The 230686-nt window shown below is 59.7% G+C and carries 223 protein-coding genes, 3 tRNA genes and 1 riboswitch (2 of these 227 running past the window's edge); of the genes, 101 read left to right on the plus strand and 125 right to left on the minus strand.

The features are described 5' to 3' along the window. Positions 1-749, minus strand: the 5' portion of a protein-coding gene (locus ACR3E4_RS02620; RefSeq protein WP_480535220.1) for an aspartate kinase. It extends 490 nt beyond the left edge of the window; the window shows 749 of its 1239 coding nt (coding positions 1-749); the start codon lies at positions 747-749; the stop codon falls past the left edge of the window. A 165-nt stretch (positions 750-914) separates the two neighbouring features. Between ACR3E4_RS02620 and ACR3E4_RS02625 the strand changes: the two genes are divergently transcribed. Further along, positions 915-1271, plus strand: coding sequence for a hypothetical protein (locus tag ACR3E4_RS02625; RefSeq protein ID WP_480535219.1), 357 nt, complete (start codon positions 915-917; stop codon positions 1269-1271). Here the strand turns inward: ACR3E4_RS02625 and ACR3E4_RS02630 are convergent. The 5 genes from ACR3E4_RS02630 to ACR3E4_RS02650 all read right to left on the minus strand — a co-directional run bounded on the left by ACR3E4_RS02630 (position 1265) and on the right by ACR3E4_RS02650 (position 4314). Next, positions 1265-1903 (minus strand): SDR family NAD(P)-dependent oxidoreductase, encoded by a 639-nt coding sequence (locus tag ACR3E4_RS02630; RefSeq protein ID WP_480535218.1) that lies wholly within the window; start codon positions 1901-1903, stop codon positions 1265-1267. The genes ACR3E4_RS02625 and ACR3E4_RS02630 overlap by 7 nt on opposite strands. Before the next feature lie 3 nt (positions 1904-1906). After that, complete coding sequence (locus ACR3E4_RS02635; protein ID WP_480535217.1) at positions 1907-2362, minus strand: DUF1178 family protein; 456 nt, start codon at positions 2360-2362, stop codon at positions 1907-1909. Between the two features lie 71 nt (positions 2363-2433). Next, complete coding sequence (locus ACR3E4_RS02640; RefSeq protein ID WP_480535216.1) at positions 2434-2919, minus strand: NUDIX hydrolase; 486 nt, start codon at positions 2917-2919, stop codon at positions 2434-2436. 97 nt (positions 2920-3016) lie between these two features. Continuing rightward, on the minus strand, positions 3017-3766 hold the full coding sequence (locus tag ACR3E4_RS02645) for an EcsC family protein (protein ID WP_480535215.1): 750 nt from the start codon (positions 3764-3766) through the stop codon (positions 3017-3019). Between the two features lie 53 nt (positions 3767-3819). Next, the gene (locus ACR3E4_RS02650) at positions 3820-4314 is read right to left on the minus strand and encodes a GNAT family N-acetyltransferase (RefSeq protein ID WP_480535214.1); all 495 of its coding nucleotides are present in this window, start codon (positions 4312-4314) and stop codon (positions 3820-3822) included. Positions 4315-4387: 73 nt separating this feature from the next. On the opposite strand from ACR3E4_RS02650, the gene ACR3E4_RS02655 reads away from it, so the two are divergent. Continuing rightward, a complete protein-coding gene (locus ACR3E4_RS02655) occupies positions 4388-4993 on the plus strand; it encodes a flavin reductase family protein (protein ID WP_480535213.1) in 606 nt (201 codons plus the stop codon). 137 nt (positions 4994-5130) lie between these two features. On the opposite strand, the gene ACR3E4_RS02660 is transcribed toward ACR3E4_RS02655, so the two are convergent. Continuing rightward, entirely contained in the window at positions 5131-6765 is a 1635-nt protein-coding gene (locus ACR3E4_RS02660; RefSeq protein ID WP_480535212.1) for a SulP family inorganic anion transporter, read from the minus strand. A gap of 205 nt (positions 6766-6970) precedes the next feature. On the opposite strand from ACR3E4_RS02660, the gene ACR3E4_RS02665 reads away from it, so the two are divergent. Continuing rightward, the gene (locus ACR3E4_RS02665; RefSeq protein ID WP_480535211.1) at positions 6971-7843 is read left to right on the plus strand and encodes an S-methyl-5'-thioadenosine phosphorylase; all 873 of its coding nucleotides are present in this window, start codon (positions 6971-6973) and stop codon (positions 7841-7843) included. 2 nt (positions 7844-7845) lie between these two features. Here the strand turns inward: ACR3E4_RS02665 and ACR3E4_RS02670 are convergent, their stop codons facing one another. Beyond that, a complete protein-coding gene (locus ACR3E4_RS02670; RefSeq protein ID WP_480535210.1) occupies positions 7846-8703 on the minus strand; it encodes an alpha/beta hydrolase in 858 nt (285 codons plus the stop codon). Between the two features lie 220 nt (positions 8704-8923). Here ACR3E4_RS02670 and ACR3E4_RS02675 point away from each other — a divergent pair, with 220 nt between their 5' ends. Further along, a complete protein-coding gene (locus ACR3E4_RS02675; protein ID WP_480535209.1) occupies positions 8924-9940 on the plus strand; it encodes a DUF418 domain-containing protein in 1017 nt (338 codons plus the stop codon). Between the two features lie 52 nt (positions 9941-9992). After that, positions 9993-10622, plus strand: coding sequence for a LysE family translocator (locus tag ACR3E4_RS02680; RefSeq protein ID WP_480535208.1), 630 nt, complete (start codon positions 9993-9995; stop codon positions 10620-10622). Between the two features lie 2 nt (positions 10623-10624). Here ACR3E4_RS02680 and ACR3E4_RS02685 read toward each other — a convergent pair whose 3' ends face one another. Next, complete coding sequence (locus ACR3E4_RS02685; protein WP_480535207.1) at positions 10625-10798, minus strand: hypothetical protein; 174 nt, start codon at positions 10796-10798, stop codon at positions 10625-10627. Positions 10799-11120: 322 nt separating this feature from the next. Between ACR3E4_RS02685 and ACR3E4_RS02690 the strand changes: the two genes are divergently transcribed. Beyond that, positions 11121-11660, plus strand: a complete 540-nt coding sequence (locus ACR3E4_RS02690) for an adenine phosphoribosyltransferase (protein WP_480535206.1) — start codon at positions 11121-11123, stop codon at positions 11658-11660. Between the two features lie 33 nt (positions 11661-11693). On the opposite strand, the gene ACR3E4_RS02695 is transcribed toward ACR3E4_RS02690, so the two are convergent. The 11 genes from ACR3E4_RS02695 to coxB all read right to left on the minus strand — a co-directional run bounded on the left by ACR3E4_RS02695 (position 11694) and on the right by coxB (position 21647). Then, on the minus strand, positions 11694-13109 hold the full coding sequence (locus tag ACR3E4_RS02695; protein ID WP_480535205.1) for an FAD-binding oxidoreductase: 1416 nt from the start codon (positions 13107-13109) through the stop codon (positions 11694-11696). A gap of 38 nt (positions 13110-13147) precedes the next feature. Next, positions 13148-13939, minus strand: a complete 792-nt coding sequence (locus ACR3E4_RS02700) for an MBL fold metallo-hydrolase (RefSeq protein WP_480535280.1) — start codon at positions 13937-13939, stop codon at positions 13148-13150. A 128-nt stretch (positions 13940-14067) separates the two neighbouring features. After that, a complete protein-coding gene (locus ACR3E4_RS02705) occupies positions 14068-14652 on the minus strand; it encodes a GNAT family N-acetyltransferase (protein WP_480535204.1) in 585 nt (194 codons plus the stop codon). After that, complete coding sequence (locus ACR3E4_RS02710; RefSeq protein ID WP_480535203.1) at positions 14652-15914, minus strand: M16 family metallopeptidase; 1263 nt, start codon at positions 15912-15914, stop codon at positions 14652-14654. The genes ACR3E4_RS02705 and ACR3E4_RS02710 overlap by 1 nt, the downstream gene beginning before the upstream one ends. Further along, complete coding sequence (thrC, locus tag ACR3E4_RS02715) at positions 15911-17299, minus strand: threonine synthase (RefSeq protein ID WP_480535202.1); 1389 nt, start codon at positions 17297-17299, stop codon at positions 15911-15913. Before thrC ends, ACR3E4_RS02710 begins: the two co-directional genes overlap by 4 nt. Further along, positions 17296-17973 (minus strand): SURF1 family protein, encoded by a 678-nt coding sequence (locus ACR3E4_RS02720; protein WP_480535201.1) that lies wholly within the window; start codon positions 17971-17973, stop codon positions 17296-17298. Before ACR3E4_RS02720 ends, thrC begins: the two co-directional genes overlap by 4 nt. A 156-nt stretch (positions 17974-18129) precedes the next feature. Next, the gene (locus ACR3E4_RS02725; protein ID WP_480535200.1) at positions 18130-18945 is read right to left on the minus strand and encodes a cytochrome c oxidase subunit 3; all 816 of its coding nucleotides are present in this window, start codon (positions 18943-18945) and stop codon (positions 18130-18132) included. A 22-nt stretch (positions 18946-18967) separates the two neighbouring features. Then, positions 18968-19543 (minus strand): cytochrome c oxidase assembly protein, encoded by a 576-nt coding sequence (locus tag ACR3E4_RS02730; protein WP_480535199.1) that lies wholly within the window; start codon positions 19541-19543, stop codon positions 18968-18970. Next, on the minus strand, positions 19543-19704 hold the full coding sequence (locus ACR3E4_RS02735; RefSeq protein ID WP_480535198.1) for a hypothetical protein: 162 nt from the start codon (positions 19702-19704) through the stop codon (positions 19543-19545). Before ACR3E4_RS02735 ends, ACR3E4_RS02730 begins: the two co-directional genes overlap by 1 nt. Continuing rightward, positions 19701-20651 carry a heme o synthase gene (gene cyoE, locus ACR3E4_RS02740; RefSeq protein WP_480535197.1) on the minus strand — a complete coding sequence of 317 codons (951 nt, stop codon included), beginning with the start codon at positions 20649-20651 and terminating at the stop codon, positions 19701-19703. Before cyoE ends, ACR3E4_RS02735 begins: the two co-directional genes overlap by 4 nt. An 84-nt stretch (positions 20652-20735) precedes the next feature. Further along, positions 20736-21647 (minus strand): cytochrome c oxidase subunit II, encoded by a 912-nt coding sequence (gene coxB / locus ACR3E4_RS02745; RefSeq protein ID WP_480535196.1) that lies wholly within the window; start codon positions 21645-21647, stop codon positions 20736-20738. 176 nt (positions 21648-21823) lie between these two features. Here coxB and tldD point away from each other — a divergent pair, with 176 nt between their 5' ends. The 5 genes from tldD (at position 21824) to ACR3E4_RS02770 (ending at position 28804) form a co-directional block, all read left to right on the plus strand. After that, the gene (gene tldD / locus ACR3E4_RS02750; protein WP_480535195.1) at positions 21824-23245 is read left to right on the plus strand and encodes a metalloprotease TldD; all 1422 of its coding nucleotides are present in this window, start codon (positions 21824-21826) and stop codon (positions 23243-23245) included. Positions 23246-23458: 213 nt separating this feature from the next. Then, positions 23459-24583: a DNA-processing protein DprA gene (gene dprA / locus ACR3E4_RS02755; protein WP_480535194.1), complete on the plus strand. Its 1125-nt coding sequence runs from the start codon at positions 23459-23461 to the stop codon at positions 24581-24583. 180 nt (positions 24584-24763) lie between these two features. Continuing rightward, the gene (topA, locus tag ACR3E4_RS02760) at positions 24764-27382 is read left to right on the plus strand and encodes a type I DNA topoisomerase (RefSeq protein WP_480535193.1); all 2619 of its coding nucleotides are present in this window, start codon (positions 24764-24766) and stop codon (positions 27380-27382) included. 91 nt (positions 27383-27473) lie between these two features. Further along, a complete protein-coding gene (locus tag ACR3E4_RS02765; protein ID WP_480535192.1) occupies positions 27474-28178 on the plus strand; it encodes a CoA transferase subunit A in 705 nt (234 codons plus the stop codon). Next, the gene (locus tag ACR3E4_RS02770; RefSeq protein ID WP_480535191.1) at positions 28178-28804 is read left to right on the plus strand and encodes a 3-oxoacid CoA-transferase subunit B; all 627 of its coding nucleotides are present in this window, start codon (positions 28178-28180) and stop codon (positions 28802-28804) included. Before ACR3E4_RS02765 ends, ACR3E4_RS02770 begins: the two co-directional genes overlap by 1 nt. A 43-nt stretch (positions 28805-28847) precedes the next feature. On the opposite strand, the gene ACR3E4_RS02775 is transcribed toward ACR3E4_RS02770, so the two are convergent. Beyond that, the gene (locus ACR3E4_RS02775; RefSeq protein ID WP_480535190.1) at positions 28848-29720 is read right to left on the minus strand and encodes a lytic transglycosylase domain-containing protein; all 873 of its coding nucleotides are present in this window, start codon (positions 29718-29720) and stop codon (positions 28848-28850) included. Positions 29721-30071: 351 nt separating this feature from the next. Here ACR3E4_RS02775 and ACR3E4_RS02780 point away from each other — a divergent pair, with 351 nt between their 5' ends. From ACR3E4_RS02780 to pdeM, 15 genes are all read left to right on the plus strand, one after another. Next, on the plus strand, positions 30072-30281 hold the full coding sequence (locus ACR3E4_RS02780; RefSeq protein ID WP_480535189.1) for a Flp family type IVb pilin: 210 nt from the start codon (positions 30072-30074) through the stop codon (positions 30279-30281). A gap of 89 nt (positions 30282-30370) precedes the next feature. Beyond that, on the plus strand, positions 30371-30583 hold the full coding sequence (locus ACR3E4_RS02785) for a hypothetical protein (protein ID WP_480535188.1): 213 nt from the start codon (positions 30371-30373) through the stop codon (positions 30581-30583). A gap of 151 nt (positions 30584-30734) precedes the next feature. Continuing rightward, positions 30735-31610 (plus strand): Flp pilus assembly protein CpaB, encoded by an 876-nt coding sequence (gene cpaB / locus ACR3E4_RS02790; RefSeq protein WP_480535187.1) that lies wholly within the window; start codon positions 30735-30737, stop codon positions 31608-31610. Positions 31611-31804: 194 nt separating this feature from the next. Next, positions 31805-33211, plus strand: a complete 1407-nt coding sequence (locus tag ACR3E4_RS02795; RefSeq protein WP_480535186.1) for a type II and III secretion system protein family protein — start codon at positions 31805-31807, stop codon at positions 33209-33211. Between the two features lie 18 nt (positions 33212-33229). Then, positions 33230-33847, plus strand: coding sequence for an OmpA family protein (locus ACR3E4_RS02800; RefSeq protein WP_480535185.1), 618 nt, complete (start codon positions 33230-33232; stop codon positions 33845-33847). 205 nt (positions 33848-34052) lie between these two features. Continuing rightward, on the plus strand, positions 34053-35285 hold the full coding sequence (locus ACR3E4_RS02805) for a CpaE/TadZ family protein (protein WP_480535184.1): 1233 nt from the start codon (positions 34053-34055) through the stop codon (positions 35283-35285). 18 nt (positions 35286-35303) lie between these two features. Next, positions 35304-36743, plus strand: a complete 1440-nt coding sequence (locus ACR3E4_RS02810) for a TadA family conjugal transfer-associated ATPase (RefSeq protein ID WP_480535183.1) — start codon at positions 35304-35306, stop codon at positions 36741-36743. 11 nt (positions 36744-36754) lie between these two features. After that, on the plus strand, positions 36755-37723 hold the full coding sequence (locus ACR3E4_RS02815; RefSeq protein WP_480535182.1) for a type II secretion system F family protein: 969 nt from the start codon (positions 36755-36757) through the stop codon (positions 37721-37723). Between the two features lie 11 nt (positions 37724-37734). Beyond that, positions 37735-38712 carry a type II secretion system F family protein gene (locus ACR3E4_RS02820; RefSeq protein ID WP_480535181.1) on the plus strand — a complete coding sequence of 326 codons (978 nt, stop codon included), beginning with the start codon at positions 37735-37737 and terminating at the stop codon, positions 38710-38712. Positions 38713-38782: 70 nt separating this feature from the next. After that, positions 38783-39310, plus strand: coding sequence for a tetratricopeptide repeat protein (locus ACR3E4_RS02825; RefSeq protein WP_480535279.1), 528 nt, complete (start codon positions 38783-38785; stop codon positions 39308-39310). Between the two features lie 25 nt (positions 39311-39335). Beyond that, on the plus strand, positions 39336-40187 hold the full coding sequence (locus ACR3E4_RS02830; RefSeq protein WP_480535180.1) for a tetratricopeptide repeat protein: 852 nt from the start codon (positions 39336-39338) through the stop codon (positions 40185-40187). Between the two features lie 3 nt (positions 40188-40190). Continuing rightward, positions 40191-40736, plus strand: a complete 546-nt coding sequence (locus ACR3E4_RS02835) for a prepilin peptidase (RefSeq protein WP_480535179.1) — start codon at positions 40191-40193, stop codon at positions 40734-40736. 117 nt (positions 40737-40853) lie between these two features. Beyond that, the gene (locus ACR3E4_RS02840) at positions 40854-42161 is read left to right on the plus strand and encodes an ATPase (protein WP_480535178.1); all 1308 of its coding nucleotides are present in this window, start codon (positions 40854-40856) and stop codon (positions 42159-42161) included. A gap of 39 nt (positions 42162-42200) precedes the next feature. Next, positions 42201-44612 carry a ligase-associated DNA damage response DEXH box helicase gene (locus ACR3E4_RS02845; protein ID WP_480535177.1) on the plus strand — a complete coding sequence of 804 codons (2412 nt, stop codon included), beginning with the start codon at positions 42201-42203 and terminating at the stop codon, positions 44610-44612. Positions 44613-44653: 41 nt separating this feature from the next. Continuing rightward, positions 44654-45316 (plus strand): ligase-associated DNA damage response endonuclease PdeM, encoded by a 663-nt coding sequence (gene pdeM / locus ACR3E4_RS02850; RefSeq protein ID WP_480535176.1) that lies wholly within the window; start codon positions 44654-44656, stop codon positions 45314-45316. 3 nt (positions 45317-45319) lie between these two features. Here pdeM and ACR3E4_RS02855 read toward each other — a convergent pair whose 3' ends face one another. From ACR3E4_RS02855 to ruvC, 18 genes are all read right to left on the minus strand, one after another. After that, positions 45320-46057, minus strand: coding sequence for a LytTR family DNA-binding domain-containing protein (locus ACR3E4_RS02855; RefSeq protein WP_480535175.1), 738 nt, complete (start codon positions 46055-46057; stop codon positions 45320-45322). 227 nt (positions 46058-46284) lie between these two features. After that, on the minus strand, positions 46285-47175 hold the full coding sequence (gene folD, locus ACR3E4_RS02860) for a bifunctional methylenetetrahydrofolate dehydrogenase/methenyltetrahydrofolate cyclohydrolase FolD (protein ID WP_480567050.1): 891 nt from the start codon (positions 47173-47175) through the stop codon (positions 46285-46287). Positions 47176-47222: 47 nt separating this feature from the next. After that, positions 47223-47528, minus strand: coding sequence for a chorismate mutase (locus tag ACR3E4_RS02865; RefSeq protein ID WP_480536660.1), 306 nt, complete (start codon positions 47526-47528; stop codon positions 47223-47225). A gap of 59 nt (positions 47529-47587) precedes the next feature. Beyond that, positions 47588-49264, minus strand: coding sequence for a formate--tetrahydrofolate ligase (locus ACR3E4_RS02870; RefSeq protein ID WP_480536662.1), 1677 nt, complete (start codon positions 49262-49264; stop codon positions 47588-47590). Positions 49265-49428: 164 nt separating this feature from the next. Then, the gene (locus ACR3E4_RS02875; protein ID WP_480534133.1) at positions 49429-50004 is read right to left on the minus strand and encodes an MOSC domain-containing protein; all 576 of its coding nucleotides are present in this window, start codon (positions 50002-50004) and stop codon (positions 49429-49431) included. Between the two features lie 94 nt (positions 50005-50098). Continuing rightward, positions 50099-52015, minus strand: coding sequence for an ATP-dependent zinc metalloprotease FtsH (gene ftsH / locus ACR3E4_RS02880; RefSeq protein WP_480533790.1), 1917 nt, complete (start codon positions 52013-52015; stop codon positions 50099-50101). Between the two features lie 77 nt (positions 52016-52092). Then, positions 52093-53346 carry a tRNA lysidine(34) synthetase TilS gene (gene tilS / locus ACR3E4_RS02885; protein ID WP_480533792.1) on the minus strand — a complete coding sequence of 418 codons (1254 nt, stop codon included), beginning with the start codon at positions 53344-53346 and terminating at the stop codon, positions 52093-52095. Further along, positions 53343-54167, minus strand: a complete 825-nt coding sequence (ybgF, locus tag ACR3E4_RS02890; RefSeq protein WP_480534135.1) for a tol-pal system protein YbgF — start codon at positions 54165-54167, stop codon at positions 53343-53345. The genes tilS and ybgF overlap by 4 nt, the downstream gene beginning before the upstream one ends. Before the next feature lie 4 nt (positions 54168-54171). Beyond that, positions 54172-54678 carry a peptidoglycan-associated lipoprotein Pal gene (gene pal / locus ACR3E4_RS02895; RefSeq protein WP_480533794.1) on the minus strand — a complete coding sequence of 169 codons (507 nt, stop codon included), beginning with the start codon at positions 54676-54678 and terminating at the stop codon, positions 54172-54174. 87 nt (positions 54679-54765) lie between these two features. Then, complete coding sequence (gene tolB / locus ACR3E4_RS02900; RefSeq protein ID WP_480533796.1) at positions 54766-56085, minus strand: Tol-Pal system beta propeller repeat protein TolB; 1320 nt, start codon at positions 56083-56085, stop codon at positions 54766-54768. Next, the gene (locus ACR3E4_RS02905; RefSeq protein WP_480533798.1) at positions 56082-57188 is read right to left on the minus strand and encodes an energy transducer TonB; all 1107 of its coding nucleotides are present in this window, start codon (positions 57186-57188) and stop codon (positions 56082-56084) included. Before ACR3E4_RS02905 ends, tolB begins: the two co-directional genes overlap by 4 nt. A gap of 15 nt (positions 57189-57203) precedes the next feature. After that, entirely contained in the window at positions 57204-57674 is a 471-nt protein-coding gene (gene tolR, locus ACR3E4_RS02910) for a protein TolR (protein ID WP_480533800.1), read from the minus strand. 2 nt (positions 57675-57676) lie between these two features. Further along, on the minus strand, positions 57677-58372 hold the full coding sequence (tolQ, locus tag ACR3E4_RS02915) for a protein TolQ (RefSeq protein WP_480533802.1): 696 nt from the start codon (positions 58370-58372) through the stop codon (positions 57677-57679). A gap of 105 nt (positions 58373-58477) precedes the next feature. After that, positions 58478-58861 (minus strand): tol-pal system-associated acyl-CoA thioesterase, encoded by a 384-nt coding sequence (ybgC, locus tag ACR3E4_RS02920; RefSeq protein WP_480533804.1) that lies wholly within the window; start codon positions 58859-58861, stop codon positions 58478-58480. Beyond that, positions 58858-59481 carry a hypothetical protein gene (locus ACR3E4_RS02925; protein WP_480533806.1) on the minus strand — a complete coding sequence of 208 codons (624 nt, stop codon included), beginning with the start codon at positions 59479-59481 and terminating at the stop codon, positions 58858-58860. Before ACR3E4_RS02925 ends, ybgC begins: the two co-directional genes overlap by 4 nt. Before the next feature lie 62 nt (positions 59482-59543). Next, positions 59544-60563, minus strand: a complete 1020-nt coding sequence (ruvB, locus tag ACR3E4_RS02930) for a Holliday junction branch migration DNA helicase RuvB (RefSeq protein ID WP_480533808.1) — start codon at positions 60561-60563, stop codon at positions 59544-59546. A gap of 4 nt (positions 60564-60567) precedes the next feature. Beyond that, complete coding sequence (gene ruvA, locus ACR3E4_RS02935) at positions 60568-61245, minus strand: Holliday junction branch migration protein RuvA (protein ID WP_480533810.1); 678 nt, start codon at positions 61243-61245, stop codon at positions 60568-60570. Next, a complete protein-coding gene (ruvC, locus tag ACR3E4_RS02940; RefSeq protein ID WP_480533812.1) occupies positions 61242-61739 on the minus strand; it encodes a crossover junction endodeoxyribonuclease RuvC in 498 nt (165 codons plus the stop codon). The genes ruvA and ruvC overlap by 4 nt, the downstream gene beginning before the upstream one ends. Positions 61740-62072: 333 nt before the next feature. On the opposite strand from ruvC, the gene ACR3E4_RS02945 reads away from it, so the two are divergent. Beyond that, complete coding sequence (locus ACR3E4_RS02945) at positions 62073-62288, plus strand: DUF1127 domain-containing protein (protein WP_480533814.1); 216 nt, start codon at positions 62073-62075, stop codon at positions 62286-62288. Between the two features lie 107 nt (positions 62289-62395). Here the strand turns inward: ACR3E4_RS02945 and ACR3E4_RS02950 are convergent, their stop codons facing one another. The 4 genes from ACR3E4_RS02950 to ACR3E4_RS02965 form a co-directional block, all read right to left on the minus strand. After that, complete coding sequence (locus ACR3E4_RS02950; RefSeq protein WP_480533816.1) at positions 62396-62740, minus strand: hypothetical protein; 345 nt, start codon at positions 62738-62740, stop codon at positions 62396-62398. A gap of 104 nt (positions 62741-62844) precedes the next feature. Further along, the gene (locus tag ACR3E4_RS02955) at positions 62845-63717 is read right to left on the minus strand and encodes a 50S ribosomal protein L11 methyltransferase (protein WP_480533818.1); all 873 of its coding nucleotides are present in this window, start codon (positions 63715-63717) and stop codon (positions 62845-62847) included. 67 nt (positions 63718-63784) lie between these two features. Continuing rightward, a complete protein-coding gene (locus ACR3E4_RS02960) occupies positions 63785-65017 on the minus strand; it encodes an MFS transporter (protein WP_480533820.1) in 1233 nt (410 codons plus the stop codon). Positions 65018-65096: 79 nt separating this feature from the next. After that, positions 65097-67292, minus strand: a complete 2196-nt coding sequence (locus tag ACR3E4_RS02965) for a primosomal protein N' (RefSeq protein ID WP_480533822.1) — start codon at positions 67290-67292, stop codon at positions 65097-65099. A 90-nt stretch (positions 67293-67382) separates the two neighbouring features. Between ACR3E4_RS02965 and fsa the strand changes: the two genes are divergently transcribed. The 4 genes from fsa (at position 67383) to ACR3E4_RS02985 (ending at position 70618) form a co-directional block, all read left to right on the plus strand. After that, entirely contained in the window at positions 67383-68036 is a 654-nt protein-coding gene (fsa, locus tag ACR3E4_RS02970; RefSeq protein WP_480533824.1) for a fructose-6-phosphate aldolase, read from the plus strand. 195 nt (positions 68037-68231) lie between these two features. Beyond that, positions 68232-68939, plus strand: coding sequence for a DUF484 family protein (locus ACR3E4_RS02975; RefSeq protein WP_480533827.1), 708 nt, complete (start codon positions 68232-68234; stop codon positions 68937-68939). Further along, a complete protein-coding gene (locus tag ACR3E4_RS02980; protein WP_480533829.1) occupies positions 68936-69856 on the plus strand; it encodes a tyrosine recombinase XerC in 921 nt (306 codons plus the stop codon). The genes ACR3E4_RS02975 and ACR3E4_RS02980 overlap by 4 nt, the downstream gene beginning before the upstream one ends. A gap of 66 nt (positions 69857-69922) precedes the next feature. Continuing rightward, entirely contained in the window at positions 69923-70618 is a 696-nt protein-coding gene (locus ACR3E4_RS02985) for a CDP-alcohol phosphatidyltransferase family protein (RefSeq protein ID WP_480533831.1), read from the plus strand. A 2-nt stretch (positions 70619-70620) separates the two neighbouring features. Here ACR3E4_RS02985 and ACR3E4_RS02990 read toward each other — a convergent pair whose 3' ends face one another. From ACR3E4_RS02990 to ACR3E4_RS03035, 10 genes are all read right to left on the minus strand, one after another. After that, positions 70621-71088 carry a hypothetical protein gene (locus ACR3E4_RS02990; protein WP_480533833.1) on the minus strand — a complete coding sequence of 156 codons (468 nt, stop codon included), beginning with the start codon at positions 71086-71088 and terminating at the stop codon, positions 70621-70623. Positions 71089-71164: 76 nt separating this feature from the next. Then, entirely contained in the window at positions 71165-71620 is a 456-nt protein-coding gene (locus tag ACR3E4_RS02995) for a methylated-DNA--[protein]-cysteine S-methyltransferase (RefSeq protein ID WP_480533835.1), read from the minus strand. 130 nt (positions 71621-71750) lie between these two features. Then, entirely contained in the window at positions 71751-74660 is a 2910-nt protein-coding gene (gene ileS, locus ACR3E4_RS03000; RefSeq protein ID WP_480533837.1) for an isoleucine--tRNA ligase, read from the minus strand. A 165-nt stretch (positions 74661-74825) separates the two neighbouring features. Beyond that, positions 74826-77516: a DUF2339 domain-containing protein gene (locus ACR3E4_RS03005; RefSeq protein ID WP_480533839.1), complete on the minus strand. Its 2691-nt coding sequence runs from the start codon at positions 77514-77516 to the stop codon at positions 74826-74828. 88 nt (positions 77517-77604) lie between these two features. After that, on the minus strand, positions 77605-78093 hold the full coding sequence (locus ACR3E4_RS03010) for a DUF2269 family protein (RefSeq protein ID WP_480533841.1): 489 nt from the start codon (positions 78091-78093) through the stop codon (positions 77605-77607). After that, on the minus strand, positions 78093-79427 hold the full coding sequence (locus ACR3E4_RS03015) for an SDR family oxidoreductase (protein WP_480533843.1): 1335 nt from the start codon (positions 79425-79427) through the stop codon (positions 78093-78095). Before ACR3E4_RS03015 ends, ACR3E4_RS03010 begins: the two co-directional genes overlap by 1 nt. 65 nt (positions 79428-79492) lie before the next feature. Further along, entirely contained in the window at positions 79493-80203 is a 711-nt protein-coding gene (locus ACR3E4_RS03020) for a VIT1/CCC1 transporter family protein (RefSeq protein WP_480533845.1), read from the minus strand. A gap of 54 nt (positions 80204-80257) precedes the next feature. After that, positions 80258-81247: a YcjF family protein gene (locus ACR3E4_RS03025; RefSeq protein WP_480533847.1), complete on the minus strand. Its 990-nt coding sequence runs from the start codon at positions 81245-81247 to the stop codon at positions 80258-80260. Then, positions 81240-81695, minus strand: coding sequence for an N-acetyltransferase family protein (locus tag ACR3E4_RS03030; protein WP_480533849.1), 456 nt, complete (start codon positions 81693-81695; stop codon positions 81240-81242). Before ACR3E4_RS03030 ends, ACR3E4_RS03025 begins: the two co-directional genes overlap by 8 nt. Beyond that, the gene (locus ACR3E4_RS03035) at positions 81692-83107 is read right to left on the minus strand and encodes a YcjX family GTP-binding protein (protein ID WP_480533851.1); all 1416 of its coding nucleotides are present in this window, start codon (positions 83105-83107) and stop codon (positions 81692-81694) included. Before ACR3E4_RS03035 ends, ACR3E4_RS03030 begins: the two co-directional genes overlap by 4 nt. A gap of 110 nt (positions 83108-83217) precedes the next feature. Here ACR3E4_RS03035 and truA point away from each other — a divergent pair, with 110 nt between their 5' ends. Further along, positions 83218-83985, plus strand: coding sequence for a tRNA pseudouridine(38-40) synthase TruA (gene truA, locus ACR3E4_RS03040; protein ID WP_480533853.1), 768 nt, complete (start codon positions 83218-83220; stop codon positions 83983-83985). A 2-nt stretch (positions 83986-83987) separates the two neighbouring features. Here the strand turns inward: truA and ACR3E4_RS03045 are convergent, their stop codons facing one another. From ACR3E4_RS03045 to ACR3E4_RS03060, 4 genes are all read right to left on the minus strand, one after another. After that, complete coding sequence (locus tag ACR3E4_RS03045; RefSeq protein WP_480533855.1) at positions 83988-84911, minus strand: nickel/cobalt transporter; 924 nt, start codon at positions 84909-84911, stop codon at positions 83988-83990. Continuing rightward, positions 84896-85543 (minus strand): DUF1007 family protein, encoded by a 648-nt coding sequence (locus ACR3E4_RS03050; protein WP_480533857.1) that lies wholly within the window; start codon positions 85541-85543, stop codon positions 84896-84898. The genes ACR3E4_RS03045 and ACR3E4_RS03050 overlap by 16 nt, the downstream gene beginning before the upstream one ends. Positions 85544-85612: 69 nt before the next feature. Then, positions 85613-86413 carry a thioesterase family protein gene (locus ACR3E4_RS03055; RefSeq protein WP_480533859.1) on the minus strand — a complete coding sequence of 267 codons (801 nt, stop codon included), beginning with the start codon at positions 86411-86413 and terminating at the stop codon, positions 85613-85615. Between the two features lie 15 nt (positions 86414-86428). Beyond that, on the minus strand, positions 86429-87664 hold the full coding sequence (locus tag ACR3E4_RS03060; RefSeq protein ID WP_480533861.1) for an acyl-CoA dehydrogenase family protein: 1236 nt from the start codon (positions 87662-87664) through the stop codon (positions 86429-86431). Between the two features lie 125 nt (positions 87665-87789). Here ACR3E4_RS03060 and ACR3E4_RS03065 point away from each other — a divergent pair, with 125 nt between their 5' ends. After that, a complete protein-coding gene (locus ACR3E4_RS03065; protein ID WP_480533863.1) occupies positions 87790-88725 on the plus strand; it encodes a 2-hydroxyacid dehydrogenase in 936 nt (311 codons plus the stop codon). A gap of 3 nt (positions 88726-88728) precedes the next feature. Here the strand turns inward: ACR3E4_RS03065 and ACR3E4_RS03070 are convergent, their stop codons facing one another. Next, a complete protein-coding gene (locus tag ACR3E4_RS03070) occupies positions 88729-89085 on the minus strand; it encodes a hypothetical protein (RefSeq protein WP_480533864.1) in 357 nt (118 codons plus the stop codon). Positions 89086-89260: 175 nt separating this feature from the next. On the opposite strand from ACR3E4_RS03070, the gene ACR3E4_RS03075 reads away from it, so the two are divergent. The 3 genes from ACR3E4_RS03075 to ACR3E4_RS03085 all read left to right on the plus strand — a co-directional run bounded on the left by ACR3E4_RS03075 (position 89261) and on the right by ACR3E4_RS03085 (position 91551). After that, positions 89261-90094 (plus strand): bifunctional allantoicase/(S)-ureidoglycine aminohydrolase, encoded by an 834-nt coding sequence (locus tag ACR3E4_RS03075; RefSeq protein WP_480533866.1) that lies wholly within the window; start codon positions 89261-89263, stop codon positions 90092-90094. Between the two features lie 91 nt (positions 90095-90185). Further along, entirely contained in the window at positions 90186-90509 is a 324-nt protein-coding gene (locus ACR3E4_RS03080; protein WP_480533868.1) for a hypothetical protein, read from the plus strand. Positions 90510-90564: 55 nt separating this feature from the next. Next, the gene (locus ACR3E4_RS03085; RefSeq protein WP_480533870.1) at positions 90565-91551 is read left to right on the plus strand and encodes a type I glyceraldehyde-3-phosphate dehydrogenase; all 987 of its coding nucleotides are present in this window, start codon (positions 90565-90567) and stop codon (positions 91549-91551) included. A gap of 34 nt (positions 91552-91585) precedes the next feature. Here the strand turns inward: ACR3E4_RS03085 and ACR3E4_RS03090 are convergent, their stop codons facing one another. The 3 genes from ACR3E4_RS03090 to puuE all read right to left on the minus strand — a co-directional run bounded on the left by ACR3E4_RS03090 (position 91586) and on the right by puuE (position 94981). Then, positions 91586-93013, minus strand: coding sequence for a nucleobase:cation symporter-2 family protein (locus ACR3E4_RS03090; protein ID WP_480533872.1), 1428 nt, complete (start codon positions 93011-93013; stop codon positions 91586-91588). 67 nt (positions 93014-93080) lie between these two features. Beyond that, the gene (locus ACR3E4_RS03095) at positions 93081-93566 is read right to left on the minus strand and encodes an ureidoglycolate lyase (RefSeq protein WP_480533874.1); all 486 of its coding nucleotides are present in this window, start codon (positions 93564-93566) and stop codon (positions 93081-93083) included. Further along, positions 93563-94981 carry an allantoinase PuuE gene (gene puuE, locus ACR3E4_RS03100; RefSeq protein ID WP_480533876.1) on the minus strand — a complete coding sequence of 473 codons (1419 nt, stop codon included), beginning with the start codon at positions 94979-94981 and terminating at the stop codon, positions 93563-93565. Before puuE ends, ACR3E4_RS03095 begins: the two co-directional genes overlap by 4 nt. 166 nt (positions 94982-95147) lie before the next feature. Here puuE and uraH point away from each other — a divergent pair, with 166 nt between their 5' ends. Further along, the gene (gene uraH, locus ACR3E4_RS03105; RefSeq protein WP_480533878.1) at positions 95148-95504 is read left to right on the plus strand and encodes a hydroxyisourate hydrolase; all 357 of its coding nucleotides are present in this window, start codon (positions 95148-95150) and stop codon (positions 95502-95504) included. A gap of 204 nt (positions 95505-95708) precedes the next feature. Here the strand turns inward: uraH and ACR3E4_RS03110 are convergent, their stop codons facing one another. Further along, entirely contained in the window at positions 95709-96629 is a 921-nt protein-coding gene (locus tag ACR3E4_RS03110) for a LysR family transcriptional regulator (protein WP_480533880.1), read from the minus strand. Between the two features lie 95 nt (positions 96630-96724). Here ACR3E4_RS03110 and ACR3E4_RS03115 point away from each other — a divergent pair, with 95 nt between their 5' ends. The 3 genes from ACR3E4_RS03115 (at position 96725) to ACR3E4_RS03125 (ending at position 103970) form a co-directional block, all read left to right on the plus strand. Further along, positions 96725-97948, plus strand: a complete 1224-nt coding sequence (locus ACR3E4_RS03115; protein ID WP_480533881.1) for a urate hydroxylase PuuD — start codon at positions 96725-96727, stop codon at positions 97946-97948. A gap of 134 nt (positions 97949-98082) precedes the next feature. Then, positions 98083-99888, plus strand: a complete 1806-nt coding sequence (locus tag ACR3E4_RS03120; RefSeq protein ID WP_480533883.1) for an autotransporter assembly complex protein TamA — start codon at positions 98083-98085, stop codon at positions 99886-99888. Next, entirely contained in the window at positions 99888-103970 is a 4083-nt protein-coding gene (locus ACR3E4_RS03125; RefSeq protein ID WP_480533885.1) for a translocation/assembly module TamB domain-containing protein, read from the plus strand. Before ACR3E4_RS03120 ends, ACR3E4_RS03125 begins: the two co-directional genes overlap by 1 nt. A 479-nt stretch (positions 103971-104449) precedes the next feature. Here the strand turns inward: ACR3E4_RS03125 and ACR3E4_RS03130 are convergent, their stop codons facing one another. From ACR3E4_RS03130 to ACR3E4_RS03145, 4 genes are all read right to left on the minus strand, one after another. Continuing rightward, the gene (locus ACR3E4_RS03130; protein ID WP_480533888.1) at positions 104450-105328 is read right to left on the minus strand and encodes a LytR/AlgR family response regulator transcription factor; all 879 of its coding nucleotides are present in this window, start codon (positions 105326-105328) and stop codon (positions 104450-104452) included. 312 nt (positions 105329-105640) lie between these two features. Then, entirely contained in the window at positions 105641-108427 is a 2787-nt protein-coding gene (gene fdhF, locus ACR3E4_RS03135; RefSeq protein ID WP_480533890.1) for a formate dehydrogenase subunit alpha, read from the minus strand. Between the two features lie 13 nt (positions 108428-108440). Then, the gene (locus ACR3E4_RS03140) at positions 108441-110144 is read right to left on the minus strand and encodes an NAD(P)H-dependent oxidoreductase subunit E (protein WP_480533892.1); all 1704 of its coding nucleotides are present in this window, start codon (positions 110142-110144) and stop codon (positions 108441-108443) included. Between the two features lie 85 nt (positions 110145-110229). After that, entirely contained in the window at positions 110230-111111 is an 882-nt protein-coding gene (locus ACR3E4_RS03145) for a LysR family transcriptional regulator (protein ID WP_480533894.1), read from the minus strand. Between the two features lie 218 nt (positions 111112-111329). On the opposite strand from ACR3E4_RS03145, the gene ACR3E4_RS03150 reads away from it, so the two are divergent. Then, entirely contained in the window at positions 111330-111722 is a 393-nt protein-coding gene (locus tag ACR3E4_RS03150; protein ID WP_480533896.1) for a GFA family protein, read from the plus strand. A 78-nt stretch (positions 111723-111800) separates the two neighbouring features. On the opposite strand, the gene ychF is transcribed toward ACR3E4_RS03150, so the two are convergent. Next, a complete protein-coding gene (ychF, locus tag ACR3E4_RS03155) occupies positions 111801-112898 on the minus strand; it encodes a redox-regulated ATPase YchF (RefSeq protein WP_480533898.1) in 1098 nt (365 codons plus the stop codon). A gap of 202 nt (positions 112899-113100) precedes the next feature. Between ychF and ACR3E4_RS03160 the strand changes: the two genes are divergently transcribed. The 7 genes from ACR3E4_RS03160 (at position 113101) to ACR3E4_RS03190 (ending at position 119134) form a co-directional block, all read left to right on the plus strand. Beyond that, positions 113101-113586, plus strand: coding sequence for an acyloxyacyl hydrolase (locus ACR3E4_RS03160; protein WP_480533900.1), 486 nt, complete (start codon positions 113101-113103; stop codon positions 113584-113586). A 69-nt stretch (positions 113587-113655) separates the two neighbouring features. Beyond that, positions 113656-114447 (plus strand): tryptophan synthase subunit alpha, encoded by a 792-nt coding sequence (trpA, locus tag ACR3E4_RS03165; protein ID WP_480533901.1) that lies wholly within the window; start codon positions 113656-113658, stop codon positions 114445-114447. A gap of 175 nt (positions 114448-114622) precedes the next feature. Next, the gene (locus tag ACR3E4_RS03170) at positions 114623-115789 is read left to right on the plus strand and encodes an alpha-hydroxy acid oxidase (protein WP_480533903.1); all 1167 of its coding nucleotides are present in this window, start codon (positions 114623-114625) and stop codon (positions 115787-115789) included. A gap of 256 nt (positions 115790-116045) precedes the next feature. Next, positions 116046-116699, plus strand: coding sequence for a 50S ribosomal protein L25/general stress protein Ctc (locus ACR3E4_RS03175; RefSeq protein ID WP_480533905.1), 654 nt, complete (start codon positions 116046-116048; stop codon positions 116697-116699). A gap of 130 nt (positions 116700-116829) precedes the next feature. Next, entirely contained in the window at positions 116830-117513 is a 684-nt protein-coding gene (gene pth / locus ACR3E4_RS03180; protein ID WP_480533907.1) for an aminoacyl-tRNA hydrolase, read from the plus strand. Between the two features lie 73 nt (positions 117514-117586). Next, positions 117587-118750, plus strand: a complete 1164-nt coding sequence (locus tag ACR3E4_RS03185; protein ID WP_480533909.1) for a serine hydrolase domain-containing protein — start codon at positions 117587-117589, stop codon at positions 118748-118750. Between the two features lie 9 nt (positions 118751-118759). Continuing rightward, positions 118760-119134: a DUF2237 family protein gene (locus tag ACR3E4_RS03190; protein WP_480533911.1), complete on the plus strand. Its 375-nt coding sequence runs from the start codon at positions 118760-118762 to the stop codon at positions 119132-119134. Here ACR3E4_RS03190 and ACR3E4_RS03195 read toward each other — a convergent pair. From ACR3E4_RS03195 to ACR3E4_RS03230, 8 genes are all read right to left on the minus strand, one after another. After that, the gene (locus ACR3E4_RS03195) at positions 119131-119760 is read right to left on the minus strand and encodes a class I SAM-dependent methyltransferase (RefSeq protein WP_480533913.1); all 630 of its coding nucleotides are present in this window, start codon (positions 119758-119760) and stop codon (positions 119131-119133) included. The two genes, ACR3E4_RS03190 and ACR3E4_RS03195, sit on opposite strands and share 4 nt — an antisense overlap. Before the next feature lie 44 nt (positions 119761-119804). Continuing rightward, a complete protein-coding gene (trpB, locus tag ACR3E4_RS03200) occupies positions 119805-121052 on the minus strand; it encodes a tryptophan synthase subunit beta (RefSeq protein ID WP_480533915.1) in 1248 nt (415 codons plus the stop codon). 89 nt (positions 121053-121141) lie between these two features. Continuing rightward, positions 121142-121786, minus strand: coding sequence for a phosphoribosylanthranilate isomerase (locus ACR3E4_RS03205; protein ID WP_480533917.1), 645 nt, complete (start codon positions 121784-121786; stop codon positions 121142-121144). Positions 121787-121795: 9 nt separating this feature from the next. Further along, on the minus strand, positions 121796-122146 hold the full coding sequence (locus tag ACR3E4_RS03210; protein WP_480471878.1) for a LapA family protein: 351 nt from the start codon (positions 122144-122146) through the stop codon (positions 121796-121798). A 6-nt stretch (positions 122147-122152) separates the two neighbouring features. Continuing rightward, positions 122153-122437, minus strand: coding sequence for an integration host factor subunit beta (gene ihfB / locus ACR3E4_RS03215; RefSeq protein WP_050603110.1), 285 nt, complete (start codon positions 122435-122437; stop codon positions 122153-122155). Positions 122438-122708: 271 nt separating this feature from the next. After that, a complete protein-coding gene (gene rpsA, locus ACR3E4_RS03220; protein ID WP_480533919.1) occupies positions 122709-124385 on the minus strand; it encodes a 30S ribosomal protein S1 in 1677 nt (558 codons plus the stop codon). A 343-nt stretch (positions 124386-124728) separates the two neighbouring features. Continuing rightward, the gene (locus ACR3E4_RS03225; protein ID WP_480533921.1) at positions 124729-126411 is read right to left on the minus strand and encodes a tryptophan halogenase family protein; all 1683 of its coding nucleotides are present in this window, start codon (positions 126409-126411) and stop codon (positions 124729-124731) included. A 172-nt stretch (positions 126412-126583) separates the two neighbouring features. Further along, positions 126584-127120, minus strand: a complete 537-nt coding sequence (locus tag ACR3E4_RS03230; RefSeq protein WP_480533923.1) for a hypothetical protein — start codon at positions 127118-127120, stop codon at positions 126584-126586. Between the two features lie 219 nt (positions 127121-127339). On the opposite strand from ACR3E4_RS03230, the gene ACR3E4_RS03235 reads away from it, so the two are divergent. After that, positions 127340-127816 (plus strand): YHS domain-containing (seleno)protein, encoded by a 477-nt coding sequence (locus ACR3E4_RS03235; protein ID WP_480533925.1) that lies wholly within the window; start codon positions 127340-127342, stop codon positions 127814-127816. Between the two features lie 23 nt (positions 127817-127839). Here ACR3E4_RS03235 and cmk read toward each other — a convergent pair whose 3' ends face one another. From cmk to miaB, 10 genes are all read right to left on the minus strand, one after another. Continuing rightward, positions 127840-128454, minus strand: coding sequence for a (d)CMP kinase (cmk, locus tag ACR3E4_RS03240; protein ID WP_480533927.1), 615 nt, complete (start codon positions 128452-128454; stop codon positions 127840-127842). Then, complete coding sequence (gene aroA, locus ACR3E4_RS03245; RefSeq protein ID WP_480533929.1) at positions 128451-129797, minus strand: 3-phosphoshikimate 1-carboxyvinyltransferase; 1347 nt, start codon at positions 129795-129797, stop codon at positions 128451-128453. The genes cmk and aroA overlap by 4 nt, the downstream gene beginning before the upstream one ends. A 68-nt stretch (positions 129798-129865) precedes the next feature. After that, positions 129866-130576 (minus strand): tRNA (guanosine(46)-N7)-methyltransferase TrmB, encoded by a 711-nt coding sequence (gene trmB, locus ACR3E4_RS03250; RefSeq protein ID WP_480533931.1) that lies wholly within the window; start codon positions 130574-130576, stop codon positions 129866-129868. Between the two features lie 94 nt (positions 130577-130670). Beyond that, on the minus strand, positions 130671-131852 hold the full coding sequence (metK, locus tag ACR3E4_RS03255) for a methionine adenosyltransferase (RefSeq protein ID WP_480533933.1): 1182 nt from the start codon (positions 131850-131852) through the stop codon (positions 130671-130673). A 5-nt stretch (positions 131853-131857) separates the two neighbouring features. Further along, positions 131858-131906, minus strand: a riboswitch (SAM-SAH riboswitch). A gap of 21 nt (positions 131907-131927) precedes the next feature. Then, a complete protein-coding gene (lnt, locus tag ACR3E4_RS03260) occupies positions 131928-133445 on the minus strand; it encodes an apolipoprotein N-acyltransferase (protein WP_480533935.1) in 1518 nt (505 codons plus the stop codon). Beyond that, complete coding sequence (locus ACR3E4_RS03265) at positions 133442-134326, minus strand: hemolysin family protein (RefSeq protein WP_480533937.1); 885 nt, start codon at positions 134324-134326, stop codon at positions 133442-133444. Before ACR3E4_RS03265 ends, lnt begins: the two co-directional genes overlap by 4 nt. Before the next feature lie 36 nt (positions 134327-134362). Then, positions 134363-134857 carry an rRNA maturation RNase YbeY gene (gene ybeY, locus ACR3E4_RS03270; protein ID WP_480533939.1) on the minus strand — a complete coding sequence of 165 codons (495 nt, stop codon included), beginning with the start codon at positions 134855-134857 and terminating at the stop codon, positions 134363-134365. Positions 134858-134899: 42 nt separating this feature from the next. Beyond that, entirely contained in the window at positions 134900-135922 is a 1023-nt protein-coding gene (locus ACR3E4_RS03275; RefSeq protein WP_480533941.1) for a PhoH family protein, read from the minus strand. 146 nt (positions 135923-136068) lie between these two features. After that, positions 136069-136803 (minus strand): outer membrane protein, encoded by a 735-nt coding sequence (locus ACR3E4_RS03280; RefSeq protein WP_480533943.1) that lies wholly within the window; start codon positions 136801-136803, stop codon positions 136069-136071. A 220-nt stretch (positions 136804-137023) separates the two neighbouring features. Continuing rightward, the gene (miaB, locus tag ACR3E4_RS03285; protein ID WP_480533945.1) at positions 137024-138343 is read right to left on the minus strand and encodes a tRNA (N6-isopentenyl adenosine(37)-C2)-methylthiotransferase MiaB; all 1320 of its coding nucleotides are present in this window, start codon (positions 138341-138343) and stop codon (positions 137024-137026) included. 121 nt (positions 138344-138464) lie between these two features. On the opposite strand from miaB, the gene ACR3E4_RS03290 reads away from it, so the two are divergent. Continuing rightward, positions 138465-139328 (plus strand): hypothetical protein, encoded by an 864-nt coding sequence (locus ACR3E4_RS03290; RefSeq protein ID WP_480533947.1) that lies wholly within the window; start codon positions 138465-138467, stop codon positions 139326-139328. Positions 139329-139401: 73 nt separating this feature from the next. On the opposite strand, the gene ACR3E4_RS03295 is transcribed toward ACR3E4_RS03290, so the two are convergent. Next, the gene (locus tag ACR3E4_RS03295; RefSeq protein ID WP_480533949.1) at positions 139402-140199 is read right to left on the minus strand and encodes a phytanoyl-CoA dioxygenase family protein; all 798 of its coding nucleotides are present in this window, start codon (positions 140197-140199) and stop codon (positions 139402-139404) included. Here ACR3E4_RS03295 and ACR3E4_RS03300 point away from each other — a divergent pair. Then, positions 140162-141181: a LysR family transcriptional regulator gene (locus tag ACR3E4_RS03300; protein WP_480533951.1), complete on the plus strand. Its 1020-nt coding sequence runs from the start codon at positions 140162-140164 to the stop codon at positions 141179-141181. The genes ACR3E4_RS03295 and ACR3E4_RS03300 overlap by 38 nt on opposite strands. On the opposite strand, the gene irrA is transcribed toward ACR3E4_RS03300, so the two are convergent. Next, the gene (gene irrA / locus ACR3E4_RS03305) at positions 141182-141601 is read right to left on the minus strand and encodes an iron response transcriptional regulator IrrA (RefSeq protein ID WP_480533953.1); all 420 of its coding nucleotides are present in this window, start codon (positions 141599-141601) and stop codon (positions 141182-141184) included. A gap of 188 nt (positions 141602-141789) precedes the next feature. Between irrA and fabA the strand changes: the two genes are divergently transcribed. The 3 genes from fabA to ACR3E4_RS03320 are packed head-to-tail and all read left to right on the plus strand — an operon-like array spanning position 141790 to position 144357. Further along, positions 141790-142299, plus strand: coding sequence for a bifunctional 3-hydroxydecanoyl-ACP dehydratase/trans-2-decenoyl-ACP isomerase (gene fabA / locus ACR3E4_RS03310; RefSeq protein ID WP_480533955.1), 510 nt, complete (start codon positions 141790-141792; stop codon positions 142297-142299). Between the two features lie 31 nt (positions 142300-142330). Next, entirely contained in the window at positions 142331-143560 is a 1230-nt protein-coding gene (gene fabB / locus ACR3E4_RS03315) for a beta-ketoacyl-ACP synthase I (RefSeq protein ID WP_480533957.1), read from the plus strand. Positions 143561-143565: 5 nt separating this feature from the next. Then, a complete protein-coding gene (locus ACR3E4_RS03320) occupies positions 143566-144357 on the plus strand; it encodes an enoyl-ACP reductase FabI (protein WP_480533959.1) in 792 nt (263 codons plus the stop codon). A 256-nt stretch (positions 144358-144613) separates the two neighbouring features. Here ACR3E4_RS03320 and ACR3E4_RS03325 read toward each other — a convergent pair whose 3' ends face one another. Further along, positions 144614-145042 carry an FKBP-type peptidyl-prolyl cis-trans isomerase gene (locus tag ACR3E4_RS03325; protein ID WP_480533961.1) on the minus strand — a complete coding sequence of 143 codons (429 nt, stop codon included), beginning with the start codon at positions 145040-145042 and terminating at the stop codon, positions 144614-144616. 124 nt (positions 145043-145166) lie between these two features. Between ACR3E4_RS03325 and ACR3E4_RS03330 the strand changes: the two genes are divergently transcribed. From ACR3E4_RS03330 to ACR3E4_RS03365, 8 genes are all read left to right on the plus strand, one after another. Further along, complete coding sequence (locus tag ACR3E4_RS03330; protein ID WP_480533963.1) at positions 145167-145853, plus strand: haloacid dehalogenase type II; 687 nt, start codon at positions 145167-145169, stop codon at positions 145851-145853. Then, positions 145853-146680 (plus strand): alpha/beta fold hydrolase, encoded by an 828-nt coding sequence (locus tag ACR3E4_RS03335; RefSeq protein ID WP_480533965.1) that lies wholly within the window; start codon positions 145853-145855, stop codon positions 146678-146680. Before ACR3E4_RS03330 ends, ACR3E4_RS03335 begins: the two co-directional genes overlap by 1 nt. Continuing rightward, complete coding sequence (locus ACR3E4_RS03340; protein WP_480533967.1) at positions 146677-147651, plus strand: threonine ammonia-lyase; 975 nt, start codon at positions 146677-146679, stop codon at positions 147649-147651. The genes ACR3E4_RS03335 and ACR3E4_RS03340 overlap by 4 nt, the downstream gene beginning before the upstream one ends. A gap of 59 nt (positions 147652-147710) precedes the next feature. Beyond that, positions 147711-148499, plus strand: coding sequence for a 3-oxoadipate enol-lactonase (gene pcaD / locus ACR3E4_RS03345; protein WP_480533969.1), 789 nt, complete (start codon positions 147711-147713; stop codon positions 148497-148499). A 12-nt stretch (positions 148500-148511) separates the two neighbouring features. Then, positions 148512-149225 carry an alpha/beta fold hydrolase gene (locus ACR3E4_RS03350; RefSeq protein WP_480533971.1) on the plus strand — a complete coding sequence of 238 codons (714 nt, stop codon included), beginning with the start codon at positions 148512-148514 and terminating at the stop codon, positions 149223-149225. A gap of 118 nt (positions 149226-149343) precedes the next feature. Further along, positions 149344-150438 (plus strand): Zn-dependent alcohol dehydrogenase, encoded by a 1095-nt coding sequence (locus ACR3E4_RS03355; RefSeq protein ID WP_480533973.1) that lies wholly within the window; start codon positions 149344-149346, stop codon positions 150436-150438. 21 nt (positions 150439-150459) lie between these two features. Further along, on the plus strand, positions 150460-151692 hold the full coding sequence (locus ACR3E4_RS03360) for a mandelate racemase/muconate lactonizing enzyme family protein (RefSeq protein WP_480533975.1): 1233 nt from the start codon (positions 150460-150462) through the stop codon (positions 151690-151692). Between the two features lie 114 nt (positions 151693-151806). Next, positions 151807-152094, plus strand: a complete 288-nt coding sequence (locus ACR3E4_RS03365) for an ArsR/SmtB family transcription factor (RefSeq protein ID WP_480534137.1) — start codon at positions 151807-151809, stop codon at positions 152092-152094. Positions 152095-152099: 5 nt separating this feature from the next. Here the strand turns inward: ACR3E4_RS03365 and ACR3E4_RS03370 are convergent, their stop codons facing one another. Beyond that, entirely contained in the window at positions 152100-155096 is a 2997-nt protein-coding gene (locus ACR3E4_RS03370) for an ABC transporter transmembrane domain-containing protein (RefSeq protein WP_480534139.1), read from the minus strand. Positions 155097-155310: 214 nt separating this feature from the next. Here ACR3E4_RS03370 and ACR3E4_RS03375 point away from each other — a divergent pair, with 214 nt between their 5' ends. Next, positions 155311-155700 (plus strand): DUF3307 domain-containing protein, encoded by a 390-nt coding sequence (locus tag ACR3E4_RS03375; RefSeq protein WP_480533977.1) that lies wholly within the window; start codon positions 155311-155313, stop codon positions 155698-155700. A 3-nt stretch (positions 155701-155703) separates the two neighbouring features. Here ACR3E4_RS03375 and ACR3E4_RS03380 read toward each other — a convergent pair whose 3' ends face one another. Then, on the minus strand, positions 155704-156165 hold the full coding sequence (locus ACR3E4_RS03380) for an Lrp/AsnC family transcriptional regulator (RefSeq protein ID WP_480533979.1): 462 nt from the start codon (positions 156163-156165) through the stop codon (positions 155704-155706). A gap of 142 nt (positions 156166-156307) precedes the next feature. Between ACR3E4_RS03380 and ACR3E4_RS03385 the strand changes: the two genes are divergently transcribed. Continuing rightward, positions 156308-159703 carry an indolepyruvate ferredoxin oxidoreductase family protein gene (locus tag ACR3E4_RS03385; RefSeq protein ID WP_480533981.1) on the plus strand — a complete coding sequence of 1132 codons (3396 nt, stop codon included), beginning with the start codon at positions 156308-156310 and terminating at the stop codon, positions 159701-159703. A 189-nt stretch (positions 159704-159892) separates the two neighbouring features. Here the strand turns inward: ACR3E4_RS03385 and ACR3E4_RS03390 are convergent, their stop codons facing one another. From ACR3E4_RS03390 to ACR3E4_RS03410, 5 genes are all read right to left on the minus strand, one after another. Then, positions 159893-160576, minus strand: coding sequence for a TetR/AcrR family transcriptional regulator (locus ACR3E4_RS03390; protein WP_480533983.1), 684 nt, complete (start codon positions 160574-160576; stop codon positions 159893-159895). Next, on the minus strand, positions 160577-162121 hold the full coding sequence (locus ACR3E4_RS03395) for a trimethylamine methyltransferase family protein (RefSeq protein WP_480534141.1): 1545 nt from the start codon (positions 162119-162121) through the stop codon (positions 160577-160579). 2 nt (positions 162122-162123) lie between these two features. Continuing rightward, positions 162124-164526 (minus strand): GcvT family protein, encoded by a 2403-nt coding sequence (locus ACR3E4_RS03400; RefSeq protein ID WP_480533985.1) that lies wholly within the window; start codon positions 164524-164526, stop codon positions 162124-162126. Positions 164527-164634: 108 nt separating this feature from the next. After that, positions 164635-165264 (minus strand): glutathione S-transferase family protein, encoded by a 630-nt coding sequence (locus ACR3E4_RS03405; protein ID WP_480533987.1) that lies wholly within the window; start codon positions 165262-165264, stop codon positions 164635-164637. An 80-nt stretch (positions 165265-165344) separates the two neighbouring features. Continuing rightward, positions 165345-165842, minus strand: coding sequence for a class I SAM-dependent methyltransferase (locus ACR3E4_RS03410; RefSeq protein ID WP_480533989.1), 498 nt, complete (start codon positions 165840-165842; stop codon positions 165345-165347). A gap of 229 nt (positions 165843-166071) precedes the next feature. On the opposite strand from ACR3E4_RS03410, the gene ACR3E4_RS03415 reads away from it, so the two are divergent. Genes ACR3E4_RS03415 through ACR3E4_RS03435 form a run of 5 tightly spaced genes read left to right on the plus strand, consistent with a single transcriptional unit; the run spans position 166072 to position 173296 of the window. Next, the gene (locus ACR3E4_RS03415) at positions 166072-167844 is read left to right on the plus strand and encodes an ABC transporter ATP-binding protein (protein WP_480533991.1); all 1773 of its coding nucleotides are present in this window, start codon (positions 166072-166074) and stop codon (positions 167842-167844) included. Continuing rightward, positions 167837-169750 (plus strand): ABC transporter substrate-binding protein, encoded by a 1914-nt coding sequence (locus ACR3E4_RS03420; RefSeq protein ID WP_480533993.1) that lies wholly within the window; start codon positions 167837-167839, stop codon positions 169748-169750. The genes ACR3E4_RS03415 and ACR3E4_RS03420 overlap by 8 nt, the downstream gene beginning before the upstream one ends. Positions 169751-169764: 14 nt before the next feature. After that, complete coding sequence (locus ACR3E4_RS03425; protein WP_480533995.1) at positions 169765-170793, plus strand: ABC transporter permease; 1029 nt, start codon at positions 169765-169767, stop codon at positions 170791-170793. Next, positions 170790-171944, plus strand: coding sequence for an ABC transporter permease (locus tag ACR3E4_RS03430; protein ID WP_480533997.1), 1155 nt, complete (start codon positions 170790-170792; stop codon positions 171942-171944). Before ACR3E4_RS03425 ends, ACR3E4_RS03430 begins: the two co-directional genes overlap by 4 nt. Beyond that, positions 171941-173296 carry a CoA transferase gene (locus ACR3E4_RS03435; RefSeq protein WP_480533999.1) on the plus strand — a complete coding sequence of 452 codons (1356 nt, stop codon included), beginning with the start codon at positions 171941-171943 and terminating at the stop codon, positions 173294-173296. Before ACR3E4_RS03430 ends, ACR3E4_RS03435 begins: the two co-directional genes overlap by 4 nt. 88 nt (positions 173297-173384) lie before the next feature. On the opposite strand, the gene ACR3E4_RS03440 is transcribed toward ACR3E4_RS03435, so the two are convergent. Continuing rightward, positions 173385-175757 carry a mechanosensitive ion channel domain-containing protein gene (locus tag ACR3E4_RS03440; protein ID WP_480534143.1) on the minus strand — a complete coding sequence of 791 codons (2373 nt, stop codon included), beginning with the start codon at positions 175755-175757 and terminating at the stop codon, positions 173385-173387. Positions 175758-176145: 388 nt separating this feature from the next. Here ACR3E4_RS03440 and ACR3E4_RS03445 point away from each other — a divergent pair, with 388 nt between their 5' ends. From ACR3E4_RS03445 to rpe, 9 genes are all read left to right on the plus strand, one after another. Next, positions 176146-177360 carry a glycosyltransferase family protein gene (locus ACR3E4_RS03445; protein ID WP_480534001.1) on the plus strand — a complete coding sequence of 405 codons (1215 nt, stop codon included), beginning with the start codon at positions 176146-176148 and terminating at the stop codon, positions 177358-177360. Further along, on the plus strand, positions 177357-178604 hold the full coding sequence (locus tag ACR3E4_RS03450; RefSeq protein ID WP_480534003.1) for a glycosyltransferase family 4 protein: 1248 nt from the start codon (positions 177357-177359) through the stop codon (positions 178602-178604). Before ACR3E4_RS03445 ends, ACR3E4_RS03450 begins: the two co-directional genes overlap by 4 nt. After that, the gene (locus ACR3E4_RS03455) at positions 178604-179680 is read left to right on the plus strand and encodes a glycosyltransferase family 4 protein (protein WP_480534005.1); all 1077 of its coding nucleotides are present in this window, start codon (positions 178604-178606) and stop codon (positions 179678-179680) included. Before ACR3E4_RS03450 ends, ACR3E4_RS03455 begins: the two co-directional genes overlap by 1 nt. Next, positions 179677-180261 carry a histidine phosphatase family protein gene (locus tag ACR3E4_RS03460; protein ID WP_480534007.1) on the plus strand — a complete coding sequence of 195 codons (585 nt, stop codon included), beginning with the start codon at positions 179677-179679 and terminating at the stop codon, positions 180259-180261. Before ACR3E4_RS03455 ends, ACR3E4_RS03460 begins: the two co-directional genes overlap by 4 nt. After that, the gene (locus tag ACR3E4_RS03465) at positions 180258-181400 is read left to right on the plus strand and encodes a glycosyltransferase family protein (RefSeq protein ID WP_480534009.1); all 1143 of its coding nucleotides are present in this window, start codon (positions 180258-180260) and stop codon (positions 181398-181400) included. The genes ACR3E4_RS03460 and ACR3E4_RS03465 overlap by 4 nt, the downstream gene beginning before the upstream one ends. Continuing rightward, a complete protein-coding gene (locus tag ACR3E4_RS03470; RefSeq protein ID WP_480534011.1) occupies positions 181397-182173 on the plus strand; it encodes a polysaccharide deacetylase family protein in 777 nt (258 codons plus the stop codon). The genes ACR3E4_RS03465 and ACR3E4_RS03470 overlap by 4 nt, the downstream gene beginning before the upstream one ends. After that, positions 182170-182646, plus strand: a complete 477-nt coding sequence (locus tag ACR3E4_RS03475) for a class I SAM-dependent methyltransferase (RefSeq protein ID WP_480534013.1) — start codon at positions 182170-182172, stop codon at positions 182644-182646. Before ACR3E4_RS03470 ends, ACR3E4_RS03475 begins: the two co-directional genes overlap by 4 nt. A 30-nt stretch (positions 182647-182676) precedes the next feature. After that, positions 182677-183360, plus strand: a complete 684-nt coding sequence (locus ACR3E4_RS03480) for a DUF1045 domain-containing protein (protein ID WP_480534015.1) — start codon at positions 182677-182679, stop codon at positions 183358-183360. Between the two features lie 167 nt (positions 183361-183527). Beyond that, complete coding sequence (rpe, locus tag ACR3E4_RS03485) at positions 183528-184217, plus strand: ribulose-phosphate 3-epimerase (RefSeq protein WP_480534017.1); 690 nt, start codon at positions 183528-183530, stop codon at positions 184215-184217. Positions 184218-184371: 154 nt separating this feature from the next. Here the strand turns inward: rpe and ACR3E4_RS03490 are convergent, their stop codons facing one another. Further along, on the minus strand, positions 184372-186465 hold the full coding sequence (locus ACR3E4_RS03490; protein WP_480534019.1) for a 3-hydroxyacyl-CoA dehydrogenase NAD-binding domain-containing protein: 2094 nt from the start codon (positions 186463-186465) through the stop codon (positions 184372-184374). Between the two features lie 236 nt (positions 186466-186701). On the opposite strand from ACR3E4_RS03490, the gene ACR3E4_RS03495 reads away from it, so the two are divergent. From ACR3E4_RS03495 to ACR3E4_RS03535, 9 genes are all read left to right on the plus strand, one after another. Then, complete coding sequence (locus ACR3E4_RS03495; RefSeq protein WP_480534021.1) at positions 186702-187520, plus strand: cyclase family protein; 819 nt, start codon at positions 186702-186704, stop codon at positions 187518-187520. A 193-nt stretch (positions 187521-187713) separates the two neighbouring features. Beyond that, positions 187714-187932 (plus strand): DUF1127 domain-containing protein, encoded by a 219-nt coding sequence (locus tag ACR3E4_RS03500; RefSeq protein WP_480534023.1) that lies wholly within the window; start codon positions 187714-187716, stop codon positions 187930-187932. A 193-nt stretch (positions 187933-188125) separates the two neighbouring features. Continuing rightward, positions 188126-189328: a 3-oxoadipyl-CoA thiolase gene (pcaF, locus tag ACR3E4_RS03505; protein ID WP_480534025.1), complete on the plus strand. Its 1203-nt coding sequence runs from the start codon at positions 188126-188128 to the stop codon at positions 189326-189328. Between the two features lie 15 nt (positions 189329-189343). After that, positions 189344-190336, plus strand: a complete 993-nt coding sequence (gene paaA, locus ACR3E4_RS03510) for a 1,2-phenylacetyl-CoA epoxidase subunit PaaA (protein ID WP_480534027.1) — start codon at positions 189344-189346, stop codon at positions 190334-190336. Positions 190337-190359: 23 nt separating this feature from the next. Then, a complete protein-coding gene (paaB, locus tag ACR3E4_RS03515) occupies positions 190360-190644 on the plus strand; it encodes a 1,2-phenylacetyl-CoA epoxidase subunit PaaB (RefSeq protein ID WP_170404692.1) in 285 nt (94 codons plus the stop codon). Further along, positions 190644-191411, plus strand: coding sequence for a 1,2-phenylacetyl-CoA epoxidase subunit PaaC (gene paaC / locus ACR3E4_RS03520; protein ID WP_480534029.1), 768 nt, complete (start codon positions 190644-190646; stop codon positions 191409-191411). The genes paaB and paaC overlap by 1 nt, the downstream gene beginning before the upstream one ends. A 6-nt stretch (positions 191412-191417) precedes the next feature. Next, positions 191418-191876, plus strand: coding sequence for a 1,2-phenylacetyl-CoA epoxidase subunit PaaD (gene paaD / locus ACR3E4_RS03525; protein ID WP_480534031.1), 459 nt, complete (start codon positions 191418-191420; stop codon positions 191874-191876). A 14-nt stretch (positions 191877-191890) separates the two neighbouring features. Then, a complete protein-coding gene (paaE, locus tag ACR3E4_RS03530; RefSeq protein WP_480534033.1) occupies positions 191891-192964 on the plus strand; it encodes a 1,2-phenylacetyl-CoA epoxidase subunit PaaE in 1074 nt (357 codons plus the stop codon). A 12-nt stretch (positions 192965-192976) separates the two neighbouring features. Continuing rightward, on the plus strand, positions 192977-193735 hold the full coding sequence (locus ACR3E4_RS03535; protein ID WP_480534035.1) for a Phenylacetic acid catabolic protein: 759 nt from the start codon (positions 192977-192979) through the stop codon (positions 193733-193735). Positions 193736-193738: 3 nt separating this feature from the next. On the opposite strand, the gene ACR3E4_RS03540 is transcribed toward ACR3E4_RS03535, so the two are convergent. The 5 genes from ACR3E4_RS03540 to paaG all read right to left on the minus strand — a co-directional run bounded on the left by ACR3E4_RS03540 (position 193739) and on the right by paaG (position 197181). Next, positions 193739-193954 (minus strand): hypothetical protein, encoded by a 216-nt coding sequence (locus ACR3E4_RS03540; protein WP_480534037.1) that lies wholly within the window; start codon positions 193952-193954, stop codon positions 193739-193741. A gap of 69 nt (positions 193955-194023) precedes the next feature. Then, positions 194024-194620 carry a TetR/AcrR family transcriptional regulator gene (locus ACR3E4_RS03545; RefSeq protein WP_480534039.1) on the minus strand — a complete coding sequence of 199 codons (597 nt, stop codon included), beginning with the start codon at positions 194618-194620 and terminating at the stop codon, positions 194024-194026. A 22-nt stretch (positions 194621-194642) separates the two neighbouring features. Beyond that, the gene (gene paaK / locus ACR3E4_RS03550) at positions 194643-195950 is read right to left on the minus strand and encodes a phenylacetate--CoA ligase PaaK (RefSeq protein WP_480534041.1); all 1308 of its coding nucleotides are present in this window, start codon (positions 195948-195950) and stop codon (positions 194643-194645) included. Positions 195951-195965: 15 nt separating this feature from the next. Then, on the minus strand, positions 195966-196394 hold the full coding sequence (gene paaI / locus ACR3E4_RS03555; RefSeq protein WP_480534043.1) for a hydroxyphenylacetyl-CoA thioesterase PaaI: 429 nt from the start codon (positions 196392-196394) through the stop codon (positions 195966-195968). Position 196395: 1 nt separating this feature from the next. Further along, positions 196396-197181, minus strand: coding sequence for a 2-(1,2-epoxy-1,2-dihydrophenyl)acetyl-CoA isomerase PaaG (paaG, locus tag ACR3E4_RS03560; protein ID WP_480534045.1), 786 nt, complete (start codon positions 197179-197181; stop codon positions 196396-196398). A 179-nt stretch (positions 197182-197360) separates the two neighbouring features. Between paaG and ACR3E4_RS03565 the strand changes: the two genes are divergently transcribed. From ACR3E4_RS03565 to ACR3E4_RS03595, 7 genes are all read left to right on the plus strand, one after another. Then, the gene (locus ACR3E4_RS03565; RefSeq protein ID WP_480534047.1) at positions 197361-198380 is read left to right on the plus strand and encodes a TRAP transporter substrate-binding protein; all 1020 of its coding nucleotides are present in this window, start codon (positions 197361-197363) and stop codon (positions 198378-198380) included. 55 nt (positions 198381-198435) lie between these two features. Continuing rightward, the gene (locus ACR3E4_RS03570; protein ID WP_480534049.1) at positions 198436-198942 is read left to right on the plus strand and encodes a TRAP transporter small permease; all 507 of its coding nucleotides are present in this window, start codon (positions 198436-198438) and stop codon (positions 198940-198942) included. Further along, positions 198939-200291, plus strand: a complete 1353-nt coding sequence (locus ACR3E4_RS03575; RefSeq protein ID WP_480534051.1) for a TRAP transporter large permease — start codon at positions 198939-198941, stop codon at positions 200289-200291. The genes ACR3E4_RS03570 and ACR3E4_RS03575 overlap by 4 nt, the downstream gene beginning before the upstream one ends. A gap of 28 nt (positions 200292-200319) precedes the next feature. Then, positions 200320-202344 (plus strand): phenylacetic acid degradation bifunctional protein PaaZ, encoded by a 2025-nt coding sequence (gene paaZ, locus ACR3E4_RS03580; RefSeq protein WP_480534053.1) that lies wholly within the window; start codon positions 200320-200322, stop codon positions 202342-202344. Between the two features lie 53 nt (positions 202345-202397). Then, complete coding sequence (locus tag ACR3E4_RS03585) at positions 202398-203201, plus strand: PaaX family transcriptional regulator C-terminal domain-containing protein (protein WP_480534055.1); 804 nt, start codon at positions 202398-202400, stop codon at positions 203199-203201. Positions 203202-203272: 71 nt separating this feature from the next. After that, positions 203273-204244 carry an alpha/beta fold hydrolase gene (locus ACR3E4_RS03590; RefSeq protein WP_480534057.1) on the plus strand — a complete coding sequence of 324 codons (972 nt, stop codon included), beginning with the start codon at positions 203273-203275 and terminating at the stop codon, positions 204242-204244. Between the two features lie 82 nt (positions 204245-204326). Continuing rightward, a tRNA-Met gene (locus ACR3E4_RS03595) sits at positions 204327-204403 on the plus strand. Between the two features lie 492 nt (positions 204404-204895). Here the strand turns inward: ACR3E4_RS03595 and ACR3E4_RS03600 are convergent. From ACR3E4_RS03600 to ACR3E4_RS03680, 17 genes are all read right to left on the minus strand, one after another. After that, a tRNA-Phe gene (locus ACR3E4_RS03600) sits at positions 204896-204970 on the minus strand. A gap of 79 nt (positions 204971-205049) precedes the next feature. Continuing rightward, positions 205050-205232, minus strand: a complete 183-nt coding sequence (locus ACR3E4_RS03605; protein WP_480534059.1) for a DNA gyrase inhibitor YacG — start codon at positions 205230-205232, stop codon at positions 205050-205052. Next, positions 205229-206251, minus strand: coding sequence for a ribonuclease E/G (locus ACR3E4_RS03610; RefSeq protein WP_480534061.1), 1023 nt, complete (start codon positions 206249-206251; stop codon positions 205229-205231). Before ACR3E4_RS03610 ends, ACR3E4_RS03605 begins: the two co-directional genes overlap by 4 nt. Beyond that, positions 206248-206826, minus strand: coding sequence for a Maf family protein (locus tag ACR3E4_RS03615; RefSeq protein ID WP_480534063.1), 579 nt, complete (start codon positions 206824-206826; stop codon positions 206248-206250). The genes ACR3E4_RS03610 and ACR3E4_RS03615 overlap by 4 nt, the downstream gene beginning before the upstream one ends. An 11-nt stretch (positions 206827-206837) precedes the next feature. Next, on the minus strand, positions 206838-207056 hold the full coding sequence (infA, locus tag ACR3E4_RS03620; protein WP_005978431.1) for a translation initiation factor IF-1: 219 nt from the start codon (positions 207054-207056) through the stop codon (positions 206838-206840). A 91-nt stretch (positions 207057-207147) separates the two neighbouring features. After that, positions 207148-208023 carry a carbon-nitrogen hydrolase family protein gene (locus ACR3E4_RS03625; protein WP_480534145.1) on the minus strand — a complete coding sequence of 292 codons (876 nt, stop codon included), beginning with the start codon at positions 208021-208023 and terminating at the stop codon, positions 207148-207150. Between the two features lie 112 nt (positions 208024-208135). Continuing rightward, positions 208136-208816: a hypothetical protein gene (locus ACR3E4_RS03630; RefSeq protein ID WP_480534065.1), complete on the minus strand. Its 681-nt coding sequence runs from the start codon at positions 208814-208816 to the stop codon at positions 208136-208138. A gap of 218 nt (positions 208817-209034) precedes the next feature. Next, a complete protein-coding gene (locus tag ACR3E4_RS03635) occupies positions 209035-209712 on the minus strand; it encodes an SOS response-associated peptidase (protein WP_480534067.1) in 678 nt (225 codons plus the stop codon). A 60-nt stretch (positions 209713-209772) separates the two neighbouring features. Then, positions 209773-210366, minus strand: a complete 594-nt coding sequence (locus ACR3E4_RS03640; RefSeq protein WP_480534069.1) for a GNAT family N-acetyltransferase — start codon at positions 210364-210366, stop codon at positions 209773-209775. Continuing rightward, positions 210359-210757, minus strand: coding sequence for a ketosteroid isomerase-related protein (locus ACR3E4_RS03645; protein WP_480534071.1), 399 nt, complete (start codon positions 210755-210757; stop codon positions 210359-210361). Before ACR3E4_RS03645 ends, ACR3E4_RS03640 begins: the two co-directional genes overlap by 8 nt. 2 nt (positions 210758-210759) lie before the next feature. After that, the gene (locus ACR3E4_RS03650; protein WP_480534073.1) at positions 210760-211212 is read right to left on the minus strand and encodes an arsenate-mycothiol transferase ArsC; all 453 of its coding nucleotides are present in this window, start codon (positions 211210-211212) and stop codon (positions 210760-210762) included. Positions 211213-211215: 3 nt separating this feature from the next. Beyond that, positions 211216-211695, minus strand: a complete 480-nt coding sequence (locus ACR3E4_RS03655) for a UPF0262 family protein (protein ID WP_480534075.1) — start codon at positions 211693-211695, stop codon at positions 211216-211218. A gap of 98 nt (positions 211696-211793) precedes the next feature. Then, positions 211794-213095, minus strand: coding sequence for a histidinol dehydrogenase (gene hisD, locus ACR3E4_RS03660; protein ID WP_480534077.1), 1302 nt, complete (start codon positions 213093-213095; stop codon positions 211794-211796). 21 nt (positions 213096-213116) lie between these two features. After that, positions 213117-213602 (minus strand): GNAT family N-acetyltransferase, encoded by a 486-nt coding sequence (locus tag ACR3E4_RS03665; protein ID WP_480567053.1) that lies wholly within the window; start codon positions 213600-213602, stop codon positions 213117-213119. Between the two features lie 68 nt (positions 213603-213670). After that, positions 213671-214147, minus strand: coding sequence for a DUF2948 family protein (locus ACR3E4_RS03670; RefSeq protein ID WP_480534081.1), 477 nt, complete (start codon positions 214145-214147; stop codon positions 213671-213673). Continuing rightward, a complete protein-coding gene (murA, locus tag ACR3E4_RS03675; protein WP_480534083.1) occupies positions 214144-215412 on the minus strand; it encodes a UDP-N-acetylglucosamine 1-carboxyvinyltransferase in 1269 nt (422 codons plus the stop codon). Before murA ends, ACR3E4_RS03670 begins: the two co-directional genes overlap by 4 nt. Before the next feature lie 6 nt (positions 215413-215418). Then, positions 215419-215574: a hypothetical protein gene (locus ACR3E4_RS03680; RefSeq protein WP_480534085.1), complete on the minus strand. Its 156-nt coding sequence runs from the start codon at positions 215572-215574 to the stop codon at positions 215419-215421. 82 nt (positions 215575-215656) lie between these two features. Here ACR3E4_RS03680 and ACR3E4_RS03685 point away from each other — a divergent pair. Next, a tRNA-Thr gene (locus ACR3E4_RS03685) sits at positions 215657-215731 on the plus strand. 626 nt (positions 215732-216357) lie between these two features. Continuing rightward, entirely contained in the window at positions 216358-218751 is a 2394-nt protein-coding gene (locus tag ACR3E4_RS03690; RefSeq protein ID WP_480534087.1) for a hypothetical protein, read from the plus strand. A 418-nt stretch (positions 218752-219169) separates the two neighbouring features. Here the strand turns inward: ACR3E4_RS03690 and ACR3E4_RS03695 are convergent, their stop codons facing one another. Beyond that, positions 219170-220504: a hypothetical protein gene (locus tag ACR3E4_RS03695; protein ID WP_480534089.1), complete on the minus strand. Its 1335-nt coding sequence runs from the start codon at positions 220502-220504 to the stop codon at positions 219170-219172. A gap of 99 nt (positions 220505-220603) precedes the next feature. Here ACR3E4_RS03695 and ACR3E4_RS03700 point away from each other — a divergent pair, with 99 nt between their 5' ends. The 4 genes from ACR3E4_RS03700 to ACR3E4_RS03715 all read left to right on the plus strand — a co-directional run bounded on the left by ACR3E4_RS03700 (position 220604) and on the right by ACR3E4_RS03715 (position 224328). Then, positions 220604-220837: a hypothetical protein gene (locus ACR3E4_RS03700; RefSeq protein ID WP_480534091.1), complete on the plus strand. Its 234-nt coding sequence runs from the start codon at positions 220604-220606 to the stop codon at positions 220835-220837. Between the two features lie 10 nt (positions 220838-220847). Next, entirely contained in the window at positions 220848-222320 is a 1473-nt protein-coding gene (gene gntH / locus ACR3E4_RS03705; protein WP_480534093.1) for a guanitoxin biosynthesis MBL fold metallo-hydrolase GntH, read from the plus strand. A gap of 4 nt (positions 222321-222324) precedes the next feature. Further along, positions 222325-223305 carry a CobW family GTP-binding protein gene (locus ACR3E4_RS03710; RefSeq protein ID WP_480534095.1) on the plus strand — a complete coding sequence of 327 codons (981 nt, stop codon included), beginning with the start codon at positions 222325-222327 and terminating at the stop codon, positions 223303-223305. 84 nt (positions 223306-223389) lie between these two features. Continuing rightward, positions 223390-224328: a hypothetical protein gene (locus ACR3E4_RS03715; protein ID WP_480534097.1), complete on the plus strand. Its 939-nt coding sequence runs from the start codon at positions 223390-223392 to the stop codon at positions 224326-224328. A gap of 241 nt (positions 224329-224569) precedes the next feature. Here the strand turns inward: ACR3E4_RS03715 and ACR3E4_RS03720 are convergent, their stop codons facing one another. Together ACR3E4_RS03720 and ACR3E4_RS03725 are read right to left on the minus strand one after the other, a co-directional pair. Then, on the minus strand, positions 224570-225544 hold the full coding sequence (locus tag ACR3E4_RS03720; protein ID WP_480534147.1) for a Gfo/Idh/MocA family protein: 975 nt from the start codon (positions 225542-225544) through the stop codon (positions 224570-224572). A 65-nt stretch (positions 225545-225609) separates the two neighbouring features. Further along, positions 225610-226500: a sugar phosphate isomerase/epimerase family protein gene (locus ACR3E4_RS03725; protein ID WP_480567054.1), complete on the minus strand. Its 891-nt coding sequence runs from the start codon at positions 226498-226500 to the stop codon at positions 225610-225612. A gap of 194 nt (positions 226501-226694) precedes the next feature. On the opposite strand from ACR3E4_RS03725, the gene ACR3E4_RS03730 reads away from it, so the two are divergent. Continuing rightward, complete coding sequence (locus ACR3E4_RS03730; protein ID WP_480534101.1) at positions 226695-228281, plus strand: GMC family oxidoreductase; 1587 nt, start codon at positions 226695-226697, stop codon at positions 228279-228281. Between the two features lie 13 nt (positions 228282-228294). On the opposite strand, the gene ACR3E4_RS03735 is transcribed toward ACR3E4_RS03730, so the two are convergent. The 3 genes in view from ACR3E4_RS03735 to ACR3E4_RS03745 are tightly spaced (each overlapping or abutting the next) and all read right to left on the minus strand, a layout consistent with a single transcriptional unit that may run on beyond the window. After that, a complete protein-coding gene (locus ACR3E4_RS03735) occupies positions 228295-228603 on the minus strand; it encodes a hypothetical protein (protein ID WP_480534103.1) in 309 nt (102 codons plus the stop codon). Beyond that, positions 228593-229522, minus strand: a complete 930-nt coding sequence (locus ACR3E4_RS03740) for a DMT family transporter (RefSeq protein ID WP_480534105.1) — start codon at positions 229520-229522, stop codon at positions 228593-228595. Before ACR3E4_RS03740 ends, ACR3E4_RS03735 begins: the two co-directional genes overlap by 11 nt. Beyond that, positions 229522-230686, minus strand: the 3' portion of a protein-coding gene (locus tag ACR3E4_RS03745) for a GMC oxidoreductase (protein WP_480534107.1). 341 nt of this gene lie beyond the right edge of the window; 1165 of the gene's 1506 nt are visible here — the last part of the coding sequence; the start codon falls outside the window, past its right edge; the stop codon is at positions 229522-229524. The genes ACR3E4_RS03740 and ACR3E4_RS03745 overlap by 1 nt, the downstream gene beginning before the upstream one ends.

A 230686-nucleotide genomic window follows, 5' to 3' on the forward strand; every position in this document is an offset into this window, starting at 1 on the left:
ATATCCTCCTCGTCGCAGACCAGTGTACCGGCCTCGTCGGATTGTTCTTCAAAGCTTGAGAGAACGCGCAGTTTCACCTTGTAGCGCATCGCCAGCTCGACCGAGCGGGTCTGCAGCACCTTGGCCCCCAGCGAGGCCAGCTCGAGCATCTCTTCGAACGAGATCCGGTCCAGCTTGCGCGCCTTGTCGCAGATGCGCGGGTCCGTGGTATAGACGCCGTCCACATCCGTGTAGATATCGCAACGTTCGGCATCGAAAGCCGCCGCAAAGGCAACGGCCGTGGTGTCCGAACCGCCCCGGCCCAGCGTGGTGATGCGACCCTCGGGGCTGATGCCCTGAAAGCCTGCGACAACGGCGACCTTCATGCCTTCGTCGAATTTCTGGGTAAGGTTTTCGGTCGGGATTTCCTCGATCCGGGCTTGGCTGTGGGCGCTGGTGGTCCTGAGCGGCACCTGCCAGCCCTGCCAACTGCGCGCCGGGATATCCATTTCCTGCAGCGTCAGCGCCATCAGACCGGCGGTCACGTTTTCGCCCGAGGATACGACCGCATCATATTCGCGCGCATCATACAGCGGCGAGGTCTCATCGACCCAACCCACAAGCTCGTTGGTTTTGCCGGACATGGCCGAGACGATAACGATCACGTCATAGCCCTTGGCCACCTCGACACCGACGCGTTTCGCTGCGCGGCGGATGCGGTCAAGATTGGCAACCGAAGTGCCACCGAATTTCATCACGAGTACGGGCATGGGGGCAAATGTCTCCGCGCCTTGGATTTGAAGTTGCGAGCCTCATATGCGAGGGGGGCGGCAAGAGCAAGGGGCGCGAACCCGCCAAACTGCGACGCAGGGCCGCTTTACATTGATGCGCCCCGATGTCAGCCTGACGCCGATCATTCGCCCAAGAGGAATTCCATGTACCGCTTTGCCATCGCCCTGTCCCTGATTTCAACCGCGGCCCATGCGCAGGTCGCCACCCTGTCGGGAACCGATGGCCAGAATGCGCTGGGCACCGTGCCCTGCGCGGCACTGGCGGGCGAGCCGATGGGCAGCTGCCCCGCCGAATTGCGCAGACGCGAGGACGGCACCGCAACATTGGCGGTCCAGTTGAAAACCGGAGAGGTGCGGCGGATCTATTTCACCAACGGCATACCTGATTCCAGCAGCTCGACCTCAAAACTGACCTATGAAACGCCCGGAGACCTTATGGTGATCTTCATCGAACCCGGCGAGGTTTATGAAATCCCCAAGGCGGCGCTCAACAATCAGTAAGGGTGCGCGCGACCGTCCCAGGTTTCGAAACACCCCGTTGTGGCAAGCGATAGCGCCTCGAACCGGTCCATCAGGCCCGCAACGGCCTGATCCACGGTGATATCTGCCGCGGCGCCACCCATATCGGTTTGCACCCAGCCGGGGTGATAAACGCCAACGGCGATGCCATCACCGCGCAGATCGGTTGCCAAATTACGCCCCAAATTCAGCGCAGCGGCCTTTGAGGCACGATAGATGTAGCTCCCCCCCGGCGCGCGGGTGTGCGAGGCCATCTGAGACGACAGGATCGCAACCCGACCCCGTGCCGCGCGCAGATTGGGCAGCAAGGACTGAACGGTCAGAAACACGCCGGTCACATTGGCCGCAAAGGTCTGCGCCCACATCTCGGCAGGATAGCCGCCGATGTCATGCCCCTTGTCCAGATAAACGCCCGCGTTGCAGATCAGCAGATCGACCGGACGGCCCTGCAATTGCACAGACATCGCCCGCTGCTGCACCGGGTCCGAGACATCCAGAACGACCTCGGCGCTGCCGTCGCGGGCTGTACCGGTGACGGCGTGACCCGCCGCACGATACTGATCTGAAAGGGTTTTTCCGATCCCTCGGCCCGCGCCGGTGATCACCACATGCATGGGTCAGTTGGTCTTGCGCGTGGGAACAAAAGGCAACGGTGCCACCGGCACGCCATCTTCCACCAGCGCCCGCGCTTCCTCGGGCTTGGCTTCGCCATAGATGGCACGCTCGGGCGCATCGCCCAGGTGAATCTTGCGGGCTTCATTGGCGAAATCCTGACCCACATAATCCGAGTTCTGTTCGACCTGACGACGCAGTTCCGTCAGGACTTTCTCGATTTCGGGCGTAGGCTTGGCCATGCTGATCTGATCTGGCGCGTCATTGACCGGCGCCTTCTCGACCACGGCCGAGCGCGCAGGCCGAACCCGCGGTGTCATGATCGCTTTTTCCACCTTGTTGCAGCCGCAATCGGCACAGGTCACCATTCCTGCCGCAGACAGCCTGTCATAGGCCTTTCCGGACTGGAACCAGCTGTCAAAGCTGTGACCATTGCTGCATTTCAGTGAGTATTGAATCATTACACGTCCAAAAATTCGCTTGCCGAATTGATACCGACCAACATGGCAAGATCAAGTCTTGATCTCCATACCTACTGCGTCAGATGCCCGAATCCACGCAAGAGTGAAGCCAGATCGGGCGACGCCACCCGCTGGGCTGCCTTTTTGGGTGTCAGCCACTTGCGCCTGCGCTCACCGGCCTCGGGGTATTGGCCTGCCAGATGCTGAACATGCAGCGGGAACACGTCCACCACGCACAAAGCCGACGCCTTGCTGGGCCGGTTCTTGACATAGGCAAAGCGCCCCAGACTTTCCGCTCCGCACTGACCCAACACGCCCGCCTCTTCCCAGGCTTCACGAGCCGCAGTCTGCGATGGGCCGATCCCGTTGATCAGCCAGCCCTTGGGGATGATCCAACGCTGCGATTTGCGCGTCGTGATCAGCAAAATCTGCAACTGGCCTGCCTCAATGCGGTAACACAGGGCAGCTGACTGGGCATAAACCGGCAACGCCCCGGCAAGCGAAAGGCTTTCGGATGAAAGCCCGCCCTTCGTTGCACTGTCACGCCTGTCAAACACGGCTTCTTACCACTGCTCTCTCCGCTTATGTTGCGGTTTATACAATAGAAAATACCATATACTGAGACCCAAGCCAAGCATTTAGCGCGGCTGCGATCTATGTGGCCATACGCCCGGACAGGCGCCGCACCAGATCCTCATGCGGGATATCGGCATCAATGGCCAGACGCCGCAGCCCGAAATGGACATGGGCAATCTGCTGATAATAGCGCGTGTAGATGAAATTCGTGCCCCCTCCGGCCAGAGCCCCCAACAGGGGCACCGACTGCGCCGCCAGCTTCTGCCCCAGCACGACGGACAGGCGCGGCGCCACCATCGCAATCAGGCGCTGCATGGCGGGTCCGGTCAGCGTCAGGCGCATCGAAAAGAAGCCCAGATCCGCCCCGTCATCCTGAGACAGCGGCCCGGCAGCGGACAGCACCCGGATCGAATCGAATTTCACGTTCTCGGCCCCGGGATCGAACCCTTCTCGCGCGGCAGCGCCCTGAATCGCGCGCAAAATCATCGCCGTCGTGGCGGTCAGCTCGACCAATGCCGTAGACATCCCGCCCAGCCCCCCGGCGGCCCCCATAGCGGTGGTCACGGCGGTGTTGACCCACGGCTTTTGATCCGGCACCGCACGCCGCGATCCTTCGGCAGCATGCATCGCAATCCACAACGCCTGCTCGGTCGCCTCGGTCAGGCCATGGCGCACCGGCTCGGGCAGTTGATCCAGCAGAGATTCCGCCGATCCGCCCAGCTTGTTCAGCAGCGAAACCCCTGCGCCCCCGGCCGAGGAATAGAGTTTCGCCAAACGGTCAAGCTCGACCTCGGGATCGAGTTTTTCGACAAGAACAACGTCCTGCATCTGTGCCCTCCTGTCCTGGAAACATCGGCACTTTGCAGCGGGATTTCAATGGGTCAGCGGGTCCAGCGCGTGACAAGCCCCTGAATTCCCGACCAAACTCCGGGGATCAGCTCCAGCCCCAGTATCCTGTCCGGATTGGTCGGTGGCGGCATTTCGACCCCGGTCAGCGGGGCAAACCCAAACCGGGCGTAATACGGCGCGTCGCCCACCAGCATGACCCGCCTCCAACCCTTGGCGCGCCCGACTTCGACGCCCTGATGGATCAGATACCCCCCCAGCCCTTCGCCCTGATGGGTCGGATGCACTGCCACCGGCCCCAACAACAGCGCATCGTGATCGCCCACATGCACCGGCCAGAACCGGATCGCCCCCGCCAAGACCCCCTGCCCGTCACGCGCAACCTGCGACAGACCGGCGACGGGGGGTACGTCATCGCGCAGACGGTAGGACGACAGCGCCTCGCGCCCCGGCGCAAAGCACAGATCATAGAGCGCCTCGACCTCCCACCAGTCCTCTGGCTGTTCCGGCCTGATCCTGAATTGCTGCACGCGCGCCCTCTTTTCCTTGCTGGAATTCGCCCTAGCACTTCGATACGCCTTGGGCAAACGCTTGGAGATCTTGATGTTCTATCGCCCCGAAGACGGCCACGGCCTGCCGCATAACCCCTTCAACGCCATCATCACCCCCCGCCCGATCGGCTGGATTTCGACACGGGATGCGGATGGGATCAACAATCTGGCGCCCTATTCCTTTTTCAACGGAGTCGCCTACACGCCTCCACAGGTGATGTTCGCCACAACCGGCACCAAGCACGATCAGGACGGCGGCAAGGACAGCATCGCCAATATCGAGGCCACCGGCGTGTTTTGCGTCAACGTCGTGGCGCACGCGCATCAGGACGCGATGAACGCCAGCTCGGCGGGCCTGTCGAAACATGTGGATGAGTTCGCCCATGCCGGGCTGACACCGGTCGAATGCGAAACGATCAATTGCTCTCGCGTCGAAGGCGCCCCCGCGGCTTTGGAATGCAAGCTGACCCAAATCGTGACCCTTCCGGGCGCGGCCAACAGGGTGGTGTTCGGAGAGGTCACCGGCGTGCACCTGCACGACGATCACATCCGCGATGGCAAGTTTGACGTGACTTCATTCAAACCGCTCGCACGGCTCGGCTATCGGGACTATTCGGTTATCAGCGAGTTGTTTTCGCTCGACCGTCCGGATGATTGAAATCCGGTAACAGGGGGCCAGCCCCTGCCGCCCTTCGGGCGACTCACCCGGGATATTTTCGGCCAGATGAAGCAGGGGATCCGTTCTTCATCTGGCTATAAATATCCCGGAGCGCGAGGCAGAGCCTCGCAAAAGATTCAGTGGCCACCCAGAATGCCGGTACGGACCGAGTAGTCCACCGCCAGCTCGTAATCAGGGTCATCATCGCTGTCGACCATCAGGTGGCCGGCTTTGGTCAGCAGTTTGTGGCAATCGCGGCTCAGGTGCCGTAGCATGACGCGCTTGCCTGCCGCCTCGTATTTTGCCGCAATGTTCTCGATCGCCTGCAGTGCCGATTGGTCCACGACGCGGCTTTCGGCGAAATCGACGATGACAGTCTGCGGATCGTTTGGCACGTCGAACAGCTCCACAAAGCCTTCGGATGAGCCAAAGAACAGCGGCCCCTGGATTTCATAGACCTTTGCGCCCTCTTCCGTTGACGACTCGCGGGTGACGGCATGGATGCGTTTGGCGTTGTTCCAGGCATAGGCCAGCGCCGAGACGATCACGCCAACCACAACAGCGACGGCGAGGTCTTCCATCACGGTCACCACTGTCACCAGCACGATCACAAACGCATCCGTCAGAGGCACTTTGCGCAAGATATTCAGCGAGTTCCAGGCGAAGGTTCCGATCACCACCATGAACATCACGCCGACCAGCGCGGCCAGCGGGATCTGCTCGATCAGGGAAGAGCCGACGAGGATGAAGAGCAGCAGGAACAGTGCTGCCGCAATGCCTGCGATACGTGTCCGTCCACCCGATTTCACGTTGATCATCGACTGGCCGATCATGGCGCAGCCACCCATGCCACCGAAGAAACCGGTAACCACGTTCGCCGTGCCCTGCGCGATGCACTCCTGCGAGGCGCCGCCGCGTTTGTTGGTGATCTCGCCCACCAGGTTCAGGGTCAGCAGGGATTCGATCAGCCCGATGGCCGCAAGGATCAGGGCATAGGGCAGGATGATCTCAAAGGTTTCCCAGTTCAGCGGCACCATAGGGATGTGGAAGCTGGGCAATCCACCCTCGATAGAAGCCAGATCGCCGACGCGCGGAACATCCAGCCCGACACCGATCACCAGCGCGGCCACGACCACGATCCCGGCCAATGGTGCGGGAATAACGCGGGTGATGCGGGGCATGACCCAGATCACTGCCATGGTCAGCGCGACCAGACCCAGCATGGTATAAAGCTGCGCGCCCGAGAGCCATTCGCCGCCGCCCATGCCGTGGCCGGTGTTTTCCATGGTGCCGGGGACCTTGAACTGCCCCAGCTGTGCCAGAAAGATCACGATGGCCAGACCGTTGACAAAGCCCAGCATCACCGGATGCGGCACCAACCGGATGAAGCGGCCCCAGTGCATCGCCCCCGCGATGATCTGCAGGATGCCCATCAAAACAACGGTCGCGAACAGGTATTCGACGCCGTGCTGCGCCACCAGCGCCACCATGACCACCGCCAAGGCCCCGGTTGCGCCCGAAATCATGCCCGGCCGGCCACCGATCAGCGCGGTAATCAAACCTACCAGAAACGCCGCATACAGCCCGACCAGCGGGTGCACCCCGGCAACAAAGGCAAAGGCCACCGCCTCGGGTACCAGCGCCAGCGCAACGGTGAGGCCCGACAGCAGCTCGATCCGCAGACGTGCAAAGGTCAGCCCTTCGTCGGGCACCCAGCGCAAATCGGGTATGGCTAGGCGATTGGCAAAGCTTGCCAGCAAGGCTCGGGGCATGGATCGGTCCTGTCGGTCGGTTATGTTCGCGCGAAAGGGGCCTTCTAGCGGCCAAAGCGCTGCTGAGATACCGCGTCAGGCGGGACCCTGATATGCACCTGGCGCATGGCTTGACGCAAGCGCACACAAACCGTTGAAGCCACTTGTCAAAACGGGTTGTGGCCCGCAGAACTCTTTCAGCAGGAAATTTCAGCGGAGAGCAATCGTGACCCAAACAAAAATCGCCGTCATCGGAGGATCGGGCATCTATGACATCGACGGTCTGGAAAATGCCGAATGGGTCACGGTGGAAACGCCTTGGGGCGCGCCGTCGGACCAGATTCTGACCGGATCGCTGGGCGGGGTCGAGATGGCGTTTCTGCCGCGTCACGGACGCGGGCATGTGCATTCGCCGACCGAGGTGCCCTATCGCGCCAATATCGACGCGTTGAAACGGCTGGGGGCAACGGATGTGATCTCGGTTTCCGCCTGCGGGTCGTTTCGCGAGCAGATGGCGCCGGGGGGTTTCGTGATTGTCGATCAGTTCATCGACCGCACCTTTGCGCGGGAGAAGAGCTTTTTTGGCACCGGCTGCGTGGCCCATGTCAGCGTGGCACATCCCACCTGCCCGCGCCTGTCGGATGCCTGTGAGACCGCAGGCAAGGCGGCGGGCATCACCGTGCATCGCGGCGGCACCTATCTGGCGATGGAGGGGCCGCAGTTCTCGTCGCTGGCGGAATCGAAAATGTATCGCGAACACTGGGGCTGTGACGTGATCGGCATGACCAACATGCCCGAGGCGAAACTCGCCCGCGAGGCCGAGCTTTGTTATGCCTCAATCGCCATGGTCACCGATTATGACAGCTGGCACCCGGATCATGGCGAGGTTGATGTAACCGCCATCATCGCCACCCTGACCGGCAATGCCGAGAAAGGCCGGGCGCTGGTCAAAGGACTGCCTGCCCTGTTGGGGGCCGAGCGCGCGCCCTGCCCGCATGGCTGCGACCGGGCGCTGGAATATGCCATCCTGACCGCGCCTGAAAAGCGTGACCCGGCGTTGCTGGCCAAGCTGGATGCGGTGGCGGGCCGAGTGCTGTAACCTCAGTTCTGCGGCAGGTTCTTTTGAACCTCATCCCAAAGACCATGCGACCAGAGGTCGTTGTGAGTGCCGTCGGGGATCACATAGAGCTGCGCCGTGTCGGACATCCTTGCCAATGCCTCACCATGGTGCACGGGGATGGTTTCGTCTTCGGTCCCGTGGAAGATCAGCGTTGGCACGGTGATCTGTTCGATCAGGTCGCGTGTCGCGAACTGATCCTTCATCAGGGCTGACACCGGCAGCAACGGATAACGCTCGGCCGCGACGTCGACCGTGGCCGTGAACGGAGCCTCAAGCACCAGCAATTCGGCAGCCGGACGCTCGGCCGCGACGGCGGCGGCGATACCGGTGCCGAGGCTCTGGCCGTGCAGAACAACGGCTTTGCCTTCGCCGTCCAGTTTGTCGAACAGTTGGACCCCGTCCGAGATCAGCGCCAGTTCCGAAGGCTCACCTTCGCTGCCCGGAAAACCGCGATAGCTGGGCGCAAGCAGCCCATAGCCCGAGTTGAGAATTTCGCGCAGCCGGTCGGCGCGGTCGCCCAGATTGCCGCTTTGGCCGTGAAAGAACAGAACCGTCGGCGCACCGTCAACGGCGGCGGGCGCGGACCACGCGGTCAGAACCGTTCCGTCAGCCATCGGCACCGACAGCACATCGACATCCGCCAACCCGACCGCGCCGGGTTCGGGCAATTCGCCATCTGGTTTGTAGAGCAGGGATTGCTGGTTGAAGTACATATAACCAAGGATGCCCGCATAGATTATTGCCCCGACCAGCAAGAGGCTGAGCAGCGCCCCCTTGGCGCGTTCAAAACCGGTGCGCACCGCGCCTGTGGGCGGCTCTGCGTGTTGTGTCTGGGCCATCGACCTCTCCTTTCGTTAACCCCGAGTTTGGGGGGAGCCGGGCTGGTTTCAAGGCGCAAAGGCAAAGCTTCATCCAATCTTAAACCTGTTGCCGCAACGCCAGAGCCTGCAGCTTTTGCAGGTCGGACAGTTGAATTACAGCCTTGCCGCGCCATGTTGACGCTGATTATCAACGCCAGGACAACCCCTTAGCTGTTGCCCGATCAGGATTAGGAAGCCGATGAAACGACTCGACGCCCTGGACGCCGCGCGGTTTCTGGCCTTTTGCGGCATGGTTCTGGTGAATTTCCGCATCGCGGCGCAGGTTGCGCCAGGTACCGACTGGGCCTCGGCCCTGATCAACGCGCTCGAGGGGCGGGCGGCGGCGTTGTTCGTGGTGCTGGCCGGGATCGGCATCGGATTGTCACGCATCACGCCCGGTCTGTTGCTGCGGCGGGCGGCGTTTCTGTTTGTGATCGGCCTGATCAACATGACGGTGTTCGACGCCGATATCCTGCATTTCTACGCGCTTTATTTTGTGGTCGGGGCGGCGTTTCTGACCACTTCACCGCGCGGCCTGTGGCTGGGGGCGCTGGGTATTGAGACCCTTTCGGTGATCGCCAATCTGGTCTTTGACTATGAACAGGGCTGGGACTGGCAGGCGCTGGCCTATACCGACCTCTGGACCCTGCCCGGCTTCCTGCGCAACACGCTGTTCAACGGCTGGCATCCGGTGCTGCCCTGGGCTGCTTTCCTGCTGATCGGAATGGCCATCGGGCGGTCTGAAATTCATACGCTGTGTATTCAGCACCGGTTAATCATGTGGGGCTTTGGCGCGGCGGTGCTGGCGATGTTTCCGCAGATGATGACCTCGGACCCGGAGCTGGTGGCCTATCTGGGGACCGAATCCATTCCGCCGGGGCCATTCTATATCCTCACTGGGACCGGGACGGCCTGCGTGGTGATCGGGCTGCTTCTGAAACTCTGGCCCGTGATCGAGCGCAGCCGGATCGCGCCCTTTCTGACCGCGCCGGGACGGCAGAGCCTGACGCTTTATATGGCGCATATCCTGATCGGGATGGGCCTGCTGGAGGAAGCCGGGTTGCTGGACGGATCGCTGAGCGCGCCGCAGATCGTTGGATATGCCCTGCTGTTCTGCGCGCTGTCTTCGATCTTCGCCCTGCTCTGGTTCCGCAAATTCAGTCGCGGACCGTTGGAGGCACTGATGCGTCGTGTGACCGAACGCGCAAAGGCTTGACCTTGCCGCCGCAGCGGGGCTTGGTGTGGGAAACGTTCCGATAGGATGCCCCATGTCGCCTGAACTCTGGCTGGCCTTTGTCGCCGCATCAACCGCCTTGCTGCTGATCCCCGGCCCCACCGTGTTGCTGGTGCTCAGCTATGCGCTGTCGAAAGGACGCAGCGTTGCCGTTGCCTCGGCCACCGGGGTTGCGCTGGGGGACCTTGTTGCGATGAGTGCTTCGCTATTGGGGCTGGGGGCGCTGGTGCTGGCCTCGGCCACACTGTTTTCAGTGCTGAAATGGGTGGGCGCGGCCTATCTGGTGTGGCTGGGCATAAAGCTGTTGCGCAGCGCGCCTGCAGGCGGGTTGCAGGCGGTCGAAACCGCGCGTGATGTCACCGCCCGCAGCGTCTTTGGCCATGCCGCCGCCGTGACCGCGCTGAACCCGAAATCCATCGCCTTTTTCATCGCCTTCGTGCCGCAATTCCTACGCCCGGCTGACCCGCTGGGCCCGCAATTCGCCATTGTGATTGCCACCTTCGTTGGCCTTGCCTGGCTGAATGCGCTGGCCTATGCGCTGCTGGCGGACAGGCTGCGCCAGATGATCGGACGCGCAAGCGTGATCACCGCGATGACCCGGTTTGGCGGGCTGACCCTGATCGGCATGGGCATCGCCACAGCGGTCCTGCGTCGCCCGGCCTGACGTCAGCTTTCGGCGTTTTCCTTCATGAAGCCCCGGATGAACCGGCGGATTTCGCGCGCGGCGGAGGTATCCAGTTCCCGACACAGCTCGACAAAAGCGTCGCGTTCATCCTTATCCAGACGCAGGACCAACTGGCTGTTTTTCTTTGTGGATTTCTTCCCATCACTCTTGGTCACGCGCCTTGACTCCGTTCAAACCTTGACTTTCACCGCAATTATTTGTATATACATTGCATTGCAACTGTAGATATTTCGCACATAACAATAAACGGGGATTAACGCAATGAACCTTCATGTCGCGCACGCTTTTCTTCTTCGGGATCAACGCAACTGGCGCAAACCGCACCTGTCTTGGCTGCCGAGAACGCTCTATCGCTATTATGCGCTGCCCAATCCCATGCGCAGCCGCCACAAGTAGCCGCAGGGGCTAAAGTTTTCTTGCATGACCGGACCCGATGGGCCAAACACCGCCGCGTGTTTGATGCCAAAGGGGTGGCCCATGTCCAGAAACAAAACGGTCAAGGATTACATTCGGACCATCGTCGATTTCCCGCATGAAGGGATCATGTTCCGCGATGTCACCACCCTGTTTGCCGACCCGCGCGGGTTCCGCATGGCAATCGACCAGATGCTGCACCCTTATGCGGGCGAGCGTATCGACAAGGTCGTGGGACTTGAGGCCCGCGGCTTCATTCTGGGTGGCGCCATCGCCCACCAGCTGAGCGTCGGTTTCGTGCCGATCCGCAAGAAGGGCAAACTGCCCGGCACCACGATCTCTCAGGACTACAAGCTGGAATATGGCGAGGCCATCGTGGAAATCCACGATGACGCCATTCAACCGGGTGAGAAGATTCTGGTTGTCGATGACCTGCTGGCCACCGGTGGCACCGCTGCGGCCGGTATCAAGCTGATCGAACGGCTGGGGGGCGAGATCATCTCATGCTCTTTCATCATCGATCTGCCTGAATTGGGCGGTCGCAAAACATTGGAAGAGATGGGCATGGATGTGCATATCCTGTGCGAGTTCGAGGGGCTCTGACCTCTCGAACCGCCCCTCTAGGCCGGGCCGCGTTCAATCCGGTAGTACGGCCCCCGGATTCATGATCCCGGCCGGATCAAGCGCCGATTTGATGGCACGCATCGCGCTCAGCCTGACCGGATCGCCATAACGCCTCACGTCTTCCGTCTTCAGACGCCCGACACCATGTTCGGCACTGACCGAGCCGCCAAACGCGTGCACCAGATCATGCACCGCGCGTTTGACTGCGGCCCGCTGCCCAACAAACTCGGCCCGATCATGCCCCGGCGGCGGGAAGGCGTTGTAGTGCAGGTTACCGTCGCCCAGATGCCCAAAACAATTCACCCGGAACGGCCCCAGCGCCGCCACGACTTTGTCACTCTGTCGAATGAACTCTGGGATATCCGAGATTGGGACCGAGATATCGTGGCTGGACACGGACCCGATCAGCCGGTTGGCCTCGGGGATGTTTTCGCGCACGGCCCATAGTTCGGCCCGTTGCGCCTCGCTCTGGGCAATCACCGCGTCGCTGACCAGCCCGCGCGCCTCGGCAGCCTCATAAGTCGTTTCAAGAACATCTGACGGGTCCTGCCCCTCTGACAAGCCCAGCTCGATCAGGACAGACCATTCGGGCTGATCCGCGAAGGGTTGCCGGACATTCGGCAGAACCTCGGTCAGGAATTGCAGACCCTGCCGGTGGATCAGTTCGAATGTGCTGACAGCCTCGCCCACTTGATCGCGCGACAGGGACAGCAGATCAATCGCCGCCTCGGGGGACGCTACCCGGAACATCGCCGTTCCGATCGCCTTGGGTTGCGGGTACAGCTTCAATGCCGCCGCGGTTATGATACCCAGCGTGCCCTCGGACCCGATCAGCAGGTTGCGCAGATCATAGCCGGTGTTGTCCTTGCGTAACCGGCTCAGCCCATGCCAGATCTCGCCATCGGGCAGAACCGCCTCAAGCCCCAGACACAGATCGCGCGCATTGCCATAGCGCAGCACATTCACCCCGCCCGCATTGGTGGCCAGATTGCCACCGATCCGGCAGGAACCCTGCGCTGCCAGAGACAAGGGGAACAACCGGTCGGCCTGTTCCGCCGCGGCCTGTATGTCGGCCAGAATCGCGCCGCCCTCGGCAATCAGAATGTTCTCGGTCGGATAGATGGCGCGGATCGCGGTCATGCGCTCCAGCGAGATGATCAGCGGCATGGGACCGTCGGCCAGAACCTGACCACCCACCAATCCCGTCCCTCCGCCATAAGGCACGACCGGCACCCTGGCCTCGGACGCACAGCGCACCAGCGCCGCGACCTCCTCGACCGAGCGTGGCAGCGCCAGCAAGCCCCCCTTGCCGACAAACCGGCGGCGCGGCTCTTCGAGATAGCGCTGCTCCAGCGGTCGCAGCACATCGCCGCCAAGCGTCTCACGGATCACACGGGCAAAGGTTTCATCAGCAGGGTTCAATTCCATGCCTTATCCCTGCCAAAGGCGCTGACTCGCGGCAAGTCTTATTCCAGCTCGATCAGATATTGCGGCTCCAACACCACCACCGTGGGTCGGTCCGGCAAGGTCCGCAGCGAGACAACAATCTCGGACCCGCCATCGCGCTGCACCGGAAAGGTATCGCGGATATCCACCAGAAACCGCTCCAGCGAAAAGCCCGAAAACCAATGCATCGGTATGATCACCGAGCTTTTCAGCCGCTTCAGCACTTCGATCATCTCGGGCAAGGGCATCGTCGTGCCGCCATCCACCGCCGCCATGACCACATCCAGCCGCCCCAAAGCCGCAAATTGCGCGTCCGAGGGGATATGGTGCAGATGTCCCAAATGCCCGATGCACAATCCCTCGACCTCGAACACGAATATCGAATTCCCGCGTTCCTCGACCCCGCCATAGGCTGACCGGATATCTGTCGAGACATTGCGCACCAGCATCTCACCCAGATCAAGGTAATGTTCGATCCCCTGCCCGAACTCTCCCCAGCCCGGCAACACATACGGAATGGCCGGATCAGGATATGCCGTCCAATGGGTGCTGTGCGCATGGTTCATGGTCACTACGTCCGGGATCAGATCGGCACCACCAATGAAACCGGTAAAATCCGTGACCGCGTTCAACCCGCCCTGCGTCTGAATCAGAAACGACGCATGCGCGACATAGCTGATGCGCACCGAAAATTCGGGCACCGGATCCTGCCAGGCAGCTTTGTGCAGAAATTCGACCCCGGGTGCCGCATCCGCGATGGCGATGCAATGGCTGGGCCGCCGCTCCTGCGCCACCGCCCCGTCTGCAAGCATCATCAATCCCGCAACAACCCACCGCATGACCGAAATGTAGCGCAGAACGCCGCCAAGTCATGCCCCTTGTTCATCTGGCCCAAAATATCCCGGGGGAGCCGCGGCTTGCCGCGGCGGGGCAGAGCCCCCTACCCCGCGTCGGTCCTGCCCCGCCGATCGGATCGCAAACAGGCATACAGCACATGCGTCCGCCACCGCCCGTTGATCTGCAGATAGGACTGCGCCACACCCTCATACTTGAACCCCGAGCTTTCCAGCAACCCGCGCGAGGCCTTGTTTTCGGGCAGGCACGCGGCCTCGATCCGGCTCAGGTCCAACCGGGTGAAGGCATGATGCACAACCGCCCCGATGGCCTCGCGCATGAAACCCTGCCGCGCATAGGCCTCGCCGGTCCAATAGCCCAGCGTCCCCGCCTGCGCCGGACCCCGTCGCACGTTATCCAGCGTGATCGCCCCCAACAGCACATCATCGCTGCGGCGGAACAGAAACAGCGGAATCGCCGTGCCGCCCGCCACCGAGCGCTGCGCCCAATAGACCCGGTTGGTAAAGGACTTGCGGCTCAGATGATCCCGGGCCCAGACCGGCTCCCACGGAACCAGATAGTCCTTTGAGGCGCGCCGCAATGCCGTCCAGTCGTTGAAGTCGGAATGTATGGGCGGCCGCAGCGTCAGGCGCTCGGTTTCAAGTTTCAGCTTGCGTCTGCCCAACAGCATCACGCCGCACGCCTCTCCTGCAACTCCGCCAATGTTGGCGCGCCCGAAACCGGGCCGTAGAGCGCCAGCGCCGCCGGGGCCTGCACCGCCATCTGTTCGGCGAAGGCGCGTACATCCTCGGTGCTGACCGCATCGATCTTGGCGACGGTATCCTCAAGCGAGGGCACCCGGCCCCAGATCTGCACCAGCCGTGCCAGACGCTCGGCCCGGTTCGACGGGCTTTCCAGCCCCATCAGCATTCCGGCCTTCATCTGGGCACGGGCACGGGCGACCTCTTCTGCGCTCATGTCCTCGGCGGCACGCTTCATCTCGTCAATGGTGATCGCCGCCAGTTCCGCAACCTGATCCGCCGAGGTTCCGGCATAGATCGTGGTTGTCCCGGTGTCCGCGTATGCCCCGGTCTGGGCGAAGATGGTATAACACAGCCCGCGCGTCTCGCGCACTTCCTGAAACAGACGAGAGGACATGCCGCCGCCCAAGGCGGTCGAGTAAATCTGCGCCGTATAGATCGCATCATCGCGATAGCCGGGGCTTTCCAGCGCCAGCGCGAAATGCGCCTGCTCCAGCTCTTTCTCCTGCCGGGCTTCGCCACCGGTGAAGCGCGCCGTTTCGGGGATCAGCCCTTTGCGTGATTGTAGATGCCCGAACATCTCTTCGGCCATTTTCAACAGCGCGTCGTGATCCACAGCGCCCGCCGCAGACAGGATCATCTGTTCCGGGCCATAATGTTCAGCGACAAAGCCAGATAGGTCTTCGCGGGAAAACGCGCTCACCCGCTCGGTCGGCCCCAGAATGGTGCGGCCCAGGGGCTGGTCATGATAGCTCTGCTCCTGCAACCAGTCGAAAATCACATCATCGGGCGTGTCATAGGCCTGACCGATCTCCTGCAGGATCACACCGCGTTCGACCTCAATCTCGCGCGGGTCGAAAACCGGGTTCAGGACGATATCGCCAATCACATCCATTGCCAGCGCCACGTCGTCTTTCAGGACGCGCGCGTAGTAGGCTGTGACCTCGCGCGAGGTATAGGCGTTGATATAGCCGCCCACATCCTCAATGGCCTCGGCGATTTGCAGCGCGGAACGCCGCTCGGTTCCCTTGAAGGCCATGTGCTCAAGGAAATGAGCGATGCCGTTCTGTTCGATCCGCTCATGCCGCCCGCCTGCGGTCACCCATATGCCGATGGCAGCAGATTGCAGCCCCGGCATATGTTCACTGACGATCCGAAAGCCGTTCTTCAGTTGATCTTGTCTGACAGTCACTCGGCGATATGCCTTCTGATATGATCCTCGATGGCGCCCAGATCGTTGGCGATGCGGGTCACCCGTTCCAGACGTTCATACAGATCAGACATGCGGGATGGAAGAGGCGGATGTTCGCCACTCGCCTTCTCGACCGCAGCCGGGAATTTCGCCGGATGCGCGGTGGCCAGCGTGATCATCGGCGTGTCGGCGGCGCGGTGGTCTTCGGCCACCTTGATGCCCACGGCGGTGTGCGGGCAAACCAGTTCGGCGCTATGCGCCAGCGTCGATTTGATGGTGGCCAGCGTTTCGTCTTCGGACACACGGCCCGATTCGAACTGCTCGCGCAGCGCCTCCATCGCACCCTGGCTAACGTTGAAGCCGCCGGTCTTCAGCTCCTCCATCAACTGCGCCACGGCGCTGCCATCCTCGCCATAGGCATAATACAACGCCCGTTCAAAGTTCGAGCTGACCTGAATATCCATCGACGGGCTGATCGAGGGGATGGTGTCACCCTTGAAGTACCCCTGCCCCGAGAGGCACCGATGCAGGATGTCGTTCTGGTTGGTCGCCACCACAAGCCGGTCGATGGGCAGGCCCATGCGTTTGGCGATGTAGCCTGCAAAGATGTCGCCGAAATTGCCGGTGGGCACAGTGAAGCTGACCTTGCGATGCGGCGCGCCAAGGCTGACAGCGGCCGAGAAGTAATACACCACCTGCGCCAGCACCCGCGCGAAGTTGATCGAGTTCACACCGGCCAGTTTCACCCCGTCGCGGAAGTCGAAATCGTTGAACATGTCCTTCACGGCGGCCTGACAATCGTCGAAATCGCCATCCACGGCCAGCGCATGGACGTTGCTGTCCGCAGGGGTGGTCATCTGGCGGCGCTGCACTTCGGAGACACGGCCATGCGGGAACAGGATGAACACATCCACCGCATCCAGCCCCCGGAACGCTTCGATCGCAGCCGAACCGGTATCGCCGCTGGTTGCCCCCACGATGGTCACCCGGTCGCCGCGCCGTTTCAGGGCCACTTGGAATAGCTGACCAATCAACTGCATGGCGAAGTCCTTGAAGGCCAGCGTGGGGCCGTGGAACAATTCCAGCAGGAAGTGGTTCTCGTTCAGTTGCTTCAGCGGCGCGCGGGCGTCGTGGCCAAAGCCCTCGTAGGCGCGGGCGATGATCGCCTTGAACTCGTCCTCGGCAAAGGAACCGCTGACATAGGGCCACATGACGCGGAACGCGATTTCCTCATAGGGCAGACCGGCCAGCGCGGCGATGTCATCCTGGCTCAAAACCGGAATCTCGGCGGGCAGATACAGGCCGCCGTCACGGGCCAGCCCGGTCAGCATTGCCTCTTCAAAACTCAGTTCGGGCGCCTGCCCGCGGGTCGAGATGTATTTCATGTCGCGTCACTCTCAGAATTGGCACGGCTGCGCCACAGGAAGTACCCGGTCATGGCGGCCCAGACCAGAGCCAGACCAAACCAGGTGATTGCATATTGCAGATGATCGTTGGGGATGCCCGCTGTATCGACCGGCAGCGGCGTCACGTTCGGGTCGGTTTCGGACCGCGCAATCAGCAGCACCGGCTCAGTCCCCAGGGCCGCCGCCAGCGCGGGCACGTCACGGGCGAACCAGATGTTGCTGCCGATATCGGGTTCGGGCGTGTAGCCATCGACCTCATCGGGCCAATGCAGATTGCCAGTGATCTCCATAGGGCCTGCCAAACGATCCGCCTGTTTGGCGGTGGTCGGCACAAAGCCGCGATCCACCAGAATGGTCCGGTCAGCAGTGTGAAATGGCTGGATGATGCGATATCCCGCACCCACCTGCTTTACCGAGACCAGAACATGAATTTCGTTGGGTTCCAGTTCACCGGAAATCGTCACAGGCAGGTATTTATCTCCGGCCTCGGACACCTGCGGCGGCAAAGCGACCGGATCGGCAGAAATGCGGCTTTCGATCTCGGCCAGAACCTCCTGTTTCCACGCCAGCCGCTGCACTTGCCAAAAACCCAGTGACAGCAGCACGCCCAAACCGGCGACACCGAAAATCAGCAGGAACAGAATGCGGCGCATGGCGGGATCAGACCTCTTAGCAGGAACCGGCGTCTTGTTAAGGGGGGCGCGGGTCGAATTGCAACCACGCAATTGTATCGGGCGCAATCTTGCGCCCCGAATAGAGAAAAAGCCGCCCCATAGGGCGGCTTTTGCAATTGGATCACCTGACCGGCGTTACATCAGCGGAGCTTGACCCCAGATGTAAACGGCGAAGAACAGGAACAGCCAGACAACGTCAACGAAGTGCCAGTACCAGGCTGCGGCTTCGAAACCGACATGCTTCTCGGGCGTAAAGTCCCCTTTCAGGGCGCGGATCAGACAGACCGTCAGGAAGATGGTACCGATGATCACATGCGCGCCATGGAAACCGGTCGCCATGAAGAAGTTCGAATAGAACTGATCACCGCCGAATTCCCAGCCCCCATGGGCCAGCAGTTCATAATATTCAAAGCCCTGCAGGAAGGTAAACGCAACACCCAGTGCGATACCGATGGCCAGACCCTGTACCAGCGCCTTGCGGTCATTGTTGTGCACCAGCGCATGGTGTGCCCAGGTGATCGCACAACCCGACAGCAGCAGAACCAGAGTGTTGATCAGAGGCAGGTGAAACGGATCAACCGCATGGATATCCGGCTGGATGTATTCCGTCCCGGCATAGTCGTACATCGGATACATGCGATGTTTGAAGAACGACCAGAACCAGGCAAAGAAGAACATCACCTCGGACATCACGAACAGGATGAATCCGTAACGCAGGCCGATACGCACGACCGGCGTATGATCGCCGGCGCGGCTTTCGGCCACCACTTCGGACCACCATGCGAACATGGTGTAAAGGACACCCACAACCCCCATCCAGAAGATCCATGGGGTGGTTCCGTGCATCCACAGCACGGCCCCGAAAAGCATCACAAAACCGCTGACGGCGCCGATCAGCGGCCAGATCGAGGGGTTCAGAATGTGGTAGTCATGGTCTTTAGCGTGTGCCATCAGCGTCCCTCACCTACAGGCGTTAGTTCTTGTTGGTCTCTGCCTGCACGTCGAGGGCGGCATAGCCTTCGGGCAGGTCAATTTCATAGAATGTATACGACAGAGTGATCGTATGCACATATTTGGCTTCCAGATCGTCGACAATTTCGGGATCGACGAAGAAGGTCACCGGCATCTCAACCCGCTCACCGGGTTGCAGAACCTGTTCTTCAAAGCAGAAACAGGCAATTTTCTGGAAATATCCGCCCGCCGAATATGGCGCCACATTGTACGAGGCCTGTCCGGCGATCGGGCGGTCTGTCGGGTTGTAGGCTTCGTAGAAGGCCAGACCCGTTTCGCCGATGCGCACTTCCATCTCGCGTTCGACCGGCTTGAATTCCCACGCCATGTCCTTGGCTTTTGACGCGTCAAAGCGCACGGTGATGGTGCGGTCCAGAATGTCCTCGGGCGCGGTCTCGGCTACGCCGGTGGTGCCGCCAAAGCCAGTAACGCGGCAGAACCAGTCGTAAAACGGCACCGCCGCCCAGGCCAGGCTGCCCATCAGGACTACCACGCCCACGGTCTGCGCAACCGTCTTCTGAGGCCCCGTCAACGCCATCAGTTCTGCACCTCTTGTGTCGCCATGTTGAAATCCGTGTTCGAAACTTTGACGATCGTCAGTCCGAAGATGATCACGATAAATGCGGCCAGCGTCAGGCCAACGCCCAGATTGCGGCTGAACCGGCGTTGATGCAGCTCGTGGCTTTTACGCAGGCTCATGACCAGCCTCCCAAACCATAGGGTTTCAACAGTGCCTCTGCCAGAATCGCGCCGAAATGCAGGAAGAGATACAGCAGCGACAATTTGAAGAAGCTGCGCTCCGCCCTGAAGTTGTCCGCTTCCGAATCGTCCTCGCTGCGGCGGGAAATCTGCCAGGCACCGCGCAGGAACAAGGCGTTCATCACCATCGCCACGGTCAGATAAATCGGCCCGCCGATACCCGAGAAAGAAGTGCCCACAGCCAGCAGCGCCAGCAGCGCCGTGTAGACAAGGATATGCCAGCGCGTCGCGCGGCGCCCGTGGGTTACCGTCAGCATCGGCACGCCCGCATCGTCGTAATCCGAGCGCATGAACAGCGCCAACGCCCAGAAATGCGGCGGCGTCCACATGAAGGTCAGGGCAAACATCAGCCACGGCTCAAGCGTCATTGATCCGGTGGCCGCAACCCATCCGATCACCGGTGGGAAAGCACCAGCTGCGCCACCAATCACGATGTTTTGAGGCGTCGAACGCTTCAGCCACATCGTATAGACGACGACGTAGAAGAAGATGGTGAAGGCCAGGAACGCGCCTGCGAACCAGTTGGTCGCAAGGCCCAGCATGATCACCGAAAGACCGGACAGAGCCAGCCCGATGGCCAGCGCCTCACCCTCTTCGACCTTACCGGACGGGATCGGGCGGCCTTTGGTGCGCTTCATCACCCGGTCGATATCCGCATCCCACCACATGTTCAGTGCACCGGATGCGCCGCCACCGATGGCAATGAACAGGATAGCGCAGAAGCCCACGACCGGATGCACGGAAACCGGAGCCGCCAGCAGACCAACCAGCGCCGTGAACACCACAAGCGACATCACCCGAGGCTTCAGCAGGGCGAAAAAATCGCCAAAGCTGGCCTCGTCCGCCTGAGCGGTCGCTGTGCTGGCATTGATGCTTGCGTCAGTCATTTCCGGTCCTTCTGAGGCGAAAGCCGCGCGATTGCCCGCGCAGCTTACCTGTCATCCTGGGCAGTCGCGCCGCCCTGATCGCGCTTACTTGGACGCGACCTGATAGCTTTGCGGCAGGCCCGCATATTCTTCGATCGCGCCCTGCAGCCATTCTTCATAGGCTTCTTCGCTGACCACTTTCACAGTGATCGGCATATAGGCGTGGTCCTTGCCGCACAGTTCCGAACACTGACCGAAATAGATGCCCTCTTTCTCGGCCTCGAACCACAGCTCGGCCAGACGTCCGGGCACACCGTCCTGTTTCACGCCGAAGGACGGGATCGCCCACGAGTGAATCACGTCCGACGCGGTGACCTGCATAACGACGATTTTGCCCACTGGCACAACCACGGCAGTGTCGGTCGCCAGCAGCCATTCGTCATCGCTGTAACCGGCATCCGCCAGCTTGGCGCGCATTGCGTCATCCAGAACAAACGGCGTGACATCAGCATCCGCCGCGCGCGCGCCCTCGTCCAGAGTTGCCGGATGACCCAGCAGATAGCTGTCGAAGGCAAAATCGTGATCGACATATTCGTAAGTCCAGTACCACTGGTTGCCGACCACTTTGATGACCACGTCGCCTTCGGGAATTTCCTGCTGCTTGAACAGAACCGGCAGCGAGAACGCACCGATGAAGACCAGAATCAGGATCGGACCCAGGGTCCATGCAATCTCGACCGGGGTGTAGTGCGAGAATCGCGCCGGTGTCGGGTTGGCGCGCTGGTTGTAGCGCACGATGCAATACACCAGCAGGGCCGCAACGAAGATACAGATTGCGGTGATGATCACCAGAATCATGCCGTCCAGTCGCTGGATTCCTTCGGCGAGGCTGGTCGCCGCAGGCTGAAAGCCCAGGCCGCCATCGACCGGCTTGCCAATAATTTCAAGCTCCTGAGCCATGGCGGGAAGGCTGGAGAGGGCTGTCATAAGCCCCGAAAGCATCAAAGCATTCTTCATGTTCTGTCCTGATCGTTTGATCTTTACGTCCCTGGCGAAAAGATGTGAATCGGTCACACCTCACCCGTTGTCTTTGGCCGCGTTAAAAACCATATTCCTGCGGGTAGATAAAGCAAAATGCTTGCGTCAAACAGACGCTATTTTTGATCTGGATCAAATGCGAAAGGCCGCAACCCATGTCTCAAGCTCCGTTTCGCCCTTTTGAGAGCGCTCTGCCGCATGACGAAGCACTGACCGTTTTGCGCTCGGCCACCGCCGGGGCCGAAGACGGAGAGCTGTTTGTCGAGCGCCGGAAATCCGAGTCTCTGGTGTTTGATGACGGGCGTTTGAAGACTGCCTCATATGATGCCTCCGAAGGATTCGGGCTGCGTGCGGTGCAGGGCGAGGTTGCGGGCTATGCGCATTCCACCGATGTCTCGATCCCGGCGCTGAAACGCGCTGCCGAGACGGCCCGGCTGGCCGTTGGCGATGGCGGCGGCACGCTGGCCGAAGCTCCGAAACCCACCAACACGCGGCTTTATACGGATGAAGACCCGATCGAGACCGCCAGCTTCCCGGTCAAGGTCGAAACCCTGCGCGAGATTGATGCCTTCGCACGGGATCTCGATTCGCGCGTCGTTCAGGTCAGCGCCACCATCGCTGCCGCCGTGCAGGAGGTCGAGATTCTGCGCCCCGATGGCGTGCTGGTGCGTGACGTGCGCCCGATGACCCGCGTGAACGTCTCGGTGATCGTGGAACAGAATGGCCGTCGCGAAAGCGGCTCGGCCGGTGGCGGAGGGCGCGTTGGACTGAGCGGGCTGATCGACCCCGCCGACTGGCAAGACAAAGCGCGTGAGGCGCTGCGCATCGCGCTGGTCAACCTCGAGGCCATCCCCGCCCCTGCCGGAGTGATGGAGGTGGCGCTTGGCCCCGGCTGGCCCGGCATCCTGCTGCACGAAGCCATCGGCCACGGGCTGGAAGGCGATTTCAACCGCAAGGGCAGTTCGGCCTTTGCCGGGTTGATGGGCCAGCAGATCGCCTCAAAGGGCGTGACGGTTGTGGATGACGGCACCATTGCGGATCGGCGCGGCTCGATCACCGTGGATGACGAGGGCACGCCGAGTTCGCGGACCGTGCTGATCGAGGACGGCACTCTGACCGGTTACATGCAAGACCGCCAGAACGCGCGGCTGATGGGTGTCGCGCCCACCGGCAACGGGCGGCGGCAGAGTTATGCGCATAAACCGATGCCACGCATGACCAACACGATCATGCTGGGTGGTGATGCCGACCCTGCGTCTTTGGTCGCGGATATCAAGGACGGTATCTGGGCCGTTGGCTTTGGTGGCGGTCAGGTGGACATCACCAACGGCAAGTTCGTCTTCTCCTGCACCGAGGCCTACCGGGTCGAAAACGGCAAGATCGGCGCGCCGGTCAAGGGCGCGACGCTGATCGGAGACGGGCCGTCGGCGTTGAAACGCATTCGGGGCCTGGGTAATGACATGGCGCTGGACCCGGGAATGGGCACTTGCGGCAAGGACGGGCAATGGGTGCCGGTCGGGGTCGGCCAGCCGACCGTCCTGATGGATGGGCTGACCATTGGCGGCTCGGCTACCTGAGTCGAGCGCAAATATAAACGGGCACGAGGTTAACACCGTGCCCCTCACGCATTTGTAAAGCGGCAGATTGAGAATTATTTTTCTGTTCTATATCAATAATATAACTGAATGCGTCAGAACAAAATGATGACAAATCACATCTAAATTTCCGCGATTTACAGGCTGTTAACCCCGAATCCGATACACCGGTTCTGCAATCAGGCGGAGCATCGGATGACCGAAGAGCAGCTTTCTTCCAATCACCCCCCACTCCCACCCACCACGGAAGAGGACCGGTTTTCCTGGCTCCGTCTGTTGCGTTCACGCAAGGTTGGTCCGGCGACGTTTCGTCGGCTGCTGCGCGAACATGGCTCGGCGCAGAACGCGCTGGCCGCGCTGCCGGAAATGGCGCGCGCTGCCGGAATAGAAGGGTATGAAACCTGCCCCCCCGGCGTGATTGAGGCGGAACTCAAGGCCGCAAAAGCCGCAAAAGCGCGGCTTTTGTGCCTTGGGGCCGCTGACTTTCCCGACGTCTTGAACGACCTGAGCGATGCGCCGCCGTTGCTGTGGGCCGTCGGCGACGTGTCGCTGCTGCAAAAACCCGCAATCGCAATGGTTGGCGCCCGTAACTGTTCGTCACTGGGCGCGCGCATGGCGCGAGGATTGGCCACGGAATTGGGCGGCAAGGGTCATGCCATTGTCTCGGGCCTGGCGCGCGGCATTGATACCGCCGCGCATCTGGCATCGGTCGAGACCGGCACCATCGCGGTCATGGCGGGCGGAGTTGATGTTGTGTATCCAGCAGAGAACACCGATCTGGCTCAGGACATCGCCCGCAGGGGCCTGCGCCTGTCCGAGCAGCCCATGGGCGTCACCCCGCAGGCCAGACATTTTCCGCGCCGTAACCGCATCATCTCGGGGCTGGCGCGCGCGGTGGTGGTGGTCGAGGCCGCAGCCAAGTCTGGCAGTCTGATTACAGCCCGCGATGCCCTCGATCAGGGGCGCGAGGTGCTGGCCGTACCCGGCCATCCCTTCGATGCACGGGCTGCGGGGTGCAATCTGTTGATTCGCGACGGGGCGACGCTTGTACGTTCTGCCGACGATATTCTTGAAGCGCTGCCGATACAGGCCGACCTGTTTACCGAACCCGATACTGCGATTGCTGCGCCCAAACCCACTCCTGTGCAGGCCATTCATACGCAGATACTGGATCGGCTCGGCCCCTCACCTATCGCAGAAGATCAATTGCTGCGCGATATCGCGGCAACGGCAGGTGAATTGGGCCCCGCGCTGGTCGATCTTGAGCTTGAGGGACGAATCCAGTGTCAGCCGGGCGGGCTTTTGTCTCTGGCGAGTTGATCGGGCAACAGAGAACTGCAGACGCACTGACGGGCAGCTGGCATGAAAATGGCCCATAATACACTGAAATAACGCCGCTTTTCACGCGACGAAAGGAACGCATTGACAATTCCTTCCTGCCCCACACATTTTGCACCACCATAGAAGGCGCCCAAATCGTCGAGCGAGGTTTCCCCTTAAATGCCCGTAGTTGTTGTAGAATCTCCGGCCAAAGCAAAAACAATCAATAAATATCTCGGCCCCGACTACACGGTTCTGGCCTCTTACGGCCATGTGCGGGATCTGCCGCCCAAGGACGGATCGGTCGATCCGGACGAAGAATTCTCGATGAAATGGGAGGTCGGTAATGACAGCCGCAAGCATGTCAAGGCCATCGCCGACGCGCTGAAAGAAGACAACGCCCTGATCCTCGCCACCGACCCTGATCGTGAAGGCGAGGCGATCAGCTGGCACCTGCAGGAGGCGCTGACCAAGCGCCGCTCGATCAAGAAGGACACGCCGGTCAGCCGGGTGACCTTCAACGCCATCACCAAGGACGCGGTGACCGAGGCGATGCAGAACCCACGTCAGGTCGACATGCCGCTGGTCGAGGCTTATCTGGCCCGCCGCGCGCTGGACTATTTGGTCGGGTTCAACCTGTCGCCCGTTTTGTGGCGCAAGCTGCCGGGGGCAAAATCCGCCGGACGCGTGCAGTCGGTCTGCCTGCGCCTGATCGTCGAACGCGAGATGGAGATCGAGGCGTTCAAACCGGTTGAATACTGGTCGGTCCGCGCCCTGTTCGAAACGCCGCGCGGCCAGACTTATGAGGCACGGCTGGTCACGCTTGCGGGTAAAAAGCTGGACAAGCACGATCTGGCCAATGCCACGCAGGCGGAACTGGCAGTGCAGGCCATCACCAGCCGTGCGCTGTCCGTTACCTCGGTCGAGGCCAAGCCTGCAGCACGCAACCCCAGCGCGCCCTTCATGACCTCAACCCTGCAACAAGAGGCCAGCCGCAAGTTCGGCATGGGCGCCCGCCATGCCATGCAGGTGGCGCAGCGGCTGTATGAGGCCGGATACATTACTTATATGCGAACCGACGGCATCGACATGGCGCCCGAGGCCGTGGCCGCCACGCGGGACGCGATTGCCGATCGTTACGGCAGCGAATACGTGCCCGACAGCCCGCGCATGTACAAGAACAAGGCCAAGAACGCGCAGGAAGCGCATGAATGTATCCGTCCGACGGATATGTCGCGCGACGCCAAAGCGCTGAAAGTGACCGATGAGGATCAGCGCAAGCTGTATGATCTGATTTGGAAACGCACCATTGCCTGTCAGATGGCCGCCGCCCGCCTGGAGCGCACCACGGTCGAAATTGGCAGCGAAGATGGACAAGTCGGCCTGCGCGCCACCGGGCAGGTCGTGCTGTTCGACGGCTTCATGCGCGTCTACGAGGAAGGCCGCGATGATGTGGCCGATGACGACGAAAAACGCCTGCCGCAGATCATGCAGGGCGATCCGGCGCGATTTGCCAAAACCTCGCTGAAGGATCAGTTCGCCAAAGCCGACGACAAGGCCGCGATCCTGTCCGACAACGAAGCCGTTCTGGCCCTGCAACACCATACCCAGCCGCCGCCGCGCTATACCGAGGCGACCCTTGTCAAGCGGATGGAAGAGCTGGGGATCGGGCGTCCCTCGACCTATGCCTCGATTGTGACCACAATTCAGGATCGGGAATATGTGCGCAAGGACAAGAACCGTCTGATCCCCGAAGAAAAAGGCCGGATCGTTACAATCTTCCTGCTGAACTTCTTCCGCCAATACGTGGGCTATGAGTTCACCGCCAATCTGGAAGAGCAACTGGATGACGTCAGCGCTGGGGACCGTGATTACAAGGACCTGCTGGGCAAGTTTTGGCGCGATTTCTCGGCCGCCATTGGCGAGACATCGGAACTACGCATTTCCGAAGTGCTGGACAAATTGGACGAGGCGCTGGCCCCGCAGCTGTATCCTCCGCGTGAGGATGGCTCGGACCCGCGTGTCTGCCCGAAATGCGGCGTGGGGCAGCTTCACCTGAAAACCTCGCGTACTGGTGGATTTGTGGGCTGCGGCAACTATCCTGAATGCACCTATACCCGCCCTATCGCTGGTGAAGGGGCCGAGGGTGATGAGCGTCTGCTAGGTGAGGATGCCGGAGACGAAATCTGGCTGAAATCCGGCCGCTTTGGCCCTTATGTCCAGCGCGGTGAGCCGACGCCCGAGAACAAAAAGCCGCCGCGTGCGTCTCTGCCCCGCGGGTGGAGCAAGGATGACATGGATCTGGACAAGGCGCTGACGCTGCTGTCCCTGCCCCGCCAGATCGGCGAGCATCCCGAGGGTGGCATGATCAGCTCGAATTTCGGACGGTTCGGTCCTTATCTGATGCATCAGCTGCCCGAGGAAGCAAAGCCAGTCTATGCCAACCTCAAGGACCCAAACGATGTGTTCGAGATCGGCATGAACCGCGCGGTTGAAATGCTGGCCGAAAAACGCGCCAATCCGGGGCGTGGACGCAGGGCCGCTGCCAAGCCGCTCAAAGAGCTGGGCGAGCATCCCGATGGCGGCGCGATGCAGGTGCTGGACGGGCGTTACGGGCCGTATGTGAAATGGGAAAAGGTCAACGCGACCATTCCCAAGGACATCAAGCCCGAGGACGTGACGCAGGAAATGGCCATCGAATTGGTCAACGAACGCGCGGCCAAGAAGGGTACTAAGAAAAAGGCGGCGCCGAAAAAGAAGGCTGCAGCCAAGAAAACCACCAAGAAGGCGGCGGGTTAGGTAGAAATACCACCACCCTCTTGGATTCATTGACTTCCCAATGACGTGGCGGCACAACCTGCCCATCACCATGTCATTGGGGGAGTTTTCCATGAAGAAAGTCTATGCCAATGCCACCGAGGCGCTCGATGGGGTGCTGTCGGACGGCATGCTGATCGCAGCGGGCGGGTTCGGCCTGTGCGGTATCCCGGAGCTGCTGCTTGAGGCCATCAGGGACTCGGGCGTCAAGGATCTGAGCTTTGCGTCGAACAATGCGGGCGTCGATGATTTCGGCATCGGCATCCTGCTGCAGACCAAGCAGGTCAAGAAGATGATCAGCTCTTATGTCGGCGAAAACGCTGAATTCATGCGCCAGTATCTGAGCGGAGAACTGGAGCTGGAGTTCAACCCGCAAGGCACGCTGGCCGAGCGGATGCGCGCCGGTGGCGCTGGCATCCCCGGTTTTTACACCAAGACCGGTGTGGGCACGGTGATCGCGGACGGCAAAGAGCACAAAGACTTCAACGGCGAGACCTATATCATGGAGGAAGGCATCTTCGCTGACCTCGCTATCGTGAAGGCGTGGAAAGCGGATGATACCGGAAACCTCGTGTTCCGCAAAACCGCGCGCAACTTCAACGTCCCCGCTGCGACCTGCGGCAAGATCTGCGTGGCCGAGGTGGAAGAGATCGTCCCGCGCGGCTCGCTGGACCCCGACGGCATCCACCTGCCCGGCATCTATGTGCACCGCATCATTCAGGGCAGCCACGAAAAGCGCATCGAACAGCGCACCACCCGCAAGAAGGAGGACGCATAATGCCCTGGGATCGCAATCAGATGGCCGCGCGCGCGGCGGAAGAGCTGGAAGACGGCATGTATGTGAACCTCGGCATCGGTATTCCGACGCTGGTGGCGAATTATGTGGGTGACAAGGACATCACCCTGCAATCCGAGAACGGTATGCTGGGCATGGGCCCGTTCCCGTTCGAGGGTGAGGAAGACCCCGACCTGATCAACGCGGGCAAGCAGACGATCACCGAACTGTCGCGCACCTCGTATTTCGACAGCGCTACATCCTTTGCCATGATCCGGGGCGGCAAGATCGCCGCTGCGATTCTGGGCGCGATGGAAGTGGATGAGAAAGGCGATCTGGCCAACTGGATGATTCCCGGCAAGCTGGTCAAAGGCATGGGCGGCGCCATGGATCTGGTGGCCGGTGTCGGTCGTGTCATCGTCGTGATGGACCACACCAACAAGCACGGCGATTCCAAAGTTCTGAAGACCTGCACCCTGCCCCTGACCGGTCAGGGCGTTGTTGACCGCATCATCACCAATCTGGGCGTACTGGACGTGGTTGAAGGCGGGTTGAAGATTGTCGAACTGGCCGATGGTGTCAGCGAAGACGACATGCGCGCGGCGACCGAAGCAACAATCGTCGGCTGATCTGACTGAAACAAGTAAAGGGCCCGCTTTCAGGCGGGCCTTTTTAATTCAGGGTCTGAAAGACGCAGGGGTCCGAGACGAACTGAGGCGTCGTCGTGCACAGCGCGCTCGCAACCTGAAACGCGGCGAGGACTTTGGGCACATAATCCCGAGTCTCGGCATAGGGCGGCACTCCGCTGTGTTTGTGCACGGCCCCCTCGCCTGCGTTATAGCCCGCGAGGACCAGAATCGGGTCCCGCCCGAACTCTTCCATCAGCCAGTGCAGATACCGCACCCCGCCTTCGATATTCTGTTCAGGCTTGAAGCTGTCCTTCACTCCAAAACGTTCTGCGGTGGCTGGCATCAGTTGCATAAGGCCCTGCGCGCCTGCCGAACTTACCGCTTCGGTCTTTCCGGCCGATTCCACCGAGATCACGGCCAGCACCAACGCCGGAGATACGTTGGTCCCTACCGTCGAACGCAGGATATCGGTCCCGCGCTGTTTCACGATTTCCTGCATGGCCTGCAAGCGCGGCGCAGCGATACCCGTCGCGGTCAGTGCCTGAACGGCTTCGTGCAACCGCCCGGCATTGGCCTGCGCCAATTCCGGCGACACCCGATTCCAGAATGCCTTGTACGATCCGACAGGTTTATCAACAGCGGCCCCGGCAATTCTGGGCGATGTCGAGGCTGGAACCTTGGCGGGTGTCACATTTTCGGGCACCTCCAACTCGACCCCGGTGCTGGGGGCCGATGGCGCGTTCGCATGCTGTTCAGGTGTGATCTGAATGGTGACGCGCACACGCTCACCCGGCTTTGGAGCCGAGAGACGCTTATACACGCCGCGTGGTTCCTGCTCAGTCGCGGAGACCAGTGTTGCACCCGTCATCAGCAACGCCGCTGCGCCGGCGCATAGGAATGCGTCCCGGAAATACATTTGCCTGCCTCGATTTTTATCTTTTGAAACAGTTTGAACCCCAGAACGGCTCACAACACCAGAAAAACAAAGCGAATTGGGGCAATTTCGCCTCATTTGCCGCTATTTTGCATCGCATGAAGCGGGTAATCACAAAAAGGGATGATTTTTTACCTTTTTCTTTCAGTAGGTTATCAAATTTATCATCAAAAAGTTAAGCTTTGAGTGAAAAAAATTAGGATTGGCCCAATTCCTGCCACGCACAAGGGTCAAACATATATCCATGCCGAGACGATCGGGAGCGGACTGAGAGAGAAAGCTCTGGAAGACGCCGAGGTTATTTACTTTTTGATCCTTTAGGAGGGACGTAACATGATCAAGTTCATCAAGAACTTCCGCAAAGACGAAGACGGCGCCGTAACTGTAGACTGGGTCGTTCTGACCGCAGCCGTCGTAGGCCTGGCAGCTGTTGCATACAACGCAATCGGCACCGGCACTCAGAACGTGTCCGCCGAAGTTGGCAACGCACTTGGCACGGTCGCGACCAACACCCAAGATCCGGACGTGAATTTCTCGGAATAATAGCTGCGCTATCGTAGTTTGATTGTGGTGGGGTCTAGCTTTCGACGGCTTGGCCCCACTTTCTTTTTACTTTGCGCCCGGTTATTCTGATGTGGAAAATGATCAAAAATTTTGTACCGAGTGAGGATGGAGCTGTAACGGTTGACTGGGTCGTGTTGACGGCTGCAATCGTCGGTCTTGGCGTCTTCATCGGTTTAAATATCGCACAGCCAGTCAACGACATTGACGAGCGGACGGGCCAGGCGCTGACGAGCGTTGATGTCCAGGAAGTCACTGTAAACTTCAGTCCTTCGAGTGAGTGATCGAATGCACCATTATTGGCGCAAACGTTACAGGCTGGGGCAAAATCAAATATTGTCCCCCTTTTCGACACAATTCACATTTATGCAAATCTAGTCTCACCACAAAGTTCACGGTGGGAAGAACTAACTAAAGTAATGCGAGGGGACGTAGATGCGCGCAGTATTTGGACTTGTCCTGATTGTCGGAGTGGTATTGGCCGGTGGTGCCGTGTATTTGGCGCGAGACTACATCACGCAGCATCAGGATCAACTGGCACGCGAGCGACAAGCCGCGCGGGATGCGCTGGCGAAAGTGAATACTGTAACGACTGTCGGCGTACTGGTTACTACCAGAGCCCTGAAATACGGAGAGCGTCTGGCCGATGAAGATGTTCGAGTCGTTCACTGGCCAGAAGATGCGATCCCGGAAGGCAGTTTCACCGATATAGCTGTCCTATTCCCGGAAACCGGCGAAAAGGACCGATTTGTATTGCGCGCCATGGAAAAGGATGAAGCGGTGATGGAGGTCAAGGTGACCAAACCCGGCGAATCCGCCGGCCTCACCTCGCAGCTTGAAAAGGGAATGCGGGCATTTGCGATTAGCGTCGATGTCGCATCAGGCGTATCAGGCTTCCTGCGTCCCGGGGACAATGTCGATGTCTACTGGACCGGATCGCTTCGCGGAACGGCTGATAGTGAGCGCGGCGAGATTACACGTCTCATTCAAAGTAAAATTCAGTTGATAGCCGTCGATCAGATCGCCGGATCGGACATCACTGGTGCAACAATTGCGCGCACGGTTACCGTATCCGCAACCCCGGAACAAATCGCTGCTCTGGCTCAGGCCCAAAACACCGGTCGCCTTTCGCTGGCCCTGGTCGGTGCCCAGGATGACGCGGTCGCAAGCGCAATCGAAATCGACCAGCGTAAATTGCTTGGAATCAAAGAAGTCGCGCCTGAACCGGTGGCGCAGAAGAAAAAGGTCTGCACCATTCGAACCCGTCGCGGCAGCGAAACCGTCGAGACGCCGATTCCTTGCACAAACTGACGCCAATTCAGTCTGTTACAACCCAAAGGCCGCGCCGGATGCGCGGTCTTTTACGTTGCGATGTTGCGCATTCTCCACATAAAGAAAATTCCAGAAACCATTGATTATTGCAATAAAACCGGTTTTCGCGCAGGGTTTACCGATAGAGGGCATAAGACCCATAAAATCGAGTGGTGATCGGAGAGGCAGGTCACATGACAATACGTTCCTGGATCAGCGCAACCCTGCTGGGGTTGACGCTTGTAATGAGCTCGGTCGGCGATGCCGCCTGGGCCGAGAATCTTCGTGTGGTTAAGAAAGGGACAGCCGAATCGCTGGACGTTCCTGTTAACCGCGCAATCGTGGTGGAAAGCGAAGAACCATTCGCCGAGATCAGCATCGCAAACGCCGGTATCGCCGATGTTTCGACGCTGTCGGACCGCACGATCTATGTGCTTGGCCGGGCGCCGGGCATGACCACCCTGACCCTGTTCGACGGCGCAGGTAATCTGCTGACCAATGTGCGGGTGCGGGTTGCCCCGGACGTCACCGAATTCAAAGAGCGCCTGCGCCAGATCCTGCCAAATGAGCAGATCGAAGTGCGGACCGCCAATGATGGTATCGTTCTTTCCGGCACCGTTTCCAGCAGCGCCCGTCTTGCACGCGCGCTTGAGCTGGCGGAACGTTACGCGCCCGAACGCGTTTCGAATCTGATGAATGTCGGCGGCGTGCAGCAGGTCATGCTGAAAGTGCGCTTTGCCGAAATGAACCGCTCGGTCGCCAAAAGCCTGACGGCTTCTCTCGGCTTCGGCGGGGGTGACGTGACAGCTGGTTTCAACACGCTCAACAACCAGTTGGGACTGAACAACGCGCTGGCAAACAATATTCCCGCTGTTCAAACCAATACCGGCGCGATCCTGTTTGGTTTCGGAGCCGGGTCGACACAAGTCCGTCTGCTTCTGGAAGCGCTTGAATCCAAGGGCCTGGCCCGTAGCCTGGCGGAGCCGAATCTGTCGGCCTTGTCCGGGCAAGAGGCGGAGTTTCTGGCAGGTGGCGAAGTCCCAATCCCTGTCCCGCAGGATGATGGCGTGGTCGCTATCGAATACCGCCCGTTCGGTGTTCAGGTGGCGTTCATTCCCCGCGTTGCCGACGGAAACACGATCAACCTTGAAATGGCCGCGTCTGTTTCAAGCATTGACCCGAATTCAAACTTTTCGATCAATGGTGACGCAGTTCCCAGCTTCATCGTTCGTCAGACCAAAACCACGGTTGAGCTTCAGGACGGAGAGAGCTTTGCGATCGCGGGCCTGATTCAGGATGACTTTACGGATCTGAGCAATCAGGTTCCCTGGCTCGGTGATGTACCAGTTCTGGGCGCGCTGTTCCGCAGCGCCGAGTATCAGCGTGAACAAAGCGAGTTGGTCATCATCGTCACCGCGCATCTGGTTACACCGACGCGTGGGGAAGCTCTGGCCCTGCCGACTGATCGCGTGAAGCCCCCCAGCGAGTTTGATCTTTTTGTGAACGGCAGAGTCGCCCGGACCGAACGTGCAGGAAACGGTGCGGCATCCGAAGTTGCGAAACAGGATTTTGGCCAGTCTTACGGCTATGTCCTGGAGTGATATGAGAGGATAGAACCAATGGATAAGTGGATCATTACACTCGCTCTTTCGGTTGCTGTCGCTGGCTGTACACGCGAAGCAGGTTACGAAATCGACGCAGGCACCTTCGGCAATGCGACCCTGAACAACATTCAGGTCATGAATGGCGAGCTCACCTATGGTCAGATTCTCGCACAGCGTTTCGCAGCCGAAGTACCCACACAGATCAACTTTGCGTTTGACAGCGCAAAGCTTGATGCCTCGGCGCAGCGCATCCTTCTGCAGCAGGCAGCTTGGATCAAACAGTTCCCCGAAGCGCGGTTCCGCGTGTACGGGCATACGGATGCTGTCGGTTCCGAAAGCTACAACAGGCGCCTGGGACAACGTCGCGCAAATGCGGCGGTGGCCTTCCTGACACAGCAGGGGATCTCTCGATCACGGCTTGAAGCTGTTGTTTCTTTTGGGAAATCCCGGCCTCTCGTCGCTACGCCGAATCGCGATCGCCGCAACCGGCGCACGGTGACAGAAGTCTCTGGCTTCGTTGATCGCCACCCCAGCCTCTTGGATGGCAAGTACGCCGAAGTGATCTATCGCGAGTACATCAAAAGTGCTGAACCCGTCAGCATCTTTCAGCGCGAAGACGAATCAGGTGGCTGATAATACCTAAACAATGGGCGGCATTGTCGCCCATTTCCCTACAATTGGTTCTTTTGCGCCCAATTCTCGCCCAACTTCCAAGTGATGTTGTCAACAATTGGGTGACCTGCGGCCAGAATTGACCGCATCGGGCGACAGCATACCAGAACTGATCTTTCTCGCGTTCAACTCGGTTTGCTCAGCCCTCTCGACGAGGATTGTGTTAATGACGAGCGCGACGCCGCAAGATGAAAACACCGCCATCCTGGCCTGTACGATCAGCCGCGATGTTCAGAACTTTGATCTTTTGATCGAAGACATGGAGGCCGCCCTGGGTGAGCGTTGGGGTGATCTTGGATTTGCCGAGGCCCTGGCCTTTTTCAGTCAGCCCGAAGCGGAATCGCTGCAATTCGTGGCGCTGGCGCTTGATGGTGACGACGAAGACAACCTGAGCCTGATGGGTGAGATTATCACTCAGGCCAAGGAAAAAGGTGTCAAGGTTGTCCTCATTGCCGAAGATGTCACCCCCGCTTCTTTGCATCAATTGCTGCGCAAGGGTGCGGATGAGTTTGTCCCCTACCCTCTTCCGGAAAACGAATTGCAGGAAGCAATCAACCGGATGAATCGACCAGACCCGGTTTCCGCACCCCAGGCCGCTGTTCCGCTTGCCAACGGCGCGTCGAAAGAAGGTGCGCTGTTTGTGGTTCAGGGCCTTGCGGGCGGTGTTGGCTCGACCACTATGGCGGTCAACCTGGCGTGGGAATTGGCAACGGTATCTGCCAAGGAAAACCCCAAGGTCTGCCTGATCGATCTGGACCTTCAATATGGCACCGTTTCGACCTATCTCGACCTGCCGCGCCACGAAGCGGTGTTTGAGATGCTATCAGATACCGCCTCGATGGATGAAGAATCCTTCGGCCAGGCACTGCAGACTTTCGAAGACAAGTTGCAGGTGCTGACCTCACCTTCGGACATGATCCCGCTGGATCTCATCACCCCCGAAGACATTCAGCGTGTCATCGACACAGCGCGCGCGCATTTCGACTATGTCGTAATCGATATGCCAAAAACGCTTGTGCATTGGTCCGAAACCGTTCTGCAGGCAGCACATGTTTATTTCGCCCTGATCGAGTTGGACATGCGCTCGGCCCAGAACGCGCTGCGCCTGAAACGTGCGCTGCAATCGGAAGAGCTGCCCTTCAACAAGCTGCGTTTTGCGCTGAACCGGGCGCCGAAGTTCACCGATCTGAACGGCAAGAGCCGGGTCAAGCGCATGGGCGAGAGCCTGGGTATTTCGATCGATCTGCTTTTGCCCGATGGTGGCAAACCGGTCATGCAGTCCGGCGATCACGGCCTTCCGCTTGCCAGTTCCGCAGCCAAAAACCCGCTGCGCCGAGAAATCGCCAAGCTGGCGCAATCGCTTCATAGCCTGGGCAGCAACGACGCCGAAGCCGCATAACACAAAAGGGGAGCTGCCGTGTTCTCAAGATACAAGAAACAGCCATCGGCCCAACCGGTTGAAGCCAAAGCACCCGCAGCCACTCCTGCCGCCGCGCCGGCCGCTGCACCTGCGACGACAGCAGTTGCCCGCAAACCTGTACAAAGGAAGGCCGGTGAAGTTGCCGCAAGCGACAAAGAGCGCAAGCGCAAAGAACGGCTAGGTGAAATCAAGCTGGAACTGCATCGGGAACTGCTTGAGAATCTCAATCTTGCCGCGCTGGAAAAAGCCAGTGAGGCCGAGCTACGCACCGAGATCAGCGCCATCGCAAGCGAGGTGCTTGAAGATCGAAACATTGTTCTGAACCGCGAAGACCGCACTCAGCTGAACAAAGAGCTGTATGATGAGGTCACCGGTCTCGGCCCGCTTGAGACGCTGCTTCAGGACGACACGGTCAACGATATTCTGGTCAACGGCCCGCAGCAGATATTTGTCGAACGTCACGGTAAGCTGGAAATCAGCGATATTACCTTCAAGGACGAAAAGCACCTGATGCGGATCATCGACAAGATCGTTTCCGCTGTGGGTCGTCGTGTCGATGAATCCAACCCTTACGTTGACGCGCGTCTGGCAGATGGATCGCGTTTCAACGCCATGGTGCCGCCGATTGCGGTGGATGGCTCGTTGGTGTCGATTCGTAAGTTCAAGAAAGATAAGCTGGGTATCGATGATCTGGTCAATTTCGGTGCTTTCACCGAAGAAATGGCCGCCTATTTGCAGGCTGCCGTTTCGACCCGACTGAACATCATCGTTTCTGGTGGTACGGGTTCTGGTAAGACGACCACGCTGAACGCCCTGTCCAGCTTTATCGACGATGCCGAACGCATCCTGACCATCGAGGATACCGCGGAACTTCAGCTGCAGCAGACTCACGTCGGCCGAATGGAAAGCCGCCCCCCCAACGTCGAAGGCAAGGGCGAGGTCAGCCCCCGCGACTGTCTGAAAAACGCCCTGCGTATGCGCCCCGACCGCATCATCGTGGGCGAGACGCGTGGCGCCGAGGTGATCGATATGCTGCAGGCCATGAACACCGGCCACGACGGCTCGATGACCACAATCCACGCCAACTCGGCCCGTGACGGTATTTCACGTTTGGAGAACATGATCGCGATGGCCGGGATCGAAATGCCGATCAAGGCAGTCCGAAGCCAGATTGCATCGGCTGTAAACCTGATCGTACAGGCAAGCCGCTTGCAGGATGGTTCGCGCCGGATGACCTCGATCACCGAGATCACCGGGATGGAAGGTGATGTGATCTCGATGCAGGAAATCTTTCGCTTTCAACGCGTTGGCCTAACGCCCGACAACAAGATCATCGGTCATTTCACCGCCACCGGCGTGCGCAGCCACTATTCCGAGCGCTTCCGCCTCTGGGGCTTCGATCTGCCCTCTTCAATCTACGATCCAACCACGATGTAGGAGAACCGGATATGCAACTGCCGACAGAGGCTCTTATCTACATCGCGATATTCGTTGGGGTGCTTGCCCTCGTCGAAGGAATCTACCTTGTCGCCTTTGGGAAATCGATCAGCCTGAACAGCCGTGTCAACCGGCGTTTGGACATGATCGACAAAGGTGTTGGCCGCGAACAGGTTCTGGAACAGCTGCGCAAGGAAATGCGCCAGCACATGAAGACCCAGACCATACCGCTTTATTCGCTGCTTGCTGACAAAGCACAGAAAGCAGCGATTGCATTCTCGCCCAAGCAGCTGATCCTGATCATGATACTGGTCTCGGCTCTCGCATTTCTGGGGCTGAGCATCGGTACAGCGACCGAGACATATCTGCGCGCGGCGATTTCGATCGCGATCGGTGTTGGCGCGGTCTACGCATGGCTCTCCAAAAAAGCGAAAAAACGTATGGCGCTGATTGAAGAGCAGTTGCCGGACGCCGTCGAATTGATGGTGCGATCCCTTCGCGTCGGCAACCCGTTTGTCTCATCGGTCCAGATCGTAGCCAACGAAGTGGAAGACCCGATTGCAACCGAGTTCGGGGTAATCTCGGACGAAGTTGCCTATGGTCGAGATATAGGGGAAGCCCTAAAGGATCTGGCCGTCCGGCTGGATATGCAGGATTTGCGCTTCCTTGCCGTTGCCGTTTCGATCCAGCAGCAATCCGGTGGTAACCTTGCGGATATTCTGGCAGGTCTCGCCAAAGTGATCCGCGCCCGGTTCCGCCTGTTCCGCCGCGTCAAAGCGATCACCGCCGAGGCACAATGGTCAGGTAAATTCCTGTCCGGGTTCCCTCTGTTCTGTCTGGGATTCATCCTGGTCAAAGACCCAGGATACTATGACAACGTGATAGATGAGCCCTACTTCATCCCCGCGTGTTTCTTTGTCGGCATCATGTTGACGATAAACCTGATCGTCATGCGCGTTCTAACCAACATCAAGGTCTGAGGGGCATATCCATGGAATTTCTGACCCAAATCAACGATATGCTCACCGCGAATTTCGGTGAACTCGGCCCTCTGATCATTGCAGGTGTGCTTGGATTGTTCATGATCCTGGTGACAATTCCCCTGATCCTAAGTCAACCCGAAGATCCGCTTAAAAAGCTGCAGCGTTCGAATGCAACGCCCAAGAATGCTAAAAAAAACAAAAAAGACCGCCTGAGGACAGCAGGCCGAAACGAGCAACTGGAAAAATTCGCCAACTTCCTCGAACCGCAAAGCAAGGAAGAATACTCGGCAGTTGAACTCAAACTTCGCCAGGCGGGTTATCAGTCCAAAGACGCTGTCCGGTTCTACAACTTTGCCCAGTTCGCCCTTGGCATTACCGGGATTCTTCTAGGCGTTCTCTATGTTCTGTTCTTCACTGAAGGCCAAGAATTGACGTCACAAGACATGGCCATTCGCGTGCTTGCACCGGGCGGGATTGGCTATTTCATACCCAAATACTGGATTACACGGCGTGTCGCAGAACGTCAGGAAGCGATCACAGCGGGCTTTCCGGATACCCTCGATCTGATGCTGGTTTGCGTTGAAGCGGGGCAGTCGCTGGATCAGGCGATTGTCAGGGTCGCGGCGGAGATGAAGGCCTCGTACCCCGAAATTGCCGAAGAATTCGAGGTTGTGGCCTATGAGATGAAGGCCGGTAAAGAAAAAGACGTGGTTCTGCGTGATTTCGCAACACGGTGCGGCGTGCAGGATGTCAGCGCATTTGTTACCGTTATGATCCAGTCGGCCTCGTTTGGTACGCCGATCGCCGATGCGCTCCGGGTCTATGCGGACGAGATGCGGGACAAGCGCGTGATGCGCGCTGAAGAAGCTGCCAACAAACTGCCTACGAAAATGACGCTGGCAACTATGACGTTGACCGTTCCTCCGCTATTGGTTGTTCTGGTTGGCCCGTCTGCAAAAGGCATCATGGATTTTGGTAGTCAATAGATCGCTCCTCCCACTTAAAAAGGCGCTCAGGCGTTTCAGTCCAAGCCTGCGCGAAGCGATTTTGGCCACCATGGTTCTGACCATGGTGGCCTCTTGCACTGAAACGCGGGCATTGGATGATCCGTTCGCACCAGGTGTTGATCCAGACGGCTCGGCGGAGGATGAGATCACCGTTGGCAACCGCTTGATGGCCGCGGGAGAATATGAGCTGGCGCTTGAATCATTCACCCGGGCTGCATTGCATCAGGGGATGACGCCGCAAGTCCTGACGTCTTTGGGCACCGCCAATCTGGGTTTGCGCCGGGTTGGGCAGGCCGAACCATTGCTGCGCCGCGCGGTCGAGGAAGACCCGGAATGGCCCGTCGCCTGGAACAATCTGGGTGTTTTCCTGATGGAAACCGGCCAATATGCAGAGGCCTCGCAAGTGTTCCGAAAGGCATTTGCGCTGGACAATGGCGAAAGTGACGCAATCCGTGACAATTTGCGGTTAGCACTCGCAAAAATGGAAAATCCTGTTAATAATACACCACAAGAACAAGAATTTGAGCTGGAGCAGCGCGGCAACGGGGAATTCGTTCTGCGTAAAGTCCGGCAATAGAGGCAGAGCAGTAGAGGACGCAAAAATGCGCCACCCCTTCTTGATTCCGACGATGCTTGCGTGCGGGCTGGTAGTGACCGCCTGCGCAAAAGAAACCGAAGAAGAAAAGGTCGAGCGGACATTTCAAGAGGTCAACGTCATCGACGAGACCAACCTGAATGACGTGATGCTAAACGCGGCCGACCCGAATGAGGCGGTCACCTATTTTCAGGGCGCAGCCGCCAAAAACCCCGACCGGATCGATCTGCAGCGTGGTCTGGCGTTCACCCTGTCCCGCGCCAAGCGCAATACCGAAGCCTCGGCGGCGTGGAAACGCGTTCTAGGTATGAAAGGCTCGAACGACGCTGACCGAGTGGAATACGCGAACGCGCAGGTCCGCAGTGGCGACTGGAAAGGGGCGAAGGAAACGCTGGACAGCATCCCGCCGACCTATGAGACCTTCAAACGCTACAGGCTGGAAGCATTGGTGGCTGACTCCAGAAAAGACTGGAAAAGCGCAGATCACTTCTATGAAATTGCAATCGGCCTGACGACCCGCCCGGCAGGCGTGATGAACAACTGGGGCTATTCCAAACTGGCACGCGGGCAATATGCCGAGGCCGAGCGGCTTTTTGGCGAAGCCATCCGCCATGACCAGACCCTGTTCACCGCCAAAAACAATCTGGTTCTGGCCCGCAGCGCACAGGGCAACTACAGCGTTCCGGTCATTCCCATGACACAGTCCGAACGCGCCCGGTTGCTGAATACGATGGCGATCTCGGCCGTCAAACAGGGCGATATCAATCTGGCCAAGAACCTCTATCGCGAAGCGATCTCGACCCATCCGCAGCACTTTGACGAGGCGGTCCGCTCGCTTCGCGCGCTCGAGGAAGCCTGATCTATGACAATCCCAGCGGCAGCGGCAGCATGGTTTCTGCCCTTCGTCCTGCCGATCTGTTTCTACGTGGCCTTCACCGACATGCGTGAAATGAAGATCAAGAACCATGCGGTGATGGTATTGGCGCTGGTGTATTTGGTTATTGGTCTTTTTGTCCTGCCGCCATGGTCCGGCGGCTGGGTTCAAGGCAACCTCGGTCCGCTTTCGGTTTCACTGCCGGTCTATGCCTGGCAACTGCTACATGTCATTGTCATTCTGTTATTCGGCATCGTTCTGAACACCGCCGGGGTCATCGGAGCAGGTGATGCCAAGTTCTGCGCCGCCGCGGCCCCATTTATCTGGATGGGTGACTTGATGCTGCTGATGGTGATCCTGACGGCGTCAGTTCTGGGGGCCTTCGCCGTGCATCGTCTGGCCAAACATTCGCGGCTTCGCCAGCTTGCACCGCATTGGGAAAGCTGGGACCGGGACAAGCAATTTCCGATGGGGCTACCTTTGGCAGGCAGTCTGGCCATCTATCTGATCCTTGGGACAATTCACGGATCGTAAACAATCATCAGCGCGCCTCGCCCGTGCCTTGGTCCTGCCACAAATCCGCGTCAAATTTTCCTCAAACAGCCCCTCTGCGGGGCTGGTAGTGTGACAATTGACAGACGAGCCCCGCTCATGAACATGCAGACAACCTCCGTTATGGCCCCCCCTGCCCCCAAAGGGTTGGCTGAAATGAAGCTTCCGCTGGTGATGATGCGGGACATTCTGCTGAAGACGATCTTTCGCAAGAATGTGGATACCGTGACCGAGATTGCCGCAGCGGTCTGCCTGCCCGGTTCAGTCACACAGGAACTGGTCGATATTGCGCGCGAACAGAAACTGCTTGAGGCGACCGGCACTCTGAACGCCAACTCGGGCAACGAGATGGGCTATCAGCTGACCGATGCGGGCAAGGCGCGAGCGCTGGATGCGCTTAGCCAATCGGAATATTTCGGCGCGATGCCTGTGCCGCTGGATGTTTACCGCGAGCAGGTCAAGCGCCAGTCGATCCGCAACATTCAGGTCACCCGCGACCAGCTGACCGGGGCCATGGGTCATCTGGTTCTGCCCGACAGCCTGCTGGACCATCTGGGCCCGGCGGTCAGCGCCGGCCGGTCGATCCTGATGTATGGCCCGCCGGGCAACGGTAAATCCTCTATCTCGAACGGGATACGCGACGCGCTGGGGGACAATGTCTATGTTCCGTGGGCCATCGAGTATTCCGGTCAGGTGATCACTGTCTACGACCCGATCGTGCATACCGCGATCGAGCAGGAGGCGGACGATCCCAACAGCCTGCGCCGCCGCAAACGGTTTGATACACGCTATGTGCAATGTGAACGCCCCACCGTTGTGACCGGCGGTGAACTGTCGCTGAGCATGCTGGACCTTGTTTATAACCCCACCGCGCGGACCTATCAGGCGCCGCTACAGCTGAAATCGACCGGTGGCATCTTCATCGTGGACGACCTTGGGCGTCAGGCCGAACCCCCTCAGGCCCTGATCAACCGCTGGATCGTCCCGCTGGAAGAAAGCAAGGACATCCTTGGCCTGCAATCGGGTGAGAAATTCGAGGTGCCGTTCGACACGCTGGTCATCTTCTCGACCAACTTCCACCCGAACGAGATCTTCGACCAGGCGGCCCTGCGCCGGATCTTCTTCAAGATCAAGATCGACGGGCCGAATCAAGAAAACTTCCTGAAAATCTTTGCGATGGTCGCCCGCAAACGCGGCATGCCGCTGGACGAGGCTGCGCTGGTGCATCTGCTGAAGGTCAAATACCCGACGATCCAGAACATCTATGCGAACTATCAGCCGATCTTCCTGATCGACCAGATGATCGCGATCTGTGAATTCGAGGGTATCCCCTATCAGATGAGCCCTGACCTGATCGACCGCGCCTGGGCGAACATGTTCGTCAAGGAAGAAAAGATCATTCACTGACCCCCTGTCCTTCTGATCCCGGGCGGGTAATCTGCAGCGATGAAGCAGATTCCCGCCCGGATTGACGATTGGTTTAGCGCCAAAGGCTGGTCGATCCACCCACATCAGCAACAGATGTTTGATCGGGCTCAGGACCCGGCGACGCTGCTGATTGCCCCGACGGGTGGCGGCAAGACGATGGCCGGGTTTCTGCCATCCCTGTCCGAGCTGTCCGGCGGTGCGCATCATGGGCTGCACACGATCTATGTCTCGCCGCTCAAGGCGCTGGCGGCCGACATTCGCCGTAACCTGCGCACTCCGGTAGACGAAATTGGTCTGCCCATCCGGATCGAGGATCGCACTGGCGACACGTCTGCCACGCAAAAGAAGCGCCAGCGCGTCGACCCTCCGCATATCCTGCTGACGACGCCTGAAAGTCTTGCCCTGCTGACCTCATACGAAGATGCCCCGCGCATGTTTGCCGGAGTTCAGCGGATCATCGTCGATGAAATCCACGCGCTGGCCGAAAGCAAGCGGGGCGATCAATTGATGCTGGCGCTTGCGCGGTTGCAGACGCTCTGCCCCGGCTTGCGCCGCGTGGGACTGTCCGCCACCGTGGAAGACACCGAAGGCATTGCGCGTTTTCTGGCCCGTCACCCAGATCCTTGCAGGATCATTCAGGCCGATCCCGGCCCCGACCCCGATATCGCCATGCTGCAGACCGAAGAAATGCCGCCGTGGTCCGGCGGCGGCGCAGCCTATGCCATCCCGGCGGTGCTGGAACAGATCCGGAAGCACAAAACCACCCTGATCTTTCACAACACCCGCGCGCAGGCCGAGATATTCTTTCACAACCTCTGGCTGGCCAATGACGAGGGCCTGCCCATCGGCATCCATCACGGCAGTCTGGACCGGCAACAGCGCGAGCGTGTCGAAGCCGCGATGGTGCGGGGCGATCTGCGCGCGATTGTCTGCACCGGCAGCCTCGATCTGGGGATCGATTGGGGCGATGTCGATCTGGTGATTCAGATTGGCGCGCCGAAGAATGTCAAACGGCTGGTGCAGCGCATCGGGCGGGCGAACCATCGCTACAACGCTCCGTCAAAGGCGCTTCTCGTGCCTGCCAACCGGTTCGAGGTGGTCGAATGCGTGGCCGCGCTGCAGGCGGTGCAAGAGCATGATCTGGATGGGGACCCCCGGGGGCCGGGGCCTCGGGACGTGCTGTGCCAGCATATCCTGATCGCTGCGGCATCAGGCCCGTTTGACGCCGATGCGCTTTACGCCGAGATGACTTCGGCAGGGCCTTATGCCACACTCACCCGACCCGCCTTCGATGCCTGTGTGGAGTTCTGTGCAACCGGCGGATACGCCCTGCGTGCTTATGACCGATGGCAACGGCTGCAACAGCGTTCCGATGGCCGCTGGCAATTGCGTGACCCGCGGGCGTCGCAGCGTATCCGGATGAATCTTGGTACGATTCAGGACACCGACACGCTGAAAGTACGGCTGCGGCGTAGTCGCGGCGGCAAGCCGCTGGGCGAGGTCGAGGAAGGTTTTGCCGCGTCGCTGACCCCGGGTGATACATTTCTGATCGGCGGCCAGATCGTGCGCTATGAAGGCCTGCGTGAAATGGTGGTTGAGGTCAGCCGCCGCGCTGACAAGAAACCCAAGATCGCCACCTTCATGGGCACGAAATTCGCCGCCTCAACACAGCTGAGCGACCGCATTCTACGCATGTTTGCCCAACCCGATTGGCCTCAGTTGCCCACCCACACCGCCGATTGGCTGGCTTTACAGCGCGAGGTGTCGCGCCTGCCTCAGCGTGATCGATTGCTGATCGAGAGCTTTCCCGATAACGGGCGTGAACATCTGTGCGTCTACGGCTTTGCCGGGCGGAATGCGCAGCAGACGCTGGGGCTGCTGTTGACCAAACGGATGGAGGAAACCGGGCTTGCCCCGCTCGGGTTCGTGGCCACCGATTATGCAACACTGATCTGGGGGTTGGATGCGGTGACCGACCCGCGTCCTCTGTTCCGGCTGGATGCGCTGCGTGATGGGCTGGAGACATGGCTCGCGGGCAATGCAGTGATGAAGCGGACATTTCGCGCTTCGGCCACCATCGCGGGCCTGATCGAGCGCAACACCGGCGGACAACGCAAAAGCGGGCGGCAGGCGACATTCTCGTCAGATATCCTGTATGACACGCTGCTGAAATTCGATCCCGATCACCTGTTGATGCAGATCACCCGCGAAGAAGCCATGCGCGGGCTGGTCGATTTCGGACGAATCGAAGCGATGATCGCCCGGATCGGGGACCGTGTTGACCTTTTGCGACTGAACCGGGTCTCACCGCTGGCGGCCCCGTTGTTCCTTGAGGTCGGCAAAGTGCCGGTCAAAGGCGAAGCCGAAGAACGCCTTCTGGCCGATGAAAGCATCCGTCTGATGCAGGCCGCAGGACTGGCACCCGATTGATTCTGCTTGCATACCGGACATAAACCAGCAAAGAACGGATCATGAACAAACTTGCGTTCACGTTCATCGGACACCGGTTGTCCGCCCTAGGCTCTGGCGCTTTGTGGTGGCCAGATCAGAACCTGCTTTGCGTCTCGGACTTGCATCTGGGCAAGTCGGAACGGGCAGCACGTCGGGGTGGCCCCGCTTTGCCACCCTACGAAAACCGAGAAACTCTGACCCGGCTGGCGGCTGATCTGGCGCAAACCGGTGCCAATTCGGTCATCTGTCTGGGGGACAGTTTTGACGACCTGCACGCCTCACAAGCGCTGCCCGAAGAGGACCGGTTGCACATCGCTACGCTACAGGCCGGGCGGCGTTGGGTCTGGATCGAGGGCAACCATGATCCCGGTCCAGTCGAACTGGGGGGCACACATCTGGCCGAATGGTGTTGCGAGGGCCTGACCTTTCGCCATATCGCCGAGACAGAAGGGTACGGCGAAGTCTCGGGGCATTACCATCCCAAAGTCAGCCTGTCCGCCCGTGGACGCCACGTCTCGCGTCCGGCCTTCCTGCTGGACGATGCCCGCCTTATCCTGCCGGCCTACGGGGCCTATACTGGGGGTTTGCGCAGCTCGGACGAAACGCTGTCCCGGCTTATGGGAGTGGATGCGCGCGCTATTCTGACGGGGGCGCAACCCCGGATGGTTCCAATGCCAAGATGAGCGTCAGATCAACCCGTCCTCTTCCAGCATCGGTCTGTATTTCCGACTGACCGGAACAAGATCATCATTGCACAAACGCAGGAATATCTTTCCATCCTGCCTTTCGACCCCGGCAATCGCTGCGTCGACAATCCAATGCGACCGATGGGTACAATGGCCAACAATGGGCTCCATTTCCGCAATCGCATCCGTAAAGCGCGAGCGGATGGTGAATGTCCCCTCGGAGGTCACGACATCGACCGAGTGATCGCGGACCGTCAGCCGATAAATCCGCCCCTGAAACCCGGATGGAAGCCGGTTGTACAAACGCGGTCTGATCTCATCCTCCGGACCCTCGGGCTGCTCACGTTCGCGAACCAGCAGCAAACCGGTCGCAAAAAGGATACCATAGGGCGCGACCATCAATATCCCGGGCGCCATCAGCCCATTCAGAGTGAACAGGACCCAGGTCAGAAGCCATAATGACGGAGCAAACAGCATCAGGATCAGCAAGGCGAAGGCCAGGTCCCGGATCAAAAGGTCCGAATGCAGCAACCATTCGCGGACCAGTTTACCGGCTGTCCAAGTCGCTGCCAGTGCCAACATCATGACGCCGGTCCAGAAGACCAGACGTTCGGGAAACGAGAAGGTCATATCCCGGAATGGCGCAAAGGAATAGGCCAGCAGCGGTACGAATACTATGCCCGCCAGAAGGCGCTGTACGCTGAATTGTTGCCGTATGAGTTCCAGTTTAACTTTCATACAAACTCGCGCGCGCTCCTCACGCATTAACGTATTCGTTTGGGTGAAGGATATAATACCCCCCTAACCGTCTGGAACAGAAGGCTTATCACTTATTGACGTAGGGTCAATTGCTCGAATGATCGGCTGGATTTCACATTCGGACAAAGCAAATCGGGCCGAAAAGCAAACCTGCTTTCCGGCCCGATATTGGTATTGGCGCTGCGAAGCACCCTAAAAGGACAGTCTTAAGCTGTGAGGCCTTCAGGCTCTGGCAAACCATTGGCACGGCAGCAGGCAGTCAGAGTGTTGGCCAGCAGGCAGGCGATGGTCATCGGCCCCACCCCACCCGGAACCGGGGTGATGGCACCCGCGCGCTCGGCTGCGCTGGCAAAGTCGACATCGCCGACCAGCTTGTTCTTGCCGTCACGCTCGATCCGGTTGATGCCCACGTCAATCACGGTAGTGCCTTCCTTGATCCAGTCGCCCGGCACCATCTCGGGGCGGCCTACGGCGGCGACAACGATATCGGCGCGGCGCACCACATCCGGCAGATCCTTGGTGCGGCTGTGCGCGATGGTTACGGTGCAGCTGTCGCCCAACAGCAGCTGCGCCATCGGCTTGCCCACGATGTTCGACCGGCCGATCACAACCGCATCCATCCCCGACAGCGAGCCGTGGTGGTCACGCAGCAACATCAGGCAGCCCAGCGGCGTGCAGGGCACCATCGACTTCTGACCGGTACCCAGCAGGCCCACATTCGAGATGTGGAAGCCGTCCACATCCTTGGCCGGGTCGATCGAGTTGATCACCAGATCCTCGTTCAGATGCCCGGGCAGCGGCAGTTGCACCAGAATGCCATGCACGGCAGGATCGTTGTTCAGCTTGTCGATCAGCGCCAGCAGATCCTCTTCGGACGTGTCGACATCCAGCTTGTGCTCATACGAGTTCATGCCGACCTCGACGGTCATCTTGCCCTTCGAGCGGACATAGACCTGGCTGGCCGGGTCTTCGCCCACCAGAACCACGGCCAGACCGGGGGTAATGCCGTTTTCCTCTTTCAGTTTCGCGACCTGATCGGCCACCTGCGCGCGCACTTTGGCCGCAAAAGCCTTACCGTCGATAACCTGGGCTACCATTCTTCGATCCCTTCTTTCAAAACGGATCGGGCGCCTGTTGCGCCCGGTCAATCAGGGCCGAGCACGCGTTCTTCGCGCGCAATCGACCAGTCAATCAATACGCGCCACAACTGTTCGGCAAGATCGGGGTCCATGCCCGTCCGCTCCGCGTTGTCACGCACCTTCTGCACCACTTCCTCGACACGTTCGGGGATGCGGGCCGGCAGCCCCACGCCCTGCTTCAGCTGCGAGGCCCGGTCGATATATCCCGCACGGGTCACCAGCATCTCGATCAGCTGACGGTCCAGCGCGTCGATCTGAATCCGTAGGTCCGGCATCGAGTGGCAATCTTGCGGCGGTGTCAGAGTGGGCATGTCGATCTCCTCGTGGCCCGGGCATATTCCCCGGACCACGAGATGTCTTATTCGGCGGCTTAGAACAAGCCCTCGATCTGGCCTTCTTCGTTGAGGCGGATTGTCTCGGCCGCGGGTTTGCGGGGCAGACCGGGCATGGTCATGATCTCGCCGCAGACAACCACGATGAAACCGGCACCTGCGGACAGGCGGACCTCACGCACCGGAACCGAGTGGCCGGTGGGCGCGCCGCGCAGGGTCGGATCGGTCGAGAACGAGTACTGGGTTTTCGCCATGCAGACCGGCAGGTTGCCATAGCCCGCTTCTTCCCATTCGCGCAGCTGGTTGCGGATCTTGTTGTCGGCCAGCACCTCATCCGCGCGATAGATACGCTTGGCGATGGTTTCGATCTTCTCGAACAGTGGCATGTCGTCAGGGTAAATCGGCGCGAAGTTGGCGCTGCCGCCTTCGACGATTTCCACAACCTTCTCGGCCAGCGGCGCCGAGCCTTCCGAACCCAGCTCCCAGTGACGCGACAGAACCGCCTCGACACCGTGATCGGCACAGTAGTTCTTGACCGCATCAACTTCGGCATCAGTGTCGGTGACGAAGTGGTTGATGGCGACGACAACCGGAACGCCGAAGGATTTCACGTTCTCGATGTGGCGGCCCAGGTTGGCGCAGCCCGACTTGACCGCGTCGACGTTTTCGGCACCCAGATCGGCTTTGGCCACGCCGCCGTTCATTTTCATTGCGCGCACAGTAGCAACCAGCACCACAGCCGAAGGCGCGATGCCTGCCTTACGGCATTTGATGTTCATGAACTTCTCGGCACCCAGGTCAGCACCGAAACCGGCTTCGGTGACAACATAGTCAGCCACTTTCAGAGCGGTTTTGGTCGCAATGACCGAGTTACAGCCGTGTGCGATGTTCGCGAACGGGCCACCATGGACAAATGCCGGGTTGTTTTCCAGCGTCTGCACCAGGTTCGGCTGCATCGCGTCTTTCAGCAGAACGGTCATTGCGCCTTCGGCTTTAATGTCGCGGCAATAGACAGCGGTTTTGTCGCGGCGGTAGGCCACGATGATGTCACCCAGGCGCTTCTCCAGGTCTTTTAGGTCAGTTGCCAGGCAGAGGATCGCCATGACTTCGGATGCCACAGTGATGTCAAAACCAGTTTCTCGCGGGAAGCCATTCGACACACCACCCAAGGACGCAGTGATCTGACGCAGTGCACGATCATTCATGTCAACCACGCGGCGCCATGCGACGCGGCGGGTGTCGATCTCGCACTCGTTGCCCCAGTAGATGTGGTTGTCGATCATCGCCGACAGCAGCGAGTGGGCCGAGGTGATCGCATGGAAGTCACCGGTGAAGTGCAGGTTCATTTCCTCCATCGGAACAACCTGCGCGTAACCGCCACCTGCAGCGCCGCCCTTCATACCGAAGTTCGGGCCAAGCGAGGCTTCGCGGATACAGATCATCGCGTTCTTGCCGATGCGGTTCAGACCGTCGCCCAGACCCACGGTGGTGGTGGTCTTGCCTTCGCCTGCAGGCGTCGGGTTGATCGCGGTGACCAGAATCAGCTTGCCGTCTTCGCGGTCCTGGACCGAGTTGATGAAGTCCTGGCTGACTTTCGCCTTGTCGTGGCCATAGGGCAGCAGATCCGCAGATTCGATGCCGATCTTGGCACCGATTTCCTGAATCGGCTTCTTGTTCGCCTCGCGGGCGATTTCGATGTCGGATTTATAGCTCATTGGCCGAGGTCCTTGATTGAATGCCGTGCAAAACCGACGCGATACGTCGGCGCTGAGCAACATATACTGTCGTGCACATCACCGGTGGCTAAGGATTCCGACATATTCATGCCGCGAAACGGCGTCACCGGATTCGTGAAGTTCATATCGGAAACTGTTGCGCCCTATGGCTGCCAAATTGGCTGATCAGGTACAAACAATCGCATCTTGGTGCCGAGCCTCAAAACTCCGGGGCGTTCAACCCAGGCCGTTATCCCGCGTCGCCCTTTTGCGGCGGGTTTGAAGGCTGCTCCGTGGCCGGTGTGATCCGCCTCAATCTCGCGGCCAGGCAGAACGCAAGGGGCGTTTTCCATGTCCACGGTAATCGTCGCACCATTCTCCGACTGCAGCCGCGAAGATGGCGGGACATGCGTAAAATCGGGGATGCCTTTCAAAACGATAGAAGCGCCAAGATATGACGGATCAAGATCTTCCATTTTCATCTCGGCAGCGATACTGGCCAGCTCCTCGGACGACAGCACTGATAACTGCCGCACATTTCGAATCTCAGTGCCCTTCGGGTAGAGATTCTCGACTCGAACGCAGGACGCCCTGTTGAGCCCCTCGTGCCGTTCTCCGCGAACTCCGTCGAAGCCCAGGTTCAATGCGTCAACAGGCTCGGTGCGCAAGGATTGGCCTGCAGGTACATGGCCAAGCCAAATCACCTCTGCCGAATATTCAGTTTCACGTAAGAACGGCACGTGACTTCCCCTTTCCTTCATCAATCACAGGCATAATGACCGGCAACAGCCTGATGAAAAGAGAAAACCCGGAGGCTGGCTCCGGGTTTTGCTATTATGTGGTTGGTTCTGGCTCCATCCCACCATCCGGCGGGGATTTCTTGGCCTTGGTCTTGGGAATGGCGGTCACGCTGGGCGCATTGCCCTCGTCTGGTTTGTCGCCTTCATCGTCGCCTTCGGTGGGTGGCTCGCCGTTCATGACGCGCTTGATCTCATCACCGGTCAGGGTTTCGTATTCCAGCAAGCCCTGCGCCAAACGCTCCCATTCTTCGTTCTTGTCCGACAGAATCTTGTGCGCGCGCTCATACCCCTGCTGGATCAGACGCTTCACCTCTTCTTCGATCAGTTCCTTGGTATGGGCTGAGACCGAGAAGCCAGCAGTATTGCCCTGATAGCCCTCATGCGCCTCGGCATAGTCGATATTGCCGACCTTATCCGACATGCCCCAGCGCATCACCATGGCCCGCGCCAACTGGCTGGCTTGCATGATGTCGCCTGCCGGGCCGTTCGAGACATGATCCTCACCGTATTTGATCACCTCGGCAGCCTTGCCCGCCATGGTCATCGCCAGCTTCTGCTCACACTCGTCGCGGTGATAATTCAGGCGGTCCATTTCGGGCAGCGACACAACCATACCCAGCGCGCCACCGCGCGGAATGATCGTTGCCTTGTAGACCGGATCGCACAGCGGCAACTCCAGACCGACAACGGCGTGTCCAGCCTCGTGATAGGCGGTCTTTTCCTTCTGATCCTGGGTCAGCACCATCGAGCGGCGCTCGGCCCCCATCATCACCTTGTCCTTGGCGTTCTCGAAATCTTCCATGGTGACAAAGCGACGGCCCACACGCGCGGCCATCAGCGCGGCCTCGTTCACGAGGTTGGCCAGATCAGCGCCAGAGAAGCCCGGCGTCCCGCGCGCGATGATGCGCAGATCGACATCGGGACCCAAAGGCGTCTTGCGCGCGTGAACGCCCAGAATTTTCTCACGCCCTTTGATGTCGGGGTTGCCGACAGTCACGTTGCGGTCGAAACGGCCCGGACGCAGCAGCGCAGGGTCCAGCACGTCCTTGCGGTTTGTGGCCGCCAGAATGATCACGCCTTCATTGGCCTCGAATCCGTCCATTTCAACCAGCAGCTGGTTGAGGGTCTGCTCGCGTTCATCGTTGCCGCCGCCATAGCCCGCGCCACGATGGCGGCCCACGGCGTCGATCTCGTCGATGAACACGATACAAGGCGCGTTCTTCTTGGCCTGTTCGAACATGTCGCGGACGCGGGACGCACCGACACCGACGAACATCTCAACGAAATCCGAACCTGAAATGGTAAAGAATGGCACACCCGCCTCACCCGCAATCGCACGGGCGAGCAGTGTCTTACCAGTACCCGGAGGGCCAACCAGCAACGCGCCTTTGGGAATCTTGCCGCCCAGACGGCTGAACTTCTGCGGGTTGCGCAGGAATTCGACGATCTCTTCCAGCTCTTCCTTGGCCTCGTCGATGCCGGCCACGTCGTCAAAGGTCACGCGGCCGTGCTTTTCGGTCAGCATCTTGGCCTTGGACTTGCCAAAGCCCATCGCGCCGCCTTTGCCGCCGCCCTGCATCCGGTTCATGAAATAGACCCAGACACCGATCAGCAGCAGGAAGGGCAGCAGCGTGATCAGGAACGACTGGAACCCCGACTGTTGCTGTTTCTCCGCCCGCACCGGGATGCTCTTGTCGATCAGCAGCTTGGTCACTTCGGCATCGCCGGGTTTGATGGTGACGTAATCCTGATTGTCATTCGTGCGATAGCGAATCTGTTCGCCATCCAGCGTCACGCTGGTGACATCTCCGGCATCCACAGCGCTGACGAATTCGGAATAGGTCCGTTCGTTGTTCTGAAGCGAACCGCTGGGTCCACTGAACAGGTTGAACAGTGCAAGGATCAGCAGAAACAGAACGACCCAGAAGGCGATGTTACGAGCGTTGCCCAAGGAAAATCTCCTAGAAGGTTTCGGCGGATGGGGTTCCGCCGGGGTTGTTCCTTAAAATAGAGAGGATTGTGGCAGGTTCAATGCGATAAAATCACGGCATGGAAGTCTGGCCTGTCCGAGGACGCATTTGCCGCCCATCCATTAGCGAAACCGGCCAAAGGCGCAGCCAGAACATTCTCATTCACCCATACCGCAGGCGACGACATCACCACCGCGCGGGGCTTTGCAACCGCGCGCCAGTCCTTCAATTGCAGAATCCCTGCCTCACCCAGGGGCCGAACTTCGGCACCCGGCGTCTGGGGTCCGGTCAGAACCCAGCGCCCGTCCCACACCGTGCCGGGATTCGAGACTTGGGGGGTAAGAGCGTTTAGCTCTCTGCAAATCCAAGTTTTTTTGCCTCCCGGGATCAGCTGGCAACCGCCCAGCGTGGTCGCCTGGCCGCTCAACAGGGCCTGCACTGCCTGATCGACGGCGCCTTGACGCGGCGGATAATCCCGACGCGCCAGCCACATGACCGCACCCACGACAAGTCGGCGGCGAATCTCTTCTGGCAGCGCGGCGATGCCATCTCGGTCGAAACACAGATCGCCATCCGCCTCCTGCACATGATCGCGGGCGGATTCCTGCGCGTATCGTGCCAAAGCTTCGCGGGCTTGTGCAAGATTGTCAGCAACACGCGAAAAGCCTTCCGCCGTGATACCGACCCGATCCAGCCGGGTCAGAGCGTCCCGGGCTTTGATCCGGTCAAACCGTTGATCCTGATTCGACGGGTCATCGATCCAACTTATCCCCTGCCCTGTCAGGTAATCGCGCAAACGTGCGCGTGTGATCGACAGCATCGGGCGCAGCAGAGTAACACCGCCCTCGATGCGCCGCGATGCCATGCCGGACAGGCCCGAAACCCCCGCAGACCGGGCAAGCCGCATCAGGACGGTTTCGGCCTGATCGTTAGCCGTGTGGCCCAGTGCGATCGCCTCGAGCCCCAGTTCATCCGCCCAATCCGTCAGCAACCGATACCGTGCCCGCCGCGCCTGATCCTGCAGATTACCTGCGCCGTCCCAACCTTCCCATTTCAACGTATGGTGCGGGATGCCCCATTTCTGCGCCAGCGCCGCGACGGACCGAGCCTCGGCAGCGGATTCGGGGCGCAGGCCATGATCAACGGTTGCGGCGAACAGATCGATCCGAGCCTCTTGAGCCATGCCCGAAAGCAGATGCAACAGAGCGGTCGAGTCGCTGCCACCGGACACCGCCACGCCCAGACGTCGTGGCAGCGGATCGGGCAGATTCGCCCGGATTTCGGACCGAAGCGTATCGGTGTCAGAGGTCAAGAACAGCCCAGCGCCGCCATTTCCTGTGTGGCCGAGCTTGCCGGGGCCGAGCTTGGGAATCGCACGCCAACCTCGCTGAGCGTTATGCAAGCCTGATCGGTCTGTCCCAGACGGCCAAGCGCCGCGCCCAGTTCATATAGCGCCTCGGGGGCCAGCGGGCCTTCGGAATCGCCAGTGAAGCTGGCCAGGAACGCCCGCGCGGCCTCGCGCGTGTCACCCAATCCTTCCAGCGCCTGACCACGCCGCAGATTGGCCTGCGCCGCCAGCGGGCTGCCCGGATAGGACAGATCGAATTGTGAGAACAGGTCGGCCGCAGTCTGGAAATCCCCATCCACAAGTGCTTGCGAGGCGGCATCGAAATCGGCCTGTTCGCCGACCGCCAGCTCGCCTTGCTCAACCGCAGCAGGCTGGGGCGACGTGGGCGCAACGGCGATCTCGGTCGACGTTTCGCCGCCCAGCGTCGATGTCTCGCCCAGAGTGCTCAGATCGCCGCCCTCCAGTTCGACCAGCCGGAACTCCAGATCGCCAATCCGGTTGGTGCCATCGGTGACAATATTCTGCACCCGCTGATTCAACTGCTCGGTCTGGCGTGTCAGGCGCTGCAATTCGGCCTCGATCGCATCCACACGTTCCAGCACGGAACTGCCAGACAGGTTTGGCGCGGGTGAGCCGGTGGTCGAAAACTCGCGCTTCAAACGCTGGACCTCGACATGCAGCACCGTCAGCTCCTGCCGGATATCCGCCAGTGTCTGCTGATCCTGCGCCTGCGCCACGCCCGCGACGGCGACCACTGCCGCCAGAACCAAACCTGCAATTCGCATCATCTTACCCCAAGCTTGAACCGGTCAGCACCGTCACCGCGCGGCGGTTCTTGGAATAGCATTCCTCGGTGCTGCAAATTTCAATCGGGCGTTCCTTGCCAAAGCTGACCGTGGTCAGCCGGTTGCCCGCCACCCCGCGCGAGATCAGGTATTCCCGCGCCGCGTTCGCCCGGCGCGCACCCAGTGCGAGGTTGTATTCCCGCGTGCCCTGCTCATCCGCGTGGCCTTCGATGTTCGCCACGAAATCCGGGTTGGCCAACAGCCAGTCGGCCTGCCCCTGCAAAACGGTCTGGGCTTGCGGGCTGAGCGTGGACTGATCGACTGCGAACAATACTCGGTCACCCACCGCCTGTTGGAAATAGGCGGGTGAACGCGGGTCATTGGGCGAACCCGGCACCAGCGCGCCGTTGGCACCACCGGCGCCACCACCCAATGCCGAAGGATCATTATTGGAACAGGCGGCGATCAGGGTCAGCGCCCCGGCAGCCGCGATTTTGCTCAGAAGGTTCATCTCAAGTGCCTCGTGTATTGTTTGTTTATTGGCGCGTTTCTATCACATCGCATCTTCGTTGTGAACGTTATCCACAGCATGGTCAGATCAATTCTGCAACGGCCCCCAGGACGGATCGCTGCCCCCGTCCGGTGTGCGTACCGGGCGCAGATTGCGGCCCGATATATCCACCGAATACAGCGTCGAGCGGCCACTCGCCCCCTGCGTTTCCCGCGTGAACATAATGACCCGGCCGTTGGGCGACCATGTCGGACCTTCATCCAGGAACGAGGCTGTCAGCAGGCGCTCCTCGTCACCATTGGTGCGCATTACGCCGATATGGAACCGACCCTTGTTTTGCTTGGTGAAGGCAATCAGATCTCCACGCGGGGACCAGACGGGTGTGCCGTAACGGCCTTGCCCGAAACTGATCCGCGTCGCCTCGCCACCATTTGCGGGCATGACATAGAGCTGCGGTGTCCCCGAGCGGTCACTTTCGAACACGATCTGGCTACCGTCCGGCGAATAGCTGGGCGCGGTTTCAATAGCGGGCGTATTGGTCAGGCGCGCGCTCTGGCCCGAAGCCAGATCCATCTTCCAAAGATCGGTATTGCCACCTTGCGTCAGCGAATAGACAATCGAGCGCCCATCCGGCGAAAAGCGCGGAGAGAAGCTCATCGTGCCTTCCTGTGTCGGCAACTCCTGCCGCTGAACACGCCCTACATCCAGCAGGTAGATACGCGGCTGGCCGGTCTCATAGCTGGTATAAAGCAACCGATCGCCAGTGGGCGAGAACCGGGGTGCCAGCACGATGGCGGCACTGTCTGTCAAATACTGCACGTTCGCGCCGTCGTAATCCATGATCGCCAGTCGCTTGAGCCGCTGATCCTTGGGGCCGCTCTCGGATACGAACGCCACGCGGCTATCAAAATAGCCGCCCTCACCCGTGATCCGGCTATAGACCTGATCAGCCACCTTATGCGACATGCGCCGCCAGCCTTCTGTGGTGCCTGCGAACTGCAATCCGTTGCCCAGCTCGGCGCCTGAAAACACATCCCACACCCGGAACCGAACAGTGAGTCGCTTGCCCGAGACATTCACCGCCCCCGTCACCAGCGCCTGCGCATTGATCGCCTTCCAATCGGCAAATTGCACCGGCGCGTCAAAACTGCTGACCCGGCTGATGAATGCATCTGATGAAATCTCACGAAACAGCCCCGTTCCCGTCAGGTCGGACACCACCACCCGCGAGATATCCTGCGCATATTGCGCTGCCGCTGCGTTGTCAGGCACGAAACTGGGAACCGCAAAGGGCATCGGTTCAATGATGCCTTCGTCGATTTCCAGACGAAGCGGCCCGCTTTGGGCATAAGCCTGAGCCGTCAGCAGGGTCAGGCCAATAAAGAGGCTGGTCAGAAGTTTCATCATTTGATCCGCATCCTCTCGGGATTGAATGTAATCTCAATATCCTGCCATTGGCTGTATTTGTCAGCAGGCAGGTCGTATCCTTTGGCTCCGCAGCGCAAAATCGCGCGTCGTGCGGCCTCATAAGCCTGTTTGGCAGAGGCTGCTGAGCCGCCAGAGCTGTCCAGCATTCTCAGGCTACCACCGACAACCTTACCATCGGGTGTCAGCGAAAAGGCGACAATAACAACTGTCTGCAGCGCATCGGTCGACAGCGAACCGACGTTCCAGCAGCGCGACACCGCCACGCGCATGGCGTCCTTTTCTCCGCTGGTCAGCGGCGGGCCCGAAGGTTCGGTGCCGGTTCCCAGCGCCTCGGCCAGTGCATCATTGATCGCCTGCTCGTCCTGGGCGGGTTCTTCGGTCGGCGCTGGTTCTGGCGCCTCCGCGACCTCAGGCTCGGGCTGAGGCGCCGGACGGTTCGGACGCACGCGCGGGCGCGGCGAGGTGCGCGGGGCCGGATCGTCGACCTCTTCCGCCTCGGTCACGATCTCGGGCGCGGTCTCCTCTGGCGCGGTCTGATCCTGCTGCTCCTGCTGCGTCTCGGCGCCTTCATCCAACGAGACCGGAGGGGTTTCGATATCATCCGGTTTCGCCTCGGGCGGCGGTGGGGCAATGGCTTCGGGTGCAATCTTGTCCGCTGCCTGCGGCTCGGCCTCTGGCCCTGGCGGGGCTGGCAGCGCGGCCACTTCCGGCTCGGGCTGGTCCAGCGTCGGAAGCTCTTCGATTAGTTCGGGTTCGGGCGCGATTTCCACGGCTTCCGGCTGGGTTTCCGGCTCTGGCTCGGGCTCGGGTTGCGGCACCGCCTCAGGTTCGGGCGGTGTGTCCGGCACAGGTTCAGGCGCGGTGATCTGATCGGAGGTTTCGGGCTGCTGCAGCTCTTCCGGCTCGGTCGGCACCTCGGGTGCGTTGCGCTGCGCGCTCAGGGCCGCGAACTGCTCGGATGAGATCACCGAGACATCCTGTACCGCCATCGGCAGCGGTTCAGAGCGGAACGTACCGCTGAACAGCGCCCAACTGATCAGGCTGACATGCGCAATTGCCGAAATCTTGGTGCCGGTATCCACCGTGCGACCCCACCTTTACCCATCGTCCAGCGTTGGCCCGCCGGTATCGGTCACTAGGCCCACATTGGAAAAACCACCCGCATTGAGCGCGCCCATGACCTGCATCACCTGCGCATAGGGGATGGCCCCATCGGCGCGCAGGAATACGCGGTCACTGCTGCGTTCTGCCGCGATGGCGCGCAGCCTGCCAATCAACTCTTCGCGCTGTACGTCCGTGGTCTGTATCTGCACCCCGCCATCGGCGGTCAGGGTCACGGTCAGCGGTTCTTCACTGTCTCCGGGCAAAGCACTGGCCGCAGTCTTGGGCAGATCGACAGGAACGCCAACCGTCAGCAGCGGCGCGGCGACCATGAAGATGATCAACAGCACCAGCATGACATCCACAAACGGCGTCACGTTGATCTCGGCCATCGGCTGCGCACGCCCACGGCGACGCCCTCTGCGCCGCCCGTTGCCACCGGAGTTTTGCTGAACCGCCGCACCCATCGTCAGCTATCCAACTGGCGCGACAGGATGGTGGCGAATTCGTCGGCAAACGCCTCGTAGCCGCCAACGATCCGATCACTATCGGCGCTGAGCTTGTTGTAGAAAATCACCGCCGGGATCGCCGCCAGCAGACCCAGACCGGTGGCCAGCAAAGCCTCGGCAATACCGGGTGCCACAACCGCAAGGTTGGTGTTCTGCTGCTCGGCAATCTCGATAAAGGCGTTCATGATGCCCCAGACCGTACCGAACAGACCAATGAAGGGCGCGGTCGAACCAACCGTGGCCAGAATGGGCAAACCCTTCTGCAAACTCTCGGATTCCTTCGCGATCGCCACATCCATCGACCGGTCAATCCGCGCGGTCGCCCCTGCGATCAACCCGCCATCGGTGCGGTGCGAGCGCCGCCACTCGATCATGCCTGCCGCAAAAATCTTCTCGGAACTGCCATCGGGCTGTGTTCCGGTCTGTTCGAACAGCTCGTCCAGCGGGTTGCCGGACCAGAAGCTTTCATCAAAGACCTGCGCTTCGCGCCGCGCGGCCCGGTAGTTGATCAGTTTCTGAATGATGATGCCCCAGGACCAGACCGATGCCCCAATCAGCATCAGCATCACCAGTTTGACGATAAAGGTCGCGCGGGCATACAGCCCCCACATGGAGAAATCGATCTCCTGCGCCAGCGCCAGCGTTTCAGCTTCCATGAACCTGCTCTTTGTTTTGCCTGATGGCCATTTGGCCTTGTTTTGCCAAACGCTAACGCAGATGGCCGTGAAAAGCCAACAGAACCACCCCCGAGGGTGAAATTGTTACATCAATGCGCGAATCTCTGCCGGAAGGCGCACCGGTTTTCCCTCTGCATTCATGCAAACTGCGGTGACCGCGGCACGAAAGATCTCGGTTTCATCCCGTTTGATCAGCTGTGACATGGTCAGCCGCGCGCCCGAAAGCGATACGATTTCGGTTTCCACCATCAGTTCATCTTCGAACCGTGCCGCCGTAATATAATCCGCCTCAATCCGCCGCACGACCCAGACAATACCCGCATCCCGCATCGCATTCTGATCATTGCCCAGCTTGCGCACCCAGTCGGATCGGGCGCGTTCGATGAATTTCAGGTAATTTGCATGATAAACCACACCACCCATGTCGGTGTCTTCGTAATACACACGAACCGGGTAGAAGTGTTTCATTGCGGCGGCTCCAATCTGGCGAACAGGCGCAACGCATGGGAAGGGTCTTGCGCGGCACCGGGCAGAACCGGATCGTAGGCGGCGCGGATCAAGGCGGCAATATCGGGTCGCAGGATCGTCGCTTCGCCGGCAATGGCCAAAGGCGAGACGTTGCGAAACGCAGCGTCAGACCACAGCAGAATCGTCTGCACCACCTGGCTGAGCGCCAGTGTTTCCGCCGGAACCTTCGACAATTCCTTATCCATGCGCAAAAACACGAAAGCCGCGCGAATGGCGCCGTCTTCCTCAAACCGGAAAATCCGATATTGGTTGGCTTCGGCGGCGACCAGCCGCTCTACCAGTGGGGTCAGATCGGGAATCAGACGTTCCAGATCGGGCACCTCCAGCAACTCCTGCCAATCGCGGAAGAAGAAGACCATGCAATTGGCGCCGAGTTCGGGATCGGTTTCGGCCATCTTGTGACCGGCCAGCGTGACAACCGCCTCGAACGCGCCTTTGACGGTGGCCAGAGTCTCATCCTCGACGCCAAAAACAATTGGCACGATGGGCCGCCCCCAACGCGCAAACAGAAACTCGCCGCTTTCGCGGGTGAACAGCGCTTCGATCTGATCCGGAGTCACACTTTGCCCTTCATCTTTTCAAAATACTCCCGCCGGAGGCTTAAGATCTATGAAGCGCGGCTTCAACCAAACAGATCGCTCTGTCCTTTGGGTGGCGCCATTCCCAAATGAGTCCACGCCTTCTGCGCCAGCATCCGCCCACGTGGCGTACGCTGGATCAGGCCCTGCTGCAACAGATAGGGTTCGATCACCTCTTCCAGCGAATCCCGGCTTTCCGACAATGCCGCCGACAGAGTCTCGATCCCCACTGGACCGCCCGCGTAATTCTCGGCAATCAGCTTCAGATAGCGACGGTCAGCCCCGTCCAGACCCAGATTGTCCACGCCCAGCCGGGTCAGCGCCCCGTCGGCCAGATCCCGCGTGATCCGCCCATCACCTTCGACAATGGCAAAATCCACCACCCGCCGCAGCAACCGTCCTGCAATCCGGGGCGTTCCGCGCGAGCGGCGCGCAATCTCGCGCGCGCCCGCATCATCGGCAGGCGCACCCAGTTTGCGGGCGTTGCGGGTGACGATCTCGTGCAATTCATCGACCGTGTAGAACTGCAGCCGCGTGGGGATACCAAACCGGTCCCGCAGAGGCGTGGTCAACAATCCCATTCGCGTGGTGGCACCGACCAGTGTAAACGGCTGCAACTCGATCCGCACCGTCCGTGCGGCGGGGCCTTCGCCGATCACCAGATCCAGCTCGAAATCCTCCATCGCCGGGTACAGCACCTCTTCCACCGCCGGGTTCAGTCGGTGAATTTCGTCGATGAACAGCACATCGCGCGATTCCAGATTGGTCAGGATCGCCGCCAGATCGCCCGCCTTGGCCAGCACCGGCCCCGAGGTCATGCGGAAATTCACCCCCAACTCGCGCGCCATGATCTGCGCAAGGGTGGTCTTCCCCAACCCCGGAGGGCCATGGAACAATGTATGATCCATCGCCTCGCCCCGTTTGCGGGCCGACTGGATAAAGATGCGCAAATTGGCGCGCGCCTCGGCCTGGCCGACGAATTCATCAAGCCCCTGCGGGCGCAGGGCGCGATCATTGTCCTCGGGCATCGGTTCGGGGCGCAGGGCGGGGTCGGCATCTACCATTCAATCACCCTTTCGGAGCCAGTAGTTTCAGTGCGGCACGGATCAGATCGGCCTCACCCGCATCCGGCAAGCTGGCCGCCGCCTCGGCCACCGCCGAGGCTGCATCCGAAGGTCCATACCCCAGATTGGCCAGCGCCGACAACGCCCCGGCCGAAGCCGCCGCCGCACCAGAGGCCGGTTTTGCCATACGCTTGGGCCCAGGTGCGGGCTCGGCCAGTTCGACCACGTCAAGCGAGGGTCCGTCCATCGCCTCAGTCACCGTGCCGCCCATGGCCATCACGCCGGGCGCCTTGTCCTTGAGGTCCAGCACAATCCGCTGCGCGGTCTTGGGTCCGACCCCTTTGGCCGCCTTGACCGCGCCCCAATCCCCCAACGCAATCGCGCGGCTGACGCCATCGGGTCCCAGTGCGCTGAGAATGGCCAGCGAGACCTTGGCCCCCACACCCTGAACCGAGCACAGCAGGCGGTGCCATTCCTTCTCGATCAGGGACAGAAAGCCATAAAGCTGCATCAGATCTTCGCGCACAACCATGTCGGTGTAGATCGAGACCGCCTCACCCACACCGGGCAGCGCCGCCATGGTCCGGTCCGAGCAATAGACGATATAGCCGACCCCGCGCACATCGATCAAAACATGATCCGCAGCACGATAATCCAGTCTTCCGGTGAGTTTGCCGATCATGCGCGCACCTCTTTCATCCGCGCCTGCGGGGCGGAGCCGTAATAGGAATGGCAGATTGCGATCGCCAAAGCATCCGCAGCATCCGCACCTTTAGGAGAGCACCCCGGCAGTTGCAGTTTGACCATATGCAAAACCTGCTCTTTCTCGGCATGGCCGACGCCGACCACGGTTTTCTTGACCCGGTTCGGGGCATATTCACCCACCGGCAGACCCGCCTGCGCCAGCGTCAACAGCGCAACACCACGCGCCTGACCCAGCTTAAGCGTCCCCGCCCCGTCTTTGTTGACGAAAGTCTGTTCAATGGCGGCCTGATCGGGCCGATACTCGGCGATGACCTCGACAATCTGGTTGTGCAGGGACAAGAGCCGCTCACCCAAATCGTCACCGTCGGATTTGCACAAACCGTTGGCAACATGGCTCAGGCGGCTGCCCGTTGATTCGATGACGCCCCACCCCAGGGTCCTGAGACCCGGATCAATACCCAGAATACGCATGTTTTGCTTTGGCCTGCTCGGGTTTGTGTGATCTTTTTTCATCGACTAGCACGAAGCGTGAACATTTTCCAAGCAATTCAACGCACGACCTGAAAACGACATTCATGTCGCACCCGCAGCATTTCGATCCAATTGCGACAACAACTTGCCAGTTTTCGACGCTTTTCTAAACCAGAATTAATCAATGAATTAAGGGGTTTTTATGAATTTCGAGACTTGCAAAAAACGCATAGGACACATGCAATTTCTGCGCTTGCATGGGACAGTATACATCCCTAGATGCCCGTCAGATCGCAAGATCAGAGTTTAACACAAACCAGAAGGAAACAGGATATGGCTGCACTGGACACCACCCGCACCACCACTGGCTCGTTCGGCCTCGTCGGCCGTATCGGCGTAACTTTGGCATCGGTCGTGAACGCCGTTGTTGAATGGAATGACGCCCGCGCCACCCGCAACGCGCTGAACGGTCTGACCGACCGCGAACTGGACGATATCGGCCTGTGCCGCGGCGACATCGACGTTGTTGCCGAAGGCCGCCGTTACTAAGACGACGGACGACCACGAATACGCCCCTTCCTCCTCCCTGTGGGGCAAACAGAAACACCGCGCGCCAGACGGCCCGCGGTGTTTTTGTTAGGAAAGACGTCAGGCCCTTAGAACATAACCTTGTTCAGCTGGGTTGCGAGGAATTGGGTGACCGGATCGGCCTGCATAATCCAGGCACCGGCCGTTTCCACAGGTGTACCCTGTTCGAGGCTTGCGACGCGGTCGTCATACGCGGATGGGCCGATACTCGACAACAAGAACGCTTTGAAGCCAAAGAACCCGAGCAGGCACAGAACCAGAACCTTCGCCGGGATGGCCGATCGCATCCGCTGCGGTTTCATCACAACCAGCCCGTCCGAGCGCATCGTGGCCCGATAGCCCCGGCTGAGTTTCTGGTGTTTTTTGTTCAGACGCGTGACGCGCTGATCGAATTCGAGTTGTTTTCCTGTCATGGCAGCCTCCGAAAACCGCCCCCCGATTACATTCAGTGACGATAGTTAGAGAATGCGACAAAAAAGTGGCAAAAACCCACAAAACTCCCGTAAATAGCCTAGAATTAGCCCTGTTTGCTTAAGATTAGCGTCGTCCACTCACCAATTTCATCTCTTTGGGCCAGATTGAACCCGTTCTGTAAATAAACCGAAATCACGTCATCAGCCTGCTCATTGAGGATTCCCGACAGGATTGCATGGCCTTCGGCGCGCAGATTCGCGGCGATTTCGGGCGACAGAGCCACCAGCGGACCTTTGAGAATATTTGCGAAGATCAGGTCATAGGGAGCGTGCGCTTTCAGATCCGGGTGATCGAAACCGGCAGCTTCAACGCAGCGGACCTCTCCGGCCATTCCATTGGCTTTCAGGTTGGCCTCGGCCACGTCAACGGCAACCTCGTCAATGTCGCTGGCGATGATATCCCCGTCCCAGACCCGGGCCGCCGCCATGGCCAGAACGGCGGTGCCGCAGCCGATATCCGCAACTTTTGAGGCCGAGAACCCTTGATCCAACAGGTGATCCAGCGCCTTCAGGCATCCCAGCGTGGTGCCATGGTGACCGGTGCCGAAGGCCATCGCGGCCTCGATCAGCAGCGGGATACGCCCCTCGGGCAGCTTATCGGCATCATGGCTGCCATAGACAAAGAACCGCCCGGCCTCGACCGGGGCCAATTCACGGCGCACATGGGCGACCCAGTCGGTTTCGGGCAGTTCCGAGACCACAAAAGGTTTCGCTTCGAACGCGGCGGCCAGAACGGCCAGAGCGGTATCGTCCGGCGTTTCGGTGAAATAACCGCCGACCTCCCACAGACCCGAGCCATCCTCGACCTCGAACACGCCAACGCCGGTGGGTTCGGGCTCCAGCCGCTCCATCGCCTCGCCCAGGCCCTCGGCGGCTTTCTTACCTGTCAGCGTGGTCAGCGCGGTGAATGTGGGCATGGCGGCCTCCTGTCCGGTGTTGCCACAGCGCCTAGGGCGGCGGGCCGCCAAGGTCAAGCGCCCGCGCCTATTCGGCGGGTGCGGGCGCGTATTTCGACAGGATGGTTTCATTCCCCGGCTCGGGATGGCGCGGGATCAGCAGCGACAGCAGCAGTGAGATCATGGCCATTGCAGCAGCCAGACCAAACACCGCACCGGGCGAGACGACCCAGAGCAACCCCAGCAACGCAGGCAGGAACACGGCGGCGATATGGTTGATGGTAAAGGCCACAGCGGCGGTGGGCGCGATATCCGCCGGATCGGCGATTTTCTGGAAATAGGTCTTCAGCGCCAGCGCCAACGCAAACAGCACATGGTCGATCACATAGAGGATCGCGGCCAGCAGCACCCCCCAGCCGAACCAGTAAATGCCGCCATAGGCCGCAAACACGATGGCCAGCCCGGTGTATTCGAAGATCAACGTGCGGCGTTCCCCGAACCGTGCCACCGCTTTCCCCAACATCGGGGCGGCCATCATGTTGATCATCAGGTTGATCAGGTAAAGGCCGGTCAGTTCATGCACGTCAAAGCCGAATTTCTCGACCATCATGAAGCCCGCGAAGACCACGAATATCTGCCGCCGCGCCCCCGCCATGAATTGCAGCGCGTAATACAGCCAATAGCGTTTGCGCAGGATCAGCTTTTTGGTCTGCGGCGTGGGCGCGTCGAATTGCGGATAGGCAAACAGGCAAAACAACGCCAGCAGCGCGGTCACCCCGCCCGCCGCCATGAAGACAAAGTTGTAGGACAGATCGAACCGGTCCCAGGTCAGTACGATCAACCCGTATACCACCATCGTCGCGGCCGATCCCATGGCCACCAGCCAGCCCAACACCTGCGGCGCTCGGTCCTTGGGCAACCATTGCAGTTGCAGCGACTGATTCACCGTCTCGTAATAGTGAAAGCCGATCGAACTGAAAAGGGTGACAAACAGCAACCCGCCAAGGCTGGGAAACCACGCCGTCACCGCCGTCGCCACGCCCAGCATGATCAGCGAGATCATCGCCAACACCTGCTCGCGGATGAAGATGATCACAGCGATCACGCCAACGGCCAGAAACCCGGGGATTTCGCGCACTGTGTGCAGCAGGCCAATTTCCGCACCGTCGAAGCTTGCCACCTCGATGACGAAATTGTTCAACAACGCGCTCCACGCGTTGAAGGCGATGGGCATCATCAGCGCCATCATGAACAACAGCGTCATGGGACGACGCCAGAATGGCAGGCTCTGCGCCTCGGCAAGGGGCATGGGTTTCAGCATGAGACCCCCATACGCCCATTTGTGTGGTTTGACGAGGGGGAAGCGGCAGGCGCACAGGCGCTCTGCATTGACGCAGATGTCAGTAAAAACTCTGCGGGTCGATGTCGACGGTCAGGCGGATGTCGCCTTTCAGACGCAAAGGCGCGATCCAGCGGGCGATGGCGTCCTGAATGGGCGCGCCCTTGGGCGCCTTGACCAGCAGCCGCACCCGGTGCCGCCCGCGAATACGCGCGATGGGGGCCGGGGCCGGGCCAAACACCTGCGCACCGATCTGGCGCAGAGGGGTATCGTTGCGGGCCATCGCGTTGCCGATGTCGAATACCGGCCCGACCTCGGGGCCTGACAGCACGATCCCGGCCATGCGGCCGTAAGGCGGCACCCCTGCGGCCTGCCGCCCGGCGGCTTCAGCCTTCCAGAACCCCTCTTCATCCCCGGAAAGGATGGCGCGGATCACCGGGTGTTCTGGCTGAAAGGTCTGCAAAAGCGCCTGCCCCGGTTTGTCTGCCCGACCTGCACGCCCAGCGACTTGCCGCATCAGTTGGAACGTCCGTTCTGCCGCGCGCAGGTCCGCGCCATGCAGGCTGAGATCGGCGTCGATCACGCCCACCAGCGTCAGCTTGGGGAAATTATGCCCCTTGGCCACCAGCTGCGTGCCGATGACGATATCCGCATCCCCTTCGGCGATCTCCTCAATCTTGGCCTTCAGCGCCCGCGCCGAGCCGAACAGGTCCGAGCTGAGCATCGCGATCTTCGCCTCGGGGAAGGTCGCCTCGGCCTCTTCTGCCAGCCGCTCGATCCCCGGTCCGACTGGGGCCAGCTTGCCCTCAACCCTGCAAGAGGGGCATTCTTCGGGCATCGGCTTCGTCTCGCCGCATTGATGGCACATCAGGCGTTTCAGAAACCGATGCTCCACCATCCGCGCATCGCAATGGTCACAGGCAATTTGCTCGCCACAGGCCCGGCACAAGGTGACCGGAGCATAGCCCCGGCGGTTGATGAACAGCAGCGACTGTTCCCCGCGTTCGATCCGCTGCCGCACCGCCTGCCGCAAAGACGGCGAAATCCACGTCCCCGGCTGCATCTGCTCGGCGCGCATGTCGATGGGCTTCATCTCGGGCAGCACAGCCGCACCAAAGCGCGCGGTCAGTTCCAACCGCTCATATTTGCCCGCCTCGGCATTGGCCCAGCTTTCCAGTGACGGCGTGGCACTGGCCAGAATCACCCGCGCGCCGCAGACGGCCGAGCGCAGAACCGCCATATCCCGCGCGCTGTAATGCACGCCGTCTTCCTGCTTGTACGAGGTGTCGTGTTCCTCATCGACCACCACCAGCCCCAGATCGCGAAATGGCAGGAACAGCGCCGACCGCGCGCCCACGACCAGCTGCGCCGCGCCCTGCCCGACCATGCGCCAGACCCGGCGGCGTTCGGTCATCGTAGCACCTGAATGCCATTCTGCCGGGCGCGCACCAAACCGCGCCTCGACCCGGGTCAGGAATTCGGCGGTCAGGGCAATCTCGGGCAACAGCACCAAAGCCTGCCGCCCCATGCGCAGCGCTTCGGCGACGGCTTCCAGATAGACCTCGGTCTTGCCCGATCCGGTCACACCTTTCAGCAGCGTAGTTCCGTAATCGCCCGTCCGCTGTCCGGCCTGCAGCCGCGCCACCGCCGCCGCCTGATCCCCGGTCAGCGTCTTTCCGGGCAGGTCCGGGTCCAGATGCGGATAGGGCAGATCGCGCGGGCTGTCTTCTTCCCGCACAGCGCCTTGTTTCACCAAACCCTTGATAACAGACGAAGTGACCCCGGCCTGCTCGGCCAGTTCCTTCAGTGTAAAGGCCAGCCCGCCATAGTTTCGCAGCACCTCCAGCACGCGTGTCCGTGTATCGGTCATCCGGTCCGGCTGCGCACCCCCCAGCCGATAAATCTTGCGCATCGACGGCGGATCACCCAGCCCCGGCGCGCGCGTCGCCAGACGCAGCATCGCGGGCATTGGCGTCAGGGTGTAGTCGGCCACTTTGCCCAGGAACACACGCATCTCTTCGCGCATGGGCGCGACCTCAAGCACCCGGATCACCGACCGCGCCTTGGTCAGATCAAAGCCGCCCTGCCCCGGCCCCCAGACCACGCCTAGCACTTTGCGCGGGCCAAGCGGCACCTCGACAAACGCGCCCAGAAAACATCCGCCCTCGGGCGCTTTGTAGTCCAGCGTCCGGTCCAGCGGTTGCGTTGTCAGAACCGCAACCAATTCACCCTGATCGAAATACTCCTGAGTGCTCAATGCATATCCTTGGGCCGGGGGGTTTCAGCAGGTCTCTCTTTGGGGTAAAGCCATCCGCGACCAAGGCCAACCCATCAAAGGACTGCCCGCATGAAATTCTTCGTAGACACCGCCGAGATCGACGCCATCGCCGAACTGAACGACCTGGGCATGGTGGACGGCGTGACCACCAACCCCTCGCTGATCCTGAAATCGGGCCGCGACATTCTGGAAGTGACCAAAGAGATCTGCGATCTGGTCGACGGCCCCGTGTCCGCCGAAGTGGTCGCCACCGAAGCCGAGGACATGATCGCCGAAGGCCGCAAGCTGGCCAAGATCGCGCCGAATATCGCGATCAAAGTGCCGCTGACATGGGCCGGTCTGAAAACCTGCAAAACGCTCAGCGACGAAGGCCAGATGGTCAACGTCACCCTGTGTTTTTCGACCAATCAGGCGATTCTGGCCGCCAAGGCGGGTGCCACATTCATCTCGCCCTTCATCGGACGGCTGGACGACATCAACCTCGACGGCATGGACCTGATTGCCGACATCCGTCAGGTCTATGACAATTACGGGTTCGAAACCGAAATCCTCGCCGCCTCGATCCGCACCGTGAACCACGTGACCGACAGCGCCCGCATCGGTGCCGACGTGATCACCGCCCCCCCTGCCGTGATCAAGAAGCTGGCCGATCACCCGCTGACCGACAAGGGTCTGGAAACCTTCCTGGCCGACTGGGCCAAGACAGGTCAGAAAATCCTCTGATCCCTGGTGCCGCCGCGCGGTGCCGCAAGGCACCGCGCCCGGCCCAACGGCCAAAGCTGATCTCTGATCAGCGCATGGCAGGCGGGAGCTCCCGCTACAGCGCAAACGAATTTCACCCTTTGCGTGCATTTTTCCCAAGGCAAATCCGGCAACTCGTGGTATAAGCCCGCAAAACAAAAAACGACCGGACGGGACATGAGCAGCGACCCCAAGTTAAAGGACAACCTCCGCGCGGCGATTCTCGCCGAGCCTGATGCGGTGCTGGATGACAAGGACCTGATGCAGGCCCTTGTCGCCGCCAATGAACAGGCGCGCGGCGACAACGTCATCGATCTGCGCGGCATCGCCATGCAGCGGCTGGAACAACGGCTGGATCGGCTGGAAGACACCCACCGCTCGGTCATTGCCGCAGCTTATGAAAATCTGGCAGGCACAAATCAGGTGCACCGTGCCATCCTGCGCCTTCTCGAACCCACAGTGTTCGAAGACTTCCTGCGCGCACTGGGCAATGACGTGGCCGAAATCCTGCGCGTGGATCACATCACTCTGGTGCTGGAAACCACCGTGGTACAGGATGATCCGGCCGTCAGCCAACTGGGCGGCGTTCTGACGGTGGTCGAACCCGGTTTTATCGACAGCTACCTCAGCACCGCCCGCAGTGGCGCCACCCGAGAGGTTACTCTGCGCGAGATCAGCCGCCCCAACCCACAGGTCTACGGCACCCAAGTCGAGGACCTGCGGTCCGAAGCCTGTCTCAAACTGGATCTCGGCGCTGGCCGCCTGCCCGGCATGATCGTCATGGGCGCACGCGATCCACGGCATTTCACGCCGCAACTGGGCACCGATCTTCTGTCTTTCTTCGCAGGTGTCTTCGAACGCTCCATGCGCCACTGGCTGACGTGAGCCTTATTTCTCCAGCCTGTCGCGACGCTCTGCAGCACTGGCTGGACAGTCTCGGCGCGCTTGCTGGTCGGTCCGAGAACACCCAAAACGCCTATCGTGGCGATGTGACAGAATTCTTGTCATTCATGACCTTGCATCATAGCGAAAGACAGGGTCTTGCCGCACTCGAACGCATAGCCGTCTCGGACATGCGGGCCTGGATGGCCGATCAGCGCAGTTCGGGCGTTGGTGCGCGGTCGCTTGCCCGCAAGCTCTCAGCGGTCAAAAGCTTTTACCGCTGGCTGGCTGAACGGGAAGGGTTCGAGCCTACCGCCGTCCTGTCCACCCGGGCGCCCAAATACACCAAAAAACTGCCCCGCCCTCTGGCCGAAGACGCCGCGCGCGCGATGATCGAAACAGTCGAACTGCAGTCGACCTCGGATTGGGTCGCGGCGCGGGATGTGGCGGTCGTGACCCTGCTTTATGGCTGCGGGCTGCGTATTTCCGAAGCGCTGTCGCTGACCGGCAAAGACGCCCCCTTACCCGAAACGCTTCGCATTCTGGGCAAGGGCGACAAAGAACGGATCGTACCGGTGATCCCCGTCGCGCGCAGCGCTGTGGACCGCTATCTGCAACTTTGCCCCCATTCGCAGATGCCCGAGGCCCCCTTGTTCCGAGGCGTGCGCGGCGGCGCGCTGAACCCGCGCGCAATCCAGGGCGTGATGGCCAAGGCGCGCATGCAGCTGGGCCTGCCTGCCACAGCGACGCCTCATGCCATGCGTCACAGCTTTGCCACCCATCTTCTCTCGGCTGGTGGTGATCTGCGCGCCATTCAGGAATTGCTGGGCCACGCCTCTCTCTCGACCACTCAGACCTATACGGCTGTCGACACCGCCCGTCTGATGGAAGTTTACAATCGCACCCATCCCAAAGCCTGAGGCAAATCCCCTGACGGCATACCTTTTTGCTTTGCATCTGCCGCACGCATCGTACATGACACGCCCATGACACTCAGATTCAAAGCTCTTTCCGTTCATCTGTTTACCGCCACCGGAGCCGTTTTCGCGATGCTGGCCATGCTGGCCGCCGTCGAGGAGAAATGGAGCCTGATGTATCTGTGGCTGGTGGTTTCGTTCATCGTGGACGGCATCGACGGCCCGCTGGCGCGGCACTATCACGTCAAAAAGAACGCGCCCGAGTTTGACGGTGTATTGCTGGATCTGATCATCGACTATCTGACCTATGTGTTCATACCGGCCTTTGCCCTGTTCAAATCGGGCCTGATGGATGGCTGGACCGGCTGGTTTGCGATCATCGTCATCACCTTCGCCAGCGCCATGTATTTCGCCGATACGCGCATGAAAACCAAGGACAACTCTTTTTCAGGCTTCCCCGGCTGCTGGAACATGTTCGTTATCGTGATCTTCGCGCTCGAACCAAATTTCTGGGTCATCCTGATGCTAGTGACGCTGCTGTCGCTCGCGATGTTCGTACCGCTGAAATTCGTTCACCCCGTCCGAACCGAACGCTGGCGCAGCCTGACACTGCCGATGGCTTTTGCATGGACCTTCTTCGCGGGCTGGGCAGCCTGGGTCGATTTCCACCCCGAAAGCTGGGCCCATTGGGGATTGGTCGTCACCAGTCTCTATCTGGTGTCCGCCGGGATTGCGCAGCAGATCATTCCATCGCGCAAGAGCTGAGGTTACAGAACCTCCTGCACCTCAAAATCGGTCCCGTTATGGGTGAACACATCCCCTTCCTGCAGCCCGGTCATGGCCAGATAGATCGGGCTTTGGGTTGAGATCCCCATATAGGTTTTCCCGTCCACATCGAACCGGGTCGTCGACACGCAGACCACGAAACGCCGGTTGTTGAACTTGACCACCGCACCGGGCTGTACTGTATCGGTCAGGCTGAAATCGGTGTTTTCGATCACGTCGATCTTGGCATGATGTGCATGTACCGGCGCGTCAAAAGCCGCGGCCAGATCCGCATTTTCACGCGATGCTGCGATATCGTCCTTGTCATGCCCTTCGCGATCATCCAGCTGCGAGTCCTTCAGGAACGCATCATAATGGGCCTGTGCCGTGGCAAGCTCTTCCGCCTCAAGCGACATCAGGCGATCGATAATGGCTTTCTTGCGTTCGGCGGGATCTGTCTGGCCGGTCATGTGATCTGATCCTTCAAATTCGATATTTCTTATAAGTTGAGGCGGCACCTAGCCAATTGCAACAGCTATTTGCAGATCAGATCAACAGGCCCGCCGCCCCTTCATGGCGAAGCAATGCCACTTTCGTCTCAACTCCGCCTGCACCGGAAAACCCGCCCAATCCGGTGGCGGACAACACCCGATGGCAAGGAATGATGACGGGGATCGGATTCGCTCCGCAGGCTTGCCCCACAGGTTGCGCCGGCTGCCCCAATTGCTTTGCAATATCGCCATAGGTCAGGGTTTCGCCGAACGGGATGGCGAACATGATATCACACACCAGCCGCTGAAACTCGGACCCTTCGACACGGAAAGGCAGATCGAAGCGCGTCAGCTGCCCGGCATCATAGGCCTTCAGCTGCGCCGCCGCTTCGCGCAACAGGGGCGTTTCATCCCCCGTATCGCGCCCATTCCAGACAAGACGCGTCACCGCCCCATCCACTTCTTCAACCCCGAGCCGCCCAAACCGGGTATCCACTGCAATCATCGACATGGCCAGATGCTGACAGTGTTTGCAGGTCAAGCGCAACCCGGATCACGCTAAACCCACTCTTCTAATCAAAAATACTTCGGAGCGGGTGGCGGAGCTTTGCAAAACCCCGCCACCCGCACTCTGCTGTGGTTCAGCTCAACGCCTCATTGCAGCGCCCGCAGACACCCTGATGCGCATGTAGCCCGACATCGGGCAGGATTTTCCAGCAGCGCTGACATTTCGCCCCTTCGGCCTTCTCGAACACCACGCCGACGCCTTCGATTTCAGGCACCCGGAATGCCTCGGCGGGTTTCGGATCCCCCGTGACGGTCAGACCCGATGTGATGCACAGATCGTCCACATCAAATGTAGCCAGCAGATCGCGGGTTTCCGCATCTGCAACATGGACGATGGGCGCGGCCTCAAGGCTTGAACCGATGACTTTCTCCTGACGCTGCACCTCGAGCGCTGCAGTCACGGCGCGGCGCACGCGACGCACCTTGGCCATGTTGGCCTCAAGCCCTGCATCGCGCCAGTCGGCGGGTGTGTCGGGAAAATCCACCAGATGGACCGAGCTGTCATCGCCCGGGAAGCGTTCCAGCCAGACCTCTTCCATGGTGAAGACCAGCACCGGTGCCAGCCATGTGGTCAGGCGGTGGAACAGGATATCGAGCACGGTTCGCGCAGCACGGCGGCGGTCACTATCTCCATCGCAATAGAGCACATCCTTGCGGACATCGAAATAGAACGAAGACAGATCGACCGTCGCAAAGGTGAACACGGCGCTGAACACGCCCTGGAAATCAAACGCGGCATAGCCCTTGCGGACCTGCTCATCCAGCTCGGCCAGACGGCTCAGCACCCAGCGTTCCAGACGCGGCATATCCTGTGGTTCCACCCGGTCGGCTTCGGTGAAGTCCGCCAGCGAGCCCAGCATAAACCGCATCGTGTTGCGCAGACGGCGATAGCTGTCGGCGGTGCCTTTCAGGATTTCCGGCCCGATGCGCTGATCGGCGGTGTAATCGGTCTGAGCCACCCACAGGCGCAGGATATCGGCACCGTATTGCTTGACGACTTCCTCCGGCACGATGGTGTTGCCCAGCGACTTGGACATCTTGTTGCCCTTGGCGTCTAGCGTGAAGCCATGCGTGACTACGTTGCGATACGGCGCACGACCCTTGGTGCCGCAAGCCTGCAGCATCGACGAATGGAACCACCCGCGGTGCTGGTCGGTGCCTTCCATGTAGACGTCAGCGATACCGTCATCGGTGCCGTCCTCGCGGTCGCGCAGAACAAAAGCGTGGGTCGAGCCGCTATCGAACCACACGTCCAGCACGTCGAACACCTGATCGTAATCGTCAGGGTTGGCGATGCCGTCGAGGATCTGCTCCTTGAAACCTTCGGTGTACCAGACATCCGCGCCGTCCTTCTCGAACGCCGCCTTGATGCGAGTGTTCAGGTCTTCGTTGCGCAGCAGGTAATCCGCGTCGGTGGGCAAAGCCCCTTTCTTGGTGAAGCAGGTCAGCGGCACGCCCCAGGCGCGCTGGCGCGACAGAACCCAGTCCGGGCGCGCCTCGATCATCGAATACAGGCGATTACGGCCGGTCTGCGGCGTCCATTTCACCAGTTCGTCGATCGAGCGCAGGGCGCGTTCGCGGATGGTGTCACCCATCTCGCCCATGCCGTCGTCCAGCTTACGGTCGACAGACGCGAACCACTGCGGCGTGTTGCGATAGATGATCGGCGCCTTGGAGCGCCACGAATGCGGATAGCTGTGCTTGATCTTGCCGCGCGCCAGCAGCCCGCCGACCTCGGCCAGCTTATCGATCACGGCCTTGTTCGCATCACCCTCGCCGCCCTTGCGGGACAGGATGTATTTGCCGCCAAAGAACGGCAAATCGGCGCGGAAGGAGCCGTCATCCATCACGTTGTAGGTGATGACCTGCTCAAGCATGCCCAGATCGCGGTAGAGTTCGAATTCCTCCATACCGTGCGACGGCGCACAGTGGACGAACCCTGTGCCTTCGGTGTCGGTCACGAACTCGGCCGCGCGGAAGTCGCGGATGTCGTCCCATTCGCCATTGCCACCTTCGGCCCCGGCCAGCGGGTGGGTCAGCTGGATCTTGGCCAGATCTTCCTGCGTGACATCGCACAGACGGCGATACATCGAGTCGTCCAGACGTGCGCGCGCAAAGACATCAGCCGCGCGATCATCGGCCAGCAGATAACGTTCGCCAATCCGCGCCCAGCATTCCTCGGGGCGACCTGTAACCTCGTAGAGACCGTAGGAGATGTCCTCACCGTACACCACGGCCTTGTTCGATGGCATAGTCCATGGGGTCGTCGTCCAGATCACCACATAGGCATTGTCCAGCGTCACGTCGCCCGTGTTCACGACTTTGAATTTCACCCAGATGGTGAAGCTTTCCTTGTCGTGATATTCAACCTCGGCCTCGGCCAGTGCGGTTTTTTCGATCGGCGACCACATCACGGGCTTGGACCCCTGATACAGCGTACCGTTCATCAGGAACTTCATGAACTCGTCGGCAATCACCGCCTCTGCGTGATAGTCCATGGTGATGTAGGGATCGGGCCAGTTGCCGGTGATGCCCAGACGCTTGAACTCTTCGCGCTGGATGTCGATCCAGCCCTCGGCGAACTTGCGGCATTCCTGACGGAAATCGACGATGTTCACCTCGTCCTTGTTCTTGCCTTTCTTGCGGTACTGCTCCTCGATCTTCCACTCGATGGGCAGGCCGTGGCAGTCCCAGCCGGGCACATAGCGCGAGTCGAAACCCATCATCTGATGGGACCGCACGATCATGTCCTTGATGGTCTTGTTCAGCGCGTGACCGATATGCAGGTGGCCGTTCGCGTAGGGGGGGCCATCGTGCAGAGTAAAGGGCTGCCGCCCCTCTTTCTCGCGCAGGCGGTCATAGACGCCGATCTTTTCCCACCGGTCCAGCCATGCGGGTTCGCGCTTGGGCAGGCCTGCGCGCATGGGGAAATCGGTTTTGGGCAGGTTCAGCGTGTCTTTGTAGTCAGGTGTTTCGGCGCACATTGGGGGCGTCCTCAGAATGGTCTTGTCGTGTTCGGATCGAAGCGGTCAGTGCGAAGTCTCAAGCACCTTTGCCCGGCGTCTCAGTTGGGTCAGAGCGCCGGGGATATAATTCGAATAATGATGGCCAGCCGGTCATACATGGCCGCGCTTATAGGACGCCCGCCCTCAATGGTCCAGAGGTTCCGGGTCTTGCGACGAATGGCGCAGCTTGGCCCAGCGGTTGAGCCACGCAAGACCCGCCAGCGCCAGACCCAGCGCCAGCAGCGAGAACACCCGGATCAGCCCTCCGAGACCGGCGATATCGATCAGAAATACCTTGGCGACCGCCAGCCCGATCACCGCCAGCCCGGCCTTGCGCATCAAATCCGAGCGGCGCGCCAATGACTGGTAGAACAACACCGCACCAACCACCAGCAAAGTCATGGTATAGGTGTAAAGCTCGGGCTGCGTGACGCCATTGCCCTCGAACATGCCGCCCGCGCCCTGCCAGATATGCCGGATCGCCAGCCCCAGCCAAACTGCGGCCAGCACGCAGGCGGCCCCATAACTGACCTGCCGCAGTAACACTGGCATCGTGGAGATGCGCCAGGCCGAAAAACCGATGGCGAGCGCAGGAACAAGATAAGCCACGGCGAGGGTGTTCAGAACCGGCGGGCCAAGCACGGGGGCGGCCATTGGGTCGAGCAGCGGGTTCGCATCGGACAATGCTTGCGCAAGACGGGCGATGCCATGCGCCGCAAAGAACCCGGCCAGCAGATAGCGCGCATAGTTCAACTTGCCGCCCAGTTCGAACCGCTGCACCTGCGCGTAGGCCAGCAACAGCCAGATTACCGCCAACAGGCCCAATCCCCAATGGCTGTCCTTGGCCCCGCCGTCGCCGAACCCCTCGAGCCAGCGCAACAGCAGCAGCGACAGCAATATCCCCGCCGTCGCCCAGGCCGCGCTCTCCAGCAGCAGGGTCGCGATGGGACGGTCAAGTGGCCTGAGCAAGGCCCAACCCGCCAGAAACCCGATCACAGCGGCTGCATAAACCAGCACCATCTCGGCCAGCGGCGCAGTATTGGCCCAGTCGAGGCCCGGGTCCAGCACCAGCCGGACCGTCACTGTGAACACGCCGACCCAGATAAACCAGCTCATCAGCGGCAGGTCAAAGCGCCGGTCCAACGCGGCGGCCACCACGATCATGACAGTCAGCGCCACGGTCAGCGCCGCCGAGCTGAGCACGATGATGCAGGCGAAGCTGAGACAGGACAGCGCCGAGAGCGTGACCAGAGAGACCCGCTTCCGATTATCCCCATCCACCCGCGCAAACCGCTCGGCCAGCACGACCATCAGCGCGCCCAGAACAACAGCATGCAGCGCCCAGGGGTAGGCCCCGATCACATCAGCCGGGTGCCATCCGACCTCCAGCGCGATGGCCATCAGCGGGGCGAACAGGGCTGCGGCTGCGGCCCAGGCGGTGGCAGTTGCGCCCGCCCGGAACGAACGCCACGCCGCCAGCAGAGAGATTATGGCGCCCAGCGCCACAAGCAGCGTGGCAAGCAGGGGGAAATCGGCCTCGGCGGTTTCCGCATAGGTGTCCGCAAAGGCGCGCACTGCGGCACCATGGTCCAATCCATGCACCAATACGAACCAGATCAACCCCAGCGCGGGCAGTACCGTCAGATCCTGTAACGCGCGCGCATCTTTCGCCCAGAGGATCAGCGCCAGCGTCAACCCCGCCAGCAGCGTGACCCCCAGCCAGAACTCGCTGGTCGAGTCCGCCCAATGCACCGACAGGATCACCGAACTGACCGCCACGGCGCCAAAGGCCAGCCGGGTCGGAAATTCGGGCCATGGGTCGCCTTTCTGGCGCAGGGCGATTTCTGCGGTCATCGGGCCGGTATGGTCAGGCCAGATGCGTCGAACCGGGATCGCGATGGCAATCACTGCGAAAGCCGTGACGCAGGTCAGATATCCCGGCTCGGTGAGTGGTGCGGACAGGACCAGAAGAAACGCCGCGCCATAGGCACCGACAAGCGTCAGAACAGATATCCATGCCCAGCGCCGGACAGTGTCGATGCCCAAACCCAGAACCGTGATCACGAAGAAATAACCATAGAGCCATGTGGGGTCTTCAGACGATCCACCAACGACGAAGGGGGCCGCGAAAGCTCCGATCAGACCGACCGCTGCCAGAAGCGGGCCATGAAACCAGCCCAGAACGAGCCCGATCAAAGCAACGGCAACCATGCCGGCCAGCGCCGCCTCGGGGCTGATCAGATCATAAAGCTGGCGAGCGGCCAGAATGGCCCCGAACAGTGTCACCAGACCCGCACCCGAGAAGACCGACGGCAGATATACTGTCGCGGCGCTTTCGTCTTCGCCATATCGGCGGCGCACCACCTCCCCGGCCACGATCAGCGCCACGCCGAACCCCAGCGCAGCCAGAACGCGCGCGGTTGGCGGCAGCAGCCCGTTCTCGACCCCGTATTGAACCAGAAAGATTCCAGCCAGCGCCAGCGACAATGCGGACACCGCATAAAACCAGTTCTCGCGCAGCCACGCGCCCAGCGCGGCAAAGCGATCCTTGCGCAGCACGATTGCCGCAGGGGGTTTCTCGGTCGGCGCGGCCTGAGTGTCTGCAGCCGAAACCACTTCTTTCGGTCGTGCCGCCCATGGCCCCGGTTTGGGCTCTGAGGCGACCGGTTCAGCCAGTACCTCTTTTTTCGTGGGGGCCTCGGGCGCTTGCCCTGCCAACTGACGCTCCAATTGCTCGACCCGCTTGCGCAGCCGGGACTGGCCGACCAGCAGCACGATAATTGAAACGGGAATGGCCAGTACGATCAGGCCAACAAGGACAAGCAAGGATTCCAAGCTGAACCTCCGGGCGGAAATGACTTTAACTTACGCGCCACATGGGGCGGTTAACAGTCTGGAAATCCGGATGGATACCTCTTGTTGTTCAGACCAGTTGAAAGAGTGGCAGCTCAGGGCGGGCCAGCATCAACCAAACGATTACCAGAACGGCGGCGAAGGCAGGAATTCCACAAGCGAACCAGATCCGGAACAGGCGCTGGTACTCAGCCGGCAGGTCTGTCTGTGACGTTGCGGCCCCTTGCGCGTAATCTCGTAGCCGGATCTGTATCCAGACCACAGGCAGCCAGAACAGACCGGTCAGCCCGTACAGCAATAGCGACAGCACAATCCAACCTTCGCCCAGCGACCAGCCCAGCCGCCACGCCAGAAGCGCGCCGGTGACGGGCTGCACCAGCACCGCCGTTGTCGTAAACACCAGATCGGCCAGCACGACGATGCTTGTAGTATGGGCGATAAGCCGCGCCTCGCCCGTTCTGTGCGCCATGACCATGAAGAATGCTATCCCCGCACCGGTGCCCAACAGGACACAGGCCCCGATCACATGCAGCCAGCGCAGGATCAGATCGGGATCCATCAGCGGTTCTCCAACATGGGAATCACGACCAAGGGCAGCAGGAGCGCGGGGAAAATCTTGACCAGTGGACCCAACGGATCGAGCCACAGTTCCGGCGCTGTCAGTGTCGCTGCGACCAAATAGAATACGGCCACAACCACCTGCGCCAAACAGGCCCCTACCACCCACCGACGCCACAGCAGCGCAAGGCCCAGCCCGATATCGATCAGCGACCACAGAACCACGCTTGCCACCGACAGCCCAACCGGCCATCCCGCGTGGGTCAGAACCTCGGATGCCTGTGACAGGCCAATCAGGCCGAACACGCCGGACAGGACCCAGAACAGGCACAGCACCGTGATCACAATCGGCATCAGCAGGGCCATTCGGGCGCTCAGTCGGTATTCGCGAGAGCAGGTCAGGCTGCCGTAAATCTCGTCAAGCCCACGCAGGGATTGACCTGTCGTCTTGCGAAAGGGTTCGGGGTCACCGGTCACGCCATCTGCCATGACCGTCATCGCAGTGCTGCGCAAAGGCGACCTCCATCCCAATGACGCGAGCTTATCAGCAACGGTTGCGATTGTTCGGGTTACCGCAGGGGGCACCCGAAGCACCCAGCGCGCGGCAGGAAATCCAAGCCAACGCCGCGTGGCCGCCAGAACCTGCGTCAAGGAATGTGGGGTATCTTCGACCAGATCATAATCCCCGGCGGGCAGATCACCCTTGATCGCCGACAGGATCACGGCACACAGATCCTCCATGGCGATGCACTGAACCGGTGTCTGCGGAAAGGCGACCGGCTGCACCCATGGGATCGCCGCCAGCATCCGCAGCAAGGCCGTGCCGCCATAATCGCTCTGCCCGATGACCAGCCCGGGCCGAAGCACCCATAGGTTTGACACATTGGCGCGCAGGGCCGCATCACCCGCTGCCTTGCTGCGCATGAAAGGTGTAGCGGCATCCGCGTGCGCGCCAATGGCCGATATCTGAATGACCGCGATACCGCGCTCGGCACAGGTCAGCCCCAGCGCTGCCATTGCCAGATGATGCACCGCGCGCAGATCATCCTGCCCGCCATCCTGCAAGGCTCCGGCACAATTCACCACAATGTCGACATCAGCCAATATGGGCCGCCAGCCGCGACCGGTTGTCAGCGCGCGCAGATCACCCTGAATCAGGTCGATAGAGGGCAAGACCCGTTTGGCTGTATCGAGATTACGTACAAAGCCCCTGACCGCGTAACCGTCCGCGCGCAGAGATCGCACGAGGGATGCGCCTATGAACCCATAAGCGCCCAAGACCAATACGGTTTTCGCGTCGCGCATCATCTTCGCAGGCCCCGGCAGAACAGACATCGTCACTCTAGCGGGTCATGCGCGGCGCACCAGTTTCATCGGCCGGTCTGCGACATCGTTGCCCATCAAGGGTGAAACAGCGAGCCCACCAGATAGGCGATGGTCGCCGCCGCGCCACCAATCAGCAGAGTCTCTCCGCCCGACCGCCACCAAGGCGCGAGCGACCAGCGGCTTTTCATCGCGCCGATGGCAAAGAACACACCCGCGGTCATCCAGGCCGACACGGTAAACGCATTCGCGATCGACATCAGGAAGGGCAATAACGGAATCATACCGGCAACCAGAAAGGCAAAAAACGTCGCCATCGCAGCCTTCAAGGGGTGCGGGTCGACGCTGCCCAATCCGTATTCGCCCTCGATCATCAGGTTGATCCAGTTGTCGTGATTGGCGGTGATCGCCTCGGTCGCCTCGTCCAGCACGCTGCCCGACAGCCCCTTTTGTGTCAGGATTTCGCGCACCTCCTTGCGCTCTCCGTCCGGATACAACCGGATATGCCGCTCTTCGATGGCGCGGATGCGGTGGATGTTGTCAAGCTCGGCTTTGGTGCCGGAATAGTTGCCCGCCGCCATCGAAAACCCATCCGCCAGCACATTGGCCAATCCCAGCGCCACGATGACAAACGGCGACAGCCCTGCCCCGGCGACACCCGCAACAATGGCGAAGGTCGTGACCGAGCCGTCGATGCCGCCATAGACCACATCGCGCAGTACCCCACGCCCGGGTGGGGCGTTGATCCGCTCGGAAATCTCTTGCTGGCTGTGGCCGTGGTCGGTCATGGCTGGCTCCGTCCTGTTTATGCAGGACAGGGCCAATCGATACTTTGCGCCAGATCAACTCTTGGAAAACAGCCCGCTGAGCGCGCGTTTGATCATGCCTCGGGTCGAGGGTTTGTGGCGCGTTGAGAATGGCAGAGGCCGGCAGACCTCCATCGCGGCTACACCCACACGGGCCGTCAGCGCGCCGTTGACCAGCCCCTCGCCGAACCGACGCGATAGTTTGCTGAGGACAGAGCCACCCAGGATCGGTTCCAGCAGATCATCGCCCACTGCGACGGCTCCGGTTGCGACCAGATGGACAAACACAGCACGGGTCAGGCGCCAACTACCCAGAAAACCCGCCCGCCCGCCGTAGATTTCAGCAATCCGCCGGATCATGCGCAGCGAGCTTGCCAGAGCCGTCGCGACATCAGCCAGCGCCAGCGGCACCAGGGCGGTCACGGTCGCAACCTGTCGGGCTGCGGCCTCAACCTCGCGGCTGGCGGCGGCGTCCAGCGGGGCCAGCAATTCGTCCTCGGCCAATGTCAGCAGGGTTGCGGCATCGAATTGTTCTCCCATCCGCTCGGTCAGACGGTCGCGACCCCAGCGGGTTTCGTCCCGCCCTTTGTAGAACGTGATCAGGCGAGTGGTAACGGCGCGGGCCTGTGACAGATCTTCGTCCGCCAGCGCAGTATCAGCGGCGTGGCGCAACCCGTCGACGCGAGACAGGCGGCTGATTGCGGCCAGTTCGCGCAACGCGATGACCAGCACGACCAGCAGCAAAGCCGCGATCAGACCCGTGACGATCCATCCCAGAACCGGCGCACGTTCCAATAGCGAGATGGCAAAATCCCACGCAGCGACCGAGACCACCGCCCCTACGACTGCAACCGCAAGCCCCCAGAACCAGCGCGCCAGAGTCGAAGGTTTCCGCGCCGCAAAGCGAACCGCCGCCTGCATCGCCTGCCCCTGCGGAGGCGCGATATCCGGCACCGGCGGAGCGGTGGAGACATCGCCTGCCGGGGTGTCGTCTTCCAGATCGATCAGAACCGGACCCTTAGCCATTGGCGACCTCCTCACGAGTCCAGACATATTTGATGTCCGGCAGGTTTTCGTCATTCTCGGACCCATCGCCGCGCGCAACTTCGACAAAGCCATTGCATTCATAGAAGCAGCACGCGCGGCGATTGGCCTGAAATGCATATAGGTTGAGCGTTGGGCGCTGCGCCTTGGCGTGGTCCAGCAATTGCTGCCCGATCCCTTTCCCGCGCGCGTGGTCCGCCAGATAAAGCGACTGCACCTCGTCCCCGTTCAGCGCCAGAAATCCGGCCACCTGCCCCTGCATTTCGGCCACTGTGACCCACCCCAGATCAATCATCCTGCCGCAAAAGGCGATGGTTTCGGCCTCGGAATGCAGCTCGGGCATCCAGTCGTTTTCCCGTGCGAAACCGTGCAGGATTGCGCCGGTGGTTCCGGCATCGGTACTGCGCGCAGGGCGGAGGATCACTGTCACAGCCGATCTCCGATCAGAAACTGCGCGGCGCGGTCCAGCCGGATATGCGGAGGGCCATCGCCGGGGTTCAGGGTCAGGTGCGCGGGTGCAAAGGCCATATTGCCATATTCCTCACCCAGCCATCCCTCGGCCCCGTTGCGCGCAGGGCCAAGCAGATGAGCCGGGTCCTCTGGCAGGTCCCCGGGATAGAACGCCGCCTGTTTGCCACTGTTCAACAGGGTGCCGCGCACGCAGGGAAGTTCAACGCCATTGTGGCTGCGCATCTCTTCCGTGGTGGTCCGAAGCGATGCCAGCGACAGGGCCGCTGTCTCGGCGCCGGCAAAGCTGGCGCGGTCGCGGGCCTCGCGGGTCAGGGCCTCGATGATAGCGGTCAGGCGCGGGTGCTGAAGGTGATGCAGGTGATCGGCCTTGGTGGCGGCAAACAGGATACGCTCGACCCGTTTGCCCAGCAGCAGCCTGTTCAGCCACGCATTGCGACCGGGGCGGAAGGCCGACAGGATATCGGCCATCGCGCGGCGCATATCCTCGACCGCTTGCGGGCCTTTGTGAATCGCGCCCAGCGCATCGACCATAACGATCTGCCGGTCGATCCGGGCAAAATGATCGCGAAAGAATGGTTTGACCACCTGCGCTTTATAGGCCTCATACCGGCGCTCCATCTCGCGGTGCAACGTCCGGCGGTTCGACGCCCCGGTCACCGGCAGCGGCGCGAAGGTCAACACAGGAGACCCGGCGAGGTCCCCCGGCAGAAGAAACCGACCGGGGGTGCAGTCGTAGAACCCGGCTTCTCGCGCGGCGTTCAGATAATCGGTGAAGCTGCGGGCGAGGTCCTGTGCCTGTGGTTCATCGTGGGATGCATTTGGGTCTGCCCCTTTGGCCCGCGCCAAAAACGCCTCGGCTTGCGGGCGGTTCGCGATATGCTCCAGCGTATCCTGCGACCACTGTTCATATGACTTGTCCAGCAAGGCCAGATCCAGCAGCCATTCACCGGGATAATCCACGATATCCAGATGCAGCGTGCGTGGCCCCTGCAACCCCGACAGCAGACCTGCGGGCTGAACCTTGAACGACAGGCGCAGTTCCGACACGGCGCGGGTGCTGTCGGGCCAGTGCGGCGCGGGCCCGGTCAGCGCGGACAGGTGGGATTCGAAATCAAACCGGGGCACGGTATCGTCGGGCTGTGGTTGCAGATAGCTGGCGGTGATCCGCCCTTCTTGCTGCGCCACCAACCCCGTCATGCGGCCCCGGTCCAGCAGATTGGCCACCAGCGATGTGATGAACACGGTCTTGCCCGATCGGGCCAGTCCGGTGACACCCAACCTTATGACCGGCTCGAAGAGGGTCTCGGACACTCGGTCACCCACGGATTCGACGCCGCGCACCAGACTGTCTGCCAATGATGAGATGACCAAGCTGTCACGCCCCGCAATTATCGTTTGGCCCAAGATAGGTAGCGGTCACAAGACATACCAGAGCTTTCGCCCCTCTTGCCCGTCCGTCCAAGGCGCGATACCAGCGCCCCATGCCCAGATACGCATTAAAAGTCGAATACCAAGGGGAACCGTTTGCCGGTTGGCAGCGGCAGAAAGAGCTGCCCTCGGTCCAGGGGGCAATCGAACAGGCTTTGTCGCGGATCGAACCTGGCGAGCACACTATCGCCGCCGCCGGTCGCACCGATGCAGGTGTGCATGCGCTGGGGCAAGTGGCCCATTGCGATCTGGTCAAGAACTGGGACCCGTTCCGCCTGTCCGAGGCGTTGAACTATCACCTCAAGCCGCAGCCTGTCGCCATTGTCAAAGCTTCGCGGGTGGATGATGACTGGCACGCGCGCTTTTCAGCGCTTGAGCGGCAGTATCTGTTCCGTATCCTGATGCGCCGTGCGCCCGCGACCCATGATCGGGGGCAGGTCTGGCAGATCAATCACACGCTGGATGCCGCAGCGATGCAGGTCGGGGCCGATATGCTGATCGGGCGGCATGACTTTACCACCTTCCGCTCGTCCATCTGTCAGGCGGCCAGCCCGGTCAAAACGCTGGATGAATTGCGGGTGGAACAGGTTCAGGGCTTTTCGGGCCCTGAAATCCACTTCCATGTCCGCGCCCGGTCGTTCCTGCACAATCAGGTGCGCAGCTTCGTTGGCACGTTAGAACGCGTGGGTGCGGGGGCATGGGCACCCGAGGATGTGCGAAACGCGCTTGAGGCGGTTGATCGCGCGGCCTGTGGGCCGGTCTGCCCGCCGCAAGGGCTGTATCTGGCGCGGGTTGGATATCCTGAGCCGGTGTTTGACTAAATTCATAACGCCCGCAGCAACAGCCCGCTTGCGATCACCGCGATGATCAGGCCCGCAACCAGCTCGATCGTCGGGGCCAATACCGACGCAAAGCGCGTGGCCGAGACGGAGGCCAGCAATCCTCCGCGCAGACCGAAGGACGTCCACCCAACCAGCGTTGTCACGGTTGCGGTGCCCAGTGCCATGGCGAACGCTCCGGCGATGCCGACCATCGCGATGCCCATCTGCCACGTCAGGATCAGTACGAACAATGCTCCGGTACAGGGGCGCGCGGCGATGCCCGCGATCAGGATCAGCGCTTCACGCAGGTTGCCGACCTGTGCGACCTCTTCCGCGCTGGGTCCGTGACGGTGGCCACAGTCGGAACAAACGCCGTGATCATGATCATGCGTATGGTGATGGTGGTCGTGTGTATGCGGTGTCTGGCTTTTGTGACGCCGCGCAAAGCTGCGGATGGCGCGAAAGATCAGCCACAAGCCAATCGCGGCAATGGCACCATAGCTGATCGGTGCCATGACCTGTTCGGTGGTACCGACCAGCGACTCGCGCGACATCTGGAACACCAGCACGCCTGCGTAGACCAGCACGACGGCGGTCACTGCCTGCCCGAGACTGGACAGAACACTGATCGCGGATAACCGCCAGAACGCCACCCGACGACCCAGCCCATAGCCTCCGATCAGAACCTTGCCATGGCCCGGACCAATGGCATGGAAAAATCCATAGGCGAAACAGACGGTCAGCAGCGTCGCGACGGCCTCGGGCTGTTCGGCGCGCGCCGCGCGCAGGGCACGGGCGATCTGGTTTTGGAATTCGCGCTGCTCTCCGGCGGCCCAGGCGGCGAGGTGGTCAAAGCCTCCGCTGCCCCAGAACCACAACAAAACCCCGCAAGCGATGGCAACGGGGACAATCAGGTACCGGGACATGAAAGCCTGATCTCGGTTGCAAATTTCTCACCAACCAGAGGGATATCATTCTCCTCAAGGTCGTAGTCAGCGTCCAGCGTCAGCAGGAAGGCCTGCATCTGCGCCAGTTCCCCATCGATATCGGGATCGGTGCGTTCGATGTCACAGCCCGTGCCGCCCGAGACTGTCACGGGCCGGGTCAACTCGTAGGCGGTATAAAAGCTTTCGTCGAAGGCCTTGATCGTCAGGGCGCTGGCCGGAACCGGCGCGCCTTCGACCGCACGCAGATGGGTGGTCACGATGCGGGCATCCTCGGTGGTTGCGCTCGGCTCCAGCGGACCGGACAGAGGGATCACGCTGTCACCCATGCGGATGACCAGATCTCCGTTGTAGCCTTCGACCCATTGCGCATCGAAGCCACTCAGCACCTGCTCTTCCGCTTCTGTCAGCACGCCATCGCCATCCTGATCCAATCGCATGTCTTCCAGAACCAGCAGCGAGTAGAATTCGTCATAGGCCCAGGTCACGCGCACATGGGTCAGGTTGCCCGCATCATCGACCACAAACTCGAGCCCCGTGTCGATAAAGACATGCGGATGGGCAAAAGCCGGGATCGGCAGGCAGCAGGTCAAAGAGAGGACAAGCCAGCGCATATGGAGAAGATAGGATGCGCAGCGTAGGGCGGCAATCCGATTTGGCGCGATCCTGCAGAAAACTGCCGTTCAGCCCGGCGGGAACAGTACCAGTGTCTGCAATGCCGTCCCGATTGGCCCTTGAGTGTCGAACAGGACCGACTGCGACATGCCGATGCCTGAGGGCTGCCAATGCGAAATCGAATCGGAGGCGAGCCAGTCCGAAACCGGCTCGCGGTGGATTTGCACCGTCAGGTCGGTGTTCATGAAGCCCATCTCGGTCGTGGGTGCGTTCCACGATATGCCGTTACCGCAATCGGCCAGAGGGCACAGAGACTGGATCGGCGACGGCTCCTCACCCTCCAACAAAGGGGGCGTGCGCATCCAGACCGTTTTGGGCCCCGTCCCCTGATTGCCACCTTTGGGATAACCAATCTGAGAGTGATGGGCAAAGCCTGGCAGATCATGGCGCATCTCACCGATGGGAAACGGGCCGTCGACCATATCCTCGGCACGCGGTGCGGGCAGGTCAACATTGGGCACAGCCCCGAGGTTTCTGCGGACCGTGTGCATCGTGGTCGCTGTGGCGCATAGCGTATCGTCCAGATCATGCACAGTGACCCGCGTGGTCGCCAGCGTCTTGGTATGACGCGTGGTTTCCGCCGCAACCCGCAACCCGGCCAAAGGCAGCGGACGCAGCAGATCGACGGTCAGCCGGGTCAGCATCTTCTCGGGGCCAACCTCGGTTTCCGCCGCCCGCACGATCAGCCCGCTGACAGGGCCGGCGTGACAGTGATCCGCAGACCACGGCCCGCGCGCGGGATCATTGCCCACAAACACACCCTGCGCGTTCTGGTGGAAATACGCCTGCCCCAACACATCCAATGTCATCGTGGTTCCGTTGCCTCAGACTTTTTCCTGCGTGTATTTCTTCAATTCGGCACGTGCGACCTGACGGCGGTGCACCGCGTCCGGCCCATCTGCAAGACGCAGCGTGCGTACATGCGTCCAAGCATTGGCCAGAGGCGTGTCCTGACTGATCCCCTGCGCGCCAAACATCTGCACGGCCTCATCGATCACCTTCAGCGCGACCTTGGGAGCCACAACCTTGATCTGACTGATCCACGGAGCCGCCGCCCGCGCGTCGCCCTGATCCATGTACCACGCCGCCTTCAGACACAGCAGACGGGCCATTTCGATCTCCATCCGGCATTCGGCAATGATGTCGTAGTTTGCGCCCAACTGGGCCAGCTTCTTACCGAACGCCTCGCGCTGCAGCGCGCGTTTGCACATCTGCTCCAGCGCCGCTTCGGCCTGACCGATGGCGCGCATGCAATGGTGAATGCGACCCGGCCCCAATCTGCCTTGCGCAATCTCGAACCCGCGCCCCTCGCCCAGCAGGATATTCTCAGCCGGAACCCGGACATCTGTGAACCGGATATGCATATGGCCATGGGGGGCGTCGTCATGGCCATAAACCTCCATCGGGCGCAGCACCTCGATCCCGGGTGTGTCGGCTGGCACCACGATCATCGACTGGCGCTGATGCTTGGGCAGATCGTCGCCGCCGGTTTTGACCATGACGATATAGACCTTGCAGCGCGGATCACCTGCGCCCGAAGACCACCATTTCTCGCCGTTCAGAACATAGTCGCTGCCATCCCGCACACAGGACATTGAGATATTGGTGGCATCTGACGAGGCCACGTCAGGTTCGGTCATCAGATAGGCCGACCGAATCTGACCGTCCAGCAACGGCCTCAACCACTGCTCTTTCATCGCGTCAGAGCCGTAGCGTTCGAAGACCTCCATGTTGCCGGTGTCCGGGGCCGAGCAGTTGAACACTTCGGCGCCCAAAGGGGTCTTGCCCATTTCCTCGGCGAAATAGGCGTATTCAACCGTGCTCAGGCCAAAACCCTTGTCGCTGTCGGTCAGCCAGAAATTCCACAGCCCCGCCGCCTTGGCTTTGGCCTTGAGGCCCTCCAGAATCTCGGTCTGACGTTCGGTATACTGCCAGCGGTCGCCTGAGTTGATCTCGGCCTGGTACTCCTGCTCAAGCGGTATGACCTCGTCGCGGATCATGTCCGCTACACGTTGCAGCAGGGCGCGGTTTTCCTCGCGCAGTCCGAATGTCATGGTCATGGAAACTCTCCTCGCGGCGGCAGGCCAGCCTTTACCTTCGTCCCGAAGATGGCTTAGCTGCCCTGACGCTGTCCAGATTGGTGACGGAACGTCACTTGGGCAAAATGACGGGAGGAGCCACGCAAATGGCGCTGTTGATTGAAACCGGTATCACGGGCTGGCTGAGCGACGCGGAGGTCGCGCACGAGCTGCGGCAGCTTGAACCGGGCGCGGATGTGCGCACCCCCGACACGATCGGAAACGCGGATGAGATCACCATGGCCGCCGTGGTGGATTTGCAGCACGACCTGCCCTTGCGGGCGCCGAACCTGAAACTGGTTCAGAAACTGGGCGCCGGGGTCGAAACCATCGTCAGCCATCCGGACCTGCCCGATCATGTGCGGGTTGCCCGGCTGAAACCGGACGCGCCGGCGCAAGGTATCGCCGAGTGGTTTCTGGCCTATATCCTGCGCGCCCAACGCCACATGACGCAGTACGACGCCGCTCAGAATCGCGCCGAATGGGCACCGCAGGCGCCCCTGTTCACACCGGATACCGTCGTCGGCGTTCTGGGGCTGGGTCATATTGGCGGGCGCACCGCCAAGATGCTGCGCGCGGTGGGTTTTCAGGTGTTGGGGTGGAGCCGGTCGCCGAAACAGATCGACGGGATCACGTGTATGCATGGTGATGACGCTCTGCCAGCGCTGCTGGGGCAAAGCGATTATGTCTGCGCCATTCTGCCATCGACACCCGCAACGGTGGACCTGTTCGACGCCGGGATGCTTGCATCGATGAAACCCGGAAGTCACCTGCTCAACGCAGGGCGCGGGGATTTGATCGACGAGGCGGCGCTGATGGCCGCTCTGGATCGGGGCACGCCCGCCCATGCGGTTCTGGATGTCACCCGGCAGGAGCCTCTACCCGCCGAAAGCCCCCTGTGGCGGCACCCGGGGGTGACGATCACACCGCATGTCTCGGGCTGGCATCTCGGCGACGCGCTATCGGATGTGGCCGAAAACTTCCGCAGGCTGCAATCCGGCGCGGCCCTGCTGCATGAGGTCGACCGGCAGCTTGGCTATTGACGCTCAGGGCGCCAGCAGCCAGTTGCCGTCCGCCGTCTTGCACCGCCGGGTTCTGATGTCACGGACATCCGCAGCGCCTTCAGGCTGAATGACATGCTGCAAAATCACGCAGTTTCCCTGCACATTTTGAATGCGCACCGTCCCTTTCGATCCAGTATCGTCATTGACCCAGCCCCTCTCTTTCCCGACCGAGGGCGCCCCCGCGTTCAGCAGCGCATTCGACGTGGCATTCACCACTTCGAAATCGGCAGGGGTCAGGCCCATCTCGGCAATAATACGTGAGATCGGTTTGGCCTGCGCGGCCCCGCCTATGGCAAGCGTCAGGACGGTGGCCAAAACAACAGAAACTCGGGCTTTCATGAGCGCCTCTCTGAACTGAAATACATTTGCCCTCAAGGATATACCCCAGCGCGACTGCGGCCAAGCCTTAGCTTGGCCACCTTCAAATTATCCCGAACAAACCTTTCGCAAGGCGGGTGCTAGGATGACCTGCGCATTCGGCAGATAGTGGCGTCAAATTCAGCAGAGGCATGCGATGACACATCCAAACTACTATGCGCCCACCGGCGGGCATCCCGGGCAAGAGCAACTTCTGACCGACCGCGCCATGTTTACCGATGCCTATGCGGTGATCCCCAAAGGTACCATGCGCGACATCGTCACCAGCTTTCTGCCGTTCTGGGAAGGCACCCGCCTTTGGGTCCTGTCCCGACCGCTGAGCGGGTTCGCCGAGACCTTTTCACAATACATCATGGAGGTGCAGCCCGGCGGTGGCAGCAACAAGCCAGAAACCGATCCGAACGCACAAGGGGTTCTCTTTGTGGCCGAGGGGCGCATGACCCTGACATTGGGCGGGGCGACGCATGAGCTGGATACCGGCGGCTATGCCTATATCCCGCCCGGCAGCGATTGGGCGTTGCACAACCGATCTGACGCGGTCGCCCGCTTCCACTGGGTGCGCAAGGCCTATCAGGCAGTGCCAGGCCTGCCCGTCCCTGATCCGATCATCACCAATGAGCGCGATGTGGCACCTGTCGAAATGCCCGGCACACAGGGGCGTTGGTCCACCACGCGTTTCACCGATCCGGGAGATCTGCGGCACGACATGCACGTCAATATCGTCAATTTCGAACCCGGCGGTGTGATCCCCTTTGCTGAGACTCATGTAATGGAACACGGGCTTTATGTGCTTGAAGGCAAGGCAGTTTACCGTCTCAATCAGGACTGGGTCGAGGTCGAGGCAGGCGACTACATGTGGCTGCGCGCGTTCTGCCCGCAAGCCTGTTATGCCGGCGGACCGGGGCGGTTCCGCTATTTGCTCTACAAAGATGTAAACCGCCACATGCCTCTTTCGGTGCCCGCCCGCTGATTCAGAGTTGGGCTAAATTACCGTGCGGGGGTTCCCAGAATCGCTGGAATCTGATGAAATCACATGAGTTTTCAGCACTGGAGATAGTTCGATGTTACTGCGCGGAACGATGATTGCACTGGCAACGACCCTTGGTCTTACGGCATTCAACGCGGCACCGGTCGCTGCCAAGGAAGAAACCAAGTCCGTCTTCGTCATGAGCCGCACTTGGGCGGTCACGCAAGTCGCTGACGCGCCGGTGGTCTATCGGGCCACCCGCGACAATAACAACCTGAACCCGTTCGGCCCGCCGCCGCGCCTGCGCACCATTCAGGCGATTGCCGCGATCCAGCAGGCGACCGGCTGCAAAGTCATCGTGTCCAGCATGTATCAGAACATATCGGGCCAGTTCTTCTCACAGGTCAACTGCGGCTGAAAATTGGTACAATCCAATCATTGAGGTCGCATAACCGGCCTGCCATAGCTGGACCATGAGAATAGCGATCAATGGATTCGGCCGCATCGGCCGCTCGATTCTGCGTCAGGTCCTGAGCTTGCCGCAGCATTCGGATATTGAGCTGGTGTTGATCAACGACATCGCTCCGATCGAGACCTGCGCCTATCTGTTCCAATACGACAGCACCTTTGGCCCCTACCCCGGTTCGGTCACATACGAAGACGCCACGCTCATCGTCGATGGGCGCGCCATTGCGATTTCACACAGCACCGATCTGGCGCGTGTTGATTTGTCCGGTGTCGATGTCATGCTGGATTGCACCGGCATCGCCCGCACGTCGGATGTCGCCAGCCGCGGGCTGAGCGCGGGCGCAGGCAAAGTGTTGATCTCAGGGCCTTCACCTGCTGCCGAAGTAACGGTGGTTTTGGGTGCAAACGAAGACCAACTGGGCAATGCCCGCATCGTATCGAACGCGTCCTGCACCACCAACGGTCTGGCGCCACTGGTCAAACTGATCGATACGGTCGGAGGGCTGGTCTCGGCCCACATGACCACGATCCATTGCTATACCAACAGCCAACCGATGATCGATGCCCCGCGCGGCGACCTTGCCCGTTCCCGCGCCGGAGCGCTGTCGATGGTGCCGACAACCTCCAGCGCGACACATCTGATCGACGTGGTCCTGCCCCACCTTGCCGGGCGCATCTCGGGTGCGGCGGTTCGGGTTCCCACGGCCAGCGTCTCTGCCATCGACCTTGTCGCAACGCTGGAACGCGGCATGACGGCCGAGGATTTCGATCAGGCGCTGCGCGAAGCGGTCACCCGGTCGGATGTGTTAGGGTGGACCGACCTGCCGCTGGTCTCTTCGGATTTGCGGTCGCGCCCGGAATCGCTGGTGCTGGCCGGGCCAGAGACACGCATGATCGGCGCGCATCAGATCCGCGTATTCGGCTGGTATGACAATGAATGGGGGTTTTCGGCTCGCATGCTGGATGTTGCACGGCTGATGGCCGGGACGTGACAGCCCCGCAAATTGCAGGGCTGTCCGATAGCGCTTAGTCGTGGGGCAGACTGCCGGAACCGTGACCGGCCATACCGCCCGAAACCTCTTCGGTCGATTCTTCGGCCAGTTCTTCTGGCAGCACAAGGTTCAACACGATGGCGATCAAGGCCGCTGGCAACAGGCCGCTGGTCATCAGAATTCGCAAAGTATCCGGCAAGTGCTGAACCGCGCCGGGTTCCAGTTGCAAACCAAGACCAATCGACAGTGAAATCGCAAAGATCACCATGTTGCGACGGTTCCAATCCACGTCAGACAGCATCGAGATACCCGCAGCCACCACCATGCCGAACATGACAATCACGCCGCCGCCCAGCACTTCGATAGGCACGGTGCGGATAATCGCCCCGACCTTCGGCACAAGACCACATAGAATCAGGAATACGGCCCCGCAGGTCACGACGTGGCGGCTCATGACGCCGGTCATTGCGATCAACCCGACATTCTGGCTGAACGAGGTGTTGGGAAAGCCGCCGAACAGACCGGCCAGCGCGGTTCCGAAACCATCGGCATAGGTCGCGCCTGCGATCTCGTGATCGGTTGCTTCACGACCTGCGCCCCCCTTTGTGATCCCAGATACGTCACCAACGGTTTCGATAGCCGAGACGAAGGACATCAGGCAGAACCCGATCACTGCGGCCAGCGAGAATTCAAACCCATATTTGAACGGCACCGGCAGCGCAAAGGCCGACGCGCGCGACCAGCTTGTTCCGATTGCCTCGAACGTGACCATACCGACCATCAGCGCGTAGACGTAGCCGACGGCCAGACCAATCAAGACGGCGGAGACCGACAGCATGCCGCGCGCAAAGAATTTGAGGCCCAATGTCACGACAACCACGACCAGAGCCGCCGACCAGTTGAGCAGCGATCCATATTCCGGCGTGCCAATCGCAGGCACGCCACCGGCCGCGTATTGAATGCCCACCTTGACCAGCGCCAAACCGATCATTGTCACGACCAGCCCGGTCACAAGCGGCGGCAGCGCAAACCGTATTTTTCCGATGAACAGACCAAGAAACGCGTGAAACAGGCCACCGATCAGGACGCCGCCGAACAGCGCTGCCAGCGCATCCACACCTTTCCCGGCGACAAGCGGGATCATGATGGGCAGGAATGCAAAGCTTGTTCCCTGAACAATCGGCAGTGCCGCACCGACAGGTCCCAGCGTGACGGTCTGCAGCAGAGTCGCCAGCCCCGCAAACAGCATCGACATCTGGATCAGATACAGCAGTTCGGGAAAATCCGGGGAATTCGACCCAAACCCGAACCCGGCGGCACCGGCCACGATGATGGCGGGGGTCACGTTCGAGACAAACATCGCCAGCACATGCTGAATGCCCAGAGGTATCGCTTTGTGCAAGGCGGGTGTATAATTCGGGTCCCGAAGCTGTTCGGGGGTCCCTATCGAAGTTTCGGCCATGATCTCATTGTCCTCCCTAAGATCCAATGGGGTTCTTACCGCTTCTCTGGCGGCTTCGGTTCCGGTATCAGCGATCAACCACCTCGTAGGGCGTGCTGAACCAGTATTCTTCCAGATTCGAACCGTCTCCGATCCGGTCGACGACGGCAAACAGGCCGGGGCCATGCAGTGGTGTCAGAACACCGTGCCAGGTGCCCCGGTGATAATTCACCGCCTGCCCGGGTTGCGTGAAAAAGGCACGTGGCTGGCCCGGCTGCCCGCCTTCATCCGGGGCGACGATCACCAGAAACGGCTGGTGGATCATCGGAATGAATGCCTGGCTGCCTTCGGGATGCCGTTCGACCATCTCCAGCCGATAGGGCAACGCCCGCGGATTGGCGTCAAACAGGCTGAGGCCAGCACGGCCTGCCGAGAAATCCAGCAAAGCGCGGTCATGATACCGCCCGCATTGCCCCTGATTGATGATCTTGTCCGGTGATCCCGAGACGTCGATCAGATCACCGAAGGGCGCAAATTCCGCCACCGAGATCGGCTCAACCACGATGCGCGTCATGACGGCAGCAGGTCCCGCAACCGGAACTCGGCGATGCGTTCGACCTGACGGCAGGCCTCGGCGAACTCAACATCGCGATCCTGATCGATCCGCCGCTCAAAGGCGTGCAGGATCGAGGCCTTGTCATGGTCCCGCACGGCGATGATGAACGGAAAGCCGAATTTGTCGGTATAGCGCTGATTCAGACCCGTAAACGTCGCGCGTTCCTCATCCGTCAGCGCATCCAACCCTGCCGAGGCTTGCTCGGACGTGCTCTCCTGCGTCAGCCGCTTGGCTTGCGCCAGTTTGCCGGCAAGATCTGGGTGAGCGGTCAGGACACCCAACCGCTCCTCTTCCGAAGCCGAGCGGAACATGCGCGCCAACGCACTATGCAACCCGCCCGCCGTGTCATGCGCCGGACCCAACTCCAGATCATAGGCGCGTTCTGCAATCCATGCCGAATGCTCGAATATGCCACCATAGGTTTCGACAAACGTCGCGCGTTCCATCTGCGAAGGTTTGGGATGTCCTGCAGGGGGATGTGCTTGCGCCCAGTGTTCGGCAATTTGCAGGCGTGTGGCGAACCATACATCCGAGAAACTGCGCGCGTAATCCAGAAAGCGCTTCAATGCCATCACCCGTCCGGGGCGACCGATCAGGCGGCAGTGCAGACCGATCGAGAGCATCTTAGGCGCTCCAGACTCGCCTTCCTCGTAAAGCGCGTCAAAGCTGTCTTTCAGATAGGAATAAAACTGATCGCCGGCGTTGAACCCCTGCGGGGTGGCAAAACGCATGTCATTGCAATCCAGCGTATAGGGTACGATCAACTGATCCCGTCCGCCGGTTTGCATCCAATAGGGCAGATCGTCGGCATAGGTATCGGCGACATAGGCGAACCCGCCCTCTTCGGCCACCAGCCGGACCGTATTGTCGGAACAGCGCCCGGTGTACCAACCACGCGGGCGCTCGCCGACCACTTCGGTGTGCAGGCGGATGGCCTCGGCGATCTGCGCCCGCTCGTCGTCTTCGGGCATATCCTTGTGTTCGACCCATTTCAGCCCGTGGCTGGCAATCTCCCACCCGGCGGATTTCATCGCGGCGACCTGATCCGGTGAACGCGCCAGCGCGGTCGCCACCCCGTAAACGGTGATCGGCAGATTCTGCATCAAACGATGCAAGCGCCAGAACCCGGCGCGCGAGCCGTATTCATAGATCGATTCCATGTTCCAATGCCGCTGCCCCGGCCATTGCGCAGCGCCGACGATCTCGGACAAAAAGGCCTCGGACGCTGCATCGCCGTGTAAAACGCAGTTCTCGCCGCCTTCTTCGTAGTTCAGCACGATCTGCACCGCCAGCTTCGCCCCGCCCGGCCATTTGGCATCCGGCGGGGTGGCTCCGTATCCGATCATGTCACGAGGGTAACGAGGCGGCTGCATGTTTTCTTCCAGTGCTGGTTTGTGTCTCTTTCAGCCATAACCCAGAAAGTCGCGCAGGATTATCAAATCAATCCGAACGCTGTTTCCGGTTCTTTCGGCATTTCCACTGTTTTGAACTTTGCGTCAGACTGTGCCAAACCAAAAGGCAAATCAAAGGAGAAGGCGAGTGGCTGGTTATCTGACAACCCACGTTCTGGACACGGCGCGCGGCTGCCCGGCCGAGGGGCTGCGCATATCGCTCTACCGTATATCCGGTGAGGAGCGCCATAAACTCGCCGAGACCGAGACCAACGCGGACGGGCGCACCAACAGCCCGATCCTGCCGCAAGATGATTTCGAAACCGGCACCTACGAGCTGGTTTTCTACGCCGGGGACTACCTGCGTGCCAGCGGTCAGGATGGCGATGATCCCCTGTTTCTGGATCAGGTGCCGATCCGTTTCGGCATGTCCGATCCGCAGGCGCATTATCACGTGCCACTTTTGCTGTCGCCCTACGGCTATTCCACCTATCGCGGCAGTTAGACCGGAATGCTCCCGCCCGTCGGAGGCCCTTGCAAGGGCCGCCTCCCGTTGGGCCGGGCGCCGTGCCCTGCGGGCCCGGCGCGGTCCGACATGAACTATCCGGCGGTGCATTGACTAATGGCGCAACCGCGCCGCGGCTTTGCCGCGGCGCGCGGCCCAACGCCGTGCGGTGCCGGAACGGCACAAGCGGGGGCGGGAGCCTTTCTAGGTTGAGATATCCGCGCCACGGACCATTTTCCCGATCCGTTGGATCATGAAATCCATGAACAGGCGCGCCTTGGGGTCTTGATGACGCCGATGCGTGTAAAGACAGGCCATCTGGACAGACACGGGTGGTGTGTCTGTTGCAACCGGAACCAGACGGCCCGCCTTCAGATGGTCCGCCACCTCGAACACCGGTTTCATGGCAATGCCCTGTCCGGACAGCGCCCAATCGGTCAGAACGTCTCCGTCATCGCATTCGAAGCGACCGGAGACCGCGAATCTTTTTGGACCGTCGGGCGTTTCCAGCATCCACTGAAACTCGGTCGCGCCCGGAAATCGCAGATTCAGGCACTCGTGTTTGTCTGCAATCAGGTCCGCGCCAGTCGCGGGCATACCCCTGCGCGCAATGTAGTCGGGCGCAGCGCAGAGCACCCGGTCGCAATCGGCGATCTTGCGGATGCGCAGGGTGCTGTCTTCGGGCTGGCCAATGAAGAACGCCAGATCCAGCCCCTCGGTGGTCAGATCGACGGATCGGTCCGTCAATCGCAACCGCACATCGATCTCGGGATATTCCGAAAGAAAATCAGGCACATAGGGGGCCAGCAACCGCCGCCCTACTCCTAATGGAGCGGCAACGAACAGCGAACCGCGCGGTGCCTCGGTCAGATGAGTGACCTGTGCCTCGGCCTCATCCACCGCATCCAGCACAGCGACCGCACCGGGATAAAACGCCTTGCCCTGTTCGGTCGGGGACAGGTTGCGTGTGGTGCGCTGGAACAAACGCACACCCAAATGATCCTCAAGCTGCGAAATCCGCGCCGAGGTCACCGCCGGAGAGATTCGCAAATCGCGCCCGGCAGCAGACATGCTGCCCAGATCGTAAACCCTGACGAAGGTGCGGATATTGTCGAGATAGGACATCTTATCGTTTTTTTTGATACAGTTTGACAATATACGGGAATACCGAAGAAAAGCCCGTTTGCCTAGTGTGGCGGCAATCTATCGGAGAGAGCTTCATGTACGACTTCGCCGTGTTCTGGGACTGGATGGCCTTTGCCGTGCGCTGGCTGCACGTAATCACCGCCATCGCCTGGATCGGATCCTCGTTTTATTTCATTGCACTGGACCTTGGCCTGAACCGCAATATCCCCGGTCCGGCGGATGGCGAAGAATGGCAGGTGCATGGCGGCGGCTTCTATCACATCCAGAAATATCTGGTGGCGCCCGAACGGATGCCCGAGCATCTGACCTGGTTCAAATGGGAAAGCTATGCCACCTGGCTCAGCGGTGCCGCGCTGTTGATGATCGTCTATTGGGTAGGCGGAGAGCTGTATCTGATCGATGCGCAAAAAGCCGATCTGGCATTATGGCAGGGGATATTGATCTCTGCTGCCTCGCTGACTGTTGGCTGGCTGATCTATGATTTTCTGTGCAAATCTGGCCTCGGCGAACGCCCCACATTGCTGATGGTATTGCTGTTCGTGCTGCTGGTGGTCATGGGCTGGGGGTACAATCAGATCTTCACGGGCCGCGCGATGATGCTGCATCTGGGCGCGTTCACGGCCACGATCATGACCGCGAATGTCTTCTTCATCATCATGCCGAACCAGCGCATCGTGGTGGACGACCTTAAGAACGGGCGCACACCCGATCCGAAATACGGCAAGATCGCCAAGCTGCGCTCGACCCACAATAACTATCTGACACTGCCGGTCGTGTTCCTGATGCTGTCGAACCACTATCCGCTGGCCTTTGCAACCGAATACAACTGGATCATCGCCGCGCTGGTTTTCCTGATGGGCGTCACCATCCGGCATTACTTCAACACTCGGCACGCCCGCGCAGGCAACCCGACATGGACTTGGGCCGTCACCGCGCTGCTGTTCCTTGCCATCATGTGGCTGTCGACCGCCGCGATGAACCAACCGCTGGAAGAGGCCGAGGCCGCAGAGCTAACACCTTACGAGCAGAAATTCGCGGCCGCGGACGGGTTCGAGGATGCGCATGACATCGTGCTGGGGCGCTGTTCCATGTGCCACGCGCGCGAGCCGGTTTGGGAAGGTATCCTTTGGGCCCCCAAAGGTGTGTTGCTGGAGACCGAAGCGGACATCGCCCGCAACGCGCAACAGATTTATCTGCAATCGGGTGTGACCCATGCGATGCCCCCGGCGAACGTGACCTATATGGAACCGGAAGACCGCGCCGCAATCATCCGCTGGTTCCGTAACGCTGATCTGTAATCCACTATTCCCGCAGATCCGGCGTTTAGTCCTTCCCCTCAGCGCCTTCAGATGCTCTAACAGGTAGTTAACAAGCCGCAGTAACGTATTTTGCGGCCATAGCGATTTCGACTTGGGGCAGTTGGAGCCAAAGAATGACAGGGAGCGGACCGCGCGGCGTTCTGAGAAGCTGGCTTTTTGGCACACTTGCGGCCTTGACCCCCACTCTTTCCGTTGCGCTTGAAACCACCCTGACCGCACCGGGGGCGTCAAAAGACATCATTGACCGGCTGGAAGAGACCTCCTCTGTCTTCAACGCGGATACGCGAGGTCTGGATACCTCGCTCGAAATCCTCTCAGCGGCTTTGTCGGATTACCGCACCATCGTGCAGATCATGTATGATGAAGGGTATTTCAGCCCCGTGGTCAGCATCAAGCTGGATGGACAGGAAGCGGCCAATATCAACTCGCTGAACGTTCCCGCACAATTTGGCCGCGCGGTGGTGTCGGTGCAGACCGGACCGAAGTTCAGGTTTGGCACCGCGGTCGTGCAGCCCGTGGCTCCTGACACCGTGCTGCCCGAAGAGTTTGCAACCGGCAAACTGGCTACCACCGGCGCAATTCAGCGGGCGACGTCAGCGGGCGTGCAAGGCTGGCGCGATGCGGGCCATGCCAAGGCCGAAGTTGCGGATCAGAAGGTGATTGCCCGGCACGCGCAGGCCCGACTGGATGCAACGATTGATCTGGAACCCGGGCCGCGGTTGACCTTCGGCAAGATGATCATTCAGGGCGACACCAATGTCCGGCACAGGTCGATCGAAAAGATCGCCGGCTTCCCGTCGGGTGAGGTTTATTCGCCCCAACAGGTGCAGAAGGTGGGAACCCGTTTGCGGCGGACGGGGACGTTCAGCGTGGTCTCGCTGAAGGAACATGATACGCCAAACCCTGATGGCACCCTGGACTTTGACGCCACGTTCGAGGACCTGCCGCCGCGTCGCCTGACTTTCGGGGCCGAGATCGCCTCGCGCGATGGGGTCGACGTGACGGCGACCTGGACCCACCGCAACGTGTTCCGCCGGGCCGAGCGTTTGCGGTTCGAGGCCGCCATCCGCAATATCGGCGGGGCCGAGGATATCGACGGACGAATTGGCCTGCGCCTGGATCAGCCCGACCGTCTGGGACCTGATGACAACACCTTTTGGAGCGCTTTGCTCGAACGGCGCAATACCGAGAACTACAATGTCTCGGTCGCCTCTGTGGCCTATGGTGCGCGGCGCACCTTCTCGGACCGGCTCTATGCCGAGGCTTCGGCCGGTTTTCAGTGGTCGGATGCGGATGACGCCTATGGCGATGGCCGCAAGTTCCGGTATTTCATCCTCCCCTTCCGGTCGGAATGGGATGAGCGCGACAGCAAAGTCAGCGCCACACGCGGCTATTATCTGGATTCGCAGGTGATGCCGTTCGCTGGTTTCTCCGAGACCGAATCCGGACTGCGCCTGTTCTTCGACGGGCGCGCCTATAATGATCTTGGAACGAACGGGCGTCTGGTTCTGGCCGGGCGCGTACAGTTGGGTTCGGTTCTTGGACCGTCAGCGGACAGCGTGACCCCGGATTTCCTGTTCTTCTCGGGCGGTGCGGGCACGGTGCGCGGGCAGCCGTTTGAAAGCCTTGGCATTCCCATCGGAAACGAGGTTGCGGGTGGCAAGTCTTTCCTTGGGCTGTCGGCCGAGGTTCGCGGGAGGGTCACGGACGCGATCTCACTGGTCGGGTTTTATGACTATGGCGTTGTCGACACCTCATCCTTTGTGGGCAACGGGTCGCAAGAGCACTCTGGCGCCGGGATCGGGATCCGCTATGATCTGGGTGGCTTTGGCCCCCTGCGTCTTGACCTTGCGGTGCCGGTTCAGGGCGATACCGGCGCTGGTTTGCAGTTCTATCTTGGGATCGGACAGGCCTTTTGATGCGTCGTGTGACATATCCTCTGCTGCTGAGCTCGGTGGCAATCACCGCGCCTTTTCCCGTGGCCGCTCAGGACGAGGGCGGCAGCATGATCGAGCGTTTCCTGCAGGATACCCTGTCGGGCGACGATCAGAATGTCCGTGTGATCGGGCTGGAAGGCGCGCTGAGTTCCCGCGCCACGATTAAGGAGATTACTGTCGCCGATGACGAAGGCGTTTGGCTGACCATCAAAGGTGCCGAGCTCGACTGGAACAGGCTGGCCTTGTTGCGCGGCCGTTTCTCGGTCAACGCGCTGACGGCGCAGGAAATCGAGGTCGCGCGGGCGCCCGGAACCACAACCAAAGACGCGCCGCCACCCTCTGCCGAGACGCAACCGTTCCAGTTGCCCGAATTGCCTGTTGCAATCGAGATCGGAGAGCTGCGTGTTGACGACCTGTCGCTGGGCGAACCGCTGATCGGCGTCGCCGCTGATTTGCAAGTGAACGGCAACCTCTCGCTGGCCGATGGCACGCTGGATACGACGCTGGATATCGACCGGCTTGACCGCGCGGGTGACACCATCGACCTGACGGCGGGGTTCGACAATTCAAGCCGCCAGATCGATCTGGACCTGACCGTTGCCGAGGCCTCGGGCGGGCTGATCGCAACCGCTTTGGGCGTACCTGATACACCACCTATTGAGCTGACTGCCAAAGGGACAGGCCCCGTCAGTGACTTCACTGCGGATATCGGCCTCAGCAGTGATCAGCAGGTACGTGTTACCGGGCAGGTCCGGCTACGCAGCGCAGAAGAAGGCGGTACGGCGGCAGATGGCATCGCTTTTACCGCCGATCTGGGTGGCGACCTGACTCCGTTTCTGGCCGACGAGATGGACACGTTCTTTGGCACCGACACCAAACTGTTCGTGGACGGGCGCACCCATCCGGACGGCGCGCTGGATATTCCGAATATCGAAATCACCTCCGAGGCTTTGGCGCTGGAAAGCCAGCTGAACCTTGGTCCGGGCGGCACGCTGAAACTGGCCGCGCTGCAAGGCCGGATCACGCCCCCCGAAGGCGACAGTGTCGTATTGCCGATCAGCGGCGGAGATACGTCGATCGGGGCGGCGCAAATCTCGGCCTTGTTCAACGCCGAGAATGGCAATCTTTGGGACCTGAGCCTGACAGCGGACGCTGTATCGACGCCCAATCTGAAACTGAAAGATGCCTGGATCACTGGCCAGGGCACGCTGGATCAAACCGATGGGCTGGCGGTTCAAGGCGATCTGCAGGCCGTTCTGGACGGGATCGACCTGACCGACCCGGCGCTGAACACGGCCGTCGGCGATCAGATCACGCTGGACGGTCAGTTTGATTATGGCAGCGATCAGTCGCTGCAGCTTTCGGGGTTCGAACTGATCGGCAGCGACTATACCCTCGGCGCGGATGCGGTGATCAGCGGGCTGGCGACCGGGTTGCAGGTGGATGGCGAGGCCAGTTTGCAGGCCAGTGATTTGTCACGCTTTTCCGATCTGGCGCAACTACAGCTGGGCGGCGAGGCTTCGATCCGCGTGCAGGGCAATGGCTCACCACTTGAGCGCAGCTTTGACGGCAAGGTGATTGTCAGCGGGCGCGACCTGTCGACCGGGCGTGACGATATCGATCCGGTGATCAAGGGCGAAACCGAGATCACGCTGGATGCCAAACGCGGGTCTGAAGGCGTTACCATCCGTGACTTCTCGATCACCAGCGAGGCCGTGACCGCGCAGGCCGGCGGTACGATCACCACTCCGGATGGCAATATATCCATCGACGGTCAGGCCAGCGTGAACGCCACCGATCTTTCGGTCTTCTCAAGCCTCGCCAAGCGCGATCTGGCCGGTGCGGTTCAGGCACGGCTGGATGGCAAAGGCACTGTACAGACGCTGGAATTCGATGGTCAGGCCAGTGTGATCGGCACCAACATCCAGACGGGGATGAGCGATATCGATCCGCTGCTGACCGGTCGCACCACGATCAGCTTTGATGGCGCACGCACGGGCGAACAGATCGTCATCCGCGACGCCAAGGTGAACGGCAAGGCCATGACTGCGCAGGTTGCTGCTACGATTGACGACCCGACGGGAACCCTCGCCGTAGACGGGTCAGCCAAGGTGAATGTGCCTGATCTATCGCTGTTTTCAGGTCTCGCTGGTCGTGAATTGGCGGGTTCAGTCAATGCCGACGTCACCGGAAAGGGCGCGGAAGGCTCCAGAACCTTTGATGTGAAGGGCACTGTCACCGCAGACGATATCGCCACCGGAATAGACCTGGTTGACGGCCTTGTTCAGGGACGCACCACGCTGAACGTGGATGCGGTGAATGACGATCAGGGGCTGAACATCCGCACCTTCCGCCTGAACGGAACGGCGCTGACCGCCAACGCTTCGGGTCAGTTGGATCGCGAAGCTGGCGGACTGAGTTTTGCTGCGGCGCTGGACGATATGAACCGGCTCTCGCCTACTCTATCCGGCCCGCTGCGCCTTGAGGGGAATGTGGCCCCGACCTCCTCGGGGCTGGAAGGAACAGCGCGGCTGCTGGGTCCCGAAAGCTCTTACGCCAGCCTGTCGGGTACCGTTGACACCAATGGCGCGGCCGATCTGGATTTTGACGCCCGCCTTAACCGGATCGAACGTTTCGCCCCCGATTTCCCCGGCACCGTCTCCGCCACGGGCACGGCACAGCGTGATGCGGGTAAATGGACGATCAATGCCAAGGCCGAGGGTCCGGCGCAAATCAACAGCACCGTCGCAGGCACGTTTGATGAGACCAGCGGCACCACCGATCTGAAGATGAACGGCGGCGTCAATATCGGCATCGCCAATGCCTTTATCTCGCCCAACAGCCTGCAGGGCACGGCCCGGTTCGACCTGGCCCTGAAAGGCGCGCCAACGCTCGGCGCGCTCAGCGGGACGATCACGACCTCGGGCACGTCAATGGCGCTGCCGGAAGTGGGTCAGACAATCACCGGTATCGGCGGCTCGGTCACGCTTGCGCAAAGTCGTGCGACAATTGACCTGCAAGGCGGCGTTCGTGCCGGCGGGGGCTTTACGGTCAAAGGCCCTGTCGACCTGACGCCACCGTTCAATGCGCAGATCACCACCGCGCTCAACAATCTGGTTCTCACTGATAGGCTGCTTTACGAGACCATTTTGAACGGCCAGATCGCGATGACAGGCGCTCTGGCGGGCAACAGCTCAGTTGCAGGGCAGATCAATTTCGGTGAAACCAATATCAACCTTGCCGCTGCCTCGGGCGCGGTTGGAGCCGCGCCGATCCCGACAATCGAGCATGTGAACGAAAGCTCAGCCGGCTTCCTCACTCGCGAGCGGGCCAATCTGGTGAAAAGCGATGAAGGCGCAAAAAGCAATTCTCGGATCGCGCTGGATATAAGTCTGCTGGCCCCCAAGGCGGTCTTTGTGCGGGGCCGTGGTGTCAATGCGGAACTGGGCGGTCGCATCCAGATCGGCGGTACCACGACCGCTCTGGTCCCCTCGGGCCAGATCGAACTGATCCGCGGCAATTTCGATATTCTGGGCCGCCGTCTGGCGCTGACCAAAGGGATCGTCACGCTACAGGGCGACTTGACGCCCTATATCGAGTTCGAATCTTCAACCAGCACCTCGGACGGCACAGCGACCATCGAAATCGCAGGCCCGCTGGATTCACCTGAGATCGATGTGTTCTCGGACCCGGAACGCCCCACCGAAGAGGCGCTGGCGATGCTGCTGTTCGGAAACCGGTTCTCTGAACTTTCGCCGTTCGTGATCGCGCAGATGGCGGCGTCTTTGGCGCAACTCAGCGGCGCGGGCGGAGATGCCACGAAAGGCGTTCGCGAGGCCACCGGCGTGGATACGATCGATATCGGCGCCAGCGAAGGCGGTGCCGGTCGCCTTGGCGCGGGTGCCTATCTCAGCGACAACCTCTATACCGACTTCACCGTCAACACCGAGGGCGACACCGAGGTCAATCTGAACCTGGATGTCACCGACAATTTCACCGTCCGGGGCACGGTTGACGGGCGGGGTGAGACCGGTCTGGGCGTGTTTTTCGAGCGCGACTACTGATTTCATCAACGATCATTTGTGCGGCACGGTTGGGTCAATCGCCTGTTGACCCCAAAAATACATTATATAAAACAATATGTTGCAACTGAACTTCGTGAAATAGAATGGACAACCATTCGTGACTCACGAATTGCACGCACCGTTCATGGTGTATTTTCGACGGTTCGTTCCATCGCTGTTGCTGGCCCGGATTGGGTGGGGCAGAACAAGGTCAGTGCCGCGGTTGTTTGCGGTGAGTTAAAGAGTGACTGAGTTAAGAGTGCAACCTTGTGTCGAGTGGGTGATGTTCCAAACGGGGGAAACTGAAGGCCTGACGATACGTCTTTTTTAAGTACGAAGACATTTGCTTGGTTACCCCTCTGCGATCCGAGTTTTCCGTGCTTGGCTTCGCTGAGGGGTAAATACTTTGGCGACAATCGCGCGGTCTGGGTCGCCGGTTGTCTATGCGAAAGCGAGAAGTTTGTTGACCGTGAGCAGACCTAGGCGGCAGCCGCCAGATCCGTCAACCAGGCGCGCACTTCGTATTGTCGGCTGCGGGCAACGGCGATTTTGGTGCCGCATTCAAGGACCACATAGCCGGGCGCGTTCAGGCTGCTGGCAACGTCCACGCCATTGCCGGACACCCAGAAAGACCGGTGCACCTGAAGGCCACTGCCTTCGGGCAGTTGCGACAGGATGCCCTTGAAGGTCGAGCGGACCAGAACCTCCTTCTCGCCCACACGGAGCGTGACATAATGCTGGCTGGCTTGAATGTACAAGATGTCCTTCACCAGAAACGTCTGCCCATTGGCTGTGACGAGGCCAGAGGCGGCGGGTATCTCCTCAGCCTCATCCTGAACGACGGGCTTGTCTCTGGAACGGGCCAGAAAGGGCGGCAGAACCCAGGCGAAGACAATCACTTCCACCCCGACAATCAGCAGGTATTGCGGCAGAAACAAGGGCATGTAGAGGAAATGCAACGAGGTGAAGACGTTGAAGAATGCCGTCGCCGCAGTGTCAGCAAAAGCCGTGGCCGCATAGGCGATGGGCAAACAGGTGAGCGGAGCGAAAAACCGTTTGATCCCAAAAGAACGGCACACGGAGGCCTGGCACAGCACCATCAACGACGCCGCACCGAGGTAGCCGATGATGCAGAACAGCCAGTAGACGGCGCGCCCCAGCCCATCTGACGGCATGGCAAACAAGGACGGCGTCGCGCCAGTCAGCATCAGCATCAACGGCGCCAGAAACAGGAAGAAGTTTCTGGACAGGAAAAAGCTCATCAATTCCAGCGGAGTCACGGTAACCGAGACCTGCGGTAATACGAACAGCGTATATTCCGTGCGCATCAAGTGCTGATACGTGTCTTTGAGTGCCATACAACCCCTTTGTCTTCCACTGCTCTCAGGAGGCCCCGCAGGGCCGCCGCCTGATCATCCTATCGTGCCAATGGCCGCCTGCCCCGCGCGTGGCGGTTCAGCCACTGGTGCAGATCAGCGATTCACCTGTTCGGGAATCAACAATATACGGTTGATTACATGCCGTCTGCACCAGTTATGCTGCTACATTAAGCAACATAATGTGGTTTATTTTTGCAAGAACCAGTGGGATGCCAAAGATGTCAGGATGACGTCACGGAAATACAAAAGAGCGACCCCGGAAAGGATCGCTCTTTCAACTCGTGAGTGACCTTATTCCGCCGCGACGGCGTCCTGAATTTTCTCGACGCGGATCGCCGAGAATTTGAACTCAGGGATCTTGCCATAGGGGTCGATGGCCGAGTTGGTCAGGATGTTCGCCGCTGCCTCAACATAGGCAAATGGAATGAACACCATATCCTCGGCAATCGCACGGTCGGCGCGAACCATGATCTCAATCGAGCCACGACGCGTGGTGAGACGGATCATCTCACCCGGCTCAATGCCCATCAACTTCAAGGTGCGCGGGTTCATCGAGCAGTTCGCCTCGGGTTCAACCGCATCCAGAACGTTGGACCGGCGGGTCATCGACCCGGTATGCCAATGCTCCAGCTGACGGCCCGTTGTGGCGATCATCGGGTATTCGTCATCCGGGGCCTCATCCGGCGGGATGACACTGGCCGGGGTGAACCGGGCCTTGCCGTCCGCACGCGGGAAACCATCGCCGAACACGATCGCCTGACCCGGGTCTGTCTCGGACAGCGACGGATAGGTGATGGTCTCGGTCTCCAGACGCTCCCACGTGATGTTGTTGAGCGAGTTCATCGTCAACTTCATCTCGGCAAAGACCTGAGACACATCCGTGTAATCCCAGTTCAGCCCTATCCGCTGCGCCAGTTCGACTGTGATCTTCCAATCCTCGCGCGCCTCACCCGGAGGGGCCACGGCGGGACGCACCCGCTGCACCTGACGGTTGGTGTTCGACACGGTGCCGTTCTTTTCATATAGCGCCGAGGCGGGCAGGATGATGTCGGCATAGTTCGCCGTCTCGGTCAGGAAAATATCCTGCACGATCATCAGGTCCAGCTTGGCTAGTGCGTCGCGGGCGTGGTTCACATCGGGGTCAGACATGGCCGGGTTTTCACCCATGATATACATGCCCTTGATGTTGCCCTGATACGCTTGGTCGATGATCTCGGTCACAGTCAGGCCCTTCTCGTTCGAGAAGTCCTGTTCGTCGTTCCAGACGCTGTTGAACTTGGCGCGAATGCCATCGTCCATGACGGACTGGTAGTCCGGCAGGAACATCGGGATCAGGCCCGCGTCCGACGCACCCTGCACGTTGTTCTGCCCCCGCAGCGGGTGCAGACCCGCGCCGGGTTTGCCGACATTGCCGGTCATCAGCGCCAGCGAGATCAGGCAGCGCGAATTATCGGTGCCGTGGATATGCTGGCTGACGCCCATCCCCCAGAAGATCAGACCGGCCTTGGCCTGCGCAAATGTGCGTGCGACGCGGCGCAGCTGATCCGGTTCGATGCCACAGATCGGCGACATCGCCTCGGGCGTGAACTGGCGCAGATGCTCTTTCTCGGCCTCCCAGTTCTCGGTCCAGCGGTGAATGTACTGACTGTCATACAGCTCTTCCTCGACGATCACGTTCATGATCGCGTTCAGCATCGAGACATCGGCACCCGGGCGGAATTGCAGCATTTCATCCGCGAACTTGCGCATGCCGACGCCGCGTGGATCCATCACGATCAGCTTGCCGCCACGTTTGGTGAACTGCTTGAAGTATGTTGCCGCAACCGGATGGTTCTCGATCGGGTTCGAGCCGATGATGATCGCAACATCGGCGTTTTCGATCTCGTTGAAGGTCGCGGTCACCGCGCCGGAGCCAACGTTTTCGATCAGAGCCGCAACAGATGACGCGTGGCACAAACGGGTGCAATGGTCGACGTTGTTGTGGCGGAAGCCCTGTCGGATGAACTTCTGGAACAGGTACGCTTCTTCGTTGGTGCATTTGGCCGAGCCAAAGCCGGCAACCGAACGCGGGTCTTCGTCGCGCAGGGTCTTCAGCTTGGTGGCGGCCAGATCCATCGCCTCTTCCCAAGTCGCTTCGCGGAAATGGGTATCCAGATTGCCCGGATCGACGTTCAGCCCCTTTTCAGGCGCGTCCTCACGCCGGATCAGCGGCTTGGTCAAGCGGTGCGGGTGGTGAATGTAGTCGAACCCGAACCGGCCTTTGACGCACAGGCGGCCTTCGTTGGCTGGGCCGTTGATGCCCTCGATATATTTGACCTTGCCGTCCTTGACCTTCAGCGAGACCTTGCAGCCCACACCGCAGAACGGGCAGACGCTTTCGGTTTCGCTGTCATAGTCCTTGCTGTCGCCCTTTTGCTGGTCATCAAGCACCGTGGCAGGCATCAGGGCGCCGGTCGGGCAAGCCTGCACGCATTCACCACAGGCCACGCAGGTCGATGCACCCATCGGATCGTTCTGGTCGAACACCACCTGCGCAGTATGCCCGCGACCAGCCATGCCGATTACGTCATTCACCTGCACTTCGCGGCAGGCGCGGACGCAGAGGTTGCAGTTGATGCAGGCGTCCAGATTGACACGCATCGCAACGTGGCTGTCATCCAGCAGCGGGATTTTCTCGGCCTCTTTCGCCGGGAACCGGCTGTCACTGACATCGTTCAGCTTGGCCATGTCCCAGAAGTGGCTGGAGGTGTCGTGTGCTTCCTCGGGCTGATCCGCGACCAGCAGCTCCATCACCATGGCGCGCGATTTCTCGGCCCTGTCGCTGTCGGTCTTGACGACCATCCCATCGGCGGCGGGGCGGATACACGAAGCGACCAGCGTGCGCTCGCCTTCCACCTCAACCATACAGGCGCGGCAGTTGCCGTCAGGGCGATAACCCGGCTGCGGCTTGTGGCACAGGTGCGGAATTGTGAACCCCTGCCCCTTGGCGGCTTCCCAGATGGTCCAGCCTTCGGGCACGGTGACGTCTTCGCCGTTCAGGTTGAAGGTGACGGTCTTGTTTGGGCTTGCATCAAGCATGGCTCTGTCTCCCTCAGATTTCGTCAGCGAAATGTTTCATGACCAGACGGATCGGGTTCGGGGCCGCCTGCCCCAGACCGCAGATAGACGCATCGCCCATGACCTGGCACAAATCCTCCAGCAGGTCCTGATCCCATTTGTCGGCCTGCATCAGCTTCACCGCCTTTTCGCAGCCTGCACGGCAGGGCGTACACTGGCCGCAGCTTTCGTCTTCGAAAAACCGCAGCATGTTCAGCGCGGCATCACGGGCGGTGTCCTGATCGGACAGAACCACCACAGCAGCGGAGCCGATGAAGGTGCCATGCGGTTGCAATGTGTCAAAGTCCAGCGGGATATCGTCCATCGACGCGGGCAACAGACCCGACGAAGGACCACCGGGTTGATACGCCTTGAAGCTCTGGCCCTCGGCCATGCCACCGGCGGCCTCAATCACATCCAGAATGGTTGAACCCGCAGGCAGCAGGTAGACACCCGGCTTTGCAACCCGGCCCGAGACCGAATAACTGCGCAGGCCCTTGCGGCCATTCTTTTCAGTGCTGTTGAGGCATTCCGGTCCTTCACGGCAAACCTTGGTGACCCAGTACAGCGTCTCGACATTGTGTACCAAGGTCGGGCGGTTAAAGACACCAACCTGCGCCACGAACGGAGGACGGTGACGCGGCAGGCCCTTTTTGCCTTCGATCGACTCGATCATCGCGGATTCTTCGCCGCAGATATAGGCACCGGCACCCCGGCGCAGGTCGATGTAGCCTTCTTCGACGATCCCTGCCTGCTCCAACGCTGCAATCTCACGGCGCAGGATTTCCAGCACGGCCGGATATTCGTCGCGCATGTAGATAAAGCAGGTTTCCGCCTCGACCGCCCAGGCGGCGATCAGCATACCCTCAAGGAAGACATGCGGCGTGCGCTCCAGATAGTAACGGTCCTTGAACGTGCCGGGTTCGCCCTCGTCCCCATTCACGGCCAGATAGCGCGGGCCTTCGTTCATGCGAACAAAGCCCCATTTCTTGCCGGACGGGAAGCCAGCGCCGCCCAGACCGCGCAGGCCCGAGGCCAGAACGTCCTCTTGCACCTTCTCCCAATCGCCGTTGTCTCGCAGCTCTTTCAGCTTGGCGTAACCGCCATTTGCTTCGTAGGCCGCAAAGGCTTCGTAGTCAGGCAGATGCGCGTGAGTGTCGTCGGCTGCAATCGCGGCCTGCACCTTTTCAGGGGTGGCGTGGTCGATGTGATTGTGACCGATCTCAAGCACCGGAGCCGTATCGCAACGGCCCATGCAGGGCGCGCGCAGAACGCGGACCTGCGAGGCGTCCAGCCCGTCCTCAAGCGCTTTTTGCAACTGCTGGGCACCGGCCATCTCGCAGGACAGGGAATCACACACGCGGATCGTCAACGCCGGAGGAGGCGTCTCGCCCTCTTTCACCACATCGAAATGGGCGTAGAAGGTCGCGGTTTCGTAAATCTCGGCTTGACCGATCCGCATCTCAACCGCCAGCGCGGCGATATGGTCGGCGCTGATATGGCCGTGTGCGTCCTGAATCAAATGCAGGAATTCGATCAGCAGATCGCGGCGGCGCGGACGGTCGCCCAGCAGGCGATGAATCTCGGCCTGCGCCTCATCCGTGAACTGACGGCCCTTGGGCGTGTGCCGCCCCTTGCCTTTACCTGACTTCCAGACGCCCTTTGGTGCGCCTGATGGCTCGGTATCTAATGGTGCCATGATGCCCTCCGATTCAGGCTCCGTGTCTCATCAGAGTAACATATCGTCAAATCGCTTTTGGCAATCGCACGATAACGACACCTTATCACCGCAAAGACGCCACCACTGCCCGCAGCGCCTCAACCGTCGGCAGTTCCGGCTCGCGCGTCAGGGTCGCCAGACAAATTGGCTTGCTGACCACCGGGTCGACCAAAGGCAGCACCTTTGTCCCCTGCAGCTCTCCCAGTGCCCGCACCAGAACGCGTGGCACGACGGTGGCCGCAAGACCCTCGCGCGCCATCACCATCGAGGCTGTAAAGCCGCTGGTTTCAGCAACGATATCGGGATGCAGCCCCTGTTCGGCAAACACCCGATCCAGAATGCGCCGGTTCTGCATCTGCGGCTCAAGCAGGCTGAGCGGGAACTCGGCCACCTGCGCCCATGGGATCGGACCGGACTGCTCGGTCATGTGCGACGGCACCAACAGTACATAGGTTTCCTCGTACAAGGGCTGCACCTGCCGGAAATCGGTGCCGATGCTGTCGCCATAGGTCACGCCCGCATCCAGACTGCCCTCATCCAACCGATGCTGGATGGCGGTGGCCGACATGGTCTCGATCCGCGTGACTATACGCGGATGCGCCTGCCGTAATCGTTTGGTCAGCCGTCCAGTGAAAGCGATAGCGGTTGGAATGACGCCGAGGATCAGCGTCCCAGTGATCTCACCCTTGGCCGCCAGCACCTGCTGCTCCAGCGCTTTGGTGTCGTCCAGAATACGCCGCGCCCGCTGGACGATCATCTCGCCCTCTTCCGTCAGTCCCTGAAATCGGTTCGCGCGGCGCACAATCGAGACGCCCAACCGGTCTTCCAAATTTCTGATACGCATCGAGAAAGCAGGTTGGGAAATCCCGCATTCCTCGGCCGCTTTGGCAAAGTGCCGATGCCGCGCCAAGGCGCTAAGCAGTTGCAGGTCGCGGATTTCTATCATCTCAGAGCATCCAGTTCGGCAAGGTGTCCTGAACACTATCGGGTTTTCACCGACGGGGAAAAGAGCACATGTTTTGCAAGGCCCGCGACAGGTGTTTTCCAGCCCCCATTAACAATCCTCGATCCAGAAGCCGCTACTGGCACGCGGACTTATACTTTACGAGGCAAAGCTGACAAAGCCCTGCAACTGCTATAACATTCAGATCCGGAGGGTTCAGGATGACAGAACGAGTTGCAGGAGGATGCAAATGTGGATTGGTTCGCTATGCGGGCACATGCCTGGATGCACCGATGTTTCGCTGCCACTGTCGCGATTGCCAGCAAATTACGGGCTCGGGGCATTCCGAGATGGTGCCTCTGGTCCTTGAAACGTTTGAAATCGGTGGCGCCTGCAAAACCTACGAAATGCTGGGCGGGTCGGGCAATCCGACGTTCAGCGGCTTCTGTCCGAATTGTGGGTCGCCTCTTACAAGGCGCAGCAGCCTAATGAGCGACCGTATCTATGTTCACGCTGCGTCATTGGATGATCCGGGCAGATACGTGCCAGAGAAATCAATCTACAAGGATTCTGCGCAGGCTTGGGATACGGTTGCAATCGTTTCGGCGCAATAAACGTTCAGGACAGACCCTCACCAGCTTGGCACAGACAGGTCACAATCCGATGGCTTCGATGCGGACGGCTATTTAATCTCAGTTATTAAACAAGAAATGCATCACATCGCCGTCCTTGACGATGTAGCCTTTGCCTTCCGCCCGCATCTTGCCTGCTTCTTTCGCGCCCTGCTCACCGTTGGCAGCGATGTAATCGTCATAGGCGATGGTCTCGGCGCGGATGAAGCCTTTCTCGAAATCGCCGTGGATCACGCCAGCGGCCTGCGGGGCGGCGGTGCCGGTGCGGATGGTCCAGGCGCGGGCCTCTTTTGGGCCGACGGTGAAATAGGTTTCCAGTTTCAACAGGTCGTAACCGGCGCGGATCAGACGGTCGAGGCCGGGCTCTTCCAGCCCCATCTCCTCAAGGAACATCTGCGCTTCTTCGTCTTCCAGCAGGCTGATCTCTTCCTCGATCTTGGCGCTGATGATGACGTGTGAATTGCCCTGCGCGGCGGCCATCTCGGCCACGCGGGCCGAGTATTCGTTGCCTTCTGCGGCTTCTTCCTCGGACACGTTGCAGACATAAAGCACCGGTTTGGTGGTCAGCAGTTGCAGCATCTTCCATGCCTTGGCGTCTTCGTCGGACACTTCGACCAGACGAGCGGGTTTGCCGTTTTCCAGCATGGCCTGCGCTTCGGCCAGCAGGCGCTCCTGCTGCTGCGCCTCTTTGTCATTGCCCTTCAGCTTGCGCACCAGATTGGCACGGCGCTTTTCGATGCTTTCCAGATCGGCCAGCATCAGCTCGGTCTCGATGGTTTCGGCATCGGCTACGGGATCGACGCGCCCATCCACATGGGTCACGTCGCCATCTTCGAAACAGCGCAGCACATGGGCAATCGCGTCGGTTTCGCGGATATTGGCCAGAAACTGGTTGCCCAGCCCTTCACCCTTGGAAGCGCCCTTCACCAGTCCCGCAATATCGACAAAAGTCATCCGTGTCGGGATGACCTGTTTCGACGACGCAATCGCCGCCAGCTTGTCCAGCCGGTCGTCAGGAACGGCCACGTCGCCCACATTGGGTTCGATGGTGCAAAACGGGAAATTCGCCGCCTGCGCTGCGGCGGTCTTGGTCAGCGCATTGAACAGGGTCGACTTGCCAACATTCGGCAGACCCACGATTCCCATTTTAAAGCCCATTGCGGCCTCCTGCATAGCGGTTGCGCGCCGCTTCTAGGCAGGTCTGGGCCAATGCGCAAGTCGCTGCACTGGTTTGTCGGGCCGAGTCCATTCTGCCACATCACAAAAACGGGAATGGATTGTGTTCTTGCGCGCATTGAAAACGGGCACCTACAATCATCAGTAATAAATACATGAATAAACGACGGACATAGTAGTAAAAATGAAACCCCTTCTTGTTTTGGCCTTTACGCTGGCCGCCGCAGGTGCAGCACAGGCACAATCGGTTATTTTTGGAGCAGGTTACGCGGATTACTCGGCGGGTGGTGCCGATGATCAGGCGATCTTCTCTCTGGAATACCAGCACCGCCCGTTTCACGAAGCGACCCGTTTCAGTGCAACCCTGGGCGCCGCGCTGACGGTCGACACCGATGGCGACACCCATCTGGGCGCCGGACTGGTCGGGCTTTATACGCTTGGGGATCGCTGGTTTGTCGAAGGCAGCGTCATGCCGGGATATTTCAACGAGTCCAACACCGAGAACGATCTGGGCGGCAGCTTTCAGATCCGCAGTCTTCTTGGGCTTGGATACACGCTGGACAGCGGCAACAAGGTATCGGTGGCGATCACTCATATCTCGAACGCCAGCACGCAGGACGACAATCCGGGCGTGAACTCGGTCTTTCTTCGATATCACTACGCGTTCTGATCAAGCGGGATTGATTTTCGGCTAAAGTTTCTGCACATCAGGTCGAGATTTCGTGTGCAAGGACATCTGATGACCCGTATCGACGCCAAATTCGCCGCTTTGAAAGCCGAAGGGAAGAAGGCCTTTGTCTCTTATATCATGGCGGGCGATCCCGACTATGAAACCTCGCTTGAGGTGGTCAAGGGCCTGCCCGGCGCCGGAGTTGACGTGATCGAGCTAGGCCTACCCTTCACCGATCCGATGGCAGATGGCCCGACCATTCAGGCGGCGGGGCAACGCGCGCTGGATGGTGGTATGACGCTGCAACGCACGCTGGATCTGGCGCGGGCATTTCGTGAAACCGATGACACCACCCCGATCGTCCTGATGGGTTACTACAACCCGATTTACAGCCGGGGCGTCGATGCCTTTTTGGAAGACGCCAAAGCAGCGGGTATAGACGGGCTGATTGTGGTCGACCTGCCGCCCGAGGAAGATGAAGAACTGTGTCTGCCCGCGCAAGCCGCGGGTCTAAATTTCATTCGGCTGGCGACACCAACCACCGACGATAACCGCCTGCCGCGCGTTCTGCAGAACACGTCGGGCTTTGTCTATTACGTCTCGATCACCGGTATCACCGGCGCTGCCGAGGCCGAGGCGACCGATGTCGGGCCCGAGGTTTCGCGGATCAAGGCCGGGACCGATCTGCCGGTTATCGTGGGCTTTGGCATCAACACGCCCGAAAAGTCGCGCGCGATTGCCAGCGTCGCCGATGGCGCGGTAGTCGGATCCGCCATTGTCAGCCAAATCGCAGCTGGGAAATCGGTGGCTGAGGTGCTGGAGTTCGTCAAATCTCTGGCCGACGGCGCGCATTCGGTCTAATCATCTCTCTGAAATAAAAGAATGTTTCTTCAGCCCCAGCGGACATCATGTCTGCTGGGGCTTTTTGTTTTTGACCGTGGCCAACAGCGCGGCAACCAACCGCATCCATGCCATGTTGCACGGGGCAGCAAAAATTGGTAAAGAAACTTAACCAATCCTGCAAAGGCCAGATTTCATGCCCGTGATTACGAATATCGAAGATCTCAAACGTATCTACGAACGTCGCGTCCCCCGCATGTTCTATGACTATGCTGAAAGCGGCAGTTGGACCGAGCAGACCTTCCGCGAAAACAGCTCGGATTTCGAAGACATTCGGCTGCGGCAACGGGTAGCGGTGGATATGACCGGGCGCTCGACCGCTTCGCAGATGATCGGGCAGGACGTCTCGATGCCCGTTGCGCTTGCTCCGGTGGGTCTGACGGGAATGCAGCACGCCGATGGTGAGATCAAGGCAGCCAAAGCCGCCGAAGCATTTGGCGTGCCCTTCACACTGTCCACCATGTCGATCAATTCGATTGAGGATGTCGCTGAAAACACCACCGCACCGTTCTGGTTCCAGCTTTATACAATGAAGGATCAGGACTATGTCGGTCGGCTCATCCAGCGGGCGAAAGATGCGAAATGCTCGGCTCTGGTGATCACGCTTGATCTGCAAATTCTGGGCCAGCGGCACAAGGACCTGAAGAACGGCCTGTCGGCCCCGCCAAAGCTGACCCCCAAGACAATCGCCAACCTCATGACCAAGTGGGCCTGGGGTATTGAAATGCTCGGTGCCAAGCGGCGGGAGTTCGGTAATATTGTAGGTCATGTCGACAGTATCACGGACACCAGGTCACTGGGCACCTGGACGGCCGAACAATTCGATCCAAGCCTGGACTGGGGCAAGGTCGAAAAGCTGATGGAGCAATGGGGCGGCAAAGTGATCCTCAAAGGTATCCTGGATGCCGAAGACGCAAAAATGGCCGCCAAGCTGGGCGCCGATGCAATCGTGGTCTCGAATCACGGCGGGCGACAGTTGGACGGCGCGCTGAGCTCGATCCGGGTCCTGCCCGAGATCATGGACGCGGTTGGTGGTGACGTTGAGGTCCATCTGGACAGCGGCATTCGATCCGGACAAGACGTGTTGAAAGCGCTGGCGCTCGGGGCCAAGGGCACCTTCATTGGCCGCGCCTTTGTCTATGGTCTGGGCGCGATGGGCCAGAAAGGCGTGACCGCGGCGCTGGAAGTGATCCAGAAAGAGCTTGATACAACGATGGCACTCTGCGGAGAACGCAACGTGTCTGATCTGGGGCGTCACAATCTGCTGATCCCGGAGGATTTTGGCGGCCGCTGGCAGACCTGAACATCAGCCAGACGCCAGGTTGGGGGCGCTGCCCCCGCCGCCCTTCGGGCGACTCCCCCGAGATGTTTTTAGCCAGATGAAGCAAGGGATCCAGCCTTCATCTGGCCACAAATATCCCGGAGCGCGAGGCAGAGCCTCGCAAAAATCCAGTTCCCTCAAAAAGCCCTTTCCAAACTGGGTGAATCAAGCTAAGGACGCGGCTTCACGCGGGCATACAGCCTTGGAGGATGCCCGCCCTAACTTTGGAGAATTTATCATGGCTGGAGAGATTCCTGATCTCGTAGCTCTGGAACGGACGGGGACAGGCAAGGGCGCCGCTCGTCAGGCACGCCGCGACGGCATGGTTCCGGGCATTGTATTTGGTGGCGACAAAGAGCCGCTGCCGATCAACATCCCGTTCAACAAACTATTCAAGATGCTGAAAGCGGGTCGCTTCAAGTCGACTCTGTTCAACCTGCAAGTCGAAGGCCACGAAGACGTCCGCGTCATCTGCCGTGACGTTCAGCGTGACGTCGTCAAAGACCTGCCGACCCACCTGGACCTGATGCGCCTGCGCCGCACCACGAAAATCAATCTGTTCATCCCGGTTGAGTTCGTGAACGAAGAAGCAGCCCCCGGCATCAAGAAAGGCGGCGTTCTGACCGTTGTCCGCCCCGAGGTCGAGCTGGTCTGCACCGCGGGTGACATTCCTGAGAAGATCACCGTTGATCTGACCGGTCTGAACATCAACGACGTGGTCACCATTTCGTCGGTTGATCTGCCCGCAGGCACCAAGCCGACCATCGATCGTGACTTCGTGATCGCGAACATCTCGGCACCGACCGGCCTGTCGTCCAGCGACGACGAGGAAGGCGAAGAAGTGGCTGCCGATGAAGTTGAAGTCGTTGGTCAGGGCGACGCCGAAGAATAAGTCCGGGTTACATCCGGATGCTGAAACGGGGCTCTGTCAGAGCCCCGTTTTTTTGTGTGCCGGTTGGGCTGGAAACCCGGCGTCAATTCGTGTCATCACCCTATCAGGTAGGGCAGTTGAGGACAAAGCCATGAAACTGTTTGTCGGTCTGGGCAATCCGGGACAGAAATATGCCCGCAACCGGCACAATATCGGCTTTATGGCGCTTGATCAGATTGCCATGGACCATGGATTTGGCCCCTGGAAGTCCAAGTTTCAGGCCGAGCTGTCCGAAGGTCGCCTCGGGTCCGAGAAAGTGCTGTTGCTGAAGCCGCAGACCTTCATGAACCGCTCAGGCCAGTCGGTGGGCGAAGCGATGCGCTTTTACAAGCTCGACTCAACGGATGTGACCGTATTTCATGATGAGCTTGACCTGGCTCCGGGCAAGGTTCGCGTAAAAGCCGGGGGTGGCCACGCAGGCCACAACGGGCTGCGCTCGATCCATGAACATATCAGCCCTGCCTATGACCGCGTTCGCCTGGGGATCGGGCATCCGGGCCGGAAAGAAATGGTCTCACCCTATGTGCTAAGCGATTTTGCCAAGGCTGACGCAGAATGGCTGGAGGACGTTCTGCGAGGTGTCTCGGACGGTGCAAGCCATCTGGCGGCAGACGATGGAGGCAAATTCATGAACGCGGTGGCGCTGAGAACGGCCCCACCACGGTCGTCGAAGACCCCGGCCAAGGCAGACCCGACCCCCAAGCCTGAGGTCAAAACCGAGCCGGCCCCGGATGAACGTTCGCCGATGCAGAAGCTTCTGGACAAGTTCAGATAAGGCCTGCCGCGACGTTGTGATTGCGTGACGCAAATGGCCAATGTCCAATGCGGAGATCAACAGGAGGCATCGTATGAGAACTGTGCTGAAATGGCTGCTGCGTATCGTCCTGGCCCTGATCCTGGCTGCGGTCGTTGTCGGGATCTGGAAACGTGAGGAAATTCAACGCCTGATGGCGGTCAACACGCTGTTCTCGGAAGACAGGATCGTCCATAACTTCTCAAACATGAACGAGGCCTTCCTGACCGTCAATTTGCCGCGTGGCAACGGCCCGACCTGGGACCTGCCCTACGGTCCCGGCTTTGACCTGCCCAAAGGCGCGGATCAGTGGATTGAGGACCGCGCCGTGACCTCTCTGCTGGTGATGCAGGATGGTGCGATCCGGTTCGAGGAGTACTACCTGGGTACCGGTCCCGAGGACCGCAGAATCGCGTGGTCGGTTGCAAAAAGCTATTTGTCGGCTCTGTTTGGTATCCTGATGGACAAGGGAGCGATCAACTCGCTGGATGATCCGGTTGTGCAATATGCGCCCGGACTGAAGGGCAGTGCCTATGAAACCGCGACGCTCCGCAACGTGTTGAACATGACCAGCGGCGTCACCTTCGACGAAGACTATCTGGATTACAATTCGGACATCAACCGGATGGGCCGCGTTGTGGCGCTGGGGGGTGAGTTGGATGACTTCGCCGCCTCATTGCAGGACAGCTTCGCGTCACCGGGCGAGACCTGGAAATATGTCTCGATTGATACCCATGTCATCGGCATGGTTGTCCGGGGCGCAACCGGGCGCAGCATGGCGGACCTGCTGAGTGAGAAAATCATCCAGCCTTTGGGGTTGGAACGGGATGGCTATTACATCACCGACGGCGCGGGCGTGGCGTTTGTGTTGGGTGGGTTAAACTTTACCACCCGGGATTTCGCCCGGTTCGGGCAGTTGATTTTACAGAATGGTGAACGTGACGGGCAACAGGTGGTGCCGGCGCAGTGGATACGGGACTCTACCTGGCCAAGCGCCCCGACCAAGCCCGGCAAGATCGGGTACGGCTATCAGTGGTGGATACCCGCTGGCGCGCATGAGGGCGAGTTCATGGCGCGTGGCTTTTATGGCCAGTATCTCTATTTCGACCAGCCGCGCGGCGTGTTGATCGTTACAACCGGTGCTGACCGCAACTTTCGGGATGATGGCGTCAGCGCGCTGAATGTCCAAATGTTCCGCAAGATTGCGCAAAGCCTGTAAGGTGGCCTTATGCAGAAACAAGACAGTATCAACGTTCTGGGTGGCGTTCTGGCACCTTGCTCTCGCAACCCGTTGACCGGATTCTTTCGTGACGGCGCCTGTAACACATGCCCCGAGGATCAGGGCAGCCATACGGTCTGCGCCGTGATGACGGCCGAGTTTCTGGCCTATTCCAAATATGTCGGCAATGACCTCAGCACGCCGAGGCCCGAATTCGATTTCCCCGGCCTCAAACCCGGAGACAGCTGGTGTCTTTGTGCGGGCCGTTTTCTTCAGGCTTACGACGAAGGCTGCGCCCCGATGGTGCATCTTGAGGCAACACACCAAAGTGCTTTGGACATCGTCCCGCTGAAAGTTTTGAAAGCCAAACGGGTCGAAGGCTAAATCGCTCTTGCGCGATACCCTCGGAACGTGCGCGATGGTGGCCCTGTGGGAAAGCTGTGTTCGGCCAACAATTCCCAGCCCGTGCACGCCAGCATGTCCGCGACAACCTCTGGCCGATAAGTTCGGTGCCGCCACTGAAACCAGATGATTGCATTGCACCAATGCGGTTTGCTCACGACCAGCCACAATGAAGCGCCTTTGGCGGCCAGATCACGCATCCGGCGCAGGGCTTCGACCGGAGAAGGGCAATGCTCCAATACATGTGCTGCCAGGATGCAATCAAAGGGGTGCGTTGTGTTGAAATCTTCCAGCCGAGATTTCTCTGTCGCTGCAGCTATACCACGTCCGGCCAAAGCAGTTTTGGCTTGATGCAGCATTTTTTCTGACGGTTCCAGCAAAGTGACCGAACCGTCTGCCTGAACCACTGCGCGCGCCTCGGCAAAGGCACCTGTCCCACAGCCAACGTCCAGAGCGTTATGCCCATAACACGCAGGTTCAGTCGAAAGGAAACCAAGGTAAGCGTCGAAATACCCAAGCAACCGCATCTTATCAGCCCATCCGGGCGCAGCGGCGTCGTACTTCTGGTCAAGCCGATCGGGCTTGACCGAATGTGTCGGGTTACGCATGGGCGCAACCTGACACAAATCAAACGGGCCGCATAGACCCGGGGTTAGTCGGCCGAGCGGCCCTCGGTATCCGACATGTCGAAGTTCAGGTACTTCGCGACGGTCTGCACGTCTTTGTCTCCGCGTCCGCACATGTTCATGCAGATCAGGTGATCCTTGGGCAGCTCGGGCGCAATCTTCATCACATGAGCCAGCGCGTGGCAGGGCTCCAGCGCGGGAATGATGCCTTCGGTAGCGCAGCACAGCTGGAACGCCTCAAGCGCCTCTTTGTCGGTGATCGAGACATAGTTGGCGCGGCCAATGTCGTGCAGCCAGGAATGCTCGGGCCCGATGCCCGGATAATCCAGACCAGCCGAGATCGAATAGCCTTCGAGGATCTGCCCGTCATCATCCTGCAGCAGATAGGTGCGGTTGCCATGCAGCACGCCCGGACGCCCCCCGGTCAGCGAGGCGCAGTGCTCCATCTTCTCGTTCACACCTTTACCCCCGGCTTCAACGCCGATGATGTTGACGGATTTATCGTCGAGGAACGGATAGAACAGTCCCATGGCGTTCGAACCGCCGCCAATGGCGGCGATGATCGTGTCGGGCAGACGGCCCTCAGCCTTCATCATCTGTTCCTTGGCTTCCTTGCCGATGATCGACTGGAAATCGCGCACCATCGCAGGGTACGGATGCGGCCCGGCCACGGTGCCGATGCAATAGAACGTGTCGCGCACATTGGTCACCCAATCGCGCAGCGCATCGTTCATCGCGTCCTTCAATGTCCCCCGGCCCGAGGTCACCGGGATCACTTCGGCCCCCAGCAGGCGCATGCGGAACACGTTCGGCGCCTGGCGCTGTACGTCATGCGCGCCCATGTAAACGATGCACTTCAGGCCAAACTTGGCGCATACAGTGGCTGTGGCCACGCCGTGCTGCCCTGCCCCGGTTTCCGCGATGATCCGGGTCTTGCCCATACGCCGCGCCAGAATGATCTGGCCTAGCACGTTGTTGATCTTGTGCGCGCCGGTGTGGTTCAGCTCATCACGCTTGAGGTAAATCTTGGCCCCGCCCAGATGCTCGGTCAGGCGTTCAGCGAAATACAGCGGCGAGGGACGGCCCACATAGTTCGCCCACAGATCGTCCATCTCGGCCCAGAAGGTGGGGTCATCCTTGGCTTTGTCATATTCTTCTTCCAGCGACAGGATCAGCGGCATCAGCGTTTCGCTGACAAAGCGCCCGCCAAAGATGCCAAAACGGCCCTGCTCGTCCGGGCCGGACATGAAGGAATTGAAAAGATCGTTGGCCATGGAAGTCTCCCTCGTCGTACCTGACGTTCATAGGAGGTAGGCGCGGGATTTGCCATCGCAAATCGTAATCGCGCGCAGTGGCAATGAAATCAGCTGGTGGCCTTGATGAAAGCGTGGATCAGACCCGCGTCCTTGACACCCGGCGCGCTTTCGACACCGGATGAGACATCGACCTGCCGTGCCCCGGTCATACGGATGGCTTCGCCCACGTTCTCGGGGTTCAACCCACCAGCCAGCATCCAGGGCTTGCGCCAGTATTTGCGACCCGCCAGCAGACGCCAATCGAATGACAAACCATTTCCGCCCGGCAAGTCCGCGTCGCGCGGCGGTTTGGCGTCGATCAACAGCTGATCGGCCACATCCGAATACAGATCGATGGCAGCCAGATCTTCGGCCTCGGCCACGCCGATCGCCTTCATCACCGGCAGACCGAATCTATCACGTACCTGCTGCACGCGCTCGGGGCTTTCCTTGCCGTGCAGTTGCAACATATCCAGCGGCACGGTTGACAGGATTTGATCAAGCTCTTCATCGGTCGCATTCACAGTCAGCGCAACTTTGGCGATGCCCGCAGGCACCTGACATGCCAAAGCGGCAGCAGCGTCCGGGTCAAGATGTCGAGGCGATTTGGGGAAAAACACGAACCCGACATAGCCCGCCCCCGCCTCGGCAGCGGCACGCACCTGTTCAGGGGCGGTCAGACCGCAGATTTTGACACGAATATCAGTGGGCATGACGGGGCCTCAGCTTGCCTCATCCAGCAGAGCGAGGACATCGTCCTGACCTTCGTTCTGCTTCTTCTTGAGCTTCTTGACCTCGCGCTCAAGCTTGCGCACTTCGCCTGTCTTAACGGTCGCGTCCTTGCGGTGCTTATGTTCGCGCAGCCATTCCCAAAGGAAGCCGATAACCAGACCGGCGACGACACCACCCAGCACCACCAGAAACAGCGGCAGCGACGTAGTCAGGTTGAACCCCAGCAGTTCGGACAGGGCGTCCGGCATCAGTTTCAGTTCAACGATCTGTCGGTTGGCCAGCGAAACCGAGACCAGAATGATCCCCAGAGCGGCCAGAAAAGCATAACGTATATAGCGCATCATGGCTTAGGCTTTACCGTTCAAACGGTCCCTTAGCAACTTGCCCGTCTTGAAAAACGGAACACATTTTTCTTCGACCTGCACGGTCTCGCCCGTGCGAGGATTGCGACCCACGCGAGCATCGCGTTTTTTCACGGAAAACGCGCCGAAACCGCGCAGTTCCACACGGTCACCACGGGCCATGGCATCTGTCACTTCCTCAAATACGGTATTCACGATCCGCTCGACGTCGCGTTGATAGAGATGTGGGTTCTCGTCGGCAATTTTTTGGATCAGTTCTGAACGGATCATACGCAATACCCTCCCAGGCGGACGATGTGACAGGCCTATTATTCTGACAGTATAGGAAAAAACCCGGATCGGGGGAACGGATACTCTGCGGGCAAAGGCCGCATTTTGCCGTAATCTCACGCGAAATTTTGCCCGTAAGCCGGTTTTCCACACTTCATGCGCGAACGATAGCCAAATTAAGCCAACTATTTGGAAGATGTTGATTCGCAACAAAAACGGCCCCGCACCTGTGGTGCGAGGCCGAAATTCATGTTTGGGATGCGCCCCGGACTTAGTCGCCCGACTTCAGCGCGGCACCCAGAATGTCGCCCAGCGATGCGCCCGAGTCGGAAGAACCGTACTGTTCCACGGCCTCTTTCTCTTCGGCGATCTCGCGTGCCTTGATCGACAGGCCCAGACGGCGGGTCTTGCTGTCGACATTGGTGACGCGGACGTCGACCTTGTCACCGGTCGAGAAACGCTCAGGGCGCTGCTCGGCACGGTCACGCGACAGGTCGGAACGACGGATGAACGACTTCATGCCTTCGTATTCCACCTCGATGCCGCCATCTTCGATAGCGGTGACTTCGACGGTGATGACCGAACCACGCTTCACGCCGCCCACGGCTTCGGCGAACTTGTCACCGCCCAGGGCTTTGATCGACAGCGAGATACGCTCTTTTTCCACGTCAACTTCCGAGACAACCGCCTGAACGACGTCGCCTTTGCGGTAGTTCTGGATCGCATCTTCGCCACGCTCGTCCCACGACAGGTCGGACAGGTGAACCATGCCGTCGATGTCGCCTTCGAGGCCAATGAACAGACCGAATTCGGTGATGTTCTTGACTTCACCTTCGACCTCGGTGCCCTCGGGGTGCGTTTCTGCAAACACTTCCCACGGGTTGCGCATGGTCTGCTTCAGGCCCAGAGACACGCGACGCTTGGCGCCGTCGATTTCCAGAACCATGACGTCGACTTCCTGGCTGGTCGAAACGATCTTGCCGGGGTGGACGTTTTTCTTGGTCCAGGACATCTCGGACACGTGCACCAGACCTTCGACACCGGCTTCCAGCTCGACGAACGCGCCGTAATCGGTGATGTTGGTGACGCGACCCTGATGGACCGAGCCCAGCGGGTATTTCGCAGCAACCAGATCCCACGGATCTTCCTGCAACTGCTTCATGCCCAGGCTGATGCGGTGGGTCTCTTTGTTGATCTTGATGACCTGAACCTTGATGGTTTCGCCGATCGTCAGGATCTCGGACGGGTGGTTCACACGGCGCCATGCCATGTCGGTGACGTGCAGCAGGCCGTCAACGCCGCCCAGGTCAACGAATGCACCGTATTCGGTGATGTTCTTGACAACACCCTCGACGGTCTGACCTTCGGACAGGTTGCCGATAACCTCGGCACGCTGTTCGGCACGCGATTCTTCCAGGATTGCGCGACGCGATACAACGATGTTGCCACGGCGGCGGTCCATTTTCAGAATCTGGAACGGCTGCTTCAGACCCATCAGCGGGCCAGCGTCGCGCACGGGGCGAACGTCAACCTGCGAGCCGGGCAGGAACGCAACTGCGCCCCCCAGATCGACGGTGAAGCCACCTTTGACGCGGCCGAAGATTGCACCTTCGACGCGCTGGTCGTCGGCATATGCTTTTTCCAGACGGTCCCATGCCTCTTCACGGCGGGCCATCTCGCGCGAGATGACGGCTTCGCCACGGGCGTTTTCTGCGGCGCGCAGGTAAACTTCGACCTCGTCACCTACAGCGATTTCAGGGGCTTCGCCGGGATTTGCGAATTCTTTCAGATCAACGCGGCCTTCCATTTTGTAGCCTACGTCGATGATGGCCTGACCGGCTTCGATCGCCAGAATCTTGCCTTTGACAACAGAACCCTCTTCGGGTGTGTCCATTTCGAAGCTTTCATTCAGGAGGGCTTCGAATTCCTCCATGGATGCGTTAGCCATGTGGCGTTGTTTTCCTTTACATACGTTTTTGCTGGCCGAGCGGTTGTCTCCGCCGGTCTTGTTTCATGATGTCGTCGGACGTGACCCGGTGCGCCCCTGAGCAAACAAACACAAAGGGCCGAGGTGACCCGGCCCTGCTCAGAAACGTCATCCGGGCGTTGACCGCCCTTGTATCGACAGCGCGCGTATAGGCGGATTTGGCCGTCAGTGCAAGGGCAAAGCCCATATTTCCAAGGCCTGGCCGGATATCGCCAATAGAACGCGATTGCCTATCGCCGATCCGGACCATGAAGGATCAGGGACCTACAGCTGTGTTTCCCGGACAAACCGGGAAACACAGACGCTAGAACAGTTGCAGATCCTTCTTGCCGCTTTGGATTTCGGCAAAGTTCGGCATGTTCTGGACCACCACAGGCGCTGGTGTTGCACCCGGCATTGCCACTGTGGGTTTCGCCGCCGCCTTGGCAAAGGCCGGGCGCTCCAACTCTCCCCTTATGTCGCGCAGCAGGGTTTTGTGGTCCGGCATGGTTTTCAGAATTTGCGCAAGGTCCATCTTTGCGCCTTTCCACCACTGGAACCAGATCGGTTTCTTCAACGGGCGCAGCCGGTCGCGAATACCGGTTCCATAACCTGTGTCATAGACCTGTTTGCCCAAAAGAACCGTTTGATAAACGCGGAAATTGAACAGCGTTGCAAACTCTATATCGTGCTCAATCGGCAGACGATGCTGCCAAAGCTCCAGATTTTCGGCCAGACGATCCGGTATCTTCATCTCGGTGCGCGCGTCGATCCAGTACTGATCGTCGGTGCGGTTGCCCAAACGATAGTGCAGACAGATGAAGTCCAGAACTTCATTGTAAAGGTTATCCATCTGTCGGTTGTATCTGTCCCGCAATGCAGGCTCGATGTCGCGCGTCGGCAGATGCTCGGCGAACCAGCGTATGGCGTGATCGATCATGTGGATCGCGGTACTTTCAAGTGGCTCGATAAATCCGCCGGACAGACCGATCGCCACACAATTCTTGACCCAGGCATTGCGCACGCGCCCGACGCGCATCGGAATCACGCGCGGCGTCAGGCCCTTGCCACTGTCGCCCAACCATTCAAGATATTCGTCCGCCGCCTGATCATCCGTCCGATGCGCGGATGAATAGACGTAACCCGTTCCCACACGATTGTAGAGCGGCACCCGCCACGTCCAACCCGCTCCCAGCGCGGTAGACCGCGTGACGCTTTCGATCTTTTCAGGGTCAGGATGTTCGACCTGCAACGCCATGGCGCGGTCATTGGGCAGATAATCCGAATAATCCAAAAACGGCTCGCCCAGGGCCTGATTGATGATCAACCCGCGGAACCCGGTACAATCCACGACCATCTCGATGTCATGACGACCTTTGCGTTCCAGCATCAGATGGCTGACATTGCCCTGCTCGTCCAGTTCAACCGATTGCACCTCGTCCTGGATATGCTCCACACCGCGTTTGGTGCAGACCTTGGTCAGCATGCCCGCAAATTTCACGGCATCCAGATGATAGGCATAGCCAAACCTCTGCTCGAATTCGGGCGCTCCCAATGGCCGCGCGCCTTTGCACAGCCGTGCCAGATCATCGTGGGGCGAGATCGACTGCGTGAAATCGCGGTCGCCGTTGCCAAAGCGCAGGAAGTATTCGGCCGACTCCAGCCCTTCCAGCAACTGACCGTGGGCGAAGGGGTTCACATAGTCGATGCGATTACCTTTGGCGTCGTTGTTCCAATTGCAGAACTTGACCCCCAGTTTGAACGACGCATTGGTTTCGCGGAAAAAGTCGCGCTCGGAAATTCCGGCCTGACGCAGCGTGACCGGCATACGCGGCACCGTCGCCTCGCCCACACCGACGGTTGAAATATTGGGGCTTTCGATCAGACAGATGCGCGGTCGATCCTTGGGCGCCGACGTGCGGGAAAGCACCATCTCAAGGATCAGCGCAGTCATCCACCCCGCCGTACCACCACCCACGATGGTGATCTTACGTAAACGATTATTCATGTTGTTTCGTCCCTGTTAGCTTGTGGGATTATGTGGCCGGCTCCCCCGTTTTTCGGGTTGTAAGGTGACCTTCCCATTTGGCTTGAGGGCGAGCATAGCAGCTTTCCTGTGTTCAGCTAGAGGCATTGACGCCCCGTCCGACATCGGAACAAGTGCGCATTTCAGAAGAGGCTCAGATCTCCTCGCCTTTCTTCAGAAGGTCTTCGATCAATTCACGCTGCAGATCCTGGCTGTCACCTCCTCCAAATTCCGCTGCGCCCCCGGTGTAAAGGGTGCCATAGGTCTTGGCGATGTTCACCGTCTGGGCCAGGCCAGAGATCAACTGGTCTTTTTTTAATGGGGACAGCGGGTGAATGAACGCAGCCCACAGCCTGCCGTTTGCAATCGCGTAACGTGCATCGAGTGTGCTGTCGAAATTCGCTTGCATCATGCGTTGCAGGTCCGCTTGTGACAAATCAGCAGCGCTGCCAATCGGGATCATCGCCCGCATCCGGTCCGCATTGGTATCGGTAACGACCAGCACCTGCAGATCGGCAACCTTCAGTTCGAACCCCGGCCCAAGCGGCTGCGCCTGGGGATCGAGGGCAAACAGGATCTTGCCCAGACGCTCATATGTCATCGGAGGTTCTGCCTCGGGCACCGGCGCTTCAGAGTCCTGAGCAGCCACGCTGCCTGCGAATAAGAACAGAAACAGAGCTAGTCGTATCATGAGCCACTCCTATGGTTGCCTGTCGCAGCTTAGGGGGCAAAAACACGGCTGGCCAAACAAAGCTATGTGAACGGCTTTTGCGAAGGCCCCGGTTGTTCGGACGAACTGCAATGTTTTGCGGCCTATCTGCGATTACCCGTCCGACAAACCTGCCCTAACCTTGTTGCATCGGCTTGGGAACGACCCGGGCCCTGATCTAAAAAGGAAAGGACTCCCACCATGAAATCGCTCGTATTCACCGCGCTTGCTGCAACTCTGGCGCTGACGGCTCCGGCCTTTGCCGCGGATGAAATCAACGTCTCCAAAGGCATTTCCGCCGCTGGTGCGCCGCTGGCTGCACATGGCGTCGATCTGGTCGCGCTTGTCACAAGCGGCAACCCGGTCGAAGGGTTCTCGAACCACTCGGCCACCTATGACGGCGCGTCCTACTATTTCACCAGCGCAGAAAACCGCGAAGCGTTCGAGGCCAATCCGGCGGCCTACCTGCCCCAGCACGGCGGCTACTGCTCGTTCGGTGTATCTGTCGGCAAGAAGTTCGACGGCGACCCGGATCAGTACCTGATCGCAGACGGCAAGCTGTATCTGTTCCTCAGCGCCGAGACCCGTACCGCGTTCCTGAAGGACGTCGCTGCCACCGCGAAAACCGCGGATGATCAGTGGGCCAACATCAAGAGCATCGCAGTCGGCGAACTGTAAACCTGCTGGTGCCCGTGGCGTAACTACGCCGCGGGCATTTTTTGCGCGATGAGCGCCACGGCCTGTGCCAGAGCCTCATCAATGCTCAGCTCAGAAGTATCCAGCAATACGGCATCTTCGGCGGGTTTCATCGGTGCCGTGCTACGCTCGGCATCTCGTGCATCACGCTCACGTACATCCGCCAGAACCTGTTCCGGGGTTTCGTCCGATCCCTTGGCGCTGAGTTCACGATACCGGCGTTCGGCACGCACTTCGGCGCTGGCTGTGACGAACAGTTTCACGTCGGCACCGGGGCAGATCACGGTACCAATGTCGCGCCCATCCAGCACGGCCCCTCTGGCACGGCGGGCAAAGCTGCGCTGAAAATCGACCAGCGCCGCGCGAACCTCGGGGATCACCGCTACTTTGGATGCGGCCTGCGCGATCTCGGCCGTGCGCAGATCGCCCTGATCCAGTTCTTCCGCCGACAGGGCACGAGCAGCTTCGATAGGGTCCGTGCCCTGCAGAGTGCGCCGTCCGACTGCACGATACAAAAGCCCTGTATCCAGATGCGCAAAACCGAAATGCGCAGCCACACCTTTCGAGATGGTCCCCTTCCCCGCCGCCGCCGGGCCGTCGATTGCGACGGTAAAGCTCATGTGCGTTCGACCTTTGCCCCCAACGCCGCCATCAAAGGCTCGAAGATCGGGAAAGAGGTCGCGATGGGGCCGCCGTCATCCACTGAAACCGGAGCTTTGGCCCCCATGCCCATCACCATGAAGGACATGGCAATGCGGTGATCCAGAAAGCTCTCACAGATGCCGCCGCCGGGAACATTGCCGATGCCCAACCCTTCGACCGACCACCAGTCTTCGCCCTCATCAACGGTCACACCATTGGCGCGCAGGCCTTTGGCCATGGCGTCGATTCGGTCGCTTTCCTTTACGCGCAGCTCTTTGACGCCGCCCATCATGGTGGTGCCAGCGGCATTCGCTGCCACGACAGACAGCACCGGATATTCATCGATCATCGAGGCCGCACGTTCCGGCGGCACCTCGATCCCCTTCATGTCCGGAGAATATTTCGCCCGCAGGTCGGCAACGGGTTCGCCACCCTCTTCCCGCTCGTTTTCATAGGTCAAATCGGCACCCATCTCGCGCAGTGTGGTGAACAGGCCCGCGCGCGTCGGGTTCAGGCCGATGCCGGGGACAAGCACATCCGAGCCGGGCGTGATCAGCGCAGCGCAGACCGGAAAGGCCGCGCTGGACGGATCACGTGGCACGGCAATGACCTGCGGCTTAAGCTCGGGCCGCCCGGTCAGAGTGATAACCCGTCCCTCATCCGTGTCTTCCACCATGATCTCAGCACCAAACCCGGCCAGCATACGTTCCGAGTGATCGCGGGTCGCTTCTTTCTCGATCACCACGGTCTTGCCGGGAGCGTTCAGCCCCGCCATCAGAACCGCAGATTTCACCTGCGCCGATGGCACCGGGACTTCGTAACGCACCGGGGTGGGGTCCGCAGCGCCGACAATTGTCATCGGCAGACGCCCGCCCGCGCGGCCCACAGATTGCGTACCAAACAACGCCAACGGGTCCGTCACACGCGCCATCGGGCGCTTGTTCAAACTGGCATCGCCCGTGAACGTCGCCGTGATCGGACAGGTTGCCATTGCGCCCATGATCAGGCGCGCGCCCGTGCCCGAGTTGCCGCAATCGATGACTTGATCAGGCTCGGCAAACCCACCGACGCCCACACCATGCACCGTCCATTCACCACCGCCATGATCGGTGACCTCGGCCCCGAAGGCGCGCATGGCCTTGGCGGTGTCCAGAACGTCTTCGCCTTCCAGCAGGCCCGAGATCCGTGTCTCGCCCACGGCCATCGCGCCCAGAATCAGCGACCGGTGCGAGATCGACTTGTCGCCCGGAACCTCGGCCGTGCCGGTCAGCGGGCCGCAGGGATGCGAGGTCATCGGGATGGGCGTGCCGTGTCCGGACATGGGGGCTCCTGTTTTCGCTATCAGTTCAAGGCGGATTAGCGAATTGAGGGCCGATGGTCCAGCGGCAATCAGTCCTTGCGGCGGAAGGTCAGATAATGAGGTGTGCGACCTTCGCGCAGGGCTTTCTGTTCGTAGCGGGTGGAAATCCAGTCATCCCACGGCGCGCGCCAGTCGGTCGGACGCTCGGCCAGCCATTCGAACCCGGCCCCCGGAACCTCTTCCAATGTCTGGCGGACATAATCCGGAATGTCGGTTGCAACACGGAAGATCGCGCCCGGTTTAAGGACCCGCGCCAAAGGTTCCAGATGTTCCGGCGTCACAAAACGACGTCGATGGTGCCGTTTCTTGGGCCACGGATCGGGATAGAGCAGGAAGGCCCGCGAGATACTCGCATCGGGCAGCACATCGAACAGATCACGTGCATCGCCGGGATGCACGGCGAGGTTTTCGACCCCGGCCTGACGGATCTTGCCCAATAACATGGCAACGCCGTTGATATAGGGCTCGGCCCCGATGATCCCGATGTCGGGATTGTTCGAGGCCTGATGCACCAGATGCTCACCGCCACCAAAGCCCACCTCAAGCCAGACCGGTTTGCCGCCGAAGAGTGTGCCAAGGTCAAGCGGTGTGCGTTCGGGATTACTCTCCCAGTCCACCGCACCAGGCGACAACGCGGCGAGGTCTTCGTTCAGATAGGTCTTTTGGCTGGGCTTCAGGGTCTTTCCCTTGAAGCGGCCATAGAAGTTTCTGCGCGGGCGTTGGGGCGTCTCGGTGCTCATGGCCGTCGCCATACTGTGCAGGTCGGGACGTTGCAAGGGTACGCCTGCCTACAAATAGAAAGCGCGCCCGAATGGGCGCGCCTTATGGTTTGGTTCAAACAGCCGCTTTCAGCGCGGCGGCCAGATCGGTGCGTTCCCAACTGAAGCCGCCATCGGCATCAGGCTCGCGCCCGAAATGGCCATATGCGGCGGTGCGCTGGTAGATCGGCTTGTTCAGTTCCAGATGCTGGCGAATGCCGCGCGGGGTCAGGTCCATGACCTCGCCCACCGCCTTTTCGATGGCCGCATCCGCAATCTGTCCGGTGCCGTGCGTATCGGCATAGATCGACAGCGGCTTGGACACGCCGATAGCATAGCTCAGCTGGATCGTGCAGCGCTCTGCCATGCCAGCAGCCACCACGTTCTTGGCCAGATAGCGCGCGGCATAAGCCGCCGAGCGGTCAACCTTGGTCGGGTCCTTGCCCGAGAACGCACCGCCGCCATGCGGGGCCGCGCCGCCATAGGTATCAACGATGATCTTGCGTCCGGTCAGGCCCGCATCGCCATCCGGGCCGCCGATGACGAATTTCCCGGTTGGGTTCACATGCCATTCGGTCTCGGCAGTCAACCAGCCGTCGGGCAGAGTCTCGGTAATGTAGGGCTCGACAATCGCACGGATGTCGTCAGAACTTAGCGCCGCGTCCAGATGCTGCGTCGACAGCACGATCGAGCTGACGCCGACCGGCTTGCCATCACGGTAAATCACCGAAAGCTGCGATTTGGCGTCGGGACCCAGCGCGGGTTCTGTACCGTTTTTGCGCACTTCAGCCAGGCGGCGCAGGATCGCGTGCGAATACTGGATCGGCGCTGGCATGAGCGCGGGGGTCTCGGTCGTGGCATAGCCGAACATGATGCCCTGATCGCCTGCGCCTTCGTCCTTGTTGTCCGACGCGTCCACACCCTGCGCGATATGAGCGGATTGTTCGTGCAGCAGGTTGGTCACCTCGACGGTTTCGTGGTGAAACTTGTCCTGCTCGTATCCGATATCCTTGATACAGGCCCGCGCGATGTCGTCGATATGCGCCATATAATCATGGAGCTTTTCCTGATCCGACAAGCCAACCTCGCCACCGATGACAACCCGGTCGGTCGTGGCAAAGGTCTCACACGCGACGCGGGCTTCGGGTTCTTCGCACAGGAATGCGTCAAGTACGGCGTCCGAGATACGGTCACAGACCTTATCCGGGTGCCCTTCGGAAACGGATTCCGAAGTGAATGTGTAGTTCTGTCGGGACATGAATGCGCTCCATTAAGATTTCCCCGTCACGCCAGGAAGCCGTTGTGACGGGCGACCGACCGAATACGCCCGCTGTCAGGCAGGGTCAATGTGTATTTGGTCGCGGCCAGTTCGAGTGTGGTGCCAGAGCAGCGCAAACAGAGCCAGAAAAACCGGAAAATCGCCAATCCGGGAATAAAACGTCGCACCCAGAGGCATGGGCAGTTCAGCGTCGACATACCCGGCTTGCCTCAACGGCAAAGACGCGGTGATCCGCCCCAACGGATCAATCATCGCCGACACGCCGGTATTGGCAGCGCGCATCATGGGCAGGCCCTGCTCGATGGCGCGCATCTGTGCTTGGGCCAAATGCTGATACGGGCCGGACCAGGTGCCGAACCATGCGTCATTAGTGATCTGAAGTAGAAAATCCGCGCGTTCCGGAGCCGACAGAACGTCCTGCGTGAACACCGCTTCATAGCAGATCAGCGGCAGCGCCTTGCCAAGCGGACCAGCCTCCATTACTGCCGCCCCCGGTCCGGCACTAAAACCACTGCCCGCAGTCGACGCCATTCCGTTGATTCCGAAACGTGCCATCAGATTGCCGAACGGGACATATTCACCAAACGGCGCGAGATGGTGTTTGTCATATAGCCCCTGCTGTTCGCCCTGATCGTTCAGGTAAATCATCGAATTGTAGATCTGCAGACCCTCGGCCCTCTGGATACCCAGAAAAACCGGAGTGCCCTGTGCGGCCTCCGCGATGGCCGACAAATAGGGTGCCGCGCTCTGCAGCCAGGCCGGGACCGAGGTTTCGGGCCAGACGATCAGGTCGGGTCTGGGCTGTGCCACGGTGAATTCAAGCTGCCGCGCGAAGAACAGCGGCGTATAGGCCGGGTCCCATTTCTGGTGCTGCGGCGCGTTTGGCTGTACCAACCGCACAATATGGCCGGATTGCTCGACCGAAGGCCGTGTGCCGGCATATCCGATGGCCAACAGTGCCGCCGCAACCGAAATCGCCAGCGGCATCGCAATCGCGCGCGGCGCGCGATCGCTGAACAGCCCGGCCCCCAAGGGAAGCGTCGTCAGCAGCGTCAACGCGCCAACCCCATAAGGCCCCACGAGCGAAAGCAACTGGGCAACCGGAGTATCCACCCAAACCTGAGCAAATCCCGCCCATGGAAACCCGGTCAGAAGATAGCCGCGCCCGAATTCTGCGATGGACAGCGCAAGGGCCAGTACCACGGATTGCGCGACAGGTGACCCTCCGATCCGTTTGGCGACGCCGAAGGCCAAGGCCCAGAACAACGCCAACCCGCCAGACATGAAGATCAGCGCGAACGGCGCCATCCAGGCATGACGTTGGGCATCGACCAGAAACGGTTCGACAATCCAGCTGAGCGCGTGGGCAAAATACCCGGTCGCGAACGCCCATCCCAACGCGGCAGCGCGCCTCGGTGTCTCGCAGGTCAGATAAAGGGGCGCGATCAGCAGCAAAGCCGCGAGCGTGGCAAACCAATATCCCAGAGGTGCAAGGCCCGAGGCCCCAACAGCCCCCAGCCCGGCAGCCAGCGCACATCGCAACCACATGGGCCACAGGCGTGCAGGGGTCATGCAGCGATATCCGGCAACATGACCCGCAGCCGCTTTATGCGGCGCGGATCAGCGTCGATCACCTCGAACTCGGCACCTTCGGGATGGCAGACGACCTCGCCACGCGCGGGCACCCGGCCCGAGAGCATGAAGACCAGACCGCCCAGCGTTTCGATCTCTTCCTCATCCACATCCTCGTGGCTGGTCAGAGAGCGTCCAATCTCGGCCTCGAAATCCTCAAGCGGGACACGCGCCTGCACGACATAACAGCCGGGCTTTTCCTGAACCCAGAGCTGATCTTCGTCGGCGTCATGTTCATCGGCGATCTCACCCACGACCTGTTCGATCAGGTCTTCAATGGTCAGCAGCCCGTCAACACCGCCATATTCGTCGATCACCAGCGCCATGTGGCGGCGTTCGGTCTGCATCTTGGTCAGAAGCACTCCGATCGGCATGGACGGGGGCACAAACAGCAACGTCCTCAGCATCGACGTCAGGTCGAACTCGGCCGAGTTGCCATTGAACCCGTGGGTCAGCGCAAAATCCTTAAGGTGGACAAACCCCAGCGGCGTGTCGAGCGTGCCCTCATATACAGGGATTCGCGACAATCCGCTTTCGCGGAAAATCTGCGCCAGTTCATCCTTCTGGGTTGTCGAAGGAACCGAGGTAATTTCGGCCGTCGGGATCGCGACATCTTCGACCCGCATCCGGCGCAGGTTGATCATGCCACGTGGCTGCGGGGTGCTGATCTCGGCCCCGTTCACCTGATCGGTGTCGTCTTCCTGAGAAGAGAACGCGTCGAAGATACGCGAGAAGAACCCGCCTTTTTCGTCGCTGTCATTGCTGCTGTTCCGGGAATGCGCGCCGTGCGCCGCCCTAGAACTGCCGTCTGTATCGCCCATTATCCTGTTCCAAATGATCGGGCAAAGCTGCCCCTGTCATGCATTATATGGGTTATCTATACCCAGTTTGCCAAGTATCTCGACCTCGACCCCCTCCATCAAAGTGGCGTCGGGGTCACGAATGTGATCGTAGCCCAGCAGATGTAATGTTCCGTGAACGATCAGATGGATCACGTGATCGTCCATGGCTTTGCCCGCCTCTACGGCCTCGCGCGCGCAGGTATCATAGGAAATCGCGATATCACCCAGCGCGATCTCACCTGTAAAATCCGGCTGCGGCGTCAACGGCTTGTCCCCCGCCTCATCGGCGGCAAGATCCTCGGCGGGCCAGCTCAGCACATTGGTTGGCGTGGGCTTTTCCCGAAACTCGGCGTTCAGTCCCGAGATTCGCTGGTCATCACATCCCAGCACGCTGACCTCGCACATATCGGCATCCAGATCGCAATGATCCATTACAGCCGCGATTGCACGCGCCGCCAGAGGTTCAAGACCGTGCCAACGGTCGTCTTCAAGAGTGACTTCCAGATTCATACCAGTGATCCCGGGCCCGAACATCGTCAGGCCCGTGGGAGATTACCCGGTTTCGCGGCCTGCGTCGGCCTCATACGCTTCGATGATGGCGGCGACAAGCGGGTGGCGCACGACATCTTTCGAGGTGAAATAGTTGAAGCTGATATTCGGGATCGTTTTCAAAAGCCGCTCGGCATCCGCCAGACCCGACTGCACCCCGCGCGGCAGATCGACCTGAGACCGGTCGCCGGTGATCACCATCCGGCTGCCTTCGCCCAGACGGGTCAGGAACATCTTCATCTGCATGGTCGTGGCGTTCTGCGCCTCGTCCAGCACCACAAAAGCGTTCGCCAACGTGCGCCCGCGCATGAAGGCCAGCGGCGCAATCTCGATCCGTTTTTCTTCGATCAGCTTGGCAAGTTGTTTGCCGGGCAGGAAATCATTCAGCGCATCATAAAGCGGCTGCATATAAGGATCGACCTTGTCCTTCATGTCACCCGGCAGATAGCCCAGCTTTTCCCCCGCCTCGACAGCCGGGCGGCTAAGGATGATCCGATCCACATGACCACCGATAAACATCGAGACACCAACAGCGACGGCCAGATAGGTCTTACCGGTCCCTGCAGGGCCAATCCCGAAGGCCAGTTCATTGCCGAACAACGACTGGACATAGGCTTTCTGGGCATCGGTGCGCGGCTCTACCAGCTTCTTGCGGGTCTTGATCTCGACGGTGCCGCCCTTGAACATCTCAAGCTGGTCACCATCCCGCGTGCCGGTATCGGCCTCGGAATTTCCCATGCGAAGTTCGCGGTCGACATCCGCGGCTTCGACATCGCGTCCGCCTTCGAGGCGGGTGTAGAGCGATTGCAAAACCTCGATCGCCTGCTTTTGCGAATCTTCATCGCCCAGAACGACCAACTGATTGCCGCGCCGCACAATCTGTACCGAGAGCTTTTGTTCGATATCTGTCAGGTTGCGGTCATATTCACCGCAAAGATCAATCAGCAATCTGTTGTCTGGAAATTCAACAAGCGCCTCACGCTGGGGCATGTCATCTTGCGGTGGGGTCAGGGCACCGATGGCCAATCCGTTCTCCTGTCTTGGCGTTTCACCCTGAGCGTAGACAACATTCCGAGGTGGACGCAAGCAGCAGATTCAAAATTTGCGCGACGGATGGCAAAACCGTCGATTTGCCCCTAAGCCCCGCTACCGCGACCGATCTTTTCTGCGGATCAGAATGTGTAGTTCAATCCAAATCGTAAACCACGATACTTAGGCGTCGATTTGGTGGTGAAGTTTGGTCCCAGTTCAACGGATTTCGATTCGAACTGCAGGTATTCGATCTCACCGGTAATCGACCAGTGTTCGTTCAGCTTGTGCTCGGCGCCCAGGCTGGCCGAGAAACCTTGTCGGCGGTCCGATTCTTCAAAACGCGATGATGAGCTGATATCGGTCAGCGAGGTCGTGGTGGTGATGTCACCCCGCACATATCCCACGGTCACGAAATACAGAATGCTACCGCTTTGGTTGGTCAGGCCGTTCTTCAGGCGGACGGAAAACACATCCGAAATCGCTGACCTGCCGGTCACGGTCGTCTCGCCGATCACGGACGAAGTGCTGTCATCCAGCGTGCCGTAGTCATAACCGATCTCGACGCCGTAAACATAGTCGCGCCCGCCTTTGGCAGGCAGCACACCGCGCCAACCGCCGCGAAACCCGCCGTAGTTGCCATTTGGCTTGAGGTCGCCAAGACCAAACACCGTCTCGCCGCTTACACGCAGGCCAAACTCATCCGAACCACCAGATGCGTGCCCCCCGCTGGCACCTAGATAAAATGCGCTGACATCCCACGCGAAACGATCCGAAGCGGTCGGTTCCGGAGCAATTACATCCGGTTCGGTTACTTCACCAATCACATCACCGGCAAGCGATGGTGCGGCGCAGCCCAACATCACGGCAACGGACATCAAAATCCGAGAATACCCCCGTCGCGGGAAACACATACGGCTCACTACTCACACCTCCACTCACAACCTCTGCCGCGACTGGTCTTTGCCCGACCTGCGCAGAAAGAAAACCCAGAGTTTTACCCCAGTAAAATCTGGTCCTTCTCGGAACATGACTGCGATTGATAAATCAAGGGTTAAATTCCACTGAATTTTACCCCTATGTCACGGGCTGGATCGCCTACAGCAACTCACCGGCCAGCGAATTCGCCCCGGAGGCCGTAATCCTGACCTGTCGCAAATCACCGCGCTGAACATCAGCATTTGCAACGTGAACAGCGTGCAGATACTCGGATTTCCCAACCATCTGGCCCGGTTGGCGCCCGGGTTTCTCAAACAGAACGTTGACAGTGCGCCCAACCATGGCGTCCTGAATCTCGCGCTGATGACGGGTGATCATCGCTTGCAGGCGCTGCAGGCGATCATCCGCCTGTACGGCATCCACCTGTGGCCGTTCTGCCGCAGGGGTGCCGGGCCGGGTCGAGTATTTGAAGGAATAGGCATAGCCGTACCGAACCTCTTCCACCAGATCCAGCGTCGCCTGAAAATCCTCTTCCGTCTCTTCGGGGAAGCCGACAATGAAGTCGCCCGACATCAGAATATCGGGTCGCGCGGCGCGGATTCGTTCGATCAGCCGCAGATAGCTTTCAGCGGTATGGCTGCGGTTCATCCGCTTGAGGATCTTGTCCGATCCCGACTGCACCGGCAGATGCAGATAGGGCATCAGCTTGTCGCATGTGCCATGTGCCTCGATCAGATCATCGGCCATGTCATTGGGGTGCGAGGTGGTAAAGCGGATGCGCTCCAGCCCGTCGACCTTGTTCAACTCCCAGATCAGTCCGGCCAACGTCATATCCCCGTTCGGACCAGCGCCGTGATAGGCATTGACGTTCTGACCCAGCAAAGTGATCTCGCGCACGCCGCGTTCAACCAGATCCTGCGCTTCGCGGATGATGCGGTCGGCTGGCCGGCTGACCTCGGCGCCACGGGTGTAGGGCACAACACAGAAGGCACAGAATTTGTCGCAGCCCTCCTGAACCGTCAGAAAGGCCGTAGGGCCGCGCTTGGCCTTGGGCCGGTTTTTCAGCTTCTCGAATTTGTCCTCTTCGGGGAAATCGGTGTCCAGCGCCTTTTCACCTGTGCGGGTCTTCGCCTCCATCTCGGGCAGGCGGTGATAGCTTTGAGGACCCACCACCAGATCGACCAGCGGCTGGCGGCGCATGATTTCTTCGCCCTCGGCCTGCGCGACACAGCCCGCGACGCCGATTTTCAGATCGGGCTTCTCAGCCTTCAGCCCCTTGAAGCGGCCCAGTTCCGAATAGACCTTTTCCGCAGCTTTCTCGCGAATATGGCAGGTGTTCAGCAGGATCATATCCGCATCGTCTGCAGATTTCGTCTCGACATAGCCCTGCCCGCCCAGCGCTTCGGCCATGCGCTCGCTGTCATAGACGTTCATCTGACAGCCATAGGTCTTGATAAACAGCTTCTTCGGTTCGGACATGGATCGGGCCTCTGGGTTCGCGGGATCGGCGTCGTCTATACGCAACGAACGCCGCTTGCAATGCCGGCGCAATTACCCGAATTTGTCCGGAATTTCCAGCAAGGCGAAACCCGGACAGGCGATGCACTACGATTCCCTCGATCACTTCCTGAAATCCGGTCGGACAGCGCTCGATAAAGGCCCCGTCGCTTTGATCTTTGCCGAGGATGATGTCGAACTGGACGGCACCTTGCGGCACCATCTGAGACTTGGTTTCAAATCCGTTATCGCGTTCATGCCTGCAGAGTTCATCCTCGGCGACGAGTTGACGGATCAAATCCACCGCGTCCCCCTGACCTGTGCACCACGTACAGTTGTGTTCGACGCCATCAACCGCATCATCCAGACTGCGCCCGATATCTGGATGTACTACTGCTACAACGCCGAATACCTGATCTTTTCCTTCTGTGAGACCCGCACCATCGGAGAGTTGCTTGCCTTCCACACCGAGGAGCGGCGCGCGGCGATGCTGACCCATGTGATCGACCTGTATGCCGATGACCTCACAGCCTTCCCGAACGGCGTCGCGCCGGATCGTGCGATGCTCGACAGCGCCGGATATTACGCCCACACCCGCCACGATGCCGGGGGCAAGCCGCTGGACCGGCAACTGGATATGTCCGGCGGCCTGCGCTGGCGATTCGAGGACCACATCCCCTATGCGAGGCGCCGCATCGACCGGATCGGACTGTTCCGATCAAAACTCGACCTGAAGCTGCTGCCGGATCACACCTTCAACGAGGCTGAATATAACACCTACGCCTGTCCCTGGCACAACAATCTGACAGCGGCCATCTGCTCTTTCCGCGCGGCCAAAGCGCTGAAAACAAATGCGGGATCAGCCTTCGGCATCTCCGATTTCCGCTGGGCGCATTCGGTGCCGTTCGAATGGAACTCGGCCCAATTGCTGCAACTGGGCCTGATCGAATCCGGTCAGTGGTTCTGATCCGCACTTCATCTGGCTCAAAATATCCCGGGGGAGTCGCGGCCTGCCGCGGCGGGGGCAGAGCCCCCTGCCCTCACCTCTGCAAAAGAACCGGAAACCAATCCTCACGCAAATGCTGTCCCGGCGCCATCTCATGCCCCGGAAACGGAGGCGAGGTGCGCCCCGGCCGCTCGACATAGCGCGCATCGTCGCCCACCAGACGCAGCGAAAACGCACGCCGACGGCTGTCAGATTGATTGCCCCGCGCGCCATGCAATGTGCGATAGTTGAAGGCCACTGCGTCACCGGGCTCCATTTCGAACTCGACCACCCGCATGCCTTCGGCATCCGGATCCGGAATGGGGATGTACTGACCTTCATCGGGGAAGAATCCCTCTTCGCTGACCCAGCGGGTCGGCAGCACCTCTTTCTCCCACCGGTGCGATCCCGCCACACAGCGCAGGGTCGCCTGCTTCACCGGGTCCAGAGGTGACCAGAAACTGATCGTCTGCTGACCTTCGACAAAGTAATAGGGCCCGTCCTGATGCCACGGCGTTGCCATCGAGGTGCCTGGCTCTTTCACCAGCACATGGTCATGAAACATCTGCACCCGGTTCGACTGCATCAAATCTGCCGCAACTTCGGCTGCGGGCGAATTCTCGATTACGTCCCGGAACTGCGGAATGCGGGTCCAGTTGCAATAGTCGTCGAAGAACCGCCCCGTCTCACCCTCTTTCTTGTTTTCCGAAGCATACGGTCCCGGTTCGGCCATATTGGCAGCCACCCCGTCGCGCAAGGCGTCAACGTGGTCAATAAAAAGTCCTTTGATCAGTACGACACCATCGGCCTGAAAGGTGTCGATCATCTTTTGGGTGACAAGGCGGTGCGGCATTTCAGTCTCCAATACAGCTCAAATTGATCTGCACATGATTGTTGCCACTGTTCAAATCATATCTCTTAAACTTACTATTAACTTCATGTTATATATTTCTCTGCGCCAGTACGAATACGTTTGCGCCATCGGCCGGTGCGGCAGCCTCTCGCTGGCCGCAGAACAGGTCAACGTTTCGCAACCCGCCCTGTCCAACGCCCTGACCCGTGTCGAATCGCATCTGGGATATCCCCTGTTCTCGCGCCGACGCGGTGCGGCGATGGCGCTGACACCTCAGGGCCGAAAATTCATCGAAGAAGCCGAAGCCTTGCTGAATCACGCCGCGCTGTTGGAAAATTCAAAAGAACCTGTAGCAGGCGCAAAGAGGCTGCGGCTGGGCTGTTTCATAGATCTGGCCCCGTTTCTGTTAGCCCAGGCCCTTCACACGCTCAAACGTAAGCTGCCTGATATAGAGGTGACCCATGGCGTCGAGAGTTTTGAGGATCTGATCACCGGCTTGATCGAAGGCACGTTCGATCTGGCCATGACATATGACCTGGGTATGGACGCGGGATTTACCCGTTCAAAACTGTTCGACAGCAGTCCCTGCGCGCTGGTCAGCCCGGACCACCCCCTTACCAAGCGTCGTCAGACAACGCTGGCAGAACTCGAATCTTACCCCTTGATTCTGTCCAAAGAAGGCTTGTCCGCCCAACATGTTCTTGGGTTATTCAAACAGCTCGGACTGAATCCCACGGTTTCAAATCGCGCTGAATCGCTGGAGATCCTGCGCAGTTTCTCGGCACATGGCGAAGGGGTTGGAATAAGCTATGCAAGCCCAGAAAACGCATACAGCTATGATCGCCTGCCATTGATCAGCGTGCCGATAAGTGATCCGAGTGCGACAGAGGCTGTGGTTCTGGCCCGCCATGGCACCGGGCCAACGGACGCAATCATTGCAACGGCTGAACAGGCGCTGCTCGAAACTATGCAATCGGGGTAATTACTGCTTTCTGCGCAGGCGGATCACCACGTCGACCGAGGCAATCTCGACCCCGTCAGGGGCCTGCGGCAATTGCTGGATGACCAGCTGATCCGAGGGCGCATCGCTCAGGCGGCTTTCATCTTCCCAGAAGAAATGCGGATGGTCATGCGTGTTGGTATCGAAATAGCTTTTCGACCCATCCACGGTGATTTCCTGCAACACGCCTGCCTCGCAGAACGCCCGCAGGGTATTGTACACGGTAGCCAGCGACACCGCGTCGCCCTTCTTTTTGGCGGACTCGAACAGACTTTCAGCCGTAACATGACGATGCAGCCCGTCGCCGACGAGCAACTCGGCCAGAGCAACCCTCTGACGCGTCGGTCGCAATCCTGCGCCAACCAACCAATTCGTCGCGATTTCACGGCTCTGGGGTGTCATGAATCCGATACCTGTGTTTTCCTACCCTTTATATAAGGGCGCAGGCACAGCAATTTCAAATGAAATTCATTCGCAAAGAATGTCGTAAGCACAACATGATATGGCGCCCTGCTCTTGCAGGACCTTGCATACGGGTGCTAGGTGAGGCCAGATATAACGAACGGACCCTGGCAGGAGAGGCGGCAAGAATGGCCCAATTCCCGAGCAGCTTTGACAAAGACGATCTGCTGAAATGCGCCCGCGGCGAACTTTTTGGCCCGGGCAATGCGCAGTTGCCCGCTCCACCGATGCTGATGATGGACCGCATCACCGATATCTCGGAAGATGGCGGCGCGCATGGTAAAGGCCATGTTCTGGCCGAGTTCGACATTACGCCTGATCTTTGGTTCTTTGACTGCCATTTCCCCAGCAATCCGATCATGCCCGGCTGTCTGGGGCTGGACGGTCTGTGGCAGCTGACCGGTTTCAATCTGGGCTGGCGCGGCTGGCAGGGGCGCGGCATGGCCGTTGGTGTGGGCGAGGTCAAGCTGACTGGCATGGTACGCCCGGATCGCAAGATGCTGACCTACAAAATCGATTTCAAAAAGGCGATTCAGACCCGCCGCCTGACCATGGGTGTGGCGGATGGTATCGTCGAAGCGGACGGCGAAATGATTTACGACGTCAAGGATATGAAAGTCGTTCTGTCCGAAGCCTGAGCCTGACGGCCCCAAACTAAGGAGCACGCACATGCGTCGAGTAGTTGTCACCGGTTTGGGGGTTGTCTCCTCCATCGGGAACAATGCCGAAGAGGTTCTGGCCTCACTCAAAGCTGGAAAATCCGGAATTGAGGCCAATGAGCAGATGGTTGAACATGGCTTTCGCAGCCAGATCGCCGGAACGCTCAATATTGATGTGGCCGAGCATGTGGACAAGCGCACGCTGCGGTTCATGGGCCCCGGTGCCGCCTATGCCCATATCGCGATGAGTCAGGCCATTGCGGATTCCGGTCTGAGCGAAGATCAGGTGGTGAACCCGCGCACCGGTCTGGTGGCCGGGTCCGGTGGCCCCTCGACCAGCGCCATGCTGACCGCGCATCAGACCGTGCTGAAAAGCGGTGCGACCAAACGGATTGGGCCGTTTGCGGTGCCGAAATGCATGTGCTCGACCATTTCCGCGAACCTGGCGACCGCGTTCAAGATCAAGGGTATCAACTACTCGATCACTTCGGCCTGCTCGACCTCGCTGCATTGCATCGGCAACGCGGCGGAACAGATCATGCTGGGCAAGCAGGACGTGATGTTCGCAGGCGGCGGCGAAGAACTGGACTGGACCCTGTCCTGCCTGTTCGACGCCATGGGTGCGATGTCGTCGAAATACAATGATACGCCCGAGAAAGCCTCGCGCGCGTTCGATGAAAACCGCGACGGGTTCGTGATTTCCGGCGGCGGCGGCATCGTCGTGCTGGAAGAACTGGAACATGCACTGGCCCGTGGCGCCAGGATTTATGCCGAAGTGACCGGCTATGCCGCCACCTCGGACGGCCACGACATGGTGGCCCCGTCCGGCGAAGGCGGCGAGCGGGCGATGCGTCTGGCACTGGACACACTGCCCGAAGGCCGCAAGGTCGATTATATCAACGCTCATGGCACTTCGACCCCGGTCGGCGATGTGGGCGAGGTCGAGGCCGTGCGCCGCATCTTTGGCGAGGGCAACGTGCCGCCAATCTCGTCGACCAAGTCGATGACCGGCCATGCGCAAGGCGCGGCGGGCGCGCTGGAGGCGATCTTTTGCCTGCTGATGCTGGATAATGATTTCATTACACCGTCGATCAATGTCGACACACTTGCCGAAGGCATCCTGCCCGGTGAAATTGCAACTCAAGTGGTTGAAAACGCAGGACTGGACAGTGTCATGACCAACAGCTTCGGCTTTGGCGGCACCAACGGGTCCATGATTCTGTCGAAGTATAACGGGTGAACAAGATGTCGGATCTTCTCAAGGGTAAACGCGGCCTGATCATGGGCGTGGCCAATGACCGTTCGATCGCGTGGGGCATTGCCAAGGCCATGCACGAGGCGGGCGCGGAACTGGCATTCACCTATCAGGGCGAGGCGTTCGGCAAACGGCTGGAGCCGCTGGCGCAGAGCCTGGGCAGCGATTTCATGGTCGATGCGGATGTTACGGATGACGAATCGCTGGACCGTGCGTTTGACGAACTGGGCGCTCGCTGGCCGACCATCGACTTTGTCGTTCACGCCATCGCCTATTCGGACAAATCGGAACTGACTGGCCGGTTCCTGAACACCACACGGGCGAATTTCAAGCATTCGCTGGACGTCTCGGCCTATTCCTTCATCGAAGTTGCGCGCCGCGCCTATCCGCTGATGAAGGACAATGGCGGTACGCTGCTGACGCTGACCTATCAGGGATCTAACAAGGTTGTGCCCAATTACAACGTGATGGGTGTGGCCAAGGCGGCGCTGGAATCGGCGACACGTTATCTGGCAAATGATCTGGGTCCCGAGGGCATCCGCGTCAACGCGATCTCACCCGGTCCGATGAAGACGCTGGCCGGCGCTGCCATCGGCGGTGCGCGCAAGACCTACAAGTTCTGCGACCAGAACGCGCCGATGCGCTCGAACGCCACGCTTGAGGCGGTGGGCGGCACTGCGGTCTATCTGGCATCGGATGCGGGCACCTATACCTCGGGCGAGATTATTCGTGTCGATGGCGGCTATCACATTCTGGGTATGCCGCAGCCCGAAGCGATGTGACCTTTTCTTTCCCTGCCGATGCCAAGATTTAACCATGTTTGACCGGCAGGGATTGCTATATGAGCAAACTCGAACAGATCCTGGCCAGCAATGGGCGGTCACTTTACTTCCGGCGGAAGGTCGGAGGCATACACGCGAGCGTTTTACTTGTTACGCTCAGCATGCTGTTATTCGCATTGGTGTTCATGACCCAACCGCAGGTTCGTGATGCGGTCGGGCCTTTACTTGCCCAAATACCAGGGCTCTGACCCAAAGGTCAGTTGATCGAAACGATCTCGATATCGAAAATCAGGTCTTGCCCGGCCAACGGGTGATTGGCGTCAAGCGTCACGGTCGCTTCATCAGCCTCTACCACCGTCACTGGCAAGGCCTGCCCATCCGGGGTTTGCATCTGCAGCTGCGTGCCCGGTTCCAGCGGGATGTCATCGGGGATACCTTCACGCGGGATCTGCTGCCGCATACCCGGATTGATCGGGCCATAGGCGTCGGTACAGGCGATTTCGACGCGTTTCTTTTCACCGATCTCCATCCCCGGCAGCGCCGCATCCAGACCCACAATGATCTGTCCCGACCCAACCGCAAACTCCAGCGGATCGCGCCCCTCGGAACTGTCAAAGACTTTGCCGTCCAGCAGAGTTCCGGTGTAGTGGATGCGAACGGTGTCGCCTTGTTTGATTGCGGTCATGTGGGCCTCCGGCCTGTAAGGGGATAAACGCCGCAGCCTAGAGGCTGACACGGTATTGTAAACCCTGCCCTCTTTAACCTGTGAAGCAGTTGTGCTTACCTGCGCCCGATCAGGGGAGGATCAGATGGCAATCACCACTTGTGTATTCGACGCTTACGGCACGCTTTTCGACGTCGCAGCAGCCGCGAGACAGGCCGCCGCCGAGCCGGGTTTCGAGGCGCTGGCTGACAAATGGCCCGAACTGGCCAACCATTGGCGTCTGAAACAGTTGCAATATACGTGGCTTCGCGCCGTGGCCGATGCGCATGGCGATTTCTGGGACGTGACGCAGGACGGGCTGGATTGGGCGCTTGAGGCGACCGGTTTGCGGGGCGACGACACCCTGCGCCAACGCCTTCTGGACCTTTATTGGGAATTGCAGGCTTATCCCGAAGTCCCCGAGATGCTGAAGGCGTTGAAAGCGGGCGGTATGCAGACGGCCATCCTGTCCAACGGTTCGCCTCCGATGCTGGACGGCGCGGTGCAATCCGCCGGGATCGCAGAGGTACTGGACGACGTGCTTTCAGTCGAAAGCGTCGGCGTCTTCAAACCACATGCCCGCGTCTATGATCTGGTACAGGGCCGGTTCGGCTGCGCCCGCGACGAGGTCTTGTTCGTCAGTTCCAATGGCTGGGACGCCGCCGGCGCCAGCGGTTACGGCTTTGTCACCGCATGGGTCAACCGCTCGGGCGAGCCGATGGATCGTCTGCCGTGGAAACCGGCGCATGTGTTGTCTGATCTGACATCGATTCCGCAGCTTGCAGGGCTGTGATGGCATTTTTCACCACGTCCGATGGCAAACACCTTTATTTCGAGGATACCGGGTCGGGTCAGCCCCTGCTCTGCCTTGCAGGGCTGACCCGCAACAGTCGGGATTTCTCGTTCCTGGCACCGCATATCAGCGACGTGCGAATGATCGCGATGGATTATCGCGGGCGTGGGCAGTCTGACCATGACCCGGACTTCATGAACTACAACATCCTGCGCGAAGGGCTGGATGCGATCGAGTTGCTGGACCATCTGGGCCTGAAGAGGGTCACGATCCTCGGCACCTCGCGCGGCGGGTTGATCGCCATGGCGCTGGCCGCCAGCCATCCGGATCGTCTGGCTGGTGTCGTCCTGAACGATGTCGGGCCAGTGATCGAAGCTGAGGGGATCGCCAAGATCATAGATTATGTGGGCAAGCCGCCCGCTGCAAAGACCTATGAGGAGGCTGCAGAAGCCCTGCAGAAAATCATGGAGCCTCAGTTCCCCGGTGTACCGCTCTCCATCTGGCGGCGGCAGGTTGAACATCAGTATCAGCAAACCGAGACCGGCCTTGACCTGCGCTATGACAGCGCCCTGCGTGAGGCACTGATCCAACAGGCCGCAGCAGGCCCGACGCCCGATCTTTGGCCGCTGTTCGACGCATTGCGCGATATCCCGACCGGAGTGATCCGGGGGGCGAACTCTGACCTGTTCAGGGCCGCCACGCTCAGCGAGATGCAAAGCCGCCATCCCGGCCTGATCTCAGCCGAGATCGCAGACCGGGGGCATGTGCCGTTTCTGGATGAGCCAGACGCCCTCGACGTCATCCGCAAAACACTGGACGCGATATGAGCAGCATCAAATTGATCGAAGCCGCCGCCGAGCGGCTGAACGGGCATGTACGCGAAACGCCTCTGCTGTCTTCTCCGTTTCTGGACGAGATTGCCGGACGCAGGGTGCTGGTAAAGCCTGAATGTCTGCAACACACCGGCAGTTTCAAGTTTCGTGGCGCATGGTCTGCAATTTCGGCGCTGGATGAGGCGGTGCGGCAACGAGGTGTCATCGCTTATTCCTCGGGCAATCACGCGCAGGGGGTAGCCTATGCGGCCAGCCAGCACGGGATATCCTCGGTCATCATCATGCCATCGGACGCGCCGCAGCTGAAGATCGAGAACACGCGCGCCTTGGGGGCCGAGGTCGTGCTGTATGACCGCGCCAATGAAAGCCGGGAAGAGATCGGCGAGGCACTGGCCACCCAACGCGGGCTGACCCTGATCCGGCCGTATGACGAACCGCAGGTTATCGCGGGACAGGGCACCGTCGGGCTGGAACTGGCGCGGCAGGCAAAGATTCACGGCGTGACAAAAGCCGATGTGCTGGTCTGCTGCGGCGGAGGCGGACTGACCTCGGGCATCGCATTGGCGCTGGAGCATCACGCCCCCGGCCTGCGCGCCCGGCCTTGCGAACCGGAGGGGTTCGATGACGTCAAACGCTCGCTTGCATCGGGCACGATCCAGACCAACCCCGCGTCGTCTGGCAATATCTGCGACGCAATCCTAACTCCGCAGCCGGGGCAGATCACTTTTCCAATCCTGAACCGGCTCTGCGGTCCCGGGCTGTCGGTGACCGAACAAGAGGCGTTGCGCGCGATGGGGTTGGCGTTCCTGCGCCTCAAGATCGTGCTGGAACCGGGCGGTGCTGTCTCGCTGGCCTCGGCGCTGTTCCGGGCTGATCAGATCGAAGGCGATGCGGTGATCGTCGTCGCTTCGGGTGGCAATGTGGACCCGCAGGTTTTTAAACAGGCGTTGGAATTCCTGACCTGACAATCGGCCCCAACCGGTGCACAATCGCACCTCAAAGCCATTTGCTCAGGACTCATTTGATGCACATCGCCGATCTTGGAGACGTCAGGATACATTACCGCGTCGACGGAGACCCGGACGGCGCGCCGCTGGTCTTCGCCAACTCGTTAGGCACCGATATGCGCCTGTGGGACGGGATTGTGCCGCTGTTGCCCAAGGGTCTGCGCATCATTCGTTTCGACAAGCGCGGCCATGGCCTGTCTTCGCAACCTGACGGGCCATATTCCATGGGGACGCTGGTACGGGACGCTGAACGGCTGCTGGACCATCTTGAGGTCAAGGATTGCATGTTCGTCGGCCTGTCCATTGGCGGGATGATTGCGCAGGGTCTGGCGGTCAAGCGCATGGATCAGATCCGCGCGCTGGTCCTGTCGAATACCGCCGCCAAGATCGGCACGCCCAAGATCTGGCAGGAGCGTATGGATGCGGTCCGCAAAGGCGGGATCGAGGTGTTGGCGGATGCCACCATGGAGCGGTGGTTCTCAAGACCCTTCCACGCCAGTGCCGATCTGGCCTTGTGGCGCAACATGATGGTGCGACAACCCGAAGAAGGATATCTCGGTTGCTGTGCCGCGATTTCGGGTACGGATTTCTATACGCCCACCAGCGGCCTGCGGCTGCCAACGCTTGGGATTGCAGGCAGCGAGGATGGTTCGACCCCAGCCGATCTGGTGCGCGAAACCGTCGATCTGATTCCCGGGTCCCGGTTTACGCTGATCCGCAGGGCGGGCCATTTGCCCTGTGTTGAGCGACCGGCGGAATATGCTGATTTGCTCGTGAATTTCCTGACCGAAACCGGGCATGTGTAAGGGAGCGTAGATTTGGCTGATTTCCTGCTGGTTCACGGATCATGCCACGGCGCCTGGTGCTGGCGCGACCTGATCCCCGAATTGACCACGTTCGGACATACCGCGCGCGCCATCGATATGCCCAGCCACGGCTCGGATCCGACGCCGATTGCCGATGTAACGCTGGACACTTGCCGCGATGCAGTTCTGAATGCCACGACACCCGATACGATTGTGGTCGGTCATTCCTGGGGTGGCTATCCGGTTAGCGCTGCCGCCGAACATGCGCCCGACGCGATGCGGGGGCTTGTCTATCTCTGCGCCTATGTCCCGCAATCCGGTCTTTCGATGGTCGAAATGCGCAAACGTGCGCCCCGGCAATTGATCGGGGACGCGGTCGAAAAATCCGCCGATGGCTTGTCTTACAGCGTCTTGCCAGACCGAGTGCATGGGCTGTTCTATCATGACTGCCCGCGCGCGGTGGTTGCCTATGCCTTGGGTCGGCTCTGCCCGCAGGCTATCGCGCCGCAAAACACACCGCTTGAGATCGGTGAGAACTTCGCGCGTGTTCCAAAAGCCTATATCCGCACGACCGACGACCGGACCGTTCCGACCGAATATCAGGCCGAGATGGCGCAGTCGGTGGAACCGGGGCCGAGCCTGACAATCGACAGCTCTCATTCGCCGTTCTTTTCCCATCCCGAACATCTGGCTGGGCTGCTGCACCAGATCTCGCAGCAGATATAGGGGTATTCGGACCTCTGTACATGGCATTGAGTACAGCAGCGACACGCGAGTGGCGGATTCTGCCTTGCCTGTTGACCCGCAACGGGCCACCGTGACCTCAAAAGGAACGGGGAGAGACATGCAATCCATCAAAGCAGCCGTGTGCCGTGAATTCGGCGCGCCATTGGTGATCGAGGATATTCTGATCGCGCCGCCCTCCATGGGCGAAGTTGAGGTCACACTGGAAGCGGTGGCGATCTGCCACTCGGATATCTCATTCGCCAGCGGCGCATGGGGGGGGCATCTGCCCGCCGTCTACGGGCACGAAGCCGCCGGGGTCATCTCGGCGGTCGGAGATGGCGCCGGAGACTTCAAGGTCGGCGACCCGGTGGTCGTGACACTGATCCGCGCCTGTGGCTCCTGTCCGTCCTGCGCGGGGGGCAAGCCAACCATCTGCGAAACACCGTATGACACCGTCAATGGGCCGCTGCGCACTGCCGATGGTGGCGCGCTGGAACAGGCGATGGCCTGTGGCGCCTTTGCCGAGAAGGTCGTGGTCAGCCATCGTCAGATCGTCAAGATTCCCGAGACTTTGCCCAAGGACCTCGCCAGCCTGCTGTCCTGTGGCGTGATCACCGGGGTTGGTGCAGCTGTCAATGCCGCAGGGCTGCGTCCTGGTCAGGATGTCGTCGTGATCGGAGCGGGCGGGGTCGGCCTGAATGCCATTCAGGGCGCGCGCATCGCCGGGGCCCGCCGCATCGTCGCCGTGGACATGACCGAGGAAAAGCTTGAGATCGCCAAGGAGTTTGGCGCAACCCACGGCGTTCTGGGCAGCCTCAAAGAGCCTTGGAAAGCTACCTTCAAGGCGCTCGGCGGGCGGGGCGCCGATGCGGTCCTGATCACCGTCGGCGCGATCCCGGCCTATGATCAGGCCCCCCGCTATCTGGGCCGGGGCGGAAAGGCGATCATGATCGGGATGCCGCATTCCGGCGATATGTCCAGCTACGAACCCGTGGTTCTGGCCGCTCTGGGTCAGGGAATGGTCGGATCGAAAATGGGCGATGTGGTGATCCAGCGGGATATCCCATGGATGATCGACCTGTATGAACAGGGGCGGCTGAAACTGGATGAGCTGATCTCGGGCCGCTGGTCGCTGTCGCAGATCAACGAAGCCATCGAGGACACCAAGACCGGCGCCGCCAAGCGCAATGTGATCATGTTCGACAAGGACTGACATCCGGGGAAGGAGCGCCGCATGAAACTGCAGGATCTCGATATCATTGTCACCGCGCCTCCGGCACCCGGTTGGGGCGGGCGGTATTGGATATTGGTCAAGGTCACGACCGATACGGGGGTGATCGGATGGGGGGAGTGTTATGCCTCGTCCGTTGGCCCTGAAGCGATGAAGCATGTCATCCGCGATGTGTTCGAACGGCACATGATGGGCGAAAACCCCGAGAATATCGAACTGATGTTCCGCCGCGCCTATTCCAGCGGATTCACCCAGCGCCCCGACCTGACGGTGATGGGCGCGTTTTCGGGGCTCGAGATCGCCTGCTGGGACATCCTTGGCAAAGATCGGGATCGTCCGGTTTATGCGCTGCTGGGCGGGCGGATGAATGACCGGATACGGTCCTACACCTATCTCTATCCGCTGCCGCAGCATAATTTGACGGATTTCTGGACCTCGCCGGAACAGGCCGGTGAATGCGCCGCCGAAATGGTGCGGCGTGGCTATACCGCGGTGAAGTTCGACCCTGCCGGTCCCTATACCATCCGAGGGGGGCATATGCCCGCGATGACCGACATTTCGCTCTCGGTCGCGTTCTGCAAGGCCATTCGCGAGGCAGTGGGGGACAGGGCTGATCTTCTGTTTGGAACCCACGGACAATTCAATACCGCCGGGGCCATTCGTCTGGGTCAGGCGTTGGAGCCATTCTCGCCGCTCTGGTTCGAAGAACCCACACCACCCGACATGATCGAGGATATGGCCCGTGTGGCCCGCGCCGTTCGTATCCCCGTCGCCACGGGTGAGCGGATGACCACCAAGGCCGAATTCGGTGCGGTTCTGCGCGCAGGCGCGGCCGAAATCCTGCAACCCGCGCTTGGACGCGCAGGCGGCATCTGGGAAATGAAGAAGGTCGCGGCCATGGCAGAGGTATTCAACGCCCAGATGGCCCCGCATCTTTATGCCGGGCCCATCGAATGGGCCGCCAATACCCATCTGGCCGCATCCATTCCAAACCTGCTGCTTTTGGAATCCATTGAGACGCCCTTCCACGATCAACTGATCAAGGGCTCGATCCGGGTCGAAGATGGCTTCGTCACTCCACCCACAGCGCCCGGTCTCGGGATCGACGTGGACGAGGATCTCGCCCGCGCCCACCCCTATTCGGGCGACGGGTTGCACCTGCAGATGCAGGAAGATCCCTGCGATTATAGGCACGGAAACGCCTTTCAGGGTGGTGCTCCGGCGACCGAGGGGTGACAATCCGCAGCCGGATAGGGCATATTATTCAGACCCCCTAACGATATATCGGTTTTTTTCGTGACGACTCAGCCCTCAGAGACCAGAACACTTCCCGCAGACCCCTCGGCTGACATGAAGGAAAGTGCCACACAAGCGACAGCGTTTCTGAAAGCGCTGGCTCATGAGGGCCGCCTGATGATCCTGTGCCATCTTGGCGCAGGCGAAAAATCTGTTGGTGAGTTGGAAGACTTGCTGGGGATGCGGCAAGCCGCCGTCAGCCAGATGCTGGCCCGTCTTCGCGAAGAACGGATGGTCAAGGCACGGCGCGATGGAAAGACGATCTATTACGCGCTGAACGACGGCAAAACCGAACGCATCATCGCATTGCTCTATGATCTGTTTTGCAAACCTGAAAGCTGATCTGACTAGTTCGAGACATAGCCCGAGATCACCTGCAGCAGCTTGAACGCGGTTGCGGCGTCGTTTTCGACCACGGCCAGGAATTCCTCTTCCCCGATACGCAGACAGGACAGCTCGGTCTCGGCCACCATGCTTAGGGCGCGGGGTTCCTTGCGGATCAGGCCCAGCTCACCCACCAGCGCCCCTGCCCCGACTTTGGTGATCAGCTGGTCCGCCTGCCCCGGCTGCGGCAGATACAAGCCCGCCTCGCCTTCCAAAATAACATAGGCACCGTCAGTCGGCTGATCATCCTTCAGGAAAATCACCTGCCCCGGCTTGGCATCGAACCAGCGTGCACCAAAGGCCAGCAGGCGCAGCTGACGCCGGTCGAGGCCGGAAAACAGCGGCGTTTGTTCCAGCGCCCGCAGCTTGCGCCCAAGGTCAGCCGAGGCCGCGCCATCGCCTTCGATATCGGTGGGTCCATCATCCGTCACCACCCGACCTTGCCGGATTTCGACATGCATGTCGAATACATCCGGGTTTTCGAACTGATCGTTCAAATAGATCACGGTCGCATCCGGCAGCAATTCGCGCAGGTTCTTGTAAACCGCAACCTGCGTCTGCATGTCATAACTGGCCAGCGCGTTTTCGAGGATCAGGATGTCCGGCTTTTTGATGGTCGCGCGGGTAAAGGCCAAAGGCTCGGCAAAAACCGCAGGCAGATTTTGCCCGCCCAGCGCCACCGGAACGTCATAGATCAATTCGACCACCATCGGGCGCGCGCCGTTTTCTGCCAGCACGTCCACGATCAGCTTGCGCGCCTCATCCGTACGCGCGCCACCGATCTGGCTAACCTTACCGAAAAGCGCGTTCTCCATCACCGTCAATCCGGGGGCGAAGGCGTGTTCATCCAGCGGCACAAAGACATCATGCAACCGTTCCAGCAGCTTCTCCGAATGGCTGTGCCGGAGTTCCAGAATGCGGTTCTTCAACTCGTCTGAAAAGGCAGGCCCGATCTGTTCCGCCGAGATCACGAAGGGCACTGCCAGCAGATTGGCAAGCTGTTCGTCGTTCAGCCCGCCCACGCCTTCCTTGCGGGTCAGCTCGACCAACTCAACCGCGGCTTCGTAAGTTTTGACGTCAAGGCCCAGCTTGCGAAACAGCGGATGATCGGTGCCGTCCAGCCCGAAGATCTGGCGCAGCATCTCGATCACATCGCGGGTCAGATTGGCCAGGGTCTCGTCCAGACGCAACTCGCGCAGCTGGCCCAGGAACACCGTCTGCTGCGCCAGCAATTGCTGTGTGACCGGAACGCAGGGCGTTGCAAACAGCAGGTTTTCGGCCACAGGCAGCGCCGGGTTATAGGCATCCCGATCAAATACCAGCGCCTGTTGTTCCAGCCCGGCATCGCGCACGGCCTTTTGCACCAATGGACGCAATTCGATCAGTTTTGACGCAAGTGCCGGACGCTCATCCGCGTTGAAAACCTGCTCGGCCCCCCTTTGGAACAGCGTCGCGCCCGAGCCCATTCCGTCGATCAGTTTAAGCCACCATTCGCGCAGATGCGTAGTATCGTCGAACCCCACCAGGCTGGGGTCCAGCCATTCGGTACGAAAGGGGTCGGTACTGTTGCCTGCGCGCAAAGTCTCGACAAAGTCGGGATCGTCAGTTGCGGTGGATATGGGGCGAGACCGGATCGGCATCATCACGTTATCGCCCAGCGACCCCTGGAACATCACGGGGCGTGAGGTTGCCAGCCCGATCCGAGCCGCAACGACGCCTTGATGCAGCCCGGCCATGTCGACGCCCCCAACTTCAAGCCGCCCCGAGGTGGGCAGGATCTCACGCGTCAGCAATTCGGTAAGCGCGTGGCGGTCCTCTTCGCTGGGGGCCGAGATACCGATGGTCTTGCCAGCCGGAAAGGTCAGTTCCAGATCATCCAGCACCTGATTGCCGTCAATATCGCGGACCGAGACCCGATCCAGTACGATGTCGCCGTTCAGATGCGGCCGCGCTGCGGGCTCTCCGTCGAAGAGGGCTTCATCGATCATCCCGTCGGGCGCGAAACGTTCGACAACCACCTCCCAGCGCAGTGACATGTCCTGCGTCTGGTTGTAATAGGTCAGCAACTCCTTCCACGGCGAGCTGAGGTCTTTATACGCCGCAAGCGCAGCCACCAGCGCCCCCAGCGAGACCGAGCCCTGCAGCACCAGCAGGCCGCCCACCAGATAGAACATGAACGGCGTCAGCTGCGAGATGAAGTTGTTGAGGAACTTCATGAAGAATTTCTTCTGGTAGATCTCAAAGCGGATGCCGAACAGCCGCCCCAACTGGTCCGAGATCATCGCCCGGCGATAGCGCCAGCCGCCATTTGCCCGCAGTGTCGAGGCCCCGGCGGCGTTCTCACCGATCTGGGCGGCCAGCACGCGGACCTCTTGAATGCGTTTCTTGTTCAGCAGATTGATCTGACGTTGCAGGCGCGGAATCAGCCAGGCCTGCAGCGGGATCAGCGCCACCGCCGCCAACCCGAACCAGACGCTTTGCAAAAACAGGAAGGACAGGATGGTGATCATCTGACCGGCCTGCAGCACCGGCTGGCTGATCGCATCTCCCATCAACCCACCCATCGGCTCGCTTTCGGCGGTGATCATCGACACCATTTCGCCTTGACTTACCCGCTCGAAATAAGGCTGGGGAAAGCGCAGCGCGCGACTGATCAGCTGATAGCGGAACCGGCGCAGCATCCGCTCGCTCAACACGCCTTTCATGGTGTTGATGCGCATTTTCATCAGGCCGTGGGCCAGAACCGCAGCCAGAAAAGCAAAGCACAAAATCATCAGGAAGGTGGTCTGCGGCAGGTCATAGCCCCAGACATTGACAATATCGCTGGTCGCACCAATCGCGTCGTTGATGATGCGTTTGGGCAGCTCCAGCGTCAGATACAGCAACGGGAACAGCGTCGCCGTTACGGCCAGCAGGATCAACTGGTCGCGTTTGGAGTATTTCCAGATGAACCGAAAAATCGTTCGTTCTATGGAACCCGCCCCTGCTTTTGATCCGCCGCGAAAATCGATGTTTTTGGCGTGAATACAACGGCCCGAAGTTACCGCAATCGTGTCCGTGGACGCAATTAAATTTACAAATTGCGCCGAAATGCCCTTGTGTGAACAAGTTCATTTGCGCGGCGGGCAATTACCCCCTAATCTTCTGATTCAGGACGATATCGGGAGGATTATTTTGCCTGCCAGCTTTGGCGCTGTGTTTCTGTTGCTCTGCCTGCTTCAGATCAAACACATGTTTGCCGACTATTATTTACAGACGCCCAAAATGCTGTCCGGGCGAGGCTCGTATTTACATATCGGGCGCGCGCAACATGCTGCTGTGCATGTTGTCGGATCTGTCCTCATCTTTGCTTTGTTCCGTGCACCGGTCGAATTCATTCTGATCATCGCAGCACTGGAATGGATCGTACATTTCCACATCGACTTTGCCAAAGCGCATTATTCCGACCGCAGGCAGCTGCAACCCAATCAGGCCGCATTCTGGCGCGCGGCGGGTCTGGATCAGCTTATGCACAACCTGACCTATATCGGCATGGCCTGGGCCTGGGTGGCCTTCGCGACCTGAAAATCAGGGCACAATCGGGCGGTTTTGCTTGATCGTGCGCAACACAACATTGGTCTGCGCGCTGGCGACCGCCGGCAGGCGGAACAGAAAATCCTCGAGAAAGATATTGTAGGCCGCCAGGTCGCGGCACAATACGCGCAGGTGGTAATCGGCCTGGCCTGTCGTCGCATAACATTCCTGCACCTCCCGACTGGCCTCGACCGCGCGAATGAAATCAACGATTTTCTCGGGGTCGTGGCGCGTCAGGTGGACATGCACGATCGCCTCAAACGTCAAACCCATGGCAGGGGGGTTCACCAGCGCCCCGTAACGCTCGATCACGCCCGCCTCTTCCAGCGTCCGCACCCGGCGCCACAGGGCCGAGGCCGACATCCCGACCGCATCAGCCAAATCGGCGTTGGATAAACGGCAGTCCGTTTGCAGCAGCGCCAGAATACGTCGGTCTCTGTCATCAAGCTTTATCATGACGCAAAATTTATCCTACCACTACGTGATTATCGAATAAAATATCCAACTTTTGCTCATTACATGCAAACTCTGACAGAATTATCCAGATATTTCGGCTTAGAATACCAGCTCCCAAAGGTAATGCCCATGGATACCCGGAATGAGCCATCACGAGCCTGCCCCCCGCACCTATCAGCTTGAGGATCGATATGAACTGACCCAAGGCCGGGTCTTTTTGACCGGAACTCAGGCGCTTGCACGGATCATGATGGATCAGGCCCGGCGTGATCGTCAGGTCGGGCTGAACACTGCGGGGTTTGTCTCGGGCTATCGCGGGTCGCCGCTGGGCGGGCTGGATCTTGAGCTTTGGCGTGCAAAGGAACGGCTGGATGCCGACCGCATTACATTCATGCCCGCCGTGAACGAAGACCTTGGCGCGACGGCAGTTCTGGGGGCGCAACAGGCAACGCTGGACCCGCAATGCGAGGTCGAGGGCATCTTCTCGATGTGGTACGGCAAAGGCCCCGGCGTCGACCGGTCAGGGGACGCGCTGAAACATGGCAACGCCTATGGATCGGCCCCCAAGGGTGGCGTGCTGGTAGTGGCGGGCGATGATCATGGCTGCGTCAGTTCATCCATGCCGCACCAGTCGGATGTCGCCTTCATGGCGTGGTTCATGCCGACATTGAACCCGGCCTCGGTCGAGGAATATCTGCAGTTTGGCGAATATGGCATTGCCCTGTCCCGCTTTTCGGGCACATGGGTCGGATTCAAAGCCATCTCGGAAACGGTGGAAAGCGCGCGCTCCGTCGACCTGCGCCCGGATCGCAATTTCACGCTGCCGCAGATCGAACTACCCGAACGCGGCCTGCATGTTCGGGGCGCCGACCTGCCCTCGCCCGAGATCGAGACCCGTATCCGGCACAAGCTGCGCGCCGTGCGGGCCTTTGCCGAAGAGAACCCGATTGATCGGCGCATCTACGACATCGACAAAGCCAAGTTCGGTTTCGTGACCACCGGCAAGGGGCATCTCGACCTGATGGAGGCCTTGCGTTTGCTGGGTCTGGACGAGGACGCCTGCCGCCGTCTGGGGATCGACATCTACAAGGTCGGCATGGTCTGGCCACTGGCGCGGCGCAACGCGCTGCGCTTTGTGAAAGGCAAGGCCGAGGTTCTGGTTGTCGAGGAAAAGCGCGGCATCATCGAAAGCCAGTTCAAGGAATATTTCTATGACTGGCCGGGCGACAAGCCCCACAAGATGGTTGGTAAGTATGACAGCCATGGCGAGCCGCTGATCCCATGGACCGGCGAACTCAGCCCCCTGATGCTGGCCCCGATCGTGGCCGCCCGTCTGGACACGTTCTTTCCGGAAGAACGCTTGCCCGCCAAGGCGCGGGCTCTGACCGAAACGCCTGCGCCGGTGATCAATGTGTCAGGCGCGGTGCGCACGCCCTATTTCTGCTCGGGCTGCCCGCACAATACGTCGACCAAAGTTCCCGAAGGCTCTACCGCGGCAAGCGGGATCGGCTGTCACGTCATGGCGTCGTGGATGGATCGCGAGACGGTCGGCTATGCCCAGATGGGGGGTGAAGGCGTGCCCCATGTTGTCGCCTCGCAATTCAATGGCGGCAAGCACATATTCCAGAACCTTGGCGAGGGGACGTGGTACCATTCGGGTTCTCTCGCGATCCGTCAGGCGGTCGCGGCGGGGACGAACATCACCTACAAGATCCTCTACAACGATGCCGTCGCAATGACCGGAGGGCAGCCGGTGGACGGCCCCGTCAGCGTAGCGGGTATCGCTCAGACCTGTCGCGCTGAGGGGGTCGAGCGGATCGCGCTGGTTTCGGACGACATCACCAAATTTCAACGTACAGACTTCCCGGCGGGCACAACGTTCCACGACCGGGCCGAGATGGACGGGCTGCAACGCGAACTGCGCGACATCCCCGGCGTCACCATCCTGATCTATGAACAAACCTGCGCCACCGAAAAGCGCCGCCGTCGCAAGCGCGGCACGATGGAGGACCCCTCGACATTCGTCTGGATCAACGATCTGGTCTGCGAAGGCTGCGGCGATTGCTCGGTCGCGTCAAACTGCCTGAGCGTCGAGCCGCGCGAAACCCCGTTGGGACGCAAGCGCAAGATCAATCTGAGCTCGTGCAATAAGGATTTCTCGTGCCTGAACGGGTTCTGCCCGAGTTTCGTGACCATCGAAGGCGCAACCCGGCGAAAGCGGGCCGTCGCGCTTGACCTTGATGCGCTTGAGACCGGCCTGCCAAGCCCCAGGCTTCCGTCTTTGGAAAATCCCCTTGATCTGCTGGTGACCGGCGTCGGTGGCACCGGGGTGGTCACGGTCGGGGCTCTGATCACCATGGCGGCGCATCTGGAAGGCAAAGGTGCCTCGGTTCTGGATTTCACCGGATTTGCCCAGAAGTTCGGAACCGTGCTTAGCTATATCCGCCTTGGCACCGCGCCCGGGGCGCTCAATCAGGTGCGTATTGATCAGGGTGCCGCTGACGCGGTGATTGGTTGTGATGTTGTGGTCAGTTCTGCCCCCAAGGCCTCGGCCCATTATGCCCGGGGCACGCGCGTGGTGTTGAACAGGGCTGAGATGCCGACCGGAGACCTCGTGCTACGGCGTGATGCGCAATTGCGGGTCGATGCGCGGGAACAGGCGATTGCCGATGTGGTGGGCGTGGACAACCTGTCCAGTCTGGATGCGAACGCACTGGCCGAGGCGCTGTTGGGGGATGCGGTCTTCGCCAATGTCATCATGCTGGGTTACGCGTGGCAAAAAGCGCTGGTTCCCGTAACGCAGACCGCATTGGCGCAGGCCATCCTGCTGAATGGCGTCGCGGTTGAAAAAAACCGACTGGCCTTCGCCCTTGGACGTTGTCTGGCAGTTGATCCTGATCGGATTCAGGGATCAGTGCAAACGGCTGAGGCGGAAGAAACGTTGGACCAGATGATCGCCCGCCGGGTCGCGTATCTGACAGATTATCAGAACGCCGCCTATGCAGACCGCTATGCGCAACGGATCGAGACCATCCGGGCGTCAAAGCCGGAATTCTCTGATCGCATCCTGGCATCCATCGCTCGCAACCTGTTCCGTTTCATGGCCTACAAGGACGAGTTCGAAGTCGCCCGGCTGCAGACCTCCTCGGCCTTCGCAGATGAGTTGGCGCAGCAGTTCGAGGGTGATTTCAAAACCAGATACCATTTCGCCCCGCCAATGCTGAGCTGGCGCAAGGATGAGAGGGGAAGGCCCATCAAACACACTTTCGGACCCTGGCTGCGCCCGGTCCTGAACACATTGGCCCGTGCGAAGGCATTGCGCGGCAAAATCTGGAACCCGTTCGGATATCACTCCGAAGCGCGACTGCACCGCGCCATTCTGACTTGGTACGAAACCCTGCTGGACCAGCTCGCATCAAACGCCGCTGCCCTGCCCGAGGCGGAATGGCTGGAACGTCTGGCCGAAGCAGATGAAATCCGGGGCTTCGGTCCGGTGCGCGCAGACAGCTTTGCTGCGGCGCGCAAACGGGTCGCCTAGCCCGTAATCGAGAAACTGTTCTGGGCGTTGATCGGTCGCTTCCGGAAATAGCACACGGCATCAACGCCCGGACCAATATGGGGAAGCTCAGACCTCAGCGGATTGCGATCCAGCGACAGGGCTATTTATTCGGCCTTCGGCACGTTGGCACACGGGGCACGGATCAGACCGGCGCGGATGATGATCGTGTCAGGACCGTTCATGATCTTTCCCCTCCCAGAAGTGTTTCGCATAAGCGCTGAATTCCGCGATTTCCTCGGGGCGCGGCTCGACCCCAGTAAAAACATAAAGATAGTGCGGAACCATCGACAAACGCACAGCCATCGGTTCGTTCAACTGAGCAAAATCATAGCCGAGCTGCATGTAATACAGAACACGGGCGCGCGTTTCGGCCTCGGTTTCGTCATAGCCATGGCGCACGAACATCGCGCGTAATGCGGACAGTCGCAGCGCGTCGGACTGGTCCAGCATACGACGCACTTTACCCGACCGGCGCGCCCAGTCGCGTACGGCAAAATCCAGCGCCGTATCGAACAAAGCAGCGTTCACAACACATCGCTGAACATTGCAGACTGCCGCGGTGATTGTCTTGGCGGGCAGCTCGGACTGCGCAATCAAGGCCGCCGTATTGGTCGCCTGCCACTTGTCCAGAAGCGCGTCCAGCAACTGTTGCCGGGACTTGAAATACCAGTAGAACGATGACCGCGAGACCGCCATGCGCTCCGCCAGATTCATCACTTTCACCTGCTCGACCCCGTCCGAGATCAGCACATCCATCGCCACGTTCAGCCAGTCATCACGGGTGACCTTGATGTTGCCGACCAGCGGTTCGGCCTTTGGGTCGTCGCGGTGGAGGATGGGTTTGCTGCTCATTCAACTCTCCGGCGGGGCGCCGCCCTCGGCCGTGCGGCGGGCTATGAAATCCTGCAACGCGCCAATGCGGTCACTATCCTGCGCGGGTGCTTCGAAATTGGCCAGAATGTCTTTCCACACACCGGTTGCGCGATGGTTGGTGTCCACTGCGCCGCGCTCGGTCCAGGTGCCAAAATTCGCGTAATCGTGCACATGCGGCTGGTAGAACTCGGTGTTGTACCGTTCCATGGTCTGGCTGGTGGCGAAGAAATGGCCGCTGGGGTCGACCTCTCGCAGGGCGGTGTCATAGCCGATCTCGGCAGCGCCCGCCTGCGCCCCGGCGCAGAGTTCAGCGACCATGTTCAGCACTTCGGCGTCACAGATCATCTTTTCGAAGGACACGGTCAAGCCGCCCTCAAGCCAGCCCGCCGAGTGGATGATGACCGTCGCCCCGGCCATCAGGCAACCCCAAAGTCCGAACTGGTTTTCATTGGCCGCCTGCACGTCGTTGATATTAGCAGCCGATCCCGCCGCAGACCGCCACGGCAGGCCCAGATGCCGCGCCAGTTGCCCCGCCGCCAACGATGCCTGAAAATGCGAGGGCGTGCCGAATGCCGGTGCCCCTGATTTCATGTCCACATTGCTGGTGAAGGTGCCATAACAGACCGGCGCGCCCGGATGTGTCAGTTGCGTCAACGTCAGCGCCGCCAGCGCCTCGGCATGAGACAACGTAATCGCCCCTGCCACGGTGATTGGTGCCATGGCCCCCATCAAGGTGAAGGGCGTAATGATCGACATCTGGCCGTAACGTGCAAAGTCGATCAGGCCCTGTGCCATTGGAATATCCAGCGTGCGCGGGCTGTTGGTGTTGATGATCGTGTAGCTATGCGGATTGGCGCGAAACTCATCATCCGACAGGCCACGCGCGGTGGACAGCATCTCGAAACAATCCATCACCTGCGGTGTTCCGCGTGAGAAAAAGAAAGGGAACTTGTCCGTCAACTCCATCTGCGCCTGTGTGGTGAAGTAATGACGCAGATGGGTCGGCACGTCTTGCGGTTCAACCTGGGGCGAGATCATCTGGAACACGTCGAAATGATGCGTCAGTTTCAGAAATTCCAGATAGTCCTGCCCTGTCGCAGGGCGTCGCCCCCGTTCCAGATCGGTGGCGTTCGGCGCGCCTGCCCCGGGCTGAAACACCAGCGAGCCCAGCTCGAGCGAGAAATCCCTGCGCCGCGCCCCGGCGCGGCAGGCAATGGATTTCGGGGCCGAGGCGACTGCGGCCTCGACCATATCGCGCCCGATGAAAACCATTTCGCTGTCTTCATCCACGCGGGCACCGCCTTTGGCATAGATCCGGCGGGCCTCGGGCAGCAGGACCTTCATACCCAGCTCTTCCAACATGCGCAGGGCGGTTTCATGCATGTCTGCGATCTGATCCGCCGGGAATACCTCCATCAGCGGGAAGGGGTTTTTTAGTTGGCGATAGTTCACATCGCGGCTGGGCGGTGGGGCGGCCTCAGCCCCCCGCCCGCGGCGCCTGCGTTCCCGGTTCTGCGCCACCATCATCAGCCTCGCATCGCTTTGCCTTCGGGATCATGCGGGGATGGCGCAATCACCCGCGCAGGCCGTTCGACCCCGACCACATGCACTGACAATTCGGTGCCCGGCGCGGCCTTGTCGCGGTTGACCAATGCCATAGCCAGCGACTTGCCGGTATAGTGCCCATAGCCGCCCGAAGTGACAAAACCCACGCGCTCACCATCGGCCCAGATCGGCTCATAACCGCTGGCATCGGCGTCCAGCGCGTCGACCTCCAGCGTCACCTGCACCTGCGCCGGGCCGTTGCCGTCGCGTTCGGCCAGCGCGGCCTCTTTGCCGACGAAATCCTTGTCCCAGTCGATCCAGCGATCCATACCGGTCATCCCGGGTGTGTAGAGCTGCGTGAATTCCGCCGACCAAATGCCAAAGCTTTTCTCCAACCGTGTGGACAGCATCGCGTTGAAGCCGCACTCGCGGATGCCCTCATCAGCCCCGGCGTCCAGCAGCATCCGGCGCAATTTGATGTGATCGCCATAGCGGCAGTTGATCTCGTATCCTTTTTCGCCGGTCACCGACATGCGCGCGATGCGGGCGCGGACAAGGCCGATATCGAACTCACCGCAGCCCATGAATTTCAGGCCCGAGATATCCTGTTCCGCCAGTTTCTCGACTACCGCCTGCGATTTCGGACCAACCACGGCGAAACCGCAGATTTCTTCACCCAGATCGCGGATATTCACGCCGTCCATCATGTGATCATCGAACCAGCGCATGTGCCAAGCCCGCAGGTAATAGCTGCCCATGATCCACCAGGTGCCATCGCCCCAGTTCAGCACGGTCAAGTCCCCTTTGAGCCGCCCGTTCTCGCCCAGCATCGGTGCCAGTTTGGCGCGGCCCGGTGCGGGCAGTTTCGAGGCCATCACCTTGTCCAGCCACGCCTGCGCGTTCGGCCCTGTAACCTCAAACCGCGAGAAGCCCGAGATATCCAGCAGGCCGACGCCTTCACGGATGGTCTTGCATTCCTCGGCCACGATATCATGCGCATTCGAGCGTTTGAGCGTCGGCGTTTCCTCGAACCCTTTCGGTGCAAAATACAGCGGCACCTCCAGATCCCAGCTGACGCCCCATTTGCATCCGGCTTGCGTCATCGCATCATGTGCCGGGGCCATTTTCAGCGGACGGCCTGCGGGCAGTTGCTCGTTCGGATAGGTCATCACGAAGCGGCGGGAATAGAACTGTCCGGTGGTCTCGCGGATATAGCGTTTGTTCTGCGCGAAGTCGCCATAGCGGGCCACGTCCATCGGCCATGCGTCGGCCTCGGGCTCGCCATGGATCATCCACTCGGCCAGTGTCTTGCCGACACCGCCGCCCTGCAGGAAGCCCGCCATCACCGCGCAGGCCGACCAATAGCCGCGCTTGCCGGGTACTGGGCCCACCAGCGGGTTGCCATCTGGCGAGAAGGTGAACGCGCCGTTCACCCAGGTCTTGATGCCCACATTCTGGATCGACGGGTAGCGTTCAAAGCCCAGCGTCAGTTCGTTCTCGATACGGTCGAGCTGTTCTTGAAACAGCTCCTCACCATAGTTCCACGGCGCGCCGTCCATCGCCCAATGCTCGTGGTCGACCTCGTAAATGCCGACCAGAACGCCCTTCTGATCCTGCCGCATATAGGTGAAGCCTTCGAGGTCGACGGTCATCGGCATCTCGAAATCCGCTTGCGCGACTTCGGGCACCGTGTCGGTGATCAGATAGTGGTGTTTCAGCGGCGAAACCGGCAGTTCGATGCCAGCCATGCGGCCCACTTGCTTGGCCCAGAGGCCAGCGGCGTTGACCACGTGCTCGCAGGTGATCGTGCCCTTGTCGGTCACCACCTGCCAGCCCTCATCGGTCTGGATCAGCTCCTCGACCTTGGTTTCCTCATAGTATTCCGCGCCGCGCTTTTTCGCGGCGGTCGCATAGGCCTGCACGGTCCCGGTGGTGTCGATGTATCCCTCGCGATCCGCCCACATCGCGCCCAGCACGCCGTCGGTGGACATGATCGGGCAGCGTCTCTGCGCCTCCTCAGGGCTCAGCAATTCACAATCGTCGATGCCGATGGATTGGAAGATGCGGTAGTTGGCCTGCAGCCATTCCCAGCGTTCCGGGGTGCCGGCCAGCGTCAAGCCACCGGTCATGTGCAAGCCGATATTCTGGCCCGATTCCTTTTCGATCTCACTGAGCAGGTCGATGGTATAGGATTGCAACGCCGCCATGTTCGGATCGGCATTCAGCGCATGCACCCCGCCTGCCGCGTGCCAGGAAGACCCCGACGCCAGACGCCGCCGTTCCAGCATGACCACATCAGACCAACCGAACTTGGCCAGATGATACAGAACCGAGGCCCCGACAACGCCGCCCCCGATCACAACAACACGATACTGAGATTTCATCCTGCGCTCTCCTGCACTGATTGCAGTGGACGCTAGTAGCACTGTTCACTTCTGTCTAGACATTTCTGTACAGTTCGATGCAAGCGGGCGTTCAATATCGAAATACACTTAAAGAGTGGCGCTGGGACGGTTTTGAATCGCGGCGAACCAGGCTTGGGTGGCCGTATTTTCGGCAGGGATTCGCGTTTTTATGACGCGAGCAAAATCGATGAATACAAATGCGGTGATGTCAGCCAGCGAGAAACGATCACCGGCAAGGAACGCGCTGTCCTGCAATCGGGCCTCCATCAGTTCGAAAAACGCGCCCACCCGGGCAGCGCCGCGCTGCGCAAGTTCGGGGATCTGGGCATAGTTTTCCGGGCCGGTAATTGCCCGGTCCTTGAAGGCCGGATGGGTATTGCGCAGCGTTTCGGCAATCGGCAGGCCGCCTTGCTGCTCAACCATCGCGTTCCACATCAAAACCGACGCCTTTTCATCCGGCGTCCGCCCCATCAGCGCAGGTTCGGGGAACCGCGCCTCGAGATAGGCCGCGATTCCGAGATTCTCGGTCAGAACCGTTCCTTCATCGGTCACCAGAACCGGCAACGTGGCGCGCGGATTCACGGCGCGAAACGCATCGCTCAGTTGTTCGCCTTTGGCGATGGATATGTCGCGGGTTTCGATCTCGACGCCCTTCTCGGCGATAAACATCCGGGCACGGCGCGGATTGGGGGCGGTCGAGCAATCGTAGAACAACATAAAATCAGGCTCCTCAAAAGCATGGTACCCAAGGGTTAGCGACCCACCCGTTGCAAAGCCCAGCGTGACCCCATGGCGTTTCAGCGTTGGTAGATGAAGCAGCGTCCCTCAACCGCACCTTCCGGCAGCGGAAGTTCCTTCAGCGTGTCGAAGTACATCCGGTCGCTCGACACCATCAGCCCACCGGGGGCCAGCAAGGGCTCGATCAATGGCGAAACGAACCGGGCAAAGGCATCATTCTTTTCCCGGTTATGCCCCCCAAGATCGGCGTGGATTAGACTGGCCGAAGCACCGAACCGGTCGACCGAGGCGGGCAAAGTCTCGCGCACGTCTCCCAGAATCACCAGCTCGTCCGGTGGGGTCGAGTCTGGGTGCGAGGCCACCGCACGCTCGAACACATAAACCGGGCGGTCCTGAATGTACTGTACCATGTGGTGATAGGTGCGCCCGTTGCCCAGACCCAGTTCGAACACCGGGCCGGTTTGGCCTGCCGTTTGGGCGATTGCAAAATCCAGACAAGCGCGTTGCGAAACCATTCGGTCAATAAACAGATCCAGTCGGCTTTGTTGCTGGGACACGGGCAAACCTCATTCTTTGTCGGGCGACCTTAACCGGGGTCGATTGCGCCTTTGATGACAAAATCTCAAGACTTTGTGTAGCCACCCCGGAACGCATTTCATGTTTCCGCGACGTTTCTGCGTAAGAAGGTGTTTGACTAGCCCGCCCCAACCGCGCGAAACTGCACAAAAAAGTCAGGGAGATAGCAACGCCGATGTTACCAAGCGGCCAGACGGGTGGAATACCCGCATGAATGCCTTGTTGTCCGTCCGGAATCTGAGCATTGGTTTTGGCGCGGGCGAAGCCGTTGTTCGCGATGTGAACTTTGATGTCGCGCCGGGTCAAACGCTGGCTCTGGTCGGGGAATCGGGGTCTGGAAAAACAATCTCGTGTAGGGCCGCGTTGCGCATTCTGCCGCGTACCGCGCAGATTCGCAGCGGTACCATCACGCTGAATGATTCCAAAGGCACGGCCGACCTGACCAACATCAGCGAAAAGCAGATGCGCGGCATTCGCGGCAATCGGATTTCGATGATCTTTCAAGAGCCGATGCGGTCACTGTCTCCGCTGCATAAAATCGGCAATCAGGTGAGCGAGGTCTTGTGGCTGCATCGCGGCGCGTCCGAGGCGCAGGCGCGCAAAGAGGTTCTGAGCCAATTCGAACGCGTGGGTTTTCCCGATCCTGCCCGTGCCTATGACAGCTATCCGTTCGAATTGTCGGGCGGCATGCGGCAACGGGCGATGATCGCCATGGCCATGGTTTCAAAGCCGGAATTGCTGATCGCGGACGAACCCACGACCGCACTGGATGTGACGACACAGGCGCAGGTTCTGGGACTGATCAAGGAATTGCAGCGCGAAACCGGAATGGCGTTGATCCTTGTCACCCACGATCTTGGCGTCGTGGCCAACATGGCCGAGCAGGTCGTTGTCATGCACAAGGGCCGCGTGATGGAATCCGGACCAGCCGCGCCGATTCTGACCGATCCCGCGCATCCCTATACCCGGCAGCTGTTCGATGCCGCACCGGAGATTCCCGATCAGGATGCGGTGGGCCTGCCGATGCCCGACGAAGACCTGATCCTGAGCATGCGCGGGGTTTCCAAGACCTATACCATGCGTTCCAGCAAGGGGTGGAAAGCAGACAAGCTGATCCACGCGTGCCGGGGTGTCGACATGAAGCTGGCGCGCGGAAAGACGTTGGCCATTGTCGGCGAAAGCGGATCGGGCAAGACCACCGCGGCCCGAATTGCACTGGGGGCAGAATTGCCCGATCCCGGGGGAGAGGTGTTGTTTCGCAGTTCGGCAGATTCCGAACCGATCACTGTTCACCAGATGACGCGCACCGAACGAACCGCGTTCCAGCGCAAGGCTCAGATGGTGTTTCAGGACCCTTACAGCTCACTCAGCCCGCGGATGCGTATTCAGGATGCCATGACCGAGCCGCTGGAAATCCACAAACTTGGCACCACAGCTGAACAGCGCGACAAAGCGGCCGAAATGCTGCAGCGGGTAGGTTTGAATGCCGATATGCTCAAACGCTATCCCCATGCGTTCTCGGGCGGTCAGCGCCAGCGCCTGTCGATTGCACGCGCAATGATGCTGGACCCGGCGCTGATTGTCTGTGACGAGCCGACCTCGGCGCTGGATGTATCCGTGCAGGAACAGATCCTGACCCTGCTGGAGGACCTGCAGGACAGCCTGAACCTGTCCTATCTGTTCATTTCACACGATCTGGCGGTTGTCGCGCGGATCGCCGATGAAGTGGCCGTGATGCGTCAGGGCCTTGTTGTCGAACAGGCCCCGCCTGAAACCCTGTTCTATAATCCTCGTCACCCCTACACCAAGGCGTTAATCGCTGCCCAGCCAGAGCCTGACATCAATCGCCCGATTGACCTGAAACTGGTCGCTTTGGGCGCGGGTTCGCCAGACAGTTGGGATGATGCCTTCCGATTTTCCGACTCCGTGATACCTTCACTGGTAGAGATGGAGCCCGGCCATAAGGTACGTTGCCATGTTTAAAACCACTCATCGATTGCTGCTGGCCACTTCGCTGGTCCTTGTTGGGATGCTCCCCGCTACGGCAGATAATCCGTCGCACCTGCAAGAAAGCGCCTATTGGCAATCCGAAGTTGAGGGCGGCACATTACCCCCGATTTCCGAGCGCATCCCCGATGAACCGCTCATTGTCGATCTGGCCGCCAAAGGGCGCGAACCCGGAACGCAAGGCGGAACACTGCGCACGATGGTCACCCGGTCCAAGGACATTCGGCAGATGGTGGTCTATGGCTATGCCCGGCTGGTTGGTTTCGACCATGATTACAACATCGTCCCGGATATTCTCGCATCCTTCGAAAACGAAGATAATCGCAAATTCACCTTGAAACTGCGTCCCGGCCACAAGTGGTCGGATGGCACGCCCTTCACCTCGGAAGACTTCCGCTATTGGTGGGAGGATGTGGCAAACAACGAGTTGCTCAGCCCCTCTGGCCCGCCGGATTTCCTGCTGGTCGAAGGCAAGCCACCGGTGGTGAGTTTCCCCGATGAGACCACAGTGATCTTCGAATGGGAAAACCCGAACCCGAACTTCCTGCAATCGCTGGCACAGGCCCGCCCGCCCTTCATCTACCGTCCTTCCGAGTTCCTTAAGCAATACCACGAGAAATTCGCCGATGCGGAGGAGCTCACCTTTCAGGTTGAAGATGCCCGCGTCAAAAGCTGGGCAGCGCTGCATAATAAGCTGGATAACCTGTATAAATTCGACAACGAGGAACTCCCGACCCTGCAACCGTGGAAGAATGCCAGCTCGGGCAAGAAAATCCGGCACAGCTTCATCCGCAATCCTTATTACCACCGCATCGATTCCGACGGGGTGCAACTGCCCTATATTGATGTGGTCGAGATGGAGATCGTGGCCCCGGGTCTGGTCGCGGCCAAAACCAATGCCGGTGAAAGCGATCTGCAGGGACGTGGGCTGGCGTTCCGCGACGCCTCGATCCTGAAAAAGGGTGAGGCACAAGGCGGATACAAGACCCTGCTGTGGAAAACCGGGGTGGCGTCGCAAATCGCGATCTATCCGAACCTGAACTTTGAAGATGACACCTGGCGTGAGGTGCTGCGCGATGTCCGTGTGCGCCGCGCCCTGTCCCTGGCGATTGATCGACAGACCATCAATCAGGCGCTGTATTTCAAACTTGCCAAGCCCGGCGCCATGGCGGTTTTGCCTGCCTCGCCCTATTACAATGAAGAAAATGCACAGGCCTGGGCGCAATATGACACCGACATGGCCAATGCCCTGCTGGACGAGGCCGGACTGACCGAACGCGATGGAAATGGCATCCGCCTTCTTCCCGATGGGCGCCCGATGGAGCTGGTGATCGAGACTGCCGGCGAACGCCAAGAGGTCGAAAACGCGATGCAGATCGTCACCGATACATGGCGCGAAATTGGGGTCAAGCTGGTGATGCGGCCGCTGGACAGGGATATCCTGCGCAACCGGGTTTTCTCGGGCAACACCATGGCTTCGGTCTGGTTTGGCTGGGATGACGGTATTCCGCAGAACCACACGTCTCCGGCCTATCTTGCGCCCACCGATCAGGTCTTTCTGGCCTGGCCGAAATGGGGACAGTACCATCAAACCGCCGGCGGTTCAGGCGAGCCACCCGACATGCCCGAAGCTGAACGCCTGATGGAACTGGCCCATAACTGGGAGGTCGCGACCACTGATGAACAACGCGAGGCTGTATGGCGTGAAATGCTGGATATCCACGCCCAGCAGCTTTACGCGATCGGCATCCTGAACGGCGCACCGCAACCCATTGTCGTATCGAACCGTCTGCGCAACGTGCCCGAACAAGCCATGTGGGCGTGGGAACCCGGCGCGCATTTTGGTATCCATCGCCCGGACGAGTTCTTCTTCGCCGACTGATCAGGAGCAGCTAAATGGTCATGCTGCGCTATGCGGTGTATCGCTTTTTCACGATGCTGCTGACACTGTTGGTAGTGTCGGTCCTGATCTTCGTGATCATCAACCTGCCGCCCGGCGATTACCTGAGCAATCAGATCGCCGAGTTGCAGGCCTCGGGCCAGTCCGCAGGGGTCGCCAAGGCCGAGTTTCTGCGAAAGGAATACTCGCTGGACCGGACCCTGCCCGAGCAATACCTGATCTGGATGGGCTTCTGGCCCGGCCCCCATGGGTTTGAGGGTTTGTTGCAGGGCAACTATGGCTGGTCTTTCGAGTTTGACCGCCCGGTTTCCGAGATTGTCGGCGATACGCTCTGGCTGACCGTGGTGGTCAATCTGGCCGCCATTCTGTTCGTTTATGCGGTCGCCCTGCCCCTTGGCGTCATCGCCGCCGCACGGTCGCGGACCTGGATCGACTATACCTCGGCCTTTGTGGGTTATCTGGGTCTGGCCACGCCGAACTTTCTGCTGGCGCTGATCCTGTTCTACTATGGTCATCAGTATTTCAACCTGCCCATTGGCGGCCTGATGGACCCCAGATTCGAAGGCGAACCGATGAGCTGGGACAAGCTCAAATCCATCCTGCTTCACCTGATCGTGCCAACCTTTGTGATCGGCACCTCGGGCGCGTCGGCGATGATGCAGCGCTTGCGGGCCAACATGCTGGACGAGTTGGGCAAGCCTTACGTGGAAACGGCCATCGCCAAGGGCATGGCGCCGTCGCGGATGCTGACGAAATACCCGCTGCGCGTGGCCTTCAACCCTTTTGTGGCCGACATTGGCAACCTGCTGCCGTCAATGGTGTCCGGCTCGGTTCTGGTCTCGGTCGTTCTGGGCCTGCAAACCATCGGCCCCACCCTGCTGACGGCGTTGAAGACGCAGGATCAGTTCCTGTCGGCCTTCATCCTGATGTTCGTGGCGCTGCTGACCCTGATCGGCACCATGATCTCGGATATCCTGCTGGTCATGCTTGACCCGCGCATCAGATACGAGGGGCGTGAAGCATGACCCAACGTCCCGATGGTCGCTATGTCGACGACGCGCCTTTCGACCCGCAGGCCTCGATCCAGCAGCTGGAGCGCGCCGATCTCGACGCCCCCAACTGGGTGTTGGTCTGGCGCAAGTTCAAGACGCACAAGCTGGGCCTGATCTCGGGCATCTTCCTGCTGCTTTGCTACCTGATGCTGCCCTTTGCGGGTTTCATTGCGCCCTATGGTCCGAATGACCGGAACGGAGAGCACCTGTATGCCCCGCCCCAATCCATCAACTGGTTCCATGAGGGCGAATTCGTTGGTCCCTATGTCTATCCCATCGTCGCCGAAGCAGACCTTGAAACCTTCCAGTGGAAATTCGTTCCCGATACCGAAGACCCGCGGCCGATCCGGTTTTTCTGCGAAGGCTCCCAATACAAACTGGCGGGTCTGATCAAAACGGACACACATCTGTTCTGCGCACCGGAAGGGGCGACACTGTTTCTCTGGGGGTCAGACCGTCTGGGCCGGGATGTGTTCAGCCGCATCCTTTATGGGGCGCAATTGTCGCTGACCGTGGGTCTGATCGGCATCTCGGTTTCATTCTTTCTTGGCATCCTGTTCGGATCAATGGCCGGATATTTCGGCGGGCGCATCGACTGGGTCATCAACCGCGTGATCGAGATATTACGCTCCCTGCCAGAGCTGCCCCTTTGGCTGGCTCTCTCCGCAGCCGTGCCATCGAACTGGAGCCCTGTTGCGGTTTTCTTTATCATCTCGATCATCCTCGGCATCCTTGACTGGCCCGGCCTTGCCCGATCCGTGCGCGCCAAGTTCCTGTCGCTGCGGGAAGAAGAATATGTCCGCGCCGCCGAAATGATGGGCGCAAGCTCGGGCCGGGTGATCCGCAAACACCTGCTGCCGAATTTCATGTCGCACCTGATCGCCTCGGCTACGCTGTCGATCCCGGCGATGATCCTTGGGGAAACCGCGCTATCTTTCCTCGGCCTTGGCCTGCGGGCGCCTGCGGTCAGTTGGGGCGTGATGCTGAATGACGCGCAGAACCTTGCCTCGATCGAAATTTACCCCTGGACCGCCATTCCGATGCTGCCGATCATCGTTATCGTGCTGGCCTTCAACTTCCTTGGCGACGGGTTGCGCGACAGTCTGGATCCCTATCAGCAATGAGCCTGCTGTCTTCCCTTCCCGCGACTGACAGCTATCTGGTCAAAGGGACCGGAGCCCGCCCCAGCGCCTTCGCGGTGTCCGAACTGGCCACAGCCAGCTTCGCCGCCGTGGGGCAGGAACTGGCCCGCCTGATGGTGGCGACCAACCTCGCGGCCAAACCACCCGAAATTACCGTGGATCACCGGCTCGCCTCACTATGGTACGGCTTTTCCTTCAAACCCGACGGGTGGGAGATGCCCAGCCTTTGGGATGCGATTGCAGGCGACTACAAGGCAGCTGATGGGTGGATCAGGCTGCACACCAACCTGCCCCACCACCGCGCCGCAGCGCTCAAGGTGCTGCAGGTCAAGGCGGATCGGGACACCGTGGCCCGCGCGATCAAAGACTGGTCGATCTTCGATCTGGAAACCTCCATCGTCGCCGAGGGTGGCGTCGCCGCCGCCATGCGCACCCGTTCCGAATGGCAAGAACATCCGCAAGGGCGCGTCGTGGCCCGCGAGCCGCTGATCGGCTGGCACGGGCCGCGCAATGTCACTCTGCGCGACCGGCCTCAGGCCACCGCAGAGCGCCCGTTGGCCGGGCTTCGTGTGCTTGATCTGACCCGGATACTAGCTGGTCCGGTTTCAACCCGAACCCTTGCGGGATTTGGGGCGGACGTGTTGCGCTTCGACCCGCCCGGCTGGGACGAGCCCGGAGTGATCCCTGATATCTCGCTGGGGAAGCACTGCGCCTATCTGGACCTGAAATCGCCCGGGGGCATGAATCATCTGAAAGAATTGCTGTCACAGGCCGATGTGCTGGTTCACGGCTATCGTCCCGGCGCACTGGATGCGCTCGGGCTGGACAAATCCACCCGCGATCAGCTTGCCCCGAACCGGGTCGAGGTCACCCTGGACGCTTACGGCTGGCAAGGCCCATGGGCCGCAAGACGCGGGTTCGACAGCCTTGTGCAGATGAGCGCCGGGATCGCCGATGCCGGGATGGCATGGGCTTCGGTCGACAAGCCTACGCCGCTGCCCGTTCAGGCCCTGGATCACGCTACAGGCTATCTGATGGCCGCAGCCGTTCTCTCGGCTCTGACCGAGGCCGCATCGGGCCAAACCGTGATGGATGCCCGCCTGTCGCTCGCACGTACCGCCGAGCTTTTGGCGACCCTCGCGAAAAGCAGCGACGCTGAGGACATCACAGCTGCGTCCCCATCCGATTATGCGGACGTGACCGAGGCCTCAGGCTGGGGCCCGGGCCACCGATTGAAACCGGCGCTTTCTGTTGGCCCCGCAGCGATGAACTGGCCACTGCCCGCCGCCAAACTGGGCACATCGGACGCCGCCTGGCCGCCGCATTCGGTCTGACACACCCGCCGCGCGGAACGCGCGGCCCGGCCCAACGCTTTGGGCGGCATCGCGTCAGCGATGCAGACCAAAGAGGCGGGAGAGCCCCCTAGCGGTCGTCACCCCCGCCGGGGCCGATATCATCCAGATAATCCTCGTCAATCGCCGCCTGAACCGCACCCGTCACCGCTTCGCGCTGCTTGGGCGTCAGATCTTCGGCCTCCTTATCATCCGCCAAACGCACCGTGACCTCACGATGTGCGAACCGGATGCCTTCACGGGCAAACAGCTCGCGGATATCCTGATAGACCTTCTTGCGCACCAGCCACTGATCGCCCGGCTTTGTCATGAACTTGACCCGGATGATCATCGCGGAATCCTGCATCTCGATCACGCCCTGCGACTTCAGCGGCTGAATGAAATTGTCACCGATCACCGGATCGCTCAGCAGCTCCTGCCCCAGCTTCTTGATCAGCTTGCGCACCTTTTCAACATCGGTGTCATAGGTGACCCGCAGCGGCAGCTTCATGATCACCCAGTCGCGCGAATAGTTGGTCAGCACCTTGATCTCACCAAACGGGATCGTATTCAGCGCCCCAAGATGATGCCGCAACTGGAAAGACCGGACCGAAATCTTTTCGACCGTCCCCTTCACGTCGCCAATATCGATATACTCCCCCTTCCGGAACGCATCGTCCATCAGGAAAAACGCGCCCGAGAAGATGTCGCGTACCAGTGTCTGCGAGCCGAAACCCACGGCCAGACCGACCACACCGGCACCCGCAAACAGCGGGCTGACATTGATACCAAGCTCCATCAACACGATCAGGGCGATCGTCACCACAACCACTGCCAGAATCGCCCCGCGGAACAGGGGCAGCAGGGTCGCCAGACGGCTTTGGCCGCCTTCGCCGCCCTCATCGCCCAGTTCCGCTTCTGCGCCAACGTCCACAGCCTCTTCCGCGATCTTGCTGTCGATCCAGACCCGGAAGAAGTGAAACAGGATATAACCCATGAACAGGATCACCATCACATCCAGCGCCCGCCCGATCGGCAAATCCTCGCTCCAGCTGGCCTGCGGGTTCCAGATCACCACCAGCGCATAAGCGCCGACGACAAAGGCCAGAATTCCAGCCACCCGGCGAGCAAGGTCCTCATAGGTGAGAATGGCATATTTGCGCTTTTCGGCCTCGGGCGTGGCGGTCTCAGTCTCGACCTCTGCGTCTTCTGCTTCCGCGTTCAGCTCTTCCATCTGGCGATTGCGATCAAAATAACGCTCAAGCAGATAGTTCATCGCGCCATAGGCCACGACAACGGACATGAAGATCGCATAGCTGCTGGCCACAATCGGGATCGAGTCCTCGACCTCGAGCACCAGATCGACCGCGAGTTTGAACCAGCTGAACACCATGTAAAGGATAAGAACCGGCGCCCATGCAAACGAGATGAACCGCGAAATCCACGATACCTGATCCGGTGCCCGCCCGCCCCGGATCGCGTTCGAGATGGCCCGCGCATTGAACAGGATCATCAGCACATTGCCCAAGGCCCCGACCAAAGTCAGGCCGCCATAGACCATCGCATAGACGTTGTAGTTCAGCCCAAAATCCGCAACCCAGGTTGCGAACAGCACCACCGAGATATCATAGGTCGCCAGCGCCGAGGCCCAGCGATACAAGCGCTTGGCATCGCGGTCCGAAAACGGCGGCAACCGGTACTGGCTCAGAAACGGGGACAGGATCATACGCCACAGATCGGCCACCGTGCGCGACAGGAAGAACGCTGTGAAAATGGCCGTCACCGTAAACTGGATCGAGATATCCTCGGCCTCGCCAAAGATCAGATACCCCACGATCAGCGCCATGATCATCGCGAAAATCGTGCCGCCTATCCCCATAACAAAGCGGTACACCAGAAACGGCATCTTCTCGCGATAGCCGTTCGGTTGCTCCTTGATCCGGGCCACCACAAAGCGTTTGGCGATGCGTTTTCCGTAAATCTCAGTGGACAACCACCGCCCCAACAACAGGAACAGGATGTTCCAGGCCAGCACTTCAATATAGGTCTGGATACGGCCATCCGGGCTTGTCTGCCTCAGCACGTATTTTACTTCGAATACCGAATAGGGCAGCGCCTCAAGCCGAGATCGCACGGACTGCCGGAACTCGGAAAAGCGTTCCTGCGCCTTCATCAGTTGCGATCCGTCGGCCATCGGGTCCGCCGCATCCTGTACCGTCGCGGATTCTGAACCGGGCGTTGTCACCACCTGTCCAGCGCTGTCGATCACAATGACGCTGGCGCCGGCTTCGGTCGCAGCCTTGATGGCCGCCGCCACGTCGCCATCCGCGGCGGTGGCGGTCTCTGTCTCGTCCGTGATCCCCGGATACCCCGGAATGAGCGACTGCGCGGCCGCCGCGGTTACAAAAGCCAGCGACAAGGCCCAGACCACAAGAGCCAGCCGGGCGAGAATTGTCTTCTTCATCATGTGCTTTATCCAGTTCGCGATTGCACAGCAGGTTACAGAACCCACGACGCCGGTTCAAATCCTCTCGGGATATCGCGGCCACTTCGTTTGGTACCCGTGTTCCAACGGCATCTGCCGTGAGACTCACCCAAGGCATAAGGTGTTTTCAATTCAATGAAAATTGAATATGACAATCCGGAGTATGCCCGTTTTGCCCACCCGGCCATAAACGGTTCTACTCAAGGCAACCCAGCGATGGATCGGCCGACAAAAAACCTGTTGCCAATTCGCAATGTTTGCAACATTTGCACGGCGCAGCCTGCCCCTTTGGCAAGCGGGCACAGAACATATACGATAACAGGTGCAAACGCGCGGAGTTGCACCGGAACCCGAAACAGGCGAAGGCATGAGCCTAGGAACAGCAGACGAAACACACAGCCGCGCGCCGCGCATCTTGCTTTACAGCCACGACACGTTCGGTCTGGGCCATTTGCGCCGGTCGCGCGCTCTGGCTGCCGCGATAACGCAGGCTGACCCTACAGCTTCGGCCCTGATTTTGACCGGCTCGCCCGTGGCAGGACGCTTCACTTTTCCACGCCGCGTTGACCATGTGCGCCTGCCCGGGGTCACCAAGCGCGCCGATGGTTCTTATGCAGCGCGGACCATCGGAATGGGGATCGAGGAAGTCACCGATCTGCGCTCGAGCCTGATCCAGACCGCAGTTGAGCAATTCAACCCCGACGTGCTGATCGTCGACAAGGAACCCACCGGCTTTCGCGGAGAGTTGCTGCCGACCCTGGAACACCTCGAACGCACCAGAACTACCAAAATGGTACTGGGTTTGCGCGACGTTCTGGATGAGCCCGAAGTGCTGGCCGCCGAATGGCACCGCAAGGATGCCATCGCCGCGACCGAGCGGTTCTATGACGAGATCTGGGTCTATGGCCTGCGCTCGATCTATGATCCGACACAGGGTCTGCCGCTCAGCGCTTCTGCGCAGCAGCGCATTCACTGGACCGGCTACCTGCGGCGCGATCTGGGTCCGGTGGGCGAGCCTCCTGAACAACCCTATATCCTGATCACGCCCGGCGGCGGTGGTGATGGCAAGGCGATGGTCAATCTTGTCCTGTCGGCCTACGAAAAAGACCCGGAATTGTCGCCACGCGCGGTTTTGGTTTATGGTCCGTTCCTGTCCGGTGAACTGCGGGAAGAATTTGAAACCCGCGTCGCGGCACTGAATGGTCGCGTTAAGGCTGTCGGCTTCGAATCCCAAATCGAAACCCTGTTTGCCGGTGCCGCCGGTGTCGTTTGCATGGGTGGTTACAATACGTTTTGCGAGGTTCTTTCATTCGACAAACGCGCTGTCATCGTGCCCCGCACGACCCCCCGGCTTGAGCAATGGATACGTGCCTCGCGTGCCGAGGATCTGGGGCTGGTGCGGATGCTGGACGAAAACCGGGACGGGCTGACTGCTGACGCGATGATCCGTGCGATCCGCAAGTTGCCGGGCCAACCGCTGCCCTCGCAAGCCATGCGCGCCGGATTGCTGGACGGTCTTAACTACGTCACCCACCGTGTGGACGCCCTGCTGGGAACGGAACAAGAGCGCGCCACCGGATGACCACCCAATCGCCCAAGCTTGCGGTGCTGGTCAAAGGCTGGCCGCGCCTGTCCGAGACGTTCATCGCGCAAGAGCTGGTGGCGCTGCAGGAGGCCGGTCATCAGTTCGACATCTGGTCGCTGCGTCACCCCACCGACACCAAACGTCACCCGTTGCACGACAGGTTTCAGGGTCAGGTGCATTACCTGCCGGAATACCTGTATGACGAGCCGCAACGGCTGCAAGCCGCCCGTCTGCGTGCCCAGCGCCTGCCCGGCTATGAACGGGCCTATCAGGTCTGGCGGCAAGACCTGCGCCGCGACCCCACGCATAATCGCATCCGCCGCTTTGGTCAGGCCTGCGTTCTGGCTGCCGAGCTGCCTAAGCAGACTCAGGTGCTTTATGCGCATTTCATGCATACGCCCTCATCGGTGGCACGTTACGCCGCGATCATGCGCGGCCTGCCCTGGAGCTTTTCGGCCCATGCCAAGGACATCTGGACCTCGCCGGAGTGGGAAAAACGCGAAAAGCTGCAGGCCGCCACGAATGGCGCGGCTTTCGGCGCGACCTGCACTGCCATCGGGGCCGATCATCTGCGTTCACTCGCCGATGACCCGGCCCGGATCGACTTGATCTATCACGGGCTGGACCTGTCGCGCTTTCCCGCACCGCCAGAACGCAAGCCGCGGAAAGTCGGGGCGCCGTTCCGAATGCTCTCTGTCGGTCGTCTGGTCGAAAAGAAAGGCTTTGACCGGCTGCTCGACGCGTTTGCGCTTTTGCCTGTGACACTGGACTGGCACTGGACCCATATCGGCGGCGGCACACTCGGCCAGAGGTTGGAGGCGCAGGCCGATGCGGCAGGGCTGACCCATCGGATCAGTTGGAAAGGGGCCTGCAATCAGCCCGAGGTGATATCCGAAATGCAGCAGGCTGATCTGTTTGTCCTGCCCAGCCGTATCGCCGAAGACGGCGACCGGGACGGGTTGCCCAATGTGTTGATGGAAGCTGCTTCGCAGCACCTGGCGATTCTATCCACGCCAATCTCGGCCATACCGGAGTTCATCGAGAGTGGCGTCCATGGCACCTTGTCCAACGATGAGCCCACCGCTCTGGCCCGCGCCATTGTCGATCTGGCCGAACACCCCGATACAGCGGCCCGCATGGCAGGGGCCGCATATGAGCGGTTGATTGCAGAGTTCCAGATGGACCCCGGCATCCGCCGCCTGTCCGACCGGCTGAACGCCCTGTGCACGGATCGGGCCTGATGGTTCGGGTTGCTTTCTACGCACCGATGAAATCCCCCGACAGCCCCACACCTTCGGGCGATCGTGAAATGGCGCGGAACCTGATGAAGGCCATCGGGGTGCAGGGGGATCGGGTCGAACTCGCCTCGCGGCTTCGGGTCTATGACAAAACCGGTGACCGGCAGGTGCAGAAAGCGCTTGAGACTGAGGCACAGGCTGAGGCTGACCGTTTGATTCGTGATTTGCCCGCTGAAACGAACCTGTGGGCGACCTATCACAACTATTACAAAGCCCCCGATCTTTTGGGGCCAGTCGTCAGCCGTGCGCGCGGTATTCCTTACGTCCAGCTTGAAAGCACCCGCGCGACAAGTCGGCTGAACGGGCCTTGGGATCGCTTCGCTCGCAGCGCCCATGCGGCCTGTGACGCGGCGCGGGTCATATTCTACCACACGGCAAACGACCTGATCACGCTGGAACGTGAGCGATACGCCGAGCAGCAGCTGGTGGAACTGCCCCCTTTCCTGCCGGTCACTACGTTGCCGGGCGCGTCGACGCTGGATGGTCCGATGCTGACCGTGGGAATGATGCGCGAAGGGGACAAGCTGACCTCGTACACCATTCTGGCGGAAACGCTGGCGCATCTGACCGGGGACTGGACGCTGGATATCGTCGGTGACGGTCCCGCGAGATCGCAAGTCGAGGCGCTCATGACGCCATTTGCGGGTCGTGTCCGATATCTCGGACAGCTTGACCGTGCAGAGTTGCAGCAGGTCTATGAGCGTGCCTCACTGTTGATCTGGCCCGGTTTCAACGAGGCCTATGGCATGGTCTATCTCGAAGCGCAGGCCAGCGGTGTGCCGGTCGTGGCCCAGGATCGCCCTGGTGTGGTCGACGTTCTGCTGCCCTCTGACTATCCAAGTGTTGATGTCGGAGCGGCTGGTCTGGCGACCCACATTCAGACATATCTGAAAGATCCGGAATTACGCCGGGCCGAGGGCGAACGCGCCCGCCGCTATGTCGCCGCGCGCCACCTGCTGCCCGCTGCAACCGATACATTCTGGTCTGCCGTCAGACCGCTGTTGGAGGATCGCACATGACCCGTTTGGCCTTATTGCGTCACGGACACACCGACTGGAACCGCGCAGGCCGCATTCAAGGACGCAGCGACATCCCGCTGGATGACGAGGCGCGCGCCGAGCTGTCGGGTTACAGCCTGCCTGCCCCGTGGGATTCCGCCTCGGTCTGGTCCAGCCCCCTGGCGCGCGCGGCGGAAACTGCGCAGCTGGTTTCGGGGCGCGCGCCGCAGGCCTCTGATGCCCTGATCGAGATGAACTGGGGAGACTGGGAAGGAAAGCGCGGTGTGGACCTGATCCAGATACCGGACAGTGGCTACCGGCATATCGAAGACTGGGGCTGGGGCTTCCGCCCACCCGGCGGAGAGAGCCCGGCCGAGATTTGGACGCGTATCGAACCCTGGCTGGCAACACTCAACGGTGACACGCTGGCCGTCTGTCACATCGGCATCATGCGGGTGATCCTTGCCAAGGCCTGGGGTTGGGATTTCGCGGGGCCAGCCCCGTTCAAGATCAAGCGGAACAGGTTTTATGTCGTCGACCTCAACACCATGCAGGCCGAGGCCGAGCCAATCCGGTTGATCCCGCGCGAGGTCGGCCCATGAGGGTGATGATCTCGGTCACCCATCTGCTGGGGACCGGACATCTCAGCCGTGCGCTGACACTGAGCCGCGCCTTCGTGCAACAGGGCCACGAGGTATTTGTCGTCTCGGGCGGTATGCCTGCCCCGCAACTGAGCACCGAAGGGATGGCCGTTCTGGGGCTGCCTCCGCTGCGGTCGGACGGCACCAATTTCACAAGATTGCTGACCCAAGGCGGAGAGGAGGCAGGCCCGGACTATCTGGCCGCACGCCTCACCGCGCTGACCGAAGCGCTGCGCAGTTTTCGGCCCGAGGTCTTCATCACCGAACTCTATCCCTTTGGCCGCCGCTCGCTTGCGGCTGAATTCCTCGCGGCGCTGGAGGTGGCACAGTCTTTGCCGATCCCACCGGTCATACTAAGCTCGGTCCGCGACATACTCGCACCGCCATCCAAGCCTGCAAAGGCCGAGCGTGCGGATGAAGTCATCGCGCAGTATTACGACGGCGTGCTTGTTCATTCCGATCCAGATATCGCAAAGCTTGAGGTCAGCTGGCCGGTCTCGGATCAGTTGGCTTCACGATTGCACTATACGGGCTTTGTTGCCTCACCAGCTCCGCTCCCTCATCCAGATGGTGTGGGGCGGGGTGAGATTATGGTGAGCACGGGTGGCGGTTCGGTCGGGCAGCCGATCTTTCGAGCGGCCATCGAGGCCGCCCGAAAGATGCCCAACAGGCGCTGGCGCCTGTTGGTGGGGGGGCAAGATGCCCCGTCGCGCATTGCCGAATTGTCGGAATTGGCCAAAGAAGCCCCGATTACCATCGAACCCGTCCGGCCCGACTTTCGCCAAATGCTGCCGCTGGCGGCCGCATCGGTCAGCATGTGCGGCTATAACACGGCGATGGATCTGTTACAGAGCGGCACCCCTTCGGTTCTGGTCCCCTTCGATGACGGCAATGAGGTGGAACAGAGCTTGCGCGCAGACAGTCTTGCCCGGCTTGACGGGATTGCGGTCCTGAAAAGCGACAATCTGAATGGCCAGTCCCTTGCCGATGCGTTGACCCGCGTCTTATCCGGACCAAAGCGCAACGCGCTGACAGATGGTTTCGATGGCGCCCACCAGACCGTCGAGATCGCAACCCGCTTGAGGAAAGCCAAAGGATGACACCCGACTGGAAGCCTCTGCAAACGGAACTGGAGCTTTGGCTGGCAGCGGGTCTGTCCTTGCCGCTCTGGTGGCGAGACGACGACGCGGTTGATATCACGCCGCAGCTCGAAACCCTGAGCGCCTTGTCAAAGTCGCTTGGATTGCCAGTCCATCTGGCCGTGATCCCGAAGGGCGCACAGACCGAACTTGCGGAATACGTCCGCGCGCATCCCGAATTGATCCCGGTCGTGCACGGCTGGGCGCATCGGAACTATGCGCCAACGGCTGAAAAGAAAGCCGAGTTCCGCCTTCACCGCCCAACAGACGCTGTTGTGGCTGATGCTGAGGCGGGTCTGACCCGATTGCGTGATATATTCGGCGCACAGCTATGCCCGATGTTGGTCCCACCATGGAACCGGATCGCCCCGGAAATTGCCGCGCATCTGCCCGCGTTGGGCTATCGTATCCTGTCCACCGCAACAGCGCGCAAAACCTTGCTGGCGGCTCCTAATCTGGAACAAGTGAACACTCATCTGGACCCGATAGATTGGCACGGCACGCGCGGTCTGGTCGATCCCGCGCGTTTGATCGCGCAAACAGTGGCGCTTTTGCGGGATCGGCGCGAAGGGCGTGCGGATAACACGGAACCGTTTGGGATGTTGACGCACCATCTGGTCCATGATCAAGACGTCTGGATCTTTACGCAGGAGCTGCTGCAACGATTGCTTGATGGGCCGGGCGTACCCTGGACTGCTGCGCATGAACCAATGACAAAAGGAAAGCCCGAATGAGCAGACTTGATTCCATGCTGCGCCGCCTGACAGCCCAACGTGACGGGCTGAATTGGGCCGCCGCGCAGATCGAGGGCACAGAAGGCGACGTGCTCGACATGGGGCTGGGCAATGGGCGCACCTATGATCACCTGCGGGAAATCCTGCCCGAACGCCGAATCTGGGTGATGGACCGGGTTCTGCAATGCCATCCGGACAGCACACCACCAGCCGCAGACTTCCTGCAAGGCGAGGCGGAACCGATGCTGGCGGAACTGGCCACACAAGGTCGCACGATCGCACTGGCGCATTACGATTTCGGGCGCGGCATCAAGACCGAAGACGTGGCCGAGGCGGCGCGCCTCAGCCCTCTGATCGCGCAGGTTATGCGCCCCGGAGGGTTGTTGATCTCGGGTCAGCCCCTTGTAGGATTCGATCAGATCGGGGGGCCAGAAACCATCGCTCCGGACCGGTATCTGTTCTACCGGGCCTGATCGGGCGCTGTGTTGCACGGAGACACCAGGATGGAGTTCACGCGTTACGCAATCTATTTCCTGCCCCCGCCCGAGGCTGATTGGGTTCGGTTCTGCACTGCGTGGCTGGGTTGGGACGTGGGCACGGGCCAGCCGGTTCCGCATCCAGAGCTCCCTGGCATCAATGTCGCAGCCGCTACGGACACGCCTCGCAAATACGGGCTGCACGCCACCCTGAAGCCGCCATTTCGCCTGCGCGATGGGCAAACTCTCGCAACCTTGAAAACCGCGTGTGCAGAACTTGCGCAAAAACAGCAGCCAGTGATTTTGTCAGGGTTACAGGTCACTCCGCTGGGCCGGTTTCTGGCGCTGGTTTCAGATGGTGACACCGCCCCCGTCAACGCGCTGGCCGCTGCCTGCGTGCGCGATCTGGACAGGTTCCGTGCCCCATTGTCCGAGGTTGAACTGACCCGTCGCCGCACCGCCAGACTGACGCCCGAGCAAGAGGCCAACCTCACCCTATGGGGTTATCCGCATGTGATGGACGGCTTCCGCTTTCACATCACCCTGAGCGGTAAGCTTGACAAAACTACTCTGCGCGCAGTCCACAGCCTGCTGAAGACGCGGCTCGGACCTACGCTTCCAGCATCATTGGAAATCCGTGATCTGTCCCTGGTCGGTGAGGCCACCGATGGCCGGTTTCATCTGCTGCACCGCTATCGCTTGGGACAGTAAACCGGGGCCAAAAACAAATCCCGGCACTTCATCTTTTTAAAAATACTCAAAATCACCTCCCAACGCCCAGCACCCTCGCACCCCATAATTCGCGGCCAATGGGACTACCCTTCAAAGCCCAAGGCGGTTATATGCGCTCGCAACCCAGATCCCACACGAGGCCCGCCATGCGCTTTGACCGCTCCATCAAGATCGCACCCTCCATCCTCTCTGCCGATTTCGCCAATTTCGGGCAGGAAATTCAGGCCATTGAAGCGCAAGGCGCAGATTGGGTCCATGTCGATGTGATGGACGGGCATTTCGTGCCGAACCTCACTTTCGGCCCGCCCGCGGTCAAGGCGTTTCGTCCGCACGTGAAGACGGTGATGGATGTGCACCTGATGATCGCTCCGGTCGATCCTTATATTCAGGCCTATGCCGATGCGGGCGCCGATATCCTGACCGCCCATGTCGAGGCTGGCCCACACACGCACCGCACCCTGCAGGTCATTCGAGGTGCAGGTATGAAGGCGGGTGTGGCGCTGAACCCGGGCACTCCGGCCGAAGCAATTGAACATCTGCTGGACCTGACCGACTTGGTTTGCGTCATGACGGTGAACCCGGGCTTCGGCGGCCAGAAATTCATCGATATGACAGCCAAAGTGCGCCGCCTGCGCGAGATGATCGGCGATCGTCCGGTACATATTGAGATTGACGGCGGCGTTGATCCGACAACCGCACCTCTGGTCGCGGCAGCTGGCGCCGATGTCCTGGTTGCCGGGTCTGCCGTGTTCAAGGGTGGATCAGTGAGCAACCCATCTGTCTATGGCGACAACATTCGCGCCGTGCGCGCAGCTGCCGAAAGCGCGCTTGGCTGATCACTGGTACTCCCGCCAGTCGTCGACGTTCCTGACGGAACGCCTCCTCCTGTTGAGCCCGGCATCGCGCAAAGCGCGATGCCGGGCTCAAGGCCGCAAGCGGTATTGGCGTAGCCAATGCTGCGCGGGCGCGGGAGCATTCCGGTTGATGCGATCAACCCGATTTGTTCAGATCATCAAAGCTGAGGCCCTCGGCGACCAGTTGCTCAAGCAACGGCGCGGGTTGCCAGAAATAGGCATCCTCTTCGGACCATTTGCGGATATCGCTCAATACGGTCGGCAGCCCCTGCAGGTCCGCCCATTTCAGCGGGCCACCCCAATAGCGCGGAAAACCATAACCATAGAGCAGGGTGACATCCACATCCAGCGGCCGAAGCGCGATGCCTTCACCAACCACGCGCGCCGCTTCATTCACCATCGCGGTCATATAGCGCCGCACGATCTCAGCATCCGAAAAGCTGCGCGCCGTCAGCCCCTGCGCTGCCCGGTCCGCTTCGATCAGCGGCATCACCTCGGGGTTCGGAACTCCGCCGCGCTGCCCCTGCTCATAGACGTAGAAACCTTTGCCCGTCTTCTGGCCGAAATGCCCTGCCTCGCAAAGCTTGTCTGCATAGAAACTGTCGCGCGCGCGCGGGTCCATTCCCGCAGCGCGTTTGCGCTTGCGTGAAGCCCATCCAATATCCAACCCGGCCAGATCGGACACCGCAAACGGCCCCATCGGGAATCCGAACCCCGTCATCGCCCTGTCGATCTGATACGGGGACGCACCGTCCAGCACCATGTGATCCGCACAAGAGCGATAAGCGCTGAGGATCCGGTTGCCAATGAACCCGTCACACACACCAGCCCGGACCGAGACTTTGCCCAGACGTTTGCCCAATGCGAACCCGGTTGCCACCACATCCGGCGCTGTCCGATCCGCCACGACGATTTCAAGCAGCTTCATGACATGAGCGGGCGAGAAAAAGTGTAACCCGATCACATCTTCGGGCCGACTGGTGGATGCCGCGATCTCATTGATATCGAGATATGAGGTATTGGTCGCCAGAACCGTCCCCGCCTTACAGACCGCATCCAGCTGCGTGAAGACCTGTTTCTTGACATCCATGTCCTCAAAAACGGCTTCGATCACTAGATCAGAAGTGCCCAGCACCGCGTAGTCTGATGAAAGCGTCAGCCTGTTTTGCAGGATGTCGTCATGACCTTCGGGGCTCAGTTTCCCGCGTTTCACAGCACCTTTCAGATTTGCAGCAATCCTGTCTCTGGCTGCATCGGTCGCGTCTGACGACATTTCGAGCAGGACCACCGACAGACCTGAAAGCAATGCAGCAGACGCTATGCCTGCACCCATTGTGCCGCCGCCAACGACACCGACCTGCTGCAGCGCGCGCGGTGCGATCCCTTCCAGTTCGGGGAGCTTCGACACCGCGCGTTTGGCGAAGAAGGCGTGGATCAGCCCTTTGCGCTGATCCGAGGCCATAAGGTCCATGAACAATTCGCGTTCGCGCGCCAGACCTGTCGCAAAATCTTCGGCCTCGCAGGCCGCCTGAACCGCGCGCACGGCAACCGCAGGCGAAAGCTGACCCCGCCCTTTCTTCAGCACCGCATCATAGGTCGCGTCAAAATCGACCGGGACGGGCGCGGGCATATCACAGACCGCACGACGTGGCGCGTTGCCGGCGAGCAGTTCGCGCACATAGGCCAGCCCAATTTCGCGCGGCTCGCCCTCTTCCACACGATCCAGCACTCCCAGTTCCAACGCTTCGCGGGCCTGTACGTGCCGCCCGGTCGTGATCATGTCCAATGCGGCTTCTGCTCCGGTCAAGCGCGGCAATCGCTGGGTCCCACCGGCACCCGGCAGGATACCCAGATTGACCTCGGGCAGCCCGACCTTCGCCGAAGGCACCGCGATCCGGTAATGGCAGGACAGCGCCACCTCGAGCCCGCCACCCAGCGCGGTGCCGTGCAGGGCTGAAACCACCAGCAAAGGCGAGGCCTCGATACGGTTGCACAACGCAGGCAGCCACGGGTCCTGCGGGGGTTTGCCAAATTCCCGGATGTCGGCACCCGCGAAATAGGTTCGTCCGTCGCCATAGATCAACACAGCGCGCGCACCCTCGGCCTCGGCACGTTCGATCCCGGCCAGAATGCCACGACGCACCTCAACCCCCAGCGCATTTACCGGCGGGTTTTGCGCGGCCAGCACCACGATATCATCGATTTTCTCATAGCCGATCGCTTGGGACATGCGCCTGACCTCTCCACCCGAGTTTCATTCGCGACAAAGACTGGCCCGGTCCGGCCCGGTATTCAAGTATATTTTCGACCAACCGTTCGGTTTTTAAAACACAACACCGCTCTAACGGATATGTGAGCGCCACCAGAACCGGGGCGCGCTATCGTCTGCATGTGCAGCTATAATTGTACTTTGCCCGGTGCACGGGGCACTATCCAAAGATCAGCGCCATTAAAAGGAGAGCTAACATGTGCGATATTTGCGTGATGAATGCCGTGAAAGACCGAATGATGTCCCGGCGATCCTTCTTCAAGGCCGGGGCGTCGGTCGCGGCCGGCGCGGCGCTTGGGGTGGCCAGTACCCCCCCTGCTTTGGCGGCAGGCGCTGGTGAGGTCGTGGACATGACCCATATCTATGACGCTGATTTCCCAACCTATTTCGGACAACCCGGAATCGAGGCCACACAGGCCTTCAACTTCAAGGATCACGGCTTTAACCTGTTCAATCTTGTGGTCAACGAACATACCGGCACGCATATCGATGCACCACTGCACTTTTCAGCTGACGGCCAGTCGGTTGACGAGATTCCGGTATCCAACCTTGTCTGCCCGCTTTGTGTGGTCGATATCGCCGCTCGGGCGGCTGAGGATGCGGATGCTCAGGTCACCCCGGATGATCTGAAGGCATGGATTGATGCCAACGGGCCGATACCTGATGGCGCTTGTGTGGCGATGCATTCCGGATGGGGGGCAAAGACGGCCACAACCGGTTTCCGCAATGCCGATGATGAGGGTAAGATGCACTTCCCCGGTTTCCACGTCGAAGCTGCGCAGATGCTGATGGATGAAACCGGCGCTGTTGCGCTGGCCGTGGATTCTCTGTCTCTGGATCACGGGCCATCAGCAGATTTTGCAACCCATTACGCGTGGCTGCCCACCAACCGCTATGGCATCGAGAATCTGGCCAATCTCGACAAAGTCCCCGCCAGCGGAGCCACGCTGGTCGTTGGGGCCCCTGCCCATCGTGGCGGCTCGGGCGGGCCGGCGCGGATTTTTGCGATGGTCTGAAGCAACGGCAGGCAAATTGACGCAGCATTTGGGCAGGGCGTCGGCTCTGCCCTTAATTTTAAGGGAAAGTCGCGGTTCTTATGCCCTGAATTGCACTCGCTGCACGGCCGCTATGTCCTGGGTGCTATGGCCACATTACCGGGGTTGCGATAGGCAGATTGCCGAAATTCAGCGATCAGCGGGACCCGGATATATGCGATCTTCAGCAACGCAAATTTTTTCCCTGCACTCAGCCTTTGAAGCGACCACTGATATTGCCAGGGGCATTCTACAGGCCATCACAGAAATTGGCACCGCGCGTGTAAAAGTCCGCAAGATTCAGGCGCTGTGGTCCCTGTCCGACGCAGAGCTGGACGCTCGCGGTCTGCGCCGCGAAGACATTGTGCGACTGGTCATGGCCGACGTGATCTGACCAACCCAGATCACCCTTCATAAAACAGCCCGCAATCCTGCGGGCTTTTTCTTTGGGTCGAACCAATATGTTACCGTTTTCCCGCTTTTGAAGAGATTGCGTTACATTTTACTTGCCGCGAATCAGTGTCGAGCTTATTAACCGACCTAGCGGTCACTTAATGACGTGACATCAAAATCGGAGCCCTCGCCCAATGGACGCCTTTATCTGCGACGCCCAGCGCACCCCAATCGGACGGTATGGCGGAAGCCTCAGCCAGGTGCGGACGGATGATCTGGCGGCGATCCCCATTGCGGCCCTGATGGCGCGCAATCCGCAGGTCGACTGGGCGAGCGTGGACGACGTGATCTATGGCGACGCCAATCAGGCGGGTGAAAGCAACCGCAATGTGGCGCGGATGGCCGCATTGCTGGCGGGGCTGCCCATCGATGTGCCCGGCACGACGATCAACAGGCTCTGTGCCTCGGGTATGGACGCGGTGGGCATGGCGGCCCGTGCGATCCGGGCCGGGGATTATGACATGGCCATCGCCGGGGGCGTCGAAAGCATGTCGCGCGCGCCTTTTGTGATGCCCAAGGCAACCTCGGCCTTTTCGCGCGCCAATACGGTTTATGACACCACGATCGGCTGGCGCTTCGTGAACCCGAAAATGCGGCAAAATTTTGGCATCGACTCTATGCCCGAAACAGCAGATAACGTAGCGGAAGCTTATGGCATCGGCCGCGCCGATCAGGACGCCTTTGCCGAACGCAGCCAGGCCCGCTGGGCCGCGGCGCACCAGACCGGGGTGTTTCAGGAGGAGATCACCCCGGTCACAATCCCGCAGCGTAAAGGTGATCCGGTGGTCGTCGACACCGACGAGCATCCGCGCCCGGGGACCACAGCCGAGAAACTGTCAGGCCTGAAAGGCATCAACGGGTCGGACAAGACCGTAACCGCCGGGAACGCATCCGGGGTGAACGACGGGTCGGCGGCCATTCTGATGGCGAATGAAGCTGCGGCAGCAAAGAACAATCTGACCCCGATGGCCCGCGTGGTTGGAATGTCCGTGGCCGGGGTCGAACCACGCGTAATGGGCATTGGCCCGGTTCCAGCCAGCCAGAAGGTGCTGGCCCGTGCCGGGCTCAGCATCGATCAGATGGATGTGATAGAATTGAACGAGGCTTTTGCCTCGCAAGGTCTTGCGACGCTGCGCGAGTTGGGCGTGGCGGACGACGCCCCGCATGTGAACCCGAACGGAGGCGCAATTGCGATTGGCCACCCTCTTGGGATGAGCGGTGCGCGGCTGGTGATGACTGCGGCCTATCAACTGCGCCGCACGGGCGGACGCTATGCGCTTTGCACCATGTGCGTGGGCGTCGGACAGGGCGCGGCACTTATTCTCGAACGCGTGTAAGGGAGGAGACCCGACATGTATGCTCAGATGATCAAGACTGCCGGAACAGGCGTAAAAACCCGCGAGGAGATGTCCGAGCAGGAACGCGCCTTTCAGGACAAGATCGACGCCGATATCAAGATCGAACCCAAAGACTGGATGCCGGACGATTACCGCGCCACCCTGATCCGCCAGATCGGCCAGCACGCGCATTCCGAGATTGTCGGCCAGCTGCCCGAAGGCAACTGGATCACCCGCGCACCCACACTGGAGCGCAAGGCGATCCTGTTGGCCAAGGTGCAGGATGAGGCCGGACATGGGCTGTATCTGTATTGCGCTGCCGAGACACTGGGCGTCAGCCGGGACGAGATCACCGAGATGTTGCTGGACGGGCGCATGAAATACTCGTCGATCTTCAACTATCCGACGCTGAACTGGGCCGATATCGGCGCCGTGGGCTGGCTTGTCGATGGGGCCGCGATCATGAACCAGGTGCCGCTGCAGCGGACGTCTTTCGGGCCCTATTCGCGGGCGATGATCCGCATCTGCAAGGAAGAGTCGTTCCATCAGCGGCAGGGCTATGACGCCATCCGCAAGATGGCCGAGGGCACGCCGGAACAGCGCCGGATGGCGCAGGATGCGATGAACCGGTTCTGGTATCCGTCGCTGATGATGTTCGGGCCATCCGACAAGGACTCGGTCCATTCGGCGCAGTCGATGGCGTGGAAGATCAAGATCAACACCAATGACGAGCTGCGCCAGAAATTCGTCGACCAGACCGTGCCGCAAGCGGAATATCTGGGCCTGACCATTCCCGACCCGGACCTGAAATGGAACGAGGAACGCGGGCACTACGATTTCTCGGAACCCGACTGGTCCGAGTTCTTCGATGTCATCAAAGGCAACGGCCCCTGCAATGTCGACCGTCTGGCCGCGCGCAATAAGGCTTGGGACGACGGCAAATGGGTGCGCGACGGGCTGCTGGCCCATGCCCGCAAGAAACGCGCCGCAAATCTGGCTGCAGAATAAGACTGCCCTGAGGAGGATACCAAATGAACAACGAATGGCCCCTGTGGGAAATCTTCATCCGCGGACAGCATGGTATGAGCCACCGCCATGTCGGCTCATTGCACGCACCGGACGCGGAAATGGCGATCAAGAACGCACGCGACGTCTATACCCGTCGCAACGAAGGCGTTTCGATCTGGGTGGTTGAGGCCAACAATATCTCGGCCTCATCGCCCAGCGACAAAGGCCCGCTATACGAACCAAGCGAAAGCAAAGTGTACCGCCATCCGACCTTCTTCGACATTCCCGAAGAAGTGGGGGCGATGTAATGAGTGTCTCGGTTTCCAACGACGCTTTGGTGCAGTTCCTGCTGCGGATGGGGGACAATACCCTGATCCTCGGCCACCGCGTCAGCGAATGGTGCGGTCATGCGCCGGTGCTGGAAGAAGACATCGCGCTGGCCAATACCGCCCTGGACCTGATCGGCCAGACCCAGATGTGGCTGGGCCTCGCGGGTGAGATCGACGGCGGCAAATCCGCCGATGATCTGGCCTTTCTGCGCGACGCGTGGGATTTCCGCAATGTGCTGCTGGTCGAAATGCCGAACGGCGATTTCGGCCGCACCCTGATGCGCCAGTTCCTGTTTGATGCATGGCATTCGATCATGCTGGGGCGTCTGATGACATCCTCTGACGAACGGGTCGCGGCGATTGCCGCCAAGGCCAGCAAAGAGGTCACCTATCACCTCGAACGCTCAGGCGACACGGTGGTCGGGCTGGGCGACGGCACCGAGGAAAGCCATGCCCGGATGCAGGAGGCGCTGGATTATCTCTGGCCCTATGTGGGCGAGATGTTTGCCAGCGATGATGTCGATACCGAGATGGTCGCGGCGGGGATCGCCCCGAGCCCGGCTGATCTGCGCGCAGAATATGACGCTCTGGTCGGGCGCGTGCTGTCCGAGGCAACCCTGACCATTCCCGATAGTCGCTTTGCCCACAAAGGCGGGCGCGACGGGCGGATGCATACCGAGCATCTGGGCCATCTGCTGACACAGATGCAATGGCTGCAACGCGCCTATCCCGGCGCGACGTGGTAAGGGCTGATGCGGGCCTCGACCGATCAGGTGTGGGAATGGCTGGACGCGGTTCCCGACCCCGAAATCCCGGTGATTTCGGTCGTCGATCTGGGCATCGTGCGCGATGTGCGGTGGGATGATGACACGCTGAAGGTGACGGTCACACCGACCTATTCCGGCTGCCCGGCAACATCGGTCATCAGCATGGATATCGAAACCGCACTGCGCGATCACGGGATCGACGAGATACGCATCGAGACCAGCATCGCCCCTGCATGGACCACCGATTGGCTCAGCGACAAGGGTCGCGCCCGACTTGAGGAATACGGCATCGCCCCGCCCCAGCCCGCCGGTGGACCCGAACGCTGCCCCCATTGTGGCAGCAAGGCGGTCGAGAAGGTCAGCCAGTTCGGCTCGACCCCGTGCAAAGCCCATTGGCGCTGCAGCGACTGTTTGGAACCTTTTGACTATTTCAAGTGCATCTGAGGGAGGATCACCGGATGGCACGCTTTCACGACCTGGAAGTCACCGACATTCAAAAAACCATCCGCGATGCGGTGGTGGTGACGTTGAAACCGGCCAATGGATCGGCCGAGGATTTTGACTTTACCCAAGGCCAGTACCTGACCTTCCGCCGCGATTTCGACGGGGAAGAACTGCGCCGGTCCTATTCGATCTGCGCGGGCAAGGATGAGGGCATTCTGCAGGTCGGGATCAAGCGCGTGGAGGGCGGCGCATTCTCGACCTGGGCCAACACCGATCTGAAGGTGGGCGATACGGTGCAGGCGATGCCGCCGATGGGCAGTTTTCACACCGCGATCGATCCCTCCGCCGAAAAGCAGTATCTGGGCTTTGCCGGTGGCTCAGGCATCACGCCGGTTCTCTCGATCCTCAAAACCACGCTGGCCCGGGAGCCGCATTCCCGGTTCACGCTGGTCTATGCCAACAAGGGCGTGAACACGATCATGTTCCGGGAAGAGCTTGAGGATCTCAAGAACCTCTACATGGGCCGCCTGAACGTCATCCACGTTCTGGAAACGGATGCGCAGGAAATCGAGCTTTTCACCGGTCTGGTCACGCAAGACAAATGCGCCGAACTTTTCGAACACTGGATCGATATCCAGAATGTTGACACGGCCTTTATCTGCGGACCCGAGCCAATGATGCTGGGCATTGCCTCAGCCCTGCGGGCGCACGGGCTGAATGACGGGCAGATCAAGTTCGAACTCTTCGCCAGCGCCCAGCCCGGCCGGGCCAAGCGTAAGGTTAGCGCTGCGGATACGGCCTCGCAGGCGAACCAGACCAAAGCCTCGGTCACGATGGATGGGGCGACGCAGACGATCACCATGCCCAAGGATCAGTCGATCCTTGACGCCGCGTTGGAGAATGCGATGGACGCACCTTATGCCTGTAAGGCCGGGGTCTGTTCGACTTGCCGCTGCCGGGTGCTCGAGGGCGATGTCGAGATGGTCGCCAATCACGCGCTGGAAGACTACGAGGTCGAGAAAGGCTATGTCCTGAGTTGTCAGGCCTATCCGCTGACCGACATCGTGGTCGTGGACTACGATCAGTAGACGGAGGGAATGATGGCTGAAGACATGACAATCGAGAGCTATCTGGCAGCAGGTGGCGTACTGAGTAACCCGACCAATGTGCCGCCTCGTTACCGCGCCGAGTTGATGAAGCTGATGGCGACGTTTGTGGACAGCGAACTGGCGGGGGCGGCGGGTTTTGCCGACATCATCAATCAGGGCCCCGGCATCAAGGAACGTATCGCCGCGGCGAAGATTGTGCTGGAAAAAACCGACAACGCGGATCGAGTCCTGAATATCATGGGCGAGTTCGGGGCCAATATCGACCGCTATGCCAATCACCATCCCTGGACCACACGTCTGGATCGCGATGCGGATATCGGGGCCACGCGATCCGAACACGACATGCGCCTTGCGGTGTTCAACTATCCCATTGAGGGGTGGGAGGACGCCGTTGTGATGAACCTGCTGATGAGTCAGGCCGTTGCCGTTCAACTCGCTCAGTTCTCGCAAATCTCCTATCAGCCTCTGGCCGAAGCTTTCCGCGAAATTACTCCGGTTGAGGCGCGCCATGGGGAGTTGGCCCTAGAGGGCGCGCTGAAGCTGATCGAACAGGGCAAGGCTGCCAAGATGCAGGAATCGGTCGATTATTGGTGGCCCCGCGTGGCGGCCAGTTTCGGAGCCGGAACCGCGGAGAAAACCGAGACACTGCGCAAGCTGGGGCTACGGCAGGCGACCGGGGCCGAGATGAAAGATCAGTGGGTGACGAAAGCGACCGAGCAGGTCGGCAAACTGGGGCTGACAGCGCCGTAACCCTTACGGCTGGCGTTTTCGGCTAAGCAACCCATATTTCACAGCCAATCCGCGAAAGGACCGACGCTTGCGACGGTCTTTTTTCACTGCCTGCTGGTCCTGCGCGCCCCTTTTGCGGTTGAACTCGAACACATCAATCACGCGTTCGGCGCAGCCGCAGGCTTCGCCCAGACCAACTTTGGCAAAGTAGAATTTGTCGAAACGCTCAGGGCTATTCATGAAGGGCCTCCGCCCTTATTCAAACCCATCCGGGCGACAGATCCAAATCAACTCTGCGCCAGCCTCGCATCAAAGACCGTCAACACCTGACAAAGTCAGATCGCTGACCAGCGCGGCGTAGTCGCTGCGCGCCTCGGCATCCGCGCCTGCATTCCACATGTAAAACCAGTTCAGCATCCCGAATACGGACATGGTGGTGGCCCGCAGCTTGGCCGCATCATCCCTGAACGTCGCAGGCGCAATGTTCGCGATGATATCACTGACAAACACCACTAGATCCCGCTGATATCCGCGCAGCAGCTTCTGCTGATCCTCGGGCAAGGCGGACATGCCGCTTGTCTGCACGCGGTGCTCGTCATCCACGCCCTGATAGGCCAGCAGGATTTCCCGCATCACGCGCCTTAGACGATCCGCCGGCTGCAGCCCCTCAAGATCCAGCCCACAAATCTGGTCACGCAACTGCCGCAGATAGCTGTCGAGCATGTCAAACAGAATGGCGTCCTTGCTGTCGTAGTAGTGATAGATATTGGCCTTGGATATCCCGCATTCGCGCGCCAATTGAGACATCGACGCGCGGTCAAAACCCTCCTGCGCAAAGACGCGGGCGGCGGATTTCAGAATGCGAGCCCGCTTGTGGTCGTGGTCTTTTGCTATCGTGCGCGCCAAATCCTGACCCTCCGTCTCTGTCTCAGTTGTCGCGATTGTCGACCACGCGCCGGGCCTTGCCCTGCGAACGCTCGACCTCGCCCGGCTCGCCTATATCGATCTCGGTCGAAATGCCAACCACCTCTTTGATCCGGCGTGACAGCATCCGGGCGGCGGCGGTTTTGCTCAGCTCATCCGCGGCATCCGGCGTCGCCTCGACATGCACGCGCATCGCGTCCATCCGCCCGGCCTTGTAGAGTTCGATCTGGTAGTAGGGCGCAAGGCCCCCCGTTGCCAGCACCTGTTCCTCGATCTGGCTGGGGAACACGTTCACGCCGCGCAGGATGATCATGTCGTCCGAACGTCCTGTGATCTTTTCCATCCGCCGCATCGACCGCGCCGTGCCGGGCAGCAGTCGGGTCAGATCCCGGGTGCGATAGCGGATCATCGGCAGGCCCTCTTTGGTCAGGGTGGTGAAGACCAGCTCGCCAATCTCACCATCGGGAAGAACCTCGCCTGTCACGGGGTCGATGATCTCGGGAAGGAAGTGATCCTCCCAGATCACGGGCCCGTCTTTGGTCTCGACGCATTCATTGGCGACGCCTGGCCCCATGATCTCGGACAGACCATAGATGTCGACGGCATGCATGTCGAAAGCTTGCTCAACCTCGGCACGCATCGAATCCGTCCAGGGTTCGGCGCCGAAGACACCAACAGCCAGCGAGCATTCGCGCGGGTCGAGGCCAACCTTATGATATTGCTCAAGAATATTCAGCATATAGGAGGGCGTCACCATGATCCCGTCCGGTTTGAAGTCGGTGATCAGATCGACTTGCTTGCCGGTCTGTCCGCCGCTCATCGGGACGACCGTGGCCCCCAGACGTTCGATCCCGTAATGCGCACCCAGACCGCCGGTGAACAGGCCATAGCCATAGGCGTTGTGCACCATATCGCCCCGGCGCAAGCCGCTGGCCCGCAAAGACCGCGCCACCAGATCCGCCCAATTGTCGATATCACCCTGCGTATAGCCCACCACGGTTGGCTTGCCGGTGGTCCCTGACGAGGCATGAACGCGGATGATCTGTTCGCGCGGGACGGCGAACAGGCCAAAGGGATAGTTCTCACGCAAATCGTTTTTGTAAGTGAACGGAAACCGCGCCAGATCGCTGAGCGATTGCAGGTCGTCCGGATGCACCCCGGCCTCGTCGAACCGCTGCCGATACATTGGCACGTTGTCATAGGCATGGCGCAGAGACCACTTGAGCCGGTCCAGCTGAAGCCCACGAATTTCATCAATCGAGGCGATTTCGATCGGATCGAGATCCGCCTTGTTCGGAGTAAGATCCTTCATGCCATCCCCCTTATCTCAGGTCTCGTCAAACACCGGCCCTTTGACCGCGCGGGAAAAGCCCCGAAACTCTGCGATCTTCTGGCCGGTCTGGTTTGTTACGGTTACGTCATAGATGCCGCTGCGCCCGGTCAGGCTCAGTTCCGTCGCGCGGGCTGTCAGCAGGTCGCCGGATTGCGCGGGCGCGACGTAACTGATCACATTATGCTGTGCGACGGTGGACTGGTTGCGGCTGTTGCAGGCAAAGGCAAAGGCGCTGTCGGCCAGCATGAAGGTCACGCCACCATGGCAGATACCATGCCCGTTGCAGTGATGGTCGGCCACCTGCAACGCGAGCGTTGCGGTGCCCTCATCCATCTCGACCAGTTCCATCCCCGCCCATTGCGAGGCATTGTCCCGTCCCCACATGGCGGCGCCAGCCTTTTGGGCGCGTTCCTTCGGCGTCATCTCATTCCCCCCGAAACACCGGCGCGCGTTTCTCCAGAAACGCGGTGACGCCTTCGGCATAATCCGCACTTTCGCCGCAGGTTTTCATCGCGTCCGCCTCAATCTCCAGATGATCGGTCAGCGTGTTCACGGCAGCCGCCTGTATCGTCTGTTTTGTCAGACCCAATCCCAACGTAGGCCCATTTGCGAATTGTTCTGTCAGCGCGCGCGCCTCGGGCATCAGATCAGCGTCGGGTATCGCCTTCCAGATCAGCCCCCAATCCGCCGCCTGCTGTGCTGGCAGCGGCTGCCCGGTCAGGGCCAGACCTTTGGCCCGCGCCTCACCCAACAGATGCGGCAAATGCCAACTGCCGCCCGTGTCAGGGATCAAGCCGACCTTGGAAAACGACTGGATGAACTTGGCAGAATCGGCGGCCAGAACCACATCGCAAGCCAACGCGATATTCGCGCCCGCCCCTGCCGCAACACCGTTGACGGCGCAGACAACCGGAAAATTCAGCGACCGGATCAGGCGCACCAAAGGGGCATAAAAGGTACGCACCGTGTAACCCAGATCGGGCGGGCCTTCCATCGTTGCGGGGTTTCGATCCCCCAAATCCTGCCCCGCACAGAAGCCGCGACCGGCCCCGGTCAGCAGCACCGCACGGGCTCCGTCATCGCGCGCGCCTTCGAGCGCAGCGCGCAGGGCATGGTGCATTTCATCGGTGAAACTGTTCAGGCGATCAGGGCGATTGAGTGTTATTTCAACCCATTGCCCCATATTCTGCGAAATAATCGTGTCGGACATGCCCGGTTCGCTTTTCATAAGTTACAACAAACTTCTTGCATAAACCGAACGGTTGGTCAATAAATTCTCCAAGCTTTTGTGACTCGGCGGTTCCGTAAGACCTGTTCAGAACCGTTGATAGTTACAAAACGAACCAATACCAGATTCACGACTTACGCTTTTGAGGAGGAGACCCGGTCATGAAATTCACCAAGCTCACCACACTGCTGGCTTCGGCAACATTGGCGGTGTCAGGCACCATCGCCTTTGCGGCCGATTACACGCTGACGATTTCCAGCTGGGCCCCGCCCACCCATGGCATCAACGCAAAGATGTGGCCCAAATTCGTTGAGATGGTGGAAGAGGCCACCGACGGGCAGGTCACCGCCGAGCTGAAGCTGGGCATTGCCCCGCCACCGGCGCAGATGGACCTGATCATGGACGGTGCTGCCGATGCCTCGATCATCTTCCACGGTTATCAGCCGGGCCGTTTCGTCACCACCAAGCTGATCGAACTGCCAGGTTATGAAGGTTCGGCCGAGGAAGCCTCAGTCGCTTATTGGCGCGCTTATGATAAGCATCTCAAGGCCGCGGATGAGCATCGTGGCGTCAAGGTCATCGCTCTGCACACGCACGGCCCCGCGCAGTTGCATTCCAGCACACCGGTCACCTCGCTGGAGGAAGTTTCCGGCCTGAAGGTACGCATCCCCGGCGGCGTTGGCGGTGATGTCGGTGCGGCGCTGGGCGCAACCGGCATTCAGGTGCCCGCCCCCAAGGTCTATGAAACGCTGGCCTCCAAGGCTGCTGATGGTGTCGTCATGCCGCTGGAATCGCGCAAGGGTTTCAAGCTGACCGAAGTGGCGCAGAACGTCTATGAAATGCCGGGTGGCCTTTATCGTGGTTCGTTTGCCTTCATCATGAATGAAGACACTTTTGCCGATCTGCCCGCAGACCTGCAAACAGCGCTTGAGGAAAACGTGTTCGGCGAACCGCTGAGCCGCGAGATCGGCAAGATCTGGGACGAGATCGACGCCACCGGTCGTGAAGCGACAGAAGCTGCGGAAGGCAATGCCATCAACGCCGCCACAGACGCGGACATGGAAAAGTTCTCGGCCATCGCCGAAGACATCCGTGGCAAGGTCATCGCCGAAGTTGACGCAACAGGCGTCGACGCGCAGGCCGCTTATGACATGATCAAATCGGAAATGTCCTCGAACTGATCCGAACGCGGGGCGGCCATATGCGCCGCCCTGCCCTTTCCTGCGCGAGTTCCCGATGATCCCAATAATTCAGCTAGTGCGCCGCGCCAGCGCCCTCCCCGTGATTGTGGCCAGCGCTGCCCTGTTCATCCTGATGGTGATGACCTTCTGCGACGTGATCCTGCGCTCGGTCTTCAACGCTCCGATTGAAGCCGCCACCGAGCTCACCCGCATTCTGATGGCGATTCTGGTGTTTTCGGTCTTGCCCATCGTCTCCACCACCAACGGCCATATCGCGGTCGACCTGACGGACGGGTTCTTCAATCGCCTGCATCTGTCACGGGCCCGCGACGTGGTGATTTACGTGGTCAGTGGCATCATGCTGTTCTGGCCGGTCCAGCGCGTCTGGGTTCTGGCCGAACGTGCGCGGGACTATGGGGATGTGACCGAGTATCTCTCGATCCCCACCTATCTGATCGGCTGGTTCATCACGCTGTCCGTCGCTGTCACCGCATTAGTGATGATCGCCACCGGAGTGCTGAAAGCCTTCGCCCCCCATACCCTGTCGGAGCCTCTGCAATGACCGCTGCGCTGATCGGATTTGCGATTGTTCTGGTTTTGGTGCTGATGCGCCTGCCTATCGTCTTTGCTATGGGCCTGGTTGGCACTTTGGGCTTTGCCTATGAACGCGGCGGCTCGATCTTTGACGAGCGGGGGCTGAAGGCGGCTATGTCCATGGTGGGCCGCCAGATCACAGATACCGCACAGGATTACGGCCTGTCCGTGGTGCCCCTGTTCATCCTGATGGGTCTGTTCGTAAACAAGGGCGGCATGGCGCGCGAGCTTTATGCCGTATCCAACGCCTTTCTGGGCCACATGCGCGGCGGTATCGCCATGGCGACGGTCGCGGCCTGCGGCGGGTTTTCGGCCATCTGCGGTTCGTCCTTGGCCACCGCGGCCACCATGTCCAAGGTCGCGATGCCGCAAATGCGCCGCTACGGCTATTCCGACGAACTTTCGACCGCCTCGATTGCAGCTGGTGGCACACTGGGTATTCTGATCCCGCCATCGGTCATTCTGGTCATCTATGGGCTGCTGACCGAAACCTCGATCGGCAAGCTGTTCATGGCGGGGATCATCCCTGGCATCCTTGGCATCTTGTTCTACCTCTTCGCCGTGCGCTGGACCGTCTGGCGCAACCCCGAGGCCGGACCAGCCGGGGAACGCGCCACCTGGTCCGAGCGTATCCGCGCGCTGGGTTCGGTCTGGGCCGTGCTGCTGCTGTTCTTTCTGGTGATCGGCGGGCTCTACGGCGCCTTCGACTTTGAACCGCTGAACCTGACCTTCTCACCGACCGAGGCCGCAGGCATGGGCGCCGCCGGGGCCTTCCTGATTGCCCTGTTTCGTGGCGGCCTGACGGTTGGGTCCACGTTCGAGGTATTGAAAGAAACCTGCTTTACCGCTTCGGCCCTGTTCGCCGTACTCATCGGTGCGCAGATATTCTCGAACTTCATCAATCTGGCCGGTTTGCCCGAGGCCCTGATCGCACTGGTCACGGCCTATGACGTCGCGCCCTTCGTTGTGATCCTTATGATCCTCGGCATCTACATCATTCTGGGCTGCGTGTTTGAGTCGCTCTCGATGCTGTTGCTGACCGTCCCGATCTTCTTCCCGCTGGTCACGTCGCTGAGCTATGATCCGATCTGGTTCGGCATCGTGGTTGTGGTGGTCACCGAAATCTCACTGATCACCCCGCCCGTGGGCCTGAACGTCTTCATCCTGAAGGGCGTGGTGGGCGATGTTTCGACCGGCACCATCTTTCGCGGCGTCACCCCGTTCTGGGTCGCCGATATCTTCCGCCTCGCGCTGATCGTGCTGGTGCCCATCGTGGTTCTGTACCTGCCGCAGCAAATGGGCGCATTGGGGCACTGAGCCCCGCCTCATCAAACAGGAGAACACCATGTCCCTGCATCAGATTTCCAGCTTTGCCGCTGGCACCTGGGTCGCGCCCGGAGAAGGCGCGCGCACCATCGCCTCCGCCATCACCGGCGCTTCGTTTGCCAGCGCTGGAAACGCAGCGCTAGACGTGCAGGCCATGCTGGATTACGCGCGCAACACCGGCGGCCCTGCCCTGCGCAAGCTCACGTTTCATGACCGCGCCCGGATGCTCAAGGCGCTGGCGCAAGAACTTTCGGCGCATAAACAGGCGCTCTACGATCTGAGTTTCGAGACCGGAGCGACCCAGAAAGACCACCTGATCGACATCGATGGCGGCATTGGCACCATGTTCGTCTTCGCCTCCAAGGGCAGACGCGAGATGCCGGACGCGCAGGTCTATCTGGACGGTGATATCGAGCAATTGTCGCGCAACGGCACCTTTCTTGGGCAACATATCTGTACGCCACTGCAGGGCGTGGCAGTTCATATAAACGCGTTCAACTTCCCGGTCTGGGGGATGCTGGAGAAACTGGCCCCGACGCTGCTTGCGGGCGTCCCCGCCATCGTGAAACCGGCCACCAACAGCTGTTATGTGACCGAACTGGCGGTTCGGATCATGCTGGACAGTGGCATCCTGCCTGCCGGTGCGCTGCAACTGGTCTCGGGCGGGTTGGGAGACATGCTGGATCACATGGGCTGTCAGGATGTAGTCAGCTTCACCGGCTCTGCCAATACCGCGCTCAAGTTGCGGCAGACGCCTGCGATCCTGCAGAACTCGGTGCGGTTCGTGGCGGAGCAGGACAGCCTGAACGCCTCGATCCTCGGACCGGATGCGGAACCCGGAACGCCCGAATTTGACCTGTTCATCAAGGAAGTCACTCGCGAGATGACAACCAAGGCGGGTCAGAAATGCACCGCCATCCGCCGCATCATCGCGCCCGAAGCACAAGTTGACGCGGTGATCGGAGCGCTGTCGGAACGGCTGGCCAAGATCACCATCGGCGACCCACGGGCCAAGACGACGCGCATGGGCGCGCTGGTGTCGAACGGGCAGAAGGCCGATGTGTTGGAAAAGGCCGCTCTGATCGGGCAAGAGGCTGAACGGGTGTTCGGCAACCCCGACGTGTTCGACCTGAACGGCCCCGAAACTGGCGCCTTTGTTCCCCCGATGCTGTATCACTGCGCCGACCCCGACACTGCACAGCGCGTGCATGACACCGAGGCATTCGGCCCGGTTTCGACCCTGATGGGTTATCGCGATCTGGATCATGCTGTGGCGCTGGCCAATCGCGGTCAGGGGTCTCTGGTCACGTCGCTGATCACCCATGATACCGATGTCGCGCGAGGCGTGGTGATGGGGTCTGCGGCGTATAACGGACGTATCTACATCAACGACCGTGACTCGATGGCGGAATCTACCGGCCACGGCTCCCCTTTGCCGCATATGGTGCATGGCGGGCCGGGCCGCGCGGGTGGCGGAGAGGAAATGGGCGGCGTGCGCGGTGTGAAACACTATATGCAGCGCACCGCCATTCAAGGCTCGCCCCGAATGCTCAGCGGCATCGGCACCCGATGGATCCCCGGAGCGCCCGATATCAAAGGCCCGGCGCATCCCTTTACCCGCAGGTTTGGCGAGTTGCAGGTCGGAGAGACCCTGCACACCGCCCCGCGCACCGTCACGCTGGAAGATATCGAGCATTTCGCCAATTTCACCGGCGATACCTTCTACGCTCATATGGACGAGGACGCGGCGGCACGAAATCCGTTCTTCCCCGGCCGTGTGGCGCATGGCTATCTGTTGCTCAGCTTCGCTGCGGGTCTGTTTGTCGAACCGAATGAGGGGCCAGTGCTGGCCAATACCGGGCTGGACGGGCTGCGGTTCATGAAACCCGTCATTGCCGGGGACAGCATCAAGGTGCGTCTGACGGTAAAGCAGAAAACCCCGCGTAACGACGATTATGGCGAGGTCCGCTGGCACGTCTCCCTGACCAATCAGGATGATGAGCTGGTGGCGGAATACGAGCTGCTGACAATGAACGCTCGTTGACCGGCTGCACATACCTGTTTTTCTTAGTCGGCATAATGGGTTAAACTGGTCGTATGACCAAGCAGAACTCGTGGTTCGAAACGGCTGTGGCCGAACTGACGGACCCGCAAGACCAGCGGGTCTGGTCGATTATTGTCTCACTGTTCGGCGATATGGCGCAGGAGCCCGGCGCGCAGATTTCGGGCGGGGCTCTGACCCGGATCATTGAGCCGATGGGCATCAAGCCCGAAGCGATCCGGGTCGCTGTACATCGCCTGCGCAAGGATGGCTGGATTGAGAGTGACCGGATCGGCCGCGTCTCACGCCATGTGCTGACGGAATTTGGCCGGACCCAGTCCGCAGCCGTTACACCCCGCATCTATGCGCGCGACCCTTCGCCGGTCGAGCACTGGCATCTGCTGATCGCAGAGGACGGAACCGGCACGCAGGTGCTTGAGGACGTGATGCTCAGCCATGACTATATCCCCATCGGGCGCAATGTTGCGCTGGGTACTGGCCCTGCCCCGGCCCAGACGGATGATCTGCTGGCGCTGGAAATCACTCCGGGCACGGCCCCCGGATGGGTTCAGAACCGGTTGTGCCCACCCGAGCAGCGCGCGTCGTGCCAGGCCCTTCTGGACGCGGTCGAGCGCGCCGCCAGGTCTCGCCCCGAGACCTGGACACCAGCGCCATTGCAGAGCGCGACTTTGCGCACATTGCTGGTGCATAGATGGCGACGCGTCGTGCTCCGCCAGCCCGACCTGCCCCCGGCTTTCTATCCACCTGACTGGGCAGGTCCCGCCTGTCGCGACAGCGTGTTTCGCCTGCTTGACCGGTTGCCACGCCCGTCAGCAGCCGTACTGAGCGGGAATGGTTGACAAACGGGTGTCCTGTCAATTCGCGCGGCAACCCCATATCATCTTTTGACAGAAACAACCGGAGACCCGTGATGTCGATCCTGCTGACGATTGTCCTGCTGCTGGCGGGGTTCTTGCTGGGCATGCACATCTGGACCCGCCGCCTGACCCGGCAAGGGACCGAAATTGTGCCGCAGTTGGGACAGATCGTGCCCGTTCAGGGCGGCAGCATCCACTATGTCGAAAAAGGCGATCCCAGCAATCAGACCATCGTCATGATCCACGGCCTCTCAGGCCAGTTGCAGCATTTCACCTATGCGCTGGTGGATGATCTTGCGCAAGACTACCACGTTCTGGCGGTTGATCGGCCGGGATGCGGATATTCCACCCGCGACACCGCCGCGCTGGCCGCACTGCCTGAACAGGCCCGCATGATCCACGAATTTCTAAAAATCAAGAATGTCGACCAGGCCATACTGGTTGGCCATTCGCTGGGCGGCGCAGTCTCGCTGGCGATGGCACTGGATCACCCCGAAACCACATCGGCGCTGGCGCTCCTGGCCCCACTCACACAGCAGATGCCTGAACCGCCCGCCGTCTTCAAACCGCTGGAAATTCGCACCGAATGGCTACGCAACCTCATCGGCAACACCATCGCGGTCCCAATGGCCCGCAAAACTGCGCCGCTGGTCCTGAAAGACGTCTTCGCCCCCGAACCGGCACCTGCCGATTTCCTGAACCGCGCCGGAGGCGCCCTCGGCTTGCGCCCCTCGGCCTTTATCACCGCATCACAAGACGTCGTCGGCGTCGAGGCCAGCATAGGGGCATTAACCCGACGCTATGACAACCTGCAAACGCCCGGAGGCATCCTGTTCGGCGCCGAAGACCCAATCCTGTCGGCTGAAATACACGGTGTTTCAATGACGAAATTCGGCCTCACCTGCGAGGAGCTGGAGAACCGCGGCCACATGATTCTGATCACCGAGCCAGACATCTGCGCACGCTTCATCCGCCAAATCGCCGACATGACACGCGCCACCACGACAAAACAAAACACACATTGAATGAGCACATAAAGAATCCCGTCGAAGGCGCATTTCCCTCTTGACCCTCCCCGGCCCCTCGCTTAAATCGCCTCTCACTCGTGGCGGAGTAGCTCAGTTGGTTAGAGCAGCGGAATCATAATCCGCGTGTCGGGGGTTCAAGTCCCTCCTCCGCTACCAAATTCCCCAACTAAATCAGCGCATCGCGATTGGTAACCAAAACCTCTTTGCGATTTTATCGCCGGGACTGTAGTGGGACTGCGCCCTGTCGATTTAAGTTAGTTCAAGATTCTCAGTGGTAGATCATTCTTTACGAGAAGCCCAATTTTCTTTGTGAATCGCTGATTTGCCCAACCCTGCTGATTGAGTGTCGGTTTCAACTTGCACTTCCTGGATTGCCTACGCCAGGGTCTACGTCTTGGATGCGTAGGTGATCAGAAAACTCATAAGCCACTTCAATCGCTTCGGGTCGCGATTCTTCTTTGGAAGACCAATGCACGTATTTTCCCGCTATCGGGTCTTATAATCGGAAATACCAATAGGGACTGCTGTCTTTGCGATAGATCGCCAAACCCCTTCGCAGATGTTATCCACTGTCCATCGGGCAGTACATTCCTAAGCGCCGAAATCGACTTAAGCCTTTGATTTTATATATTTATTTTCAGATAAAAATGGTGCCCGGGGGCGGAATCGAACCACCGACACGAGGATTTTCAATCCACTGCTCTACCCCTGAGCTACCCGGGCACGGGAACGACTTTTGTCGTTGGGTGGAGGCCTTCTATGACTTGCTACCAGCAGTGTCCAGAGGCTTTTTCACATTTTTTCAGTGCGGTCGCCCTGACGTGAAATCGCTCGGGTCAGGTTCGATATCGGGGTCCTCTTCCCGCTGCGACGGAACTGCGTATGAACCGTTCAGCCATTTGGCCAGATCGATGTCTGCGCAGCGTTTGGAGCAAAAGGGACGGAACTCTGGGACCGTATCACCGGCGCAGATCGGGCAGCTCATTTCAGGATCTCCGACAGCGGCACGCGCGCCCGTTTTCGCTGCAGCTCAAAATGGCCCAAGGGGGTCCAGCCCGCGAGTGTGGTTTCATCGGGGTCGGTCTTGAAAGCCCCTCGCAGGGCCGCTTCGAAACCGCGCCTGTCTTTCTTGGGCATCGGGGCAAGATCCAGCACAATCTGTCCCGCCAAACCGCGAACACGCAATGCGCGTGGCAGGATTTTTGCACAGGCGAAATTCGCCTTGATTCCCGCTGCAAGCGAGGTGTCCGCACCGGTGTTCACATCCACCGCAACCAGCGCGCGGGTGGGTTCGATGTAAAGATATCCGCCGCCCGGCAATGGTTCGGCGATGCCGCGCGCGACATCCAGGGCATCCAGTACGCCATGGGCTTCGAACCCTCCGGCACTGGTCACTACTTCGGCCGGGTCGGTCCAGTCGCGCCATGCCAGGATATGGGGGCCGTCGCCTTCACTGAGGGTTTCGGGTTGATCACCGGAATCGTTCAGCACCTGCTCGGCCTGAAGACGCATAGCGGCGACATCATCTGCGATTTCGCCACTGTCAGCGCCAGCACAACCAGACCGCAGGATCAGCCCATATGGGCTGTCTTCCATCTGATCATGCGCGATTTCCAGCAGCCGGTCTCTCTCATCCTCGTCACGGATGCTACGTGAGATGTTGAGGCCGGGTGCATCCGGCGTGATGATAGCATAGCGGCTTTTGAACAGGATGCGATTGGTCACCGGGATGGCCTTGCCGGGTTCGGCGTAGCCTGACACCTGCACCAGCAGCAGGGCGCCGGGGGCCAAGCCCTTGACCTGCCTCAGAAAGGCGGGGCCGTCTGGAGTGGTCAGGAACATGCCGCCCTGCCCTTTCACCGGGCGATCTGCGCGGGCGCGATAGATCGTGCCGGGTGCGGGGGCATCTGCAGCAATCAGGAAATCATCCAGCTTGCCGTCGACCATAAGCGCCGCGGCCTCGCGGCCTTGGATGTGGTCCAGAACGATGGTGCGACCCTTCATGGTGCCTCGCGATAAAGTGGATAACCGATACCCTGCAGTAGGGCGGCGGTCTCGGACAGGGGCAACCCTACAATGCCGGTGAATGAACCCGAAATCCATGGAATGAACGCACCCGCAGGGCCTTGAATAGCATAGGCGCCGGCCTTGCCCTGCCAATCACCTGTAGCCAGATAGGCGTTGATCTCGGTGTCGGAGAGGCGCTTGACCTTGACCTGCGAGACGACGTCACGCTGCAGTATTTTCTCGCCGCGCCGGACGGCCACCGAGGTGATCACCCGGTGGCGTCTGCCAGACAAAGCATACAGAAACTCGGCGGCCTGGGCTGCATCTTCGGGCTTGCCCAGAATGCGCCGCCCCAGCGCGACCGTGGTGTCGGCACACAGGGTGACATCGTCATTATCTGCCTGAACAGCCTGTACTTTTTCGCGCGTGATGCGATTGCAATACGGAACCGGCAACTCGCCTTTCAGAGGCGTTTCGTCGATTTCAGGAGGGTGTATCGCATCGGGCTGCACGCCAAGCTGCGCCAACAGGTCCAGCCGCCTTGGGCTGCCCGATCCGAGAATAAACGCCATTGCGGCAGGCGTTACTTGAAGCGGTAGTTGATCCGACCCTTGGTCAGATCATAGGGGGTCATCTCGACCTGAACCTTGTCGCCGGCCAGAACACGGATGCGGTTCTTGCGCATCTTGCCTGCCGTATGTGCGATGATCTCATGGCCGTTTTCCAGCTCGACCCGAAACGTCGCATTAGGCAGGAGTTCCTTCACGACACCGGGAAATTCGAGCGTATCTTCCTTGGCCATGTTGTCTCCACATTTAAGTTGCACCCGCAGAATCTGCGGGGATGTGCGCTTAAATGAGCTTATTTTACCCTTATTTCAAGGGCGGAATCGCCTAAAGGGGTGATATTGTGACCGAATTGACTCTTGCATCCTGCTCGGCCCAGTGGGTGCGGTTGAGCACATGGCCGTCCGCGCGGACAGCGGCAATTGCGCCGGGATCAATGTCCGCATAGGTCCAACCGGGTCGGCTCAGATCCCCCTCGGCCAGAACACCGGTCTGTGGAAAGCCCTTGTCGGGCGGACCGAAAACGCCGCCCATGCCGGTGTTCATATCCACTGCCTCGGACCAGTCATAGTTACCAACAAGCGATGCCATGACTGTAACACATTGATTTTCCAATGCTCTTGACATCGCACCAATGCGCACCCGCCAGTAACCTGACAGGGCTTCGGTGCAGGAGGGTACAAGGACCAGATCGGCCTCCTGCAGGGCGCGGCCCAGCAGCGGGAACTCGCTGTCATAGCAAATGAGAACTCCGATCTTGCCCAGCGCAGTATCGAACAGCTTCAGCGGACCGCCCGGTGCGATGTCCCAGAGGTCACGCTCGAACCGGGTCATGATCTGCTTGTCCTGATGGTCAACAGCCCCATCCGGCGCGTAAAACGCAGCCCGGTTCACCGGACGGCCCGGTCCGTCGAGAACCGGGGCCGAAGCACCCAGAATGTATGTGTTGTACTCTTTTGCGAGGCGCTGGTGTACGTGTTGTACATCTTCCATCCGGTCCGAAACCGCCCGGATCGAGCGTTCCAGATCACCGGCCACATCGGCACCATCAAGGGTCGACAACTCCATCGCACCATATTCGGGAAAGACCAGCAGTTCGGCCCCCTGCCCTGCTGCCTCCGCGACCCAGCGTTCCAGCTTATCTTCGTATTGCGCCCAGCTGTCGAGCCAGTCGAGATCATATGCGGCGGTGGCTACTTTCATCATGCGTATTCCCGGTTAGGCACCGCGTCACCATAAGGGAGGAGTGCGCGGCGTGTCATGCGGAATCGCGTGTCAGATCGCACTGGTGAACTCACGTAAACAAGCGCGAAACCTAAATCGCCTGATCACCGCTCGCCGAGGGATCGGCGTCCGATTTGACCCGCCTCAGCACCTCGACAAATCCGGCCAGGAAAACCGCTTCGGCCATCAGCTTGAACACCTCTTCGAGTCCGCGGAACGCCAGCTTGTAGTCGAGGACATTTTCTTCGGAAATCCCGACCCACCGAAACAAGGCGTCATCATTTGAAATGGCGTCGAACACAACCGTCGCGGCGAGGCATACGAAACCGGAGATCAGAAAGCGCAACAGGACCCTGTGTCGAAGGACCTCTTTCCGATAACGATAAAGGACCGCGGCACCAATAAGCCCGTAGAGGCCGATGAGCATGTCATCAATCCGGTCGGTCAGGCTGGTTTGCTTGATCCCGAAAATCTGGTGGATGGCCTTATCGGTGTTCTCATGAATCAACAGGCCTTCGTCAAACGCCAGAAACGTAAAGCCCAACGATATCAGAAGCCAGATAACCTGTTTGTTTCTGCACAGAAAAATCTGGAAGTTGACCAGCGCAATCAGCGCCAGCAGCAGAATTGAGATGTGGGTTCCGACCGAGCCTTCCCGGTAATGCTTGGTGGGATTGTCGTGCCCGATATATCCAATGACCACCATTAGAAGGTTCAGAATGGTCACTGTCACGATGATGTGGCGACTCGTCAGTTTCCGTAAGCCAAGCATGTTGAATTCCTTAACTTCCTGACACTTGGTCAGCCAATAGATGGTGAATTATTCTTAACTCGGGCTGGGTCAATGACCGGCCGGAATGTAATAGAAGTGTCATAGACACCTCTCAGATCACTGGCAAACAGGAATCCGCGGCAAGTTCCATGAGCGCGATACGTACTTTTCGTCGCCGCCCGGTGCCGAGGGCGCAAAGCCCTGACCACGGTTCGCTGTCAGAAATCAAACCCGGTCTGAACCGGGGGCGTGAAGGGTTCGATCAGGGTCTCTCCGTCCGAGCCGCGTTTGATCGGTTTAACCGTATGGTATTGGAAGCGGCCCTCATACCCCGTGCCCAGAGACTGCTGGGCGTCCTGCGCCGTAGTGACGCCCGACAGCCAGCATTCGATTTCATCCGGGGTAAGGATCACCGGCATTCGATTGTGGATATGCGCGATCTGCGGGCTGGGTTTGCGGGTCAGGATGGTGCAGGAATGGTTGCCGTCATCGGTGCGGTAAAACCCGGCAAAGAACATCACCGGGGCATTGTGTTTGACCGAGATATAGACCGGGCAATCATGGCCCTGATCTTTCGGCCATTCATAATAGCCAATCGCCGGAACAAGACAGCGACCGCGATCCCAGTAGTCTTGCCAGAACCCGGTGTTCTCGATCTTGGAGTTGATCAGAGGCTTTTGGCTTCGCGGGTCCCTGATCTGCCAGCGTGCAGTGCTGAGCTCGGCCTTGTCGCCGTCCCAGCGGATTATGCCCACGCGGTTTATCGGTGAGATGTTATAGCCGCCCGAGGGCAAGGACTCGGGAAGATGAGGCGAGACTTTACCGTAGAGAAAATGTTCAAGGATCGCCAACATCTGGCGCTGCGTCAGGTGACCGGCTGCAAACTTTCCACACATATGCAGGATGGTATGGGGCAGTGTGGATCACGGCAAGTGGGCGGCTTGCGCCCAACGGCCTCACAAATCCCGGATCCAGAATTGCAGCGGCTTTTGGGTCTCGCTTTCCTCACCTACATCCTTCCACGAAAACTGCGCGATGACACCGGGCAAAGGCGCATAGCCCCGGGCACGCCAGAACGCATCCAGCGGGTGATATTCGGCGGGCCGCTTTGGGTGGTCGGCGGGGCGCTGAACGCTGCAGAAGGCGCTTTTGGTGAAGCCCAGCGTGCGGGCATGGGCTTCGCGCTGATCAAAGAACCTGTGGCCCGCACCCTGCCCCCGATAGTCAGACAACAAGACGGATTCGGCGCAATAGAAAATGTCGGACAGGTTCAGCCCTGTCCCGGCGAAGGCAGCGGCGAAATCGTCGGCGTGATCGGTCAGCGGTGCGCCTGTCGAGGCCCCGACCAGCCTGTCGCCATCAAAGGCACCGACGACAATGGCCCTGTTGCTGTCGCGGTAGGATTGCAGATAGGCCCGCTCGTACGCCAGATCGCCATCGTAGAGATAGGGCCAGACCCGGAACACCTCGATCCGCAGGCGAGCGACATCGTCCAGAGCAGCCTCGAGCGCCGCTCCGGTCAGGGGGCGGACATCGGTGATCTCAGCCATTCGAGACCTGTTTGGTCCAGTCGGCGAGGTTGTAAAAGGTGGTTACGCGGGTGATCTTGCCGTCTTTGAGGTCAAAGAACGAGCCCGCCGGCAGGCGATAGGTCTGACCGCGGGCCTCGGGCAGGCCTTCGTCGGTTTCCAGATAGGTGCCGTTGACGATGAACTCGGCGGCGGCGCGCGTGCCGGTTTCGGCCTCGAAGATCACGATATCGGTCAGGTTCTCGCGATAGCAGCGGTTCATATGGGCGCAAAAGGCGGCAAATTTCTCTTTGCCGACGCGTATCTGGCCTTCGTTCACGTGATGGGCGACATCATCGGACAGGCAGGCCAGCATGCCATCCACATCACCGGCATTGAAGGCGTCGAAATAGGTTTTCACGGTTTGGTTCATGGTCACTCCGTCGGTTCGCCCCAGCGGTCTTTCAGATGCGAGATGATCTGTTCGCGGGTTTGTCGGTAGTGACGTAGCTTGTCCTCGCGGGTCTCGCCTAATCCGGTAGGGTCCATAATTGGCCAATAATCGACATCGAGGTGGAAAAACCGGGTCAGTTCCAGCGCCTTTCGCTGGCTGGCGGGCGACAGGGCCACGATCAGGTCGAATGAACTGAGGTCGTCGCCCCATTGCTCCATCTCATCGAAGGACCGGCTGCGGTGGCGGGACAGTTCGACGCCGATCTCCTGACAGACGGCGATGCAGAAGCCGTCGATCTCAAGATCGTTATGCACACCGGCGGATTGCACATAGGTGCCGGTGCCGTAGAATTTCTTCATGATGCCCTCGGCCATGGGCGAGCGGACCGAATTGTGGTCACAGCAGAACAGGATCGACTGCGGCAGCGGCGTCACCCGTTAGCCTCCGAAATGCAGCACGCAGATCAGCGTGAACAGGCGGCGGGCGGTGTCAGTGTCGATCTCGGCCTTGCCATCCAGCCGTTCCTGCAGCACGCGGCTGCCTTCGTTGTGGATGCCGCGCCGGGCCATGTCGATGGTTTCGATCTGGCTGGGCGGCAGGTTCTTGACCGCATTGAAATAGCTCTCGCAGATCTGGAAGTAGTCCTTGACCACCTGACGGAACGGCCCCAGCGACAGGTGAAATTCAGCCGCTTTCTCGTCCGCCTCGGTGGCGATGTCGAAGACCAGCCGCTTGTCGCGGATCGACAGCTGCACGTGATAGGGGCCATCGGGGATCGCCCGGTCGTCGCGCGCGGGCAGCGTGAACGAGTTTTCCTCGAGCAGATCATAGATGGCGACCTTGCGCTCCTGCTCGATCTCAGGGGTCGGCGGGGGCAGGTTTCGGTCGTCCAGTTCGATATGCGAGATACGGGTCATCTTAACGGTCACAATCCTTGCGTCTGCACAGACCTATAACAACAGAATTCAATGGGCAACGCGCAGAAGCGCCATAGCTTGCGGGTGATTGCGTCACTTCAGCCGTTCAACCGGTTCAGACGCGCCGTGACAGACAGGCCATGTGCCTCAAGGCTTTCCGAGCGGGCCAGTTGTTCAGCCGCGGGCCCGATGGCACGCAGGGCCTCGGGGGTCATCTGGCTGAGCGTGGTGCGTTTGAGGAAATCCATTACGCTGAGGCCCGAAGAAAACCGCGCCGAGCGTGCGGTTGGCAGCACATGGTTGGGGCCGCCGATATAATCGCCGATGGCCTCGGGCGTGTATTGGCCCAGGAAAATGGCGCCCGCGTGGATGGTCTGCTGGCTCAGCGCCACCGGATCGGCGACGCACAGTTCCAGATGTTCGGGCGCGATGCGGTTCGACAGCGCGGCGGCCTCGTCCAGATCGCGCACGGTAATCACGGCGCCATAGTCGCGCCAGCTTGCGCCCGCGATGGCGCGGCGCTGCAGGGTTTCGAGGCGTTTGTCGACCGCCCGCGCCACGGCCTGACCAAAGCCCGCGTCATTGGTGATCAGGATCGACTGCGCGCTTTCGTCATGTTCCGCCTGACTGAGCAGGTCCAGTGCAATCCAGTCGGGATCGTTGTCCTTGTCGGCGATCACCAGAATCTCGGACGGACCCGCGATCATGTCGATGCCCACCTTGCCAAACACACGACGTTTGGCGGCGGCGACAAAGGCGTTGCCCGGTCCGGTGATCTTGTCGACCGGCGCGATGGTTTCCGTTCCGTAGGCCAGCGCAGCGACAGCCTGCGCGCCGCCGATACGATAGACCTCATCCACACCCGCCAGCTGCGCCGCCAGCAGGACCAGCGGATTGACCTGACCGTCCGGTGTGGGGACAACAATAGCCAGCCGTTCCACACCCGCCACCTTGGCCGGGATCGCGTTCATCAACACCGAGGACGGATAGGATGCCAGGCCGCCAGGCACATAAAGCCCCGCTGCCGAAACTGCCGACCAGCGCCAACCGAGCGTTGCACCCGCCGCATCGGTCCATTCCTGCCCTTCGGGCATCTGCCGTTCGTGATAGGCTCGGATGCGATCCGCAGCCAGTTTCAGCGCCGCGCGGTCATCGGCCGAGACTTGCGCGACGGCCTCTGTGATCTCGTCGGCAGAGAAAGCCATGGTCTCGGGCGTCAGCTCCAGCCGATCGAATTTCGCGGTCAGTTCGATCACCGCCGCATCGCCTCGGGCCCGCACATCCTCGATGATCTGCGCCACAACCGCGTCCACATCCGGGCTGTCCTCACGCTTGGCGGATAGCAGCGCCTGAAACGCGGGCTCGAAATCGGCGGAGGTCGTGTCGAGGAAAACGGGCATGTGAGGGACTCCGAAAGCGTTTCAACGGGTCTTATCGTCCGTGCGGGATGGGCTCAACCCTTCGCCAGAGGGGTGCAGCGATTTGCGCATCGCAAAACAGGAAAGGTCGTCGCGTTGGCTGCAGTTTCCCGTTGGTGCCCATCCGTTTCGCAGATAGAAATCCTGAGCCGTCCTTGTCGCCTCAAGAAATGCTTCGGTATGCCCTGCCTTGGCGATTTGTTGTTCAAGCCGCTGTAACAAGGCGTACCCGACTCCGCGTCCAATAAAATCCGGATCGAGGTAGAGCAATGTAATTTCGGCGTCACGGATGCCTCCGACGGCGGCTATTTGGCCGGACTGGTCTGCAACCCAAAGCTCAACCCCCGACTGCACCCAATCGCGAATGCTGGCGGCATCCTTGTTCGCCGTCCAATTGGCAATCGTCTGGGCGTCACCGTTATGATCCGCACCACATAACTGCTCGATCGAACGGATCAGCACACGGCTCATCCCGAACACATCAAACACGGTTGCGCGCCGTAGCTCGACACCTTGCGGTGGCTGCGAAAACGCCTGCGCTATACCGCGTTTGTTGTTCACTCGGGGTGATGCGGCGCGTGACCCGAGGGGGCCTTGTAGGGACGCGTCACGTCCTTGAGCGTGACATCGACAGCCTCGACCGACAGGCGGATCGCGCCGTCGCCCGCCAAAGTCAGCAGGATTTGTCCCGCGCCATCTTCGCCGGGCTCGAATTCGACCGACAGCAGCGACAGGATCATGTCCTTGTCGCCGCGGTCGATGCCCTGACTGGCCACCGACAGAACCGAGCCGAACATCAGCACCGCCTGCACCCGTTCATAGGCGCGCCCGCGCCGGGCGGCGGCATCCTTGTCCTCCCAGCGGAAGCGGTTCAGCAACAGCGCAAAGCGGCGCTGGCCGGGTTGCCATGTCATCTCGGTCACCGGGAAAATCGCGTCCTGGGTCAGCGTCGCGATGACCTGCAGGTCATCTGCGTCCTCGGCCCCAAGGTTCAGCGGTGCCTCGCGTCCGTCTTTGAAACTCGCGTCTGTCATTGCCCCTTAATCCGTTCGATCTTTGCGCCCACGCCTTCCAGCTTGCGCACCACATGCTCATATCCGCGGTCCAGATGATAGACCCGGCTGACCACCGTCTCACCTTCGGCCGCCAATCCGGCAAGGATCAGCGAGACCGATGCCCGCAGATCGGTCGCCATCACCGGCGCGCCCTTCAGACGCTCGACCCCGGTGACCGTGGCGGTGCCGCCATGCACCTCGATATTCGCGCCCATGCGCACCAGTTCGGGGGCGTGCATAAAGCGATTCTCGAAAATACGCTCTTCAAGTACGGACACACCTTCGGCAGTACACATCAGCGCCATCATCTGCGCCTGCAAATCGGTCGGGAAGCCCGGGAAGGGTTCGGTCACCACATCGACCGAAGCCACGCGCCCGTTCTTGCGGGTCACTTTCAGGCCCTTGTCGGTCTCAGAGACGCTGATCCCTGCCGCATCCAGTTTGGCGGCAAAGCTTTCGACCAGCGACATGCGCCCGCCCAGCAATTCGACCTCACCCCCGCAAATAGCCGGGGCCAGCATATAGGTGCCCAGTTCGATCCGGTCTGTAACCACCTGATGGGTCGCGCCATGCAGCCGGTCGACGCCCTGTATCTCGATGGTCGAGGTTCCCTCGCCCGAAATCTGAGCCCCCATCTTGCGCAGGCATTCGACCAGATCGACAATCTCGGGCTCGCGCGCGGCGTTTTTCAACACCGTGGTGCCCTTGGCCAACGTAGCGGCCATGACGATATTCTCGGTCGCACCCACGGATGCAAAGCGCATCTCGTGCACCGCACCCTTCAGACCGCCCGGCGCCCTGGCGTGCAGATAGCCGTCTTTCAGCTCGATCTCGGCTCCGAGTGCTTCCAGCCCTTCGACATGCAGATCCATCGGGCGTGCGCCGATGGCGCAACCGCCGGGCAGCGACACAACCGCCTGCCCCAACCGCGCCAGCATCGGGCCCAGCACCAGGTTCGAGGCGCGCATCTTGCGCACAATCTCATAATCCGCCGTGTGGCTGGTCAGGTCGTGGCTGGACATGGCCAGCACCTGCCCGTCCTGCAGCGACGACACTTCGGCCCCCAGCGATTGCAGCAGCGCGGTCATGGTCTTGATGTCGCTGAGGCGCGGCGCGTTGGTCAGCGTCAGCGGTTCTTCGCTGAGAAGCGTCGCAGGCATCAGCGTCAGGCACGCATTCTTGGCCCCTGCAATGGGGATCTGCCCGTTCAGCGGGCCATTGCCCGTCACCAGAATCGAATCCATCTGCTCTTATCCCTCGTCCTTGCCGGTCTTGTCCCCGGATGCCGCCCGCGCCTTGGCCTGCGCCTTGCGCCGCGCCATATTCGCCTTGAGCGCCGCCTTCAGCCGCTCTTCGCGCGCATCCCCGGATTTGCCGTGTTTTTTGGGTGAATTTTTATCTGCCATTGCCTTTCTCTACAGGAGTGGAAAAAAACCGTCCAGACACCCTTGCGCCGCGTTTCGTTTGAGTCTAATCACCCGCCACGGCGCTGCTGTAGCTCAGAGGTAGAGCACTCCCTTGGTAAGGGAGAGGTCGAGAGTTCAATTCTCTCCAGCAGCACCATCCAGACCCCCAAAAAACACCCAAAAAACCCTAAAAAAACAAGAGCTTTAGCTTTTTCCCTAACCCCGGTTTTTCCGAAAATCCGCTTTCACCGTATTTTGTGAAACGCATAAAAGCGCGGTGAACCGCGGGAAAGCTGCACTAAAAATGTGTGCAAAATGCGTGCAGTATTCGAAGATTGAATTCGCAATGGAATCAATCCCTCATGGTCCAGCAGACACGAATTTGCTGCACCAGCTTTCTCACAGAGAGAACCGTTCAAGAGGTTCTAGTACTTATAAAGATTGCGGATTCGGAAAGGGCCAATGTAATCCACGCAACCAACCTATTGCGGTTAAGGAGTTCAACCCGCCCTTCGCTCGAATTGTATCTAGCCGTGCCTACGATGAATTCTTCAGGTCTAGTCGGGAAGTGATTTAGTTTGCGATTTTCCCAATCATTAACATCGGTAACCACCAGACTAACGAATACTTCTAGCCGGAGCGAAAGCCAGCTCAGCAAAGCTAGTGCTGTTATATGTGCAACTGACTTACCGTCTTAATGAAAGACCTTAAGCCTGTAAATTTGTGTAGCGTTTGTTGAAAGCTCCTTGAGCAAAACTCGATCGGAGCATAGCGTGCGCGACCTTGGATACAGTCCGTGTTGATATCGCCTATCGCCCACTGCGCGTTGCTTTTTTGTTGACCTCAAACGATCTGGAGGGGTTCCGCAAAGTTGCGAGGTTGTGCTTCTCGTTTTGGGGTGGAGCCTACAACCCGATCATCGCTGTGGATCGGCCAGAGGCTGACAATATCGTGGAAATCTTTCGCCCCGATTTCTTGGTAAAAATAGGCGACGATCCTGCGATCGCCCATTTTGCAGAAAGGTACTCCCACCTTATCGACCCACTTTGGGGCGACGGGCTTTTCTTCCCTCCCTCGCACGGGCGAGAGGGTCGGGCCCGGCTATTAGACCTCGAGAACATGATTATTCGAATGCGTGGGGCCTCACATTGGAACGAGTATGTTCAGGAGGGAGTATGTGCGCCGAATTGGGACCCTGATGATCCTCTGGCTGACATGTTCCTTGCCCAATATGGCGCATTTCCTGATCCAGCGGAGATCGGGATCGACTACAGTCAGATCGTTTCGGATTCCTTTGGGAAAGTCGAGCAGCCCAGTTTGTCAGATGGGGCTGTTCCGACCAGTGTTCTCGACAACCCACGCATCTCCAATCTAGGGCGCTTTGGGTTAGAACCGCATTACTCTTCAAACGCAGGTTGGATTTACCCCGGCGTCTACATTGGAGATTCCAAAAACTGCGTCGATTTGATCAACTTCTGGAATTTGAGGGCTTGCGGCACTAACCTGCTCTTTTCGGACATAAATTACCCAGATCGAACTTGCGAGCTTCAGACTAAGTTTATTCATCTCGTCCGCGATCAGTTATCAGGCCGAGGATCTTATCCGCGAACACCCGCTATTTGGGCTCGTGAAGAATTCATTGATCGGGCAAAGGATGCGGCGGGCAAGGGTGAATTCACGATTTGTTCAGTTGACGAAACCAGCTGGAATGGCCTCAATATCCGGCCGCTACGCATGCATTTTGGTCAGGAGACATCACTCGGCGTCATTGGTGGAAATTCTGCTCAGCCGCGAGTGACTTTCGCGTTAAAAGAAAAGCCCTTCTCAGGAGAGACGTGGTTTCACACCCAGCACTTGGTTGCCTCAATTTCATTGATGGGTGTACGCAGCGACGGCGCCAACTATACTTTTGCACCGCCATGCATTCCCGAACTCAATGAGTTCGCAGCTCGTACTATGCATCACAGGTACGACCGATTGCGACTGGAACATGAAAGCGTCGGTGTAGTTATTGATGCTACCGAAAAAGACATTGGGCTCAGCGCCCTACCTGTTCCTGCATTGCTGGAGCAGATTTTTGCATTGGCGCAGTTCTCTGCCAAACCAAGTAGTAGCGGGCTTGTTACTAGACAGCTTATTACTCGAATGGGCGGGCTCGATGGTGCACGCGCTTTCAAAATTCCCGGGGTACGCAGTTTGATAAAAACCTACGGACCTAGTAGTTCATTTTCCAAGAAAGGAGCCCTTCAACTAATAGCTTCGCCCGACCCTGTGACTGGTTCAAAATTCTCAGACCACCTCCGTCTTTTCATAGAACCGCGTGAAATTGGTACAAACCTCACGCCACCAATGGTGTTCAGCCATCTTGTCGAAAAGGACCTTTTTCGAATTGGTGCCGACCTAAAGTGTCCCGCATGCGCACTTACGAGCTGGACGCCTCTCGATACTTTGCGCCAGCAAGCCGAATGCCCATTGTGCGGAAATGATTTTGACGCGACTAGACAATTGGTTGATGGAGACTTTGCTTACAGGCGAAGCGGCATTCTGGGTATAGAAAAAAACACGCTGGGTGCAATCCCAGTTGCTCTGCTGTTGCAACAGCTCCACGTAAATTTAAGCGACATCGCGAGCGACCATCTTTTTGGTATTTCACACGATCTGATACCAAAAGAAGCGCAAGCGGGGCTACCAACCTGCGAAACGGATTTTTGTGTAATAGCTGAATCGCCTAGATCCAGAAAAACAACTATCGTGATAGGCGAGTGCAAGGACTCCGGTGGTGAAATCGACGAGAACGATATCACAAACCTACGTATCGTGGCCGATGCATTTCCAAAGAACCGCTTTGAGGTTTACATCATCTTGGCGAAGCTTTCCCCATTTACCGAAACTGAAGTTGAATTGGCGAGATCTCTGAATGAAAAGCCATGGCAGCGTCGAGCAATCTTGCTCACAGCCCGAGAGCTTGAACCCTACCATGTTTTTGAACGAACAAATGCGGACCTCGGACTAAGCTTGCACGGTAGCTCTATCGAAGATCTAGCCAATGCAACTGACGAAATCTATTTCATCGCAAAAGCGGATCCTGACTCTAGTGACGCGGATGAAGGTCCTGCTGAAGGTTCAGGATCATCGCATGACCAAGACAAACAGGTACAAAATAGCTCACAAAAGTGACTTTTGATGCTGATCGCAGGCCGTTTTTTACGACCCAAAAATGGGTAAAAAAGTGTGTGCAAAACGCGTGCAGTCTGTTATTGGGTGTATCTTAAATTATTGATTTATATAGGTTAATTTCATTTTAAGCGATCCTTTGGTAAGGGAGAGGTCGAGAGTTCAATTCTCTCCAGCAGCACCATGATTTCCTTATCATTCTCAAAAACTTACACCGAACCAATGGCTTGCACTTGCAGACTCCTACACAGGAGTCCTACACAGTGACCCTTATCATGCCTACACCAGTCAAAGACAAAAAGAGCGGAATCTACTACGTCAGGACCAACCATTCGAACTCGGTTTAGCATTGTTGCTTTGAGTATGACGTCGATCCTACAAACTTGAAATCGTGCGTAAGAAATCAAGGAAACTCGCTTCCTTAGTATCTCGTCAGTGTATCAAGTATCGCTTTCTGCGTTTTGCCGTCGCTGTGAAAAATCCTGTTGGCAAGATACTCAGACGGGAAATCGGGCCATGTCCTGCGCATTTCAGTAACGAGCAGTTGTGCTTCTTCTGAATTCCCCAACTGATCGTGCGCAACGGCTTGGAATAAGAGCGAAGGAGCGCTGACAGGCGCTCCGGCAGCTGGTGCGCCCTGAAAGGCTTCAACAACGTTTTCGTAGTTCCCGAGCATAAGTTGCGAAACACCCCAGATGTTTCTTGCACCAAACCTACCAGATCCTGACCTGACTCTCTCCGGATCACTAACCTCGGCTGCAAGTTCCGGGGCGTTAGCCATGATGGCAGTGATACCTGCAAGGTCGAGAATATGGCCATCCTTCGGTGCCAGTTCGACGGACATTCTTGCGTATTTCAATGCCTCATTTGGCAGATTTTTGACAGCCAGCACCCAACCATTTGCGCCGTTTGCCCACGCATCGGCAGGTGACAATTCAAGCGCCTTACCAGACATCTCCGAAGCTTGACTGAAGAGATCTTCCCTTTGTGCTTTGTCAGGCGACAACACCGCCAGGATCGCCAGGACCTGCGCTGATCCGGCATAGCCGTCAGACAGAGCCGGGTCGAGTTCCATTGCGTGCTGGAACATTCCCAGTGCTATTCGCTGACGTTTGACATCAAAAACGGGAAAAAACATGCCTCGGGCTTGATCCGCAAGGTTGGCCGCCTGGAGTCTTGTCAAAGATTGCTCACCGAGAGCTGCACGTTCAGCTTGTTCGATGGATTGGGTCGTTGGCAAATCCTTGCTGTTTTCCTGCCTCAACCAGATGCCAAGCACAGCGATTACTGCAAGGACACCCAATCCAGCTGGCAGCAGTTGCAGCGAACGCCGACGCCCACCAGGCTCATCGCTGTTCCAAGCACTGGATGTGTGGTCTTCAATCGTAGGCTCGTAGGAAAACCGTGGCTTGTATCCGCCGGAATCAACAAAAATTCGAACTCCCTCTCCGTCCCATTGATCTTCGTAAAACTCATGTAGCAGTCGACGCAGCCGCCTGGCTTCGACGCGAACGAGATTCCGACCACCGGTGCCATCAATGCTCCGACCGTAGACTTCGACCGCGATTGCTTTGCCACGAATCTGGGCGCCGCGACCTGCGAGAGTTTCTTCGACCACGAAAGTAAGAAACTGCTGGAGTCGAGGCGAAGACTGGAACGCGATGCTGGAAACAACGCTCTGAAGTGCTTGTCGGACAAGCTCCGGCGATGGCGGTGCAACATCTTGATCTATCGGCAATTCATTAGCTTGGTTCAAAGCAAACTCACCCCCAACTCACGGTGACTCACTTGGCGTGTGCCGTCAACCGCACTCATCTTGATTTAAGAATAGATAGTGGGAACCGAGGATTATCCAGTGACTTGGGAACTGAGTGACGAGCTTCCAGAGCTTTCCGATGCGCTGTCAGGGCGTATCGAAACGGATGCGTTACTCAAAGAAGTTATCGAAGACCTGAGGAAAGCTTCGGAGTTGCTGGATGATGTTTCGATCACAGCCTCAGAGCGTGCGGAATGGGCCCACATCAAATCTGAACTCGTGAACGAGCTTCGCCGGATGGTGAAGCGCGATCCTCACAGCATTTCCAATTGAGGGCATGACCATGACAAAAGAAGACAACGGCAAAGATCTTAAGAATGAACCGAACCAGCAATCTGACGACATCGAAAACCCATCCCGGCGCCACGTTATGCAAGGACTGGCAGCTGGTGCGGTCGCAACCGGCGCCGTTAGCTACGGGACAGGAGCTGCACAGGCGCACCCCGGTGATGGACCACTGGGCGAAAGCCTAAAGAACCCGTACGGCGGCAGACCTGCCGGGGGCATCACCCTGCCGGAGTACTTCCGTCCTACCAAATACATGACGGGCTCGAATGCAAATTATTTCCCGCTTTCCGAGGATCTCGGCCCCGACGAAATGCGGATATCATTCTGTGGTTCGACGCCATTTCCACCCCGCGAAGATCAGGCGGGTACCTGTATTATGGTGGAGCTGGGAAACGGAAAGAGGTTCTTCTTCGACTTCGGCTCAGGCTGCGTCCGCAACATTATCGGGATGCAGGTTCCGGGTCAGTTGATCAACGACATCTTCATCACGCACCTGCATGTCGATCACTATGCCGACATTCCTTACATTTACCCGTTCCGGGCTTGGTCTGGTGGATACACGCCGCTGCGCATTCACGGCCCTTCTGGTCGGACACCAGAGCTTGGTACAGCCGGAATGGTGAAAGGCATGCAGCAGATGCTCAAATGGCATCTTGAGGCCTTCGATGTGTTCCCGATTGGGGACGGCTACGAGATCGACGTCAATGAATTCGATTTCCGCCAAGAAGGCGGCATCGTTTATGACGAAGATGGTGTGACTGTTCGGTCCTGGCCTCGTAGCCACGCCAAAGACGGTGCTGTGGGGTATCGGCTGGATTGGAATGGCCTGAGCTTTGTTTGGACCGGCGACGGCCGCCCCGATGAACTGAGTCTTGAATATGGAAAAGGCGTCGATGTGTTTGTGACCGAAATGTCCGGACAGGATATCGGTCAGTTGATGACCTACAAATACGGTTTGCCGCAAGAGCTGTTCAACTACACAATCGATACGCACCATACTTCGCACTATGCTGTTGGTAAGATGATGTCTGAGGCGCGCCCACGGCTTGCAATGGTGACCCACTATACGCAAGACGAGGATATCGATGCCGAAATGTTGGCAGGAATTCGAGCCCATTATGATGGGTTGTTCGCTTGGGGATTGGACGTCGCCGTCGTCAACGTTACCAAGGATGCAATCTGGTATCGCAAGGCGACGCTTCCAGGCAAATCCGGCTCGGTCGCACCTTTCCGCGAATTGGGCAAGATGGAAGCAGAAGGCAAGATCACGTTGCCGGATGAAATCAAGCCGCCAGCACCACGGTCATCACGTGCCGAACAGCAAGACCAGAAATACCGGGACATGGAGATCGATCCGAAAGAATACTACCCAGCTGATGTATTCCGGGCTCCCGATCCAGAATGGCCCAGCGATTTCGTTATCAAGGTCGATGACGTCATCCCGAACCGTAAAAAGAAAGCGGAGTAACGACATGATCGAATTTGGTTCGACATCCGCAATCCCGGTCACGATCCTTACCGGCTTTCTCGGAGCCGGTAAGACAACACTTTTGAACCGCATCCTGACAGGCAATCACGGGTTGCGGGTTGCGGTTCTGGTGAATGACTTTGGATCAGTAAACGTTGACGCCGACTTGGTAGTCGGTCTCGAAGATGATGTGATGAGCCTGGCAAATGGCTGCGTCTGCTGCTCGATCCGAGATGACCTGATCGAAACGGTAGAAGCCGTTCTCGCCCGGCCTGAGAAACCGGAATACATCGTCCTTGAAGCAAGCGGAGTGTCGGACCCGTCATCAATTGCAATGACATTCACCGATCAGAAGTTTCGGGACATGATCCGCTTGGACAGCCTTATGTGCCTGGTCGATGCGGAACAGCTATTTTCTGCGCCGGAACAAATGGAGCTGAAACTCCGTCAAATCGCGTTCTCGGACATGGTTATTTTGAACAAGGTCGATCTCGTCGACAGGGCGGCTGTTCAAAGGGTGCACGATTGGCTCGGGTCTCGCTTCCGTCGATATCGCCTCGTCGAAGCTGTCAACGCAGACGTCCCACTGGACATACTTCTTTCCGTTGGTCGCTTTGCCGCCGAACAGCTCGAAACAGAAATACCCGATCATCACGAGCATGGACCGGATTGTGGTTGCCACCACTCTGATCACTCGGACAGCTTCTCAACAACTATGATGAAATCTGAACGCCCGATAAGCTTGTCATCTCTTCGGAGTGCAATTCGAAAGCTTCCTGGCGACGTTTATCGCCTCAAGGGTTTTGTTTTTAGCGAGGAGGATCCGGATCACCGCATTCTTGTACAGGTAGTCGGAAAACGCATGGACATCGCAAGGGATGGAGCATGGGGCCACCTAAAACCTGAAACAAGGCTTGTTGCAATAGGTGCACCAGGGGCCCTTTCGGAATACGAGCTTTCCGATGCGTTGTTGGCGACCGCATAGTAGCAAGTTCGACAAAATTTGTTTGCGTGTGTTTGTGAAACTCCAACACGTAACAGCTCGAAAGCCCGCAGCGCTGAGGACCAAATGTGGAAAAATACCCTATTGCTGAAGCAGTTTAGGAAATGGAGCCAAGCGATCAGATTGCTCGCACCTGCCACTGCGTTTGTCTTGTCGGGAACGGCTTTATGCGCGCAGGACGTTTCAAGTCGAGAACTTGAAGATACAACCCCAAACCTCGGATTGCCGAGTTCAGCTGGAAAACAAGATGCCGAGTTGCTTTCTGCTTTCCACGGGCTCGAGGCGTTGCCCCGAGTAGCAAATCTCATTTGCAGAGGTTCCAGGGGAAAAGACGGGATGCCTGTCATTTTTTCTACCGAGGTAGATCTGGTAACTTTGCAGGCAGGTGACTTCAGAGTTGTAACAAAGTCAGGCCAGATCGGAACAATGCACTGCGCGTCAGTGTTGCCCGCAACCGATCCCGGTGAATTGCGCACGGTGCTTCTCATCGGGGATTTTGGGAACGTTTCCGAGGATCCACCGGTTGCAGTAGAGGTTGTTGGACACCTTCATTCCATCGATGGAACACTTGATTTCCGCGGTGCCACTGTCGCCGTTACTCCGCTGGAAGACGGGCCGTCAATGATCTTTGCCGAGGTTGTCGAGGATTGGACATTGGTCGGAAATTTGGGACCACGCCGAACCAGAGGAAGCCTTTGTCCAAGTGACAACATCGTACAAGCAATTAGGGTAACTTGGGCGGGCGGGGTTACGCTGGCCAATGGCAAAGAACCCGGTGACGTGGAACGTGATCTGTACAGTACTACTGTAGTGGCCGAGGATGGATCACAACGCATAGTAACACCCGCGGCGCTTGCAGATCTGGGCGACGGAGACAATAACCACATGCTCTGCCTTGATACTAAGGATCAACCTATCTCGGTTTCTTTCCCGGCTGGTTTTCTGACGGATCCGAATGACGATCTGAACCCTGCAACCAGCATATTTCTCACGAAATCCAACTAAGAAACTGAACAATAATTTGTTCGAATGAACTCGTAACCGAAAATGTTCGGATGGGCCGGTTACGGGCTGCGAATATCAGCCTTTGGCCATCGCAAGGACAGCTCAATCCGGACATACATTGCGCCCATGCGAGCACCCCAGCATACTCAGGATCGCCTTACCGAAGAAGACTTGCGGGGATTGGGGGCAGGTATCACCAAGGGGGTAAACCCATCGGCATGAGAGCGCTCGCCTGCGTAGCTCAGATATCCCTACTGTTCTCGAAGGCTTGATCAATCGCAACCTGCGTTTCCTTAGAGAACTCGAGCGGGCACGGATATTGCGACCCGGTCGTCGCAGAATCCCCGAATGCCTCGACCTGTAATTTATACTGATCAATGATCGGGAAACGCCTACGCGAGACATCTCGACCATCTTTGTGCAACTCGACACTGGCTTCGCCATAGATCCTTGGGTTGAAGGGCGCCGTTACACGGATCAATCCTCCTTCACCGTGGAAAGTCATTTCCTGAAACAGGTTGAGACGTGTGGTCACGTAGGCCGAATAGGTAAAGCCAGGGAAGCTCGCCTGGATGTCGGTGAAGGCGTCCACGTCATTTTCCCATCGGATGCGGGACGAGATATCCTGCGGTTCTTCACCCGTTACAAAGCGGGTTGATCCCAGCACATAAACGCCAATATCGCGTAGCGCTCCTCCACCGGTTTCAGGGCGATGCCGGATGTTCTCGACATCTTCCCGACTGTCGAAGGCAAAGATGCCGCTGACATGTACCAGCCGCCCAATCTCTCCAGATTGGATCAACTCGCGTACATAGTGCCATTGCGGATGGTGCACGATCATGAAGGCCTCGGCAGCAAGCAAACCAGTTCGGTCGCGGGCGTCTATCAGAGTATCAAACTCGCCCGCCTGCAAGGTCATCGGTTTCTCACAGAGGACATGCTTTCCGGCCTCCAGAGCCTTCAAAGACCACTCAACATGTAGGTGATTTGGCAGCGGGATATAGACCGCGTCGATGTCCGGGTCTGCCAACAATGCGTCATAGCTGTCATGGATCTTCAGATCAGGACACAAGGCTTGAAATGGCGCGACCTTGTGCTTGGAGCCTGTGGCCAAGGCCACCAGTTTGGCGTTGTTTGCCGCGTGAATTGCTGGGCCCATATGTTTCAGCGCAAAGTTCGCGGCACCGAGAATGCCCCAATTGACCGTGTTCGACATGTTATCCCCATTAGTAGTTTGCCTCATCACCTCATAAGTGACGGCATTGTTCGTTTGTGTGGATCCTATCGGATCAGGTTTTCCAGAAGTGATTTTAGTTCTGTAGCCATTTGGAAGCTGTTGCTCTGATGTTGCTTTCGGCAGAACAACTCCGGGCTCCACCAACCCACATATCCCGTCGACTTCACAGCGTCGCACCATTCGCGCAGATCAAGAGCACCGCTGCCGGTGGGCAAATCTCGCAGGACCCTTTCATCCGGAATCCCCCCCAGGAATGGCAGTGAATCGCACACATGCACGCCATAGATACGATCTTTGTCAATCCGAGCCACAGTTTCGGGCGTGTCACCCGACACATAGCAGTGCCAGAAATCCACCACCATTTTCAGGTTGTCCCGATCCGCCCTGTCGAGCAGTTCACATTGGTCTGCGATCGTGTTGACCGGTGCCCAACCCAGCGCCTCCAGATAAAGCACAAGCCCCCGTCCGGCAGCCATATCCGCGAGAACCTTCAGGTTCTTGGCGGACAGCTTGATCTGCTCAGAGCGTGGATAGGAAAGCAATCCGGCATAGCCTTGGATTGGTAGGTGGCTCGCGTGATTGCGAACTGACTGGATATCCACCGGCCCCGTCAGGATCTGAACACCCTTGGCCCCAACAGCAGCCGCGAGATCGAATAACTCTTCTGCCTCTTTCAAAAGGCGCTTTGCATCGTCACCTTGACGCTCGATATCCAGAAGAAATCCAATGCCCGGGATCCAGATGTCTCCAATCTGAGACTTCAGTTCATCGCGACAGAACCCTGCCGCAAGAAAGGCGCGCATCTTGGCTACTGACAGCTCGATACCGTCAAACCCCAAAGACGATGCGATCTCCAGATCCATCATCATCGTCGCATGCTTCGAAACAAGCGAATGATAGACGATTTTCTGGCGCGTATGCTCGGCGTCACTCACGCCCACCCCTCCTGCTGGTCTTGTTGACCGAGCATTGCAGGGAGATGCGCACCTAACAATTTCGCAAACCCACTCCTACATGCGCAGTCTGACGCAATTCCAGCGTCATCCTGCGTCGAAAAATGCGTGTTGCGAAATTGCGCGCTCGTCGTCGCACCGGGAAGATCCTTGTGCGTGATGAAGGAGGCAGAAGCGTGGATACTGCAGATATAGTAATTGTTGGTGGCGGCTCCACCGGGTGCGTTCTGGCCTCTCGTTTGTCAGAGGATCCGGAGTGCAACGTAGTCTTGCTGGAAGAAGGCCCGCGTGACTGGAGCCCCTATATCCACATTCCGGGCGCCTACTATAAAACAGCGCAAGGTCGGTTGCTCAAACGTATCCCGTGGGTTGCGACACAAGAGCGTAACGACGCCCAGCCAACCATGGTACAACCCAGTGTGCTGGGCGGTGGAAGCTCGGTCAATGCGATGATCTATATTCGCGGCAATCCAGACGATTATGAACGGTGGGAAGCGGAGGGCGCGACCGGATGGGGGTATCAAGATGTGCTGCCCTATTTCAAAAAGGCCGAGGACAACAACCGGTTCTGTAATGACGCACATGGCATCGGCGGTCCGCTTGGCGTTTCAGACGTTGACCACATTCATCCCCTGACCCGAGCATGGCTGCAGGCATGTCAGCAATCTGGGATGCCGTATAACCCGGACTTCAATTCTGGCGATCCGGCAGGATGTGGGCTGTATCAGATCACCGCACGAAACAAACGTCGCAGCAGCGCGGCAACCGCGTATCTGAATCCGGCACGCAAGCGAAAGAACCTCTCGATCGTGACCGGCGCAAAGGTCACGCGGATTATCGTGGAAAATGGGCGAGCCGTGGGTGTTGAGTACACCCTACGAGGCAAGTCCAAAACAATCAGAGCATCGCAAGACGTGATCTTGTCGGCAGGGGCGATCAACTCGCCAAAGCTTCTGATGCTGTCGGGGATTGGGCCGGCTGATGAACTACGCAGGCATGGCATTGAGGTACAACAAGACCTTCCGGGCGTCGGGCAGAATCTTCAGGATCACATCGAGATCTCTCTCGTCTATCAACTCAACGGACCGCACAGTTACGACAAGTACAAGAAGCCCTTCTGGAAGCTAATGGCGGGGTTGGAGTACGCGCTTTTCAAAGGAGGGCCCGCGTCCTCGAACTTGATCGAGGGCGGAGGGTTCTGGTGGGCCGATAGGTCCGAAAGGATGCCGGACCTACAGTACTTCATGGTTGTCGGAGCGGGCGTCGAAGAAGGTGTCGAAACCGTGCCAGGCGGTAATGGGTGTACGATCAATTTGGGACAAATCCGCCCCCGATCGCGCGGGGATATACGGCTTGCAAGCTCGGATCCGAGTGATTTTCCGAAAGTGAGGCCCAACTATTTCTCGGACCCCTATGATCTGGAGATAATCGCGCAGGGGACAAAACACGCGATGGAGATCATGCAGCAATCAGCCATCAGCAAATATGTTGAACAACGCCACGAACCAGCTCCCGGTCGCATGAGCATGGATGAGATTAAGGCATTCTGCGCCGCGCACGCCCATGCCGCCCTGCATCCCTCCGGAACCTGTCGCACGGGGACCGATCCAATGTCAGTGGTAGATCCGAAGCTGCGCGTGCATGGTGTGGATGGTTTGCGTGTGGCAGATGCCTCGATCATGCCCAGCCTGATTTCGGGCAACCCAAATGCAGTGTGCATTATGATCGGAGAAAAGCTCTCAGCTATGATGCGGAGCGCCTAACGAAATCAGGAGGTTACGTGGCGACCGGGATACTTACCTCGGCCACGGACAAATTCCGCGCGACTTGATACACCAACTGAACAGAGCCCAACAGGCGAGGTCGGTTCGAGCCGATCGCCACTAACGCCCAGTGGCGTCCTGCCCCATCAAGCAGGGTGATGCGCCAGCAGGGATCTTGCGTGGTGGCAGTTTCGTCCAGATGCACGACAAGCCGCGCGCCTTCCGACAGTAGTATCCGCGCCTTCTTTACGTTGCAGACCGGCAGCTCATTAAGCCAGGCTTCACCTGCCCTTGCCTGCCGCGTTGGTGCCTCATCCCTCATGTCGGCTGGCCCCGGCGCGGTTGAAAATAATAAGCACTAAGCCCGCGCCAATAATGAGAGCCGCACCCACCAGTGTTTTTGGTGTCGGGACATTCGAGAAGAGGAAATACCCGATCAAACTCGCCCATGCGATTTGCATGTAGTTCACGGGCTGCAACAAAGACGCGCGCGCAAATGAAAGCGCCATGACGATGCTGTATTGACCCACGATGTTGAGTACGCAGAGCAAGACAATGAGCCAAAGATGGTCTGGGTTTATTGCTTTGAACTGATCAAAGAAAAACAGAACGGGCACGATCGTTCCAACGGCGCACACATAGAAAAGCGACGTCTGGGGCCCATCGTTGGTAGCAGCTAGCCGCGTAAGCACAATGTAGCTGGCATAGCAAACAGCAGCCCCCAAAGCTAAAACCACGCCCGGTGTATCGAGCTGGTTGCTGGGTGCCACCGCGACAAGCAAGCCGACAAACCCGAGAACCAAAGCGATGATCGTAGAACGAGACACTCTTTCCTTAAGCAGAACGACCGCTAACACGACACCGATCAGCGGAAAGAGGTGGAATATGGTCATTGACTCGGCCAAGCCCAAATATCTGTAAGACAAGCCGAGCTGAACGATTTCACAGATCAGGATTCCACCGCGGATCACGTTTAGCCAAACCCGCGACGTCCGCACCATCGCACCCAGCCCGTTTGTGAAGAGGGACACCGTCGAGACAACGACCAGCAACACGCTGAAGCGAATGAACACCAGTTGCCAGATGGAATAATGCTGGATCAGCTTTTTAGTCATCGCATCATGAAAGGAGAAAGCAATGGTTGCAGCGATCATCAGAAAAATGCCGAGAACAGCATTTCGATCCGATGATTGGTGCCGGCTGGCCCGATGTTCCTCTGCATGGACCAATAGCTTCGCCATTACGCTTGCTTTGACTTCACAAGGTAATCGCCGACGCGCAGTGCTTGGGCGGCAATGGTCAAAGAGGGATTCACGGCCGCCGAACTGGGAAGAAAGCTCGCGTCTACCACCCAGAGATTGTCGTGATCGTAGGCCTTACAGAACGGATCAAGTGGGGCGGTTTTCGGGTCTGAACCCATACGAACCGTGCCACATTGATGTGACGGGGATTTGCTGCCGAACGGTTTGGTCAGGATTAGCTGATAGCCCGCCTTCCGGAATACCTGACGCATGCGTTGCACCAGCAGCTTATGGCCCTTCACGTTGGATGGCCGCCAGTCGAGAACAATCTTGTCTCCCTCAGGATAGACTCTGCTTTCAGGAGATGGAAAATCCTCGCTCATCACGTACCAATCGACCGCCCTATCGCAGAACCACTGAAGCAGGCGTTTGGGCATCCAGACCGGGATATTCGCCGCAAGGACCGGCGCCGAGATCTTGCCCAGTTGCTGCACATTCCCAAGCGGCAGACCTGTTTCTTCGTCATTGAGATAGAAGTCGTTCAATCCGAATACTTTGGAATGAATGGTCTTCCACGCCTTGCGGAGATCATACGTGATCATCGCCGTAGTGTTGTGGTTCATGAAGTAACGACCAACCGCACCGGAAGAATTTGCAAGCCCTCCTGAACGCCTGGGGTGTTCTGATCTTTGAAGCAGGATTGCTGAATTGACCGCACCCGCGGCGAGGACAACGCGATCTGCCACCATAGACTTTGCCTCACCGTCTTGCACGTAATGCACAGCCTCAATTCGACGGCCTGTTGGGTCTGTTTCAAGACGCGTGACTTGGCATCCCGTGATCAGGCTGACATTCGGGTAAGCAAGCGTTTGTTCAAGGGGACCAGTTTCCGCATCGATCTTTCCAGTATGTGTGTCCGGCACACCATCCCAAGGGCACTTTGAACGGCTTAACCATTTCTCGACATCGACAGACAGGGGCAAGGGCGAAGGGTGTAGGCCCAGCGCCTCCAATCTTGCGGCCGCATCCTGGAGTTGCGGCTCATACGGAACCGCAGGACAAGGTAGCGGGGCCGAGCTGGGTGGATCGGTCGGATCGACACCATGCGCCCCTCGCACCTGAAACAGTTGCTCCGCCTTGACGTACCATGGCTCCAGCTCCTCA

This window comes from Ruegeria sp. AP11, from assembly GCF_056535865.1.

Coding starts and splice junctions, on each gene's coding strand:
- ACR3E4_RS03325 (WP_480533961.1), bottom strand. CDS start 145,042: ATGACCGCAATCAAACAAGGCGACACCGTTCGCATCCACTACACCGGA.
- ACR3E4_RS03075 (WP_480533866.1), top strand. CDS start 89,261: ATGACACATCCAAACTACTATGCGCCCACCGGCGGGCATCCCGGGCAA.
- paaE (WP_480534033.1), top strand. CDS start 191,891: ATGGCACGCTTTCACGACCTGGAAGTCACCGACATTCAAAAAACCATC.
- fsa (WP_480533824.1), top strand. CDS start 67,383: ATGAAATTCTTCGTAGACACCGCCGAGATCGACGCCATCGCCGAACTG.
- ACR3E4_RS03280 (WP_480533943.1), bottom strand. CDS start 136,803: ATGTCCGTTGCCGTGATGTTGGGCTGCGCCGCACCATCGCTTGCCGGT.
- ybgC (WP_480533804.1), bottom strand. CDS start 58,861: ATGAAACACTTCTACCCGGTTCGTGTGTATTACGAAGACACCGACATG.
- ACR3E4_RS02845 (WP_480535177.1), top strand. CDS start 42,201: ATGAAGCAGATTCCCGCCCGGATTGACGATTGGTTTAGCGCCAAAGGC.
- folD (WP_480567050.1), bottom strand. CDS start 47,175: ATGGTAGCCCAGGTTATCGACGGTAAGGCTTTTGCGGCCAAAGTGCGC.
- ACR3E4_RS02945 (WP_480533814.1), top strand. CDS start 62,073: ATGGCTGCACTGGACACCACCCGCACCACCACTGGCTCGTTCGGCCTC.
- ACR3E4_RS02975 (WP_480533827.1), top strand. CDS start 68,232: ATGAGCAGCGACCCCAAGTTAAAGGACAACCTCCGCGCGGCGATTCTC.
- ACR3E4_RS03575 (WP_480534051.1), top strand. CDS start 198,939: ATGACCGCTGCGCTGATCGGATTTGCGATTGTTCTGGTTTTGGTGCTG.
- pal (WP_480533794.1), bottom strand. CDS start 54,678: ATGAACCTTCTGAGCAAAATCGCGGCTGCCGGGGCGCTGACCCTGATC.
- ACR3E4_RS03025 (WP_480533847.1), bottom strand. CDS start 81,247: ATGGCTAAGGGTCCGGTTCTGATCGATCTGGAAGACGACACCCCGGCA.
- cyoE (WP_480535197.1), bottom strand. CDS start 20,651: ATGACTGACGCAAGCATCAATGCCAGCACAGCGACCGCTCAGGCGGAC.
- ACR3E4_RS02825 (WP_480535279.1), top strand. CDS start 38,783: ATGGTTCTGACCATGGTGGCCTCTTGCACTGAAACGCGGGCATTGGAT.
- ACR3E4_RS03605 (WP_480534059.1), bottom strand. CDS start 205,232: ATGAGCTGCCCGATCTGCGCCGGTGATACGGTCCCAGAGTTCCGTCCC.
- ACR3E4_RS02675 (WP_480535209.1), top strand. CDS start 8,924: ATGAAACGACTCGACGCCCTGGACGCCGCGCGGTTTCTGGCCTTTTGC.
- ACR3E4_RS02635 (WP_480535217.1), bottom strand. CDS start 2,362: ATGATTCAATACTCACTGAAATGCAGCAATGGTCACAGCTTTGACAGC.
- paaC (WP_480534029.1), top strand. CDS start 190,644: ATGAGTGTCTCGGTTTCCAACGACGCTTTGGTGCAGTTCCTGCTGCGG.
- ACR3E4_RS02805 (WP_480535184.1), top strand. CDS start 34,053: ATGACGAGCGCGACGCCGCAAGATGAAAACACCGCCATCCTGGCCTGT.
- ACR3E4_RS02720 (WP_480535201.1), bottom strand. CDS start 17,973: ATGCGCCGCATTCTGTTCCTGCTGATTTTCGGTGTCGCCGGTTTGGGC.
- rpe (WP_480534017.1), top strand. CDS start 183,528: ATGCGCTTTGACCGCTCCATCAAGATCGCACCCTCCATCCTCTCTGCC.
- dprA (WP_480535194.1), top strand. CDS start 23,459: ATGACCGAAGAGCAGCTTTCTTCCAATCACCCCCCACTCCCACCCACC.
- tldD (WP_480535195.1), top strand. CDS start 21,824: ATGTCTCAAGCTCCGTTTCGCCCTTTTGAGAGCGCTCTGCCGCATGAC.
- ACR3E4_RS02775 (WP_480535190.1), bottom strand. CDS start 29,720: ATGTATTTCCGGGACGCATTCCTATGCGCCGGCGCAGCGGCGTTGCTG.
- ACR3E4_RS02670 (WP_480535210.1), bottom strand. CDS start 8,703: ATGGCCCAGACACAACACGCAGAGCCGCCCACAGGCGCGGTGCGCACC.
- ybeY (WP_480533939.1), bottom strand. CDS start 134,857: ATGAATCTGGAAGTCACTCTTGAAGACGACCGTTGGCACGGTCTTGAA.
- pcaF (WP_480534025.1), top strand. CDS start 188,126: ATGGACGCCTTTATCTGCGACGCCCAGCGCACCCCAATCGGACGGTAT.
- ACR3E4_RS02995 (WP_480533835.1), bottom strand. CDS start 71,620: ATGTCGATGATTGCAGTGGATACCCGGTTTGGGCGGCTCGGGGTTGAA.
- ACR3E4_RS03405 (WP_480533987.1), bottom strand. CDS start 165,264: ATGTTGTTCTACGATTGCTCGACCGCCCCCAATCCGCGCCGTGCCCGG.
- paaA (WP_480534027.1), top strand. CDS start 189,344: ATGTATGCTCAGATGATCAAGACTGCCGGAACAGGCGTAAAAACCCGC.
- thrC (WP_480535202.1), bottom strand. CDS start 17,299: ATGAAATACATCTCGACCCGCGGGCAGGCGCCCGAACTGAGTTTTGAA.
- ACR3E4_RS03055 (WP_480533859.1), bottom strand. CDS start 86,413: ATGACATTGGATGTGTTGGGGCAGGCGTATTTCCACCAGAACGCGCAG.
- paaB (WP_170404692.1), top strand. CDS start 190,360: ATGAACAACGAATGGCCCCTGTGGGAAATCTTCATCCGCGGACAGCAT.
- ACR3E4_RS02680 (WP_480535208.1), top strand. CDS start 9,993: ATGTCGCCTGAACTCTGGCTGGCCTTTGTCGCCGCATCAACCGCCTTG.
- ACR3E4_RS02700 (WP_480535280.1), bottom strand. CDS start 13,939: ATGCTTGCAGACGGGGCGGTGGCGCAGGAGCGGCGGCCCAGCCATTGC.
- ACR3E4_RS03195 (WP_480533913.1), bottom strand. CDS start 119,760: ATGCGTAACCCGACACATTCGGTCAAGCCCGATCGGCTTGACCAGAAG.
- ACR3E4_RS02780 (WP_480535189.1), top strand. CDS start 30,072: ATGATCAAGTTCATCAAGAACTTCCGCAAAGACGAAGACGGCGCCGTA.
- ACR3E4_RS03295 (WP_480533949.1), bottom strand. CDS start 140,199: ATGCCGCACCGCCTTGTCACCCAAAAGATGATCGACACCTTTCAGGCC.
- ACR3E4_RS03450 (WP_480534003.1), top strand. CDS start 177,357: ATGACCACCCAATCGCCCAAGCTTGCGGTGCTGGTCAAAGGCTGGCCG.
- ACR3E4_RS03010 (WP_480533841.1), bottom strand. CDS start 78,093: ATGGATCCCGATCTGATCCTGCGCTGGCTGCATGTGATCGGGGCCTGT.
- ACR3E4_RS03380 (WP_480533979.1), bottom strand. CDS start 156,165: ATGATAAAGCTTGATGACAGAGACCGACGTATTCTGGCGCTGCTGCAA.
- ACR3E4_RS02645 (WP_480535215.1), bottom strand. CDS start 3,766: ATGCAGGACGTTGTTCTTGTCGAAAAACTCGATCCCGAGGTCGAGCTT.
- ACR3E4_RS03360 (WP_480533975.1), top strand. CDS start 150,460: ATGAAACTGCAGGATCTCGATATCATTGTCACCGCGCCTCCGGCACCC.
- ACR3E4_RS03590 (WP_480534057.1), top strand. CDS start 203,273: ATGTCGATCCTGCTGACGATTGTCCTGCTGCTGGCGGGGTTCTTGCTG.
- ACR3E4_RS03045 (WP_480533855.1), bottom strand. CDS start 84,911: ATGTCCCGGTACCTGATTGTCCCCGTTGCCATCGCTTGCGGGGTTTTG.
- miaB (WP_480533945.1), bottom strand. CDS start 138,343: ATGTCCGAACCGAAGAAGCTGTTTATCAAGACCTATGGCTGTCAGATG.
- coxB (WP_480535196.1), bottom strand. CDS start 21,647: ATGAAGAATGCTTTGATGCTTTCGGGGCTTATGACAGCCCTCTCCAGC.
- ACR3E4_RS02985 (WP_480533831.1), top strand. CDS start 69,923: ATGACACTCAGATTCAAAGCTCTTTCCGTTCATCTGTTTACCGCCACC.
- ACR3E4_RS03440 (WP_480534143.1), bottom strand. CDS start 175,757: ATGAAGAAGACAATTCTCGCCCGGCTGGCTCTTGTGGTCTGGGCCTTG.
- ACR3E4_RS03465 (WP_480534009.1), top strand. CDS start 180,258: ATGAGGGTGATGATCTCGGTCACCCATCTGCTGGGGACCGGACATCTC.
- ruvA (WP_480533810.1), bottom strand. CDS start 61,245: ATGATCGGCAAACTCACCGGAAGACTGGATTATCGTGCTGCGGATCAT.
- ACR3E4_RS03615 (WP_480534063.1), bottom strand. CDS start 206,826: ATGGCGTTTATTCTCGGATCGGGCAGCCCAAGGCGGCTGGACCTGTTG.
- ACR3E4_RS03235 (WP_480533925.1), top strand. CDS start 127,340: ATGAAATCGCTCGTATTCACCGCGCTTGCTGCAACTCTGGCGCTGACG.
- ACR3E4_RS03015 (WP_480533843.1), bottom strand. CDS start 79,427: ATGTCTGTTCTGCCGGGGCCTGCGAAGATGATGCGCGACGCGAAAACC.
- ACR3E4_RS03385 (WP_480533981.1), top strand. CDS start 156,308: ATGAGCCATCACGAGCCTGCCCCCCGCACCTATCAGCTTGAGGATCGA.
- ihfB (WP_050603110.1), bottom strand. CDS start 122,437: ATGATCCGTTCAGAACTGATCCAAAAAATTGCCGACGAGAACCCACAT.
- ACR3E4_RS02795 (WP_480535186.1), top strand. CDS start 31,805: ATGACAATACGTTCCTGGATCAGCGCAACCCTGCTGGGGTTGACGCTT.
- ychF (WP_480533898.1), bottom strand. CDS start 112,898: ATGGGCTTTAAAATGGGAATCGTGGGTCTGCCGAATGTTGGCAAGTCG.
- ACR3E4_RS03070 (WP_480533864.1), bottom strand. CDS start 89,085: ATGAAAGCCCGAGTTTCTGTTGTTTTGGCCACCGTCCTGACGCTTGCC.
- ACR3E4_RS03290 (WP_480533947.1), top strand. CDS start 138,465: ATGCACTACGATTCCCTCGATCACTTCCTGAAATCCGGTCGGACAGCG.
- ACR3E4_RS03115 (WP_480533881.1), top strand. CDS start 96,725: ATGTACGACTTCGCCGTGTTCTGGGACTGGATGGCCTTTGCCGTGCGC.
- paaG (WP_480534045.1), bottom strand. CDS start 197,181: ATGTCCGACACGATTATTTCGCAGAATATGGGGCAATGGGTTGAAATA.
- ACR3E4_RS02840 (WP_480535178.1), top strand. CDS start 40,854: ATGAACATGCAGACAACCTCCGTTATGGCCCCCCCTGCCCCCAAAGGG.
- ACR3E4_RS02655 (WP_480535213.1), top strand. CDS start 4,388: ATGTTCTATCGCCCCGAAGACGGCCACGGCCTGCCGCATAACCCCTTC.
- ACR3E4_RS03095 (WP_480533874.1), bottom strand. CDS start 93,566: ATGACGCGCATCGTGGTTGAGCCGATCTCGGTGGCGGAATTTGCGCCC.
- ACR3E4_RS02800 (WP_480535185.1), top strand. CDS start 33,230: ATGGATAAGTGGATCATTACACTCGCTCTTTCGGTTGCTGTCGCTGGC.
- ACR3E4_RS02705 (WP_480535204.1), bottom strand. CDS start 14,652: ATGCTGTTGGGCAGACGCAAGCTGAAACTTGAAACCGAGCGCCTGACG.
- ruvC (WP_480533812.1), bottom strand. CDS start 61,739: ATGCGTATTCTGGGTATTGATCCGGGTCTCAGGACCCTGGGGTGGGGC.
- gntH (WP_480534093.1), top strand. CDS start 220,848: ATGACAAAAGAAGACAACGGCAAAGATCTTAAGAATGAACCGAACCAG.
- ACR3E4_RS03435 (WP_480533999.1), top strand. CDS start 171,941: ATGAGCCTGCTGTCTTCCCTTCCCGCGACTGACAGCTATCTGGTCAAA.
- ACR3E4_RS03500 (WP_480534023.1), top strand. CDS start 187,714: ATGCGATCTTCAGCAACGCAAATTTTTTCCCTGCACTCAGCCTTTGAA.
- ACR3E4_RS03495 (WP_480534021.1), top strand. CDS start 186,702: ATGTGCGATATTTGCGTGATGAATGCCGTGAAAGACCGAATGATGTCC.
- ACR3E4_RS03145 (WP_480533894.1), bottom strand. CDS start 111,111: ATGATAGAAATCCGCGACCTGCAACTGCTTAGCGCCTTGGCGCGGCAT.
- tolB (WP_480533796.1), bottom strand. CDS start 56,085: ATGATGAAACTTCTGACCAGCCTCTTTATTGGCCTGACCCTGCTGACG.
- ybgF (WP_480534135.1), bottom strand. CDS start 54,167: ATGCGAATTGCAGGTTTGGTTCTGGCGGCAGTGGTCGCCGTCGCGGGC.
- ACR3E4_RS03230 (WP_480533923.1), bottom strand. CDS start 127,120: ATGATACGACTAGCTCTGTTTCTGTTCTTATTCGCAGGCAGCGTGGCT.
- lnt (WP_480533935.1), bottom strand. CDS start 133,445: ATGACCCCTGCACGCCTGTGGCCCATGTGGTTGCGATGTGCGCTGGCT.
- paaI (WP_480534043.1), bottom strand. CDS start 196,394: ATGACGCCGAAGGAACGCGCCCAAAAGGCTGGCGCCGCCATGTGGGGA.
- ACR3E4_RS02865 (WP_480536660.1), bottom strand. CDS start 47,528: ATGCCCACTCTGACACCGCCGCAAGATTGCCACTCGATGCCGGACCTA.
- trmB (WP_480533931.1), bottom strand. CDS start 130,576: ATGAGCACCGAGACGCCCCAACGCCCGCGCAGAAACTTCTATGGCCGC.
- ACR3E4_RS02870 (WP_480536662.1), bottom strand. CDS start 49,264: ATGAGCTATAAATCCGACATCGAAATCGCCCGCGAGGCGAACAAGAAG.
- ACR3E4_RS03390 (WP_480533983.1), bottom strand. CDS start 160,576: ATGAGCAGCAAACCCATCCTCCACCGCGACGACCCAAAGGCCGAACCG.
- ACR3E4_RS02725 (WP_480535200.1), bottom strand. CDS start 18,945: ATGGCACACGCTAAAGACCATGACTACCACATTCTGAACCCCTCGATC.
- rpsA (WP_480533919.1), bottom strand. CDS start 124,385: ATGGCTAACGCATCCATGGAGGAATTCGAAGCCCTCCTGAATGAAAGC.
- pth (WP_480533907.1), top strand. CDS start 116,830: ATGAAACTGTTTGTCGGTCTGGGCAATCCGGGACAGAAATATGCCCGC.
- fabB (WP_480533957.1), top strand. CDS start 142,331: ATGCGTCGAGTAGTTGTCACCGGTTTGGGGGTTGTCTCCTCCATCGGG.
- ACR3E4_RS03225 (WP_480533921.1), bottom strand. CDS start 126,411: ATGAATAATCGTTTACGTAAGATCACCATCGTGGGTGGTGGTACGGCG.
- ACR3E4_RS02820 (WP_480535181.1), top strand. CDS start 37,735: ATGGAATTTCTGACCCAAATCAACGATATGCTCACCGCGAATTTCGGT.
- ACR3E4_RS03265 (WP_480533937.1), bottom strand. CDS start 134,326: ATGGGCGATACAGACGGCAGTTCTAGGGCGGCGCACGGCGCGCATTCC.
- ACR3E4_RS03565 (WP_480534047.1), top strand. CDS start 197,361: ATGAAATTCACCAAGCTCACCACACTGCTGGCTTCGGCAACATTGGCG.
- ACR3E4_RS03460 (WP_480534007.1), top strand. CDS start 179,677: ATGACCCGTTTGGCCTTATTGCGTCACGGACACACCGACTGGAACCGC.
- ACR3E4_RS03205 (WP_480533917.1), bottom strand. CDS start 121,786: ATGCCCACTGATATTCGTGTCAAAATCTGCGGTCTGACCGCCCCTGAA.
- ACR3E4_RS03640 (WP_480534069.1), bottom strand. CDS start 210,366: ATGGCTGAGATCACCGATGTCCGCCCCCTGACCGGAGCGGCGCTCGAG.
- ACR3E4_RS03065 (WP_480533863.1), top strand. CDS start 87,790: ATGGCGCTGTTGATTGAAACCGGTATCACGGGCTGGCTGAGCGACGCG.
- ACR3E4_RS02815 (WP_480535182.1), top strand. CDS start 36,755: ATGCAACTGCCGACAGAGGCTCTTATCTACATCGCGATATTCGTTGGG.
- ACR3E4_RS02960 (WP_480533820.1), bottom strand. CDS start 65,017: ATGCTGAAACCCATGCCCCTTGCCGAGGCGCAGAGCCTGCCATTCTGG.
- ACR3E4_RS03635 (WP_480534067.1), bottom strand. CDS start 209,712: ATGTGTGGAAAGTTTGCAGCCGGTCACCTGACGCAGCGCCAGATGTTG.
- ACR3E4_RS02765 (WP_480535192.1), top strand. CDS start 27,474: ATGAAGAAAGTCTATGCCAATGCCACCGAGGCGCTCGATGGGGTGCTG.
- ACR3E4_RS03455 (WP_480534005.1), top strand. CDS start 178,604: ATGGTTCGGGTTGCTTTCTACGCACCGATGAAATCCCCCGACAGCCCC.
- ACR3E4_RS03080 (WP_480533868.1), top strand. CDS start 90,186: ATGTTACTGCGCGGAACGATGATTGCACTGGCAACGACCCTTGGTCTT.
- ileS (WP_480533837.1), bottom strand. CDS start 74,660: ATGTGCGCCGAAACACCTGACTACAAAGACACGCTGAACCTGCCCAAA.
- ACR3E4_RS03110 (WP_480533880.1), bottom strand. CDS start 96,629: ATGTCCTATCTCGACAATATCCGCACCTTCGTCAGGGTTTACGATCTG.
- ACR3E4_RS03150 (WP_480533896.1), top strand. CDS start 111,330: ATGACAGAACGAGTTGCAGGAGGATGCAAATGTGGATTGGTTCGCTAT.
- ACR3E4_RS02830 (WP_480535180.1), top strand. CDS start 39,336: ATGCGCCACCCCTTCTTGATTCCGACGATGCTTGCGTGCGGGCTGGTA.
- ACR3E4_RS03470 (WP_480534011.1), top strand. CDS start 181,397: ATGACACCCGACTGGAAGCCTCTGCAAACGGAACTGGAGCTTTGGCTG.
- ACR3E4_RS03680 (WP_480534085.1), bottom strand. CDS start 215,574: ATGGCAGATAAAAATTCACCCAAAAAACACGGCAAATCCGGGGATGCG.
- ACR3E4_RS03330 (WP_480533963.1), top strand. CDS start 145,167: ATGGCAATCACCACTTGTGTATTCGACGCTTACGGCACGCTTTTCGAC.
- ACR3E4_RS03085 (WP_480533870.1), top strand. CDS start 90,565: ATGAGAATAGCGATCAATGGATTCGGCCGCATCGGCCGCTCGATTCTG.
- fdhF (WP_480533890.1), bottom strand. CDS start 108,427: ATGCTTGATGCAAGCCCAAACAAGACCGTCACCTTCAACCTGAACGGC.
- ACR3E4_RS03320 (WP_480533959.1), top strand. CDS start 143,566: ATGTCGGATCTTCTCAAGGGTAAACGCGGCCTGATCATGGGCGTGGCC.
- ACR3E4_RS02770 (WP_480535191.1), top strand. CDS start 28,178: ATGCCCTGGGATCGCAATCAGATGGCCGCGCGCGCGGCGGAAGAGCTG.
- pcaD (WP_480533969.1), top strand. CDS start 147,711: ATGCACATCGCCGATCTTGGAGACGTCAGGATACATTACCGCGTCGAC.
- ACR3E4_RS03625 (WP_480534145.1), bottom strand. CDS start 208,023: ATGAAAGTAGCCACCGCCGCATATGATCTCGACTGGCTCGACAGCTGG.
- paaK (WP_480534041.1), bottom strand. CDS start 195,950: ATGAAGGATCTTACTCCGAACAAGGCGGATCTCGATCCGATCGAAATC.
- ruvB (WP_480533808.1), bottom strand. CDS start 60,563: ATGGTAGATGCCGACCCCGCCCTGCGCCCCGAACCGATGCCCGAGGAC.
- hisD (WP_480534077.1), bottom strand. CDS start 213,095: ATGCCCGTTTTCCTCGACACGACCTCCGCCGATTTCGAGCCCGCGTTT.
- ACR3E4_RS02630 (WP_480535218.1), bottom strand. CDS start 1,903: ATGCATGTGGTGATCACCGGCGCGGGCCGAGGGATCGGAAAAACCCTT.
- ACR3E4_RS03020 (WP_480533845.1), bottom strand. CDS start 80,203: ATGACCGACCACGGCCACAGCCAGCAAGAGATTTCCGAGCGGATCAAC.
- ACR3E4_RS03420 (WP_480533993.1), top strand. CDS start 167,837: ATGTTTAAAACCACTCATCGATTGCTGCTGGCCACTTCGCTGGTCCTT.
- ACR3E4_RS03175 (WP_480533905.1), top strand. CDS start 116,046: ATGGCTGGAGAGATTCCTGATCTCGTAGCTCTGGAACGGACGGGGACA.
- ACR3E4_RS03670 (WP_480534081.1), bottom strand. CDS start 214,147: ATGACAGACGCGAGTTTCAAAGACGGACGCGAGGCACCGCTGAACCTT.
- ACR3E4_RS02735 (WP_480535198.1), bottom strand. CDS start 19,704: ATGAGCCTGCGTAAAAGCCACGAGCTGCATCAACGCCGGTTCAGCCGC.
- ACR3E4_RS02625 (WP_480535219.1), top strand. CDS start 915: ATGTACCGCTTTGCCATCGCCCTGTCCCTGATTTCAACCGCGGCCCAT.
- pdeM (WP_480535176.1), top strand. CDS start 44,654: ATGAACAAACTTGCGTTCACGTTCATCGGACACCGGTTGTCCGCCCTA.
- ACR3E4_RS03060 (WP_480533861.1), bottom strand. CDS start 87,664: ATGACCATGACATTCGGACTGCGCGAGGAAAACCGCGCCCTGCTGCAA.
- ACR3E4_RS03735 (WP_480534103.1), bottom strand. CDS start 228,603: ATGAGGGATGAGGCACCAACGCGGCAGGCAAGGGCAGGTGAAGCCTGG.
- ACR3E4_RS02950 (WP_480533816.1), bottom strand. CDS start 62,740: ATGACAGGAAAACAACTCGAATTCGATCAGCGCGTCACGCGTCTGAAC.
- tolQ (WP_480533802.1), bottom strand. CDS start 58,372: ATGGAAGCTGAAACGCTGGCGCTGGCGCAGGAGATCGATTTCTCCATG.
- ACR3E4_RS03140 (WP_480533892.1), bottom strand. CDS start 110,144: ATGGCACCATTAGATACCGAGCCATCAGGCGCACCAAAGGGCGTCTGG.
- ACR3E4_RS03430 (WP_480533997.1), top strand. CDS start 170,790: ATGACCCAACGTCCCGATGGTCGCTATGTCGACGACGCGCCTTTCGAC.
- ACR3E4_RS03160 (WP_480533900.1), top strand. CDS start 113,101: ATGAAACCCCTTCTTGTTTTGGCCTTTACGCTGGCCGCCGCAGGTGCA.
- ACR3E4_RS03710 (WP_480534095.1), top strand. CDS start 222,325: ATGATCGAATTTGGTTCGACATCCGCAATCCCGGTCACGATCCTTACC.
- ACR3E4_RS03355 (WP_480533973.1), top strand. CDS start 149,344: ATGCAATCCATCAAAGCAGCCGTGTGCCGTGAATTCGGCGCGCCATTG.
- ACR3E4_RS03480 (WP_480534015.1), top strand. CDS start 182,677: ATGGAGTTCACGCGTTACGCAATCTATTTCCTGCCCCCGCCCGAGGCT.
- ACR3E4_RS03475 (WP_480534013.1), top strand. CDS start 182,170: ATGAGCAGACTTGATTCCATGCTGCGCCGCCTGACAGCCCAACGTGAC.
- ACR3E4_RS02855 (WP_480535175.1), bottom strand. CDS start 46,057: ATGAAAGTTAAACTGGAACTCATACGGCAACAATTCAGCGTACAGCGC.
- ACR3E4_RS02990 (WP_480533833.1), bottom strand. CDS start 71,088: ATGACCGGCCAGACAGATCCCGCCGAACGCAAGAAAGCCATTATCGAT.
- topA (WP_480535193.1), top strand. CDS start 24,764: ATGCCCGTAGTTGTTGTAGAATCTCCGGCCAAAGCAAAAACAATCAAT.
- ACR3E4_RS02695 (WP_480535205.1), bottom strand. CDS start 13,109: ATGGAATTGAACCCTGCTGATGAAACCTTTGCCCGTGTGATCCGTGAG.
- ACR3E4_RS03190 (WP_480533911.1), top strand. CDS start 118,760: ATGCAGAAACAAGACAGTATCAACGTTCTGGGTGGCGTTCTGGCACCT.
- cmk (WP_480533927.1), bottom strand. CDS start 128,454: ATGAGCTTTACCGTCGCAATCGACGGCCCGGCGGCGGCGGGGAAGGGG.
- ACR3E4_RS03400 (WP_480533985.1), bottom strand. CDS start 164,526: ATGAAATCTCAGTATCGTGTTGTTGTGATCGGGGGCGGCGTTGTCGGG.
- cpaB (WP_480535187.1), top strand. CDS start 30,735: ATGCGCGCAGTATTTGGACTTGTCCTGATTGTCGGAGTGGTATTGGCC.
- ACR3E4_RS03170 (WP_480533903.1), top strand. CDS start 114,623: ATGCCCGTGATTACGAATATCGAAGATCTCAAACGTATCTACGAACGT.
- ACR3E4_RS03570 (WP_480534049.1), top strand. CDS start 198,436: ATGATCCCAATAATTCAGCTAGTGCGCCGCGCCAGCGCCCTCCCCGTG.
- ACR3E4_RS03740 (WP_480534105.1), bottom strand. CDS start 229,522: ATGGCGAAGCTATTGGTCCATGCAGAGGAACATCGGGCCAGCCGGCAC.
- ACR3E4_RS03540 (WP_480534037.1), bottom strand. CDS start 193,954: ATGAATAGCCCTGAGCGTTTCGACAAATTCTACTTTGCCAAAGTTGGT.
- metK (WP_480533933.1), bottom strand. CDS start 131,852: ATGTCCCGACAGAACTACACATTCACTTCGGAATCCGTTTCCGAAGGG.
- ACR3E4_RS03340 (WP_480533967.1), top strand. CDS start 146,677: ATGAGCAGCATCAAATTGATCGAAGCCGCCGCCGAGCGGCTGAACGGG.
- ACR3E4_RS02660 (WP_480535212.1), bottom strand. CDS start 6,765: ATGCCCCGAGCCTTGCTGGCAAGCTTTGCCAATCGCCTAGCCATACCC.
- ACR3E4_RS03210 (WP_480471878.1), bottom strand. CDS start 122,146: ATGCGCTATATACGTTATGCTTTTCTGGCCGCTCTGGGGATCATTCTG.
- puuE (WP_480533876.1), bottom strand. CDS start 94,981: ATGCAGCCGCCTCGTTACCCTCGTGACATGATCGGATACGGAGCCACC.
- ACR3E4_RS03655 (WP_480534075.1), bottom strand. CDS start 211,695: ATGACCCGTATCTCGCATATCGAACTGGACGACCGAAACCTGCCCCCG.
- ACR3E4_RS03445 (WP_480534001.1), top strand. CDS start 176,146: ATGAGCCTAGGAACAGCAGACGAAACACACAGCCGCGCGCCGCGCATC.
- ACR3E4_RS03720 (WP_480534147.1), bottom strand. CDS start 225,544: ATGTCGAACACGGTCAATTGGGGCATTCTCGGTGCCGCGAACTTTGCG.
- truA (WP_480533853.1), top strand. CDS start 83,218: ATGCCCAGATACGCATTAAAAGTCGAATACCAAGGGGAACCGTTTGCC.
- ACR3E4_RS03535 (WP_480534035.1), top strand. CDS start 192,977: ATGGCTGAAGACATGACAATCGAGAGCTATCTGGCAGCAGGTGGCGTA.
- ACR3E4_RS03090 (WP_480533872.1), bottom strand. CDS start 93,013: ATGGCCGAAACTTCGATAGGGACCCCCGAACAGCTTCGGGACCCGAAT.
- ACR3E4_RS03630 (WP_480534065.1), bottom strand. CDS start 208,816: ATGCTTGGCTTACGGAAACTGACGAGTCGCCACATCATCGTGACAGTG.
- murA (WP_480534083.1), bottom strand. CDS start 215,412: ATGGATTCGATTCTGGTGACGGGCAATGGCCCGCTGAACGGGCAGATC.
- ACR3E4_RS03120 (WP_480533883.1), top strand. CDS start 98,083: ATGACAGGGAGCGGACCGCGCGGCGTTCTGAGAAGCTGGCTTTTTGGC.
- ACR3E4_RS03610 (WP_480534061.1), bottom strand. CDS start 206,251: ATGAAGGGTCGCACCATCGTTCTGGACCACATCCAAGGCCGCGAGGCC.
- ACR3E4_RS02785 (WP_480535188.1), top strand. CDS start 30,371: ATGTGGAAAATGATCAAAAATTTTGTACCGAGTGAGGATGGAGCTGTA.
- ACR3E4_RS03335 (WP_480533965.1), top strand. CDS start 145,853: ATGGCATTTTTCACCACGTCCGATGGCAAACACCTTTATTTCGAGGAT.
- ACR3E4_RS03415 (WP_480533991.1), top strand. CDS start 166,072: ATGAATGCCTTGTTGTCCGTCCGGAATCTGAGCATTGGTTTTGGCGCG.
- tolR (WP_480533800.1), bottom strand. CDS start 57,674: ATGGGTGCGGCGGTTCAGCAAAACTCCGGTGGCAACGGGCGGCGCAGA.
- irrA (WP_480533953.1), bottom strand. CDS start 141,601: ATGACACCCCAGAGCCGTGAAATCGCGACGAATTGGTTGGTTGGCGCA.
- aroA (WP_480533929.1), bottom strand. CDS start 129,797: ATGTCCGGACACGGCACGCCCATCCCGATGACCTCGCATCCCTGCGGC.
- ACR3E4_RS02730 (WP_480535199.1), bottom strand. CDS start 19,543: ATGGCGTTGACGGGGCCTCAGAAGACGGTTGCGCAGACCGTGGGCGTG.
- ACR3E4_RS03365 (WP_480534137.1), top strand. CDS start 151,807: ATGAAGGAAAGTGCCACACAAGCGACAGCGTTTCTGAAAGCGCTGGCT.
- ACR3E4_RS03715 (WP_480534097.1), top strand. CDS start 223,390: ATGTGGAAAAATACCCTATTGCTGAAGCAGTTTAGGAAATGGAGCCAA.
- ACR3E4_RS03645 (WP_480534071.1), bottom strand. CDS start 210,757: ATGAACCAAACCGTGAAAACCTATTTCGACGCCTTCAATGCCGGTGAT.
- ACR3E4_RS03050 (WP_480533857.1), bottom strand. CDS start 85,543: ATGCGCTGGCTTGTCCTCTCTTTGACCTGCTGCCTGCCGATCCCGGCT.
- ACR3E4_RS03490 (WP_480534019.1), bottom strand. CDS start 186,465: ATGTCCCAAGCGATCGGCTATGAGAAAATCGATGATATCGTGGTGCTG.
- trpB (WP_480533915.1), bottom strand. CDS start 121,052: ATGGCCAACGATCTTTTCAATTCCTTCATGTCCGGCCCGGACGAGCAG.
- paaD (WP_480534031.1), top strand. CDS start 191,418: ATGCGGGCCTCGACCGATCAGGTGTGGGAATGGCTGGACGCGGTTCCC.
- ACR3E4_RS02690 (WP_480535206.1), top strand. CDS start 11,121: ATGTCCAGAAACAAAACGGTCAAGGATTACATTCGGACCATCGTCGAT.
- ACR3E4_RS02955 (WP_480533818.1), bottom strand. CDS start 63,717: ATGCCCACATTCACCGCGCTGACCACGCTGACAGGTAAGAAAGCCGCC.
- ACR3E4_RS03185 (WP_480533909.1), top strand. CDS start 117,587: ATGAGAACTGTGCTGAAATGGCTGCTGCGTATCGTCCTGGCCCTGATC.
- ACR3E4_RS03125 (WP_480533885.1), top strand. CDS start 99,888: ATGCGTCGTGTGACATATCCTCTGCTGCTGAGCTCGGTGGCAATCACC.
- ACR3E4_RS03585 (WP_480534055.1), top strand. CDS start 202,398: ATGACCAAGCAGAACTCGTGGTTCGAAACGGCTGTGGCCGAACTGACG.
- ACR3E4_RS02835 (WP_480535179.1), top strand. CDS start 40,191: ATGACAATCCCAGCGGCAGCGGCAGCATGGTTTCTGCCCTTCGTCCTG.
- ACR3E4_RS03130 (WP_480533888.1), bottom strand. CDS start 105,328: ATGGCACTCAAAGACACGTATCAGCACTTGATGCGCACGGAATATACG.
- infA (WP_005978431.1), bottom strand. CDS start 207,056: ATGGCCAAGGAAGATACGCTCGAATTTCCCGGTGTCGTGAAGGAACTC.
- ACR3E4_RS03425 (WP_480533995.1), top strand. CDS start 169,765: ATGGTCATGCTGCGCTATGCGGTGTATCGCTTTTTCACGATGCTGCTG.
- fabA (WP_480533955.1), top strand. CDS start 141,790: ATGGCCCAATTCCCGAGCAGCTTTGACAAAGACGATCTGCTGAAATGC.
- ACR3E4_RS03395 (WP_480534141.1), bottom strand. CDS start 162,121: ATGGTGGCGCAGAACCGGGAACGCAGGCGCCGCGGGCGGGGGGCTGAG.
- trpA (WP_480533901.1), top strand. CDS start 113,656: ATGACCCGTATCGACGCCAAATTCGCCGCTTTGAAAGCCGAAGGGAAG.
- paaZ (WP_480534053.1), top strand. CDS start 200,320: ATGTCCCTGCATCAGATTTCCAGCTTTGCCGCTGGCACCTGGGTCGCG.